Raw genomic sequence first — 230686 nt, 5'->3', positions numbered from 1 at the left:
CCCGCACGCTTAAGCTCGTTGCGATGTTGCTCCTCGGGCTCACGGCGCTGGGCGCGATCGGCGTGACCTTTTCGCTGTTGCTCGGGTTCGTTGACATCATTTCGCTCACGCAATCGATGCACCTCGACTTCATTGGCAGCCTGACGTTCTTCTTGGGGCAGCTCGCGTTCCTGCCGACGGCCATGATCTGGGCCGTGTCTTGGTTCGCGGGTCCAGGCTTTGTCGTGGGTTCTGGCTCGAGCGTGACCCCGTACGAGACGTTGCTTGGGCCGCTGCCGAGTATCCCGCTGCTTGCCGCTATCCCCGACTCGTGGGGAAGCTGGGGCATGTTGGCGATGCTCTTTGTGGTGCTCGTGGGCGTTGTCATCGGTGCGCTCGCCGCGAAGCTGCCAGAGTTTCGGCGCCTGACGCCGCTGCGTCTCACCGTGATCGCTTCGGCCGCGGTCGTGGTGACGGGGCTTGTGCTCGCGCTCACGTTTGCCCTCTCAAGCGGATCGCTCGGCCCAGGCCGTCTCGAAGCCGTCGGCCCGCTCGTGTGGCCGGCCGCGTGCGCTGCCTCCATTGAGCTTGCGCTCGGTCTGCTCGCCGGGTTCATGCTGGTGCGTCGTGGGGGCGAGGGCTCCGACGAGACGCGAACCGCCGAGCCAGCGTATGTCGACCAGCATGAACTCGTCGAACTCGATGTCGACGCTGATCGCTATGTCACCCAGCCCGTGGCACGGGCGAGCTGGGACGACGAATCCCCAGGGCTCGCTGACGAGGGCCACCCCTTTGCGGGGGAGAGCGACGGCACACACGTCATTGACTTTGGTGAGCACGAGCGTGCAGACAGTGCGCTCGACGAAGAGCACGCTGACGACGAAGATCGCGATGACGATGTCGGCGAGACCGGTTGGAGCGAGACCGACGACGGTGTCGACCCCGATCAAGCAACCGCCCAGGTCTCACGCATCGCAGATCCCATTGCCGAAGAAACGGCTGAACCCTGGTACCGCAAGGCGGCGAAGCCGAGGCGGCAGCGAAAGCGACCGGTGTTTGATCCAGAAAAGCTCGAGGAAGAGTTTTCATGGGAGTCGAAGCCCGATGACGAGGGATCTTCGAACCGGGGCGAATGAGTGTAGAGTAGGTTCTGCAATCCACGGGAGTTCGTTCGCGACGAACTGAGACTGAGCACGCGTGCTCGTACCGTTCAACCTGATCTGGGTCATGCCAGCGGAGGAAGGAATCTATTGTGGTGTACTCACCAAACCCTCGCGTAACACGTCACGCACTCGTCATCTCGGGCCTCGCACTGACGGGGGCGCTGCTCGTCGGTTGCTCGCAGCCAGGGTCAGCCGGGGGTAACTCCGATGACGCTGGTGACGCCAGCGATACCGTGACGCTCATCGTTCACGACAGTTTCGTGCCAGAAGAGGACTTTGAGAAGGCAGCGAGCGAAGCGACGGGCTATGACGTCAAGGTCATCACCGCCGGCGACGGGGGCGAGCTCACGAACCAACTCGTGCTCACGAAGGGCGAGCCGCTCGCTGACGCGTTCTTTGGCGTCGACCACATCTTTGCCTCACGGCTCGTTGAACACGAGGTGACCGAGGCGTACCTGCCCGAGAACCTGCCCGAGCGTGCGAAACAGTACGCGGTGACCGACGAGGGTGCGCTCACCCCGATCGACGTCGCAGCCACCTGCATCAACGTTGATACCGTCTGGTTTGACGAGGCCGGTATGCAGGCTCCAGAAACATATGAAGACCTCGCGAAGCCCGAATACCGTGACCTCACGGTGCTGCTCGACCCCACGTCATCGTCGACCGGCGCCTCGTTCCTCATCGGTACGATCGCCCACTTCGGCGAGGAAGGCTACCTCGACTACTGGTCATCGCTCGTTGACAACGGCGCTCGTGTTGAACAGGGGTGGAACGATGCCTACTACACGCACTTCACCGGTGGTAACGCCGATGGAACCTACCCGATCGTGGTTTCGTACAGCTCATCACCCGGCTACACGCTGACCGAAGACGGCAAGGGATCAACGACGAGCGCACCGCTCGCGACCTGCTCGAGCCAGGTTGAGTACGCGGGCGTGCTCGCCGGCGCAAAGAACAGCGCGGGAGCTCAGGCCGTCATCGACTACCTGCTCTCGTCAGACTTCCAGAACACCATTGCCGAGACCATGTACGTGTACCCGATCGACGAGAGCGCGCATGTTCCTGAAGAGTGGCAGGAGTTTGCGCCGTTGCCAGAGGCGCCCAACGATCTCAGCGCAACGCAGATTGGCGAGGGGCGTGACGGCTGGCTGAAGGCGCTCAGCGAGACCATCGGTCTATGAGGCTTTGGCGGGGAGCGCTCGGGGTCGCCGCCGCGATTCCGCTCGCGTTTCTTGCCCTGTTCTTCCTGTGGCCGGTCGCTTCGCTCGTTGCGACCGGTCTCGGAGGGGGCATCGTGACCCCCGAGGGTGGCATCTTTAGCGTGCTCTCGAACCCGCGCACGGGGCGGGTGATCGGGCAGACCCTCGCCCAAGCGGGAGCGGGAACAGCGCTCTCGGTCGTGCTCGGCTTGCCGGCGGCCTTCGCGCTCTACCGCATTCGCTTTGTGGGCCAGACCGTTATTCGAGGCCTGCTGACCGTGCCCTTTGTCCTGCCGACCGTGGTCGTTGGCGTTGCTTTCCAGTCGCTTTTCGGGCCGGGCGGCATGCTTTTTGGCCTTGGGCTCGACCAGTCGTTCACCGCGATCGTGCTGGCGCTCGCCTTCTTTAATGTCACGCTCGTCGCCCGCATCGTTGGCGGCTTCTGGCAGTCGCTCGACGAACGGCCTGAGCAGGCCGCACGGATGCTCGGGGCCTCGCCGCTGCGAGCCTGGGCGAGCGTGACCCTGCCACGGCTGCTCCCCGCTATCGGGTCGGCCGCAGCGCTCGTCTTCCTCTTTTGCGCGACGGCGTTTGGCGTCGTACTCGTGCTCGGAGGCAAACAATTCTCGAACATTGAGACCGAGATCTACGGCCTTACGATGCAGTTTCTCGACCTGCAGGGCGCAGCGGTGCTCTCGCTCGTGCAGGCCGTGATCGTGATCATCACCCTCATGGTCTCGGCCCGGTTGCGCACGAGGTACTCGGCAGGTGAACGCCGCACCTCGGGAACCGCAAGGCTCGAGCGTGCAGGTCGTAAACACGCCGCTGTGCTCACCGTCTTCGCCGTCACGGTGCTCACGCTGCACGTGCTTCCGATCCTCTCGCTGGGGGTACGCTCGCTCAGACGCTCAGATGGATCACTGACGTTCGACCACTACCGATTTCTCGTCGATCCGCCAGAAGAATCGCCTCTTGCCACCACGGTATTTGAGGCGCTCTGGGTGTCGGTTCGGTTTGCGCTTCTCGCGGCGCTTCTCGCGATGGTCCTGGGCACGCTCATCGCGCTCGTGCTCTCGCGAAGGCCGCGCAGCACGCCTGCAAAGCGGGCTCAGGGCGCCTACGAAATGTTCGTCATGATGCCGCTCGGGGTATCGGCGGTGACGCTCGGCCTCGGGCTCTTGCTCACGATGCACAACCCCCTCGGCCTCGGCATTGACCTGCGGAGTAGCACCGCGCTCATCCCGGTCGCGCAAACGCTCGTCGCCCTGCCACTCGTCATTCGCACGATGCTTCCGGTGCTGCGTTCAGTGAGCCCCAGGCAGCTCGACGCGGCGACGCTGCTCGGGGCATCGCCCGCACGGGTGTTTCGCACGATCGAGCTGCCCGCGCTCAGCCGAGCCTTCGGGCTCTCAATCGGCTTTGCCTTTGCGACCTCGCTCGGTGAGTTTGGCGCGACTTCGTTTCTTGTGCGCAGCGGCTCAGAAACGCTTCCCGTGGTCATCTCGCAGCTTGTCTCGCACCAGGCAGCCTCGAGTTACGGCACAGGGCTCGCTGCGGCAATGGTGCTCGGCCTCGCGACGAGCGTCGTGATGCTCTTGGCCGAGGGTTGGCGTGTGACCGAACACGCGGGAGGATGGTAACGATGACAGCCAAAACCGGCCTCGAAGTGATGGGGGCAACCGTAACGTTTGACGCAGAAACGGTCGTGCGCGATCTGAGCCTCAGCCTTGCCGAGGGTGAGGTCGTGGCGATTCTCGGGCCATCGGGCTGCGGCAAGTCGACACTGCTGCGTGCGATCGCTGGGCTCGAGCCGCTCGCAGAGGGCACCGTGCTGTGGGGCGGCGAAGACCTCGCCAGAATCGCGCCGCACCGACGCGGCTTCGGGCTCATGTTTCAAGACGGCCAGCTCTTCTCGCACCTGAGCGTCGCCGAGAACGTCGCCTACGGGCTGCGGGTCAAGGGCATGGGGCGAGACGATCGTGCCGCGCGCGTTGCTGAGATGCTCGGCCTCGTGGGCCTTGCCGACGCCGCCGAGCGGCCTGTCACCGAGCTCTCCGGTGGGCAGCAGCAGCGCGTCGCGCTCGCGAGGTCGCTCGCGCCATCGCCCAAATTGCTCATGCTTGACGAACCCCTCTCGGCGCTCGACCGTGAACTGCGTGAGCAGCTTGCGGGCGATCTCGCCACGTTACTGAGGCAAACCCGCACCACGGCCATTCTCGTGACCCACGACGAGGCTGAAGCCACCCGCATCGCCGACCGGGTGTTGCGCATGGCCGGGGGAGAGCTGGTCGCGTGAACCCTCTACTGCACGCCGAACAGGCGTGGCAAACCCTTGGCAAGCCGCGCGCCGGAGTCGTCATCATCGACGGCCGATCGGGGTCGGGTAAGACCTCGCTCGCCGCGTCGCTCGCCCCGCTCATGGGGGCCGAGAGGCTGCACATGGACGACCTGTACGAGGGGTGGCAAGGCCTCCTCGCGGCTCCCGCAACGCTCGTGCGGGCGCTTGAGACGGGTCGTTACCGCCGGTACGACTGGCACCTCGGCGCCTTCGCTGAGACGCGAGAGCTCGATCGCGACGCTCCGCTCATTATTGAGGGGTGCGGATCGCTCACCCGTGAGACCCTCGACGCCGCAGCGGTGTTCGGCGGTCAGGTGTTGAGCATCTGGCTTGAATGCCCACTCGACGTGCGCAAAAGTCGAGCCATTGCCCGCGACGGCAACGCGTTCGAGCCGTACTGGGAAGACTGGGCCAGCCAGGAGGCGGAGCATATACGGCGGGAAACGCCAGAGCGTCTTGCCGGTCACCACTTTTCGACGGCGCACACGGCAGAGGTTGCCTCGTAAGACTGTGCGAAGCGGCAACTCCCGTGGCGTCGCATCGACTAGAATGGGGAGGTGCTTAAGATCGTGGTGCTCATCTCTGGCGGTGGATCGAACCTCAAGGCTCTGCTCGAAGCGGCCGATGCCGGTGGTGAACCCTTTGAGGTGGTCGCCGTGGGAGCCGATGGTGACGCGGCAGGACTCGCGCACGCGACGTCGCGCGGTATCGAAACCTTCGTGACGAGGCCCAAAGACTACGACGGCAGGCAGGCATGGGGCGAGGCTTTCCTTGCCGAGATTGAACGATTCTCACCCGACCTTGTGGTCAGTGCCGGCCTTATGCGCATTTTGCCAGAGGGGGTGGTCTCGGCGCTCAGCCCGAACCTCATCAATACCCACCCGGCGCTCCTTCCGCTCTACCCGGGCGCGCACGCCGTACGCGATGCGCTCGCCGCGGGGGCAACCGAGACCGGGGTGACCGTGCACGTGATCGACGCGGGTGTCGATACCGGGCCGGTCATCAACCAGCGGTCTGTTCAGGTGCTCCCGAACGAGACCGAAGATGAACTTCACGAACGAATCAAAGAGGTGGAGCGACCGCTCCTGCTGCAAACCGTTCGTGACATCGCAAGCGGCGCTGTGACGCTTGGCGAGTGAACGAGGAATGACCAACGCCTGAATGTGTGAGGAGAAACACCATGGCAGTTCAGAGTAAAGACGCGTCGCTCTACGAGCATCGCGACACCATTGCGGTGCGGCGCGCGCTCATCTCGGTGAGTGACAAGACCGGGCTCGAAGAGCTCGCTCGCGGGCTCGGTGAAGCCGGCGTCGAGATTGTTTCAACCGGATCGACCGCGCAGCTCATTCGCGATCTCGGCGTTGCCGTGACCGATGTCGCCGACGTGACCGGCTTTCAAGAGGCCCTCGACGGGCGTGTGAAGACGCTGCACCCCGCGGTGCACGCGGGTCTGCTCGCCGATCTTCGCCTCGCCGATCACCGCGAACAGCTCAAAGCGCTTGAGATTGAGCCTTTTGAACTCGTGATCGTGAACCTGTACCCCTTCGACGAGACGGTCGCCGCGGGCAAGCCTGCCGCCGACATCATCGAGAACGTCGATATCGGGGGCCCCGCGATGGTTCGCGCTACCGCGAAGAACCACGCGAACACCGCGATTGTCGTTTCTCCCTCTCGCTACCCGCAGGTGCTCGAAGCGGTCGCCGCTGGCGGCACTGACCTTGAGCTGCGCCGCTCACTGGCGACCGAGGCGTTTGTGCACACGGCGCAGTATGACGCATCGGTTGCAAACTGGTTCTTTGAGCAGGAGGAGCTCGGTTGGGCTCCCGCCGAGGCGAGCGAGGCTGCAGCCGACGAGGGCGACTCGATTGACGGCATTTTCGAAGACCCCGATGCTTTCGTGGGCTACGAGATCTTCGGGCTGCGTGACTCGGTGCTGCGCTACGGCGAGAACAGCCACCAGCGTGGCGCACTCTTCACTGAGACCGAGGGGTCGGGCATCGCCCAGGCAACCCAGTTGAGCGGCAAAGAGATGTCGTACAACAACTACGTTGATGCTGATGCTGCTCTGCGCGCGGCGTTCGACCATGAGCGCCCCGCCGTCGCGATTATTAAGCACGCGAACCCCTGCGGCGTTGCCGTCGCTCCTGAAGCGAGCACCTCGCCAATCGCCGATGCCCACCGACTCGCGCACGAGTGCGACCCGGTCTCGGCATTCGGTGGGGTCATCGCGGCGAACCGCGTCGTGACGAAAGACATGGCAGAGACCGTCTCGGCGATCTTCACCGAGGTCATCGTGGCCCCTGGCTTCGAGCCCGAGGCACTCGCGATCTTGCAGCAGAAGAAGAACCTGCGTTTGCTCGTGCTGCCAGAGAACTTCGCACAAAACCCCGTCGAGATTCGCCAGGTTTCTGGTGGCTTCTTGCTCCAAGAAGCAGACCGTCACTTCGCTCCCGCTGCCGAGTGGCAGCTCGCCGCGGGCGAACCGGCCGACCAGGCGACGCTTCTCGAGCTCGAGTTCGCATGGCGCGCTTCGCGTGCGGTGAAGTCAAACGGCATCATCCTCACGAAAGACGGCGCTTCGGTTGGCGTGGGCATGGGGCAGGTCAACCGCGTTGACTCGTGCCGCCTCGCGGTCGAGCGCGCTGGCGAGGAGCGCGCTCGTGGCGCGGTCGCCGCTTCTGATGCATTCTTCCCGTTCGCCGACGGGCTTCAGGTCCTGCTCGACGCCGGTGTTCGCGCGGTCGTGCAGCCAGGCGGTTCGGTGCGCGACGAAGAGGTCATCGCTGCTGCGAAGGAGGCGGGCGTGACCATGTACTTCACTGGTGAGCGCCACTTCTTCCACTAGGCAATTCACAAAGCGGCTGGCAACGCGAAAGCGCTGTTGCCAGCCGCTTTGTGCTGTCAGAGGGTGCCCGAATACTGAGCTTCGGCGAGGTGCACGGGTCATGTGAGCGTGTTTGCTTGCGCTTCTTGCGCCGGAGGTAGAAGATAGGAAACTGTGCGGGCTTCACATCCCGCCGGCTACACAGCGCGAAGGGGCGATGAACAAGCCCGGTCGCGATACCTCAAGCGTAAGGACCTTCAATGTTGAAATCTGGGCCAGGGCTTGCCAAAGGCGCCACTCTCAAACGTAGTCTTGGCCTGTGGGCTATCGTGGGGCTTGGCCTCGGGTACATGACCCCAACGGTTGTTTTCGATACCTTCGGCATGGTGGCCCGCGACACGAACAACGTTGTTCCTCTCGCATACCTGGTCGCCCTGATCGTCATGATCTTCACCGCCGTGAGCTACGGCAAAATGTCGGGTGCGATTCCGAGCGCCGGCTCGGCATACACATACGTGCGCGAATCGATGCACCCGAACGTCGGGTTCATGGTGGGCTGGACGTCGCTGATCGACTACATGCTGTTGCCCATGGTCAACTGCCTCATCATTCGAAGCTACCTCGAGGCCATCTTCCCAACGGTTCCGGGGTGGATCTGGGTGGTTCTGTACTGCCTGTTCGTCACCACGATCATCTACCTGACCATGCAGGGAACCTCGAACGTGAACATGATTCTGCTCGTGTTCTCGATCATCGTCATGGTTGTCTTCGTCTTCATGGTGATCGTGCAGCTGCGCGGTGGCGAGGGAATCGGCACGCTCGCCTCGGCACAACCCTTCTTCCACGATGGCGTCACCATGAGCGCGGTGCTCATGGGCTCGACGGTCGTGTGCTTCTCGTTCATCGGCTTTGACGCCGTGACAATGTATGCCGAAGAGGCAAAGACCCCGAAGATCATGCCGAGAGCTATTCTGCTGACGGTCGTCATCGGCGGCGCGATCTTCCTCATCGCCGGCTACTTCTCGCAGCTGCGCTTTCCCGACTGGAACGTGTTCGCTCCCGGTGGCGACATGCAGTACGTTGAAGACAGCACCCTGCCGCTCATCGGCCAGGAAGTGGGCGGCAACGTGCTGCAGGCCGTGCTCACCGCCGCCGGCTTTGCGGCGACCCTCGCCTCGGGCCTGGCATCGCACGCTTCGGTATCGCGCATGCTGCTCGTCATGGGCCGCAACAACGTGCTGCCGAAGAAGGTTTTTGGGTACATCAACCCCAAGACCCACACCCCGACCTTCAACATCGTGCTCACGGGCCTCATCAGTATGCTGGCCATCGCCTTCACCCTCGAGATGATCGCTGCCTTCATTAACTACGGAGCGCTCATCGCCTTCACCGCGGTAAACCTCTCGGTCATCGCGTGGTTTGCGGTGCGGCAGGGCCGACGAAAGACCCCGAAAGACATCTTCAAGTACATCGTCATGCCCGGTATCGGCATGGTACTCACGGGCGTGCTCTGGGCTCACCTGCACCTTGACGCTCTCATCGGCGGCGTCATCTGGACGGTTCTCGGCTTCATCTACCTCCTGTACATCACCCGCTTCTTCAAGCGCAAGGTTGCTGGATTCGATGAGATTCAGCCGGTGACGGGCTACAACAAGGTTCCGCTCGACACCGAATAAGCGCGACCCTCTCGCGACACCTGGCCCCGGTTTGACTATTCGAACCGGGGCTTTGTCGTTCTCGTGAGCGGGGTGATCCGCTGCAATTCTCAGCGCGTTTACAGCACTTCATGTCGAGCCTTCCAGACAACAGCAAACTACCAGCGCGGTGCCTGAAACGAGGAGTAGTGTGGCAAACGCCGCGCAGGGGCGTGGCCCGAGGCGCCAGGTGCGCAGCTGATTTCGCCCAAGCCGAAAGGACCGACCGATGCCCACACCGCGGCCCCGCGTCGTCACCGTGCTCTGGCACATTCCAGAAAATATCGGTGGCATGACCTCTGCGGCGCTCACTCGCTCATCGTTGCTTGCCGAGCAGGGCTTCGACTGCGAATTCATCGTGTGCGCGCCGTTACGAGACGCAGAGGCCGACCTCGCACGGCTTGCAGCCCACGAAGCGTTTCCTGTGGGCAGCCGCATCGTTCACCTCTGGGATATCGTTGCTGAAACTCCGTGGAAGGGCACGACGCCCGCCTCCTTCGATGAGCCACTGCCTGCCGGCGGAGCCGACGTTGAAGCGTGGAGCGTTGGCGGATCGGTGCGGGTGCGAACGCGCTACGTGCCCGAGAGTTCTACGGTGCTGCAGCGAGATCACGTGAGGGCCGATGGGACCGTTGCCGTGATCGACCGTCACGACACCCGCAGCCCTGGAACGCCAGGCGGCCGCAGGGTAACCCTCTGCGGTGAGGGCGGGAAACCGGTGAAGAGCTGGAAGAGCATTTGGCCGCTCTACGCCGCTGTGCTCGACGATTATCTCGCTGACGAGCCCGCCGTACTCTTTTTTGACAGTAAAGTGACCGCCCAGTTCGGCCAGCGCTACCGCAGGCCGAATGTTGCAACCGTGCACGTCGTGCACAATCTGCACCTGGCTCCCGGCAAGCGGCCGCCGCTCGCCGCGTTGAACCCCAGCCGTGCGCCCATGATGCGTGAACTCTTCCGATTCGACCGGGTGGTGTGCTCGACCGAGCAGCAACGTGATGACATCGCGGCGCTCGTGAGCCCAAGCCCGACGATTACGGTGATTCCGCCAGCGATTGGTGCTGCCGCTGAGGTGCACGCCGAGAGGCGCGCAGGGCACGGGGTCGTCCTTGCATCGCTTGGCGGCCGGAAGCGGCTTGACCACCTCATTCACGCGGTGGCTCGTGCCCGCGAGATCGCTCCCGAAGCCGACATTACGCTCGATATCTTTGGTTCGGGCGATGCTGAGGCTTCACTGCGTGAGTGCATTGAAACCACAGGGCTCGGTGAGGCGGTGCGCTTGCGCGGCCACCTCGCGGGGGGCAAAAGCGGGTTTGCCGAGGCATCGTGGACGGGCCTCACGAGCACGCACGAGGGCTTCGGGATGGCTGTTGCCGAGGCGATGTCTGCTGGCTGCGTGCCCTTCGCCTACGAGGTTCCCTACGGCCCCGCTGACCTGCTTGGCTGCTTGCCAGAGAACCTCATTGCCGACGGAGACGTCGAGGGGGTGGCGCGGCGCATCGCGAGCTTTGCGTCGGCGCCAGAAACTGAGCGTGAGGCGGCCAGAGAAGCGGTGGTGCGTGCGTCAAAGGCATACCGGCCCGCGCAGCTCTCAGAGCGCTGGGCGCACCTCGTGGCGGATCTCGCGAGTGAGCTCCCGCTCGCCGTCCCGAAGAGCGCGTCGAAGCCAGCCCCGATGCCAGCGTCGCTGCGGCTGAAGCGCAGCGATTCGAGCCTCGATATTCGGGCCGAGTACTGGTGGCCGAAGGGGCGTGAACTCCCGAGCGTGTGCCTCGGGGTGACTGCTCAGAAACCCACCCTCGAATGGCGCGCCCCTGCCGAGGTGCGACGCCTCCCGGGCAACCGCATCGCGGCACGGGTCACGCTACCCGCAGAGAGTTTTTCGGGAGGGCTTACGGCGCACGACGCGAGCATTGTTGAGGTGTTTGGCGAGGGCCGTGCGGCTCGTCGCGAGGTTGTGCACCAGGGAATCGATCTCGCTACCTACGGCACGACCGAGACGGGTGTGCGTGGCGTGCGCCGCTGGGTGAGAGCTCTCAAGAGAACCCTCACCGCAGGCAGCGGGCGTCTCTAGCGCCAGCGCGATCCCCAGTTCTGCGATTCGCCAGCTGGCGAGATGCGCTGAGCGACACCGCGAGGGTTATCATCGCGCAGTTCTGCCGGAAGGAAGACCGCAGCTGCATTCTGGTAGGTCACCGGGCGCTGAAAGCGGCTGATCGCGGCAGTGCCCACCGACGTGCTCGTGTCGAGCGTTGTCGCGGGCCAGGGGCCGCCGTGCGTTTGCGCCGGTGAAACAGCGACGCCGGTTGGCCAGCCGTCAAAGAGCACTCGGCCGGCCTGCAGCGTGATGGCCTCGACGAGTTCGGCGAGGGCGGCGTGGTTGGCGGTTGCCCCGGCCATCTCGTCGTCCGAGAGGTGCACCGTTCCGGTGAGGTTACCCTCGAAGAGCTCGCCCATGAGCGGGGCATAGGCGGTGCCGTCTGGAACCTCTACCAGCAGCGACATGGGGCCAAATACCTCGTGCGTGAGGGTTTCAGCGTGTTCGCGCAGCGTATCAAGTGACATCGCGACGATGGTGGGCGTTGCCCAGCCCTGGCCTTCGTCGTCAAAGCGAATGCCGCCCTCGTGCACGGCGCGTACGCCTGGAGTTCCCATGATGAGCTCACGACGCTCGGCGTAGCCCTGCGCGATGCGCGGGTTGAGCAGCCGGTGCTCAGCAACCGGCGTAGCGGCGGTGTTGAGCGCGGTATCGAGACCGTGCGAGTCGGGAACAAAGACGAACCCCGGCTTCGTGCACAGCTGACCGGCCGAGCCGGACACGCTCGTGACGTAGCCCTCGGCGATGGCGTCGCGGCGCTCGTCGAGGGCGGCCTGGGTGACGAATACGGGGTTGACGCTGCCGAGCTCGCCGTAGAACGGAATGGGGGCGGGGCGAGATTGTGCAATGTCGGCGAGGGCCCTGCCGCCAGCGATCGAGCCGGTAAAGGCGCCGCCCTTGATGCGGGGATCGGTGAGCACTGCGATGCCCTCATCGAAGCCGTGCACCACCTGCATGACGTGCTCAGGCATGCCGGCCTCATCGAGCGCCTCGATCATGACCGCTGCGGTCGCATCAGAGAGCTCTGGGTGTCCCGGGTGTGCCTTCACGATGAGTGGGCAGCCGGCCGCGAGAATCGCCGCCGAGTCGCCACCGGGAACTGAGAAGGCGAAGGGAAAGTTTGACGCTGCAAAGTTCACGACGGGGCCGAGCGGAATGTGCGTGCGGCGCAGGTCTGGACGCACCCCGAGAGCGAAGTGCTCATCGAGCGGATCGACGCGAGCGTCAAGGTAGGCGCCGTCGACGACCGCATCGGCAAACATGCGAATCTGTACGGCCGAGCGGGTCACCTCGCCGCTGAGCCTTGCCTCCGAGAGCCCCGTCTCACGCATCGCGATGGGTACGAGCTCGGCGCTTGCTTGCTCGAGCGCATCGGCCACCCTGACAAGCGCCTTTGCCCTGGCTTCGGGCGTAGTGCGAGCGAAGGGAGTCGCGGCCGCTGCAGCGCGAGCGACGATCTCTTCGAGTGCGGTTGGCAGGGGCGACGTGGCCATGTGAAACTCCTTCGAAAACGGGTATCTCTATTCAATCACTTCGGTGGCTTCAACGCTCGCAAACCGCCGCTGGGGAGGCCTTGCGGTACCTGCTCGGCGGGCTTCGATACCATGGGGGTATGGACATCTTGAAGGATATTTTGGTTGTACTGCATATCATCTGTTTTGCAGTGGTCTTCGGAACGACGCTTGCGCAGCTCTCGAACCTGAAAAAGGGCACCGCTCAGATCACGAAGGGCGCCTTCCACGGCGCCCTCGGCCTTCTCGTCACGGGGCTGGCTCTCGTCGGCATGGTCTATGCGACCGGCGGTGAACCGAACAACGCAAAGATCGGTGCGAAGACGCTGGTGTTGCTACTGCTCATCGTGGTCATCATGGTGAATCGCAAGAAGGAGCGAGTCTCGGGTGGCACCCTCGGCATCATCGCTGGCCTCAGCGCTGTGAATGTCGCACTCGCCGTTATCTGGTAGAGCCGTTCTTACTCTCGTTCGGAGCTTTCGGTAAGACCGACAGAACGAAGGCCGCGCCGTCTTGCTGCATCCCGTTGGAGTAGTAAGCGACGTGGCCTTCTTCGTTCAGGCTACGCTGCGACTGGCAGATGAAGTCGTCGGCGACGCAGAAGCTCTTTGCGCGAGAGGCGTAGTCGTCGAGTGATCCCTCAGCGCGAGCAAGGAGGCCGCTGACCTCTGGCGAGTAGTCACCCTCGCCAAAGGGATCGCTACCCACGAAGCGCGGGTCGGCGTAGAGCACGACGGCACTAATGCGTTCGCTTGCCTCTTCGTCGACGACGCCGACGGTCTCACCGATGAGTCGGCCCTCGGGGCCCTGCAGAGCCTCGCCGACGACGAGCGCCCCTTGCGAGTAGCCGAGCAACACCGTGTGCTGATCAGGGCAGAGGTCAGCTTGCTGGTTGAGGGTATCGACGAGCATGCGAATGCCAATGGTCGCGCTCTCTTTAATGTTCCCGTCTGCCGGGTAATCGAGATCGACTCGCTCGACCTCGCCCTTGCGCTCGCTCGTGATCTTCTTCGCAACGGGTGAGAGGAGCTGGCGTGACGATGGCTCTCCGGTGCCCCGCACGGTCAGCACGAGTGATGCAGAACAGTCGATGGGGTCGACAACTGGTTCTGGATCGACCTCGGCATCGAGCTCCTCTGCAGCTTCGGCAGGGGTCGGGTCTTCAGCGACCTCGGCGAGTTGCTCGGCCGAGACCTCTGGCGTCGGCGGGGTACTGCATCCCGCGATCAGCGCGGCCAGAGCCCCTGCGAGGCTCAGTGCGGCAGCTCGGGTGCGCTGACGCTGAGCTCTGTGTAGTTGGGGTTGGATAGCGGTTCGGGGGAGGGCAGTCGATGGTTGCGGCATTAGTCGACGATGCGGGCGAGCTTGCCGATTTCTTTATCAGCCTCGTTGAAGATGGTGAGAATTTCGCCGTCGATGGTTGCCGACTCTCCCTTCGAGAGCCAATCGTCGACCCCCTCACAGAACATCATGGTTGAGGCGAGGCCACCGAACACAATCTTGCCGTTTTCTTCGGTATAGCTGCCCATGAGGTTGTTGCAACCGTCGGTACCGTGCATTGAGCCGTTGTCTTCAAAGACCAACGCTGGCCCCGTGGCATCGTCTGGGGTGCCCCAGCTGCCGACCACCGACTGCTCTGCGCTCCCTGCACACGAGACAAGAGCGAAAGAGGCAAGGCACAGGGCCCCGGCTGCGAGAATGCGTTGTACCTTCATGGTGGTTACGATACTCCCTTATCTTGAACGCGCCTCGGGAACGACTGATAAAAACGTGAGGGCCGGGGCAAAGATGCCCCGGCCCTCACGTGCCTATCGCGTGTTCTTAGATATCAAGCGCCCTGCGAATAAGGTCTTCTTGCTCGACCGCGTGAACCTTGGCGAGACCCGTTGAGGGGGCTGCCGAGGCGGGGCGTGAGATGAGGCGAACGCCTCGTGTGCCCTGGTACTTCACGAACTCGAGCGAGACAAACGGCCATGCGCCCTGGTTTTCCGGCTCGTCCTGAACCCAAACGAACTCTGCCGAGCGCGGGTAAGTCGAGAGAATCGTGCGAATTGCATCGACCGGGGTCGGGTAGTACTGCTCGACGCGAACGAGCGCGACCCGGGGGTCTGGCTGCTTCTCGAGCGCCGCCCGGAGGTCGTAGTACGTCTTGCCCGAGACCATGATGACGCGCTCGACCTGGCTCTTGTCGTTGATTTGCGCGTCGTCGATGACCTCTTGGAACGTGCCCTGCGTGAAGTCTTCAACCGACGAGGTCGCACTGCGCAGGCGCAGCATCGACTTCGGGGTGAAGACGATGAGCGGTTTGCGTGGGCGCTGGTAGGCCTGACGACGTAGCAGGTGGAAGTAGTTTGCCGGCGTCGATGGGCGTGCCACGATCATGTTGTCTTCGGCACACAGCTGCAGGTAGCGCTCGATACGAGCCGACGAGTGGTCAGGGCCCTGACCCTCGTAGCCGTGCGGCAGCAGCATGACGACCGATGAACTCTGGCCCCACTTCTGCTCGGCCGACGAGATGAACTCGTCGATGACCGTCTGGGCGCCGTTGGCGAAGTCACCGAACTGTGCCTCCCACACGACGAGAGCGTCTTCGCGCTGCAACGAGTAACCGTACTCGTACGCAAGCGCTGCGTACTCTGAAAGCAGCGAGTCATAGATCCAGAAGCGAGCCTGCTGCTCGCTGAGGTTCATGAGTGGCAGCCATTCCTGACCGTTCTTACGGTCGTGGAACACCGCGTGACGCTGCGCAAAGGTACCGCGACGGGCATCCTGACCGGCGAAGCGCACCGCGGTGCCCTCGACGAGCAGTGAACCGAGCGCGAGCAACTCGCCGAAGCCCCAGTCGATGTTGCCTGAGCGGCTCATCTCGACGCGCTTGTTGAGCAGCTGCTGCAGCTTCGTGTGCACGGTAAAGCCGGTTGGCTTATTGGCGTGCGCATCGCCGACGAGTTCGACAACGCTGCGGTCGACCGCGGTCGGCACCTGGCTCACCGGAATGGTCGAGGTCACAGGAGCGTTGCCATCGATGACGGGGATCGAGGCGGTCTCGGCCGCGTGCGTCTCCATAAACGCCTGCTCGAGGCGGTTCTGGAAGTCGTCCTGCGCTCCCTGGTATTCCTCTTCGGTGATATCGCCACGGGCAACCAGCGTCGACGAGTAGATCTTTCGCGAGCTACGCTTCGCGTCGATCAGGTCGTACATGAGCGGCTGGGTCATCGAGGGGTCGTCGCCCTCGTTGTGGCCGCGGAGACGGTAGCTGATGAGGTCGATGATGACGTCAACGTGGAACTTCTGGCGGAACTCGTATGCGAGCTTGGCCACGCGCACGACTGACTCGGGGTCATCGCCATTCACGTGGAAGATTGGCGCCTGAATGACCTTGCCAATGTCGGTCGAGTAAGCACCCGAGCGTGAGTCCTGCGGAAGCGTCGTGAAGCCGACCTGGTTATTAATGACCACGTGGATCGTGCCGCCGGTGCGGTAGCCGCGTAGCTGCGACATCTGCAAGGTTTCGTAGACAACACCCTGGCCAGCCATCGCGGCATCACCGTGGAGCAGGATGGGGAGCGTCGTGAACGAGCCGATGGGCTTCAGGTCTTGCTTCGCGCGAACGATGCCCTCGAGCACGCCGTTGACGGTCTCAAGGTGCGAAGGGTTCGCGGCGAGGTAGATCGGTACCTGCTTGCCGGTCGGCGAGGTGAAAGTACCCTCGGTGCCGAGGTGGTACTTGACGTCACCCGAACGCTTGCCGACCGCGAAGTTGCCCTCGAACTCGCCGAAGATCTGGCCGTATGACTTGCCAGCGATGTTGGCGAGCACGTTGAGACGGCCGCGGTGGGCCATACCGATGTCGACGCTGTCGACGCCGTCTTCTGCAGCGTCTGAGAGCATTGCATCGAGGAACGGAATGACCGACTCGCTGCCCTCGAGGCTGAAGCGCTTCTGGCCAACATACTTGGTCTGGAGGAAAGTCTCGAAGGCCTCAGCCTGGTTGAGCTTCTCGAGAATGCGCATCTGCTCGTCGCGGTCTGGCTTGACCCAGGGAACCTCGACCTGCTCACGAATCCAGAGACGCTGCTCAGGGTCCTGAATGTGCATGTACTCGATGCCGATCTTGCGGCAGTACGAATCGCGGAGCACTCCGAGCAGGTCACGCAACTGCATGCGGTCCTTGCCGCCGATGCCGCCCGTGACGAACTCGCGATCGAGGTCCCAGAACGTGAGACCGTGTGACTCGATCTCGAGGTCTGGGTGTGAACGCTGTTCGTACTCGAGTGGGTTGGTGTCGGCCATGAGGTGGCCGCGCACGCGGAACGCGTTGATGAGGTCTTGCACGCGGGCCGACTTATCGATCGCGCCGTGCAGGTCGATGTGAATGTCGGTCGCCCAGGTGATGGGTGCGTATGGAATACGCAGTGCCTCGAAGATCTCCTGGTAGAAGTTGTGACCGCCCGTGAGGCGCTCGTGCACAATCTTCAGGAACTCACCCGAGCCTGCACCCTGAATGACACGGTGGTCGTAGGTGCTCGTGAGCGTGATGGTCTTGCCGATACCGAGGTTCTGCAGAACCTCGGGTGACGAGCCCTGGAACTCAGCGGGGTACTCAAGCGCACCCGCACCGATGATGCAACCCTGGCCTTCCATGAGGCGCGGGACCGAGTGAACGGTGCCGATGCCGCCGGGGTTCGTCAGGCTGATGGTCGTGCCCTGGTAATCATCAACACCGAGCTTGCCCTTGCGGGCACGGGTGACGAGATCTTCGTAAGCGTCGAGGAACTCGTTGAAGTCGAGGGTCTCTGCGCGTTTGATCGAGGGAACGACGAGCGTGCGGGTGCCGTCGGGCTTCGGCAGGTCAATGGCGATACCGAGGGCGACGTGTGCTGGAACAATGAGGGAGGGCTTGCCGTCGACAACACCGTAAGCAACGTTCTGGCTGGGGAACTCTTTCAGTGTCTGTACGATAGCCCAGCCGATGAGGTGGGTGAACGATACCTTGCCGCCGCGAGTGCGGCGCATGTGGTTGTTCATGACGATACGGTTATCGATCATGAGCTTTGCGGGAACCGTGCGAACACTCGTGGCGGTGGGAACCTTGAGGCTCTCGTCCATGTTCTGCGCGACGATCTTTGCCACGCCCTTCAGCGCTGAGGTGGTGGGCTCGTCATTGTCAGGCTCGGCGGGGGCAGCTGCGGGCTTCGAACGCCTCGCTTCTGCGGGAATCGGGGTGACCTTCGGCTGACGCGCCGTGGTTCTTGCCTCGATCGTGCCTGTTTGAGGAGCCGCTGGAGGAGAAGCGGCTGCAGCGGGAGCAGCCGGGGTAGAAGCCTGGGGCGCCGCCTGTGCGGGTGCGGCGGGAGCGGGAGCCTCGGCGGCGGGTGCGGCCCCGCCTCCGCCAGCTGCAACTTTCGCGCCATACTCTTCGAGGGTGGGCCACCAGGATTTATCTACCTGTGACTTATCTTTAACGTATTGCTTGTACAACTCTTCAACGAGCCAAGCGTTAGCGCCGAAATCTTCTGAGATGCCACCGTCTCCGGTGCCTCCCGATTGCACAGCCAAACTGATGTTCCTCTCTGTTGTGCAGACACTGCACGTTAGATGATGTTGGGGTGCCCACCTAGTTGTGGATCGCCACCTACTAGCCTACGTCAGTTTTGCTCACAATGCACCATGGACAATCAGCTGAAGCTCGATCTTCGCACCATGGCACGGTAGCGTGTGAACTATGCAGTTTCTTGACTCCGGAATCCACGGTGATCTCACCTATTCAGACGTCTTTCTTGTGCCAAGCTTGAGTGATGTCACGAGCCGATACGAGGTCGATCTTGGCCCCGGCGACGGCACCGGCATGACGATCCCGCTCATCGCGTCAAACATGAATGCGGTGACTGGCCCGCGTCTCGCGGCCACGATCGCGAGGCGAGGCGGTATTGGCGTCTTGCCACAGGATATGGGGCCTGCAGATTTGCTGGGTGCGATCCGGTGGGTCAAAGCGCAGTCTGCGCTCTGGGACAGCCCGTATCGCGCGAGTGCCGACACGACCGTTGGTGAGGCGCTCACCCGTTTGCCCGCGACCCGTGGGTTTGCGTTCGTCGTGACCGAGGGCGACGAAGATCTCGGGGTGGTTCCCGCTGAGCTGCTCGCAACGGTCGACCGTCACAGCACCCTGGGGCAGCTTTCACAGAGCGGGTGGCTCGCGCTCGAGGCCGAGACGATCACCGACGGTGAGAAAGCCTACGAGGCACTCGCCGCAACGAACCACGCCTTTGCGCTTGTCGTGCGCCGCGGTCACATCATCGGCACGATTTCTGACAAGACTGCCGTGCGCAGCACCGTCTATACCCCGAACGTGAATACGCAGGGAACCCTCGGTCTCGCGGTCGCCGTTGGCATCAACGGCGACGTGACCGGCCGAGCAAAAGCCCTCGTCGAGGCCGGCGTTGACGTGCTCGTGCTCGATACCGCTCATGGGCACCAGCGCGCCATGGTACAGGCAGTCGAGGCTGTCGCTGGACTCGACCTCGGGGTGCCCATTGTTGCCGGCAACGTCGTCACCGCTCAGGCGACCAACGACCTCGTCCAGGCGGGGGCAAACATCGTCAAAGTTGGGGTTGGCCCCGGCGCAATGTGCACGACGCGCATGATGACGGCTGTCGGACGCCCCCAATTCTCGGCGGTTCTCGAGGCTGCCGAAGCGGCCCGAGCTGCGGGTGCTCACGTCTGGGCTGACGGAGGAGTGCAGTTCCCGCGCGACGTCGCGCTCGCGCTCGCCGCGGGAGCCCGTGGCGTGATGATCGGGTCTTGGTTTGCGGGCAACATCGAGTCGCCCGGAGAGATTCAGCGCGAGCCAGACGGCGAACTCTTTAAGACCAACTGGGGCATGGCGTCAACCAAGGCGGTCACCGAACGCTTCGCTCGGCTCAGTGCCTTTGAACGTGCCCGCAAAGCGATGTTCTCTGAGGGCATTAGCGAGAGCCGTGTGAAGCTTGACCCAGAACGTCCCTCTATTGAAGACAGCATTGACGCGATCACGGCCGGAGTGCGCTCGTCAATGACTTACGCGGGGGCGCGAGATATTGAGGCGTTCCACGAGCGAGCCGTCGTAGGAGTGCAGTCGGCCGCCGGTTACGAAGAAGGTCGGGCGCGCGAGCGCATTTCACGATAAACTGCAAATAATTATGAGAAGATCATCGAATTCCGACGACCCTCCGAGTAGCAACTCACTCGAGCCCACGCGGGGGTACCGCGCATGAACGAGTGGATTCTGCTCGCTATCGGCCTTGTGCTTACCCTTGGCACGGGCGTTTTCGTTGCGAGCGAGTTCTCGCTCGTGGCCCTCGAACGCGCTGCTCTTGAACGGCGCAGAAGCGCGGGGGAGCGCGGGCTCGGCTCAGTGCTCAAAGCGCTCTCAACCACCTCGACGCAGCTCTCGAGCGCACAGCTTGGTATTACGCTCACGACCCTGCTCGCGGGCTTCACCCTTGAACCAGCGCTCAGTACTATGCTCAACGCGCCGCTCGGTGCGCTCGGCATCAGCGACGCTGTGCTCCCGGTCATTACGGTGCCGCTCGCGGTGGCAATCGCGACGCTGCTCTCGATGATTTTCGGCGAGCTCGTGCCCAAGAACTTCGCGATCGCGAAGCCGCTTGAAACGGCGAAGATTGTCTCGCCGCTGCAGCTCGGCTTTACCGCGATTTTCAAACCCGCCGTGCTCGGTCTGAACGGCAGCGCCAACTGGTTTTTGCGTAAGGTCGGTATCGAGCCAAAAGAGGAGCTCTCGAGCGCACGTACCGCCCAAGAGCTTTCGTCGCTCGTGCGTCACTCGGCCAATACCGGCCTGCTCGAAGAAGACACCGCCGATCTCATCGGGCGCACGCTGCGCTTCTCAGAGCGAAACGCGATCGACGTTATGACGCCGAGGCTCAAAATGGAGAGTCTGCACAAACTCGACTCTGCCCAGAGCGTCATCGACCTCGCGGGTAAGACCGGTTTCTCACGCTTTCCCGTGATTGACGAAGACCGAGACGACGTCGTCGGCGTCGTGCACCTGAAACAAGCGGTCGGAGTGCCGCGTGAAAAGCGTCAAGAGGTTCCCGTTGCGGCCCTCTCCGATGATGCGCCGCGCGTTCCCGAGACGATGCCACTCGACGTGCTGCTCGGCGAACTGCGCAACCAGGGGTTTCAAATCGCCATCGTGGTCGACGAATATGGCGGCACCTCAGGCATGGTGACGCTCGAAGACCTCGTCGAAGAGCTCATCGGTGAGGTCGCAGACGAACACGACCGCGACTCAGTCGAGATCTCGCAGCGCGGTGACCACATCGAGTTTCCCGCCGACCTCCGGCCCGACGAAGTTCTCGCCCAGACGAGCATCGTGGTCCCTGAACGGCCCGAATACGACACCGTTGCTGGGTATGTCGTCTATGAGCTGGGGCGAATGCCGCAGCAGGGCGACAGCGTGACGGTTCCCGAGGGAACACTGACGGTGCAGAAGATGGATGGAATGCGAGTGGATCGCCTGCTCTTCACGAGAGCAACAGAAACCCAGGGAGGTGCGAGCGATGAGTGAGTGGTCAGGTATTCTCTGGCTCTTCGTACTGCTACTCGCGAATGCCTTTTTCGTGGCCGCTGAGTTCGCGGTTATTTCTGCGAGGCGCTCGCAAATCGAGCCACGCGCAGAAGCGGGTGAGAAGCGCGCCAAGACGGCACTGTACGCGATGGAGCACGCGACCCTCATGCTCGCGACGAGCCAACTCGGCATTACGGTGTGTTCGCTCGTTATCCTGAACGTTTCTGAACCCGCGATCCACCACCTTCTCGAGGGGCCGCTCGAATGGACCGGTATGAGCGCGAACATGGTGTCGATTATCGGCTTCATCATCACTCTCGTGCTCGTCACATACCTGCACGTCGTGGTCGGCGAGATGATCCCGAAGAACGCGGCGTTTAGCGTGCCAGATCGTGCGGTGCTCATTCTTGCACCCCCGCTCGTCGCGGTTTCTCGGGTGTTCGGGCTCTTGATCAAGGGACTGAACGCTATTGCCAATGGCATTCTGCGCCTGTTCGGTGTTGAGCCAAAGAGCGAGACGAACAGTAGCTACACCCTTGAAGAGGTTGCAACGATCGTGAGTCACTCGCAAGAGGAAGGCCTGCTCGAAGACCGCAGCGGCGCCCTGACCGCAGCGTTTGACTTCACGCAGAAGAACGCCGAGCGGGTTGCCGTTTCGCGAGACGCCCTCGTGACCATCTCTCACCTCTCATCGCCTGACGAGGTCGAGCAGACCGTCGCGAAACACGGCTTCTCGCGGTACATCGTGACCGACGAGCACGATTCGCTCGTTGGCTACGTGCACATTAAAGACCTCATTCGCATTGCGCCTGAACGCGCCAGCGATCCGATTCCCGCCAAACGCATCAGGCAGTTGCTCGATGTGCCCGCAGACGCGGTGGTGGGCGACGTTGTCGCGCTCATGCAGCAGGAGGGAACACACCTCGCACGGGTTACCGCTGCTGAGGGTGAAGAGGTAGGCGTACTCTTCCTCGAAGACGTGATTGAGGAGCTCGTGGGAGAGGTGCACGACGCCACGCGTCGTAAGCGCTTCGACTAAGCCGCTCCGCTGAGCTGTTCGGGCCTCTAGCCTTCGGGCTGGGGGCCCGTTTACTGTTGGTCGTTCTCTGAAGCGTTCTCGTCGCTCTGCTTAGCCTCGGGGCTCTCAGCGCCTTTGTCGCCCGACTCTTTCTCAGCGCCCTCACCCTCGTGGGCTGAGGAAGGCTGGTCAAAGGTCGCGAGCGGTTCGAGCACGAGTTCAAGACGAACCGTGCGTGCAGAAAGCTGCCCCTCGGTGACAAACGAATCGGGCAGATCGAAAGAAGCCTCGGCGTGTGAACCGTCTTCAGAGAACTGTGGGGTGAAGAGCACGCGAGTATCGGGGTACGTTGCCGATGGGGTGATGAGCGTGCCAATGGCGCCAAACGACTCCAGCGGTTCGCCACGGCGTTCATAGAGCGCTGGCTCGGTGAGCACGAATCGCAGGTCGTCCTGCGACTCAAGCGAGGCAACGAGCTCGATGCTCGTCACGATGCCGTCACTCGTTACGATCGTTCCTGAGGCCTCTCTCAGCAGTTCTGAGGGGGCCGCAGCATTTTCTGGTGAAGCTTCTGGGTCGTGTTCGGGGGCTTCGACCGAGCCGCGAATCGAGTAGGTGGTGCTCGTCACCGGCGCGAGCAGGCTTGCGTCGGCGTTAAAGCTACGCACCGCGTGGTCGGCAACCTCGGCCACTTCTGTGCACCCGGTGAAAAGAAGGGTGCCAACACTGCACCAGCAGCCCATGAGAAGCGTGCGCCTAAGCGGGGCTCTCTTGCTGTGGTGCGACCTGGAGGTGACGAAGAAGTTCATATCTCTCATAGCGTAAGGCCCGCACCTTGACGCAGACGGAGAAGAGGCTGAACGTTGCCTACTCGTTGGCTGCGTGCCCGATGAGTCGTGAGAGGTGTTCGCCAACGACATCAAACTCAATGAGGAAGGCGTCGTGGCCGTAAGGGGAGTCGATGACGGTGGGCACGTCGCCGTCGATGTTTCCGGGAACGAGCCTTGCGATTTCTTCTTGCCCCTCGAGTGTGAACAGCCTGTCGGTGGTGATGCCGATCACGAGTGTCGGTACGGTTACTTCGCCGAGCGTTCGTTCGACCCCGCCACGGCCTCGGCCAATGTCGTGTGAGTTCATGGCTTCGACGAGCGTGAGGTAGCTCCCAGCGTCGAAGCGTCTGGTGAACTTGTTGCCGTGGAAGTCGAGGTATGACTCAACGGCGAAGCGGCCGCCGTTTCCGAGCGGGCTGCGCGCCGACTGCCACGAACGGCCGAACCGTGCGTTGAGCTCAGTATTACTGCGGTAGTTGAGCAGGGCCATGCGTCGGGCCGTCGCGAGCCCATTGTGCGGGCCGAGGCCGTCGGGTGAGTCGTAGTAGTTGCCGCCGCGGTAGTAAGGATCAGAGCGGATCGCTTCGAGCTGCACGAGGTTGAACCCGATGTGGTCGGCGGTCAAAATTGGAGGAGCCGCGATGACGGCGAGACGTTCGAGTCGCTCGGGATGCGTTACCGCCCACTCGAGGGCGTGCATGCCGCCCATTGAACCGCCGATGACCGTGTGGAACGTTTCGATGCCGAGGTGTTCGCGCAGCTTTTCGGTGGCCGCCACCTGGTCGCGGATCGTGAGGTAGGGAAAATTGCCGCCCCACTCGACACCGTTTGGTGCGAGTGAAGCGGGCCCGGTAGTGCCCTGGCAGCCACCGAGCACGTTGGGGGCGATGATGCAGAACCTGTCGGTGTCGAGCGCCTTGCCCGGACCAACGATCTCGGCCCACCACCCGTCGGTCGCGTGGCCTCGGCCCGCGTCGCCGACGAGGTGGCTGTCACCGGTCAGGGCGTGAAAAACGAGGATGGCATTGCTACCATCGTCGTTCAGTGTGCCGAAGGTTTCGTAGGCCATGCGCACGTGAGGAATGACCTCGCGCGACTCTGTTGTGAGAGGGCCAAGGTTTGCGAACTGGCGGTTACCCGTGGGGTCACCCTCACGCCACCCTCCCGTGATGGGAGGGCGGCCGATGAGGGCCCTGAGCTGAGCATCAGTGATGAAGTCAGTGGGAAAGGAATCTTCGGGTGTTTGCCAATCCATCGAGCGTTATGCTCCCTGCGCGACGACCTCGCGGGCGGCAGCAAAGCCAACCTCAAGGTCTGCCTGAATGTCAGCGAGCGATTCGATGCCTACCGAGAGTCGCACGAGGCCCGGCGTCACGCCAGCCTGCAGCTGCTCTTCGGGGCTGAGCTGAGAGTGCGTGGTTGAAGCAGGGTGAATGACGAGGCTGCGCACGTCGCCAATGTTTGCGACGTGGCTGAACAGCTCAAGGTTGTTAACGAACGCTTTGCCTGCCTCGACGCCGCCCTTGAGCTCGAACGAGAGAACCGCGCCCACGCCCTTAGGCGCGTACTTGTTGGCTGCTGCGTACCACGGGCTCGAGGGGAGGCCCGAGTAGGAAACGCTCGCGACGCTCTCGTGGTTTTCGAGCCACTCGGCAACGTGCTGCGCGTTCTGGTTGTGGCGCTCGACGCGTAGAGAGAGGGTCTCGATGCCCTGCAGTAGCTGCCATGCCGAGTTCGGGGCGATTGCGGCACCGATGTCACGCAGCAACTGCACGCGTGCCTTGAGCGCAAATGCGATGCCATCGCCGAGGGCGCCGGTGTAGCTCACGCCGTTGTACGAGGGGTCTGGCTCGGTGAGGCCGGGGAAGCGGTCGGCGTGCTGCGACCACGGGAACTTGCCGCCATCAACGATGACGCCGGCGAGAACTGTGCCGTGGCCCGAGAGGAACTTCGTTGCAGAGTGCACGACGATGTCGGCACCGTGCTCGAGAGGGCGCACGAGGAAGGGGGTGGCGATCGTGTTGTCGACGATGAAGGGCAGGTCGTGCTCGTGTGCAAGGTTCGCGACCGTCTCAATGTCGAGCACGTTGGTGCGGGGGTTGCCGATGGTCTCGGCAAAGAACGCCTTGGTATTGGGGCGTACCGCTGCGCGCCACTCGGCTTCGCTGTCTTGGTCTTCAATGAAGGTGACGTCGATGCCCAGTTTCTTGAAGGTGTACTTGAAGAGGTTGTGCGTGCCGCCGTAGATAGATGCCGACGAGACGATGTGGTCGCCCGCGCCCGCAATGTTCAGAATTGAGAACGTGATTGCCGACTGGCCGCTTGAAAGGAGCAGTGCCGCGGTGCCGCCCTCGAGCGCAGCGATGCGCTGCTCGGCAGCGTCCTGCGTCGGGTTCATGATGCGGGTGTAGATGTTGCCGAACTCGCCGAGCGCGAAAAGGTTGGCTGCGTGGTCGGTGTCTTTGAAGACATACGCGGTGGTCTGGTACAGGGGCAGTGCTCGTGAACCGGTGACCGGATCGGGCTGTTGGCCCGAGTGCACCTGCTTTGTCTCAAACCCCCAGTTGGCATCGTTGCTCATCGTCTGTTTCTCCTTGAACGTGTGAAGCGTAAAAAATCGTGTTGTGAATGATTCGAGCGTAAGCTGGAACGGTTGTGATGACAAACACCCTTGCAACACAGCGTAACGTGACCCCCTGACAGATACAGCATCGAAGGAGAGCGACGTGAAACGAGTGGTAGTGACCGGAGCATCGTCGGGCATCGGCGAAGCGAGCGTTCGTGAGTTCGTGGCACGAGGCTGGAACGTGGTCGCGGTGGCGCGACGGCGAGAGCGTCTCGAAGCCCTCGCGAGAGAAACTGGCGTGATGACGATTGTGTGCGACGTGACGAACGAGGCGCAGGTCGCAGCAATGGCTCAACAGGTGCGAGAAACTGGCGGTGCAACCGCGCTCGCGAACATCGCCGGAGGGGCGCTTGGCGTTGACCGGGTCGAAGACGCTTCGAACGATGACTGGCGCTGGATGTTCGAGGTGAACGTTCTCGGGCTCCGGTCGGTGACGGCTTCACTATTGCCAACACTTCGTGAGTCGGCTCGCGAACACGGCGCAGGGGCAACCATCATGAACCTGACCTCGACGGCCGGTCTCGCAGCCTACCCGGGCGGTGGCGGCTATAACGCGGCCAAGTATGCCGCCCACGCGGTTACCGAGGTGCTGCGTCTCGAGCTCGCTGGCGAGCCGATTCGGGTGATGGAGCTTGCGCCCGGTCTCGTGCACACCGAAGAGTTCACCCTGAACCGACTTCGAGGCGATGCTGAAGCAGCCGAGAAACCCTACGACAACGTCGAGTCATTGACGGCGGGCGATGTTGCCCAGGTGCTCGTTGACGCTTGTGAACAGCCAGCACACGTGAACCAAGACCTGATTGTGCTGCGGCCGGTTGCCCAGTCCAGTGTCTTTCACACGCATCGTGGCCCGCTCGTGGTTCGTGGGGAAGACCAGGCGTGAGTGCGGTCGCACTGAACCCCGCCCAGCTTGCAGAACAGGGGTTCATTGCGCAGGATTGGGTGGGCGTGCTCGAACCCGAGGCACAGCGTCTCGCGGCGCTTGGCGAGTTCTTGCGCGAAGAACACGCGGCAGGGGTGGTCACGCTTCCCGCGGGCGAGCACATTCTGAGGGCCTTTGAGCAGCCGTTTGAACAGGTGCGGGTATTAATCGTTGGCCAAGACCCGTACCCGACACCGGGTCATGCGATCGGGCTCTCATTTGCCGTACAGCGGGACGTGCGGCCGTTGCCCCGCAGCCTGAAGAACATCTACACCGAGCTCGAGAGCGATCTTGGCATTGCTCCGGCACCACACGGTGACCTGAGCGCCTGGACTGACCAGGGCGTCATGCTCCTCAACAGGGTGCTCACCGTTCGCGCTGGCGAGCCGGCTTCTCACGCCAAGAAAGGCTGGGAGGAGCTCACGTCGCACGTGATTCGGGCGCTCGCCGCACGAGGCGGCCCACTCGTGGCGTTGCTCTGGGGCAACCAGGCCCGCAGTCTGAAGCCCCTCCTGGGTGACACCCCCACGATCGAGAGCGCACACCCGTCTCCGCTCTCGGCGTCGAGGGGCTTCTTTGGCTCACGGCCGTTTAGCAGAACGAACGAGGCGCTCGAGTCGCTTGGGGCTGCCCCCATTGACTGGCGGATCTGAGCAACCAACCTGCCACCACTGAAGAGGCACGCGGATCGGCGCGAGCGTTCGTCAAGACCGTTTCTTACCGCGGGCGAGCCCCCGTTGCCAAGGCGCGCCACATGTTACTAGTCGATAACAATGCCCTGAGATGAGACGAAAGGGCGCGTCGATCTGACAGGCTTCGATAGGATTCGGAAACGAAGCATGTCAGCGCTGATGTGATCATTGGCGTTTCGTAATGGAAAATTCGGAGGCGCAATGGTTCACCCCCCTCAAGCACTTCGTACGGGAACACGACGAATACTCGTAGCAGTCACCCTCTGCCTATTCGTTTTGTTCGGTACTCTTCTCGCAGCGCCCGCGGCACACGCGGCAGAATGCGTTCCAAGCAGCGATATGGGATGCGTGCAAGGCATCATCAAAACGAGTGAGGGAGAGCCGGCTGCTGGCCTCGAACTCACCATGACCGGTGGCGAAAGCGACGAGACCACCACGACCGATGAGAATGGTCGGTGGAGCTTTTCGGTGAGCGAGGCGGGCTCATATACCGTCGCGGTAACCGAAGAAAGCCTGCCAGACGGGCAGTTCTTGAAGTCGAAAGACCCACGTACCGTCGACGTCAAACTGCACACGGTTTCGGCCGCGCTGTTCGGGCTCAGTGACGAGCCGGGCCAGGCGTCTCCGACAACCGAGACAGACGACTCCGACAGTGACTCAGAAGGCGCCGAGGCTACCCCGGGGGCGAACCCCAACGTCGTAGAGGGGCAGCCGGCTCCTGAAGCGGGCGGCGACGGCTTCTCATGGCCGCGTTTCTGGCAGCAGCTCGCGTCAGGGATCCGCATGGGGCTCCTGCTCTCGCTCGGTGCTGTGGGGCTCTCGCTCGTGTACGGCACGACCGGTCTCTCGAACTTCTCTCACGCCGAGATGCTGTCGATGGGTGGCATCTTCGCCTTCCTCTTCATGCAGATCACCGGAAATCTCTGGCTGACCGGTCTCATCGTTGTTGCGCTGATGGCCGGGGTGGGCTGGCTGCAAGACGCCGTGTTATGGAAACCGTTGCGGAAGAAACGGCTCAGCCTCATGCAGATGATGATCGTCTCAATCGGCTTTTCCATCGTGCTGCAAAACATCTTCCAATTCTTCTTCGGCGCCAACATCTTGCGCATTGATCCTTCGACCCCGAAAACGGTGCGCATCTTAGGCGTCACCCTCACTGTGCAGTCGTACATCGCGATGGGCATTGCCCTCGTGCTCATCATCGCCGTTGGGCTCATCATGAAGTACACCAGGTTCGGCAGGGCGACAAGGGCGGTGGCCGACAACAGGCCGCTCGCCGAGGCGTCGGGCATCGATGTGCAGCGGGTGATCCGCCTCGTATGGGTCATGGGAGTTGCCCTCGCTGGCCTCTCGGGCATGCTCATCGGCCTCGTGCTTAACGGCATCGCTTGGAATACCGGGTGGCACTTCTTGCTGCTGCTGTTTGCCGCGGTGATTCTCGGCGGCATCGGCACCGCGTTCGGTGCCATCGTCGGCGCGATGATCATCGGCATCATCGTCGAGACGGCAAACATTTGGCTGCCTGGCGATCTCAAGCACGCAGCCGCACTCTTCATTCTCATCGTGGTACTGCTCGTGAGACCACAAGGCCTCTTTGGCCGAAAAGAGCGGATCGGTTAAGGAGCAACCCATGGAATTCTGGACAGGACTTCTGCAGGCAATCCTGCAGACCGCGCTTTCTCCGGTCACCGCAGCATTTGTGATTGCCGCGATCGGACTCAATATTCACTTCGGCTTCACGGGCCTCATGAACATCGGCCAGGCGGGCTTCATGCTCGTTGGCGGCTACGGTTTTGTCATCTCAGTCATGCACGGCCTCGGGGTGTTCCCGGCGATCATCATTTCCATGCTCGCCTCAATGCTCTTTGCACTGCTGCTCGGCATTCCGACGGTCAAGCTCAGGGGAGACTACCTCGCGATCGTGACCATCGGCGCGGCAGAGATCGTGCGCATGGTCGCCCGACTCGCGAACATGACCCCACTGACCGGCGGGCCGAGCGGCATTCAGAGCCCGCTCTTCCGTGAAGGGCTCAACGCTCTCTCGCCGCTGCCGGAGGGTCGAACGACGTTCCTCGGTATGACCTACGTCAACACCGGTGTTGATGACTGGTGGTCGCGTATCGTGGCTTGGTCTCTCGTCGCGCTCTTCCTGCTTATCACCTGGCTGATCATGCGGAGCCCCTGGGGCCGTGTGCTGCGGGGCATTCGTGAAGACGAAGACGCCGTGCGGAGCCTCGGCAAGAGCCCCTTTTCGTACAAGCTGCAGGCGCTCATGATCGGTGGCGTGATGGGCGGCTTTGGCGGCATCATCATGTCGCTCACCGCCGCGATCAACCCCGACGGCATGGGTCGTGCGACGACCTTCAACCTCTGGATGATCATGCTGCTTGGTGGCGCCGCCACGATTCTCGGGCCACTGCTCGGGTCGATTCTCTTCTTCGTCGTTCGCCTCGTGATCACGAGCGCGATGACCGAGTTCGTACCCTCGCACATTCTCTCGGGGCAGCAAACTGAGATTATCGCGTGGGTGCTCATCGGCCTCATGCTCATGCTGCTCGTTATCTTTAGGCCGCAAGGCATTCTCGGCAACAAGAAGGAGCTGTCATTCAATGTCTGACCGCAACTACCCCTCAGACCGCGAGGCCCTACGCGCAGAGCTGCGCACGCTCGATCAGGTGCCTGGCGTGGCAAAGCCCGACCCTATTCTCACCGTCGACAGTGTGACGCGTCGTTTCGGTGGCATGACGGCCGTGAACGTGCGACACCTCGAGGTGCCCCGCGGAGCCATCACCGCGCTCATCGGCCCGAACGGCGCGGGCAAGACAACGTTCTTCAACCTGCTCACCGGTTTTGACCACCCGTCGAAGCCAGCCGGGGGCCAGGAGCGCCCCGCGTGGAGCTTCAATGGGCAAGACCTTGGCCGCACGAGTGCGACAAAAGTGGCCCGGTCGGGCATGATCCGCACATTCCAGCTGACGAAGGCGCTCAGCGGTATGAGCGTGCTCGACAACATGCTCATTGGTGCAAACGACCAGCCCGGTGAAAACCTGTTCGTGAGCCTTGCCAAACCGTTCTGGGCGAAACGCGAGCGTGAGAATATCGAGCGGGCTGAGGCGCTGCTCAAGCGATTCAAGCTCGACGCGAAGCGCGACGATATGGCTGGCGGCCTTTCTGGCGGCCAAAAGAAGCTGCTCGAGATGGCTCGCGCGCTCATGGCGAACCCGTCGATGATCATGCTCGACGAACCCATGGCGGGCGTGAACCCGGCGCTGACGCAGAGCCTGCTCGAGCACATTCAGCGGCTGCGCGACGAGGGCACCACCGTGCTCTTCGTCGAGCACGACATGCACGTTGTGCGGCACATCTCTGACTGGGTTGTCGTCATGGCCCAGGGCGAGGTGATCGCCGAGGGTCTGCCAGAAGAAGTCATGACAACGCCCGCCGTGGTTGACGCCTATCTCGGCGCGCACCATGACCGCGACCTGGGTGATGACGCGTCGCTCACGACCGGCATCATGCTGAACATCTCAGAGCAGATCGAAGAAGAAGTCAGGGAGGAGTCGCGATGACCACCGCGCCACAGCCAATCATGAGGGCCGACGGGCTCGATGCGGGCTACCTGCCCGGAATCAACATTCTCAACAACTGCTCGCTCGAGGCGTACCCTGGCGAACTCGTCGGCATCATCGGCCCGAACGGCGCCGGCAAGTCGACCCTGCTCAAGTCGCTCTTCGGGCTGGTGAACATTCGCAAGGGCACCGTCACGCTCGACGGCAAAGACGTCACGAAGCATCGCACGAACCAGCTCGTGCGTGAGGGCGTCGGCTTTGTTCCGCAGACCGACAACGTGTTCCCGTCGCTCACGATCGAAGAGAACCTGCAGATGGGGCTGTACCTGAAGCCGCGTGAGTTCGCTGAGCGTGCCGACGAGATGTGGCAGTTGTTCCCGATGCTGGCGGATCGTCGCAAGCAGCTCGCCGGCTCGCTCTCGGGAGGCGAGCGCCAGTCTGTTGCCATGGCCCGCGCGCTCATGATGAAGCCGAGCGTGCTGCTGCTCGATGAGCCGAGCGCGGGGCTCTCGCCTGTTCGTCAGGACGAGACCTTCATTCGCACGCGGCAGATCAACAAGACCGGTGTCACGATTATTATGGTCGAGCAGAACGCTAGGCGCTGCCTGCAGATTTGTGATCGTGCATATGTGCTCGATCAAGGAACGAACGCCTACGAGGGAACTGGGCGCGGCCTCGCAAACGATCCGCGAGTCATCGAGCTCTACCTCGGTACGCTCGCGAAAGATGTTGAGGCGAAGTCGCAGGCGCAGGGCGCCGGCGAAGCCTCATAACGCAGTGGGCGCCCGTTGCGAGAACGGGCGCCCACTGCTGTGGCGGTATGCCAAGCGTTCCTGATTACTGGTGCGTGCCGCCGTCGATGCGCACCTCGGTGCCGGTGATGAAGCGAGCGTCGTCGCTCGCGAGCATCGCAACGACGCTTGCCACGGTCTCGGGGCCCGCGAAGCCCTGGCCGAGTGCCGGCTGCAGTTTTGCGAGGAGCATCATGTCGGCGTCAGCGGGCAGGCCCGGGCCCTCGCTCTGCTTGCTTGCCCCTGACCCGTCGGTCATACCTGACGAGATTGAGCCAGGCTGAACGGCGGTGAAGCGGATGCCCTCTTTCGCGTACTCTGCGGCGAGCGCGTGGGTCATCGACTGGATGCCACCCTTGCTCGCTGCGTAGGCCGACATGTAGGGGTGAGCAAAATTTGCCGATGTCGAGCTGAAGTTCACGACTGCCGAGCCGTTGCCTTCGCGCAGTGACGGGATTGCCTCACGAATCATGAGGAACGTGCCCACGAGGTTAATGCGCAGCACCTGCTCAAACGATTCGACCGAGGTCTCGTGCGTGTGAGACGAGCGCAGGATGCCGGCGGCGTTGACGAGCGCGTCGATGCCCCCGAGCCACTCTGCCGCTTCTGCGACACCAGCCTTGACCGAAGCCTCATCGGCAACGTTCACGACGACGGTGTGCAAGCGGTCGGCGGCGTCGCCCGCTTTGGTGACGGTGTCGGCGAGGCCAGCCTCTGAGACGTCGGCTGCGACGACCCTGCCACCTTCTGAGAGCATGCGAAGAACGGTTGCCTGGCCAATGCCTGAACCGCCTCCGGTAACGAGTGAGCGGCGACCTTCATAGCGTTTCATGGGGTTTCCTTTCGTTGAAGTCTTACTGGCGCGAATTGCCTTAGTGGCATATCGTGTCACTTAGTCTAACCATGTCGCCTGTGGTTTTATTCCCGCCTACGATAGAGGCATGAATACTTCGCTCTCACTCACCGAACGCCGTAAGGCCGAAACGCAGCTCGACATCGCTCGAACCGCGGCCCGGCTCTTTGCCGAGCATGGCGTTGCTGGGGTGACCGTCGAGCACATTGCTGCTGAGTCCGGGGTCTCCGTGCGCACCTTCTATCGCTACTTCCCGTCGAAGCAAGACGCCGTTGCGCCACTCTTAAACGTCGGTGCGGCAAGGTGGCGTGCTGCGATCGAGCGGCACGATGACGGCGACTTGCCGAGCGCGATCGCCGCGGCCGTCGTCGAGGTGCTGACACCTGACGATGATCGCTCCCGTGCTGAGCTCGATGAGGTGCGCGGCTTACTCAAGGCCGCTCACGGTGACCCGGCGCTCAGCACCGTCTGGCATCGCGTGAACGGCGAGGCAGAGCGGCAGCGCTCGCCGCGGTGCTTGACGAGCACGCGAGCGAAACAGCATCGGCCTTTGCGGTGCGCCTTCTCGCCGCTGCAGCAACAGATGCTATTCGGGTGAGCCTCGAACACTGGTCGGCGGGTGAGCAAGATACAGAACGCCCTGCAGTGCTCGCACGCAGGGCGTTCACGCAGCTCTCGCGCGGAATCGAGGGGCTTTCGGCCTAACGCTTAGATGACGCTGAGCGGAAGCGCCGGGCGAGGTGCCTTGATGCCCGGAATCTCGGGGCAGTACGTGCCCTTGTAGATCGTTGGCATGCATCGGTTGCAGTGAATGCACTGCGATGCGGTTGCCGGGTTGGCCGCGATTTTTTGGATGAGGTCGGGTTCGCGCAGGAGTGCTCGCCCCATCGCGACGAAGTCGTAGCCCTCTTCCATCGCGGTATCCATGCCATCGCGGTCAGTAACACCGCCGAGCAGTACCATGGGTAGCTTGAGCTCGCGCCTGAACTGCTTCGCCGTCTCCATGAAGTACAGGGGCTGGTACTCGTACTCGCGCATGAAGAAGCGGCCCACCATGCGCAGACCGAGGTTGAGCAGCGGGTTGTGCTGGTTCTTGGCAAACTCCTTCACCGGGGCGCCGCCCTTGAAGAGGTAGAGGGGGTTCAAGAGGCTTGAGCCCGCGGTGAGCTCAAGCGCGTCGAGCGTGCCATCTTGCTCGAGCCAGAGCGCGGTCTGCAGGGACTCGTCGACCTGAATGCCGCTCTTCGCTCCGTCTTCCATGTTGAGCTTCGCGAGAATCGCGACCTCGCCACCAACGGCCTCGCTGACCGCCTCCATGACGCCCCTCGCGACCTTAGCGCGGTTGGCGAGCGATCCACCGTATTCGTCTTTGCGGCGGTTGATGCCTGGCGAGAGGAACGAGCTCGCGAAATAGTTGTGCCCGAGGTGAATCTCGACAGCATCGAAGCCGACATCGCGTGCCATCTTCGCGGCCTCAGCGTGCTGCCTCGTGATGCGGGTGATGTCATCTTTCGTTGCGACACGGTTCGGGCGAAGACCAAGCATGTTCATCGAGAAGCTTGGCGCGAGCGCCGGATACTTCGTTGACGAGGGGTCTGAGACGGGGCCAGCGTGACCGATCTGGGCCGACACCTTTGCGCCGGTCTTGTGAATCGACTCGGTGAGCTGGCGCAGGCCGGGGAGGGCCTCGGGGCGCCAGTGAATCTGGTTTTTCTCAGTGCGACCCTCTGGGGCGACCGCGAGATAGGCGACCGTGGTCATGCCAATGCCGCCCTGGGTTGGCGCGAGGTGGTAGTCGATGAGCTCTTGGCTCACGAGCCCCTGCGGCGCCATGCCCTCCCACGTCGCCGCCTTGATGATGCGGTTGCGCAACGTGATGGGGCCAAGCTGTGCCGGTGAGAGCACGTCAGGCGTTGTGGGGGTGTGCGAATCGGTCATGGGTTCCTCTCTGCGACCGGGCTGCTGTGGGTTCAGCGGCCAGGCGCGGGGTCGAGCACTGTGATCCACGACAGTGCGTCGGCGACCGCCTCAGCGGCGTCGCCGTTGCCCCCAGCCATCGCCCAGTCGAGCAGGGCACTGGAAGCTGCCGCGTGCAAACCTGCGGCAATAGCCCGGGCGGTTGTCGCCGGGATGTTTGGTGAGCGCTCGGTGATCGCCCCTGCGAGCTCGGCTGTCCAGCTTTCACTCACGGTTCGAAAGGCGCTTCGAAGGAGCGGCTCGGCGCTGAGCACGCGCTGCCAGATGAGCGGAATGTTGCCGGTTTGTGTGTCGACCGCAACCGCCTGCGTGACGAGTTCGCGCAGCAGGGTGTCGAGCGGTGCGTCGCTCGGGGCCTCTGCGAGCGCCGCATTGAGCCGTTCTGCGGCAGCATCGACGCCCATCGAAACGAGGTCGAGCTGTGAGTTGAAGTGTCGCGTCAGTGTGCGAACGCTCACGCCACTCGCCTCTGAGATATCTCGCCAGGTCGTCGCGGCAAATCCCTGTTCGTCCCACAGTCGAAACGCCACTTCGCCGATGGCGTCACGGTTGATGACGCTCGGGCGGCCGCGGCGGTTTTCTGATGGCTGTGTGGTGGGGCTCATGGCCTCACCGTAGCATTATTGTCCATAATAGTCAAAAATGCTATCCTGGGGCTACAATACAGAACGCCTCGGTTGGGGGCAGCCCGCCGAGGCTGAGCCAAAGGAGAGCGCTATGAGTACCTCAGTCGAACAGTTTGCAGGCAAGGTTGCCGTTATCACGGGTGCATCGGCTGGCATCGGCCACGGCTTTGCCTCACAGGCGGCAGCGCTCGGCATGAAGGTTGTGCTCGCCGATATCGCCCGAGAGCGCCTCCAAGGCGCCGCTGAAACGTTGCGAGAAAGTGGGGCAGAGGTGCTGGCAGTCGTGACCGACGTGTCAGACCCGGCCTCGGTTGAGGCGCTTGCGAAGCGCACGATTGAACACTTCGGAAGCGTCGATATGCTCGTGAACAATGCGGGCATTATGGCGATGGGCTGGTCGTGGGAAATTCCAGCCGAGAAGTGGGACGCGATGCTGCGCATCAACATTGGCGGCTACGTGAACGTGCTGCGCGCCTTCGTGCCCAGAATGATTGAGCAGGGAACGCCGGGGTGGATCATGCAGCTTTCGTCCATCGGCGGCCTTTTCCCGAGCCCACTGATGGCCCCGTACAGCGTGACGAAGTTTGGCACGCTCGCGCTCACCGAGTCGTTGCATTACGAGCTGCAAATGATGCAGTCGCCCATTCAGGTCTCGGTCGTCATGCCAGACTCGGTGAAGAGCGACATCTTTGTTGCCGCGAAGAGCGCGAGCACCCGACCAGAGGCCGACGCGTTTAACCAGAGCTTGCAGCTGCGTGCCGAAGAGACGGGCATTACGCCAGAAGAGCACGCACGCCGCGTCTTCGAACAGGTCGCCGCGGGCCGGTATTGGGTGACTCCGCAGCCCGAGGCCATTGACGAGGGCATCATGCCGCGGGCAGAGATGATTCGCGACCGCACGACGCCAGTGCTCGACATGGGGCAGTAACGTCACCCTTCACCCGGCTGTAACGCGCGGGTGAGTGCATGAAATGGCTGAGGCCGGTTTCCATCTGGAAACCGGCCTCAGTGCTGTGTGGAGAGCGGGGAAGAGGTTAGCCCTCGATCTCGCCTACCGCCTGGGGTTCATTTTTGCCGTCGAACTTGTACAGGCCGATGAGCGCTGTCGAAGGCTCGTTGTCTTCGTTCAGCGGGCCACCACCGGCACGGCCCTGATACTGAATGTCCTTATCGTCTTCGAGCAGTGCGAGGCAATCCTTGAACGACTCGCACTTCTCGCCGCCGTCAGAGCCCGAAACCGCGTGCAGGTTTGCCTTGATGGTCTCGGTGTCGGCAGAGCCGCCACGCTGCGCAGCGAGAGCTACGAGAATCACGGCATCGTATGCCTCGGGCGCAAAGTTCGTGCTCTTGCTTGCGTCAGACTGAACTGAAACGAGGTCGGCCTCGAATGAGTCGTCGACCGTACGGCCAGGGGTCGTACCCTGAGCGCCCTCGAGGAGCCCCTCATCGAACTCGGTGTAGGGCACCGTATTGCCGTCAACGAGGTACAGGTTCTTCAAGTCGAAGCCCTGAGCGGCGAGCTCGGGAATCGCCTGCTTCGCCTCAACATAGCTCACCATTGCCACAGCATCGGGCTTTGAGTCGAGCGCGGCCGTGACCTCTGACGAGAAGGTGGTCTGTGCCTCGGGGAACTCTTCGCCCTTACCCTTCGCACCAAAGGTGACCTCGGCTCCCGCATCTTCCAGGGTCTCCTGCAGGTTGTCTCGCAGGCCCTTGCCGTAGTCGTTATTCTGCGTGAGCACCGCTACCTTCGTGTGGCCGTCCTGCAGAATGAGGTTGCCGAGAGCGCGGCCCTGAATGATGTCGGAGGCGATGGTGCGGAAGTAGTTCTCGTTGATGCCCGCGAGCGCGATGCCCGTGTTCGATGGCGAGCCCATGAGAATGCCGGCCTCGGTGAGCTTCGGCATCGCGGCGTTCGTGTTGCCGGTGCCCATGGCGCCGAGAACAAAGGCTGGCTTCGCCGCGATAATGTCGTCGACGCTCTTCGAAATGATTGTGGGATCAGTCGGATCGTGCTCGTTGCCCTCTGCGACGAGTTCAACGGGGTTGCCGAGCACGCCGCCTGCGTCGTTGATGTCTTGCATCGCGAGCTTGATGGCTGCCTGCGGCCCGTAAATCAGGTGCTCGAGTGAGCCTGTCTGGGGCAGGAGCGAGGCGATCTTCAGAACCTGCTCGTCTGAACCACTGCCTTTGCTGTCGCCGGAAGGGGCGTCGCCTTTGCCTGAGTCGCTGCTGCAGCCACTCAGCGCGAGAGCGGCACTAGCGATAAGCGCGGTTGCGCCAATCAGCTGCTTCGAAAACTTCTTCATTGAGGAGGCCTTTCTGCGTTGCGCATGTCGCACCGTTGCGACATCTAGCCCGAGCATAGCTAGCCTTTGACGCGGGTAAAGCCCGGGAATGCATATCGTTAGCGTCTCGTGACCGAAAAGCCTCGCATCGCTAAGCACTCACAGCAATGACAATGGGGCGGTGCGGCCACCGAACACGATGGTCGCACGGCCCCATTGGGAACGGCTAAGCCTTACGCTGAGAAGCGGAAGACCTTCTTGTTGATGAACTCTTCGATGCCGAAGGGGCCGAGCTCGCGGCCGTAGCCCGAGCGCTTGATGCCGCCGAAGGGAACGTCTGCCGCATCGAGGCCTGCGCCACCGATGAAGACCATGCCAACGTCGAGCTTCGAGCCAACCTCGATCGCACGGTCAGCATCGTCACAGATGAGTACTGAGCCGAGGCCGTAGGGCGATGAGTTCGCGAGTTCGACTGCCTCTTCATCGCTCGAAACCTTGTAGAGCTGTGCAACGGGGCCGAAGAGCTCCTGCTTGTACAGATCCATATCGGGGGTGATGCCCTCGAGAACAGTTGGCGTGTAGAAGTTGCCCTTGGGCTCGTTGTCGCCCGTGAGTACGGTGACGCCCTGAGCAATGGCGTTGTCGAGCTGCGCGGTGAGCGTCTCGGTTGCCTTGTCGCTCGAGAGCGGGCCGAAGTCACCGTTCTCGTACGACTGTGCGCTCATTGCAGCAACGAACTTCTCCTTGAACTCGTCGTAGTACTTGTCCATGACCACGATGCGCTTCGAGCCGTTGCATGCCTGGCCCGAGTTCTCCATGCGGCCACCGACGGCGTTCTCAACGGCGAAGTCGATGTCGTTGGTGTCGAGCACGAGCAGAACGTCTGAGCCACCGAGCTCGAGTACGCACTTCTTGAGTGCGCGGCCAGCCTGCTCGGCGACGATTGCGCCAGCACGCTCTGAACCGGTGAGTGAAACGCCCTGAACGCGATCATCAGCGATGATGGTCGAGATCTGATCGTGCGTTGCGTACACGTTGACGTAGGCACCCTCTGGCAGGCCAGCGTCGATGTACATCTGCTGCAGGGCAGCTGCCGACTCGGGGCACTGCTCTGCGTGCTTGAGGATGATCGTGTTGCCAGCGATGATGTTCGGCGCGGCAAAACGAGCGATCTGGTAGTAGGGGAAGTTCCACGGCATGATGCCGAGCAGAACACCGAGGCCCTGGCGGCGAACGAAGGTGCGCTGCCCGTCTTCAGTGTGAAGCTCCTGGTCCTTCAAGAACTCTGCACCGTTCTTTGCGTAGTACGAGATGATCTCTGCCGAGAACTCGACCTCGCCCACCGCCTGGTCGACGGGCTTGCCCATCTCGCGAACGATGATGTCTACGAGCTCGTCTTTGCGCTCGAGGTGCAGGTCTGCGACGCGCTGAACGAGCGCTGCGCGCTCCTCAACGGTCGTGTTGCGTGACCATTCCTGGTAGGTCTTGTGCGCGCTCGCGAGCGCGTCTTGAATTTCTGCATCGGTTGCATCAGGAAACTCCACTACCTTTTCTCCGGTAGCGGGGTTGATAACTGCGTACTTGCCCATGAACACTCCTTGTGATGGTGTAGCGGAGGGGAGAGAGGGGTGCCCCTCAACCCACAATCCACTATAGCTGTCAGAAACAGACAAAACAGATGGTATCTCAGGCGATTCACCACCGATACCGAGGCGATCTTCATGAGATAGCGCTGTTTTCGTTACTTGCGCCGCTTTTTTCCGAAGCGAGAATGCTTTGGAGTGTCGTCGGTGGGCGGGAGCGTCATGGGCTCAGAAGGAAGGTCGACCGGAATCTGAATCGGTTCGGTATCAGGAATGGGGGTCGCATCGACACCGCGCAGATCGGGGGCCCAGCGGGCCGCGAAGCCCGACACGATGACCGTGAGCACGAGAAAGCCAGTCGACACCCAGATGGCGCCGAGTGGGCCCGACGCGTCGACGGCGATGCCAGCGATGGCTGAACCGAGGGCGGCGCCAATGAGGTGTCCCGTCTGCATCCAGCCGTATGACTCTGCGGTTTCAGAGAACTTCACGGTCGACGAGACCATGGTGAACAGTGCCGAGATCATGGGTGCCGTGCCGAAGCCGCCAACGAGCAGCACGGCGCACAGCCACCACATGTTGAACGAGAGCAAGCACAGGGCCGTGCCCGCGAGCACGATGATTGAGCGCATGACGAGCGACCAGGGGCCGGGAGCATTCTTGCCGATCGTCACGCCACCGATGAGCGAACCGAGTGCAAAGAACCCGAGCACGATGCCCGATTCAAGCCCGTCATGGCCGTAGATCGAGACGATACCGAGCTCGATCGAAGCGAACGAGGCGACAAAGAGAAAACCGATGATGGTCGAGAGCAGCACCGTGGGGCGCGTGAGCACCGCACCGAGCCGCCTGCGCGAGCGCGGAATGCGCACAAGCCCGATTTGCGGGGCCGAGATGAACCATGCGCCGCCGCCAATCATGAAGCCGGCCGCGACGAGCAGGCCGAGTGCGGGGTTGCCAATCGCCGCGATGAACACCGCGAGTACGGGGCCCACGATCCAGATGATCTCTTGCAGCGCCGCGTCGAATGAGAAGAGCGGGGCGACCTGGTGCCCTGGCACGAGTTTCGGGTAGATCGTTCGCACCGCGGCCGTGATGGGCGGCGTGAAGAGCCCCATGATGAAGGCGATCGCGCCGATCACGATGAGCGGCGCGTGAACGGTCGCGATGATGGTGAGGGCCGTCGCGCTCACTGCCGAGGTGGCGATAAGCACGGGCCGCATGCCCCAGACGCCCATGAGGCGCGTCGAGATGGGGCCAGCAACCCCCTGGCCGATACTCATGCAGGCGAGCACGATGCCGGCCGAGGTGTAGTCACCGAAGGTGTGCTCGACATGCAACATCAGCGCAATCGAGAGCATGCCAGACGGAAACTTCGCAGTGAGTTGCGAAGTCAGAATACGAAAAACGCCTGGTGTCTTGCTTAGCTCGGTAAATACTCCCACCATGAGAGTCTAGGCGGTAAAAACGGGAAGCGACAGCCCCGCGCCGCACAGGGTCACGTTGACGCGCAGAACCGACCAGCGGCTACTGAGCCTGACCCGTGAGCGCTTTCATGATGCGCTTTGCCGAGACTGTTCCGCGGGTGCCGAGTTGCTGCGCGAAGAGACTGATGCGCAGCTCTTCGATTAACCAGCGAACCTCGGGAAGCGGGCTTGGGGCATCCGGGGCGAGTGGGAATGATCCGCCCGCCTTCTCATATGCCTCGCTCACACGATCGATCTCGTTCTGCCACACGCGATCGCGGCCGGCGTTCGCCTGCAACTGTTCCATGCGATGGCGGATCGCGCGCAAGTACACTGGCAACCGGTCGAGCTGGGCGAGCCCCGTGAGAGAAACGAAGCCCTGGAAGACGAGTGCGTCGAGCTGTGCCGAAGCGTCTTTGACCTGGCCGAGCGTGTGCAACGAGGTCGCCTTCTCGATCGCCTTTCGCGCGAGCCTCGCCTCGTTGAGGGTCGCCGCGGTGAGGGCGATGCCGCGGTAAATGTCGTCGATGAGGGTGCGGGCGTAGGTGTCGGCGATCTTTTCGAACACGGCTGCCTCGCGCACCATCCCTCCCGGAGCGAGGCGTTCGATGAGACCGTCAACGGTCGCGAGGCTCACGTCGGTGATGGCCTCGTCGAGCGTGCGGTACGGGCCACCGCCTAAGAGCAGCTTTTCGTCGTTCGAGAGGTGCTCGCGAATGTACGAGGCGGGGCTCGGGGTGCTGAGCAACACGAGCCTGCGCACGCCGCGGGCGCTCAGCCTGCGCTGCTCGGCCTGATCGGCGACGAGCACGATGTCGACGTGCTTCTTGCGATCGACAATGGCGGGGTATGCGCGTACGACGCCGCCGTGGCCCCGTTTGTCGTACGCCGCGTCGATGTGCTCCGGCAGGTCGCCAAAGCTCCACGAGGTGAGCCCCTTCTGCTCGATCTCGTGGGTCACGGCACCCGGTTGTACCCGCTGCGTAACGCTCGCGACCTTGCCGCGCACCTGGTCTTTGAACGTGTGCTTGAGCTGGTCGACGTCTTTGCCAGCGCCGAGCGTCTTGCCACGCTCGTCAATGACCCTGAACGTCGGGGTGAGGTGGTGCGGCAGGCGTTCGAGGTCGAAGTCGTCGGCCGTGACGGGCTGAGAGGTATGGCGGCGGATCGCTCCCGCGAGCAACGTGGTGAGCGAGGGCGAGTCTTCGCGATCGAGCTCTGCTCCGATTTCATCGAGCAGGCGCTTCGCCCAGTCGTTGGCGGGAACCACGTGCTTACGGATGCTCTTGGGCAGCGACTTGGTGAGGTTGGCGACGAGTTCTTCACGAAACCCGGGAACGAGCTTCGCGAAGTCTGCCTGCTCGAGGCGGGGGAGCAACGGCAGGGGCACGCTGAGGGTCACCCCGTCGTCTTGCGCCGTCGGGTCGAAGCGGTACCGCAGCTTCAGGCGTTGATCGCCGTACTGCCATACCCGGGGAAACTCGGTGTCGCTCGCTTCTTCGCCCTCGACGAGATCGTCGCGGGTCAGGTGCAGCAGCTTGGGCGTCTCGTTCTGCTGCTTTCGCCACCACCCCTCAAAGCTGCGCATCGACACGACATCGGCCGGAATGCGCTCGTCGTAAAACGCGTAGATGGCATCGTCGTCGGCGACGATATCGCGCCTGCGGCTGCGCTCCTCAAGCTGTTCAAGTTCGCGACGCAACTGCCAGTTTGCGCGGTCGAATGCCTGCGGAGAATCCCAGTCGCCCTCGACGAGCGCGTGCCGAATGAAGAGCTCGCGTGCATGTTCTGCGTCAACTCGCGCGAACTGAATGCGGCGACGCTCGATGAGCGGCACGCCAAAGAGCGTGACGCGCTCGTACGCGACGGCCGCGCCCTGCGATTTCTCCCAGTGGGGTTCAGAGACCTGCCGCTTGGCGAGCGGGCCTGCGAGCTCTTCGGCCCATGCCGGGTTCACGACAGCGTTGCCGCGCGCGAACAGCCGCGAGGTCTCGACGAGTTCGACACTCATGACAAACTCCGGCGGCGCTTTCGCGAGCACCGATCCGGGGAAGAGTACGAAGCGTGTGCCGCGAGACCCGATGTACTCCTGGGCTTTCTTGCGCTTTGATCCGCGAATATCTCGGCGTTGCGCGTCATCGCGCACGCCGAGCCGCGAGAGGAGCCCCGCGAGCACCGCGCGGTGGATCGCCTCGGCTGGGGATCCCGTCGCAGCCTCTTCGCCTAAGACCGGCATGTTTTTGGTCGCGCTGGTGAGCTGGCGAACGAGGTCCATCCACTCGCGAACCCGCAAGTAGTTGAGAAACTCCTTGCGGCACAGCCTGCGAAATGCCGATGACGAAAGGGCGCGCTGCTGCTCTTGGAGGTAGTTCCACAGGTTGAGCAGCGTGATGAGGTCGCCCTCGGGGTCGGTGAAACGGGCGTGCAACTGGTCGGCACGACCACGCTCTGCCTCGGGCCGCTCGCGCACGTCTTGAATCGTGAGACCGGCGACGAGCGCCCGAACCTCGTCGGTCACCCCGAAGCGCTGCGCCTCGACGAGCATGCGGGCGAACCGCGGCTCGATCGGCAGCCTCGAAAGGGCTCGGCCGATGCGTGTGATGCGGCCTTTCTCGACCGCGCCGAGCTCGGTGAGGAGCGTCAGGCCGTCAGAGATACCGCGCTTATCGGGCGGGGTGAGAAACGGAAACTTCGCGATGTCGCCAAGCCCGAGACTCATCATCTGCAGCATGACCGAGGCGAGGCCCGTGCGCAAAATCTCGGGGTCGGTGTACTCGGGCCGCGCGAGATAGTCTTCTTCGCTATAGAGGCGCACGACGACGCCCGGCTGCGTGCGCCCGGCACGACCTGCTCGCTGGCCAGCGCTCGCCTGCGAGATCGGCTCGATGGGCAGGTGCTGCACCTTGCTGCGGGTGTTATAACGCGAGATGCGAGCGGTGCCGCCGTCGATGACGTAGACGATGCCCGGCACCGTGAGGCTCGTCTCGGCGACGTTGGTCGCGAGAATGACGCGCCTTGCCGAGCCAGACTTCGAGAAAACCCGGTGCTGCTCTGCCGCGCTCAGCCTACCGTAGAGCGGAAGAATCTCGAGCGGCTGCCTGAGCCTGGCGTTGAGCCCCTGCAGGGTGTCTTGCGCGTCGCGAATCTCAGACTCTCCGGAGAGGAACACGAGAATGTCGCCGGGGCCCTCGCGGGTGATCTCGACGACGCTCTGCTCGATCGCGTCGACGAGTTCGAGTGGCTCGGCGCGCTGGGCGGCCTGCTTGCGCTTGCCGGTGGCGTTGTTGCTTCTGGTGCTGTTGCTGTTTGCGTTGTTGCCGCTGGCAGGCGCGGCACGCTGCTCGGGATCTTGGTCAGTCTCTGGGGCGGGGTCAGGGTCTAGCGGGCGGTACCGCACCTCGACGGGGTAGGTGCGGCCAGATACCTCGATGACCGGCGCAGGGTTGCCACGGGAATCGGCGAAGTGCTTAGCGAACGACTCTGGGTCGATCGTTGCCGAGGTAATGATGACCTTGAGATCGGGACGCTTGGGCAGAATGCGGTGCAGCCAGCCGAGCAAGAAGTCGATGTTGAGACTGCGCTCGTGCGCCTCATCGATGATGATCGTGTCGTACTGCTTGAGGAGCTTGTCGCGGTGAATCTGGTTGAGCAAGATGCCGTCGGTCATGACCCGCACGCGGGTGTCGGCCGAGACCTTGTCGGTGAAGCGCACCTGGTAGCCCACGAGGTCACCGAGCTCGCTCCCAAGCTCTTCGGCGATACGCTCGGCGACGGCCCTTGCCGCGATACGGCGGGGCTGCGTGTGCGCGATGCGCTTTGCGCCGAGCTGCAGCGCGATCTTCGGGAGCTGGGTCGTCTTGCCCGAGCCCGTTTCACCCGCGACAATCACGACCTGATGGTCTGAGATGGCGCGAGCAATATCGTCTCTGCGCTGAGTGACGGGAAGCTCGGGAGGAAACGTGATGTCTTGCATACTGTCTCCATTATCGCGCAGGTTGCGTTTCGCGGCTGGATGGCCGGAGCGGCCCGGGGTGAGCGGTCACCCGTGGGGTGTGCGCTGGGGGTGCGCGGGGAGGGCGCGCTGGTCGCGGGAGTGGCTACGGGCTTCTCTCGTGAGCGGCCCCGCGCCGGTTGCGCGTGGAAAGGCTACGCCTCGGGAAATTGTTGGCAATTTTAGGGGTAAAAAGGGTGATTTCGGGTGAAAAGTGCAAACAATTTGGCGGTAGGCCGAGTAGGCATGGACAACACATGAATTCTCCACAGGCACCCTGCCAGCACTCACCGACACCGACTAGAGTGGGGTGCATGACGAACACTGAGGTACCAACGCTTTCGCTGCTCGACGGCAACACGATTCCGCAGCTCGGACTCGGCACGTTTCTCATGCAGGGTGAGACCTGCGAGAGCATCGTCGCCGAGGCGCTCGCCGTCGGCTACCGCCACATCGACACCGCGATGGTGTACCAGAACGAAGAAGAAGTCGGCCGCGCAATCGCCGCCTCTGGCATCGCTCGTGATGACCTCTTCGTGACGACGAAGCTCGCAAACACCGAGCAGACTGACCCCATCGGTGGCTTTGAGCGCTCGCTCGATCGCCTTGGACTTGACGGTGTTGACCTGTACCTGCTGCACTGGCCGCTGCCAAAGCGAGACACCGCGCTGCCCGCATGGGAAGGGATCGTGAAGATCGCCGAGTCGGGCCGCGCCCGTTCAATCGGCGTGTGCAACTTTGAGATCGAGCACCTCGAGCAGATCATCGACGCGACCGGCGTCGTGCCCGCGGTGAACCAGATCGAGCTGCACCCAGAGAATCAGCGCAAGGAACTCGTCGACTACTGCACCGAGCGTGGCATCATCATCGAGTCCTGGGGCCCGCTCGCGCAGGGCAAGAGCGACCTCCTGAGCCGCGAGGCAGTGCTTGCTGCCGCAGAGGCCCACGGCAAGACTCCGGGGCAGATCGTGCTTCGCTGGCACGTCGAGCGTGGCGCCGTCGTCATTCCGAAGACCCAAACGCCCTCACGCCTCACCGAGAACGCGGCAATCTTCGACTTCGCGCTCAGCCCTGCCGAGCACCAGGCCATTGACGAGCTTGAGTCGGCGACGAACTACGGGCCTGATCCGCGTTCATACGACGGGTAACGCGCGTGGCTACGAACTGGCGCGAGGTGCAACAGCGCCTCGCGTTTCATGAGCCCGTTCCCGACCACTCACTTGACGCCCAGGGCATCGACCAGGAGGCGCTGTTCGCCGAGCTCTGGTCGAGGCCGGGAACGCTCGTGCTGCCGTTGCAGGGCGACAGGGTGCTCGTCGACGCCGATGGTCGGCTCGCGTTGCTCTCGCCCGGGCAGTTAGGCGACGGTGCAGGCGCCGACGCGGCGTTGCGGCTATACCTCGGCAGGGTCGAGACCGAAGAGGGCATTCCTGACGATGGGGTGCTCGTTGCGGCGGCACCCGATGCCGAGAGCGCCGGAGCACCCGTGATCGCCGTTCTTGTCGACGAGCATGAAGCCGAGCAGATCACCGCGGGGCAGTGGAAGCCGCTGCGGGCGATGAGCGCCGAGCTCGACGCTCGTGACGTTGGCCTTGCGACCCGTGCCGTTGCGCTCGCGAACTGGCACCGGTCACATCCCTTCTCGCCGACGACCGGTCACGCGACTAGGGTCACCAACGGCGGCTGGGTGCGGGTTGACGAGGTGAGCGGCGCTGAGCTCTTTCCGCGTACCGACCCCGCCGTGATTATTGCTGTGCTCGACGATGAAGATCGCCTCTTACTCGCCTCAAACATGGCCTGGGACTCGCGGGTGTATTCGCTCATCGCGGGTTTCGTTGACCCGGGCGAATCGCTCGAGCAAGCGGTTCAGCGCGAGGTGTTCGAAGAGAGTGGCGTGCAAGTGAGCGATCCGGCGTACCTCGCAAGCCAGCCATGGCCATTTCCGGCTTCACTCATGCTCGGGTTTCGGGCTCAGCTGACCGGAGGCGTCGACTCGACCCGGCCAGACGGCGTTGAAATACGCGAGACGAAGTGGTTCACCCGTGCCGAACTCGAGGCCGAAGTTTCCGCTGGAACGGTCATTTTGCCGGGAAAGGCGTCGATCGCGCGGGCGATCATTGACACATGGCTCGGCGAGGCGCTCAATACCCCGTAAGATTGAGGGTATGTCTAATGTTCTTTCATCTCTTCCTGTAGGCGAGCGCGTCGGCATCGCCTTCTCTGGCGGTCTCGACACCTCGTGCGCTGTTGCGTGGATGCGCGAGAATGGCGCCGTTCCCTGCACCTACACGGCCGATATCGGCCAGTATGACGAGCCCGACATCGACGGTGTCGCTGGCCGCGCCAAAGAGTACGGTGCCGAGATCGCACGGCACGTCGACGCAAAGCTGCCGCTCGTTGAAGAGGGCCTCGTTGCGCTGCAGACTGGCGCGTTCAACGTGCGCTCGGGCGGCAAGACCTACTTCAACACGACGCCGCTCGGCCGCGCGGTGACGGGCACGCTGCTCGTTCGCGCGATGAAAGAAGACGGCGTTGATATTTGGGGCGACGGCTCGACCTACAAGGGCAACGACATCGAGCGCTTCTACCGCTACGGCCTCATGGCCAACCCCCGCCTGCGCATCTACAAGCCGTGGCTCGACAAGCAGTTTGTCGAAGAGCTCGGCGGCCGTCACGAGATGAGCGAGTGGCTCGTAGCCAACGGCTACCCGTACCGTGACTCGACCGAGAAGGCATACTCGACCGACGCCAACATCTGGGGAGCAACCCACGAGGCGAAGGCGCTTGAGTTCTTGAACGCGGGCCTCGACATTGTCGAGCCCATCATGGGCGTTGCCGCATGGCGCGAAGATATCGACATCAAGACTGAAGAGGTCTCGGTTCGTTTCGAAGCGGGTCGTCCCGTCGCCATCAACGGCGTTGAGTACGACGACCCCGTCGCACTCGTGCTCGAGGCAAACGCCATCGGTGGCCGTCACGGCCTCGGCGTTTCAGACCAGATCGAAAACCGTATCATCGAGGCGAAATCACGCGGCATCTACGAGGCCCCGGGCATGGCGCTCCTGCACATTACCTACGAGCGTCTCGTGAACGCGATTCACAACGAAGACACCGTTGCGAGCTACCACAATGAGGGCCGCCGCCTCGGCCGCCTCATGTACGAGGGCCGCTGGCTCGACCCCCAGTCGCTCATGCTGCGCGAGTCGCTGCAGCGCTGGGTTGGCTCAGCGATCACGGGCGAGGTTACCCTGCGCCTGCGTCGCGGCGACGACTACACGATTCTCGACACGACGGGCCCGAGCCTCAGCTACCACCCCGAGAAGCTCTCGATGGAGCGCGTGGGCGACGCAGCGTTCGGCCCCGAAGACCGCATCGGTCAGCTCACCATGCGCAACCTCGACATCGCCGATTCACGTCACCGCCTCGAGCAGTACGCGAGCCTCGGCCTCGTGGGCGGGGTCGTTTCTGACCTCGTCGGTGAGCTCGAAGTGGGCGAGGCGCAGGAGATCATGACGAACAGCGACGAGGTCGACCAGGCCGCTGACGAGCTCGGCCTCGGCGCAGCCTTCGACCTCGGAACCGACTAAGTCGCGGGATCCGCTGCGAGGGTGTGGCCGGGCGAGGCCCGTGCCACCTTTTGCAGCGGATCGACGCCGGTCGCGGGCCACGCCCGTCCTGACCGGCCCGAAGAACTTCAGACAACGACAGAAGGGGCGAAACCACCTGAGTGGTTTCGCCCCTTCTGTCGTCTCTTGCGAGACGTGAACGTGTGTGAACGCTTATGAAGCGCGGCGTGCGCGAGCTGCGCGGCGCTTGAGTGCGCGGCGCTCGTCTTCGCTCAGGCCGCCCCAGACGCCTGAATCCTGGCCCGTGTCCATTGCGTACTGAAGGCACATTTCGGTGACTGGGCAACGTGCACAGACCGACTTTGCGCGTTCAATCTGCTCGACCGCCGGGCCGGTGTTACCGACCGGGAAAAAGAGTTCGGGGTCTGCAGTAAGGCAAGCCGCTTGTTCGCGCCAATCCATGTTTTCTCCTACCATTAAAGTGGCGCATCGAACACAAAGCGTCAGTTTCGATCGCCACGCACTCGTGACTGATTGAGTCAGCCCACCACGGTGTGCGCGAAACTCGACGATGTTTATGCTCCCACGAAAGCCGGGGCAAATCAAGGGTTTCTGAGAATGTCAGTACGAAAACCCCAGTTCTCCCAGAAAAACCGGGCAGAATCGTTGGTATTGAACACGATGAAGGAGATCGCTGATACATGAATCAGTCAAAGCTGCGAGGCCTCGGCTGGGCGCTTATTATTATGGTGCTCGCAATTGAGGGGCTCGGGGTGCTCTGGGTGACCTGGAACTCGATCGTGAGCGCGGTGACCGACGCCCAGAACCCGGCGCTCGACGCGAACCGTTCGATGGTCACGGTGCAGGGCATCGCGCTCGTGCTCACGATGCTGATCGCCGCCTTGTGGATCGTCATCACGTTTGTCGGTTCGCTTCGCCGCCGCAACTGGGCACGTTCGTCGCACCTCACGGTGCAGGTGCTCGTTGTTGCTGCGGCAACGGGAGTGTTGCAGGGCATTCTCGGCACCCCGCTCATTGGCTGGGGCCTCTTGCTGCTCGGCGTCGCGGGGCTCGCCGGAGTGATCATGACCCTTCCCGATAAGGCGCAGCGCGAGGTCGCCGAGTAGCGACTCGCTGGGCCTCGCGTCTAGTGGAAGGCGAGGGCGAGCATGCTGTCGCTCAGAGTCTCGTCGGGGGCGCCATCGGCAACGATTCCGCCGGCGTTTGCCTGGATGAGAATGCAGCGCTGCGTGAGCCTGGCCGAGTCGAGCTCGTGCGTCGCGAGTACGACGGTCGTGCCGAGGGCCACTTCGTCGGCGAGCACCTGCTGAATGATCGCCCGAGCTTGACTGTCGAGGCCCGCTTCTGGCTCGTCGAGGAGTAGGAGCGGGGCCCTCTGGGTGAGGGCCTGGGCGATGAGTACGCGTTGCCGCTGCCCGCCCGAGAGGCGTGAAAACTGGGCGTTCCTGAGATCGGCGATATTGAGCTGCTCCATGCGGCTGTCGATTTCTGCGCGGTCTTCTTTGGTGGGCCGCCCGAGCATACCTCGGTTGCCCCAGCGGCCCATGGCGACGGCGCTTGCGACGGTCATGGGGGTCTGTTCGCTCACGTGGCTGCGCTGTGGCACGAAGGCGTAGCGCTCTTCGGCTCGGGCCACGGTTCCCTTGTCGGGCTTCAAGACGCCCGCGATGAGGTCGAGCAGTGTTGATTTACCGCTGCCGTTCGTTCCGAGAAGCGCGACAAACTCGCCCTTCTCGATACTGAGCGAGAGGTCGGTGAAGATCGGCTTCTCGTCGCGTGCAAACGAGACTCCGTCGAGGGTAACTGAAGGCTTATTGGTAATCATTATCATTAACACCCTATACTAAGAACCGTGATTGGAATACTAGAACCTTTTCAGGCAGAGTTCATGCAGCGCGCGCTGCTCGGCGGCGCGATCGTTGCCGTGTTGAGCGCCGTTGTCGGAACGTGGGTTGTCCTGAGAGGCATGGCGTTCCTCGGCGAGGCGCTCTCGCACGGCATGTTGCCGGGCGTTGCGACCGCTGTGCTGCTTGGCTTGCCGGGGCAAATCGGTGCCCTCGTGGCGGCGGCGGCTATGACGGTGGGCATTGGTCTCGTGACGCGCAGAAAGCGCATTGCGGGCGACACCGCAATCGGCCTGCTCTTCGTGGGAATGCTCGCGGTGGGTGTGATTATCGTTTCGGCTTCCAAAAACGTCACGATTAATCTCACCGCGATCCTGTTTGGCGATGTGCTTGCTCTCACCTGGGCTGACATTGCGCTCATCGCCTCGGTCGGCGCTGTCGTGATCGCCGTCATTGCGCTGTTTAAGCGACCGTTCACCGCGCTGGTGTTTGACGAGCGCATCGCGCACTCGTTGCGCTTTTCGCCGCGAGTCTCGCAGGCCGTGCTGATGGGCGGCGTTGCCCTCACGATTGTGGTTTCGTACCAGGCCGTCGGAACCCTGCTCGTCGTTGGCATGCTCCTCGCACCCGCCGCAACGGGGGCTGTCTGGGCAAAGAACATTGCACAGATCACCATCATTGCCATTGCCGTGGGGATCTTCTCGGTGTGGGCAGGCCTCACCGCATCGTGGTTTCTCGAGTGGGCGGCCGGCCCGTCGATTGCGCTTGTCGCAGTGCTCTGCTTCGGCGCTTCTGCCGCGCTGAAGCGCGCCTAGCGCCGTTACATGCGATAGGGGCGGATCGGCAGCGCATGTGCCGTACCCGCGCTCTCGCCGCCCTGCGCGAGGATGCCCGTGATGAGATCCCGGGGTGCCGGGTGGTCGGGCAGTGCTGCGAGGTACTCTGCGTGTGCTTCGAGCGAGCGGATCGCGAGTTCCTTCGACTCCTCGCTCACAACGACCGCGTGGGTTGCGTCGTGTGACATGGCGAGGAGCCACGTGGCCTTCCATGCTTCGAGCCCCTCGTCTTCGACCAGCTCTGGAAAGATCCAGGGGTTGTCGGCATCGCGAATCGCGTCAACGGTCGCGATACCGGTTGCGCGGTGATCGGCGTGGTTGAGGCCCCACGGCGCCTCGAGGCTCCAGGTCATCGTCATGACGGCATCGGGCCGATGTTTGCGAATGGCTCGTGCGATAGCTCGGCGGGTCTCAAGGTTTGCTTCGAGGAGGCCGTCTGGGAGGTCGAGTATCTCGAGAGTAGTGACGCCGACGATCTTGCATGCCTCATGTTGCTCTGCCGTGCGCATTGGGCCAACCTTGGCGGGTTCCATGCCTCGAATGCCGGCCTCGCCCTCGGTGAGGAGGAGGTAGCTCACCTCGATGCCCTGTGCCGCCCATTCGGCGACAGCGGCCGAGCCACCGTACTCCATGTCGTCGGGGTGGGCGACGATGCAGAGCACGCGATTGATGTTGTCTGGGGTGAATGGTTCGAGAGTGGCCATACCGCGAGCCTATCGTCTTGTCTGTGAGTTCGGCAGGATCGATTTGCTAATGAGAATCAATATCAATAAGATGAGTGCATGAACAAGACACCCCAAAAACAACGGATGGTCGCGATTGCGGCCGCAGGAGCGATCGCGCTCGGTCTCGCTGGCTGCTCGGCACCCGCTGATGCCGGGGCAGATGGCCCCACCGTGGTCGTGACCTCGAGCATCTTCGGTGACATCGCAACCGAACTCGTCGGCGATCAGGCAACCGTGAAGGTGCTCATTCCCGCGGGCAGCGACCCACACGACTACCAGCCATCGACCAAAGACATCAGCCAGTTGCACTCGGCCGATCTCGTCTTTGCGGTCGGTCTCGGCTTCGAAGAGGCGCTTGCGCCTCAGCTTGAAGCCGCATCGAGCGATGGCGTGAACGTCGTTGACCTCGGCGAGAGCGTGAAGCCCCTCAAATCGGTGGATCTCTACGGTGATGCCGTCGAAGAGAGCGACCACGATCACGGGTCAGACGAGCACGCAGACGACGCTGACGACCACGACGCCCACGATCACGAGGGTCATGATCATGAGCATGGCGACGACCATGAGCACGGTGATGAGCACGAGGGCCACGACCATGGTGACCATGACCACGGGCCCATCGATCCGCACTTCTGGCATGATCCGCAACGGGTTTCGCTCGCGGTCGACGAAATGGTGCACGAACTCGGTGAGCTTGATGGTATCGACGCCGCGAAGGTCGCTGAGAACGGTGCAGAGTATCAGGAGCAGCTCGAGAAGCTCGACGCTGATCTCGAGGCGCAGTTCGCCGAGATTCCCGACGATCACCGCAAGCTCATCACGCAGCACCGTGTGCTCGGCTACCTCGCGCACCGCTACGGGCTTGAGACTGTTGGCGAGATGATTCCGTCAACCTCGACGCTTGCACAAGCGAGCGCGTCGCAGATCAACGATATTGTGCGCACGATCGAGGCCACCGGCGTGCCAGCCGTGTTCACCGACGTGACGCAATCAGACGCCCTCGCCGAGACGATTCAGTCAGAGCTCGGTGGCAAGGTCGAGATCGTGTCGCTGTTTACCGAATCACTCGCCGCAAAGGGTGAAGAACCCGCGACGTACATCGACCTGATGCGCTTGAACGGCGAGCGCATCGCCCAGGCCCTGCGGTAAAGACCCCACATTAGCGCCGCAGGAACGACTGAGGGCCCGAGACCAACCAATTGGTCTCGGGCCCTCAGCTGTGTGCCGGGGTTACTTCGCGGTGTCGCGGGTAACGATCACGGGGCAGGGAAGAGCCTGCAGTACACCGTGGCTTACCGAACCGAGCAAGAGGCGTGAGATCGAGCCACGGCCGCGGCTTCCCACGACGAGCAACTCAGCGTTCTCAGCGATTTGCAGGAGCGCCGAAACGGGAGCCGCCTGAACGATCTCGCGTTGAATCTCGAGGTCGGGGTAGCGCGTGCTGAGACCGCTCACGCCAATCGCGATGGCCTCTTCAGCCGCCTGACGCTGCGACTCGATGAGCTCTTCGCTCCAGAGGTACTCGAGTCCCGGGGTGAGCGGTGGCATCCACGCGTAGACCGCTGAGAGCGAGACGCCTCGGCGCGAGGCTTCCTCGGCCGCGTAATCGATCGCTGCCTGGGCAGGCTCAGAGCCGTCAATGCCAACGACAACGCCGCGCGTCGGGTTCGTCACCGGTGTCGTGGGAATCACGGCAACGGGGCAGTGCGCAACCGCTGCGATCTTCACTGCACGGGTACCGAAGAACGACCCGGCCCACTTGCTGCCTGCGTGCTCGCCGAGCACGAGCAGATCTGCTCGCTGCGAAGCGACCTCAACCTCGACGATGGGGTGGCCCACGACGGCCGTGCCGGTGAGCTCGCCCTCGAAACCGAGGCTGCGAGCGTACTCTCGTTCAGCCTCAAGCATCTGCTCAGAAGCACGCTGGGCTTCTGAGAGAAACGCAACGCTCTCTGAGAGGAACGAGTCATCAGCAACGTGCAACAGTTCAACCGTCGCACCACGCTCCTTGGCTCGTTCCAGACCCCACGCAAGTGCCGCGCGGCTCTGTTCTGATCCGTCAACTCCGATAATGATGTTCTCGGCCATAGGGGCCTCCTCACGTCGTAATGAAGGGTTATTACGTAGTCTACGCCTAGCGGGCGGGAACCTGCTGAGGGTGCGTGCCCGAAAGCTGCTCAGCGATACGTACCACCTGGCAGCTGTAGCCGTACTCGTTGTCGTACCACACGTAGAGCACGCAGCTGTCGCCGGTCACGAGCGTTGCGAGGCCGTCGACGATACCCGCGCGGTTTGAGCCCACGAAGTCGGTCGAAACAACCTCGGGTGATTCGAGGTAGTCGATCTGCGTGCGCAGCGGCGAGGTCAGCGAAATCTCGCGGAGCAGGCCGTTGAGTTCTTCCTTCGTGGTCTCGCGGCCGAGCTTGAGGTTCAGGATCGCAAGCGAGACGTTCGGGGTTGGTACGCGAATCGAGTTGCCCGTGAGCTTGCCCTCGAGCTCGGGGAGTGCCTTTGCGACAGCGGTCGCGGCACCGGTCTCGGTGATGACCATGTTGAGCGCTGCAGCGCGGCCGCGGCGATCACCCTTGTGGAAGTTGTCAATGAGGTTTTGGTCGTTCGTGTACGAGTGAATCGTCTCAACGTGGCCGTGCTCGACACCGAAGGTATCGTTCATGACTTTGAGTACCGGCGTGATCGCGTTCGTGGTGCACGAAGCGGCCGAGATGACGGTGTCGTCGTCAGCGATCATGTCGTTGTTGACGCCGTACACGATGTTCTTTAGATCGCCCTTGCCGGGAGCCGTGAGCAGTACGCGTGAAACTCCCGTTGCCTTCAGGTGCTGGCTGAGGCCATCGCGGTCGCGCCACACGCCGGTGTTGTCGATTACGAGTGCGTTTTCGATGCCGTACTGCGAGTAGTCGACGGTTGCAGGGTCGCTCGCGTAGATCACCTGAATGCGCACGCCGTTTGCGAGAATGACATTCTCTTCTTCGATGACCTGAATCTGGCCGTTGAAGTGGCCGTGCACTGAGTCGCGGCGAAGCAGGTTGGCGCGCTTCTGCAGGTCGTTCTCTGAGCCCTTACGCACGACGATCGCGCGCAGGTTAAGGCCGTTGCCGCTGCCCGAGTGCTCGACGAGAATGCGAGCGAGAATGCGGCCGATGCGGCCGAAACCGTAGAGTACGACATCGCTGCTGCCAGCGGTCTCGTTGGCGATGCCTGCGAGCTTCAGCGTCAGGAAGGCTGAGAGATCGCTCTGGCCCGAGGCGCGGAACTCGTTGGCGAGCAACGCGAGGTCGAGTGAGGCGGGTCCTGGCTGAATGTCGGCGAGCGCCTCAACGATCGCGAACGTTTCGGTGAGGGGCAGCGGCTGGTCGTCAATCTTGCGGGCGAAGTGGTGTGCCCGAATGATGTCAACGGCGCTCTGGCCGACGAGGGTGCGCCCGTGCACCGACATGACGATATCGTTCTCGCGGTACAACTTGCCAATGAGCGGGATCATCCGCTCGGCAATCTCCTGATTCGCATTCCAAGTCTCGAGATGAGCATCAGCGCGCTGTGACATATGCGTTCCGTGATCCTTCTTGTTCAGTCAAACTGGGTCATATTCCCTCGGGATACTGAGGGTTCCCGTCCAGTATCCCATGCTTTGTGTCACATAACGTCACAGAATTCGCGGTAGAGAACTACAGCTGTCACAGTAGTGAGTGTTCGGGCGCTCCAAGCAACACCGCCCACAAAGCTTTCTCAATATTTGACCTAAGGAATACACCATGGCACGCAAGACCATTCGTACCGCGATCACCTCGCTCGCGGTTCTCGCACTCGCAGGTGGCGCACTCACCGCTTGTTCATCAGACTCTTCAGATCCCAGCGACAAGGGCGGCGACCAGAAGACGGTTCGCCTCGGCGTCGTTGGTGCTGCCGACCCCTACTGGGCAGAGTACGAAAAGGCCGTCGAAGAAGAGCTCGACATTGACCTCAAGATCGTCGACTTCGGTGAGTACAACCTCCCGAACCCCGCGCTCGAAGCGGGCGACCTCGACATTAATCAGTTCCAGCACATCATCTTCCTCGCAGAGCACAATGCGGCGACCGGCGACGATCTGACCCCGATTGGCTCGACGGCTATTTACCCACTTTCGGTGCACTCGCAGAAGTACAAGAGCATCGATGAGATTCCCAAGGGCGAGAAAATCGCTGTGCCGAATGACCCATCGAACAAGGCACGAGCGCTGCTCGTGCTGCAGCAGGCAGGGCTGATCAAGCTGAAAGACGGGGGCAACACCGGTTCAACGCTCGACGACGTCCTGACCGACGAGTCGAAGGTAACCGTTACCGAGTTCGACGCCGCCCTGACGGCGAGCGTGCTCAACGATGTTGCGGCCGCAGTCGTCAATAACGACTTCGTCGAGAAGGCCGGCCTTGGCTTCAACGACGCACTCTTTCTCGATGACCCTAACGATCCATCATCGCTCCCGTACGTGAACATCTTTGCGGTGCGCGCTGACGATGCCGACAACGAGCTTTACAAACAGCTCGTTGAGATCTACCACAACACGGCGGCTGTCACCGACGGCGTGCAGGATGTTTCGGGCGGCACCGCCGTAATCACGAACACGCCTGCAGCAGACCTGCAGAAGGCGCTCGAGAAGCAGCTCGAGATCGTCAAGGCCAGCGAGTAACGCCACACCGAAGAAAAACGTAAGGGATCCTCTCTCGCAGCCCGTCATAATAGACGCTGCAGGGAGGATCCCTGTTTGGTATCGAAAGGGTGCACCGTGACACGAGTGCAAATTGACCGGGTCAGCAAGTCATTTGCTGGTCACGGGAAGAAAGCGGCCGAGGTCTTTGCCGTCAACGACGTCTCGATCGACATCGCCCCAGGCGAGATTCACGCCGTGATTGGCTATTCGGGCGCGGGCAAGAGCACGCTGCTGCGGCTCATCAACGGTCTCGAGCGGGCAACGTCTGGCGAGATTACCATCGGTGACACGCTCATCACGGGGTTCTCAGAGAAACAGCTTCGCGAGGTGCGCGGCGGCATCGGCATGATCTTTCAGCAGTTCAACTTGCTGCAGTCTCGCACGGCGCAGGCCAACGTTGAATACCCCCTGGAGATCGCGGGTATCGCAAAAGACGAGCGGCAGCGCAGAGCGGCAGAACTGCTCGACTTCGTTGGGCTCAAGGGCAAAGAGCATGCCTACCCAGAACAGCTGTCTGGCGGGCAGCGCCAACGTGTCGGTATCGCGAGAGCGCTCGCGACGAAGCCCGGTGTGTTGCTTGCCGACGAAGCAACGAGCGCGCTCGACCCCGAAACTTCTGCTGAGGTGCTCTCGCTCCTCAAAGAGGTGAACCGCGAGTTTGGCATCACGATCATTCTCATCACGCACGAGATGGAGGTCGTGCGACAAATTGCCGACCGCGTCACGGTGATGGAAGAGGGCCGCGTCGTCGAGCAGGGCGACACGTACCAGGTATTTTCAAACCCTCAGCAAAACACGACGAGGCGCTTTGTTGAGACGGCGCTACCCAATGTTCCCGCACCCGAGGTGCTCGAAGCGATTAAACAGCGCGGGCGCGGCACCCTCGTCACCATCTCGTTTACCGATGAGGGGGAGGTCGACCAGCCGGTCATCATCACGACGCTCACGAAACACGGGGTCACCGGCAGCATCGAGGGCGGCGGCGTGACTCAGGTGAGTGGCCGGGTGTACGGGCAAGTCACCATGGAAATCATCGGCGACGAAGCGAAAGTGCGCGCCGCTATTACAGAGCTCTCGCAGCACACGACCATTGAGGAGCTGTAGCCATGGAAACCATTATTGATGCGCTGCCGAAACTGCTCCACGCAACCGGCGAAACCCTGCTCTTTGTGGTTGTCGCGATGGTCGTCGGTGGTATTGTCGGCCTCGTCATCGGAACAACCCTCGTGGTGACCCGCAAGGGCGGCCTTCTCGAGAACCGTGGCGTTTACCTCGTGCTCAACCTGCTCGTGAACTTCTTTCGCCCGATTCCCTTCGTTATTCTCATCTTCGCCCTCATGCCGCTCACACGATTCGTCGTTGGCACGGGCATCGAGAACAAAGCATTCATCTTCGTTCTCGCGTTCGCCGCTTCGTTCGGCATCGCGAGGCTTGCCGAACAGAACCTGCTCACGGTTGATCCCGGTGTGATTGAGGCAGCACGCTCAATGGGTGCGAGCCCACTGCGCATCATCTTCACGGTGCTCTACGCCGAGGGCCTCGCCCCGCTGATTCTCGGCTACACCTTCGCTTTCATCGCGGTGGTCGACATGTCGGCAATCGCGACCGTTATCGGCGGCGGCGGCCTCGGCACGCTCGCCATCGTTGACGGGTTCAGACAGTTCAAGCCAGAACTCATGTGGGCCGCCGTGCTGCTCATGATCGTCATCGTGCACCTCGCGCAGGTGCTCGGTAACGCACTCGCGCGCAAGGTGCGCCGCCGCTGAGCGAGTCAGAACCCGCGGCTACACTGAGAGTATGAGTGACTTGCATACCCTCGCCGATGTTCGCACCGTAGCCGAGCGGCTGTGGCCCGAATCAACCGCAGAAGCGTGGGATCGCGTGGGCCTGGTGACCGGAGATAATTCGGCGCCGATCCGCACGATTCTGCTCGCCGTTGACGCCGTACGCGCGACGGTCGACGAGGCCGTGCAGCTGGGGGCCGACCTGCTCGTGACGCACCACCCGCTCATGCTGCGTGGGGTGCATACGATGGCAACCGACACCGCGAAGGGGGCGCTCGTCGTCGACCTCATTCGAGCCGAGTGCGCGCTTCTCGCAGCCCACACCAACGCCGATACGCCCGAGGGCGGGGTTTCTGACCGCATCGCGCACCTGCTCGGCCTCGAATATTCGGCTCCGATTGTGCCAGGGGCGAAGCTCGTCGATGGGCTCGGGCGGGTCGGCAATCTTACCCAGCCGATGACGTTGCGGGCGCTCGCTGAACGCCTCGCAGAGCTCCTGCCCAAGACTGAGACTGGCGTGCGCGTTGGGGGTGCCCCAGAGCGTCTCGTGCAGCGCGTAGCACTCTGCGGAGGCGCCGGCGATAGCCTGCTCGACCACCCCGCTGTGCGCGGGGCCGACGTGTACATCACTTCAGATCTCAGACACCACCCGGCGCAAGAAAGCCTCGAGCAATCGCTCGTCACCGGCGGGCCGGCGCTCATCGATATCGCGCACTGGGCCAGCGAATCGCTCTGGCTCGAGGGGGCCGCGAGTCAGCTGCGCGCCGAATTGTCGGGCGTGCAGGTAGTCGTGAGCAAGATCAACACTGATCCGTGGCAGTTGCGGGTAGGCTGAAGGCATGAAAGCTAGCCCTCGCCAACAGCAGCTCCTGCTCGAATTGCAGAGCCTTGACACCCACAAACTGCGCCTGAACCGCCGCCACAAGCAACTGCCAGAGCGTGCCGAGCTTGAGGCGATCGCCGAACGCCAGCGTGAGGTTCGGGCAAACTTCATGCGTGCTCAGCGCACGGTTGAAGAGGCTCGTGGTGAGCTGCAACGCGTCGAAGAAGAGGTCGCGACCGTCGAACAGCGACACCAGCGCTCATCAGAGCGTCTCGCAGCGAGTACCCAGGCGAAAGAGGCGAGCGCGTTTCAAGAAGAGCTCGACACCCTGGTACGCCGCCGCGGAGTGCTCGAAGAGCGCCAGCTTGAACTCATGGAGCAAGCCGAGGCTGCCGAGGGGCAGTTCACGCTGAGCGTTGTTGACGTCTCAGACGTCGACGCCGAGGTGCAGCGGTTGCGCGACGCCATTCACCAGGCAGAACAGCAGATCGCCGAAGAACTCGCAGCGCTCGACGAGGAGCGCGCCGGCCTCGCTGCCGAGGTGCAGGGGCCCGTACTCGAAGTGTACGAGCGCACGCGCGAACGCTACGGGATCGGCGCTGCGCGACTGCGTGGCACGGTCTCAGAAGGCAGCAACATGGAGCTTGACCCGGCCGACCTGCAAACCGCGCGCAACACTCCGGCCGACGAACTCTTCTTCTGCCCGACGAGCGGCGCGATTCTCGTGCGCGACGCTGCCGAGTAGAGGCTCGCTGGGATCCGCGAAACCCGCTACAGTAGAACCTAGGAATGGGTCGGTGAGGCGACCGCGTCGGGGCTTGACCCCGCCGAGGAACGTCCGGGCTCCGCAGGGGAGAACGGTGGGTAACGCCCACCCGGGGCAACCCGCGAGAAAGTGCAACAGAGAGTAGACCGCCAGGGCTTCGGCCCGGGTAAGGCTGAAAGGGTGAGGTAAGAGCTCACCAGCGCCCGTGGTGACACGGGCGGCTAGGTAAACCTCGTTTGGAGCAAGACCGAACAGAAGGCGATGACGCTCCCCGCTGAGTCTTCGGGTTGGTTGCTAGAGGGTGCCGGCAACGGTACCCCGAGAGAGATGGTCGTCACGACGGCTCGCCGTCGCACAGAACCCGGCGTATGATCTGGCCCATTCCGCCCTCTTTCGCCGAGCGCAAAAGCTGGCTTATGGTTAAGACCATGACGCAACAACAGAGCCCAGAGCCGGGCTGGTACGTGAACGACGCAGGCAAGAACCAATGGTGGGACGGTGCGAGCTGGGCTGATAAGCAGACCGAGAAAGAGGTCAGGGCCTGGCAGAAAGCGCAGTACAAAGAGAAGTACGGCAACGCAAAACTTGCCACGATCGGCCACCTCGCTTGGATTATCGTGGTGCTTGGGGCCATCGCGTTGGCCTTTTCAAGGGCTCACTTTGCACTCGCAGGCATCGGCATCTGGTGCATTGGGGTAGGGATTACCCTGTGGATCATCTGGCTTGCGTTCGGCGCAATCGTTGACGAGATTCGTAAGCCGAGATGATCCGCCGCTTGGCTGTCGGGTAGGGGCTGGCCCCGGGCTTGCGTGCGGGCTCGGGCGCGGATCCGCTCCCTCTCGCGAAATTGTTTGCACTTTTGCCGTGAAATCGGCCCGAAATGGGGCAAAATTGCCAACACTTTCAAGGAACGCGGCAGGGGTCAGCAGGCACGAGCGCGCCAACGGCCAGCCGCGCGAAGGAACGCACGGCTGGCCGCCAAAAGAAGGCGCGCTACTTCGCGACGAAGAAGAGGCGCTTGTTCGCGAACTCGCCGATGCCGACGGGGCCCATCTCGCGGCCGTAACCCGAGCGCTTGACGCCACCGAAGGGGATCTCTGCGGCCTCTGCGGCGATGATGTTGACGTGAGCCATGCCAACCTCGAGCTGTGAGGCGACACGGGCAGCGCGTGCCTCGTCAGTCGAGAAGACCGAGCCTCCAAGGCCCAGGTCGCAATCGTTCGCGAGCGCGAGAGCTTCTTCGTCGCTCGAGACGCGGTACACGGTCGCGACGGGGCCGAAGATCTCTTCGCGATACGAGGCCGAGTCGCGGGGCACATCGGTGAGCACAGCGGGGGAGAAGTAGGCGGCGGGGCCTTCAGAAAGCACGCCTCCTGTGACGAGGGTGGCGCCCGCTGCCACGGCGCGCTGCACCTGCTCGTTGACCGTCTCAGCGGCGGCGCGAGACGAGAGGGGAGCGAACTCGCCCTCGGCGAGGTTCAGTTGGTCGCCGGGGGTGAGGCCTGTCGCGAGTTTCGTGAGCTCGGCAACGAACTCGTCGTAGATGTCGTCCATGACGATCATGCGCTTGTTTGAGTTGCACACCTGGCCGCCGTTGTAGACGCGGAATTCCCACGCGTCGCGGGCAACCGCTGCAACGTCATCGGCGTCAAGCACGACCATGGGGTCGATGCCGCCAAGCTCGAGTACGCACTTCTTGAGGTTGCGCCCCGCCTGCTCGCCGATGATCGCACCGGCCCGCTCTGAACCGGTGAGCGAAACGCCCTGCACACGCGGATCGGCGATCATCGTCGCGATTTGATCGTGTGAGGCGAAGACGTTCTGGTAACCGCCGACGGGCACTCCGGCCTCTTCCATGATCGCCTGTACCGCGAGCGAAGAACGAGCGCAAATGTCGGCGTGCTTGAGCAAAATCGTGTTGCCGAGCACGAGGTTCGGTGCCGCAAAACGGGCCACCTGGTAGTAAGGGAAGTTCCACGGCATGACGCCCACGAGCGCTCCGATGGGGCGGTATTCCATGACGGCCTTGCCCGGAATCGTGCTGGGAATCTCGGCATCGGTGATGAGCCCGGGGCCGTAGACCGCGTAGTACTCGATAATGTCGCGTGCGAACTCGACCTCGTCGATTGATTCGGGCAGCGACTTGCCCATCTCCAGCGCGATGATCTCGGCGAGTTCTTGCTTGCGCTCCTCGAAGAGCTCGGCGACGCGCTTCACGACTGCCGCGCGCTCCTGCACGCTGCGTTCACGCCACTCACGATAAACCGCATCGGCTGCGGCGAGCTTCTGCTCGATCTCGGCGTCAGTCGCGGTCGCAAACGACTCGATGACTTCGCCGGTGGCGGGGTTTTGAACGCGATAGTTCGACATTGAATCTCCTTTAGTTGCTGCACTGTTCGCGCCAGCTGATATGAAACGGGCTGGCGATAACGAGGGGTTAGCCCTATGTATACGAGCCTACTCGGGCGAGGCTTAGCGCGCACGAGAACACTCGGTGAAGGCTTTGCCGGCTGCCCCTCGGAGCGTGAGCGGGAGGGGAGGCGGCGATGATCCGCGAGTGTGTTGGCATTTCGAGCTTGACACCAGGGGCGTTAACCGCATAGGTTCATTAGTGAAGTAATGAACCATTGAACAGATGGGAGGGTGCCGTGTTTGACGAAACAAGGCCGATCTTTCTGCAGCTCGCTGACGCTTTGGCCGATGCGATTTTGCGTGGAGTGTACGAAGAGGGAGACCAGGTGCCCTCGACGAATGAACTCGCCGCCTTTCACCGAATCAACCCGGCGACCGCGGGCAAGGGGCTCAACGAGCTTGTTGATCGCGGCGTGCTCGAGAAGCGACGCGGGCTCGGAATGTTCGTTCTTCCCGGTGCGAAAGAGCGCATCGGCGAGACCAGGCAGGGTGCTTTCATCGACCAGTATGTGAAGCCACTCCTGCGTGAGGCTGCGGCGCTCGGTATTTCGGCGCAGCACCTTCACTCACTCATTGAAGACCAGGCTGCTCAGGAGGCAGATCATGACGAACGCGATTGAAACCCGCAATCTCACCCGGCGTTATCGCGACACCGTCGCACTCGATGACGTCACCGTTTCGTTCCAGACCAACACCATCACGGGCCTGCTCGGGCGCAATGGCGCAGGCAAGACTACGCTGATGGCGCTCATTACGGCTCAGGACCTCGCAACCTCTGGCGAGCTGCTCGTGCAGGGTCAGGAGCCCTTCGAACGGGCACCGATTCTCTCAGAGATGTGCTTTATTCGAGACAACCAACGCTACCCGGATGACTACAAGCTCGGCCACGCCGTCAGAGCGGCGAAGCTCTTTGCGCCCAACTGGTCGCAGGAACTGGCCGATGAACTCATTGGGCTCTTTCGCATTCCCGCAAAAACCCAGATACGCAAGCTCTCGCGGGGTCAGCTCTCGGCGGTTGGTATCGTCATTGGGCTTGCTTCGCGGGCGCCGATCACCTTTTTCGATGAGCCGTACCTCGGGCTCGACGCGACCGCACGGTCGATTTTCTACGACGTGCTCCTGCGCGATTACCAGGAGCATCCGCGCACGATCGTGCTCTCGACGCACCTCATCGACGAGATGGATCGGCTGCTTGAGCGAGTCATCGTGCTCGACCGGGGCAGGGTGGTGCAAGACGCCGACGTTGAGAGCCTGAGGGGCAGCGTCTATGGCGTTGCGGGCAGAGTAACGGCCCTTACCCCGTTTCTCGAGGGGCGAAAGGTCATCTCGCGGCGTACCGTCGGCGGCCTCGCAACCGCGATCGTTGAGGGAACGCTGTCACGCGAGGAGCGTGAACTCGCGGTCGAGGCCGGCCTCGACCTTACCGCCGTCTCATTGCAAGAACTCGTTGCCGCATACGGCCTTGCCGAAGCCTACGAGAACGGTAACGGGGCACACACCGAAGGGAACGCATCATGAACCGGGTCATCACCGTCACGAGGCTGCATTTCAATAAGCCCGGCACCGCCCTTGCGACCCCGCTCGGCATCATTGTTATCGTGTGGGTCGTCTCGCTCATCATCGCGCTCGCTCTCCAGCGGGCGGGGCTCGACCCCAGCAACCCCGAGTACGCGGCCGGGGCGCGAAATAACGCTGGCATCATGTGGTCGCTTCCCGGCTTTCTCATTTATTACGGTGTGCAGGCCGTCGCAACGACCTTCCCGTTTGCGCTCGCGCTCGGCACCACCCGTCGCGCGTACGTCGCTGGCACTGCGCTCGCGAGTCTCATTCACGCCGCATTTATCACTGCCGTGCTCGCGGTGCTCCTGCTGCTTGAGCTCGTCACCGGGCACTGGTTCTTCGACCTGTACGTTTTTGATGTGGCCGTGCTCGGTTCGGGGAACCTCTGGACGCTGATCGCGACGTCGTTTATCGGCGTGTTCTTATGCCTCACCATTGGCAGCGTTTTTGGAGCAATCTGGGTGCGCTTCGGGGCGAAAGGTCCACTCGTGCTTGGACTCGCGCTCGGCCTGTTGCTCGCGGTAGGCGTGCTCATTGCGGTGCCGTACTTCGCCGACATCGTTGCCTGGATGACCGGGCTGAAACTTGCGCTCATGACGCTCGGCATCGCGGCGCTCGCGCTCATTGGTACCTGGGCCTGCATGAGGCGTACCTCGGTGCGCTAGCCCGATGATCGGGGCAGGGGTCGCTAAGCGATGCCCTGCCTTCGGTCGCTATGGTGGCGCTTGACGGCGACACTCAAGAAGGCGAGTGGGCCGACGACCGGCACGAAGAAAATGACGAGCAGCCACAGACAAATCTCGCTGACCGAGTGCTCTGACTGGGTGCGCATGAGTGTGGTGACCGCCGCGACAAAGAGCGCGAACATAATGAGGGCAACGGCCGCAACCGTGAGCGGGTAGCCAGCGAGCAAATGGGAGCCTGACACGGGGTTCACGAAGTGCCTCCTTGACGACAATGTCTCATACGCACACACCCTAGCACTGTGCATCGTGGCTTTTCGATGCCACGGCGTGACGGCGCAGATGGTTTGTGTGTCGGTGGTTGGGTGCATGATGAGCAGCATGTGGAACCCAGAACTTCAGCTCAGCGATCAGCGAGCAACCATGCTCATCGTGATTCACGAGGGCGCAAGCACCGTGGCAACGGTGCACGACTCGGCAGGCGAGGTGCTTTCGGCGCGAGTGTGGGGCGCCTCTGTCTCGCTTCTTGAGGTTGCCGCGGCGGTGCGCACTGTAGGGCTCAGCGTCGGCCATTGGCAGTCACGCGCGGGGCAGGGGGTGCAGGGCGGGCGAGAGTCGTGGGCGAGCCTCAGCCGTTGGACGGCCAGAGCCGCCGGTGCTGAGGGCGGCTGGGAGAAAGAGCCTGCGATTCCTGCCCCGAATACCGCATGGCGGCTCCCGCGTGCGCGCGAAGAGCGAGAAGACGCGCAGCGGATCGACGCGGCCATTCACGCCCGTGAGCGCGCACTCGCGGCTCGCCGGCCGCATCGGCCTCAGCTCGCGCCGCTCACGCCATACCCAGTGATCGCGCGCAAAGCGTGAGCGGGCACGATGGGTGGTGAACCGAACGAGGCCTGGAACGCTCCTATTCGGGCAGTGCCCACACACCAAGCTCGTTGCCACTCGGGTCGGCGAAGTGAAACCGCTTGCCACCCGGAAACGCATACGGGGCGACGGTGATCGTGCCGCCCGCGGTTTCGACTGCTCGCTGGCTTGCCTCGAGGTCGTGTGAGAACAGAATGACGAAGGGGCCGCCTGACTGTGGCGGGTCTTCAGCCTCGGCAAGCCCGCCGACCTCGTACGATTCACCCGACGATGTTTGCTGATCGGCCACGGCGAGAATGCCCGAGTAGCCGGGCCCGTAATCGACGAATTGCCAGCCGAAGGCCTCGCCGTAGAAGGCTTTTGCTGCTGCCAGGTCGGTCACGGTCAACTCGAGGTAGTTGATGCTGTGGTGTGCGAAGCTCATCGCATCACTCGACCCACGGGCTTTTCGGTGACCACGATCATGAGCGTCGCGACGGGCCCGAGCAGGAGGCTGATGAGAAACCAGTTCAAACGTGAACGGTTTTTGCTCTCGGCGAGCCCTGCGTTGATGAGTGCGAGGGTGAACCAGAACACACCCGTTGAGACGTAGTCTTCCATGGTAAAAGTGTAGTGGTGTGATTGCTCAGACGGCGAGGGTTTTGCGCGTGTTCTGCCATAGACTGAAGCGTGATGAGTACAGCGAATGTCTATGAATCCCTGGCCGCACGGGTTTATGAACTCGATAAACCGACGGGCCACTCATTTGGCGACATTGAGTTTTATGCAGAGCTGCTTGACGGCTGCACGGGCCCGATCCTTGAGCCAGCGGTGGGAAGCGGCCGGTTTCTCATCCCGATGCTGCAACGTGGTTTTATGGTGAGCGGCACCGACCCGTCAGAACACATGCTCGCGATCTGCGAGCGAGAAGCCGCAAGGGCGGGTGTTCGGGCGAGGCTCGCGGTGGCTGCCTTCGGAGAGCAGGCGTGGCCTGAGCAGTACGAAGCGATTGTTGTTCCAGCGGGTTCCATTCAGCTCATTGCAACCTTCGACGAGACCAGAGAGGCGCTTCGTAAGATGCTCTCGCAGCTTGCCCCCGGTGGCAGGCTCGTGCTCGATCTCGACTCGCTCGCTGGCCTCGCAGAACCTGCTGGGCCTGCGCGCAGCTGGCAAGATGGCGCCCATACGCTGACGCTCGTGAGCAGCATCGAAGAACGTGATTTTAGTGCGCAGCGACTGACGCAGCAGCTGCGATACGAACGGTGGAACGGCCCGGTACTCGAGCAGCAAGAACTGCAACGTTTCACCCTGCGGTTCTGGGGTGTTGAAGAAATGCGGCTCCTGCTTGAGAAGCTCGGCGCTGAAACCGTGACGGTGCACGCTGACTATGCATTCGGGGCTCAGCCGACTGAAGCAACGAGCGTGACGACGCTCGTGGCAACGGTAGCGTAGCGGGCGGGCTCGCGGTACGCTCACAATACACGCACGCAACGAACGAGGAGGCGGCAATGTCGCAACGAGACTGGGGTATTGAAGATCCCGAAGAGCGCTACTGGTTCAACGTTAAAACCGGTGAGGTCGAGGTAGGCAAGCAGTCACTCTCGATCGACCGGCTTGGCCCGTTTGAGACGCGCGAGGAGGCGCAACGGGCAACCGAGATTCTTGAAGAGCGCGCCCGAAAGTGGGCTGAAGAAGAAGCCAGGGAAGACTAGGGCTTAACACGTTCCGCTTTCGTCAGCGCGGCGTGTGAGCTGCGCTGACGAAAGCGGGTGAGCGGCGTGGTGGTTACTTCGGGTCGAGGCCGAGTAGCTTACGAATTCGGCCAACGTGCCCCGTTGCCTTCACGTTGTAGAGCGCGTGTTCGACGGTGCCGTCGGCGTCAAGAATGATGGTCGAGCGGATCACTCCGCGCGTGATCTTGCCGTAGAGGCTCTTGTCGCCAAAGGCCCCGTACGCGGCGAGAATGCTCTTGTCGGTGTCGCTCAGCAGGTCGTAGGTGAGGCCGTCGCGCTCGGCGAACTTCGCGAGCTTCTCTGGCTTGTCGGGTGAGATGCCCACGATTTCGTAGCCCGCGGTGCGCAGCGACTCGATCGAGTCGCGGAAGTCGCAGGCTTCTTTCGTGCACCCGGGAGTCATCGCTGCCGGGTAGAAGAAGATGATGAGACCCTTGCCGCGAAATGAGTCGAGTGAGACCTCGGCCCCTGACTGGTTTAGGAGGGTGAATGACGGTGCGGTGTCGCCTTGCGTGAGGAGGGTGCGTTCTTCAGTCATGCAGCAAGTCTAGCGAGGCTGGTGCAACTGGGCTAGCTGTCTTCTCGCTCGGAGATCAGGCGTCTCAGAGACTCGACGCGCGAGGCTCCTGCCTCGCCGAGCTCGCCGTGTTCGAGGGCTAGGTCGAGGGCGCAGTCGGGTGACGTATCGAGATGCTCGCACCCGCGAGGGCACCGTTCGATGATGGCGGCGAGGTCGGTGAACCCTTTGAGAATGCTGTCGGGAGTCACGTGGCCCAGCCCAAATGAGCGGACACCTGGCGTATCGATGACCCAACCGAGTGGGGCGTCGTCTGACGCGTGAGCGCTGTCGTCGGCGACGAGCGGCAACGCGACGGTCGATGACGAGGTGTGGCGACCGCGGCCAGTCACGATGTTGACGTGGCCTGTCTCGCGGTCGGCGTCTGGCACGAGCGCGTTGATGAGCGTTGATTTGCCGACACCCGAGTGGCCTACGAAGACGGTCTCGTGCCCCGTGAGCGCTTCGGTGAGCTCAGCGATGGGAAACGCGCCCGTGTTCGAGAGAAAGACCGGCACTTCGAGGGCCTGAAAGTGTGCGAGAAACTCTGCGGGGTCGGTCAGGTCGGTTTTCGTGACGCAAATGAGGGGCGAGAGCCCCGCGTCGTAGGCGGCAACGAGGTAGCGGTCGACGAGGCGCACGCGCGGCTCCGGGTTTGCTGCGGCCACGACGATAAGCATCTGGTCGGCGTTTGCGACGATGACGCGCTCGACCCGATCAGAGTCGTCGGCGCTGCGTCGCAGCAGGGTTTCGCGGTCGGTCACGCGAACGATGCGCGCGAGACTGCCTTCGTCACCGGTACGGTCGCCGACGAGCTCGACGCGGTCACCCGTGACGATCGCGGTGTTGCGCAGCTCGCGTGCGCGGGCGGCGATAACGGTGCGTGACCCCTGCGCGTCGCTGAGGCGCGTCGTGTAGCGGCCGCGATCGACCCCGATGACCATCGCTGTCGAGGCGTCTTCGTGCTGGGGCCGGCGCTTCGTACGAGGCTTGTTTGCCTTGGGGTTCGGGCGCTGCCTGACGACGTGGTCGGCGTACTCGGCGTAGGGCTCGTCTTCGTCGCTCGGCAGCCAGCTCATCGCAGCATGTCCTGCCACATCTCGGTGAACTCTGGCATCGTTTTTGACGTGCTCTCGACGTCGTTGATCTCGATGCCGGGCAACCGCAGGCCGACGATCGCGCCGGTCGTTGCCATGCGGTGGTCGGCATAGCTGAGCCACACGCTTGGCTGCGGATCGGTCGGGGGCACGATGCGCAGCCCGTCTTCACGCTCTTCGACCTCGCAGCCCACCTTCGTGAGCTCGGTTGCGAGCGCCGAGATGCGGTCGGTCTCGTGGCCGCGAATGTGGCCGATGCCCGTGAATTCGCTCACGCCGTCGGCGAGGGCTGCGAGTCCGATGAGGTTAGGCGCGAGTTCGCCGGCCTCGGGCAGGTGTAGCGTGACAGGCTTGATGCGGCCAGTGCCGGTGACCGTGAGGTCGCCAACGCCGTCGCCCGTGGGGGCGTACGCGACCTCGGCGCCGAATTGCGGGAGGATCTCGCGCAGCTGATCGCCCACCTGAGTGGTGCTCGCGGGCCAGAGCGGAATCGTGACGCTGCCGCCAGTGACGAGCGCCGCTGCGAGGAACGGAGCCGCGTTCGAGAGGTCTGGCTCAATCGTGAGGTCACGGCCGGCGATGGGGCCGGGCTCGACGATCCACTGGCCTGGTGTGGGTGAGGAGGCCTTTACTCCACGTGCGCGCAAGACGTCAAGTGTCATCTCGATGTGCGGCAGGCTCGGCAGGCTCGCGCCGGTGTGCACGACGTGCACGCCTTCCTCGAAGCGTGCGGCCGAGAGTAAGAGGCCAGAGACGAACTGGCTTGAGCCAGACGCGTCGAGCTCGACGCGACCGCCGCGCACCGAGCCGGTGCCGTGAACGGTGAAGGGAAGGGCGCCGCGGCCCTCGTCGGCGATGTCAACGCCGAGGGCCCGCAGGGCATCGAGAATGGAACGCATGGGGCGCTCGCGCGCGTAGACGTCGCCGTCGAATGCCGTTGGCCCGAGCGCGAGGCCAGCGACGGCCGGGACAAAGCGCATCACGGTGCCCGCGAGGCCGCAGGCAATGGTGGTTGAGCCGAGCAACTCGTCGGCTGGAGTCACAATGAGGTCGTCGCCCTCACGCAAGACGCTGGTGCCGAGCGCCTTCAGCGCATCGGTCATGAGCTGCGAGTCACGCGAGTCGAGAGCGGCACGAATGCGGCTCGGCGAATCGGCGAGTGCACTCACCACGAGCTCCCTCGTCGTGAGCGACTTCGAACCAGGAATACTGACGGTGCTCGCGATTGGGGTTGTGTGCGTCGGGGCAGCCCAGTCAGCGACGTCGTCGTCAGGGGCAGCACTCTCGCCAGGAAGCCGATCGTCAGTGTTACGGGAATATTTTGCCTCAAGCATATGTTGCACATTCTAGCCGCAAAGAAGAGAGATATCGTGCTTCAAACAACTCTGCCCGTAGAATCAACAGTTATGGGTAACACTCAGGCGAGCGCACCGCTCGCAGAACGCTTTGAGCAAGAGGCCATCGAATATCTTGACCAGATGTACGGTGCCGCCATGAAGTTCACGCGTGACCCTCAAGAAGCGCAAGATCTTTTGCAAGAGACCTTTATGAAGGCCTTTGCCGCGTTCGAGCGCTTCCAGTCGGGCACGAACATGAAGGCATGGCTGTACCGCATCATGACCAACACCTATATCAACGGCTACCGCAAGCAGCAGCGGGAGCCGTATCTCGGGGCAGTCGATGAGCTTGAAGACTGGCAGCTCGGCGGGGCAGAGTCGACCACCTCGATGGCCGCGAGGTCGGCAGAGGCAGAAGCGCTTGACCGGCTTCCCTCGACCGCGGTCACTGAGGCACTCAACGAGCTTGACGATGATCGCCGCATGGTGGTGTATCTCGCCGACGTTGAGGGTTTCTCGTATCAAAACATTGCAGACATGATGGGCACGCCGATCGGCACGGTCATGAGCCGACTCTCGCGGGGGCGCAAGCAGCTGAGAGAACTGCTTGGCGAATACGCCCGTGAGCAGGGCTATGCTGCACCATCATCAGGAAAAGGAGCATGATCATGAAGAACTGTGATTGCGAAGCACGCGGGGTCGAGTGCACCTGCGCGACCAAAGATTGTGGTTGCGAGATGACTCGAGAGAAGCTTGAAGACTTGCTGCGCGACGAGCTCTGCGCCGAGGAATCGGCGCCGATCCGCGCCCACTTGCGCACCTGCCCAGAATGCAGGGCAGAGCAGCGGGTATGCGAGTCGCTCACCGAGGCGATTCAGCGTGGCTGCAAAGAGAAGGCGCCAGCGCAGTTGCGCGACGCGATTCTCGCGCAACTCCAGGGCTCGTAGCGGCCCGGCTTGCACCCGGCAAGCCCAGCGAAATGGATGAGGGGTGGCGCTGCTTGACCGCAGCGCCACCCCTCATCTGTTGTGAGGCGACTAGCCCTTGATGATCTTGCGGCCCACGATTTCGCGCATGATCTCGTTCGTGCCACCGTAGATGCGGTGCACGCGAGCGTCGGCGAAGGCGCGGGTGATCGGGTACTCCATCATGTAGCCGTAACCGCCGAAGAGCTGAACGCCCTGATCGAGCACCTCCCACTCGCGTTCGGTTGCCCAGAACTTCACCTTCGCGGCCTCTTCTGGGGTGAGCTTGCCCTCGCCGTAGAGCGCGATGGCGCGGTCGACGTATGCCCAGAGCGCGTCAACCGTCGTCTCCATATCGGCGAGCTTGAAGTAGGTGTTCTGGAAGCGGATGATGGGCTGACCGAAGCTCTCGCGAGCCTTTGCGTGATCGACGGTCCACTCGTATGCGGCCTCTGAAGCGGCAGCCGCGGCGACACCGATTGAGAGGCGCTCAAGTGGCAGGTTACGCATGAGCTGAATGAAACCGTGGCCCTCTTCGCCGCCGATGAGGTTCTCTTCGGGAATGAACACGTCGGCAAACGAAAGCTCTGCCGTGTCGTGCCCGTGGAAGCCGAGTTTGTTGAGCTTGTTCCCGTGCTCGAAGCCCTGCATGCCGTCTTCGACGAGCACGAGGCTGAACGCGTCGGGGCGGTTGCCCTCTCCGGTCTTCACGAAGGTGACGATGACGTCGGCGGTCTTGCCGCTCGAGATAAACGTCTTGGCGCCGTTGAGTACGTAGCCGCCATCGACCTTCTTCGCGGTCGTGGTGACGCCGCGCAGGTCTGAGCCTGCGCCGGGTTCAGTCATCGCGAGCGCTCCAATGATCTCGCCTGAAGCCATGCCGGGCAGCCACTTCTTCTTCTGCTCTTCGGTGCCGAAGTGCACGATGTATGGAACCGCGAGATCGTCCTGAATGCCGAAGGCGCCGGCGAGCGATCCGAGGCCAGCGCGAATGATCTCTTCGTTGACGACCGTGCGAAAACGGTAATCTTGCAGCATTCCCGCGCCACCGAACTCTTCTGGGACCGAAAGCCCGATGATGCCCGCCTCGCCAGCTGCGCGCATGGTATCTCGGTCGATCTCGCCAGCGGCATCCCAGCGCTCGCGTGCGGCGTTATCGCCGTAGCGCTTCACAAATTCTTTTACGACGTCGCGAAAGGCCTCGTGGTCTTCGTCAAAGATGAGTCGTTCCATGTGGTTTCTCTCCTTCGAGTAAGTATCTAGGTAAGGGTCAGTGTAGCTTCGGGTTACTGAAGCCGGGTGAACATTGTGGGGTTACGACACGAGACGCGCGCTCAAGCGAGCGAGCATTGCGTCATCAGCTCCATGCTGTGCGAGGTAGTCGTTGACCGAGCCGTACTCGGCATCGATACGTTGCATGGCCCTGGCGATGGCGTCGACGGGGCTTGACGCGACGAGCCCGTATACCTCGTCGGTGACCTCGAGCCCGAGACGGCGAAGCGCCGAGAGGTGCCAATCGACCCACTCGCCGCGCAGGTTCTCTTCGGTCGCGGCATAGTCGTGAAAGACATCGTCTCGGTCAACCCCAACGGCGGTGAGCGCGAGCGCAATGACGGCACCCGTGCGGTCTTTGCCCGCGGTGCAGTGCACGAGGGTGGGGCTGGGCGCATCGGCGAGTAAGCCGAGCGTTGGCACGAGGGTATCGGCGTGGTTGAGGTAGATACCGTCGGTGAGATCGAAGATGGTCATCTTGTCGCTCACATGAGCCCTGGCGCTCGGAAAGATCGAGTGAGCAACCTCGATGACTCCCGCAGGGACGCGGTCGGGAAGCGAAGCGCGCTCTTCGTCATCGCGCAGGTCAATCACGTGGCCGATGCCGAGCGCCTCAAATTCGGCGAGCCCGGCCTCGGTGAGCCGGTTCAGCCCGTCTGAGCGAAAGAGTGTGCCCCAACGGGTCGAGCCGGTGGGGGTGCGGTACCCGCCCGTGTCTCGGAGGTTATAGGTTCCCTCAACGGTTTTCAGACGGCTATGCATGGTGCGCTACCTTTCTTCGAGCCGCGGGATCGCGCGAATGAGCGATTGCGTGTATGGGTCTTGGGGGTTTCCAAAGATGGCTTCGACCGTGCCCGTTTCGACGACCTTGCCTGCCTGCAAAACGAGAACGTGGTCAGCGATATCGGGAACGATGCTGAGATCGTGGGTCACGTTGATCATGGTGAGGCCGAGCTCGCGTCGCAGCGTCGCGAGCTGGCGCAGGATTGACTGCCGAACGAGCACGTCGAGAGCCGAGACTGGCTCGTCGCCGATCAAGAGCTCAGGGCGGTGGATCAGGCCGCGCGCGATCGCGATGCGTTGTCGCTGGCCCCCGGAGAAGGCCTGGGGGTAGCGGCTCGCTGCATCGGCGGGGAGGCCGAGCAACGAAAGCACCTCGGTCACGCGTTCGGTGCGGTCGCAGTCGATCTCGAGCGCCTCGAGCGGCTCAGCGACGCTCTCGCCGATGGTGAGCCGCGGGCTGAACGACGAGTACGGGTCTTGAAAGACGATGCCGGTGCGGCTTCGCAGCCACCGTTCGCGGCCGCGCCCGGTGACGCGGCGGCCATCGTAGGTTATCTCACCCGAGTCGACTCGCTGCAACCCGAGGAGCGCGCGCACGAGCGTTGACTTGCCTGATCCAGACTCGCCGACGATCGCGAGCGAGTCGCCACGGTTGACGTGCATGGTGACGCGATCGAGTGCTGTGAGCTTTTCGCGACGCCCCATGAGGCCGCGCGATGGGCCGGGAAAGGTGACGGTGATGTCGCATGCCTGCGAGAGCGGGGTCTGTTCGCCAATGAGCATTTACATCGCCTCGTATCGTTTGAGCGCGTCGTCGCCGTTGCGGGCTGCCTCGAGCAGACGCAGGGTGACGGGGTGCTGCGGGTCGGCGATGATGTCTCGGGTGCTGCCGGTCTCGATGATCGCACCCTCGTCGAACACGTACAGCCGGTCGGCAACAGACGAGAGTACGGCGAGGTCGTGGGTGATGAACACGAGGGTCGACTCGTTTTCAGCGGTGATGCGTTGAAAGAGCTCGAGCACCCCCTGCTGCACCGTGACATCGAGAGCGGTGGTCGGCTCGTCGGCAAAGAGCAGGCCTGGCCGTGCAGAGATGGCCGCGGCAATAGCCGCGCGTTGGCGCTGGCCGCCCGAGACCTCGTGCGGGTAGGAATCGACGATGCGCTCGGGGTCGCTGAGCCCCGCGGCGCTCGCCAGCCTGAGCGCCGCATCGCGCCGCTCCCGCCTGCTGAGATCGTAGCGGGTCGTGAGCGCCTCGGTGATCTGTTTGCCGAGCTTGCGCAGCGGGTTGAGCGCGGTCTTGGGTTCCTGAAATACGACGCCAATGAGGTCGCCGCGAATGAGGGCGAGCTCTTTCTCGGGGAGCCCTACGAGCTCGCGACCGTCAAGCCGTATCGACCCTTCGACGACGGCGTGTTCGGGCAGGAGCCCAGCGATCGCGAGGGCGGTGAGCGTCTTGCCCGAGCCCGATCCGCCGATAAAGCCGACACTCTCGCCGGCCTGAACGCTGAGGTCGAGTTCGTGTAAAAGCTCGGTGCCGTTGATGGAAACGGTGAGGCCTCTGACCTCGAGTGAAAGGGCGTTGGTCATGCTTGCACCCCCAGGGCGGTTCTGCGGGCGATGGGCTTATTGCCGTGCAGCGCCGGGTCGAGCGACTCGCGCAGCACGTCGCCGATCAGATAGAAGGCGAGCACCACGAGGGTGATCGCGAGGCCGGGCCACAGGACAACCTCGGGGTGCACACCGATGTAGCGCTGCGTTTCGGCGAGCATCGTGCCCCACGACGGCATGTCTCGTGGCGCGCCGAAGCCGAGGTAACTGAGGCCGGATTCTGCGAGCACGGCGAGCCCCATCGAGAGCGAGAGCTGCACAAACAGTACCGAGGAAACCCCGGGAATGAGGTGCTTGGTGAGAATGCGCCAGCGTGAGAGCCCCGCGGCCCGTGCCGCGAGCACGTAGTCGGCGCCGGCAACCTGCCTGAGCTCGGCTTTGACGACGCGGGCGATCTGCACCCCGTAACCGAGGCCCACCGCGACAACGACGATCGTGATGCTCGAGCCGAACACCGCCGTGAGCATGATCGCGATGAGGAGCGTCGGAAAAGCGATGAGCACGTCGATCAAGATCGCGAGGGGTTCGCGGATCACCCGTGGGCCGAGCGCCTGCGGAATCGCGAGCAACAGCCCGAGCACCCCAGCGAAGGCGACGGTGCCGAGGGCGACGATGACGGTGACCCTGCTGCCAATGATGAGGCGTGAGGCGATGTCGCGGCCAGAGCCGTCGGTGCCGAGCCAGTGGTCGGGTGAGGGCGGGAGCCAGGTGTTTTGGGCCGAGGCGTACGAGGGGTCGTGGGGAAGCCAGAAGAGGCTGAGCAGAGCGAGCCCTACCGTGAGCCCGATGATGGTGAGTGCGAAGACGGTGCGTGCTGATTTCATCGCTGGGCCTCCGCAAGTCTCGGGTCGATCAGGCGGTGCACGATGTCAATAACGGCTCCGAGAATGAGGATCACCGCGGTGAGCACGAAGAGCGTCGACTGTACCTTGAGCAGGTCACGGTTCCCGACATCGCTCACGAGCATGCGCCCGAGACCTGGAAGAGTGAAGAGTTGCTCGACGACGACGGCGCCCACGAGTAACGAGGCAACCTGCAGACCGAGCATCGAGATGATCGAGAGCCCGACGCTCGGCAGGCCGTGGCTCACGAGTGCGCGCGAGCGGGTGAGGCCGTGCGACATCGCGGTGAGCACGTGGGGCGCGTCTAAGGCCGTGAGCGTCGCGCTTTTCACAAAGCGAAAGAGAATCGCTCCCTCGATGAGCCCGATCGTGAGGGCGGGCAGGGTGAGCGAGCGGATCGCGGCGAGCGGCGACTCCCAGCCCTCGCGAGGGAACCCCTGCGATGGGAACCAACCGAGCCATGCCGAAAACACCATGATCGCGAGCATGCCGGCCCAGACGACGGGAACGGCTGCGGCCGCGATGCTCGCCGTCGAGAGGAATCGCGATGCGGCGCTGCGGTGCTTGACGGCGGTGATGACCCCGAGTGGCAGCGCGATCGTGAGGCCAATGATCAGTGAGTAGATCGTGAGGGGCACCGTCACGGCGGCCTTTTCGACGATCTCTGCCTCTATCGGTGAACCGGTCAAGATGGAGGTGCCGAGGTCGCCGGTGACGATGCCGCCGATCCACTGGACATACTGCGTCAGTAGCGGCACGTTGAGCCCTAGCTGTTCGCGAATCTCAGCGATGCGCTCTGGTGACGCCTGAGTGCCACCAATAACCTGCGCAACGTCGCCCGGGAGCAGCCTGAGCGTGATGAAGATCACGGCGCTCGCGAGCACCAGACCCAAGATGAGGGTCAGGGTGCGTGTGAGAATGAAACGGATCACTTCTCGATTGTGACACCCTCGAGGTTGATGCGCGAATTCGTGTTGCTCTCGGGAAAGCCCCTCACGTGCTCGGCAACAGCGTTGGTCGGCGTGTAGTTGTAGAGCCACTTGGCAGGAGCTTCTTCGGCGACAACGCGTGCAGCCTTCGCGAGCAGTGGCGACATCTCATCGGTTGACGGGGCCTTGAGCGCCTCTGCGTAGAGTTGCTGCGCCTCGGCGTTATCGAAGCCGAAGTAGTAGCCGCTGTCGGCGTAGTTGCCGAAATCAAAGGGCTCGGCGTGGTCGACGAAGCTGAGGTCGAAGTCGTGGTTCGTGTAGACGTCTTCGAGCCAGGTGCCGAACTCGACCTGCTTGATGTTCAGCGTGACGCCAACCTCGGCGAGCTGAGACTTCACGATGTCGAGCGCGACCGTGTCGTAGAAGTTCGGCACGGTGACGGTGACCGAGAGATCGCTGGCACCTGCCTCTTCGAGCAGTGCGCGAGCGTTGTCTGGGTCGTAGGCGTTGATCGAGGTGAGGTCTTCGTAGCCGGGCTCGAGCGAGGTGATGGGGCCACCGAGCGGCTTGGCGTCGCCCTGCAGTGCCTCAACGAGTGCTGAGCTGTCGATCGCCTGCGAGAAGGCGGTGCGAACTCGCTCGTCGTCGAAGGGAGCCTTGGCGTTGTTGTAGCCGAGGGTGAAGACGTCTGAACTTTCGGCGTTCACGAGGGTGAACTCGCCGCTCTGTTCGAGCTCGGGAACGAGTGAGGGAAGCACGGCGATTTGCGCGTCGAGGTCGCCGTCGAGGCTCGCATTGACCGCGGCCTTGCCGTCGCTGATGTAGCGGTAGACGGCGCGGTCGAGCGAAGCCTCGGTGCCCCAGTACTGCTCGTTCTTCACGAGAGTGATGCTGTCGCCCTCTTTCCATGAAGCGAGCGTGTAGGGGCCGGTGCCGTTGGCCGTGTTCTTGAGGTCGTTGGTCGCGGCAGCTTCAAGAATGAGCCCCTCGCGGCCAGCGAGCTGGAACGGGAAGAACGCGTTGGGCTCTGCAAGCTCGATGACGACAAGGCCCTCTGACGGTGAAGAGACCGTGACGGTGTCGCCGAGCGTCTCGGAGAGCGAGGTGATGACGTCTTCTGCGGTGAGTGAGGCACCCGAGTGGAAGGTCACGTCATCGCGCAGGGTGAACTCGTAGCGTTTGCCGTCGTCGCTCACGGTGTAGCTCTTGGCGAGCACCTCGCGCAGTTCAAGCGTGCCGGGAACAAAGCCAATGAGGCCCTGGTACACGTTGTCGGCGAGCACCTGGTCGAGGGCAACTCCCGAGGTGTTGCGAATATCGAGGTTGGTGGGCGGCAGCAGAATACCGATCGTGAGTTCAGAGGCGGCGTCTTCTGCTGGCTTCTTCGAGAGGCTCTGCGCCAAGAAGATGCCTCCGGTAACCACGGCGACGGCAGCGACCGCTCCGATGATGAGGGGAAGCTTCGAACGGTTCTTTTTACGGTACTCTGACCCAGAGTTGCCGAGGTGAGGCTGCGTCACGCCATTGCTCCTTGGATATTCATCCGCCCGCTGCTCGAACAGTGAAGGAGTTCACGTGCCCCGCGCCGGATACTTGAGTGTACCTTATGCCAAGACGATCTTGCGTATGCAGAAACCGAGCTGAGCGGGCACCGCTTCTTGCACGTTATGACCGCCTTGAAGGGTGATCATCTCGGCCTCGGGAAGGCGGTTTCGCCACTCGCTCTGAAGCTGATCGGTGACGAGCCCCGCCGCGCCGCGCACCCCGGTGACCCGTGCACCAAGTGACGCCAGGTGCTGCCAGAGCCCCTCGAAAGGGCGTTGTGCTTCTGGGCCTGACGCCGCGGCGTCGAGACCGTCAAGCTGTGCAAAGTGGTGGCTCCACTCGACACGACCGTCGCTTCGTTCACGGGCGTTCAGTGCGATCTCGCGCGTGAGCGCTGCCCGGTCGCTGCCCAGGCCAAACGCGATTGCCCGGTCGACCATCTCGTCGTACGAGGCAAAGACACGCTTTCCCGAGATGAAGTGGGACACGTCGGTTGCGTCGCGCGCTGGGTCAAACCCGGGGGTGATGTCGATGAGCGTGACGGTGCGAAGGCGGCTATGTAAGAGGGGAATGAGCGCGGCCGCGGTGAGCCCACCGAGTGACTGCCCGACGAGGTGCACATCACCGCTCGTGAGCGAGGCGATCGTCGCGGCAACGTCTGCGGCGACCGTGGTCGGCGAATAGTCGGCATCGTCACGCCAGTCGCTTCGGCCGTGTCCGGGAAGATCGATTGACACCGTATTCTCTTCGAGCGCGAGAACCGTCGCGTCAAACGTGTGAGCATTGAGGCCAGCGCCGTGCAGAAACACGACCGGCTCGGTGCCGCGAGCGAGTGGGTCGTTGCTGACGAGGGCGCTCACGCGACGCCCACTGGGGGCGAGCACGCTCTTGCGCTCAACCTTTGGTAGGGGAGCGAGCCGGTTCACCCGCTCAGCGTGCTCATGAAGGAAGCGAAACTCTGAGCTGTGTGTCACGCGTTACCAACCCCGCTCAAGGTACGCCTTTAGCTGTACTTGCTCTGCCGCAACGGTCGTCGGGTCACCGTGGCCGGGAAGCACCTGCGTCTGCTCGTCGAGAGAAAAGAGCTGCTCTTCGATTGAGGTAATGATCTGGCCGAAGTCGCTGTACTCCCAGCGCGTTGCGCCGGGGCCGCCCTGAAAGAGCGTGTCACCAGAGAAGACGAAGCCGTGGTCACGCGCAACGAAGCAGACCGAGCCCGGGGTGTGTCCCGGAGTGTGCCTCGTCTCAAGCGTGACGCCCGCCACCGTAAAGGTGTCGCCGTGGGTGAGCTCGAGTGGCGTCTCGGCCTCTGCGTGGATCTCGCGCCACAAGAAGTCGTCAGCCTCGTGAAGAAAGAGGGGAGCGTCGAGCTTTGCGGCCGTCTCAAGCGCCGCATTGACGTGATCTTCGTGGCCGTGGGTCAGGAGAATACCGTGCACGGTTCGCTCGCCGACCGCCTCAGCGATCTCGGCTGCGTCGTGAGCGGCGTCGATGACGATGGCCTCGGTATCTGAGCCGATGATCCACACGTTATTTTCAATGCTGAAGCCCTCTGCTTCGCGCCACAGGGTTCCCTGTGTGCGCAGCAGCTCGATGCGTGGTGTGTCGCTCATGAGACCGTCCCTTTCTTCGTCGTGTAACCGCCCTGTTCAAGCCCGGCGTTGACCTCGAACACGTTGGTGTGTGGGTTTCGGCCCGAAAGCCAGTAGAGCACGGGCATCGCGAGACCGAAGGTGCGCCATTGCTGACGGTGGATCTCTTCGTGCGCGAGCACCGCTGGGGTGACGTTCTGGTCGGTGAGATAGCACGCGCCAACGCACGATCCGCCTCGGCCAAAAGCCCATGAGGGCATGCCGCGAAAGACCCACAGCCTGCCGTGCTTTTCAATCTCGCCACGGCTCAGCAGCGCGCCCCACACAAACCCCACGGTGGTGGCATACGCGTAGCCGAGCCACGCAAAAGGGTATGGTCTCGTGCGTAACTCCATACGGTCAGGGTAACGCGCCTGCCTGGGCAAGACCAACCTAGTGATGCCCGACCGTCACAAAGTCGATGAGGTGCTCGACCTGCCCGCTGAGCGCGGGCTCGAGATCACGGTAGGTGGTCACGCGCGAAAGAATGCGCTGCCATGCCTCGGCGATATCGGCCTGCTCCTCGTGTGGCCAACCGAGTGCCTGGCATACGCCGCGCTTCCATTCAACGCTGCGGGGTGGGACAGGCCAGCGCTCGATACCGAGACGCGCGGGCTTCACCGCCTGCCACACATCGACGAAGGGGTGACCGAGAATGAGCACACCCTCGCCAAAACGGCGCTCGATCTGCTCGGCGATGCGAGACTCCTTTGAACGCTCGACGAGGTGATCGACGAGAATGCCGGCGCGGCGTTCGGGGCCCGGCGCAAACTCCTCAAGCACCGTCTCGAGGTGGTCAACGCCGTCAAGGAGCTCGACCACGATCGCAGCCTCGCGAAGATCGTCGCCCCACACCTTCTCGATGAGCTCGGCATCATGCTTACCCTCGACAAAGATTCTGCTCGCCCGCGCGACCTGCGCCCGCTTGCGCTCGCCGAGAATCGAACCAGATGCCGAGACGAGACGGGTCTGGGGGCCGCGTGCGGCAACGAGGGTGACACGCTTGCCGTCGACGAGGAAAGCGTCTTTGACGGGAAACGACCTCGTGAAGCCATCGAAGTCGCGCAGCGCGATCACTCCGCCCTCGGGTAACTTCACGACCTCACCGAAAAACTCAGTGAGCGCGTGCTCGAGCAGGAGTCCCTTGGTGAGCTCAACCTCGGGTGGTTTTGCTGCGCGTCGACGGTCACGAAAGTCAGCGACCGCGTCACGCCCGTATCGATCGTCGTATGTCATAAAGCCACAGACTAGGGCATGATGGATAAGAGATGAACGAGCCACACGAGAGACCAAAGAAATCGAGGCTCTTTGTCGACCTCGCGCCGTTCAAAGCGAGCCCCGCCTTCACCCGACTCTACATCGGTAACTCGGTTTCGCTCATCGGGTCGCAAATGACCATTGTTGCCGTTGGCATGCACGTCTATGACCTCACCGGTTCGACGCTCGCGGTCTCGATGGTTGCGCTCTGGGCGCTCGGCCCCATGATTATTGCGGGGCTCTGGGGTGGCATGCTCGCCGATGTGTTTGACCGACGCACGCTCTCGCTCGTCACAGCGACGGTGTCGTGGGCTTCGATCGGGGCACTCGCCGTCATCTCCTTTCTCGGGGTGACCGAGACCTGGCCGCTCTACCTGCTCGCAGCGCTCAATGCCTCGGCCGCAACGATTCTCGGGGCGACCCGCTCGGCGATCATGCCGCGCATCTTGCCGCCCAACCTCATCCCGCAGGCGAGTGCGCTCTTTGGCATCTCTTTCGGTATCGGGGTTGCCGTGGGCCCCGCGCTCGGCGGCGTACTCGTGTCGAGCGTTGGCTTCGGTTACACCTACCTCGTCGACGTCGTGCTCTTTACCGCCGGTTTTCTCGGGGTGCTCTCGCTGCCGCCCATCGCTCCAGAGGGAGAGGCCGAGAAGCCCGGGTTGCGCTCGCTCATCGAGGGCTGGCAATTCTTGAAGCGCTCGCCCAACATTCGGGCGACGTTTGTCTTTGACATCATCGCGATGGTGTTCGGGCAGCCCCGTGTGACGTTCCCGGCAATCGGCATGGTCGTGCTGGGCGGTGGGTACACGACGGCGGGCATGCTCACGGCTGCCGTCGCCGTGGGCGCCTTCCTCTCGAGCCTCGGCTCAGGCTGGGTTGGCAACGTGAGAAGGCAGGGCGTTGCGGTCACGGGCGCCATCGCGGTATACGGGCTCTCGATCGCGATGTTTGGTGCCGTCATTCTTGTTGCGCAGCTCACCGGTCAGGCCACAGAAGAGACGCCGAGGCCACTCTTCATCGCGCTCGCATTTATTGCGCTCGCCGCCTCTGGCGCCTCAGACAACATCAGCGCGGTGTTTCGCAGCACCATTTTGCAGGTTTCGGCCCCCGACCACATGCGGGGCCGGCTGCAGGGCATCTTCACCATTGTCGTGACCGGTGGCCCTCGTCTTGGTGACCTCTGGGCGGGCATGCTCACCGCGACGCTCTTTCTCTGGGTGCCCTCGGTCGTCGGTGGCGTCATCATCATGGTCTTCATGGGCTGCGCGGTCAAACTTGCCCGCGGATTTATGGCCTATGATTCAACCGATCCAAAGCCCTAGGATAGGGAAGTATGGAATCCAATGATGCACCCGTATTGATCGACCGACTCGGCCATATCACCCGTGTGACGTTGAATCGGCCACGAGCCATTAACGCGCTCACCCTCGAAATGGTCGAGATCATGATTCAGGCCCTCGAACACGCTGCGACCGACGGCTCGCGTGCCGTCGTGATAACCGGCGCCGGCGACCGAGGTCTGTGCGGTGGCGGTGACATCAAAGCCATGGCGCAAGATGGCGCCCAGCATGCTCACGAGTTCATCGAACGGGAGTATGTGCTTGACCTTATGACGCAGGAGCTCGCCATTCCCGTGATCGGGTTCATGGACGGCATCACGATGGGCGGCGGCATCGGGCTGACCGGACACGCTGCACACCGAATCGTCACCGAGACGAGTCGCCTCGCGATGCCCGAGACGCGCATTGGCATCGTGCCCGACGTCGGTGGGCACCTGCTGCTCGCCAACGCGCCGGGACACCTTGGCGAGTACCTCGCGGTGTCGAGCGGCCAGATGGACGCCGGCGATGCAATAGCACTCGGGTTCGCCGACGTCTTTGTGCCGCGTGATCGCCTGCCTGAGCTAACCACAGCGCTCGCCGAGGGCGGCGAAGATGCCGAGAGCATTGAGCGGATCATCGCCAGCTTTACCACCGCTGCTCCCGAGTCGAAGCTCAGTGCCCGGCAGCGCGAGATTGATGAGCTCTTTGGCGAAGCGCTCTCTGCCCCGTCGTTCTCGCCCGCGGCCCTCGACCTCGGCGAGTGGGCCATCGCGGCTGCGCTGCGTCTCGTGGCGCTTGCCGAAGAACGGATGCCAGAAGTCGCTTCGACCATTCGCGAGATGAGCCCGACCTCGGTCATTGTGACGCTCGCTCAGATCACCCGCACCAGGCAGCTTGGGCTTACGCTCGAACAGGTACTTCGCGATGACCTCAGGGTGTGCAGCAGACTCTTTCAACGCGACTTTGTTGAGGGCGTGCGCGCCCGGGTGATCGACAAAGACAACGCGCCGGCATGGAACCCGGCGACGCTCGAGTCTGTCGAGGCCGCAGACATCGCCACCATCATCAACCCCGTCGAATAGGGCTCACGCCAAGCAAAGGGGCGAGGCGCGGCTATCGTGCTGCCGTGCCTCGCCCCTTTGCTGGACGTGCTCAGTGCTTACCAGCCGCGCTCTGCCAGACGGTGCGGCGCCGGCAGGTCACTCACGTTGATGCCCACCATGGCTTCGCCAAGCCCGCGTGATGCTTCGGCGATGACAGCCGGGTCTTGGAAGTGTGCGGTTGCCTTCACGATCGCCCGAGCGCGTGCTGCCGGGTCTCCTGACTTGAAGATGCCCGAGCCAACGAACACTCCGTCAGCACCAAGCTGCATCATCATTGCCGCGTCTGCTGGGGTCGCGACGCCGCCCGCCGTGAAGAGGGTGACGGGAAGCTTGCCGGTCTCTGCGACCTCGCGCACGAGCTCGTAGGGGGCCTGAAGCTCCTTCGCGGCGACGTAGAGCTCGTCGGGGTTCGACTGGTACTTCGCGTGCAGTTCAGCGATCTCGGCGAGGATCACGCGAATGTGCTGTGTGGCCTGTGAAACGTCGCCCGTGCCGGCCTCGCCCTTCGAGCGAATGAACGCTGCGCCCTCGGTGATGCGGCGAAGCGCCTCGGCGAGGTGGGTTGCGCCACACACGAAAGGCACCTTGAAGGCCTGCTTGTCAATGTGGTGGGCGTAGTCGGCGGGTGAGAGAACCTCTGACTCATCGATGTAGTCAACGCCAAGGTGCTCCAACACCTGCGCTTCGACGAAGTGACCGATGCGGGCCTTCGCCATGACCGGGATATCGACGGTCTCGATGATGCCCTCGATGAGGTCGGGGCTCGACATGCGGGCGACGCCGCCCTGCGCGCGAATGTCGGCGGGAACGCGCTCGAGGGCCATGACGGCGACCGCTCCCGAATCTTCGGCGATGCGGGCCTGTTCCGGCGTCACGACATCCATGATCACGCCGCCCTTGAGGCTGTCGGCAACGCCGCGCTTCACGAGTGCTGATGGGGTGTATTCGAATGCATTACTGCTGTATTTGGTAGTCATATGAGCAGTATGAATGGCTCTTGGTGTAAATTAAAGTCCAATAATGAAATAAATCATTAGACCAAAGGGGTTGAAGTGTCAGAGGTCGAACTCGTGATTCAGCTTGATCGGCAAACACCAGGCTCGCTCTCGGCGAAACTGGTGCTCGCCCTGCGCCACGAAATCGAATCGGGTGCCTTGCGTCCCGGCGACCGCCTGCCGCCAACCCGCGACCTCGCAGCGAGGCTCGGGGTGTCTCGCGGCACCGTCGTGACCGCGTATGAGCAGCTCGTCGCAGAGGGGTACTTCTCGTCGGGGCAGGGGCTTGGTACCCGCGTGAACGAACGTCTCACCGAGATTCACCACTACGTGCCGCCGGTTGCGCAGAGCGTCCCGAGCGCGCGTGCGGCTCACCCGGCGCACCAACAGCCGAAGCCGATCGCCGACCTCAGTGCCAGGCCCGCGTGGCGTGCTGCGTGGCGCAAAGCGGCCGTTTCTGAGCGCATTGGTCGCCCCATGCCGGTCGAGGGCGACCCCGAACTGCTGTACCAGGTCTCGGAGCACCTGCGGGCGATGCGAGGCACCGTTCGTTCCACGAACGACCTGCTTGTGACCGCCGGGGTTCGCGAGGGGCTCAGCCTCATTCTCACGGCGCTCGGCACGACGAGAGGGCGCAGCCTCGTCATCGGCTTCGAGGCCGAAGGGCCCGCATCACTGCGGGAAGTTGCCGAGCGGCATGGTGCGACCGCGGTGTCACTCCCGGGAGACGACGACGGCATTCTCGTCGATGGGCTGCCAGAGGCGGTTCTCGACGCGATCATCATTACCCCGAGCTTTCAGTTTCCCGGGGGAGGCCTTATGCCCCTTAAACGTAGGCTCGAACTCCTCGAGTGGGCGAGCAAGCGCGGCGTCATGCTCATCGAAGACGACTTTGACAGTGAGCAACGCTATACCCGTGCCCCGCTTCCAACGTTCGCGACGCTTGATGACCCCGAGCGAGGTGTCGTCGCAACACTCGGAAGCTTCTCGGCGACGCTCTCGTTCACCCTCGCGGCGGGCTTTCTCATTGTGCCAGCGTCGATCCGCACGATGCTCTTACCGGTTCGACGCGACCTCGGCTGCCCGGTCTCGCCCATCTTGCAAATTGCGCTCTCGGAGCTGCTGGGGGCCGGCGAACTGCGCAGGCATGTTGCCCGGCTTCGCCGAGCCAGACAACGCCAGGAGGTCGCCTCGTGAGACAATGGTGCGAAACAGCCAGGTTATGAGGAGGCACGTGTGCGGTATCGGGTAGCGGTAGCAGGGGCGAGTGGGTACGCGGGGGGCGAGCTGCTCAGGCTTCTCGCAGAGCACCCGAACTTCGACGTCGTGACCGTGACCGGGCACTCGACCGCTGGGCAACCCCTGGCGCTGTCGCAGCCGCACCTGCTCTCGCTGTCGCACCTCACGCTGCAGCCCACCACCGCCGAGGTGCTCGACGGACACGACATCGTGTTCTTTGCGCTACCGCACGGCGCTTCGGGTGCGCTGAGCGCGCAGCTTGCCAACACCCGACTCGTGATCGACTGCGGTGCCGACCACCGGCTCGTCTCGCAGACCGATTGGGATGCCTTTTACGGCGGCGAGTTCTTTGACGCGTGGACCTACGGGGTTCCCGAGCTGCTCATTGGCGAGGGCCAGAAACAGCGCGAGCAACTGGCCGGAGCGACCCACATTGCGGCGCCGGGCTGCAATGCCTCGACCGTTGCGCTCTCGCTCGCACCTGGCATTGCCGCCGGCGTGATCGAGCCGCGTGACCTCGTGACCGTGCTCGCTGTAGGGCCTTCGGGTGCCGGCAAGGCCGCAAAGCAGCATCTGCTCGGGGCCGAGCTCATGGGCACGGCGAACCCCTACTCGGTTGGCGGATCGCACCGGCACATTCCCGAGATTCAGCAGTCGTTGCGCTGGGCTGGTGCCCCCGAGACCCCAAGCCTCAGCTTCACGCCCGTGCTGGTGCCCATGAGCCGCGGTATTCTTGCGACCTCGACGGCGCCGTTGAAAGCGGGGGTGAGCGCAGCCGAGGTGCGTGAGGCATGGAACTCGGCCTACGGAGACGAGCACTTCGTGAGGCTCTTGCCCGAGGGCGTTTTCCCGCGAACCGCCGATACCCTCGGCGCCAACACCTGCCTCATGGGGCTTGCCGTTGACGAGGCCGCCGGCAGGGTGGTGGTTGTTGCCGCGCTCGACAATTTGGCGAAGGGAACCGCTGGCGCCGCGATCCAGTCGGCTAACATTGCTCTAGGGCTTCCCGAAGCGAGTGGCCTCAGCGTTAACGGCGTAGCGCCGTAGGAAAGGAATCACTGTGACGGTCACCAAGGCGGCAGGGTTTCGCTCTGCTGGAATCGCGGTAGGGCTCAAATCGACCGGCAAACCAGACCTCGCACTCGTCGTGAATGACGGGCCGCATCCCGCTGCGGCCGTGGTATTCACGGGCAATCGTGCGCAGGCAAACCCGATTCTCTGGTCAAAGCAGGTGATGCGCGCACGAACGCCGCGAGCGATCGTGCTGAACTCGGGCGGTGCGAACTGTTTCACCGGTGACTTTGGTTTTGACACCTCAAGGCTCACTGCTGAGGCGGCTGCGGCTGAGCTCGGGCTTGAGTCTTCTGAGGTACTCGTGTGCTCGACCGGACTCATCGGCACCGGTGATCAGGTCTTTCGCGACAAGATCGTGACTAACGTTCCGACCCTCGTGGGCCAGCTGTCTGACGACGATGAGACCGCCGCTGCTGCGATTCTCACGACCGACAGCGTCGAAAAGAACGGTTTCTTCGAGAGCGAGGCGGGGTGGCGCATCGCCGCCATTGCGAAGGGGGCTGGCATGCTCGCTCCTGGTCTCGCTACGATGCTTGTGGTCATTACGACCGATGCCGTGATGACTAACGAGTCGCTCGAACGCGCGCTTGCCACGGGCTCTGAGCTCAGCTTCAACCGTCTTGATTCAGACGGGTGCATGTCAACGAACGACCAGGTGACGCTCCTGGCCTCTGGCGCCTCTGGCGTCGAAGCCGATGAGGTGCAATTCGCCGAAGCGCTCACCGAGGTGATGCGAGATCTTGCGAAGCAACTCCAGGCCGATGCCGAGGGAGCCACCCACGACATTGATATCGAGGTCGTGGGCGCCGCTGACGAGCAAGACGCCGAAGAAGTGGGCCGCGCCGTTGCCCGCAACAACCTCTTCAAGGCCGCGATTTTTGGCAACGACCCGAACTGGGGCCGCGTGCTCGCTGCGATCGGCACCACGAAAGCCGACTTTGACCCGTACAAGGTAGACGTCTCGTTTAACGGAGTGCGTCTGTGCAGTGAGGGTGCTCCAGACCGCCCGGTTGACGACTGTGACCTGACCCCTCGCAACACCCACGTGCTGATTGACCTCAAGGCTGGCGAGCACACGGCAACGATTTTAACCAACGATCTCACCCACGAATACGTGCACGAAAACAGCGCGTACTCGAGTTAGGAAAGAACCCCATGACGGGTAGCGTTCGCGAGCGCGAACAAGACCTCGCTGCTGAGAAAGCCGCGGTGCTCATCGAGTCGCTCACATGGTTGAAGAAGTTTCGTGGCGCGATTGTCGTCGTGAAATTTGGCGGTAACGCGATGGTCTCTGACGAGCTCATGACCGCGTTCGCCGAAGACATTGTGTACCTGCACTACGCCGGGCTGAAGCCGGTGGTGGTGCACGGCGGCGGCCCACAGATTAACACGATGCTCGAAAGGCTCGGCATCGAGAGCACCTTTGAGGGTGGTTACCGTGTGACGACGCCCGAAGCCATGGACGTCGTGCGCATGGTGCTCACGGGGCAGGTGAACCCAGGACTCGTCGACCGGATCAACGAGCACGGCCCGCTTGCCGCTGGGCTCGCCGGGGCAGACGCCGGGCTCTTTACCGCTGAGAAGCGGGGCCCGGTACTGGTTGATGGGCGCGAAGTCGACCTGGGCCTCGTCGGCGACGTGGTTGATGTGCGGCCAGAAGCCGTGCTGGGGCTCATTGACCGGGGACTCATCCCAGTCGTGTCATCAATCGCGCCCAACGGCGAAGACGTGGCTGAGGCGCTCAACGTGAACGCAGATGCGGCGGCCTCTGCCCTCGCTCAGGCGATCGGGGCCGAGAAACTCGTCATTCTTACCGATGTCGCGGGGCTTTACGCGAACTGGCCAGATACCTCGTCACTCGTTTCATCGATCACGACCGACGAGCTCATCGCGCTCATGCCTGAGCTCGAGAGCGGCATGATCCCGAAGATGCAGGCTTGCCTCGACTCGGTGCAAAACGGTGTGCCCAAGGCGGCGATCATTGACGGGCGCAAGCCGCATTCGCTGCTCATCGAGATTCTCACGGCAGCGGGTATCGGCACCGAGGTTGTCCCTAGCCACGGGGCATGATCGCCTGGGCGCTGGGGGCAGTGCTTGCCGTGATCGCTGTTGCGATCGCGGTCATTGACCAGCGCACGATGCGCATTCCGAACCTCCTGGTGTTACCGGCGACGGTTTTCGCCTGGGCGGTGGCGGGCGTAACCGCGCTCGGTGAATCTGCCGCCGCACCGCTCATTCGCTCGGTCCTTGGTGGTCTCGCGCTCTTCGCCGTGTGGTACCTTGTCGCGCTTGCCTCGCGGGGTAGCCTCGGCGGCGGTGACGTGAAGTTTGCCGGCTACCTCGGTTCAGTACTCGGGCTCTATGGAGGCTATGGTGCGGTGATTGTTGGCGGATTTGCCATGTTTCTCGCGGGTGGCCTTGCGGCGGCCGTAGCCTTGCTGTTTGGGCGCGCAAAAGCGCGAAGCAAGATCCCGTTTGCCCCGTGGATGCTCGTTGGTGCAGGGTTCGCGCTTTTCGGGGCGGTACACTAGAGGCTGACCTCGTCGCCAGTGAAAGGGGCTATGAAATGACGTACATTATTGCTTTGCCATGTGTTGATGTCAAAGACCGAGCTTGCATCGATGAATGCCCGGTTGATTGCATCTACGAGGGCGAACGTATGCTCTACATTCACCCAGACGAGTGCGTAGATTGCGGTGCCTGCGAGCCCGTGTGCCCGGTAGAAGCGATTTACTACGAAGATGACACCCCAGAGGTCTGGGAAGTCTACTATCGCGTCAACGTCGAGTTTTTCGACAAGGTGGGTTCGCCCGGCGGTGCAGCCAAGGTCGGGGCCTACGACTTCGACCACCCAATCGTTGCCGAACTGCCGCCAATGGCCTAGCCCTCGTTAAAAACTGTGCCAACGTGCACAGACGAGATGGAATCATTGAGGGTTGCGACAATTATTCGCTTTGTACAGCTTCGAACCATCTGAACTGTAGGGTTCATTCAACGACTCCGATTCACTGCTCATTGAATTTTCGGGTTAAGGTAGATGAGAAATCATCGTATTGCCGCTAACCACCACGAAGTGAGTTGGCGCAGATTGGAGACGCCGTGGCGAATAACGCTCAGGGGCAAGGTACCGCGAAGCTCACATTTCCGGGTGGAGAAGCAGAGCTGCCCATCCTCCCGGCCACCGACGGCCGATCATCGATCGACGTAAGTAAGCTGACCGCACAGTCGGGGCTCACCGCCCTCGATTACGGTTTTGTTAACACCGCTTCGACCCGCTCAGCCATCACCTACATCGATGGCGACCAGGGAATCCTGCGGTACCGCGGCTACCCGATCGAAGAGCTCGCGCAGCAGTCGACTTTTCTCGAGGTTGCCTACCTGCTCATCTACGGCGAGATGCCAACGCCCGCAGAGCTCACGGCTTTTGACGACAACATTCGTCGTCACACCCTGTTGCACGAAGACATGCGCTACTACTTCGAAGGCCTGCCGCACACCGGGCATCCCATGGCGGCGCTCTCCGGCGGCCTGCAGGTGATGTCGACCTACTACGAGTCATCGCTCGACACGAGTGTTGAAGAGTTCGTCGAGGTCAACACCATTCGTCTGCTCGCGAAGCTTCCCGTGCTCGCGGCCTACGCACACAAGAAGTCGATCGGTCAGGCCACCCTGTACCCCGACAACAACCACAGCTTCGTCGAGAACTTCCTGCGCCTGAACTTCGGCACGATGGCCGAAGAGTACGAGATCAACCCCGTGCTCGTTGACGCGCTCGATAAGCTGCTCATTCTGCACGCTGATCACGAGCAGAACGCCTCGACCTCGACCGTGCGTCTTGTGGGGTCGACCGGCGCGAACCTCTTCTCGTCGATTTCGGCCGGCATCAACGCGCTCTCGGGCCCGCTTCACGGCGGCGCAAACGAGGCCGTGCTCGATATGCTCGGCCAGATTCGTGACTCGGGTGAGGGCGTGCGTTCGTTCGTCGAGAAGGTCAAGAACAAAGAAGACGGCGTGAAGCTCATGGGCTTCGGGCACCGGGTCTACAAGAATTACGACCCCCGCGCACGCATCGTGAAAGAGAGCGCCGGCCGCGTGCTCGCCGAACTCGGCGTGAACGATCCGCTGCTCGACCTCGCGCAGGAGCTTGAACAGATCGCGCTCAACGATTCGTACTTCCAGGAACGTCGCCTCTACCCGAACGTCGACTTCTATACGGGCGTCATCTACAAGGCCATGGGGTTCCCGACCCGCATGTTCACCGTGCTCTTTGCCATCGGTCGCCTTCCCGGGTGGATCGCCCACTGGCGTGAAGCGCGGCTCGATCTCGGCACGAAGATTGGTCGCCCGCAGCAGCTGTACACGGGCTCGCCAGAGCGTCACCTGGACCGCTAAGCCACTTGCTCGGGAACGGCATCGCCGCTTAAGAGCCTCGGAGGGTGTGGATCGAGAACGCTTCGATCCGCACCCTTTGTCGTGTCGACAAGCGAACAAGTCAGTAACATTTTGGCCGGAAGTTAGCGGTTCGTCTCGATTCGCGGGATAATAGAGACCTACACGTGAAACAGAGGAGGCCACATGGCGGCTATGAAACCCAGGACCACAGACGGACCCATGGAAGCCGAGCGCGAGGGTCGAGTCATCGTTCTGCGAGTTCCCCTCGAAGGCGGAGGGCGGCTCGTGGTATCGGTTAACGACGAAGAAGCCGCTGAGCTTCGCAAGGTGATCACCGGTGTGATCGGCGAGTAGCCCCAAGAACCATCTGACGAAAGCGGCCCGGAGTGATCTGGGCCGCTTTCGCGTTTCATGAGTACTTACTGACGGCGCGTGAGCGTGAGCAGGCCGTCGCCCACGGGTGAAAGCGCAGGCACAACGGCCTCAGCGTCTTGGACGGTCGCCAGGAGGTCTCTGATGAGGGTTGTGACCTCGTCGCGTGAGGCTGGGTCGGCGACCTTACCGCCAGCGAGGGCGTGGGGAATGACGATCGTGCCGCCGACGCGCAAGAGGGGCAGCGAGAGCTCGACGTAGTCAAGCAGGTCGCGTTTCTCGCCATCAATGTGAATGAGATCGTATGAGTCCTGGTTGAACCTGGGCAGCACCTGCTTGGCGTCACCTGCGACGAGCCGAAACTGTGAGGCTGCGACGCCAGACTCGATGAGGAGCTGCCGCGCGTGCTTCTGGGTCTCTGCCTCAACATCGAGCGAGGTGAGGTGCGCCTCGGGAACGTACCGCATGAGGGCAAGGCCGCTCACACCGACACCGGTGCCGATTTCGAGCAGTGTCGTCGCTCCCGTCATGACGGGAATCGCCGAGAGCTGAGCCGCAATGGCTCGGCTCACGGGCTCGACCCCGATTTCGAGCGAGAGCCGCCGAGCCTTCACCTGGGTGTCGCCCTCGTTCGGGTACTGCTCGGTGTATTGCCAACCACTCTCATACTTAGTCATGCATCAAGGCTATAACATTGAGGCATGGGTGGTCTCACGTTTCAAAAGCTTGCCATTGTCTTGGTGATAGCACTCATCGTGCTCGGCCCAGAACGGTTGCCGTATTACGCGCAGAAGCTTGGCGAGTTCGTGAAAACCATCAGGCGCATGACCGAGGGCGCCAAGGAACGCGTCAAAGAAGAGATGGGCGACGAGTACGACGAGGTCGACTGGAAGCAGCTCGACCCGAGGCAGTACGACCCACGCCGCATCATTCGTGATGCGCTCGACGAAGAAGAGCGTTCACCCGAGGCGAGACGTGCACGAGCGGTCGCCGCGTCAAGGTCTCGCAAACGCCCGGCTGAGGGAGCCGTCGAAGGAGCCGCAGCTGCGGGAGCGGCTGGTGGCCTGAGCGCCATGTACGGCAGTTCGCATGAGATCGCGAGCGACTTCAACTTCGACGACGAGGCGACCTAGACACTCAGCGGTAACGAGCGGCCCGCGAGGCCGCCCGGCCTTGGGGCAATGCGTTCGGCGAGCTCAGCGATCGCGACGACGGCTGGGTCATCGAGCGGAGCGGGCTCACCCGAGTCACCGGCCTCACGAAACGGGACGCTGAGCGGAACCTTTGCGAGAAGCTTCACTTCTGGCCGCGAGCCCTCGCGCTGCGAGGCGAGTTCGGTGAGTCGCTCGGCCACGGCTGATCCGCCGCCCGAACCGAACACCTCGAGTACTTGGCCGTCGGGCTGCGCGAGGCCAGACATCGTCTCGACGACACCGAGCAGGCGCTGGCCGCTCTGCATGGCGAGAATGCCGCTTCGCACTGCGACGTCGGCCGCGGCGACCTGAGGCGTCGTGACGACGAGCACCTCTGACTGGGGAAGGAGTTGCCCGACGCTCAGCGCGACATCGCCCGTGCCAGGGGGCAGATCGAGCAGTAGGAAGTCGAGGTCGCCGAACCAGACGTCGCGCAAGAACTGCTCGAGCGTGCGGTGCAGCATGGGGCCTCGCCACGACACCGCGGTTTCGCGCGGATCAGCGTCGCCCAGAAACATGCCGATCGAGATCGCCTTCACCCCGTGCCCGACCGGGGGAACCATGAGGTCGTCAATGCGCGTTGGGAGCTGCGTGACCCCGTCGCGTGAGAGGCCGAGGAGCGCGGGAATGGAGAAGCCGAAAATGTCAGCGTCGATAATGCCGACCGAGTAACCACGGCGTTCGAGCGCGAACGCGAGGTTGGCGGTCACGCTCGACTTGCCCACGCCGCCCTTACCGCTCGTGACCGCGATGATGCGTGTGAGCGAGTCGGGGCCGAATTGGGGGGCGCGCTGTGCCGCTTTACCGCGCACCTTTTCAATGAACTCGGTTCGCTGCGCGGGCGTCATGACGCCGACGGTGAGGTCGACCTCTGATATGCCCTCGACCGAGAGCGCGGCCTCGCGAGTGTCGCGTTCGATCGAGCGGGCCGCGGGGCAGCCAACGATCGTGAGCAACAGCGTGATCACGGCGGTTTCACCCTCGACGGTGGCCTGGGTGATCATGCCCAGCTCGGTGATGGGCTTGCGAATCTCTGGGTCGATGACCCGAGAGAGGGCTTTCCACAGTGCAGTATCCATTGCCTCCATGGTACCGAAGTGCTCACCAGTTGCTCAGTGGATCGTGAGAGAATTGCACTATGACGAACCTTTCGCCTATGTCGCGACGCCAAGCCATGATGACCCCGGTCATTCCGATGGGCGAGATTATCTCGACCTACGATACGTACCAGAATGCCCAGCACGCGGTCGATACGCTCGCGCGCGCTGATTTTCCGGTCAACCAGGTGGCCATTGTCGGCGACGACATTCGCAGTGTCGAGCGGGTGACCGGCAAGGTGACCTGGGGCAGGGTCGCACTCATGGGCGCCCTCTCGGGCATGTATCTCGGTCTTTTTCTCTCGCTCATTCTGCTGATTGTGCAGCCGGGAGCGCAGTTCGCCGGGATCTTCGTCTCGGCAATCGCGATCGGCGCCGGCTTCGGCATGCTGTTCGGTCTCTTTACCCACGGCATTAACCGCAACCGCCGCGACTTTGCGTCGGTCATGCAGCTCGTCGCGGGCCGCTACGACCTCGTGACCGAGCCAGAGCTCGTGCACCAGGCGAGGCAGACGCTCATCAGCGCGGCGAGCGGTAAATAGCAAGCAAAAAGCGCGCAGCGCCCTTCGCCGGGCACTGCGCGCTCACGTGACGTGGGCGGCGTTTAGCGGTTGAGTCGCTGCACCCATGCCTCGACGTCGTCAGCGGTGCGGGGAATGTGCGCCGAGAGGCTCTCGTGGCCCGTCTCGGTCACGACGATGTCATCTTCGATGCGCACGCCGATGCCGCGAAACTCCTCGGGAACCGTGAGGTCTTCTGGCTGGAAGTACAGGCCGGGCTCGATCGTGAAGACCATGCCTGGCTCGAGCACACCATCCATGTACAGCTCGCGCTTCGCCTGCGCGCAGTCGTGAACATCAAGGCCCAGGTGGTGGCTCGTGCCGTGCACCATGTAGCGGCGGTGGTACGGGGTCTCGTCGCCCTCTTCCTTCTCGGGCAGGAAACCCCACTCGCGCGTCTTACGCTCGATGACCGCCATTGCGGTGTCGTGTACCTCGTGGAAGGTGATGCCAGGGCGCACAATCGCGTGGGCCGCGTCTGCCGCCTCGAGCACGGCCTCGTAGACCTTGCGCTGGACCGGGCTGAAGGTACCCGAGATCGGCAGCGTACGAGTGATGTCGGCGGTGTACAGGCTGTCGAGCTCGATGCCGGCGTCGAGCAGCAACAGGTCGCCCTCGAGTACCGCGCCGTTGTTCTTCTCCCAGTGCAGTGTGCAGGCGTGAGGACCCGAGGCGGCGATGGTCTCATACCCGACACCGTTGCCGTCGAGGCGAGCCTGCATGCCGAAGGCGCCCTCGACGACGCGTTCGCCGCGCGGGTGCTGGGTGGCGCGGGGGAATGCCTCGATGACGGCGTTGAAGCCCTGCTCGGTCGCCATGACCGCCTCGCGCATCTGCTCAATCTCGTACTCGTCTTTCACGAGTCGCAGTTCAGAAACGGCGCGGGCAAGGTCGGCGTTTGCGAGCGTGACGTCACCCGGTTCTGAGGCGAACTCTGCGAGCGAGCGGGTGTTCAGGCCAAGGTTGCCAGCAACCTGCGCGAGGCTCGGGCGCTTTCCGGTCCAGAACTCGCCGACGGTGGGGTTCGCGAAGAACTCGTCGGTGTCTTTGCCGGCGCTCTCTGGAAAGAAGAGGGTTGCGTCGTGGCCCGATGCGTTCGGTTCGAGCACGAGAATCGAACCGGGGAGGGCGTCTGCGCCCCAACCGGTGAGGTGGCTGAACGCCGAGTGCGCGCGAAAGATGTAGAAGGTATCGTTCGACCGCTGCTTCGCGAGGCCCGCCTCGATGACGAGGCGTTTGCCCGTGAACTGCTCGCTGAGGGTGCTGCGGCGCTGCGCTGCGTAGGGTGCCGCTGGCCTTGCCGCTGGAATCTCACGCGCATCGTCGGCCCACTGCGAGCGAATGTACGTGGTGAAACGCTCGGTCGTCGGGGTTGTTGAACGGTTTTCGTTACTGATCTCTGCTGAGTGCGTGGTGGTTTTCGACATGACTCGATTATCTCACCGCAATCAGAGAAAGGGCGGAGTACTGCTGAACCTGTGCCATGATGGATCAATGCGTTACGATCTGCACACACATTCAACCTGTTCAGACGGAACGACAACGCCCACCGAACTCGCCGAAGAGGCGCACGCGATTGGGCTCGCAGGGTTCTCGCTCACCGACCACGACACGACCGAGGGGTGGGACGAAGCGCGCGAGGCAGCCCGAGCGCGAGGGCTTGATTTCTTGCCGGGCATGGAGCTCACGACGACTCACGGTTGGCGTTCGGCTCACCTGCTCGCGTACGGTTTTGACGTCGCCAATGTCGAGCTGCAGGGCAGGCTTGAGATGCTGCGTGAAGCTCGTAGAGAGCGAGCCCACGAGATGGTGCGCCGGCTGCGAGCCGACTTTGATGCCGACTGGGACGCACTACTCGACGGCGACTCGGCCGCTGGAGCTGCCGCCGCGACCGCGAGCCTCGGCCGCCCACACCTCGCCGACCTGCTGGTTGCTGGTGGGTACTTTCGCGACCGCTCACATGCTTTCGAGACGGCGCTTTCGCCCGGCGGCCCATACTACGTTCCGACCGAGACGCTCTCGACCTCAGAGGCGATCGAACTGGTGATTGCCGCCGGGGGAGTCCCGGTGCTCGCGCACCCGGCTGCCCAGCGTATGCGCAGCCCGTTCGCGGTCGAAGAGCTGGCCCCACTCGCGAACCTGGGGCTCGCGGGGGTCGAAACGGAGCATCCTGAGAACCGGCCCGAGTGGATCGCCCCGCTTCGCGACGAGGCAGTTCGCCTCGGGCTCCTGACCACCGGCGCAAGCGACTACCACGGTGCGGGTAAGCCGAACCGGTTGGGGCAGTGCACCTCGCCCATAGAGACCGTCGAGCGCATTCGCGCCGCGGCGCACACGAAAGCGTAGAGCTGCGCTCTGAGAACGCAGCTCTACGCCAGAATGCTTACTCGCCTACAGCGGGAGCCGCTGCTGGCTGAGCGGCGGTTACCGAAGCCTCACCGCTAGCGGCTTCGCCTTCGGTTGGCTTGCGGCGACGGCGCCGATTGCGCTTGCGTGGTGCGCGGGGCTCATCGGTGCCATCTGCGTTTGTTACGGTCTCGCCCGAGCCGGCCTTGGCAGCCTCGGGTGAGGCTGAGCCTGCTGCGGCAGCGGATGAACCCTGGGCCGATCCGCCTGAGCGATTGCGGCGACGCTGCGATCCGCCGTCACGGCCGCCCTCGCGACCACCGTCGCGCTTGGGGCGTGGGGCTGCCGGGGTCTGCTTGAGACGGCCGCGCGATCCCTCGGGGATATTGAGCTCGGCAAAGAGGTGCGGAGACGACGAATAGGTCTCGACCGGCTCGGGCTTGTTGAAGCTGAGGGCCTTGTCGATGAGCGCCCACTTGTGCAGGTCTTCCCAGTCGACGAACGTGACGGCGATACCCGAACGGCCGGCACGACCGGTGCGGCCGACGCGGTGCAGGTACGTCTTCTCGTCGTCGGGAACGGTGTGGTTGATCACGTGCGACACATCATCGACGTCGATGCCACGGGCGGCAACATCGGTCGCGATGAGAACGTCTTTCTTGCCGGCCTTGAACTGGGCCATCGAACGCTCTCGCTGGTCCTGGTTCATGTCACCGTGCACGGCCGCGGCCGAGAAGCCGCGATCGGTGAGCTCTTCGAGGAGTTTTGAGGCTGCGCGCTTGGTACGCGTAAAGATGACGACCTTTTCGCGGCCCTCTGCCTGCAGAATGCGGCCAATGACCTCGTCTTTGTCGAGCGAGTGAGCGCGGTAGATGATGTGCTCAATGTTCGCCTGCACTGCGCCCTCGTCGGGGTCCTGTGCCCGAATATGAATGGGCTTCGACATGAAGCGGCGGGCAAGGGTCACGATGGTATCGGGCATCGTCGCCGAGAAGAGCATCGTGTGGCGAATCGCCGGGACCTTCGAGAAAAGCTTCTCGATGTCGGCGAGGAAGCCGAGGTCGAGCATCTTGTCTGCCTCGTCGAGCACCATCTCGGTGACGTTAGAGAGGTCGAGCAGACGCTGCTGGCTGAGGTCGAGCAGACGGCCGGGCGTGCCGACAACGATCTGGGCGCCGGCCTTCAACTGCTCGATCTGGCCCTCGTATGCCTTACCGCCGTAAATGGGCACGACGTTGGTCGCACGGTTTTCGGTTGCGATTACGAGGTCTTCGAATACCTGCACCGCGAGCTCACGCGTGGGTACCACGATGAGTGCTTTGACGCCTGGCTCGGGGTCGAGGCCGAGGCGCTGCACGAGCGGAAGGCCGAACCCGAAGGTCTTGCCGGTACCGGTCTTGGCCTGGCCGATGATGTCTTGGCCCTGGAGCGCCAGGGGAATGGTCTGTTCCTGAATCGGGAACGCGTCGATAATGCCTCGGTTTGCAAGGGCGTTCGCGATATCGCCGTCAATACCGAGTTCTACGAAAGTGGTCACAGGTTTCCTCATCTGTGTGGTGTTGTGGGCACGCACGGTGCCAAGTTGCAACGATGGTATAAGGCCTCAAAAGGCGTGCAACATTCCAATAGTACCCGTATTCGTGGGTAAACTGGCTGAGTGATGGATTGGTTCAAGCGATTTCGCAAGCAAGCCGGGCCCGCGAGAAAACTCAAAACTCGCAGCGCTGCCGTGGGAACACTGCACGTCGAACTCGCCGAGTTCGCGCCCGCTGTCGTCCCGTTTCTCGGCCTTGTGTCGTACCTCAAGCTTGAGCTGTACACGCAATCTTCACGTGCGGTCGTTGCGGCACCGTCGCTCGAAGCGAAGTCGGTTCTCGCCGAGGTAGCCGCCGAGGCACTCTCGAAACAGCAGCGCTTCACCGAACAACTGCGCAAGCGCGGCGAAGATCCGCACGAAGCAATGGAGCCTTTCGCTGGGCTCATCGACCGCTACCTCGAGCGCATTGCCGCTGACGATTGGCATGAACACGTGCTCTCGGTGTATCTCGTCTCTGGCCTCTTCGACGGCTTCTTTGCAAGCCTCGCCGGCGGCATCAAAGACGGCTTCACCGCAGAGGCCATCGAGATTCTTGCCGACAACACGGGCCGCGACCGGCTACGCGAGCTACTCGCCGAGCAGATCGAAGAAATTCCGGGGCTCTCTGACCGCCTCGCGCTCTGGGGCAGGCGGCTCGTGGGCGACACGCTGCTCGTCGCACGCGGGGTGCTGGCGCTCAGCGAGCACCGCACGTTTAACGCGAACGAGATGGAGCCCGTATTCACCGAGCTCATCGCCGACCACATCAGGCGAATGGACGGGCTGGGGCTCACCGCCTAGGCGACACCACGAGTTCAAACGCCGAAGGGGCCGTACGCACTGCATGCATACGGCCCCTTCGGCGTCTCTGAAGCGTTCGTGACTAGTTGACGAACCCTACGCGCCCGCTAGCCTTCGCGCCCATCTCGAGGTAAGCAATCGAGTCGGGGTTCACGAGAATCTGTGAGCCTTTGGTGTCGGTGAAAGCTGCGAGAGCACCCTCACCAGCACGAGCCTTTTCGAGGGCTGAGAGAATTTCTTCTGCGCTCGAATCCGTTTCAAACGTGAGCTCACGTGGCGACTGGATAATGCCGATGCGAACGTCCAAGTGTTCCTCCAATGAGTGGGTTCTTCTGCTTCACCCCAGTCTAAGGTCTGTAACTGTGTCTTCGGTGGTGACCTTGTGCAAACTCACAGAGCTCAGTCGTAACAATAGATGAATGAGTGTTTGGGCATGGTCTGCAGAAATGGGCGTGGCGATTGGCGTCACCGTGTTTTTTCTTGCCCTCCTGCCGCTGCTCGTCTGGCATTACCGAAGCTACGGCAGGCTGAGCGTCGGGCGAATGCTCGGTGCGGCCGCCATTAGCGTGTACGCGGCGGCGCTCTTCGCCTATACCCAGTTGCCGTTGCCTCCCGTGCGTTCACTCGACTGGTGCGCCGCTCACGGTGTGCACGAACTGCAGTTGAGGCCGTTCGCCTCGCTCGAAACAATGGCCATGCGCGCCTCTGAGATCGGCTGGGGCCCGATGTTCGCCTCGACGCTTGGCCTCCAGGTCATCTTTAACGTGGTGCTGTTTATTCCGTTCGGGGTCATTGTGCGCGGTTACTTCAAACGGGGCTTCTTCGCGACCGTCGCCCTTGGCGCGCTACTCTCGCTCGCGATCGAAGTTACTCAGGCCACCGGGATGTGGGGCATGTACCCGTGTGCGTACCGACTTGGCGATGTCGACGATCTGATGACGAACACCTTCGGTGCGCTCCTGGGTGCGCTCATCGCTCCGCTCGTGCTCTTCTGGATGCCCTCTAAAGAGCAGCTGGTCGCAACGAGGAACGAGCCGCGGCCCGTCACCGGCTCACGCAGGGTGCTCGCTCTGTTTCTCAACTACACCCTCGTTTGGACCCTGAGCGGCGTATTGTCGTGGATCATCGGCACCACCTGGCGCCTGATCGACGGCAAGATTGACCTCGCAGCTTTTGCATGGGTGCAGTTCTGGCTGCACGCGGTGGTTGTCGGGGTGGTGCTGCTGATTCCTGCGATGCGTGGGCTGGGTTCGCTGGGTATGTCCATTGTGTGGATCGCTCCGCGCTGGTCTGGCCAGGGTAAGAAGCGTCACCCCGGCACCTGGTGGCAACGGCTCGCCCGCAGCGCGGTGCTCGCCGTGCCGTTCATCGCGTCTGAGCTGCCGAACTGGCAGTTTGGCGACGCGGCGTTCACGCTCATTGCAATCGCGACGCTCGTCATGGTGCCATTCACGAAGACCCACCGTTCGCTCTCTGGCGTAATGACCGGAGCCGAACTTGTTGACACGCGTGTCGGTGGTGCAAGCTAACCTACTGGCATGAGCGCAACCGATCACACCATCTTGCAGGTGCAGCACCTCTCACCGAAGCGGCACGCACGCGTTGTCGGTGCGCCTGGCAGCGGTAAAACGACTGCTCTCGTCGAGCGCGTGGTGTCATGGTTGCACGAAGCGGCCTTCACCCCCGAAGAGCTTCTCGTGCTCTCACACCAGCGAGCCGACGCAGCCTCCCTGCGAGACCGTATTGAGGCGAAGCTCGATATCGCGAGCGTTGGGACGCTCGTGCGCACGCCCGCATCGTTAGCGTTTCAGCTCTGCAACGAGCACCAACAGCGCTTAGCGCTGCCTGCGTTTCAGCTCATGATGGGCTCGCGACAAGACGAGATCTTGCGCGAGGCGGTTGACTCGGTGACTGAGGCTGCGGCAATGAACGATGCGGGCACCGAAGCGCTTGCTGCTGAGTCGAGCGGTATTTCGTTCGACATGGTGCAGAGCACCGCGATGCGAACCGAGCTTCGCGACCTGTGGCGAGTGCTTGACGACTTCTCAATGAGCGCTGCTGAGCTCGAAACCTTTGCGCTTGGCGTGCTCGCTGAACCAGGGCACGGTGAGTTCGTGCACGAGCTTGCGAGACGGTGGCGCTTTCTCGCTCTCTTACTTGCCCGAGCCGAACGCATCGCCGTGAGCGAGTACCCAGAAGAGCGCTCTGCGAGTGCGATGATGCGAGACGCCGTTGCGTTGCTCGGCGAGCAAACGCTGAGCAACAACTTACTCTCGGTACCAAAACTGGTGCTCGTTGACGACGCGGCCGACCTCAGCGAGGGTGCCCTCGCGTTGCTCGCGGCCCTCGCGAACTGCGGCACCAGAATCTGGGTATTTGGCGACCCCGATACCGCCACGGCGGCGTTTGCGGGTGAGCCGACCAGAGTGCTCGCGCACCTGCACCGTGAGCTTGAGCGCCGTGGTGCGCATGAGAGTGCGGTTCGTGGCGAAGAACAGGTACTCATCCTCGGCGAGGTCTTTCGGCACGATGAGCGGCTGCGGGGGTTTGTGCGCGGCATCACCGAGCGCATCGGCGCAGCGGGCGGTTGGCAACAGCGTGCTGCGGTGAGCGAGGCTGCTCACGAAAGTAGCGTCGAATGCGCAACCGCGAGTACATTCTCTGAGCAGGCCGGGGTTATCGCATACCGTCTCAGGCATCGGCATCTCGGGCTTGACCCAGCACAGCCCCCGATCGCCTGGCATGACATGGCCGTGATTTGTCGCTCCAGCGAGCAGGCGAAACAGCTCGCGAGCACCCTTGAATCGCTGCAAGTTCCCACCTCGCTCGCTTCCGGCGGCATGGTCATCGGTCACGTGTTGCTCGTGCGTCATACGCTTCGGGTGCTGCAAGACGCGCTCGGCTTCGTGCCGTTGGGCGGGGGCGAACTGCAGGGGCTCTTGCTCGGCCCGATCGGAGGCCTCGATCCGCTCGCGATACGACGACTCGATCACGCTGTTCTGCTGGCTGATCGGCGAGACGCCTTCGTACACGAACGGGAGCCTCGAACGCTCGCCGAGGCTTACTCGACACTCATCGAATCGCCTGACGATATTCCCGACCTCGCAGAGGGCCGAGCGTTGCGGAGGCTCTCGAAAGTGATTCACTCGGCGCGTACGGTTCGTGCGGCGGGTGGAACGCCTCGTGAGGCACTCTGGGCGCTGTGGGAATCGACGGGGCTACAAGCTTCGCTCTCGGCACGGGCGCTCGATGGCAGCGGCATGGCCTCAGCGCAGGCACACCACCAGCTCGATGCGATGATGGAGCTCTTTTTTGCTTTTGAACGCCACGAAGAGCTTGCGAGCGACGTGCCGATGAACGAGGTTATTGACGAGCTGTTGTTGAGCGATGTGCCGCAAGACAGCTTGGCGCGGCGCAGTGTTCGCTCGGCGGTGACGGTGACAACGCCGCAGGGTGCCTCGAGCCAGGAGTTCGAAATTGTCTGTATCGCAGGCCCGCAAGAAGGCATCTGGCCGAATATGCGTTCACGTGACTCGCTCGTTGGTGCGCAGGCGCTACAGACCCTTCTTCGCGGCGAGGCGCCGCAACCGTTTAACCGCAGTCACATGCTGCACGAAGAACTGAGGCTCTTTGCAAGCGCCTGCTCGCGGCCGAGGCGCGAGCTTCTTATTATCGCTCGTGAAGACGACGACGAGTTTCCGAGCCAGTTCTTTCACCTTGGAAGGCCGCACCTGACGAGTGGCTTGCCAGCGGTCACGCTCACCCTCAGGGGGTACACCGCACACCTGCGGCGCAGTCTCACGGGCGCCCTCGCGCGGGCCGAACACGCGGTAGCCGATGCGTCAAATGGTGACGTCTTTCAGGAGCCGAATGGTGGCGAAGAGCAACACCGTATTGCCCCTGAATCAGCAGCTACCGTGCTCGCGTACCTCGCTCGCGAGGGTGTTCCCGGAGCATCACCTGATGAATGGTACGGCGTTGCCACACCTTCGACAGAGCGGCCACTCGTTGATCTGACCGACCCCGAGGCGCATGTATCGGTGAGCCCGTCACGTATCGAGATGGCAGAGACATGCCCCCTGAACTGGTTCATTTCGGTGTTTGCGCCAGGCCCGGGCAATACGAGTGCCGAACTCGGTACGCTTGTGCACCACGCCTTTGAAACGATGAGTGAACCGAGCGAACTTGAGCTACGTCGCATCATCGATGCTGAGTGGAACCACCTGACGTTTGACGCTCCGTGGCAAGAAACGCTGTTTCGTGAGAACGCCTACCGAATGGTGACGGGCCTCGTTGACTATCTCAGCGATGCCTCTGCAAAGGGCATGGATCTCGTCGCGAGTGAGGCTGGTTTCTCGCTCATGATTGGGCAAGCGAAGCTTGGCGGTCTCGCTGACCGTATTGAACATGTTCCCGGAGCCGACGGGCATAGCCTGCCGAGAATCGTTGACCTCAAAACCGGTGCTTCATTTCCGTCGCAAGCCGAGGCCGAGAACAATGCGCAGCTGCTCTCGTACCAGATGGGTCTGGTCGAAGCCGAGTTTCGCCTGCCCGACGCAGCGGCCGATGCCGAGGGCGAACCAACGACCGTGAGCTTTGGAAGCAGCGGTGGGGCCGCGTTGCTCTTCGTGCATCCCAAAGCGACAACGCAGAAACAGGCCTACCGTCTTGTCGATCAGCCGGCGCTCACCCCAGAGAAACGGGCAGTTTTCGAAGAGCGTGTACAACAGGTCGCCGATATTATGGCCGCCGGCCGTTTCGAAGCGAAGGTCGAGCATCACTGCACCGACCCCCATCAGTTCGGGGCCTGTGGCCTCCACATTATTCCGGCGGTGAGTTACGAATGACCCCCCTCTTTGACGCTGAAACGATTGCCCGAATCCTTACCGATCCGGGCAAAGAAGCGCTCATCCCCACAGACGAGCAGCGCACGGTAATCGAAAGCCCCATGAACGGTTCGACGCTCGTGATCGCCGGAGCAGGGAGCGGAAAAACCGAGACGATCGCCAACCGGGTCGTGTGGCTCGTCGCCAATGGTCTCGTCGCGCCGAGCGAGGTGCTCGGCCTCACGTTCACGAGAAAAGCCGCTGGTGAACTCGCTGAACGCATGCGCGGTCGACTCATGCTCTTTGCCGAACGAGCGCTGCTGGCCGAGCTCACCGAGCCACAGCGGCAACGTGCCGTAGAGCTCAGCGAAACACTCACGACCACGCTCGACCTGCCCGAAGTGTCGACCTATAACGCCTTCGCCTCGGCTCTGGTGCAAGAGTTCGGCAGCGCCCAGGGCATTGGCGGCCAGCTCATCGACGAGTCGGTTGCATGGGGCATTGCGCGAGAAGTCGTGACGAGCTCTCGCCACGCAGGCATCTCAGCGCTGGGCATGAGCGTGAACCGCCTCACCGAACTCACGCTTTCGCTCGCTCATGAAGTATCCGACCACCTTTCAACATACGCCGCTGCCCGCGAAGCACTGATGAGTTTCGCCGATGTTCCTCGGTTGCCCTACGACGAGAAAGCTCTTGCTCGCGGTGAGCGGGGCGAGAAGGTCTACGCGGCGATTGCTTCCCAGGCCGAAGTCTTTGAACACACGAGCATCATCGTCGATCTCGCCGAGGCCTACAGTCTCGAAAAGCGGGAGCGCGGGGTGCTCGAATTCTCTGATCAGGTGGCTCTTGCGCTCGAAGCGCTGTCGAAAACGCCACAGGCAGTGACCGTCTTGCGTCACAGGCACCGCGTGGTGCTGCTCGATGAGGTACAAGACACTTCGGTTGGCCAGACACGACTGTTGACGCATATTTTTGCGGGGCAGCACGTGATGGCTGTGGGCGATCCGCACCAATCAATTTATGGCTGGCGTGGTGCCTCGACCGAGAGCCTGTCGAAGTTTCACGACGCTTTCTCACCCAGTGCTACCGCCGCTCAACGAACGCTCACGCTCTCGACGAGCTGGCGTAACTCACTGGCTGTGCTCGAAGCCGCCAATAGGGCGGCCCTTCCGCTTCGAATGAGCGCGCAGGTTCCCGTGCCGGTTTTGCAAGCACGGCCTGGCGCGACGCAAGGCGAGCTCGAAGTGGCATATGAAGAAACGCTCGATGAAGAGGCCAGCCGGGTTGCCCAGTGGTTACTCGACGAACGGGTGAAACACTCGAGAGAGCACGCTGCAGAGCCGCCGACCGCCGCGGTCATCTTTCGAAAGCGCAAAGACATGCCGCTCTTTGCTGAGGCGCTTCGTGAACGGGGTATTCCATCCCGCATCGTAGGCATCGGGGGCCTCCTTGAGACTCCAGAGGTGAGCGACCTTGTCGCGACGTTGCGTTGCGTTTGGTATGCCGATGCATCGAGCGAACTCGTGCGGCTTCTTTGCGGCCCCAGGTTTGCAATTGGGCCCGCAGATATCGCAGGCCTTCGTGACGCTGCACGGTGGTTTGCGCGGCGTGACTTCGCGCAGCAACGCATCGTCGATACCGACTATGCGCGCAGTGCCCTCGAGAGTCTTGATCGAGAGGTTTCGCTGGTCGACGCGCTTGATATGCTTCGTCGATTACCGTACACGCACGCGAGCGTTCGCACGATGAGTGAGACGGGCTTTGAACGAATGCGCGAAGCGGCCGAGATGCTTCGCGGGTTGAGGAGCCTGATCGCTGGCGATGTTATCGATCTCATCCGGGCGGCAATCGAAGCCTTGCGCCTCGACATTGAGCTGGAGGCGAACGAACGTTTCTCTGCGGCGACAAGTGCCACCGCTCGAGAAAATCTACACTCCCTCACTGAAGCCGTACGAGGGTTCCTGCAGGTTTCTCCTGACCGGTCCCTGCAAGCGGTGCTCGAGTGGCTCGAGTTTTCAGAACGCGAAGACGCTCTTCCCGCGTTCATTCCCGCGCCAGAACCTGGCACGGTACAACTCATTACCGTGCACTCGTCGAAGGGCTTGGAATGGGACCTCGTTGCGGTTCCCAGACAATCGGCCACGGAGTTTCCCAGTAAGCCGCGCAGCTCGAAGGGCGAGCTCGCGGTCGGCGTGATCCCTGATCGCTGTCGTGGAGACGCCCGTTCGCGACCGGTTGGGCTCTGGGCAGAAGCTGAGACGCAAAAAGAAGCCCGCGAGGCGATGGCCCAGTATCAACGGGAACAAGCCGCCGCGTTTGCCGAAGAAGAGTTACGGCTCATTTACGTTGCCTACACCAGAGCGAAAAAGGCACTGCTGCTCAGCGGCTGCTTCTGGAGCGGTCGAAAGACGAGCCTTGAACCCTCTGAGCCACTTAAAGCCCTCAGGGCACAATACGAGGGGATGTACGTAGACGCTCCTTCATCGACTGAAGAAGGGCTCGGCACGGCGATTATTGACGAGCTTCCAGACGAGAGTAAGCATGAAGAAGCGCCAGAACACCGTGCGCCTCGAACGCTCACCTGGCCGCTCGACGCTCTGGGCACCCGCCACGATCGGGTACACCGCGCAGCAGCCATGGTGCGTGACGCAGAAGCTGTGGCTCAGCCTGATGCGCAGACCGAGCTCTTGCTCGCTGAAGCTGCCGAGGGGGCAGCGGCCGCAAGCACGAACAGCATGTTTGCGCGAATCAATGCCTCTGGGTTTCACGACTTCATTCATGACCCCGAAGCCGCAGAAGCCCGCGCACTGCGCCCCGTGCCTCAGCGTCCGTACCGGCGAACTCGCATCGGCAACCTCTTTCACGACTGGGTTGAACGAAGAACGACGACGCCTCTGGGCACCTCCCTTGAACTTGCGCTCGAAGAAAATGACGAAACCGTGAGCGATACCGAGCGTCAAGAGCTCGAGCAACTCATCGCCACGTTCGAAGCGTCGAGGTGGGCAACCAGGCAGCCCATCGCCGTCGAGCAGCAGATCACCTTTCCGTTTGCTGGGCGTCGCGCGGTGTGCAAGCTCGACGCGGTCTATGCGAATGAAGGGCGCATTGAGATCGTTGACTGGAAAACGGGGCGCACCCCGGGAAATGATGAGGAGACCGCGCAGCGTCTCTTACAGCTTGACCTCTACCGCGTTGCCTATGCTCTGCACACTGAAACGCCGCTTGAAGACATTGATGTCTCACTGTTCTATGTCGACGCAAACGTTGAAATACGCAGCGAAACACCACGGGAGAAAGAAGAACTCGAAGCGCTCTGGCTGAACGCGTACGCAACGATCACGGGCTAACGCTCGTTCACCGATGGCCGGGCAGAGAGGAAAGAGGTAAGCCTCCCGGGTTACGTGCGTCTCAACGGGCAGTCGTCGTAACCGGAGCCTTCTGAGTCGGTAGCCGCTGAAGACAGCGCTGGTCCTGCGCCCTGTCGGGTTACTCGCGCTCGTTCTTCTCGTTCTCTCCATCTTCGTCAGCAAGCGAGCGCTCATCGTTGAACGAGAGAGGAATCGTCAAAAACTCATCGTCACCGTCAGTGTTCGAAGCATCGTGACCGGTCGAGGGGCCAGTGGCTTCACGCTCAACCACATTGGTTTCATGATCGTTCGCGGTGTCTTCGAGCTCCTCAGCCCGGAAGTCCCGGTCGACCTGGAACATGCGGTCTTCGTCGAGCATCTCGAAGCTCGCGGTCTCAGAGAAGTGGTCGGGAACTGACTCGGGCCGGGCTGCGGCTTCGGCGTCAGCCAGGGTCGACGAGGGCGCTTCTCTGGATGGAACAGTGAAAATGTGTGACACCAACTGATCAAACAGCTCGACAGCGTCGTCAATGATCGACTGATCACGCAGTTCAAGACCGTGTAGCAGCCACTCGGCGATTTCGAGTTCATGCCAGAAACGGGCGCGTTCAACGAGCGCGAGAACCCAAGCGCTCGCCTGATGTGTCGCGTAGAGGCCAGCGACCCGCTCGAGTACCTCTGGCTCAGCGGCGGCAAGCCACGCAAAATCAACCGCGGGGTCTCCGACTGAGAGTTCAGCCCAGTCGAGCACACCGGTAATGTGATCATCAGCAACGATGAGCACATCGTCAGAGACGCTTCCGTGCACCACGACGGGCGCAAAATCCCAGAGCGCTTGGTCGGCAAGCTTTTCGTTCCAGTACTGGCGAACAGCCTCGGGCACAAGCCCTGACTGGTAGGCGCGGTCGATGATTGCCTGTGCGTCGAGCCTGGCATCGTTGCTGCTTCGCTCTGGAAGGCCCTGCTGGGTCACGGTCAGGCGGGGCAGGGCGTGGATCGCGGCGAGGGTCTCGGCAATCGAGGTGAGCAGCAATGCGTCATCGCTGAGATCTTCGACCGAGAAACGATCGCCTGATACGAACGTTGAAACGATGGCCCTGGTGTCGTCGCAGCGGGTCATGCCGAGTACACGAGGGGCCGCGAAAGGGAGCTGTTCGCGCACGCCTGGCGTGAGCGCTGACTGGCCGAGAATTTTTGCCGAATGGTGCACCTCGGCCGTCGGCGAGGTCGGCAATTGCACGAGCACGTCACCCTCAGATGACTCGAGAATAACGCTGTGTTCAACCCCTGCATCACCGCTGAGCGCACGGTAGCCGGTTACCTGAAGGCCTGACACCGCAGAGGTGGCTAACGCCGCTAGAGTGATGGGAGTACGTGCCATAATCTCTAGGGTATTCAGGCATCCTGTGTGAAGGGTTATGCCACGCGTACAAGCGCCGCTTTTCTTATTTCTGACCGGAGGAAGAACCGATATGACCGTGCCCACACCCGATGCCGAGGGCGCGAAACTCGACGCTGATCAGCAGCGCGCGGTGTACGCTCTTCGCGGTCCCGTGGTGATCCACGCGGGCGCGGGCGCGGGTAAGACACGCACGATCACCCACCGTATCGCTCACGGCGTGCACACTGGAACCTACGCACCGTCGAACGTCATGGCCGTGACCTTTACCCGCAAGGCAGCGCTTGAGCTGCAACAACGACTGCATGAACTTGGCGTGCAGGGAGTGCAAACGCGCACGTTTCACTCGGCAGCAATGTCTCAGCTCGGGTATTTCTGGCCACGGGTTGTTGGCGGACAATCGCCGAACATTATCGACGGCAAAGCTAGGCTCATCGGGCAGATCGCAGCGAGCGAGGGCATGCGGCTTCGCGGAGAAACGATGAAAGACCTTGCAGCCGAAATTGAGTGGCGCAAGTCATCAATGCTGAACCTCGAACGCTATGGAGAGATCGTCGGCGACCGGGGTGGTATCGGCGAGTTGCCGCCCGAACGGGTGCTTTGGTTTCACGAACGCTACGAGGCCCTCAAAGATGATCGGCGGCAGATCGACTTTGAAGATGCGCTCATTCTCATGACCGGAATGCTCGAGCAAGAACCCAACGTTGCCCTCGAAGTGCGGCAGCAGTATCGGTTCTTCACCGTCGACGAGTATCAGGATATTTCGCCGTTGCAGCACGCGCTCATGCACGCATGGCTCGGCGAGCGCACTGACCTTTGCGTTGTGGGTGACGCGAGCCAGACGATTTATTCGTTCGCTGGGGCAACGAGCAAGTACCTCTTGGGTTTCGAGAGTGAGTTTCCCGGAGCGACCAAGCTGCAGCTTGAGCAGAATTACCGTTCAACAGCGCCGATTGTGACGGCGGCGAATACGCTCATGCACGGGCAGCCGGGTGCTCTGAGGCTCGTCGCCGCGAGAACTGATGAGGGGCCGGCTCCCTCGTTCGAGTGGTTCGGCTCTGAAAAGGACGAGGCCGAGGCCGTCGCACAGGCGGTCCGGGCACTGGTCGCCTCGGGCACGCCCGCGAGCGACATCGCCGTGCTGTATCGTTCGCACGGCTATTCGGTGCACCTCGAGGAGGCGCTCACTCGCAATGAAGTGCATGCTCGTTCGCTCGGCGCACAGCGCTTTTTCGATCGAGCCGATGTGAAGCGTGCGGTCATGGAGATTCGCGCCCAGGCCGTTGCGAAAGATACGCGGCCCGTCTTTCAGGTGGTGAGCGACGTACTGCGAACGCAGGGGTGGACGAGTGCACCGCCCGCGCGGGGCGAAGGAGGCCGTGAGCGCTGGGAAGTGCTCAACGCGTTACTGAAACTGGTTGACGAACTGCCGGAGGGAACGAGCCTCGAAGCCTTTAGTGAAGAGCTGCTGCGTCGAAGCAAGGCGCACCACGAGCCGTCGGTGAACGCCGTAACACTCAGCACCGTGCACGCCGCCAAAGGTCTTGAATGGCCGGTTGTCTGGCTGGTGGGTGCCGCTGAAGGCGTGTTTCCTATCAGTTATGCGCAAGACGAGCGGACGCTCGAGGAAGAACGCCGCCTGTTCTACGTCGCCACAACCCGCGCCAGGGATGCGCTGTACGTCTCAGGCGCAGGGGGAGGCAAACGTACCCCGTCGCGCTTTATCGAGCTCGCGGGTATTGCCCACGGGCGCCGCTGACTGGCATCGCTGCCCCCTGGCATCTATGCGGCGAGTTCGTCGAGCTCGGCAGGTTCGTCAAGCCCGTGAACGAGAACGCCGTGATTAGCGCACGACGGGTGCGCGGTGGGGAAGTCGCGGGAGCAGTGCTCGACCTCGCCGTGTGAGGAGAGCCGCACGGTGAAGCGGGCGCCTTCAACGCTGCTGAGAACCATCGTTGCGAGGGTCGCGATGGTGAGCGAAGGCTCGCCACGCTCGACCCAGAGCGGCACGCCGACGAGCTGCCCAGCCCACTCGCCCCATCGCTTGAGCGCATCGGCGTTGAACGCGGTGAAACAGCCAGGGCACTGGCGCTGGAGCGTTGAGTTTTGGGCGCTGTCGGTATGGCGAGGCTCGCGCAGCACCGGCCCGATCGTGACACTCGTGTCGGTGAACAGCACGGGCAGCACTTCGAAGCCGCGGGCCGTGAGCGCGGTAAGCCGCCCGACGTCGTATGCAAAACGATCGAGGGTGAGGTACGTCGAGGTGAGCTCGCCCCGCACAGCGGTAGCTCTACCGCTGTGCGGGGTTACCGGCGCGGCGGCAAGTCGGGCGCTCACACCGAGCGCGAGCAGCCCTTGGGCGAGCTGCGCGGCGCCCCGCGAACGGTCGGTTATCGTCACTGAACGATTGGGAGCAGAGCGTGAAAGCGTACGCCGTGGCGTCGCGAGAACCGGTTCGAGCAGGCCGAGGAGCTGACTGACGTCGGCCGCGCTCACCCCCTCTGCCTCAGCGGCACGATTGAGCGCGGCACAGGTGGTGCCCTGGTGAATGAGCTGCAGCAACTTTGCCTCTGACCGTGAGCGCAGGGCAAGGGTGAGCCGTGGCTCATCAACCCCAAAGCGGGCGGTGAGTGGCGCTGACCAGAGCAGCGGGGTAACGAAAGCGAGCGTGTTCATACTCGCTATTCTCGCTGCGGGCGGTTGTCAGGAAGCTTTTCCCACAGGGCGACGCCGGCATGAGCGGCTGTGAGCGACGAACGCCAGCTTACGACTCAGGCGTTTCTCCCGTGCCCTGGTCTCCGAGGTTGCCCTCTTCGAGCAGTCGTTTCAGCTCACGGTCGAAGTCGATCTCTGCGGGGTCGGCCTCGTGCGGCACCAGGCCGATGCGCTTGAGGAGCAGCTCGGGATTCTCGAGTTCTTCGATCGTGGGCAAGAAATCTGGGTGCGCCCAGAGACCGTCGCGGGTCTCGATGCCACCCTTCTCGCCAACGAGCTGCCACAGCGCCGCTGCCTCACGCAGCTTGCGCGGCCGAAGCTCGAGGCCAACGAGGGTTGCAAAGGCACGCTCTGCGGGCCCTCCCGCTGCGCGGCGGCGGCGGATCATCTCGGCGAGCGCGGTTGCCCCCGGCAGGAGCTTCGTGGCTTCGAGGGTTACGACGTCGACGTACCCGTCAACGAGAGCGATCATCGTCTCGAGACGTTCGTGGGCTGCCTGCTGGCGTTCGGTCTTCGGCGGAATGAGCTGACCTGAGCGCAAAATCTCTTGAATCTGTTCGGGATTGTGCGGGTCAAGATCGATCGCGAGATCTTCAATGTGCTCGACATTGATCTCGATGCCGCGGGCGTACTCACCGACGGCGCTCATGAGGTGTGAGCGAAGCCACCTGGCGTGACGGAAGAGGCGTGAGTGCGCGAGTTCGCGGGTGGCGAGAAAAAGCTCAACTTCGGTGGTCTCTTGGTCGAGCCCCTTTGCAAAGGCTGCGACGTTCTCTGGCAACAGTGCGCCACCTTCTTTGCCGGGGCCGCCGAGCAGGGGAACGCCGACGTCGCCGCCAGAAACAACCTCGCGGGCGAGTGAACCGACGACCTGGCCAAGCTGCATCGCGAAGAGGGCCGCTCCGACGCCCTTGAGCATGCCCGAGGCTTGGCTGACGGCGCTCTGAAATTCTTCTGGCAGTTGCTCCTGCATCGCGCTGGTCAGGGCTTGAGAGATTGAATCGGCGACGGGCTCGGCCATCTCGATCCACGTATCAATGGTCTGTTGTACCCACTCAATGCGCTGGAGCTCACGAGGGGCATCAGCCGAGGCGCCCATCGTGGTCGCGCTGTCGAGCCACAGCGACGCGGTCGAGAAAGCGCTCTGCAGTGAACGCGTGCTCGGGTTGCCGTCTTTGCTCGCGACGTCAATTGCGGTTTTGCGCGCAAGAGACCAGTCGGTCTCGCCGCTCATCGCCTGCGGCGTCATCGCGTGCTGCAGGGCACCGAGCATCTGCTGTAACGCGGCCTGATCGAGGGGAAGGCCAGCCGCCTTGGCGAGCTCGCTTGGGTCGATGCCGAAACCGTCAAAGTTTTGGCCCGACAACATGCCGCGAAGAATCTCTTCGATATCGCGTGCCGGGTCGAACTCGTTGTCTCGCCCGTCGTCTGAAAAGTGGTCGCTCGTCATACTGTTTACGGTACTCGGAAATGCTCAAGAAAGGCCTGATAGTTTGTAAACTTGGATTGCGCTGAATGCGAACGCGAGGCGCTGCGAAAGGAACCAGGGTGACCCTGAATAGCAATCAAGAGGTCGGCTCTCGCAGTCGTATTCGACTCTCGCCGCTCGCGGTGGGTGTGCTCGCCGCCCTCGTGATCATCATCGTCGGCACGCTCATTCCCTCGCCCTACATTATTGAGAAGCCCGGTCCGGTCGTGAACACCCTCGGTGAGATCACGCTCGACGGCAAGGACCAGTCGATCATCACGATTGACGGCGAAGCGCCCGAAGCCGAAGGCCAGCTCAATCTTCTGACGGTGTCGATTGTGGGAAGCCCCGATAACAAGGTCGGCTGGTTTGAACTGTTGCCAGCGCTCTTTGATCACCGCCAGCAGATTCTGCCCATGAGCGACATGTTTAGTGAGGGCGAGAGCTCGAAAGACCGCGAGGCCGCGAATAAAGCTATGATGCAGAGTTCGCAGCAGGCCGCAGTCGTCTCGGCGCTTCACGCACTCGGAGAAGACGTAGAGGCGACCGTCACGGTCGAGGACATCGTGCAAGACTCGGCTGCCGACGGGCTCATTCAAGCCGGAGACATTATTACCACGGTCGACGGCGAGGCTGTGACGGGAACCTCGAGTGTCAAACAGCGGGTTGTCGAGGCGCCGAAGGGAGCAGAGCTCGTGCTCGGGGTCGTGCGCGACGGCCAACCCCTCGACATTGCGATCACTCCAGACTGGAACGAGGAAGCAAGCGTCGGGCTCATCGGGGTCATCATGGGCGTCGCGTACGATACCGACCGAGATATTTCGTTTGACGTGGATCGCATCGGTGGCCCCTCAGCGGGCATGATCTTTTCACTCGCGATTATCGAGAGCCTGAGTGACGAACCTTTTCTCGGCGACCTGACGGTGAGTGGTACAGGAACCATCGACGATGGCGGCAACATCGTTGCCATTGGTGGCCTACCGCAGAAAATGTGGGCGGCAGAGGACGCTGGAACCGAACTCTTCCTGATGCCCGTCGGGAACTGTATCGATGTGCCGGCGAAGCTCCCCGACGCGATGGAGATCGTGCCGGTTGCGACGCTCGGTGAGGCGATCACCGCGATCCGCAATCATCGAAACGGGCAAGACAATCAAGGAATTGAACGCTGCCGCGCAGAACTCGCGCAGGTGGCACCGGTAGGCTAACAAGAGATATAGCCACACCAACTTACACGGGAATGTGAGATTGCTAACGTGACTCAACACACAGCTCCAGCGCCTAGCGCGAAGAAGCGTAAGGTTTCACCGCTCGCCGTCACCATCATTGGGGTCGTCGTTCTGGTGCTGCTCTTTATCTGGTTTGCGAGTATTTGGGCGGAGGTGTTGTGGTTTGACCAACTCGGCTATGTGAACGTGCTCGTGACGCAGTGGATTGCGCGGGGCATTATGTTCGTCATTGGCTTTGTCATGATGGCGGTTCCGCTGTACTTTGCGATCGATATTTCGCACCGTACGAGGCCGGTCTACGCCAAGCTTTCGTCGCAGCTCGACCGTTACCAAGAAGTCATCGAACCGCTTCGCAAGCTGCTCACTTGGGGCGTTCCCGTCGTCTTCGGGCTGTTTGCTGGTCTCGCGGCCTCGGCCTGGTGGCAGCCCGTGCTGCTGTGGTGGAACAGCGAGCCGACCGGTGAGGTCGACCCGCAGTTCGGCCTCGACCTTTCGTTCTACCTCTTTGACCTTGCGCTCTGGCAGGGAGTTGTCGGCTTCGCCTCGGCGGTAACCCTCATCGCCCTTATCGCGACCGCGGCGACGAGCTACCTCTACGGTGGCATCGCTTTCACCGGTAAAGAGGTGCGCATCTCGAAGGCCACCCGTATTCAGGCCGGCATTCTCGCGACGCTCTACGTTGCCCTGCAGGCCGTTAGCCTCTGGCTCGACCAGTACTCGACGCTGAGCGATAGCCGTGGGCTTGTCACTGGTGCGCTGTTCAAAGACGTGAACGCGGTGATTCCCGCGAAACAGATTCTTGCGGGCATCGCGCTCATCGTCGCACTGCTCTTCCTCTTCGCCGCAATCACGGGCAAGTGGCGCATGCCGGTCGTCGGCACCGCGCTGCTGCTCGTCGCGAGCCTCGTGGTGGGCGCTGGCTACCCCTGGATGATTCAGGAGTTCAAGGTCTCGCCCGATGAGAAGATTCTTGAGGCTGAATACGTGCAGAGAAACATAGACGCGACGCGAGCCGCGTTTGACCTCGAAGATGTGAAGGTTGAGCGCTACGAGGCCGTCACCGACGCTGAGCCAGGCGCACTGCGTAACGACGCTCAGACGACCGCGAACATTCGCATCATGGACCCCGAGATTATCTCGCCGACCTTTGCGCAGCTCGAGCAGATTCGTCAGTACTACAAGTTCCCGAAGAAGCTCACGGTTGACCGCTATGAGATCGACGGCAAGATTGAAGACACCGTTGCCGCCGTTCGTGACATTGACGTTGAAAACCAGTCGGGCTGGGTGAACCAGACCCTCGTGTATACCCACGGCTACGGTATGGTCGCGGCCTACGGTAACCAGCGCTCGGTTGACGGGCAGCCCGTGTTCCTCGAGTCAGGTATTCCCACCGAGGGGCGCCTTGGCGAGTTCGAGCCACGTGTGTACTTCGGTGTGAACTCACCCAAGTACTCGATCGTCGGCGGCGAACGCGAGAAAGACATCGAGATCGACTACCCGGCCGATGACACCGAGCCGGGCAAGATCGAGGTGCCCTCGACCGAAGAGCCCGCAGAGGCGCCGGCCGATGAGGCCGATGGTGCCGACCCGAAGGCTGAAGACGGCGCAGAGGAGCCGAAGGAAGAGGCGACTGAAGAGCCTGACCTCCCGGCAGATGCTGGGCCGCAGAACATGACGACCTTCTCCGGTGACGGTGGGCCGGTGCTCGGCGGGCTCTTTGAAAAGATAGTCTACGCGCTCAAGTTCCAGGACATCGAGATTCTACTCTCGGGCTCGGTTGCATCAGGCTCGCAAATTCTCTTCGATCGCGACCCGGTCGAGCGTGTGCAGAAGGTTGCGCCGTACCTGACAACCGATAGCACGCCATATACCTCGGTCGTTGACGGGCGCATCGTGTGGATCATCGACGGGTACACCACGTCGTCGAACTACCCGTACGCCGAACTCGTGAACATGACCGACGCGATCGTTGATGCCGACCACCCGAGCCAGAACCAGCCGAACGGAATGGGCGTCAACTACATTCGCAACTCGGTCAAGGCGACGGTCGACGCCTACGACGGCTCGGTCACCCTGTATGCCTGGGACGACAAAGATCCGATTCTCGATTCATGGAGCAAGATCTTCCCAACCACGGTGAAGAATGTTTCAGAGATGAGCGGCGACCTCATGAGCCACGTTCGTTACCCGAGCGATCTCTTCAAGGTGCAGCGTCAGGTGCTCGGCAAATACCACGTCACCGAGAGCGGTGCCTTCTACTCGAACGAAGACGCGTGGCGTACGCCGAACAACCCCGTGAAGGGCAAGACCGCTGGGGTCGATGCGAGCAGCTTGCCGCAGCCTCCGTACTACCTGACGCTTGCGGCGGGTAAAGACGTTGACCCCGAGTTCTCGATTTACTCGACGTACATTCCTGACCAGCGCGGTGAGGGATCACGTGATATTTTGACCGGCTACCTCGCGGCAAACTCAAACGCCGGCAATGTCGACGGAGAAGTCTCTGAAGGGTATGGAACGCTGAAACTGCTGACCCTGCCAAAGGGCAACACCGTGCCGGGCCCCGGTCAGGTGCAGAACAGCTTCACGACCGACCCAGAGGTGACGAGTCTTCTGAACATGCTGCGCCTCGGCGAGAGTGACGTGATCAGCGGTAACCTCCTCACCCTCCCGGTTGGCGGCGGCCTGCTGTACGTGCAACCCGTGTACGTCAAGGCAACGACCGGAACCAGCTACCCGCTGCTGCAAAAGGTGCTGGTCTCATTCGGTGACGAAATCGCGTTCGAAGATACGCTTGACGCCGCTCTCGATAAGCTCTTCGGAGGCGACTCCGGCGCGAGCGCTGGAGATAACCAACTCACCGACGAAGACGGCAACCCCGTTGATCCCGAAGACATCGAAAGCGTTGAACCGGGAGATGAGGGAACCGAGGGCGAAGGCTCGGCGAAACCGAAACCAGATACGTCGCCTGAGAGCCTGCAGAAGGCGCTCAAGGACATGCAGGAGGCGATCACCGAGCGCGAGGCTGCGATGCAGGCTGGCGATTGGGCCGCTTACGGCAAGGCCGATGAGAAGCTCACGAAGGCGCTTGAACAGGCGCTGAAGCTCTCGGAGTAACGAACCCGCTTCACAGCACAGGGCCCGGACGATGGTGATGCCACGTTCGGGCCCTGTGCGTTGGTACGAGGAAGCTGCCGGGTGCGAGACAATGGAGTCGTGAGTCAAACGAATTACTTGCGAGCACTGTTGGTCGCAAACGATGCCACCCAAGCGCTGCAGGCCGCCACCGAGCGGGCGCGCGAGATCCTCGCGTGCGATGTGTCATGGGCTGGGCTCGTTGAGGGCGACTACCTGGTGATCGGTGCTCACAGCGGGCTCAACACCCCTGAGATGGCCGCGAATTGGCGATTGGGGCTCGGCGTTGGCATCGGAGGCACCGCCGCGAGCGAGGGGCGCCCGCGCAAGAGCAACGACTACCAACACGACTCGAGGCGAGTACCAGCAAAGCGACTCATCGATAATGAGGGCATCGTTGCAACGCTCGTGGTGCCTATTATGACTGCTGAGAAAGCGGTCGGCGTGCTCTATGTCGGGTTTCGGGGAGCACATCACTGGCAAGATGACGAGGTCACGACCCTTGAAGCAGTGAGTCACGATGTCGCGGTGCGACTCAAACAGCTCGACGTTGACGGGTCGACACAGCTTGTCGCTCGACAGCAGGAAGCGCGCGCGTTGCTGGCCGAAGAGGAGCTGCGCGCAGCTGCCGAGTTTGTGAGCACGGTTTGGCGAAACAACGAGGTGGGGTCGGTACTGACGGCTCTTGCCGCAGCGCTTGATGCGCAGGTCACCCTCGTCGACGATGGCGGGCATGAGCTCTTTATCGCGAGGCGTGGCATTACTGACCGGGAAGGCCCCCGAGAAGCAATGAACGTGGGTGAGGTTGTGGTCGAACATGCCGGTGGGTTGAGACTCCGTTGGCAGCGCCCGGCCGCTGCGGCACCGTTCAGTGACGCCCTTGACGCCGTGCTGCTCGGCGCGGCACAGTTGCACCTGCAACGACTCGCTGAGCGCGAACGGGCGTTCGAAAGCTTTCGTGGTGAACTCGTCGAGCAGATGCTCACTGGCAAGGGGCCTGACGATGACACGATGCGTCGACGAGTGCTTCTTGCAGGCCTAGGCGTGTTCTGTGAAGACGCGCGAGTGCTCGTCGTTGCGACGCGAGAGGGCGACGGTCTACCCACAGATGCGGTTCGTTCGGCGCTTGCGAAGGAACTCCCTGGCTGCGTCATGCATGAGAAAGCCACGAGGCTTGTCATACTCATGCCGAACCTCGCGAGAAACGAACCGGAGCTCGCCGTGCGAATTGAGGCGGTGCTGAGCGCAGCCGGACAGGGCGCTGCTTCAGGAGAACGAGGGGCGACCGTCGTGGGAATGGGGCGAGCATGCAGCGGGCTGCCCGATATCGCCACCTCGTACGATGAGGCCGTGGCAGCGTGCGAGATCGGGCTGAGCGCGCAACGCACGGCGACGAAAAGCCGTGTCATGAGCGCGCGAGACCTCGGCCTACAGGGGCTTGCGAGTCTTCCCGCCGCGAAACTCTCGACGACCGTTCACGAGACGTTCGGGCCGCTGCTCGACTCAGACGCCAACCGCGGCACCGCCTATCTCGCGACCCTCAGAGTGTTCATGTCTCGCGATCGTCACCTGCAGAGCACGGCAGATGAACTGCTCGTGCACTACAACACGGTGCGCAACCGCATCGCGAGAATCGAAGAGATGACCGGGCTCGACCTCGGAGACGTTGACGACCGATTTCGCGTCGATACGGCGCTGCGCATGGCCGCGGTGTTGGGGGTCTTTCCCGAAGCGTAGCGGGGCACTGGCTGACCGTGACACTGCCAGGGGCAAAGACTGGCACGACAAGCCCTGTTCGCTCACCTGAGCGTGGGCCATGCTTACTGCAACAGCGTACGAAGGAGTAACGATGGCAAGCAGTATTGGTCGTAGCGCGGCACGCACCACACCGCTCATTGTGGGGTGGGGGCACACTAACTTTGGCAAGCTCGCCGAGCGCAGCCTGGAGCAACTGGTCGTCGAGGCCGGTGCGGCCGCGCTCCAAGACGCCGGGGTGGCGCCGGGAGACATTGATCTCGTTGTCATGGGCCACTTTAACGCTGGCATGAGCCCTCTTGCATTCCCTTCTTCACTTGCGCTGCAGATTCACGAAGACCTCTTCGGCGTTCACGCCATGCGGGTTGAGAACGCTTGCGCTTCGGGCTCGGCGGCAGTGCAGACGGCGCTCGCGCACCTTGAAGCCGGGCTCGCCAAGCGCGTGCTCGTCATCGGTGCCGAAAAGATGACCGGAATCGCCCCGGACGTGGTGGGCAGAGCGCTGCTCGGTGCCGACTACGAGGCAGCGGGAACCGACTCGACCACCGGCTTCGCTGGTCTTTTTGCCCGCGTCGCAGCGGCGTACGAAGAGCACTACGGCGCGGTGAGCGACACGCTCGGCCTCATCGCGGCGAAGAGCCACCGCCTCGGCGCGCAAAATCCCTACGCCCACATGCAGCGAGACCTCGGCGTTGAGTTCTGCTCGACGCCCTCAGAGAAAAACCCGCTCGTGGCGGGTGTGCTGCGCCGCACCGACTGCTCGCCCGTTTCAGATGGGGCAGCGGCGCTCGTGATCTCTACCGAGCCGACCGACTCTGCGCACCCACCGGTTGCCTTCGCTTCGTGGGCTGCGGCAAATGACTTCTTGCCGGCCTCCAGGCGCGATCCGCTTGCCTTCGCCGCAACCGAGCACGCATGGGAAGCGGCACTTCACGCGGCAGGAATCGGGCTGAGTGACCTCGATCTCATTGAGCTGCACGACTGCTTCACGATTGCCGAGTTGAACCTCTATGAAGTGCTCGGTATCGCCCCTCGCGGTGCTGGGCTTGAGGCTGTTACGTCTGGCACCGTGCTGCCCGGCGGCGAGATGCCGGTGAACCCTTCTGGTGGGCTCAAGGCGAAGGGACACCCGGTCGGGGCGACCGGTGTCTCGCAGCACGTGCTCGCCGCGATGCAGCTCACCGGGCTTTTTCCTGGGGCACAGATCGAGGGAGCAAAGCGCGCGGCCGTGCACAACATGGGTGGCCTCGCTGTCGCCAACTACGTGAGCGTGCTCGAAGCAACCGAATAACGCCCTAGAACACTTGAACGCCGGGCCTGCGACTTCAGGCCCACACTGATGGAGACAATGATGCCCACATCGACCATGCCGACGTTTGCCGCGCTCTGGAGCGACAGCGTACAGCGATACGCCAAGCACCCTTTCTTGCTCTTTCACGACCGCGAGGGAAGCGTGACCGAATGGAGCTACGAGGCGTTTGGCCACGTCGTCGACGATACCGCCGCGACGCTTACCGCCGCGGGCGTTGGCCCAGGCAGTGCGATTCACGTGTGCTTGCGCAACAGCCCTGGATTCATTGCCGTGTGGCTTGCGGCAGCGAAACTCGGGGCGTGGATCATTCCCGTTGATCCCGCATCAAGCCCCCGCGATATCGCAACGCAGGTCGCGCGGGTGCGGCCCGTCGTCGGAGTGTGCGCGGCGCAGCACGCCGCGGTGTACCGCGAAGGGATCGCCGATTTCGGGCCATTACCGGTGCTTGAACTCGACGAGTCTGCGAGTGACGTGCAACGACCAGCGGGTGTGCTTGTGGCCCCGCTACCCGGCGAAAGCGATGACGACGGGCAAAGGCTGAGCGGCGCCGCTGTCGTGCAGCCCGACGAGCGCCTCGCCGTGATGTTCACCTCGGGCACCACATCGCAGCCCAAAGGGGTCGTGCTCACGCAGGAGAATTACCGCGTCGTGGCGAGTGAGATGGCCGAAGCGGCCGGGCTCATGGCCGGGCACCGCTGGTTTGTTACCCTGCCGCTCTTTCATGCGAACGCGCAGTTTTATTGCTTTGCCTCGGCGATCGAGCGGGGCGCCTCGGTCGCGCTCACCGCGACCTTCTCGGCGAGCCGGTGGATCACGCAGGCGAGAGCGCTCGGCGTAACGCACGCGAGTCTTTTTGCTGCGCCGATCCGCATGATTCTCGCGAAGACTTCGCCCGGCACCGAGCCGCTCTCGCTCAAACACGTGTGGTTCGCCCAGAACCTTGGCGAGCAGCATCACACCGAGTTCGGGGCGCTTGCCGGGGTGCTCCCGAGGCAGTTGTACGGTATGACCGAGACGCTCGCGGTCGTGACGTATGACCGTTCACAACCCGCAAAAGCGCAGGAAATTGGCAAGCCGCTCGGCGGCCGAACGGTTCGGCTCGTAGCCCCCGGAACGCTTGACGACGTCGAACGCGGAACCCCGGGCGTCATGGCCGTTCAAGGGACACCCGGGCGAGATATCTTCGCCTGTTACCTCGACGACCCTGAGACCACCGCGCGCACCCTCATCCGTGACCCGAAGGGGCAAACCTGGCTCATGACTGGCGACCTCGCCGTGAGCGACGAACAGGGCGCGCTCTCGTTTGTGGGCCGCGTCGACGACGTCATCAAAGTGTCGGGAGAAAACGTGAGCCTCACCGAGGTTGAGGCGGTGCTCGCGCAGGCTCCGGGAGTGCTTGAGGTCGCGGTTGTTGCCGTTGACGATCCGGTTCGTGACGTCGTGCCCCACGCCTATCTTGTTCCCAAAGACCCGACGCTGCCACTCGAAACCGAGCGCATCGCCGAGTGGGCCGCGGCAAACCTTGCGCCAGCCGCAAGGCCCCGGGAATGGCACGTCATCGATGAATTACCGCGCACGAGCGTTGGCAAGGTACGCAGATTCAAGGTTGGGGCATAGCCCAATATCGCACACCAGAGCGTTGGCCTCGAACGGGGCCGACCACCAGAGAAAGTGAGTGCAACGATGCACACATCAACAACCGATCATCAGCACGAGATACGGCGCAAGCGGGCATTCGTGGGTGCCGTCGCTGGCCACGTGATCGAGTGGTACGACTACGGTATTTACGGGTTTCTCGCCGTGTACATGGGGCAACTGTTCTTCGCCTCAGAGAACCCGGTCGTGGGGCTCATGAGCAGCTTCGCGGTGTTCGCGCTGAGCTTCTTTATGCGACCCCTCGGCGGCCTCTTCTTCGGCCCAATGGCAGACCGCATCGGTCGAAAGCAAACGCTGCTCATCGTGCTCATTCTGATGGCGGGATCGACCTGCCTCATCGGCATGATTCCTACCGCAGCGACCATCGGGGTCGCCGCGCCAGTGCTCCTTATCGCGCTGCGTTGCGTTCAGGGCTTTTCGGCCGGTGGCGAGATCGGCACGGTGACGAGCTTCATCGCGGAGTATGCGGGCCCCGGCAAGCGTGGTCAAGCAACGAGCTGGCTCATGGTGACCGCCGTGCTCGGGCTGTTGCTCGGAAGCCTCGTGGCCAATGGGCTCACGATGGCGCTCGGCGCAGAGACCATGCTTGCATGGGGTTGGCGCCTGCCATTTCTCTTCGCTGGCGTGCTCGGGCTCATCGCCATCTACATTCGGCTGAAGCTTGAAGACAGCCCCGAGTTCCAGGAGCTCGCGCGGGCGGGGGAGCGCTCACCGGCACCCCTTCGTGAGAGTCTCACCTGGGGCCGAGCGATCGCACTCGTGTTCTGCATCATCGCCGTGCACTCATCGATTTTCTATCTCGTGCTCACCTACGCGTCGACGTTCATCGTTGAGACGCTCGAATTTTCGTCGAACGTTCGGTTCTGGTTCGTCACGATCGCGTGCCTGCTCGCGGCGTTTGTCATGCCGATCGGCGGGCGTCTCTCAGACCGGTACGGGCGCAAGCCCGTGTTGCTCGTGTCGGGAGTATGGGCAACCGTATCGATGTTCTGGTTCTTCGTGAGCGCGCCTGGCGCGACGCCCCTCTCGTTCTTCTTCCCGCTCATGTCGTGCGCGCTGGCCTTCGGGTTCTACGCCTCATCGACTTACGCGACAATGTCAGAGCTGTTGCCAACGCGAGTGCGATCGACCGGCATCGCGGTCGCCTACAACCTGCCAGTCGCGATTTTTGGTGGCAGCGCGCCACTCGTTGCCACGTGGATCATCAGTGCGACCGGCTCAATCTCAGCGCCCTGGTACTTTTTCGTTGGCACGGGAGTGATCTCGCTCGTTGCGCTGCTCGTGCTCAAGCAGTCTGATTTTGACCGGGCAGCCGCCGCGAGCATGACCGGCAAGATCCAGCTGCCAGAAGCCGAACTCGATGACGCAGAGGTTCCCGCGGCGCTCGCGTGAGGCGCTTGCTTGGCACCGGTCTGGCGCTGGCTACCTCCTTGGCCAGTGCCAGACCGGCCCCTCGAAAGGCAACTGGTCTTCGATGAGGGTGGCGCCCCCTGGCTTTTCGAGCCGCAAGACACGCGCTTCTGGTTCGAGCGCGCTGACGAGTTCTTGCGCGTGCGAGACGACGATGACCTGGGTGTTTTTGGACGCTGACCTGATGAGGTTCGCGAGCGGTGCGAGCAACGAAGGATGCAGGCTCGCCTCGGGCTCGTTGAGCACCAACAGTTTCGGCGGCCTAGGACTCAGCAACGCGGTGGCGAGGAGAATGAAGCGAAGCGTTCCGTCTGAGAGCTCCGCCGCCTGCATGTTCCGGTTGAGTCCTGGCTGGCTGAGGCACACCGCTGCCAAGGATCCGCCCAAGCTTTCGAATGTGACCTGGGAGCCGTCAAATGCCTCAGCGATCGACTCTTGCAAGCGTTCGCCGTCACCCACGCCGAGAACGGTGGCAAGGGCACCGGGCAGGTTCGATCCGCGATCATCGAGAACCGGGGTGAACGTTACCGGTCCCGGTCTGCGGGCCGGTGATTCAGCATCGACCCGCAGCTGGTCGTAGAAGCGCCACGCCCTCGCCGACTCCTTGAGCTCAAAAAGCTCGGGAGTCTCCGTTGGCGAGGCGAGTGTCGCGAGCATCGACTCGCTCTCACGAACTCTCATGGGGCTCAGCGCGAGCTCGCCCTGCTCGTCTCTGAGGTGCACCGCGAGCGAACGGCGCTCGGCGAGAATCGTCGCTCGCCTCAGCGTCTCGCCAAACCAGACCGTCTCGTTCTTCACCTCAGGGTCGACCACCTTCGCGAACCCAGGTACGCGAAACGCAGAGAGCTGGGGCAGGCCGATGTCGATCGCGTACGACCAGTCATCGGTGGCAAAGCCCATCCGTAAGGCGACGGGTTCGGCACGCGAGCTTCCCGCGTGCAGCACGTTTGCGAGACCGCCCTCGGCCGCGAGTGAGGTGAGCGCTCCCTCGCTGACGATCTGTTGCAGGAGTTTGAGCGATCGGTACAGGTTCGTTTTGCCGCTCCCATTGGGTCCCGTCACGACCGTGATCTGTTGCAAGTCGGTCACGACGTACTCGAGTGAACGGTAGTTCTCAATGGCGAGGGTGCGGATCATGGTTCAACGCTAGTCGGTGCAGCGGCTCATTGGGAACCGCTAGTTTTTCGTACGGTTTCGCCGTTCACAGGGCGCCGGCCGGGTGAGTAACCGGGGCGGAATCGGCGATCCACGAGTCTGCTACCGGTTCGGGCTGATCATCGTTCCAGTAGATTCGCGCCGAGGTGCTGGCATTCGGCCAGGTCGCCTTGAGTCGTGCGCACATCGCGTCTGGTACTCGGGTGGTCCTGCGTTTTTTTCGCGATAACCGAACAAGCGGTGCACGACTTTGGGAAAGCGAAAGGCCCCTGATCTCGTGTAAACACTTGATCAGGGGCCTTTCTTATCGTTGCGGGGGCAGGATTTGAACCTACGACCTCCGGGTTATGAGCCCGGCGAGCTACCGAACTGCTCCACCCCGCGCCACAAGAATTAACTTTAGCAGTCTCCGTGTGGATTGCAAATCGAGTGCCGCAAGCCGGGGGTGTCGTGGCTGTTGATAACCCGAGGGTGCAGTCGGTGCACGGCTCATTCTGGTGCTGCGTGGAAAAACTGCGCAGGAAAGGAACACATGAGTGAATCTGCGAATCAGGTGCGGCGACCGCACGGGCGAAGAGTCGGGGTGGGGCTTGCGCTCTTACTGCTTGCCTCGGTCGTGTTTGGGGGCTGGTGGTCGTTACAAGGGCAACCAGCCTTTGCGGCATCAAAGGGAACTGGGCAGGAATATGGCGACCTCGGGTACCTCGGGTCGTTCCAATTGGCTTCCGGCGAACAGGCCTATTGCGTCGAGATTAAGGTGCGCGAACCATGGAACCCGCAGCAACCAGTGAGCAGGGTCGACCAGCTGCCTTCGTTTGGTGGTGATCTTGCCATGGGAGGGCCCCTCGGTATGGGCGGAAAAGAATTGCACATGCCGGCGGTGACCGATGCTTCGGTGATGCGTCAAATGAACTACCTCATGACGAAGTGGGGCACGACGAATGACGAAGCTCAGGGAACGGCCGTCGCGCTTGCAATGTTCCTGGTGCGCGGTGACAACATCGGCTATAACGAAGCCCTCCATGTGGCACTTGCGAAGAAAGGCTACGGAGCGATCGTGGATCGCGCAAAAGCTATGGTCGCCGAAGCGAAACAGAATGCGATCGCGCCCGTCGAAGGCGCCGAGGTCAAAGCACCGGTCATTACCGTCGACGGTCACCGAGCCGGCACCGTTGAGTTCTTCGCGGGAACAACGCGTATCGAGCTCAAGAACGCGGTGTTTGTCGACACCAAGCAAGCGGCACGAGAAGTCGATGCGACCAAGGGCGGCAAGCTCGCGATCGAAACGGTGCGGCCGAAAGGATGGGATGCGTCGTTTGATGTTGAAGCAAAGATTACTTGGAAGACGGGCAGGGACGGGTGGCGAGCAGACCTCAACCTATACGAGCCGACGGCTCCCGGAGAACAACGAGTCGTGACCCCAACGGGCAAGACACGTGGCATGGAACGAACGGGAACACAGAAGGCGACGGTAGCGGTCAAGCACCAGTGGGCGCCGACGCTCTCAACGCGCGTGCATGAACGCATCGTTCCGGTTGGAGGGAGCTTTCACGACAGCGTGACGGTGGCGGCTGACGAACAATTTGATCCGTGGGCAACCGACCAAGCCGGGGCCTTTATGCCGCTCACCGCTCACGGTACGCTCTATGGACCACTCGAAAGCGACCCCAGCGAGCACCCGAGTGCCGACGTGCCGAAAGGAACTCCAGTGGCAGGGACGGCAACGCTAGAAATCACCGATGGTCCTGGAACCTATGAGGCGAAAGCAGACACTGTAGCCGTCGCTACTGGCTACTACACCTGGGTGTGGGGTTTCGACTGGAAACAACAACCCACTGCCGTGACGAACCCCGAACGCACCGGAGTGTCATCACTGAAGCGAGAGGTATTTCCCGTTCGCGATAGCTTCGGCATAGCTGCAGAGACCCACCTTGTGCAACAGCGCCTCACGCTTGCGACGAGGCTTCTTGAGGGCACACTCGGACTTGGGTGGAGCGTGAAAGATGACGTCGCTGTGACCGCAGAACAGTATGGCGGGTGGTTGAAAAATAACACTGGAACACAGGTGCCCGTTGTTCTGAGGGGCACACTCTTTCACTCGAAGGAACGCCCAGAGCGAAGCGCGCAAGCTCCCGAAGACGCCGTGCAGATTGCCGAGACACGACTCACCGTAACCGAAGACGGCATTTACGAGAGTGAAGCGGTCCCGGTTCCCCTCGACGCCACAGGATTCGTCACCATGCAGTGGTGTGTCTACAAAGACGACCAGGCTGAGGCGCAGCGCGGGGTCGTGCGCGAGTGGTGTGACGACTATGGGGTTCCCGCCGAGACCGCGGAAGTCGTGCCGCCACAAGTCACGACGAAAGCTCAGAAAGAATCGGTTGAAGGCGAAACGCTGCACGATGTGGCAATCATCGAGGGCCCCGTGCCGAACGAAGCTGAGCTAACCTTCACCGCCTACCTTGCGCCAGAAGCGGGTCAGCCTCGGTACGACGACGACTGGAAGCCAACGGGGCAGACCTGGACGCAGGCTGACCTCAGTGCGCTCAGCGACCGTGAGCGCTGTCTTGCGCAACCGGTCGCGGTTACCCCAGCAATGCTCATCAAGAACGAGGGCGAACATCGAAGCGAAGACATTTTTGCTGGTTCGGTAGGCACGGTGCACTGGGTAGAGCGGCTCACCGCGGTTGATCCTCTAACGCTCGAACGAGTGATCGTGCACGAGGGGGAGTGCGGTATCGCGAATGAGACGACACAGATCGTGCCTCAACCCGATAAACCCACAAGCCCAGAGCATCCCGAGCCACGAGGCGGGGCGCTCGCCGCAACCGGAGCTCCAAACACCGCCGGCATGATTGGTATCGGCGGAATTCTGCTCATGTGCACGGGTATCTTGATGCGGGCCCGTACCAAGAAATAACGATCGGGTTAACCGTTCTTGCAGGAGGCGTTCGGCTGACTCATAGCATCGGTGTGCATTCTGGAGCCATCGAGAAGGGAAAACGCATGAACGAACCAACCGGTGCAAACCAGCAGCCCGAGAACCCGGTGGGCGCCCCTCATAATGGGGTGCCCACCGGGTCTCAGGCCGAGCCTCGCGAGGCTGAGATCAGCCCCAATGCTGAGACGGCTGTTCAGCGCGAAAACGGTGCCCCTGAGGTGCCTCAGCGGTCGCAGCCTGCTCCCGAGGCGCCAACGGTGACCCCGAGCCCAGCTGCGGCGCACTCCCCGGCGCCGATAACACCATCGCCTTCTGTGCCGGCGGCGTCAACGCAAGCACCATCTCCTGCTCCTGGAGGGCAGGGAGCAGCCGATCCACAGCCGCATCAGGAAGCGCGGCAGGTTCCGCACAACCTTGGCGGAACGTCGCATGCCGCAACGAGTGAGGCCTTGACGGCTGGACAACAGGCGACCTCGGTGTTGCCACCGCTACAGCACGGTGGCCTGACACCACCGCCTCCAGGAGGAGGCGACAGCTTTGGGCTCTCATCGGGCAAAGAGCCACGAAAACAGCATTCAAAGCGTTCGTCGGGTCTCATTGCTGGAATCGCGATCGGTGCAATCATTGGCGCCATCGCTGGTGGAGCGACCGCCGCAATCGTGCTTGAAAATCGTGGTGATATTGCGGCCGATCCCAAAGGCTCGTCAGAGATTACGATTGCGAACCCTGAAGCTTCAACGCAGGTTTCGGCGATCGCGCAGGTTGCAACGCCCAGCACAGTCACCATTGATGTCTCAAGCCGAGCTGGTTCAGGCACAGGTTCGGGCGTTATCTACTCAGAAGACGGCTACATCGTGACGAATGCCCACGTGGTTACGATCGATGGTTCGTCGTTCGCTGATACCCAGGTACGCGTCATGCTGAGTGACGGGCGCATGCTCGACGGCACGATTGTTGGCACCGACCCGTATGCTGACGTTGCCGTCATCAAGGTCGAGGCTGAGGGGCTCACTCCCATCACGATCGCCGAAGATGAGCTCGCGGTGGGCGATCTGACCGTCGCTATTGGTGCCCCCTTCAACCTCAGCAACACCGTGACGAGCGGTGTTGTGAGCACGCTCAACCGAGGTATCTCGGTGGGCAGCCCGTTGATTCCCAATGACGGCGGCGAAGGGCAGGATCCACAGGAAGAGAACCCATACGAGTTCCGTTTCGATGCGCCAGGCAAGAAAGAGCAGAGCGGCGGTGGCGGCCAAGTGACGCTTCCCGTGATTCAGACTGATGCCTCAATCAACCCCGGTAATTCGGGTGGTCCGCTGCTTAACGCGGCGGGAGAGCTCATCGGCATCAACGTTGCTATTGCCTCAACCGGCCAAGAAGAAGGCCAGGCTGGCAGCGTTGGCCTTGGCTTCGCGATTCCGGTGAAACTCGTCGATCGTGTCGCAAGCGCGATTATCGATGATGAAGCTCCGACGCACGGTTTGCTTGGCGCGACGGTGCTCGACGCTCGTGCGAGTGCAGCAGCGACGCAGCGCGGTGGCCTTGTGCAAGATGTGGTGAAGGGCAGCGCTGCTGAGAAGGCTGGTATTCGCTCTGGTGACATCATCACGGCTATCGACGGGGTTGCGACGGGCGACGGGACATCAGTTTCAGCGATGATCCGCTTCTACGAAGGCGGCTCCGACGTTGAAGTGACGCTCAACCGCGACGGGAAAACGCAAACCGAGACGGTTACGCTCGGTACGATGACCCCGTAATCGAACGAGAACGACTACGCTTGGAGCAGTGAGCACTCAGACATCTTTTCGCTTTCGGCGGGGCAACCTCGCGAAGCTCCTGTCGATTCCCGGTTACGCCCTCGGGTTCCTGCTGTCGCTATTCGTTAAGCGACTCAGGAACCAGTGGGTGTTCGGGAGCGGCATTGGGGTTGGCGAGGGTGCCCTTGCCGTTGCGAAAGAGCTGCAGAAGCGTGATGGTGATGCACTCATCATCTGGCTGGCTGAGACTCCCGAGCAAGCGGCCGAGGCTGAAGCATTCGGGTTCGAATCGAAGCAGAAGCGTTCCTGGGCAGGGTTCTGGGCGACGCTTCGTGCGGGCACGATCGTTGTCACCCATGGACTCGGCGATGCACACCGATTCGGGCTCTTCGGCGCCACCGTTGTGAACCTCTGGCATGGCGCACCACTCAAAAAGCTTCACCTCGACTCACGGGTAACAACCGAGGTCGCGGGAGGCCGAGCAATCAAACGCCTGCTCGGGTTTATGTACCGAAAAGGCGCGAGCCAGGTTGACGTCTATGCCGCTGGTTCTCTAATCGCTGCGCAGCGGCTGCGATCGGCTTTTCGGGTTCAACCGGGCATCGTGCAGGTGCTGGGCGATGCGAGGCTTGACGAACTCACGCGCAATATCGCAGACCCGGCCGCAGCGGCACGCAAACGGCTCGGGCTCATTGAAGCACTCCAGCTGAGCGAGGCACAGGCGTCACGCCGCTGGGTGCTTTACGCGCCGACCTGGCGTGACGGCGAGCTGACAGCGGGTATTCCAACGCCAGAAGAGTCAGCCTCAGTGGCGGCCTGGGCCAGCACCGCGAATGTGCAACTCTTCGTTCGTTCACACCCGCTTGGGCAGGGCGACTACGAACACCTCGTTGGTGAAAACATCACGCTCGTAGGTAGCGACGTATGCACTGAGATCACTCCCTTGCTCGGTCTTTTTGACGCCCTCATGACCGACTACTCATCGATCGCGCTTGACTTCTCACTCACCGGTCGTCCTATCGTCTGGTTCGCCCCAGACCTCGACAACTACACCCGCACGCGCGGGCTTTACGAACCCTACGAAGTGACGACAGAAGGCCACTTCGCCGTTTCGTGGCAGGGAGCGCTCGGACGGCTCGACAGTGCGCTTGCCGGCAATCCCGGGGCCCAGCGTGCGGCGGTCTTACGCACCCAGCGCCTTGCCGCGAGGTTCCACGAGTTTCGTGACGGGCGCTCTGCATCACGAGTACTCGACTACGTCCAGGTGTTGCATGAGCCAACGCTGAACATTGACACCGAGAACGGTGTTTTCTTCGAGAGCTTTTACGGCTCGCTCGCGACGTGCAACCCCTTTGCGATCGATGCGGAACTCGCAAAGCGTTACCCGGCGCTCACCAGATACTGGAGCGTTGCGAACGAGGGAGTTCAGGTTCCTCATGGCGCAGTCGCGTTGCTTGTCGGTAGCCCTGAATGGCACGCGGCCCGTCGCCACGCAAAACTGCTCGTGGTCAATGACTGGCTGCGCTTCGACTTCACGCCCCGCAAGGGACAGTTCGTTTTGCAAACCTGGCACGGCACCCCGCTCAAGAAGCTTGCGCTTGACCGTTCAGGACAGTCTCTTCGCACACGCCTCGCGGTGCGCCGAGAGAGTAAACGCTGGAGCGCGTTGCTCTCGCAGAACCCTCACGCAACCGAGACCCTCAAACGAAGCTACGCGTTTCGGGGGCCCGTCATCGAAGCCGGGTACCCGAGAAACGACCGACTCGCGCTTGCCGAGCACCATGGAGAACGATTGCTCTCTGCGCAATCATCGGCCCGCCAGCGGCTGGGGCTTGGTGCAGTCTCGAAGGTGTTGTTCTACGCCCCAACATGGCGTGAACACAGTCGTGCGATGGCAGACACCTTAGACGTGGCACTGCTTGCAGATCAGCTCGGGAGCGAGTGGACGATTCTCGCGCGAGGGCACAGCCGTGAGATGGGTCAGTCGGGTTATTCAGGGGCCCGTGTGATCGATGTCACCCGTGTCGCCGATGTGAACGATTTGCTGCTCGCTGCCGACGTGTTCGTGACCGACTACTCGTCGCTCATGTTTGATGCCTCGGTCGCGAGCGTTGCGACGTTGTTGTTCGTCGCTGACCGCGAAGCGTATCTCGGGTCTGAGCGCGGCTTCACACTCGCTCTTGAAGAGTGTGCCCCCGGGCCACTTGTGACCACACAGCACGAAATGCTTGAGCTGCTGCGCGCCTACGAGCGTGATGGAAACCAGGCTGCGTGGATCGCGCAAAACCGTGCCCAGGCCAAGCGCTTTGCCGAACGTTTTAACCCGCAGGACGACGGCCGAGCGTCGGCCCGCGTCGTAGATTGGCTCGAGAACGCCGAGGCGATTCCAACTGGGAGCTCGGTAGCGTAAGCGGGTTAGTTCGCGCGTGAGCGGTCGAGCGTTTTGCTCGACCCAAACACGAAACCACGCAAGAATCCAGTGCCCCAGGCCACGTGCATGATGGTAATCGCGAGGGCACCGAGTAAGGTGCCGCGCAGCCCCTTCGTCTCTGGCATTTTGGCGCCAGCGAAGAGTGAGAGCCCAGCGTGGGCCACAGGCGCGGCGTACAGGACCCAGGGCCACCACGCGTTGGGAGCGATGACTCCGCAGACGTGCAGCACCGCTGTGGTGAGCGCCGCGACGAGTGCCAAGACGTAGGCGCCTGGCACAAAGAACCGCCAGGGGTTTTCGCCACCGTACATTCTAACGAGCTTCGCTCGCCAGGTGCCGGTTGCAAAAAACTGCTGCGTGAGGGCCGAGAAGCTCGACCGGGGCCAATAGGTGACCTGTAGCTCGGGATCAAACCAGACGGTGCCTCCGGCCTTGCGGACTCTGAGGTTAAACTCCCAGTCTTCGCCGCGGCGAATGAGTGGATCAAAGCCGCCCACGAGGTCGAAGGTCGTTCGCGGGAACACGCCGAGGTAGGCTGACTCGGCCTCGTGCGGCTCCTCACTGAAGTGATAGGTGCCGCCGCCGAGCCCGATGGGGCTGTTGTAGCCGCCGGCGATGGCTCGCTGCACATGCCCGGTGCCGTCAGCTTGCATGCGCCCACCAACGTTTGCGGCTCCGGTTGCGGTCAGGAGCTCGACCGCGCGCTCGGTATAGCCAGGCGAGAGCTCTGAGTGGGCATCGACCCTGATGATGACGGGATGGTGTGCGGCCTCGATCGCGAGGTTGAGCCCGATGGGAATGTCGCGTTCTGGGTTGTTGACGAGTCGCACCCGCCCATCGGCTGAGGCGAGCTCGTGCGCAATGCGGTTCGTCTCATCGGTCGATGGGCCAAGCGCGAGAACGATCTCTTGTTCGCCCGCGTATTCCTGTGCGAGAACCGCCATGACCGCTGCTCGAAGGTGGCCTGCCTCGTTCAATACGGGCATGACATAGCTCACGGCTGGTAACGCTTTAATCACAGGAGCTAGTGTGTCATAGCTTCCTTGAGGTTCGGCCACTGTGGCCGGGGTACAGTATTGGGGTGAATCTCATTAAGGACACTCGGAAGGCCGCGAGCCTTGCCCGAACGGTTTTGCGAAGAAGGCGTGCTTACGCTTCTTTTCGTCAGATGCAACAGGGGGGCGAGCGCCCCGCTGCAGGCACCTTTGAAATTGCGGTCTATTTCAGTGACTCGCACGTGAATGCTTACCAGATGCGCCAGTGGTATGAGCCACTACAGGAGTTGCAAAAGCGCTGGCCCGTCGTTGTTCTTGCTCGCAATATTGAGGGTGCAGAGCTGCTTCGCCGCGAGAGCGGCTTGCACGTCGTCTTTGCGCCGAAGGTGAAGCATCTCGAGCAGGTCATTGACCGGCACCCGCTCCGTATCGTTCTGTACGTTAACCAGAACACGAAGAACTTCCAAATGCTCAGGTACGGCTCTCGCTGGCACGTGTTTATTAACCACGGCGAGAGCGACAAGATGTACATGACGACGAACCAGATTAAGGCATACGATTACGCCTTCATCGCTGGTCAGGCGGCGCATGACCGTCTGCGGCATAACGTTTGGGGCTATGACGTTGCGGCAAGAACATTTGAGATTGGCCGTCCACAGGCCGATTACATGAGCGGATCGGCCCCGTACCCGAACGATAACCGGACAGTTGTGCTCTATGCCCCCACGTGGGAGGGCGATCGCCCGAGCGCGGCTTACGGCTCAATCATCAGCCATGGCGAAGCGCTCGTCGCCCAACTGCTCGAATCGAAGCAGCACAGGCTTGTGTATCGCCCGCACCCGCGTTCGGGCGTTGTGAACGATGAATACGGTGCGGCGCACCGGCGCATCGTGCGCGCGATCGAGGCCGCGAACCAGGCCGATGAGAACGCGCACCACGTCTATGACCAGTCGGGTGCGATCAACTGGCAGCTTGCGCAGAGCGATGTCGCAATCTGCGATATTTCGGCGATGATCTATGACCGCCTTGCTGTTGGCAAGCCGGTTATCGTGACGAGGCCAGCGTCGAGCGAGGCGATTATTGATGAGCTCGGCTACCTGCAGGCGTGCGAGTGGCTCTCGACCGAGCGTGCAGGCAACGTCATAGCCGAGGTTGAGCGGGTTCTGCACGACGATTCAACGCAGGAAAAGCTCGCGTTTTGGGCCGAACATTACTTCGGTGACATTCGCCAGGGCGAGCCGAGTCGACGGTTTAGTGAGGCAATCGAAACCCTCATGCAACGCTGGTACGACACCGAAGCTGAAATGAAGCAACGACAGGGTGAACAAAACGGGTAAGTTCACACGCTAGTCGCCCAAGTTTTTGATACGTTAGAGGGGTGCATCCGCGGGGTGCCTGGTGAGAGAACCAGGTAAAGCGTGCGCTGCCTCTCGGGCAGAGGGGCGTCAGTGGGGTGTGCATTCGTATGATCACCTGGCGAGTAACGAAGTGGCGGCCGTGCAAGAAGAGCAACTAGAACCTGAAGAGACAGCACCGAGTGCCACGGCTGAGGCGAGGGCCGAACGTCATATACCGGTGCCCTCTATTGTCCGTGCCCGTGAGCGCGGGAAGGCCGCATCGCAGCGGCCTCTCGTCCTGCAAACGCAGATGCTCACGAAGGTATACGGCAATCTTGTCGCGGCAAATAATATTTCGATTGAGGCTCGCGAAGGGTCGTTCGTTGGCGTTGTCGGGCCGAACGGCGCAGGCAAGACCACGACCCTGTCGATGATCAGTGGGCTGAACAGGCCCACGAGCGGGCGCGTGCTCGTTGGCGACGTCAACGTTTGGAAGGACGGCCCGGCAGCAAAGCGGCTCATCGGCTCGTTGCCTGACCGACTTCGGCTGTTTGATCGTTTGACCGGTGCTCAGCTCTTGAACTACGCGGGCGTGCTCCAAGGGCTTGACTCGCAGACCGTTGCGAGCCGCGCTGATGACCTTGCTCAGGCATTCGGCCTTGAAGGTGCGCTCGGCCGCGCCGTGCAGAGTTACTCGGCCGGTATGCAGAAAAAGATCGCACTGGCTTGCTCGATGATCCACTCGCCAAAATTGCTTGTTCTCGATGAGCCTTTCGAGACGATTGACCCGGTATCAGCCGCAAACGTGACCGAAATTCTCGAGAAGTTCGTTGAGGGTGGCGGCAGCGTGGTCATGTCGAGTCACAGCCTTGACCTCATTCAGCGTGTTTGCGACCACGTGGTTGTCATTAACGACGGCGATGTTATTGCGCAGGGATCAGTCGATGATGTGCGTGACGGAATGAGTCTCGAAGAGCGTTTTGCGAAGCTCACGCAGCAGAATGAGACCGAGAGGGGGCTCGAATGGTTGCACGGATCTTACGACTCCGAGTAGCCCTGCTCGCGGCCCCATTCACCGGCGGGGCCCGAAACGCTGTGCGCGCGATTATCGCGAGACTGCTGCTGCTCGTGCTTGCGGCGTCACTCGCTGCAGCGCCGATTCTCTTCGCGCAAAATGACGCTCAGGTTCTTGGTCGCTACGACGTGGCCTTTGGGTCTCTGATTCTTCTCGCGGCCTTTCTCATACCGCTCTTTGTGCCGTCGGCCACGATTGACCGTCGGGCGCTACAGCAGTATCCCGCGACGCCAGCACGCGTTGCCCTCGCGTTGCTCGTGACCGCACCCGTGACGTGGATCGGTCTCGCAGCGCTCGTCTGGGTAGGCACGTTCGTCGCGTTGCGCGTTGACATGCTCGAGTGGAACGCGCTCTCGATTCTTTCGCTGGTTGTCGCTCTCGTCTCAATTCCTGTCTACGGGGTCTTCGGGGGTGCGCTTGGCGACCTTGCAGCCAACTCGCAGCGGCTCTCGCTCCTGCGCAAGGGGCTCGGCGTAGCAACGCTCATTTCGGTGTTGCCGCTCGTTCTCATGCTTACAGTGGCGCTTGTGCGAGGTGAAGGTGCGAAGCAACTCGCTGATACCGCGCAAAGCTTTAGCTGGACACCGTTCGGTGCAGCTTTTGCAGTTCTGCACACCGGGGCAGAAGGCATCGACTCGATCGTGCTGCAACTCGGCATTCACGTCGCAATGCTCGCTCTAGCCATTGGCGGAACCATTTCGCTCACGACGGGCCTCATGACCCGCGTTGAACGTCCAGCCCACGGAGCCTCGATGAGTTCTTCGCTCGGGTGGTTTGAATATTTCAGTCAGGGGCCGGCCATGAGCATCGGCGCCAGGTCGCTCACCTACTGGATGCGCGACCCTCGCTATCTCGTCTCGCTCGTTGCGATTCCGGTGATTCCGGTGCTTGTCGTTGGCGTTTTGCTCTTTGCTGGAGTCGATGGCGCGCACCTCGCGCTCATTCCGTTGCCGCTCGTGCTCATCATGGTCGGCTGGATGGTGCACAACGACATTGCAACCGATTCGACGGCATTGTGGATTCACGTTGCGAGCGGCGTGAAAGGATCGCAAGATCGTCTGGGGCGTCTTATCCCGGTCTTCGTGCTCGGAGTGCCCGTGCTCATTCTCGGTGCGAGCATCTCAGTGCTCGTGCTCGGCAACTGGGAAGCGACGCCGGCTGTGATTGCGCTTGGCTTCGTTGCTCTGTGCACGAGTGCAGCCCTCTCGAGCGTGGTCTCAGTCCTTAGCCCGTATCCGACCTCACGCCCGGGCGAAAGCCCATTCGTGCAGCCGGCTTGGCAGGGGGCAGGCGCTGGTTTTGCGCAGACGCTCGCCTTTCTCGGTTCGGCAGTGCTGACCGCTCCGGTGTTCTTCGTGATCTTCGCGAACCCTGAGATTGGATTTGGTCAGAGCCTCATGGTTTTGGTGGGGTCGCTCGTCTACGGTGGCCTGGTGCTTGCTGCTGGCATCGCACTCGGCGGGCTCGTGTACAACCGCCGCAGCTCTGAGCTACTCGCGTTTACCCAGATGTTCGATTAATACACAGCGTTCAAAGGTGAGAGGGCCCGTGGCGTAACACCACGGGCCCTCTCACGTTTGTTCTGAAGACGGCTTGCTATTTGCGCATCTTCTCGTAAATTCGCTTGCAGTCGGGGCAGACCGGAAACTTTTCTGGGTCGCGGTTCGGGGTCCACTTTTTGCCGCATAGGGCGCGCACGGGCTTGCCGGTTACCGCTGACTCAACGATTTTGTCTTTGGGAACGTAGTGAGAAAAGCGCTCATGGTCGCCATCTTCAAGCTGCTCGTCTTTCAGCAGCTCTTCGAGCTCGCGGTCGAGAAGACCGGTGCCGCCTTGAACATCAGAACCAAAACCAATTGCCATGATCGTATTCTACGCCTGAATGTCGCTTGATTGGGTGAAAACCGTGGGAATCGCGGGGTCGCCCCTGGTAAGGCTCAGCGCAACGACTGGGAGCTCGCTCACGGCGCTCTGGTGTCGTACGCGAGCGGCTTCAAGCGCCTCCGTCCCGAGGAACTCTGGCTGCACTTCGCCGTTCACAACGAGATGCTTCATCACTGGCCTCGCTGCGATGGGCTCGTTTTCAGGAGCCTCTCCTGGCTCATCACTCACCACGATCAGTTCTGAGGTCGCTCGGCCGTCAGACCCAATGAGACGGTAGGCACGTTTATTGCCTCCTAGCGTCTGCTTGCCCGTTGAGGCCTTAGCGACCGGCACCCATGATCCATCGTCTTGTTGCCGGGAGACGAGCTTGTACACCATGCCCATCGTGGGTGAACCAGAGCCGACGACCACTGAGGTACCGACGCCGAATGAATCGACGGGGGAGTGCGCGAGGGTTGCAACCGTGAACTCATCGAGATCATTGGTGACCGTGATCTTTGTGCCTGTCGCGCCGAGAGCGTCAAGCTGTTTGCGTACCTGCTGCACGACGATGGGCAGGTCGCCCGAGTCGATGCGAACGGCGCCAAGCTCTGTGCCCGCGACTTCGACCGCGAGCGCGACGCCCTCGGTGATGTTGTAGGTGTCGACGAGGAGCGTCGTGTCAGTGCCGAGAGCCGCGAGCTGGGCCTCGAAAGCCTCGCGTTCGGTGTCGTGCAACAGCGAGAATGAATGAGCGGCCGTGCCCATGGTCGGAACGCCGTAGGTGCGACCCGCTTCGAGGTTCGATGTCGCCGAGAAGCCCGCCAGGTACGCCGAGCGAGCCGCCGCAACCGCCCCGTACTCGCTTGTGCGTCGTGAACCCATCTCAGCAAGCGGTTTACCGCCGGCAGCCTGCGTCATGCGCGAGGCCGCGGTTGCGATGGCTGAGTCGTGGTTCAGGATACTGAGCGCGAAGGTCTCGAGCATAACGCCCTCGGCGAAGGTCGACTCGACGGTTAAGAGGGGCGAGCCTGGAAAGAATACTTCGCCTTCGGGGTAGCCCCAGATGTCGCCCGAGAAGCGATAATTCGCGAGCCAATCGAGGGTCTGAGCCGAGAGGAACCCCTGGCTACGAAGCCACTCGAGTTCGTCATCGCCAAAGCGAAAGTTCGCGAGTTGCTCAAGAAAGCGACCGGTGCCGGCAACGACGCCGTAGCGCCTGGCGCCCTTGAGGCTGCGCGAGAAAAGTTCGAAGACACACTGTCGGTCGGCGGTGCCAGCACGCAGGGCGGCATCGACCATGGTGAGTTCATAGTGATCGGTGAGAAGAGCGACTGAATCATGCACAGTGCCAGCTTATCTCGCACCGGCTAGTATTGAAGACGATGAACGACGATGAGTTAGACGATTACGAACGCGATGCCGAGCTCGCGCTCTTTCGCGAGTACCGTGATGTGGTGAGCCAGTTTCGCTATGTTGTTGAAACAGAGCGCCGTTTTTACCTTGCGAACGAGGTTAACGTCACGAGGCAAGACGCGGGCAGCGACTTTTACTTCGAGGTACAGATGCAAGACGTGTGGGTGTGGGACGTTTTTCGCGCCGACCGCTTTGTCACCTCGGTGAAGGTGATGACGTTTAAAGATGTGAACGTCGAAGAGCTGAACGCACGCGAGTTTAAGCTGCCGAACGAGCTGAAGGTCGAAGACTAACCGCGCCAAGGAGCGGTAGCAATGCACGGGTCTCGTTGTGAACGAGACCCGTGCATTTGTGGCGGATCCAGAAGCGATCTCAGGTCTGGTTCTTCGTTCACAGTCATGTTTGTATGCATGGTCGCCCCACCTTTGTTGAGAACTCTGCTGTGCCACCCGCCGACCCCGAGACTGGTCTCGGAGGTAACGCATGGCTCACAACATCGTTCGAGAGACAGACTCAGAAAAAGCCCAGTCCCTGCCATATGCAGGGGCTGTTTCAGGAACGCAAAAGCCGGCTCGGGCACAGACCATTGGTGCGCGAGGTGAGGCGATTGCTTGTCGCTACCTTGAATCGCTTGGCTACGACATCGTTGAACGAAACTGGCGAGTGAAGACTGGCGAGATCGATATCATCGCGCTGCAAGGTCGAACCGCCGTGGCGGTTGAGGTGAAAACCCGCAGTGGCACAGGGTATGGGCCTCCACTCGAGGCGATCACGTATCTGAAGGCTATGCGTCTTCGACGGTTACTGGCACAGTGGTTGCGAACGCATCCCGAGGGCTGGCATAGCTGTCGAGTAGACGGCATTGGTATTACGCTGCGCGGCCAGCAGCCACCAAAAATCGAGCATGTTGAGGGTATCTCGTGAGCGGCGTGGTGCAGGTCGCTGCGATGGCGCTGCTCGGCACCGATGGTACCCCCGTGACCGTGGAAGCAGGATCTGCCCGCAGGCTGCCTGGCATCGCGATCGTCGGGCTTCCTGACGCTGCACTCGGCGAGGCAAAGCAACGCGTTCGGCATGCGGCGGCTGCCCAGGGGCTGCAACTCAGCGACCGTTTTATTCTTGTCAATTTACAGCCGGCAGAACTCCCGAAGCATGGCTCGGGGTTTGATCTCGCGATTGCGCTTGCAGTGCTCGCTGTTTCTGGGGTCGTGCGAAGTGAGCGGCTTTCCAATACCGTGCATATCGGTGAGCTTGGCCTTGACGGCACAGTACGAAGACCACGCGGCCTTCTGGCTGCGGTGATTGCCGCGAAAACGGCGGGGTTCTCTGCCGTAATGGTTCCTGCCGAAGGGGCTGCAGAGGCATCACTCGTGAACGGCATGACCGTGATCGGGGTAGCGACGCTTTCGGCCGCAGTCACATGGCATCGTGGTGAAATCGACGATGCGACGCCTCTGTCTCCTGGCGAAGCAACGGCCCTCCAGATTGAGGCGACGCATGTGCATGATGGCCAAACGAACGGGCTGAACCATGATGACCGCCGAGCCGTCGACATGAGTGAGGTGATCGGTCAGCAGGTCGCAATTGAGGCGCTCACCATTGCTGCAGCAGGGCGGCATCACGTGCATTTTGTTGGCCCTCCGGGCGTAGTCACTTAAGTGATTACGTGGTGCGTCGGAGCTTCGAGCATGAGGAGATGGGCTTCGATCTCTTCCGCCGAGGTGCACCGTGTCTGGATGTCTGACCACCAGCGGCTCTGGTTCGCGGCATAGGGTCCGTAGCGCCCCTCATTCATCCGCGACCTGGTCACGACCAACCCGTGTCGGGCGCGCGAGAGCATGACCAGCAGCACTCGCTGCTCTTCAAGGAGAGAGTCGCCCTCGCTGCTCCTCTTGTCAGGCAGGTGACCAGCTTCAAGTCCGACGACGAAAACCCAGTCGAACTGCTGGCCCTTGCCGGTGTGCGCGTTGAGCAGGTGGACGCCAGGGCCTACTGCTGCTTTGGGATCGGCGGTCCTGATCGCCTTCACTGCCGCCCTGGCCGTGCCCGCATCGCGCCGGCCAAGTGCGTCGAACGCGTCGTCGATCAACTCGCGTGCGTCGACGTCTGCTGGATCCACGGAGTCCAGAACGGCGAGCCGCGCCTCAGCCAGCGTGGCTCCGCGCGGCAGCCTCGCCACAGTGGCCTTGATGAGCGCCACGACCTCGGGATCGTGAACCGCAAGGTCCCAACGGCGGACCGGATACGGCATCTCGCGATCGAACACGCCATGGATCGCAGAGTTTCGCCACTTGCTCCGAATGATGATGCCGACAGATGCCTCGGGCGCTTTCTCCAAGATGGACCCGACCAGACGAAGCAGTGTGTCGGCCTCTGCGTCACGGTCCTGGAACACGAGGGCCCCAGAGCAACCTCCGTCGGGCCATTCGTCTGGCCGTGCGGCGACCAACGCGGACCCAGGATCTACGAGCTCGCTGATGGAGTTGACTGTTTCGAGGACCTTCGGCGAGGAGCGGTAGGACTCATGGAGTCTGATCGGCTCGCCACAGGTGCGCCGAAGCTCAGCCTCGACCTCGGTGGGTGCTGCTCCAGCCCACGAGAAGATGCCCTGGAGGGGGTCCCCAGCGAAGGTCCGCCTGTTCGTGCAGCTCAGCATGGCCAGGTCGAGTTGTTGCGATGAGAGGTCCTGGAACTCGTCGACGAGCACCGCGCCGAAGTGCGCCTGGTAGAGACGGGCGACAGCTGGGATGCGAAGCAGACGCTGCGCATGGCGGAGGAGGTCCTCATAGTGCAGCTGGTTCGCCGATTGGCGCGACCGCTCAACCTTCTCGGCGAGCACCACAGCTTGGCCCCGGTCCCGCCTTTGTAGTGCTTCCAGCACCTCAGCATCCGAGAGCGGGCCGCGCTTGACTTCGGCCAAGACTTTCTCCGCGGCGTACATCTCCTCGCCGCCTCCCGCGGCTTCCATCGCGCGCCGCATCGTGCGCGTCTTCGGCAGCTCGAGCGTCTCCATTGTCAGGCCGATGGTTCTGCCGTGAGCAAGGATGACCTGTGTAGCGAAGCCGTGGAGGTTGCGGACGACGACCTGACGTCGAGTCCGCGCGTTCCCGAGTACTGAACGCAGGCGCTCCTCCATGTTCGCGCGGGCACGCTTGGTGAATGTCAGGGCGAGCACGCGCTGGTTCGGCTCGAGAAGCTGGAGCTGGTGAGCAGCCCGATGTGCCAGAACCTCGGTCTTGCCGCAGCCGGGCGGGGCGATGATGAGCAGGTGGTCATTCGCGGAGGTGGCGGCCGCAAGTTGCTCCGCACTGAGCTCGAACGCCGTCACTGCTGGCTCAAGTCGTCCAGCACACGCAGGAGGCGTGCCACGCTTCCGATTTCCTCGGCAGTCTCCGCATTCAGAACGTCAGCGATGCAGGTTGCCGCCTCGACCTTTCCCTTGTCTCGGCAAAATACGGCTACCGCTTCAGGAGTGATCGCATCGACAGAGTCACACTCAGCCGACATCAGGATTCCTTGTTCACGGCAGAATCCACCATCGATGAGCGCTTTCGCCGCGGAGGGGCCGCCGAGCGCTCGTGTGTACTCGTCCTCGAGATCAGCGTCGGATATGAAGATCTTCTTGTCGATGATGTGCTTAGGCTTGCCCTTGAACGCGCCGATCCACTTGCCGCTCTCCTTCTCGTCCACCAGGCCGAGCAGAGTCGGGCCGAAGCCGTCGGGCCCCAGCAGCGGGAAGACGTTCGTGAACTTGTCGGCCCCGTCGAGCTCCACGACGACCGCGCCGAGCCGGTCGAGATCGATGCCGAGTTCCTTGGCCACCGCCTCGACGATGATCCGGTCGGCGTTGCCCTCGACCAGGACAACGAACCTAGCGGTCAGCGCTTCTAAGAGACGCGGCGACCACCAATGGGCTCGCACTTTCTCGACCTTCGAGAGCTTCGTGTCGCTGATCTGCCAACACTTTCCGTGTCGATCCACCGCGATGACCTCCGAAGGCTCGAACCGGTGGAGCACGTATGGCGAGTGCGTGACGATGATCTTCTGGTTCCCTTCACCGCTCAAGAGGTCCGCTGCCGTCCTCTGGCTGGTGGGATGAAGGTGGATCTCCGGCTCATCGATCGCGAGGACGTTGGCTGTTCCCTCCGCCAGGTCGAAGAGCGTCATCGACATGAGCTGCCGCACACCGTCCGACTGCTCCGTCAGGGAGACCTGTCCGTCATCGCGGTTGAGGAAGATCGACACGTCCTGGAGCACGTCGCTAGATGGGTCCGTGACGCTTCTGACCGAGAAGTCATCCTTCTCGACGACGCGTGGCATCGCGCGGCTCAGATGACCAGCGACACGGCCCAAGAGCTCTCCAACGGATTCGTTGCCCGCCAGTTCTTCATTGAACTGGTCGAGGATCGTCTTCAAGCTGTCCTCGTTGGTGCCGAGGTCCGCGGCTGCCAGGAGAGTCCGGACGGGGCTGCGTGAACCTTCCATCATCGAGGCTCCTCGGGTCGCCTTCAGATAGCGCCAACCAAAGGCCTCGAGTTGCTCTCGGCTGGGCGCTCGTTCGTGGCCGCTCTCGGGAAACCATCGACGAATCGTCACGGACTCTTCGTCCTCGGGGTCCGCCTCCACCGCCATCTGCACCCAGAGGTACTCACTCGTGAGGTCCTCAGCGATGCTGATCTCGGAGGGGAAGCATCGACGGTTCTCGTCCGTGAATTCCGTCCACATGGCGTTGACGACGAGCTGTTGCTCAGTGTCCCTCAGGTCGCCAGGAGTCAGCGCTTGGTAGACGCCGGCGGTGCTCGTTCCTAGAAGCAGGTTCAGCATCCGCAGGATCGAAGACTTGCCGACGTCGTTCGCGCCCACGATGACTGCGTGCCGACGGATGTCGAGGCCAAGATCCTGGATCCGACTGTGATTGGAGATGGCGATTTTGGAGAGACGCAAAGTCAATTCCCTTCAGCTCTGGATCGAGCCTCTGCCTCGATCGACACTCTTCTACTCATCCTGAAGTATGCGTGACGTTCACGGTTCAGTATCCGCTGACGCGCTGTGCGCCGACCCCCGGATGGTGCAGATCCCGGAGTACACGAAGGACGTCGTAGACGGCTCGCTCGGCCTCGACGGCGTCGCGGATGAACTGAGGCTCATTCTCCTCGGCGATGAAGGCACGGAGCTCTTCGTCCGATTTCTTGACTCGACGCTTCCACATCTCGGGCACACGACACTGGTGGTCTGCATCCGCCCGAACGCCAGGGCGCGTCGCCAGCGGAGACCGCGCCATGCGATCCGATGTCGGACCCTCCAAGTGTCGACTCTTAAATGACTAGATGAGAAGCAGGTCGGAACGGTGTTCGCGGGTAACGAATCGGTAACGACTTTGGGTGATTTGGCCTAGAGTCCCCGTTTGGTCGTCGATCTGGATTCCGACCGGCACGGGGAACGCATGACTCCCGACTCCCCGGCCATCCAGACCCTCCTCGCTCGCCCTGTCTCCGCTCATGTAGTGCGGGCAGCAAGCAGTCACCTAGCCCGCACTGTGGCGACTCGTCCTCTTCGAGGGCAAGGGAGCCAGCGAAGCGCTCCCGCGGCAGCCCCGTTCGCTGGTGTGATGCGATCAGATGACAACCGTTTTCACTCGAAGGGGAATGAGCGAGGTTGCGCCGGATCTCTCGGCAGTTGATCGTTTGAGGGCGGGCGGAGCCGATGTGACTCGACGTCGAAGGCCGCCGGGGAGAGCCTCCCCGGCGGCCTTCGATGTCCCGCAATGAGTGCCTGCGCGCCCCTACCCCTGCTGATAGCCGACGTACGGAAGCAGCACCAGGCCGCTGTCGCTGGTTACGCCAGTCGGAGCGGGCATGTCGAGACGCTCCTCCTCGCCTGTGTCCGTAATCAGATAGAAGCGGTCGCCCTCGTCGGCCTCGTAGCGGATACCGTCCGAAGCGCGGACAACCTGCTTGCCTCCGTTCAGGCCTTCCACCTCCGCGAACCCGTATGCCTGGAGGGCCTCCTCCTCGTAATCAGAGGAATGGCCGCTGCTCAAGAGCTCAAGCCCCGCCGGGGTGAGTTTGGTTGACATTCGACAATCGACAGGCGCATCTCCCTGAGTGCCGCCCCCGTTTTCCGTGGAAACAATTTCCCCCTTCTGCGTGGCGACGTTCACCCGCACGATTGACGATTCGCACTCCTCTGGTGAGGACGCACTGCCATACACCTGGAGGTAGACGGTGTCGGGCTCGCTTGGGGAGGCGGTCACGTCGCGCATCTCGAAATCCCGGTCTCCGACGATGGGCTCGATGTCGACGTCCCACGGCTCGACACCGCCGTCAGTTTCGAGCTGATCGAGGATCGGATAGACCGTCAGGGATCGCTCCGAGTTCTCCGAGAAGCCGACAGCCCAGCTCCAATCAGGCGCGAAATCCGCTAGCTCGTCCCCAGCGCCATCGCCGGCCAACGGCAGGTTCTCTACGGCGTACGCCCCTGCCTCCGCGTCGTACACCGACGCGGACATGTCGGAGAGCACCAAGATCGAGCTGTCGGCGGGCTCCCACGGTGCTGCCGATTGGGTAGGCGCTGGGTCTACCTCAGGACCGCCTGCGTCGCCGCCGTCGCTGCACCCTGCCAGCGCTAGCGCAAGCACGGCCACTGCGCCCACCCCTGCCGTGTAGTTCTTTGCCATCGCAGTCCTTTCGATTGTTCGTTGCAGCATGCAGACAACAGCACGCTATCAAACTGGACTGGTGCGAGTGGACTCACTTGCATGGACGGCCGACGACGCGCGCCGCTTGGGAAGCAGTATTAAGCGCCTCAGAGAAGCGCGCGGACTGACGCAAGAGCAGGTTGCGTACACCGCTGGCCTCACCCGCGCGCATTACGCGCTGATTGAGACCGGGCAGTCGTCGTCCAGGCGAGCGGGTACGCACGCGAACCCGAAACTTTCCACGGTGGCCGCCATCGCTGCGGTGCTCGACATACCCATGACCGAACTGTATGACTTTGGTGCTGAGCCCCACTCGCAAGCAGCACAGACGGCCCGCACGATCCTAGATCCTGGTCCACACCCCATCGAAGGCGGCAGCCCTTCCCGATGAGGCCTTTCGACGGAGGCCGTGAGAGCGACCCTCGGGCGTGTCCACACCTCGACCCCGAGAGCGCAGCGCAGTCTGTCATGACACGATCAATAGAAAACCGTTCTCAACCAGGGAGGAAACACGATGGCCGACGACGCTCGGGTAACTATCCTCGGGGTGGCAGACGACGGGTCTGCGGCGCTGTACTACTACGGGGCCACGCGCACCGGTTCCGATGTCTCGCTCACGCCCCAGGGCTCCGACGAGCATCCCACCACGGAGAGCGCGCGGGCGGTGATCGACAGGGCGCGCGATGCTGTGAGCGATTACACCGCTGGCCCTGACCTCTCGCAGCTCGCGGCCACCGACGCCGACCGCTACCGGCAGACAGAAGCGAAGCTGCTCGCTGCGGCGAAGAAGGACACGCCGATCCCGGGAGGGCTCAACGCTCTGCTCATGGTGGCCCCGTTCCTCGAATCGGAGACCCAGGGCGCTGCCGTCCTGGAACCGGATGATGCATCGGGGCTTTTCGTAGACGAGCGCATCAGTGGGTTCGGCGTGGATGCGGCATCACTGCCCTCGTTGCCCAGCGGTACGGCTCCCAACCTCATTCTGATCTCGACGTGAAGGTGTGAGAAGGGGGCCACGAATCTGGGTTCGTGGCCCCCTTCTCTTGCCCGGTCTACCTGGTCACCAGGCGGTACAGCGGCCAGACGACGAGGACGATGAGGAGTATCGCCTCCTCGATGAAGTTCAGGCGATGGCTTACTTCTGAGAACGACGAGTAGAGGATGACTGCGAGGGCGAGTACGGCGCGGGCGGGCCGGTCCGCGCGTCTGCCCAGGAACCAGACCCCAACCAGGCCGACCGCCGCGTGCAGCAGGATCGCCAGCGGCCCCATCGCTAGGGAAGCGTCTCCCCACTTTGTGGGTTCCAGTGCGCCATCCCAGGCGTGTAGGAAGCGAGCGACCGCGCCTGCGACGATGAGCGCTCCGCCGATGGAGAGGAACCAGCGGAGTGGGTGTACTACGCGCTCGGTTGATCGCGCTGCCGGGGTCGTGGGCGTCGCCGCGGTAGTGCGGCGCTCGTCCCGTCCCGGCGTGGGTGAGCACTGCGCGGGCTCCGAATGGGGTGGTGCCGGGGGCGTCTCTGGCTGCGGGCTGGCCTGGCTGGGTGTGCCGGTGCCGCCCGCGAGTAGGAGGTCACGAGCGGCGTTCACGCGCACGGCCTCGGTGGCGCGTCGCGCGGCGTCGTCGCCGTCTGTGGCGAGGTCGGGGTGAGTCGCCTGGATGCGCGCGCGGTAGGCGCGTTTGACCTCGTCCGGGGTCGCTGCGGGCGCCAGGCCAAGGGTGTTGAGCGCTTCTACAAGCGTCACGGGGGTCTCCCTTTCTCAGGCGGCGCGCCCGCGCCCGAGCCCGCGGCGGCGTGACTGTACGCGGTCGCGCTCCTGGGCGAGCTGCTGCGTCTGGCGACGCTGTGCGATCTGGCGGTCTCGGGCATCGTCACGGGCATGGCGCTGGTCACGCTCACGCATGCGCAGGGCCATCTCGTCCTGCTGCTCGCGTGGCAGGCTCGGGTGGCGCTTGGCCACCCATTCCCGCTCTGCATCGGAGACCGGCTGAGAGACCACGCGGACCGGCTCGGCGGTGTTGCTGCGGTGCATTGCAGTGGCCAACGACTCTGCTGCCTCGGTCTCGTCGGCTCCGCCGACCACGAGAATCCGGTTCTCCTGACGCCCACGGCTGACCGACGGATAGACCATGTGCCGGTCCACATGCGGGGACTTCGCGTCATGGATGTACAGTGCCCGGTCCACGGTTGCCCCCTGCGCCTTGTGGCTGGTGCTGCTGTAGGCGAGGGAGAGCTTTCCCTCGTTAAGGTCCTTCCGGGTCATCGACGTCTTGAACGTTCGTCCGCGCTCGTCGGTCATCTGCACGGTGACGCCACCACGCGCACTCACGGCGACTACCTCGCCAGTCATGCCGTTGCGTAGGCCACGGCGGGTGTCGTTCTGCCGCACCATGACCGGCTCACCCTTCTGCGCCTGCTGGGTCTGGCCCTCGCCCAGGTCGAGCGTCGCGGTCTTCGCATCGGCTCGCATCGCCTTGTCGTCCGGGTCCGCGATGCGCCGTTCCTGGATGCGCTGTGCCACCTGCACCTGCTGGGCGCGAGTCGCGGTGAGCACGAGGGTGTCCTGGTCGCCGCGGCGGCTCATGTACCAGTCGGCTGCCTGTTCTGCGGCGAGGTCCATATCGGCGCGCTTGTCGGAGGCTTCCGCACGACCGTCTGCGATAGCGCGGGACACGTCTTCGTCACCGATGTGGCCCACACGCCCCTGTGCCCGGTAGGTGTCCACCAGTGCTCGGGCCGCATCGTGGGTCTCGGCGGTGTCGGTGTAGTCGAGCCCGCGCATCGAGAGCTGGGCTTCGCGCTCCCATTCCTGCCGTGCCCGGCGCGTCTCAGCGAGCTGCACGGGCTGCACCTCGTCCAGCAGGGCGCGGTATGCGCCTGAACGTCCGATACCGCCGAGTTGCGCGGTGTCACCCACCATGACGAGTTGGACGTTGCGGTGCTCGCGGGCATAGTCCAGTAGACGCCCGAGGTGCTGGTTGTTCGTCATCGCGGCTTCGTCCACGATGATGACCTGCGGCCTGTCGTGGTCGATCTTGACCACGGTTTCGGGCTGCTCGGCTGCCTCCGCGATGAGTTGCGTGCGCCATTGGTGCAGCTCCGAGCGATCTCCGATGTCTGTCCACCGGGCGAGCTTGTCCATCTGCTCGACGTGAGAACGGGTCTGCTGGGTGAGCTTTGCATCGGCCTTCGTCGGCAGGGACTCGACCCAACGCGCCATCTCGCGCTCTGCCTTCTCACGCTGCCGGTCGGTCTTGGCTTCGCGCTGGTGCATGCGGATCGTGTGATAGTCGTCGGCCTGCTCAGCGGTGAGGCCCTGCCCCCAGTAGCCCGACTCGAAAACTCCCTTGGAATGGTGGGGGTTGTCTTCGTCGGCGGCGCGCATCGTCGCCTTCTGGAAACTCATGGCGCGATCCGCGCCGATTTCAGCGGCAAGATCGGCGGCGGTGTCTGTCTGCGTGGACAGGACCGTGACCTGCGCCCCCGCCCCATGGGCCAGCTCCGCAATCGTCTCCGCGACGCGGCTCTTGCCGCCGCCGGCGGGGCCGTCGCAGGTGATGAGTCGCTGCCCGGTGAGATACGCGCCCACGAGCTGTTCCTGGTCCTCCGAGACCCTATGTGAGTTCACAACCGTGGCGGCGGCCCTCAGATTCGTTTCTCTGATCGCGGGCACGGTGTCGTCCGCGAGCTGCTGCCCGGTCGCCACGATGTGCTGCTGCTCCTGCACGATCTCGGAAGTCGTGAACCTCCGCGTTTTCTCCGCCCAGCGGTCGCCTACCCGCTCGGCTTCCTCGCGCTCCTGCATCAGGACCGCGCCACGGGTGAGGTAGTCGTCCACGGTCTCGGCAATCTCGGATGTACTCACACCTGTCGGGGCCAGATGAAGGGCGGCCGCGTGCGCTTCCTTAGTGGAGAACGCTGCGGCATCCTTCGTGAGGTGCTCGGCCAGTTCGGCGGTGAACCGGGCCTGCTCGACCTCGCCCCACTCGGCCACAGGAGCGTGCTGTGCCTGCTGTGTGGCGGCCTGTGCTCCGCCGAGCAGGCGTGCCCCGTCCGGGGTGGTCGGGTCTGCTGCCCAGCGCTCGCGTGCGACGTGCTCGGGCTCCTCCGCCTTCGAGACGCGGGTGTCCAGTGCAGCGGCTTGCGGAGTGGTCCCCGAATCCAGCCATTGCCCGTAGACCTCGGCGCGGCGCGTCTCGGCGTCGGTGAGGGCCTCGCCTGCCTCGAGGGCCTGGTGCGACTCCTTGAACAGGTGGCGGGCACTGCCCATGACCTGTTCCAGGCGTTCCTTCTCCTGCGTGCGCTCGGTGATCGTCTCGTTGATCGCGTTACGGCGTGAGCTGTAGCGCTCGATGAGTTGCGGGGCGATGCCGGGGACCACGGTGCGCTGTCCCTTCTCGTCCAGCTCCAGGCCCACGCCGACCTCTTGGCGCAGGTTCGCGTCTAGGGCTCGCAGGTAGCTCGCGTTGATCGCGGCAGACGCTCCATGCCACGCCTGGGAGTCCATGGTGGTGCGGCGTCCGTCCTCGTTGCTGACAACGTAGGCGGAGACGAGGGTGTGGGTGTGGAGCTGAGGGTCGCCTGCCCGAGATGTCATCTCGGTGATCTGCGCCGCTTCGGTCAGCTCGGCCGCCTGATGGACCACGCCGTCCTTACCGCGCCGGGCCACGACCGCCCCGTTTTCCTGCGCCCAGTCCAACGCTTGCGCGGCAGCCTCCTGATGCGCTCGGATGACGGCCTCGGCGGTCCGATCATCGCAGAACGCGGCCAGCAGCGAGACGCCCTTGGGAGCGCTCAGCGTCGTGTCGAAAGCGGTCACGGCATTCTCGTTCCGCTCCGGTGCTGCCCACACCTGCCGGGCGTAGTCGGCAGCATCGCCGGTTAGCTCTGCGCCGGTCTCGGGGTGCAGTCCCGCACGCATCGAGGCGAGAACGTTGGGTGTTATCTCGCCCGTGTACCCGGCGAGCTTCGCGGCCTTCTTGATCTCCTGCGGTGCTGGGTCTCCTAGGTTCTGCCCTGCCTCGTCCGCGCCCAAGAACAGCGCCTCCAACTGCGTCCCGGTGATCGCTTCTCCGGCACGGTCGCCGCGAATCCAAACACGTCGCCCGTCCGGGTCGGCGTCGTCCGCGGCGTAGTAGGCGGTGGCCCCGGCGACGCGATCCGAGGCGATAGCGGCACGCTCCTTCACCTCCGCTCTGTCCGGGTCTCTGCCATCGTGCATAGCTTCCTCGCGGGCCACTTGGATGCGTGCGAGCATCATCAGCTCGTCCGCGGACTTGTCCGCGTGTTCGGGGTCCATCGCGAGGTCAGCGACTCTCTCCGACGCCTTGTTCGCGTAGTAGTCGGCCAAGGCCTTCGCCTGGCCCGCCTTGATGGTTGCAATTGATGCGGCCACTGCCGTCCTCCTCAAATCGTCCCTCCTGGCACCGTGCCGAGGAGTTGTGTGGACGTATGAGGACCGTGTGCGCGAACGCTGGCCGTGCAAGCCGCCGCAGGCGGATGCCAGCGTGTGTAGAGAAAAAGAGGGGCTAGAGGAGGAATGGGGCTGAGAGCCAGGAGACGAGAGAAATGGGCCGTATCTGACTGGTGGAGGGCAAAGAGGAGGGACCTGAATCGAAGCGTGACTAAGGAGGGGTTGTGTAGTCATACAGCGCTCTAACGGTCTGGGGAGTCATCGGCACGGTGCAGATGACGAAAGACCAACCGAAGGAGTCATCATCATCTCCACGACTAGGACCCTGAGCGTCCATCCCCAGACTCGACGGGCTGCGCAGATCGCAGCCGCGCGAGCATCACAACGTCTGCACCTCTCGGTGGGTGATGCGCTGGACACGCTGGCGCAGACTCGCCCCGAGCTGACCGCCATCCCGCCACTGGATTCGCGACGGGTGACCATCGTCGCGACTGCTTCACCAGACACCTGGACACAGCTCGACGCCCTGCGCGCCACGCAGACGCTCACCTGGGACCACCTGGTGCGCGCCGCACTCGACCTGCACAAAGCAGGAGGTGACGCACGATGAAGAAGCCCTGGCGCTACATCTGGTGGGCCGTGATCGCAGCCGCAGTCTTCGCCGCGGGCGACGAGCTGTACGCAGCCGTCCGGTTCGGTGCTCCCATTGACTGGTCCCTGATGCGTCTAGCAGGCATCGTGATCGTCGCCCAGTGCGTCATCTACGCCGTAAAGCACCCCGGCAAGGCGCGCAAGCTCAGCGCGAAGATGGCCGGCCTCATCTGTCGCGGCGTACGCGTCGTGTTCGCCGGGCTCTCGTTGCTAGCGAGCAAGGCCCATGCCGCCGTAACGAAGCGCACCGCCGACAAGGAGGTGCTCGATGAGTTGGACTGATCTTCTTCTGTGGCTCCTCACTGGCACTGTCCTCCTCTGCATCGGTGTTGTGATCGCGTGGTGGACGCATCGGCGACGTATCGCAGCACGCGAGGCTAAGCGGGCGCAGCACACGGTGAGCGGATCGCGCGATATGCTCGGCCAGCGTGAAATCGCCGTGCGCCAGATGACGCGCGAGGACCGCATCGTGTTCGGTTGCCTCGTGGATGTCGCCAGTGAGCCGGTGATGACGGATCGCCTCGTCATGGACGACACCGATGCGCCTGTCGAAGTGCTGGGCGCGCCCGGCTCGGGCAAGAGCATCGCGGCACTGTCTCCGGCCATCGTGCGCCATCGAGGCCCCGCGCTCGTATCCACCACCAAGACAGACCTAGCACGCGGCACCATCGGGGCACGTGCGATTACCACGGCGCCCGTCATTTTCGACCCGGCTGCGGATCTGGCAAAGTCACCGGCGCTGCGAGATCAGGTACGCGTGTGGACGCCGATCACCGAGGGCGTCACATGGGCGCGCGCTCAGCGTACCTCTCACGCGATGCTCACCGCGGTTAAGGGCGCCGAGCAGGGTGGTCAGCAGGCGTTCTTCGTCACCCACTCGACCATTGTTGTCGCGGCGCTGCTCGTCTATCTCCGCGCGCGTCCCGGCAGCAGCCTGCTCGACCTCATCAAGCAGGTGAAGAAACTCGGCGGCAACAATAGCGGTGCTGACGATGGACCGGACGCCTGGGACAGTCTGCTGCACGACCTCGAAGCGGAGCAGGCCAACTACGCTGACGCTGCTGAGCTGGGCGAGGACGCGGCTGTGACGATGAGCGCCGCCCTGGAGCAGGCGCAGTTGGCGTTGGGTCTGACAGCCGCTGCGGCGCGAGCGGAGGAGACGCGCGCAGGCATCCTCGGCTCGGTCGCCCAGGTCATCGAGGGCCTGATCCTCGCCGGTAGCGTCGTCCGCCAGTCCTGGGATGACAAGACTACGCTGCGACTGGACACCATGCCCGAGATGCACACCCTGTATCTGATCTGCCCCACGCCGGACTATCGGCCTCTCACGAACGCTTTGCTGGGCGCGTACGTCGAGGAGCTGCAACGGCGGGCATCGGCCCACGGGGGCGCGCTGCCCGTGCAGCACCTCGTAGTCCTGGATGAGCTGGTGCACTGCACACCGCACCGCGACCTGCAATCGTGGGCGGCCAACCTCGCCCGCTCCGCCCGCGTGAAATTCCTGCTCTGCACCCAGTCGGTCTCCGACCTCATCGGCGTCTACGGGCGCGAGGGCGCGGCCTCCATCCGCAACGCCTGCTCGGGCGGACACGTCCTATTCGCCGCCACGACCGACTCTGAGACCCTGCGTGCGTACAGTGAGCTGGCGGGCAAGCGAGAACTTGTGCAGGAACAGTCCGTGAGCATCTCGGTCACTAAGTCCAACAACTACTCCGGGGCTGTTAAGGGGATGCTGCGTGACGGGTCGAGCACGTCCAAGACCACACAGCGCTCCCGCAACCTCGTGGAAAAGGACGCGGCCACCCCGGCGCGGTTGGCCGCCATGCAGACGTTCCATGCGCTCGTCTGGTTGCCAGGCCGCCCGGATGTGCCCGGCGGCACCGTGCAGGTCCGAGCGACCCCCTTGTTCGAGGACCCGGACCTGATGGCCGCCGCTCAGGGTGACCGCGCCGCTCTGGCTCGCGTCCAGCGCCTACCCGACACGTCCGCCTGGGAGACGGCATCACCGGGGCCCCGTTTGGTCGAGGAAGAGGACGAGTTGGGCGAGGCCGCATAGCGCTCACGGTCAAGGGCACCGCCTGGGACTCAGGCGGTGCCCTACCCGAGGAGAACACCCGATGCCCACCACAGAACTCGCACCCGTTGACACCGCCATCTATCACGCTGCCGATCAAGCGTACGACGCACTGCGTGCCGCATCCCTGCGCGTGCCCGGACTCATCACCGCTGCTATCGAGCGCGGGGACCGGACGGCCACTGCGGACCTGGCGAAGCGCCTACGGGACATCGAGAAGTCGGCTGCACGACTGCGCGAAATGCTGTACCCGACCGCGGTTGTGTCCGATCCGCTGCCCAGCACAGTGGAGGAGTGGGCGTAGCCCCTCCTTAGCCTGGATCCACCGATAAATTTGGTGTGAGTTCGGCGGTTTAACTGAAGAAGTGCCTTTTGACCTGGAATAATAGTAGTTGTTCACGCCACTATTTCTAGGATCAGAAAGGCACCTCTGAGATGCTATTCAATCACAGTGCTGCTGGTATTGCCTATTCGTTTGATGAACCGAATCTCGTGTCGTCGGCTGGGCTTGCTCCCGTGTTGCGGTTGGCGCAGTCTGCGGGGCTGAAACGTTTAGCTGATGAGTGGATCACGGTGGCTAATACTGGGGCCGATAAGGGGCTCTTCACGAACGAGGGTGTAGTCGAGGTCTGAAACCGCCGGCTTCGAGCAGACTCCTGTCGATGTAGTGCCTCAGGTTCCGGAACCCAAGCGCGATCCCGCGCAGATGCTCGAGTCGGCCATTGATCGCCTCCGTCGGGCCGTTGCTGGTCCCGGGCCGATCGAAATAGCCGAGGACGTCAGCGGCTCGTTGCTTGAGCGTACGAGCGAGCTTGCGGACCTCGACCAGCTGCACGGGCACCCCCGTGGAGATCCGGTCGATCGTGTGCTGCAGGAAGAACCTCCCCAGCCCGCGGTCCGTCTCCCGATACGCGGTGATCATGTCCTGATACACACCCCAGGTCGCTTCAACCTCGACATGGCGCTGGTCGGCGAACACCTCCTCGAGTCGCGCATGCTGCTTCTCGGTGAGAAGACCCGCTCCTGTCAGCAGAGTCCGGCGGACCCGGTAGAGCGGATCACCAGTCCTACCCCGACGACCGAACACATCGCGCTGAACACGGCGCCGACAGTTCTCCAGCGCGTCCCCGGTAAGCCGGATCACATGGAATGGATCCATGATCGGAGCAGCGTCGGGAAGCTCTTCGGCGGCGGCGGTCTTGAACCCAGTGAATCCGTCCATCGCAACGACCTCGATCCCGTTCTGCCACTGCTGCGGGCGTGCAGCCAGCCACCGCTTGAAGACTGCTTTGGAGCGGCCTTCGACCATGTCCAGCAGCCGGGCAGGTCCGGTCTTCTCACGCACCGGGGTCAGATCGATGATCACGGTCACGTACTTGTCGCCACGCTTCGTGTGGCGCCACACGTGCTCGTCGACACCGATCGTGGTGACACCGTCGAAGCGGTGGGGGTCATCGATCAGTTGTCGTGTGCCTTCAGCGAGGATCGCGTCGTTCGCGGCCGACCATGACACGGCCAGTCCTGGGCTCTTCCGGTTTCAGAGTGCGTTGACTCGGTTCGATAGCTGTCCGGAGTGGAGCAGGCAGCGTAGTACGTAGTGCCCGAAGTTCCTGAAACCCAGGCCGATACCTCGCAGATGCTCGAGGCGTCCGTTGATCGCCTCGACCGGACCGTTCGATGCGCCTCCACGTTCGAAGAACGCCAGCACCTGCGCCCGTTTCCGCCACAGCGTCCTGCCTAGTTGAGCAAGCTCTTCAAGTCCGTGCGGCAGGCCCCTGCGCAACTGGTCGATCACCTTCTGCATGAGCCGCCTGCCGGTCTTCCGGTCGGGATGCTGATAGGCATCGATGACGTCCTGATAGACCAGGTACGTCACCTCCAAAGCGATGTGATCGTCGTGCTCGGCCCACAGCCGCTCCAGCCGGTCTGTGCCCCTCTTGTTCAGCAGAGATCGCCTTGTCAGCAGAGTCCGTCGTCCCTGATAGAGGAGGTCTTTCTTCCGGCCGCGATGTCCATGGATGTGCTGCTGCAAGCGTTGTCTGCAGGCGGTGAGCTTCTGCCCGGCGAGCTGGACGACGTGGAAGGGATCCATCAAGGGTACGGATTCCGGCAGCGACTCCGTGGTCGCGGTGTGGTAGCCGGCGAACCCATCCATCGTGACGACCTTGACCCCGTCGCGGAATGCTGGGGAGCGCTCCTGCAGCCAGGTGGTCACGACTCTGGCTGAGCGTCCCGCTTTGACATCGAGCAGACGTGCTCGGCCGGTCCCGTCGATGAGTGGAGTCAGGTCCACGAAGATCGTTGCGAAGGAATCTTTGCCCTGTCCGCGTACGTGCTTCCAGCAGTGCTCATCGATCCCGAGGACCCGGACTCCCGCCAGATGGTCAGGATGGGCGTAGATCAGCGATTTCGCTGCGTTGGTGGCCAGGTGGTTGACGAGGTCCCAGCCCAGTCCGAGGGCTCTGCTGATCGTTGAGATGCTCATCTGGTCGTGGATGAGGCGTTTCAGGATCCAGGTCGTGGCTCGATTCGTGGTCTTCGCTCCTGGTTCGGCGGCGTCGAGTTGGTGTTGGAAGATCGTGCGTCGGCACTGGGCGTGAACGCACTGGTAGCGAGGCAGACGTACGTGCAGACGGGTGGGGTGGCCGGTGATGGGAACGTCTGTCAGGTGACGGATGACGTGATCACGCAGCTGTCCTTCTGCGCCGCAGTCGGGGCAGTAGCCGAGGGGTTCTCGTGGTGTGGCTTCGATGACGGTGACGTCCTCGCCGGTGATGTGGGCGCCGGTGATGTGGACGCCGAGTTCGAGGGTGCGGCAGATGACATCGGCTACCGGACACGACACGGATGAGGAGGTAGATTGCATGGTGCGGCCTTGGGTGAGAGACGAGTTGAGGAACTTCTATCTTCGCCCAAGGTCGCTTCTCATTCATCACCGAGACCCGGCAAGCAGGGACCGCTCACGCACTCTAGAACCGGAAGAGCCCCAGTCCTGCCGCGACGCGGGAGATGGACAGATGGTCCACCACGAGTCCTTCCAGTCCCCATCGCAGACCGCCGCGGGAGATCTTTGCCCGCGGCGGCGCCGCTGCGGTCGTGTCCTGGCGCCACACCCGGCCGCATCCTGAGCACTTGTAACGACGCACGCGGATCAGCAGCGTCGTGGGTCGGTGTCCGAAGGGTTCGTGCGCGAGCCTGCGCACCACCGTGTCCCGTGGCGTCCCCTCACATCCGCAGTGCTGGCACCACTGGTCTGGTTCAACGACTCGGCATTGGAGCAGCGCTCGGTCGGGTTCCAGGTGTTGTCCGACGGCTTGGAGACCGAGCTCGTCGAGGCGGCAGAACGTGGTCAGGCAGGGCGCATCAAAAGTAGGGTGGGACATGTCGAGGTCTTCCGGATGGGCAGTGTAGGAACTTCCATCTTCAGGGAGACCTCGACTCCTACACGGACAGCGACGCGCTCAACGGACTACACCCTCGTTCGAGAAGAGCCTCAAAACCCCTGCAATTCAAGCGCTGGGAACCCAGGAATAAGAAATCTTGCCGACGCAGAACGAATCTGAGTGGCGATGGAAGAAAAGGAACGTACCTCATGAAAAAGAGCCGGAAAGAAATCGGAACCGAACTCGCCCTTCTTGACGCAGAAATCGCTGCTCATCCATTTGCCTCGGAGCCTGTGAAAGCCGCACACGCCATCATCGAACAACACGGTGAAGAAAACAAAGAGATCATCCAGCAACAGCTTGCCGAGCAGAACCTTCCCAGCCTTGACGAGGTGGGCAAGCTGACAGCGAAACACACCTTCTCGTGGTGGAAGCTGCACCGAGCGCGAAAGAAGTTGATCGCGAAGATCGAACGTCTCGGATAACCGGCTCTTCGTAATTGAGGGTGTAGACCCCAGGTGCTGAAGGCCGGGTCGTGTCGCTCCACGGATAGACGTCGAGGTCTCCCGATGATGGAAGTTCTCACACACTCCATCCGGAAGACCTCGACATGTCCCAGCCTAGCTTCACGAGCCCCGATCTCGACGCGTTCTGCCTCCTCAACACCCTCAACCTGACCGTCACCGGGCAAGCGGTCGATACCGATCAAGCAGTCCTGGAATGCCGCACCACCACCGAGTTCCCGGACTCCTGGTGCCGGGAGTGCGGGGCCGAAGGCGTCCCCCGCGGAACCACGGTGCGCAGGCTTGTCCACGTCCCGCTCGGCTGGCGCCCCACGATCCTGCACGTGCGCGTGCGCCGCTACCGGTGCCCGACCTGCACACGGGTCTGGCGGGAAGACCTCACCCAGATCGCCGCGCCACGGGCGAAGCTGTCACGGCCGGCCGTGCTGTGGGCGCTGAAATGCCTCGTCATCGACAGGATGTCCATCAGCCGCATCGCTGCGGGCCTGGGCGCAGCGTGGCACACCGTCAACACCGCGATCCTCGCCACCGGCCAACAGCTGCTGGTCGATGACCCCAGCAGGTTCGACGGTGTCCGGGTCCTCGGGGTCGATGAGCATGTGTGGCGGCATACCCCGTTCGGCAGCAAGTACGTCACTGTCATCACCGATCTCACCCCGATCCGCGACAAGACCGGTCCCTCCCGCCTGCTGGACATCGTTGAGGGCCGATCGAAGAAGGTCTTCAAGACCTGGCTGGCCGCCCAATCGCAGACATTCCGTCACGGTATTGAGGACGTCGCGATGGATGGCTTCGCCGGCTACAAGTCAGCCGCGGCCGAAGAACTGCCCGACGCCACCCCGGTGATGGATCCGTTCCACGTCGTGGCTCTGGCTGGTGGTGCTGTAGAGCGGTGTCGGCAGCGGGTCCAACAGGAGACACTCGGGCACCGGGGCCGGTCCGGGGATCCGCTCTATGGCATCCGTCGCATCCTGCTCACCGGCGCGAACCTGCTCACCAGCAAGCAGACCGATCGACTCGAAGCTGTGCTCGCTGTCGAGGAACACACACAAGTCGATGTCACGTGGTGGGTCTACCAGCGCATCGTGGCCGCGTACCGCGACCCCGACCGCACTCGCGGCAGAGACCGACTGCGGGCGGTCATCGCGAGTCTCTCGGCAGGAGTCCCTGCAGCGCTGGTAGAGCTGACGACGCTGGGGCGAACGCTGAAACGCAGAGCCGCTGATGTGCTCGCCTACTTCGACCGGCCTGGCACAAGCAACGGGCCGACGGAGGCGATCAACGGCCGGCTCGAGCATCTGCGAGGCACCGCGCTGGGGTTCCGGAATCTGGGCCACTACCTGCTGCGGGCACTGCTGGACGCCGGAGGATTCAGACCGCATCTACACTCTCATTTGCGATGAGCCCGATAAGGGTGCGAATCCAGGGACGAAGATCACGTCGCTGGTCGCTGGGATGGCTGCTGGTGCCGACAGCATCGATGACATGGATCTGCTGCGGCATGGTGGGATGAAATCATTGTTCCATCGGGTGTATGCGCCCTCAACACTGGGCTCACACCTGCGCGAATACACGCATGGGCATGTGAAACAATTAGCCGCAGTCGCTTCCAGGTTTCTGACCAACCTGAGTGACCACACGGACTTGTTGCCGGTCAGGTCACCGGATGGCACCGGTGGTGACATGGTCTTTGTCGACGTGGATGACACGGTTATTGAAGTCTTTTCGCCCAACAAACACGGTGCTGGAATCGGCTATAACAAACTGCGCGGCCTCAACGGATTGACCGCCACGATTTCCACAGCCAAAGCAGCACCGCTGGTGCTTGGTCAGCAGTTACGCAAAGGGGCAGCTCATTCGGTGCGAGGCGCTGACAAATTAGTCAGTGACAGCCTGGCCACTGCCAAACGCATCATCGATCCCGATACCCCTGTGTTGGCGCGGTTTGATTCGGCCTTTTATAGTGCCAACGTCGCCAAAGCAGTCCGCGCGGCTGGAGTCCACTACTCAGTGACCCTGCCCCAAAACGCTGCCGTGAAGAAAGCTATTGCTCACATCCCGGCCGAGGCCTGGAGAGGGATCAATTACCCACAGGCGATCTATGACGACGAAACGGGTCGATGGATCTCTGATGCGCAGGTGGCTGAAATTGATTTCACCGCCTTCTCGTCCAAAGCCCAAGAGGAGCAACTGGCTGGCCGGTTGGTGGTCCGCCGCATCCCGGAACTCAATACCACCAAACTGGCAGCCGCTCAAGGCCAGCTGTTTGACACGTTCCGTTATCACGCCTTCTTTACTACCGTCGAACAATCTGTCTTGGATACGGTGGCTGCAGACAAAGTCCACCGTCAACATGCCGTCGTCGAGCAGGTTTTTGCTGATCTCAAAGCCGGGCCATTAGCCCACATGCCCTCCGGGCGGTTTTATGCCAACGCGGCCTGGCTAGTCATCGCGGCCATCAGCCACAATCTGCTGCGAGCAGCAGGCAGTGTTGCCGGTGGCAAGCTGGTCAATGCCAGAACGGTCAGCCTGCGCCAGAAACTGGTCAATATTCCCGCCCGGATTGCGCATCGGGCTCGCAAACTGATCCTGCATTTACCTACGCACTGGAAATGGGCCACCGCCTTTGACCGGCTATGGCACAACACGCTGAGCCCACCACAGCTGGCCACACCGTGACCACCCAGCCCGAAAAGGGGCGCCCGGCCGAGCAGCAGAAAGGAATGCTCGGAAACCCATCAGTGGACACAACCGGTGCCAGGCCGGGAGACATCAACGACCCCAAAACGCTCAACCGCGCACCATCGATTCCTCAGCGTCGCAACTGCACATCGCTTATCTAATCGGTGGATCCAGGTTTAGTTTCACCGGCCAAAATCGCAGCCTGACCATACTGTTTGGGCAGAGCCTACCACCGCACTTAGCATGTCAATCTCTTGGTTTGGCGTTACAGTCATGGTTCACGGGAGATGCATCGTCGGCTCGAAGTTATGCGTTGATAGATCTGTAGGGGGCTGGAAGGATCGTGCCGGTTCGGGCTTGGGCTGGGTGAAAGCCGGGTCGCACTACGGGAGCAAGCTAAGGTTGACAGACTCAGCAACTCAGCAGTGCAGGAGGATGCTTCCCGGGGCGCGGATGTCGAGCTCTGTATTGCTGATGCTTGCGTGCCTGGCGAAGATGCACCCCGCAGGATGACCTGGCGGAGGTGGCTTTTGTGCAACATGACGGCAACACAGATACTTGGTTATTCACCGCCGGAATGAGTAGCGCAAGCGAGTTTCCAGTGCGCCTCTACGACACGGAGGGCGTCGTGCTCTCCGACACGGCGGCCGCCCCGGCGAAGCGACGGTCCTAGTGGGGCACTGACGGGGCCACTATCAAGTCTATTTCCGGCTCATTACCGCAGTTCAGTAGCGTCGGGATCGGGCCCGGTCTGCACCGGGAGGGCGGCTCTGGCGTCAAACTGGTGAATTAACAATACGAAGCTGCCTGGAATTGATCAGGGGGCAAGCTGCCTGTCAGGCACCTCTACATTCTTTCGAGGAATACGGCAATGAAAATGCTGCATACCCATACTGCGATGAGAATAGCCAGCTCGAACGCTCGGAGCGGTCGACTCTGGTGGACCGTGCGTTTCGGATGGGCACCGAAACCACGAGTGTCCAGGGCGAGAGCGAGCTCATCGCTATGCCGGAAACTTGCCACGAGAACTGGCAGCGTCGTCCGCAGTAATAATCGCGTCTGTCCACGAATGCTCCCGCGGGCACGTAGTCGAGCCATCCTGCGGGCGGTGCGCAGGTCAGCTCGCATGAGCATAGTGAAACGTTCCCCGAGTAGCACGGTGTCCATGACCCGATAGGAAACACGGAACCGATCAATCAACGAGTCTGCCAGCACCGGCCAGTTCACATAGAAAAACGGCACCACGAGTAGGGCGCTGAGTGCAACGATACGCAACGCCCCGTTCGTCGCGGCCTCTAGAGGCAGCCACAGGCCCATCCCGACCCAAAGAACCAGGGATAGCGCGCCAGCCGCCGCGATAAAGACAGCGGCAAAGCGGGGTTTCGTCACCACTGTCACCAAGAGACAGCACGCCAGCACTGTAATACTGAACCAGGGCCGTTGGGCGAGCAATACCGCGAGCTGTGCGGGAACGGTGAGCAATACGATAATCAGCGGATGCGGAACCCACCTGCGGGAGTTGAAGCGGGTCATATCTGCCAGACCCCTTTGACGATTCCGGTTTGTAGCTCGATGTGATGAGTGGCGATGCCGCGGAAGGAGCCCGCATCATGCGTCGCGATGACGGCGACGCGATCCTGAGCATTTCCTGCTAACAGCGCACGAATCTGTGCTGTGCCAGTCACATCCTGTGCATTCGTAGGTTCGTCCAGCAGGAGAAATGCCGGTCTTCCGGCGACGGCGAGGAGCACCGAGAGCCGCTGTCGTTGCCCGCCCGATAAGTGCTGCGGATGCACTTCGGCCAGACACAAGAGCCCCGCCCGGTTCAACATATCGTCGATCTCCGCGGCACTAGAACGCGCCCCCGGTGGTAATGCCAGGTGTAGCTCCGTCCGAACGGTGTGGGCGAACATGAGCTCGCTCCCGCGTTGTGGCAGGTACCCAATGCCTCTGGTGAGCCTTACCCGCCGTGACGGATCGATGTGCCCGCGCACCCCGCGTTTCTCGCCGGCAAGCGCATCCAGCAGGCTGGTCTTACCCGCGCCGTTTGGGCCCAGCAGCAGCGCGATTGCTCCTCGGGGAAGTGTGAGGGTGGCGTCTCGCAACAACAGTGCGCTGCGTCTGGCGACCGTAAGAGCCTGGGTTGTCAGACCGGGTGCTGTCTGGTGGACGGTCAACGCGCCGAAGTCTGTGTCACTGCTCGAGGTCTCTTTTGCGGGTAGATGCACGCCGATTCTGCGGCAGAAGTCTACGTTCTCACCGTATACACTGGCGGGCTTGTCGTCGAGCGCGATTCTGCCGTTCTCATCGAGTACGATGACCCGATCGGTATGTTCCAGATGTGGGTCCGGACGGTGGTCGAACGCCACGACGGTGAGCTGGCGAGCGGACCGAATCTCCCTGATGATTTTTCCGAGCCGGTGGCTTGCGGTGCGATCCAACTGTGACGCGACCTCGTCGAGCACCAGGATAGGCGCTCGCAGCACGAGTGCTGACGCGAGGGCAAGTCGCTGTTGTTCGCCGCCCGAGAGGGTCAGTGGGTTACGGGATTCGTCAATGTGGCTCAGACCGACGAGGTGCAGGGCTCTGCGCGCCCTGAACGTGGCCTCGTTGGGTGCTATGAGTTGGAAGTCGAGGCCGGCACGGACTTCTGCCAAGACGGTGCTGGCGAAAAGCTGGGTTTCTGGGCGCTGCCAGACCGCAGCGATCGTACCGGAGCGTTGGGCTGAGTCTAGGGTTGCAAGCTGGGTTCCGTTCATGCTGATGCTGCCTGCAACCCGAGCTGTCGTCATATCTTCAAGCACCCCGACCAGTGCGTGTGCCAGACTTGACTTACCGCAACCGGTGGGTCCGGTGATGAGCGTGTAGCTCCCGCTGACCAGCTCCAGGTAAGGTATATTGAGCACCGGATTTGCGCCATCGTAGGCGATTGTGAACTGCTGTATCCGTACGTTGTAGCGGCCAGGGTCGGCCGAGTTCGGGAGGCTCATGCGACGACGATGCGCTGTGGGTTCACATTTGCACGTAGCAATCCGATGGTCATGACCCAGGCGCCCCACCCGTAGAGCACGCCAAGTCCAACCCGAATGATGAGGGCGAGTAGCTTGATGCTGGGGTCTAGCAGCAGAAACTCTTGGTAGAAGAACATGAAACCGAAGCTCATCAGACTCACGATTGCGCAGGCCAGGATGGCCCACCACAGCCAGAACTGGGACCGGGCAGGGGGCCAGGTGGGCTGGGTTTGTGAGCGCAACCGTCTGGTAATGAAGAAGGTGAGTTCGATGACGATGCCCGCGCACAGGGCGAGTGCGCCGAAGCCTGCGACGGTTGTGACAATCGAGGTGAGCAGCGCCGCGCCGCTGCGTTGAATCAGCAGGGCGGCGATGAGGATCCCCAGAAACCAGGGGACTGGTGCCGGGAATGCTAGCCACGGGACCGTGGCTTGTAATGCGACCCCGAGAATTCGTGATACGTGGACGATGATCGCGCCCAGCGCGCCGAGTACAACGAAAGTCAGCAGAGCACGAGTGGAGAATCTGTCGGATTTCAGGCTCGTAATTCTTGTCTCGCCGTTCACAGTTCGATCTCGAAGTCGTCGGTATCGGTGAATGCGCGCCCCGCTGCGAGCCCCTTTTGCGTTGCCCGGAGTCTGGCGAAGTCCAGCCGGGTGTTCGTCATCCCATATTTCCAGTAGCCGAATACCTGTGTTTGCTCGGACAGTAGTCCGAGATGGTGTTTGCAGCGGTGGCGAATTTCGCGCATATCTTCCCGTTCGCCGGCCGCCCACACGCTGGCGTCAGTGGTGAGATCGAATTCGGCGAAAGCAGTGGCCAGTGGGTATTGGCCGTGCGGCTCTACTCGAAACGCGGTGATGGGTTCTGCTAATGCGGAGATCTCCTGTTGCAGGATAGCAAACTCATCCTCCGGGACGGCAGCAAAGACGAAAGTCTCGTCCACGTGGGGCATGGTGCGCAGGAGCCGCGTCGCCGCGGGGAGCGCAGAGGAGTCGGCAAGCAGCACCCGCGGGGTGCCCTCACCGGGGGTGCGGTGCGGGCGTGGTCCGACAATGTCAATGCGGTCGCCAATCCTGAGCTGCGCTAGCCAGCGCATCGCAGGAGAAGCTTCGGCGTGCACTACGAGGTCTATTTGCGCGGTGCGGGTTGCTGGATCGATTTCCACGAGTGTGTATACCCGCGTCGTGGTCTTTGGTACCCCGGGGATTGCGGCGAATTCCTCGGGTGGTTCCGGCAATGCGACGCGGACCGTGGGATTTGCCAGAGTCCATTCGTTGAGTGGGTCGTCGCCAGAAATCGTCGCTGAGATACGAGTGAGTTTTCGTGCGCGGTGCTCAATTGCGGTGACGGTCAGATAGCGGTCCTCGAGCCCCTGCTGATGATCGGGGTGTTTGAGTACCTCGAGTAGTCCTGCGAGCTCGTCTTGGGTGAGGTTGATCGAATCTGTCATGTTGGCCCCGTCAGTATGATGTTAGTAAGGCTAACCTTACTTCTAGTTTGGCGTGGACGCAATCGGACATGGCAGGATGGCGTTATGATCAGATCTGGACGTCCCCGTCGTCTCACCACAGCGGCTATCGTCGACGCGGGCACAAAACTCACGCTCCCGAAGTTGACGGTGCGGGGTATCGCATCCGAACTTGGCGTCAGTGAGATGTCTATCTACCGGCGGGCGGGCAGTATTCAAGGGCTGCGTGACCTTGTCGCGGAAGGGATTGTCGAACGCGCGGACTTTGCGCTTCCAAACCTCGATGACCCTGAAGACGCGCTGGTCGACCTGGCGCGCCGATTACGTGATTTTGTGCTCACAAATCCTGGCATCGCCGAACACCTCACGAGGCTGAGCTCCGCTACGCCGGTATCGGTTGGACGCATTGACCGCTCGCAAGCTGAATTCGCGGAACGCTACGGCATCTCTGCGGCTCAGGCGAGTATTTTGGTTTCGACGATCGCCGAGCACGCGGTAGCTCTTGCCGCCGTAAATCCGCGTTCGCACAGCCAAGTGCGAGATTCCACATCGCTCAGCGCCGCGGTATCGACGGTGCGTGCCGGGGCGCTCGCCACCGCAGCGCTTTCGCCCGAGGAGCGATTCTGCTGGTCGATCCGGGCAACTGCCCGGGGCATGCTGGGGATGCTTGGGCTGCCAATCCGCACCGACACACCATTATCCGGCGGGTGAGGTCGCGTGATGGCTAGCCAAGCTCATATGCACGCCCTTTCGTGCACGTCATGCTGGGTGGGCGACGTCGTAGGCGTGCTGAAGTATCAGTTCTCATCCTCAGAGTGAAGGAAACCACATGAGTGACAACGTCATCCCCGCCGTTGACCGCAGCCTGTCGCCGCATTCTTGTATCTGAGGTGCTGCTCGCCCAGGCCGGGACAGTTGCGGCGCCTGATAAGTTGGCTTCGAGGTAGGCAAAGCACCTGCACGCTCAGATTTGCCAACCGCTGGCGGCGTCTTGCTGCAACCAAAATTCGGCGAACCGACCACCGGGACCAAGGAGCCCGTCCACGGTTCCGTCTTCTACGATGCGGCCATCTTCGATGAACAGCACACGATCCGCCTTTCGAATGCTCGCGAGTCGATGAGCGACAATCACACGGGTGCGCGGTGTTGGATCGTTGGTGAGGGCGGCGGTAATGGCCGCCTCGTTTTCAGTATCGAGGGCGCTGGTCGCTTCATCCACCAGGAGCAGGGGAGCGGGTTTGAGTAAGGCGCGGGCAATGGAAACTCGCTGGCGTTCACCGCCGGAAAGTGCGGCGCCCGCTTCGCCCACTTGGGTGTCCCAGCCGTCGGGCAGCTGGCGCACAACCGTGTCCACTCGCGCCAGGTGGGCGGCAGTATCCAGGGCAGCATCCCCGGCTTTGGGCTGCCCGGCGAGGATGTTGTCACGCACGGTACCGTCAAAAAGATACGGTTCTTGGAACACCACGCTCACCGCGTCCCGTCGTGATGCGGTATCGAACTGGCTCACGTTCTTACCGTCAAGCAGAATACTTCCCGCCGACGGGTTATGCAATCCAGCCAGCAGCGTCAGGATGGTACTCTTACCCGACCCGGAAGGCCCGACAATCGCTGTCGTTGTGCCGGGTTCTAGGACCAGATTGAGCTCATCAAGTACGGGAGCATCGCCAGTTGCGTAGCTAAACCGCACATCACTGAACTCGACGCGTGGCGGCGTGGTGGCGTTGAATTGCTCGTTGCCCGCTGGCGTCGTTGGAGCATCTAGCACCGTTTTGATCCGGCGCAAGGTGCGTGCGGAGGTCTCAACGCCGCCGCTGAGCTCAGCAAGAGAGGTAAACGGTTCAAGGTAACGGACGATGACGACAATCAGCGCGATTGCTTCGGGTACGGTGAGATTGCCATCCACGGTGCGGATAACGGTGGTGCCGGCCAGGGCGATCAGGGCGAGTTGACTGGCGATACTGAAGATAAGTTGCCCCGGGATCTGCATAAATAACAGTTTGCGGGTCGTGCCGTGTTGCGTCGCCAGTGCTTGACCGACTTGGCTGCGTTCTGGGTCAATGCGCCGCGCTGCCCGTAGCGCGTGCTGGGTGCGAGCGAACTCCACGATCCTTTCGGTCAGTTCGCTGTTTGCTGTTGCAGCCTCACGGTCTGCATGCCGGCTGAAATGTCCCGCCGCCCAGTACGCTCCGAGCAGTACCGGAACGAAGGCTAATGCTACAAGTGCAAGTGGCCAGGACACCGGGATGAGTGCCACTGAGATGGCGATAGGCAGTAGTAACGCCCCCAGGATCGGGGTCACCAGGTAGATGATAATGCCCACGAGATCGGGTCCGGCCGCCGCAATGGACTGGCGAGCCGTAGCGGTGTTCTCCGCGGTGAACCACTGGAGTCGGATACGTGAGATGCGTTCAGAAATCGCATGCTGGCTCTCGTCAAGCAACCCAAAACCGAGATTAAAACCGATGCGTGAAATATACCAGTCGACCACCCAGCCGACGGCGGTCACAAGCGCCAGCAGCCCGACCCAGCCCCAGGCATCGGCGGGCTGCACACCGAAAAGTGCGGCTATCAGGGGCACGAGCAGCACTGTGCCGGCGGCCCGCATGATGACACTTACTACGGTGAGGATGAGATGGGCGATGACAGCTCGAGTACTACCGGTGGGTAGGAGCGCGAGTAAGGTGCGAATCATTGGGTGTCCTCAATCGAAGCGGCGTGTGAGACCGGGGTGTGGGCGCCGTGGTGGGAAGCGTGGGAGCCAGCTGCGTCCCAGAGCTGGCGGTATCGTCCGCCACAAGCCAGCAAATGTTTGTGAGTGCCGGTTTCGACTACGCGGCCGTGGTCAACGACAACGATGCGGTCGACAGCGGTAATGGTGTGCAAGCGGTGCGCGATCACCAGTACCGTACGGTTTTGCGTGAGCTGATTGAGAGCCTGCTGCACGAGGTATTCCGATTCCGGATCAGCGAAGGCGGTGGCTTCATCGAGCACCAGGATCGGAGTATCCGCAAGGATGGCACGAGCAATTGTCAGGCGCTGGCGTTCGCCACCTGACAGTGCCGCATCCGGCCCCAGTAGTGTGTCATACCCGTTGGGCATGCGTAGAATACGGTCGTGAAGTTGGGCGGAACGGGCCGCTTGTTCCACCTGTTCATCAGTCGCTTCGGGCTGCGCGAGTGCGATGTTGTCGCGTACGGTGCCTTGCACAAGTTGCGTCTGCTGGAACACAAATCCGACACGAGCATAAAGTTCATCGGGGGTGAGCCCCCGGATATCCTGTCCATCGATCCGGATCGAGCCCGCATCAACATCGTGGAACCGCGCTAGTAGTGCTGCCAGGGTAGATTTTCCGGATCCAGAGGACCCCACCAACGCGGTAACAGTCCCCGGTTGGAGGGTGAGAGAAATGTCTTCCAGAGTTGGAACTCCCGGAACGTACGAAAAGTTCACCTTGTCGAAGGTCACCTTGCCGGATGCCGTCGCAGGGGATGTCATCGGGTCGTTGTTGACATCCGCTTGGACTGGGTTTTCCACTTCGAGCTCACGTTCATCGAGTACGAGCTGCACGCGTTTGGCGGCTAAGAGTCCGGTGCGCAGACCTGATAGGCCGTAGCCGATCCCAAGCAATCTCCCGCCGAAGGTCGTCCCGAGGAAGAGGAACGGGAGTAGGGCCACCGGATCCATACTGCCCGTGGTGACAAAAAGTGTGCCGAATGACGTTATGACCAGCAGAAAAGTTGCGGGGCGGGTGGCCAGATCCATGAGTGACTTCTGCCCGTTGAACGGTCGTTGCCAGTCGTTTAAGAACGCGATGTACTCACTGAGTCGATTGTGGAAGGTCGACGCTGTGGCTCCGCCAAATACTCGCACTACGGGTTGACCTTCCAGATAGCTGCCTGCTTCACTATTCATCCGGTCGGCCCAACGGAGCGACTGCGCGGTTTTGACTCCAGATTGCACCAACATGATGTACATCGTGATGATATAGACGAGCACCGGTACAAAGAGCAGTAGTGCCATCCGCCAGTCAACGACGAAAAGGTACCCGAGCACCCCGAGGGGTGCAACAACAGCTGCAACGGCATCCGGTACCGCATGTGTCACAAGATAATGTAACGCGAATGTATCGTCCTGTACGAGTTGTTTAACTTGCCCCGACGTGCGTGAGTCGAACCAGCCAAGCGGCAGACGTGAGAGTTTACGCAGCATCCTGCCCCGCAACTCCCGCTCGAACCTGGCATCGATCCAGTGCAGCCACAGTAATAATGCTGACGAGAACAACACACCGGCCCCGATGAGGACCACTGCCCAGATCCCGACCGATATTAGTGCCTGGCGCGCTGCCCCGGTGAGGAGCATGCGGGACAGCTCGACAAGTAGAAAGAATGGTGCCAGCTGCATGAGGGTAACCAGCGCTTGCACCACCCCCGCGATTATGAATGTTGATTTAAGGGGTTTGAGGAGGCGTCGACCAGATTGGGAGCGCCACTGGCTGGTCGCTGCCTGTTTTCCGGTCATTTCATCGTTTTGTTGGGGTATCTGAACTGGCTCTGCTGGGGTGGTCGCTTCTGGTGTGGGGTGCGATGTCGTACTCGCCTCGTCTTGTGAACGATTCTTCCCCATTGCCCGCCCCCGAACCCAGTACGCATGCAAATGCAGTTCGGATTTCGGGAAGCCGAACTCATCGCGTAACCGAGGCCGAAGATGTTTTAATGTTCCGGACTCAGGTGCAACCCACGCGTACCAATTCGACCAGTCACGGGGTTCGATCGCAGCTGCAAGTGTTTCGGGGCCACGGTACGGCACCCAATGCGTGGTGAGCCGCGGGTGGGAGGTGAGCGGAATCAGTTGGTCATCCGGGTCATGCTCTTCCAAATAGAGGTCAACTTGGAGATGTTTGGGAATGGTCTCCAGGATGCCATTGATTGCCGGGATCGATGCCGAGTCACCGATGAGTAGGTAGGCAGCGGGCAATTCCTCAGGAACTTCGAATTTGACTGAACCCAAAGCCATAACCGCCACGCGCATGCCCGGCTTAGCAGCCACGGCCCAAGTCGAAGCGGGACCGCTGGGCTCGTGGAGTACAACATCGATGGTGAACTCACCGGTGTCTTCGTTCGCTTCGACGATAGTGTATCCGCGTTGGTGTTCAACGCCGCTGCCGTCAGGATCTGGAAACCAAAACCGTAAATATACTGCGGGCCCTGATTCGGCTTCGTCAAAGAGAGTCGGTGAAACCAACCGTATCCGCAAATATTTTGGGGTGAGATATTCCTTGTCAATAACCGTGGCGATGTGGTCCTGTGCGCCGAAGGTGCGCATGAGCACACCGTTGAATCCCCGCTTGGCCATCAGATTCCTTGTCCTATAGCTCGTAGTTCTGCCAAAAATATTTCCACGTCGCGTCCCGGCGGAGCAATGTCAACGAACCCCCGGATTGCTGCGGTCAGTAGTAAGCGCACGTATGAATCCGAGTCAATCTGCGGTAGCACACTGTGGGGTTGGTGCAGGTGAGCATCCGCTAGGAGTCCCTGCGTTGCGTGAGTTCGTTGCGCATCGAGTTCTTTAGCGTGCAGTTGTTGGGACTCTTCTGCCGCCGCATATCCGATGGTCGTGGATGCAACGGCACTTGCAAGCACAATGGCGGCATCTGGTGCATAGCCGCGTCGAACAAGCGCTTCGACTTCGGTTGAGAGTAGTGCCCGGCCACCTTCGCCCCGCGGAAACAGTGTCTGAAGGTAGGTGACCAAACCGGGATGCTCGATACTGTGCTCGCGCAACTGCAGCCCGAAGGACAGTAAGTGTTGCACCGGGTCATGGGCGGGATCGTCGTGCAATTGCAATTCACCGAGAAGCTGTTCGCCTAGCAGACGTTCAAGACCCCAGCGTCCCTCAACATGGCGATATAGTGCGGCAGCCGATACGTCGAGTCGACTGGCAACGGCGTTCAGACTCAATGCCCGCATTCCGACCGCTCGGCTCGCTCGAAGAATATCCTCGACTTCGATCTGACGAGGACGACCGCCAATTTGCTTCTCCATTCAGTACCGCCAATCCAGGTTAGTTGCCACCAGTAACTAAGGGTAGCCTAAGATGAACAGGAAAGACAGGGTGGTCCAGACTGATCGGGCGCCTGACTAATGCAATCCGTCGTGGCTTCCGCGCCATGGTCGACATGAGCGTGGCAGTGTCACCACCCAGTATGTAAGCCTGGATCCACCGATAAATTTGGTGTGAGTTCGGCGGTTTAACTGAAGAAGTGCCTTTTGACCTGGAATAATAGTAGTTGTTCACGCCACTATTTCTAGGATCAGAAAGGCACCTCTGAGATGCTATTCAATCACAGTGCTGCTGGTATTGCCTATTCGTTTGATGAACCGAATCTCGTGTCGTCGGCTGGGCTTGCTCCCGTGTTGCGGTTGGCGCAGTCTGCGGGGCTGAAACGTTTAGCTGATGAGTGGATCACGGTGGCTAATACTGGGGCCGATAAGGGTGCGAATCCAGGGACGAAGATCACGTCGCTGGTCGCTGGGATGGCTGCTGGTGCCGACAGCATCGATGACATGGATCTGCTGCGGCATGGTGGGATGAAATCATTGTTCCATCGGGTGTATGCGCCCTCAACACTGGGCTCACACCTGCGCGAATACACGCATGGGCATGTGAAACAATTAGCCGCAGTCGCTTCCAGGTTTCTGACCAACCTGAGTGACCACACGGACTTGTTGCCGGTCAGGTCACCGGATGGCACCGGTGGTGACATGGTCTTTGTCGACGTGGATGACACGGTTATTGAAGTCTTTTCGCCCAACAAACACGGTGCTGGAATCGGCTATAACAAACTGCGCGGCCTCAACGGATTGACCGCCACGATTTCCACAGCCAAAGCAGCACCGCTGGTGCTTGGTCAGCAGTTACGCAAAGGGGCAGCTCATTCGGTGCGAGGCGCTGACAAATTAGTCAGTGACAGCCTGGCCACTGCCAAACGCATCATCGATCCCGATACCCCTGTGTTGGCGCGGTTTGATTCGGCCTTTTATAGTGCCAACGTCGCCAAAGCAGTCCGCGCGGCTGGAGTCCACTACTCAGTGACCCTGCCCCAAAACGCTGCCGTGAAGAAAGCTATTGCTCACATCCCGGCCGAGGCCTGGAGAGGGATCAATTACCCACAGGCGATCTATGACGACGAAACGGGTCGATGGATCTCTGATGCGCAGGTGGCTGAAATTGATTTCACCGCCTTCTCGTCCAAAGCCCAAGAGGAGCAACTGGCTGGCCGGTTGGTGGTCCGCCGCATCCCGGAACTCAATACCACCAAACTGGCAGCCGCTCAAGGCCAGCTGTTTGACACGTTCCGTTATCACGCCTTCTTTACTACCGTCGAACAATCTGTCTTGGATACGGTGGCTGCAGACAAAGTCCACCGTCAACATGCCGTCGTCGAGCAGGTTTTTGCTGATCTCAAAGCCGGGCCATTAGCCCACATGCCCTCCGGGCGGTTTTATGCCAACGCGGCCTGGCTAGTCATCGCGGCCATCAGCCACAATCTGCTGCGAGCAGCAGGCAGTGTTGCCGGTGGCAAGCTGGTCAATGCCAGAACGGTCAGCCTGCGCCAGAAACTGGTCAATATTCCCGCCCGGATTGCGCATCGGGCTCGCAAACTGATCCTGCATTTACCTACGCACTGGAAATGGGCCACCGCCTTTGACCGGCTATGGCACAACACGCTGAGCCCACCACAGCTGGCCACACCGTGACCACCCAGCCCGAAAAGGGGCGCCCGGCCGAGCAGCAGAAAGGAATGCTCGGAAACCCATCAGTGGACACAACCGGTGCCAGGCCGGGAGACATCAACGACCCCAAAACGCTCAACCGCGCACCATCGATTCCTCAGCGTCGCAACTGCACATCGCTTATCTAATCGGTGGATCCAGGCTTAGGTGAGTGGCCCCGACCAACACGGTCGGGGCCACTTCTTGCCTCGTGACCGAACCGTGGCCTCTCAGACTTGTGCGTCCACACAACGCCGCGACGGTCCATGTCGTCACCGGACGGTGGCGAATTCCTAATCCTAAGGAGAAACCCCTTGCCCATCTCAAACCTACGAGAAACGTCAACCAAGCTTCTCGCGGGGGTGGCTGCCGCTATTGCTGCGGTCACCCTTGTGGGGTGCTCCACATCAGCGCCTCACTCCAACGATGCGTCCCGTGACCTGGCTCCTGTCGAGGCAGCTCCACCCGCAGTGGATATCACCGCTCTGACTCAGGGCGACAGGGTCAGCGTCCCTGCGCTCGACGCCCTGGGCGAGGCCACCGTGCTAGACACGCCATCCGAAGGCAGCCGGCGCGTGGATGTGGAGTTCTCAGCAGTACCCATCGACGCTGTGGAAGCCTACGACACCGCGGACAGCGCCCGCGCGTGCACGATGATCACTGCACCGGAGGCTGATGGCGTGATCATCGCCTATGTGGACGCGCCGAACGGCACGCGAAGCACGTTCGAGGACCAGCCGGACGGCTCCCAGGCTGCCGAGCTGCTGTGCGTTTCGCAGATGAGTGCCGGAGACGGGACCGCTCTGCTGCCATACCTGGACGAGCGCAAGGCTGCCGTACTGGATGGCAGCGAGGTGGTCATCCTCGCCAGCGTCGGCGAAAGCGCTCTCGGGGAGATGCGGCGTGGCGCTGACTGAGTGCACCCAACAGGGACTCGGCTCGGTGATCCCGGAGAGGTGGAATGCGCCTCTCCGGGATCACTTCTGTTCCAAGGCGTCTCTCGCGTGCTTCCTCTTGTGGGAGGGCATACCCGGAAGCGGGATCATTTCACCGCACAGTTCGCACTCCACGACGCGCGGATGGGCGTATCGAGCGTGGTGGTCGCGATTGTTGCGGTAGGCGAACGACCGGATAGGGTCGCACTGCTCGCACGTGAACAGGCCGCCGTCCTGAGTGAGGGCGAACCCCTCGGTCTGCCGCCATGTGCCCTCATCGTCGCCCCATGCCCTGAACCGCACCCGCGCTAGGTTAATGCCTGAGCTGCCGAAATAGCCCTTCTGCGCACCACCATGTCCGGGATCGGGGAGGATTTCGACGCGTTCCACAATACGCCGCACCATCGTCTGCCGCGTCTCGTCAGGGAGCGCCTGGAACTCCTCGTAGGTCAGCGGGTCGACTTGTAGCGGCAGTCCGCGAGGCAGCAGGTCGGCCTGCTGGTTCTGGGCCAAATCTCGATCCGCTCGCGCTGCGCTGAGGCGGGCCATCAGGCCGGGGTAAGCCTCCAGCGGTGTGGTCCGGTCAGCGACCATCGCACTCAGCACCTCGATCTCTTCGTCAGCCTGCGCGATGCTTGCCCGGAGCGCCTCTAGATTCTCGCGGGTCTGCTCGCTGTGAATCGCCTCGAACTGCGCGCGCTGAGCTTCCAAAGCCTCCTCACTCTGGAGCACTGCCCCCGTGAACGTCTCTAAGAACATCAGGAGGCTGGCGGCTCTGATCGCGCGACCTGTGCAGGGAATGCCTCGCTGCTTCGAATCGCAGATGTACGCTCCTGCGCGACGAGACGAAATCATGCGCCTCCCGCATCCCTCGCAGTACACGAGACCTGCCAAAGGAAGGCCACGCGCAGACTGCCGCCGGCTGGTCAAGCGCTTGGGCGCGACGAGAATTTGAAGCGCCCGGTACTCCTCGGGCGTGACAACTGCCGAGTGCGCCTTGAGGGGCTGCCCGGTGGTATCCAGAACCAACTCGCGGGCATCGGGGCGTTGACGGCCCTGCTCGTCGCGTGCCGCCAGCGACTGGTACCCCGCAAGGATCGGATGGCGCAACACTCTCACCACCGACTTGTACGACCACGGTTTGCCCGCGGCCGTGATGCAGCCGTCATGGGACAGAGATTCGACCACCTGCGCGATCCCCGCGCCTCCCAGCACCTCATCCACCATGCGCCGGACCAGCTTGGTTTGCTCTGGGTGCAGGCGCAGCCGGATGACCCCATCCTCCCCGCGGGGAGCCTTCTCCCATCCGTAGGGAGCGATGCCGTTCCATCCGCCCCGCTGCCGCAGCGCCGCCGCTGTAGCCCTCAGGCGCTCCGAGGTACGGCTGGCCTCGGCTTGAGCCAGAGCGGAGAGCGTCGACGTCAGCAGCACGCTCTCCGCCGTGGTCGTGTCGTGATCCACTGCCTCCGTGACGATCAGCATCCTCTTACGGCGGCACTCCTCCACGATGGCCGAGACTTCAGCCTGGTTCCGGCCCAGCCGGTCTAGGACCCTGACCATGAGCACGCGTACGGAGCCTGACCTTATGGCGGTGACCAGAGCCTCACGTTGCGGGCGAGCCCTGTACTGCTGCCATCCCGACACGACTTCCTCGTAGATGTCGTCCTCACGCAGCGTGAACCCTCGCCGCTTGGCCGTCGTCCATGCCCACTCCCGCTGATCCTCGATACTGTGACTCGACTCATCGGGTGTGTTCGACTTGCGGATATAGGCGATGGCTTCCATAGAGTCATTTTAGCGTTGGTTCCTCCAGGAGCGGGGAAGACGATGCTGGCTGAACGCCTACCGACGATTCTCCCGAGGCTGAGCGATGAAGCCTCGTTGCGGGCAACGAGTATTCACTCACTCATCTCGAACGATACGCTCACCTCACTCATGAGGGTTCCGCCGTTCGAACACCCACACCACACCGCGTCACCCGCAGCAATGATTGGTGCTGCGAGGGGCGGTGGGCTCATTCCGGGCAGCTTATCGCTGGCCTCAGAAGGCGTGCTCTTTCTTGATGAGGCGGCAGAATTCTCGCGCAATGTTCTCGATGCTCTGCGCCAACCTCTTGAACAAGGAAAGGTGCATATTCATCGCGCGAGTCTGCGAGCAACATTGCCCGCTAGCGTTCAACTCGTGCTCGCACACAACCCCTGTCCCTGCGGTAAGGCGGGTGCTGAAGCCACCGACGCGTTCTGCTCATGCACGCCGATGCAACGCCGGCGCTATGCTTCGCGTATCTCTGGCCCTTTGAGAGATCGCATCGACCTTGGCATCACGCTGAGAAGGGTCGCGAGTGTGAACGGTGGTGCCGGCGAGCAGCAGGACACCCAGACGAGCGAAAAACTGCGAGCTCGTGTAAACGAGGCGCGGGCAGCTGCAGCAGAACGTCTTGCGGGTACCCCATGGCACGTCAATGCTGAGGTCTCGGGCGGGTGGCTCAGAGAAGGAAAACTTCGTCTGAGCGCTCACACCACGGCATTACTCGATCGTGCACTCGCACTTGGAACGCTGACGCTTCGCGGGTATGACCGGGCGCTTCGCGTTGCTTGGTCGGTGGCTGATCTCGCAGGCAAAACCTCACCCGGTGCCGCCGAGGTAAGCCGTGCACTCATGTTTCGCGAGGCACGTTCATGAAAGAGAGCGTCCTGAAGAGCTTGGTTCCTGTCGGAGCAGAACGCGAGATCATTGCCAGCCTGTTTCAAGCCCCCACCGACAGCCATGAAGCAACGCGCGCAGCACTGGCCATGAATACCCACCCTTTTGCCGGGCACAGCGCCGAAGACGCGGTACTTACTGAGGCGTTTGCAACCGTCGCCTGGGCTCGCATGTGCGAACCAGGCGACCGAGTCGCCAGGAAGCTCGTCTCGACACTGGGAGCCGCCGGCTCGCTTGGCCACCTCATTGAGGGGACCTCGGCGGCGAAGCTTGCAGCCCTTGCCGCCGAGGCATGCCAGTCGCCCGCGCATTCACCGAGTGGCAGCGTTTCTCTTGCACCGAGTAAGGCTGAGATTGCTGCTGGCCTCGGGAGATGGCGCCCGCGACTCAACCGTGCTGCAACGGTCACTGACTGTGAATCGGCTCGGGCGCATCACATGCGTCTACTCACCGAGGCTTCGCCTGCCTGGCCAGGTCGCCTGGCAGATCTCGGCGATCACGCCCCATTGACGCTCTGGGTGATTGGAGATGTACCGCTACTGAGCATCGCGGGGCTTGCCGTGGTTGGCTCACGAGCCTGCACCTCATACGGCGAGCAGGTCACCGGCGAACTTGTGCAGGGCACGGTGCAACACGGAAGATCGATTATCTCGGGTGCGGCGTACGGGATTGACGGTGTGGCGCACCGGGCGGCTCTTGCCGCAGGTGGCCGCACCGTTGCTGTGCTCGCCGGGGGAGCCGACCGGCGCTATCCCGCAGCACACGATGCGCTGATTGGGCGCATCGGAGAAACGGGTGCAGTCATCTCGGAGATGATTCCGGGTTCCCCGCCAACGCGGTGGCGCTTCCTGATGCGCAATCGGCTTATCGCGGCACTTGCTGAGGCCACGCTCATCACCGAAGCCGGAACACGATCTGGGGCGATCAACACCGCGGGCCACGCAGCTGAGATCGGGCGACCGCTCGGCGCCGTTCCTGGTCCCATCACCTCAGCGAGTTCGTTCGGGTGTTTTCGTGTGATTGAAGAGTACGGTGCAGCGCTCATCACGAAAACAGCTGATCTCGAATTGCTTATGGGTGTGGGGCAGGGCGCGGGAGAAGGAGCGAGCTATACCGAAGACCCCTGCGGTGAGGGGCCATTCCCGCGGGAACTCTCACTGCATCAGCGCGTCACAGACGCGTTACCGCGAAGAGGATCTCGAGGAGTCGACGAGGTCGCGCGCAACGCAGGCATCACCCTTGACGAGGCTGCGACTGCCCTCATGGAACTGGAGCTTTTGCAAAAAGTAGTACGCGTTGGGACAGACTCCGTGGCTGCACCGGTAGAGCAGGCGCGCTGGGCACTCGTCAGGAGGTCGCGATAGCATGAAACCATGCGCATGAACGAAGCAATCGAGCGGTTTCTGCGTGCGCTCGAGCAGGAATACGGGTACTCAGAGCACACGGTGCGCGCGTATGCCCGCGATCTCTCTCAACTCGAACACACCGTGGGCGACGAGGCCCAGCGCGACATTGCCCAGCTCACGCTTGACGATTGTCGTGAATGGGTGTGGAGAAGGCAACAAGAGGGCCTTTCGCAACGCACCCTTGCTCGTGGGGTCGCGACGTTGAAGTCGTTTGGCGGCTGGCTTGAACGCTCGGGAACCGTACCCGGAAACCCCGCTTCTCGACTGAGGGCTCCGAAACCGGGTAAGAGCCTGCCGCGGGTTCTCACCGAAGACCAGGTCGAACGGATGCTCGGCACCGTTGAGACGCTCACGAGTAGCGGTGATCCGCTTGCTATTCGCGATCACGCGCTCTTCGAGTTGCTCTATGCAACGGGGGCACGTGTTTCAGAGCTTTGCGGGCTCGAGCTCCGGGGCGTTGATCTCAGGGAACGCACTATTAGGGTGCTCGGCAAAGGCGGCTCTGAGCGCATCGTGCCCTTCGGTATACCTGCCCAGAGGGCGATGCGCCGTTACCTCGAAGAAGCCCGCCCAGCGCTTGCCGCACGGGCGACAACCAAGAGCGAACACGACTGGTGGTTTCTTGGGCCGCGAGGCGGCATGATGCGCCCTGAAGCGGTCTACCGGGTTGTCTCAGCACATCTCGGAGAAGAGCCGGGCAGTGGCCCGCGTGGCCCGCACGTCTTTCGGCACACCGCGGCCACGCACCTGCTTGACGGCGGAGCTGACCTCAGGGTTGTGCAAGAAATGCTTGGGCATCGCAGCCTTGAGAGCACCCAGGTCTATACGCATGTTTCAACCGAGCGTCTCGCGGAGCGGTACCGAACGAGCCACCCAAGAGCATGAATCGGTTGACTCATCCCTGTAGCGGAAGCAGCACTGGGCGGCCCGCGAGAAAACGAAGCGGGTTTACGTACTCACCAGACACACGTACCCCGAAGTGAACACAGTTGCCGTCACAGTGACCGCCAACGGCTACGTGCGCCAAAGGTTGGCCTTGGGCAACGGAATCCCCGACCGAGAGCTCGGTAGTCGCAGGCTCGAACGTGTAAATGATGTCACCGTCGACCCGCACGCTCACGGCAGGTTTCTCTGCAACCACACCTGCAAAGTGCACGGTTCCTGACGCCGGCGCAAGAATGAGTGAGCTTTCGGTTGACGCAAAATCAATGCCCCGGTGCCCTTTCCCGTAGCGCCCCTCTGGCTGTTCGTAGAATCGCTCGATCGTTGGTATCCGAGAGAAGGGAACACGCCACGTAGGTCCGTTATGAGACTCCCGGTCGATCACGGCGCTAAGGCCCTGTCGCTCATCTTCGCTCGCATAAACCGTGCTTGCTTGTCGTGTCTGATGAGAAGCCATGGGCAGCAAGGTGAGGGTAAGTAAGAGCGTGGCCGCGAGCGTAACCGTGTTTCTGAGGTGGGAAACAGGGCGCCGAGCGAAGCGGGGCAGAAGAAGCATGGTCATGAACATGAGTTTGCTTGCCTGAAGAACAGGCGAAGAAGCTTTACACATGCCACGCCGGGGCGAACCACGAGAATCTGCTGTGAACGTCGAAAGCGTGAGACGTGGAGCAAAAACGATGGTAAACTTTTCCCAGCACCTCGTCTGAGGTGACTTCGCGTGCCCAATCACGCACTCTTCTCCATTGGTCCCGTTCGCGGGTGGAGCAGGGGCAGGGCACCAGGATACAGCCGTGTCTCACACGGTCACGTATGAAACCAGAACGCGCACTCACCTGCGCAGAACAGGAGAACGGCCATGGCCGTAGTAACGATTCGCCAGCTGCTCGACAGCGGCGTGCACTTTGGTCACCAGACCCGTCGCTGGAACCCGAAGATGAAGCGCTTCATCTTCACCGAGCGCTCGGGCATCTACATCATTGACCTTCAGCAGTCACTCACCTACATCGACGCTGCATACGACTTCGTCAAGCAGACCGTCGCTAAGGGTGGCAACGTCCTCTTCGTTGGTACCAAGAAGCAGGCTCAGGAAGCCGTAGCCGAGCAGGCAACGCGCGTGAACCAGCCTTACGTCAACCAGCGCTGGCTCGGTGGCCTGCTCACAAACTTCCAGACCGTTACCGGTCGCCTTGAGCGCATGAAGGAGCTTGAGCAGCTCGATTACGAAGGTGGCACCACCGGCTTCACGAAGAAGGAACTGCTCCTCAAGAAGCGCGAGCTTGAGAAGCTCCAGAAGTCGCTCGGCGGCATTCGCAACATGACCCGCACGCCTTCGGCGCTCTGGGTCATCGACACGAACAAAGAGCACCTCGCGATTGACGAAGCCAAGAAGCTTGGTATTCCCGTCATCGGTATTCTCGATACCAACTGCGATCCTGACGAGGTCACCTACCCGATTCCGGGTAACGACGACGCGATCCGCTCGGTTGCACTGCTCACGCGCATCATTGGCGACGCAGTTGCTGAGGGCCTCATGGAGCGTCACCAGAAGCCGACCGAAGGCGAAGCAGCAGCTGAGCCCCTCGCTGAGTGGGAAGTAGAGCTTCTCCAGGCGAAGGAAGGCGAAGGCGAGAAGGCTGCTGCGCAGCCCGCAGAAGCAGCTGCTGAAGAAGTGCCTGCTGAAGAAGCACCTGCCGCTGAGAAGGCCGAGTAACACACCCCAGATCCCAGTAAATGCTCGATTTCATTGAGCGTTTCGAACGTAAGGAGTCCATATGGCAGCGGTAAGCATGGCTGCAATTAAGGAACTGCGTGAGCGCCTTGGCGCTGGCATGACCGACAGCAAGAACGCTCTCATCGAAGCTGAGGGTGACATCGAAAAGGCGATCGAGATCCTTCGTCTGAAGGGCCTCAAAGGCGTTGCAAAGCGCGAGGGTCGTTCAGCAAGCGAAGGCCTCATCGCTGTAACCGAGGGTGCTGGCGCAGCAACCATGATCGATCTCGCATGCGAGACCGACTTCGTTGCAAAGAACGAGAAGTTCATCGCGCTCGGTGACGTTGTTCTCGAGGCCGTTGCAGCCGCTGGCGCAGCAGACCTCGAAGCAGCTCTCGCGGCTCCTGCTGGCGACAAGACCGTTGCCGACATCATCGTCGACGAGTCAGCGATTCTCGGCGAGAAGATCGAGCTTCGTCGCGTCGCACGCGTCGAGGGCGAAAAGTTCGAGACCTACCTGCACCGCACCTCGAAAGACCTGCCACCGCAGGTTGGCGTTGTTGTTGCCTTCAGCGGCGACGACAGCGAGACCGCTCGTGCGATCGCTCAGCACATCTCATTCGCTGACCCACTCTACGTGAGCCGCGACGATGTTCCTGAGGCAGAGGTCGAGAAGGAGCGCTCACTCGTTACTGAGATCGCAAAGAACGAGGGCAAGCCCGAGGCCGCACTCCCGAAGATCATCGAGGGTCGCCTCAACGGCTTCTACAAGAACGTCGCGCTGCTCGAGCAGGATTACGCTCGTGACAACAAGCAGAGCGTGAAGCAGGTTGCTGAAACCGCTGGCATCGCCATCACCGGCTTTGCACGTTTCAAGGTAGGCGTCTAACACACTCTGAAGAGACCCGGGTCGAGATGACTCGGGTCTCTTCCTATGTCAAGATACATAGAGAACAACCACCGCACACGATAGGGGATGTACAAGCACATGAGCGCAACCGAGGGAAAAAAGCGTCGAGTCCTTCTGAAGCTTTCGGGTGAGGCGTTTGGTGGCGGTAGCCTCGGGGTCAACCCCGATGTCGTCAGCCAGATCGCTCGTGAGATCGCTGCAGCGATGCAACACTCAGAGGTTGCAATCGTCGTTGGGGGTGGAAACTTCTTCCGTGGCGCTGAGCTCTCAAGCCGCGGTATGGATCGCGCGCGCGCCGACTACATGGGCATGCTTGGCACCGTGATGAACGCCCTTGCCCTCCAAGACTTCCTCGAGCAAGCAGGGGTATCGTCGCGTGTCCAATCAGCGATCACGATGACCCAGGTTGCCGAGACCTACATCCCTCTGCGTGCGGTTCGTCACATGGAAAAGGGCCGCGTCGTCATCTTCGGCGCAGGTGCAGGACTGCCATACTTCTCAACCGATACGGTTGCAGCGCAGCGTGCGCTCGAGATTCACGCTGATGAGGTGCTTGTCGCGAAAAACGGTGTCGACGGCGTATACAACGATGATCCACGCACCAACCCCGATGCGGTCAAGCTCGACGAGGTCAGCTATAACGACGCACTCGTGCAAGGGCTCAAGGTTGTCGACTCGACCTCGTTCAGCCTGTGCATGGACAACGGGATTCCTATGCGCGTGTTTGGCATGGAGCCTGCCGGTAACGTCACCGCGGCAATTCGTGGCGAAAAACTGGGCACACTCGTACACCCCTAGAAGCTCGCCACGCTACACTGTTTATTTGAACCACACAGCTAAAGGAGCACCCCGTGATTGATGAAGTACTCAGCGATGTCACCGACCGCATGGACAAGGCAGTTGCGGCGGCCAAAGAGAACTTTGCGACGGTTCGTACCGGCCGCGCAAACCCATCGCTACTTCAGGGCGTCATGGTCAACTACTACGGCACGCCAACCCCGTTGCCGCAGCTCGCTTCGGTTGTGAACCAGGATGCACGCAGCCTGCTCATCACCCCATACGACAAGGGTGCGCTGCGCGACATCGAACAGGCAATCCGCGACATGCCAAACCTCGGGGCAAACCCGAGCAACGATGGCCAGGTCGTGCGCGTCTCGCTTCCCGAGCTCACCGCAGAGCGCCGTAAAGAGTACGTCAAGATCGTGAAAGCGAAAGCTGAAGACGGGCGCGTCTCGATCCGCTCGGCACGCCGCAAGGCAAAGGACGACCTTGACGCGCTCAAGAGCGAGATTGGTGAGGACGAGGTTTCGCGCGGCGAAAAAGAACTCGAGGCCATCACCAAGAAATTTATCGAGCAGGTAGACGAGGCCCTGACGAATAAAGAAGCAGAGCTGCTGGAAGTTTAACGCCAATGTCAGAGGAGCTTCGCGACGATCTGCGCCACCGCTTAGAAGAGCGGAAAACGCAGTTCGATGAGGCCAGTGCGCGTATCGAAGAGAAGGCGGGGCGAAACCTCTTCTTTGCGATAGGCTCCGGGCTTGTATTCGGCGCCGTTTTTCTGCTCTCGCTGTTCCTCGCAAAACCAGTATTTGCGGGCGTCGTTGCACTGCTCGTGATTGTGGCGCTCATCGAGCTCGCAACCGCGTACCGTGGGGCCGGGCGTAGAGTGCCGCGCATCGGGGTGAGCATCAGCGGTCTCTTCATTCTCTTCGGCGCATACCAATATGGCGCCAAAGGGATGCTTGGCGGCTTTGTTGCTGGTCTCGTCGTCCTTGGCATTTGGAGACTCGTCGAGGGGCTCGTGCCGCAATGGGAAGTACCGCCGAAAACACTCGTGCGCGACGTTTTCTCGGGGCTCTTCACCCTTGCATATGTGGCGCTGCTGGCGTCGATTGCTATTCTCATCGTTCACGGAGAATCGGGTGAGTGGTGGGTATTCACTCTCGTCGCCGTTGTCGTGTCAGTTGACGTTGGGGCATACGCTGCGGGTGTGACGCTCGGCAAACATAAGATGACGCCTCGCATCAGTCCCAATAAGACCTGGGAGGGCTTCGCCGGAGCGGTTGTCGCTGGAGTCACCGTCGCCATCGTCTGCGCGGTCTTCCTGCTTGAACTACCGTGGTGGCTCGGGGCGCTTCTCGGCATGATGCTGGTGATTACAGCAACGGTCGGCGATCTTACCGAGTCGCTCATCAAACGAAACCTTGGTGTCAAAGACATGAGCTCGTGGGTTCCGGGTCATGGCGGTTTTCTTGACCGTCTCGACTCGTTGCTTCCATCGACCGTTCCTGTCTACTTCATCATGGTGATAACGGGGAGTGTGTAAATGGCTGAATCGGCCGAAGCGCAGAAGGGACCATTTCCTCTGACCGAGGGAAAGGTTCGCGGGTACCGGGTAAATGAGGTCGACGAATTTCTCGACCAGATCAAGGCAACCTACGAGGGTGGCGTCGCCGAGGGTGAAAAAGTCACCGCTTCAATGATTCGACGGCGCGGCTTTGAAGTCACTAAGAAGGGCTACGACCCGAGGTTCGTTGACGCCGCACTTGACCGGCTCGAAGAGGTGCTTTTTGACCGCGAGAGGCGGGCCTTCCAAGAGAAGAACGGTCTTGAAGAGTGGCAGAAGAGCATCGAGTCGCTGGGAAGCGATCTCGCGCTTCGTATGCGTCGCGACCGTAGCGCGAGATTCACGAGGCGTAGTATTTTCTCATCGGGCTACCGAATCTCTCAGGTTGACGCCGTCATCGATCAGCTAGCTGACCGCTTGGACCAGGGGCTCGACGTTCGCGTGAACGACGTGCGCACCGTACGCTTTTACCCGCAACGACGGGGCTACGATGAGGCGCAGGTTGATGCGTTTCTCGATGCCGTTGTCGAGTACCTGTTGTCGCAAAGATAACAATATTGATACTTTTTTAAGAAATATAGGTAAACTGTCTTCATTGTGTCTGTCTCAGTAAAAACTTCAGCATCATCATCCTTCATGCACCGCTTGCGCTACGGGCTTACCTTTGGTTCGGTTATTGCGCTGTTCGGCATGGTGGCGATTGCGCCACAGCTTTCATGGTCGAGCGAGCCTGAGGTATCAGCGCTGTACCAGCCTGGTGAAATGCCCACGCAGGAAGCCATCGCGGCGGCGAGTGTAGAGGCCGAGCACTATCTCGCAGCCCTTGAGGTCGAGACGCTCCCTGAGCCTGAGCCTGAACCAGAGCCCGAAGAAGAAGTCACAGAAGCCCAGGAGCCATCGATTGCGGCTCCGATTCCGACCTACAGTGGAGGTGGGTCACCCGAAGCTTGGATGACGGCAGCCGGTATCGCTCCAGAAAACTGGGGTTACGTTGACTTCATCGCCTCACGTGAGAGCGGTTGGAACCCTAATGCAACCAACCCTACCTCCGGTGCTTGCGGTCTGATTCAGGCATATCCTTGCAGCAAAGTTCCTGGGGGCGGATATGATCCCGTTGCTAACTTGACCTGGGCTAACTCATATGCTCAGAAGTATGGTGGGTGGAACGGGGCCTACGATTTCTGGCGATCAAACAACTGGTGGTGATTCAGCGGTGGCGAGAAAAAACCGTCGCCGCCCAGTAACTCCCAAGCATGACGTCGAGCGTCTCTCGTACGGCGGCGCGAGCAAGGTAGTGAAGCGGGGCAGGGAGTGGTTCGTGCGCGAGGTTCCTGCCCACCGTGCCGAAAAAGAATACCGCTGCCCAGACTGCGGACAAGTGATCGCACGGGGCCAAGCGCACGTCGTTGCCTGGAGCGCAGAGCACATCTTCGGCGACGGCGCAGCAGTGACCGAGCGGAGGCACTGGCACGCTCACTGCTGGCGTATCGCCTCGTAACGGTCGACCCCGATTACGATTCCTGCCAGAAACGAAGCAGCCAGGCATCGGCATCGCGCACCCAGAGTGCACTCTGCAGGCGCTCGCTCGGCTCTGAACCGATGCGCAGCGTTTGCGCGACACCGGGGGCAATGTGGTGCGTCTCGATGCCGCTCTGTGCGCCTAGGCCAGAGCCGGTCGTTGCATGATCAACGAACCCCTGGGCAGTGAGCGCCCCCTCGGCGCCCGACACGATGGCGTTCATGCTCGGGTGTAACAGGGCGCGGATCGAGGCTCGATCGCGGCGCTCGCACGCCTCTCGCAGCCGAGCGTCGGCCGAAGCGACTGCTGCCTGATTCCCAACGTCCTGCTTGCTCTGCTGCGGCTCTGCGCTGTCGAACAGATCAAACAGTGAGGGTGGGGCGGCTTCGGGGGTCGCGTTCGCGTTCTTTGGTCGGGTGCGGGCCGCGTCGTGATCCACCGCGGTCTCTGACTGTTCTCGTGAGAAGCCGGGGCCAGTGTTCGGCGCTGTGCCACGCTGAAATGCGGTCGCGACGTCTCGCGCGAGGTCGTCGACGCGTTCGTTGAGGCTGTGCCCGGCGTGACCCTTGACCCACTCGAAGGTGACCTTGCGGCCGCGCAATGCGTCGTCGAGCTGTTCGAGTAGGTCGCGGTTTAAGACTGGCTTGCCGTCAGACTTCTTCCAGCCCTTGCGCTTCCACCCGGGCATCCACTTCGTCAGTGAGTTGATGACGTACTGCGAGTCGCACAGTACGTGTAGCGCTTCGCTGGTGCCGGCCGTTTCGGTGAGCAAAGAGAGAACGGCCATGAGCTCGGCCTGGTTGTTTGTCGCGTGTTTCCACCCGCCGGCCATCCAGTTCTGCTCATCGATGTACCAGGCCCACCCAGCGGCTCCCGGGTTGCCGAGCGCCGAGCCATCGGCTGCTGCAACGATCGTCATTCTTTACTCCATTCGCGCTCACTGTAGAAAAGTGATCCATCAGTTATTGTAGGAGTGATTGCAGAAGGTATCGGGGAGGCGGTTCAGCGGTTGTACGGGTGGGGGAGTCGTTATGCCGGCGTGGGCGCACGTGCCCGCACCTTGACGTGCGCCGATGAGCCACTCGCGAACGTCGTGGAGCGCTAGCTGATGCCGGCCTCGAGACTCGTGCGTCGCCGCCAGGTGCTTTTGCGCACCCTGGCGCCGCTGCGGAGCTCCGCTGAGAGTGACCGGAGCGTTTTCTGGGCCATCACCGGGCTCAATGCGCTGTGGCTACTCGTTACCGTGATCTGCGACGTGCTCATGAACTGGCAGGGCATTATCGATAATCCCGTCGAGATCGTGGTTTCGATTGTCTCGGGCGTGTTGGCGGTGGTGTGGATCGCTGCCGCACTCATCGTGAAAGAACGCTTCCCGAAGTGGGCGGGTGCTCTCGGCTTCTTTTTCGTGATCGGAGCGCTCGTAGCTCATCTCATCTTCGGCGACACTCCCGTTTTTGCGAGCACCGCACTGCATATTCTGCCGGCGATCATCATGTATCTCGGATGGTTTTGGCCGCCACGACACGCCTGGGTGATGTTTCTCGGCTCAGTGATCGCCATCGGAGTGGGCATTCTCTTGAGCCCCGCGGTGGGGCAGAGCGCGGTACTGACCCCCTCGATTGCGCTGTACACGCTGTGCATCATGGGGCTCGCCTTTATCTTGGCCTCATACCTCAGAACGAATATGAAGCTTGCCGCGCACACCGACTCGCTGACACAGACGCTCAATAGTCGGGGAACGCAGGTGCGCCTGGCGAGTGAGTTCGCGCGTTCAGACCGCAACCAGGAGCCGTTGACGGTTGTGCTGGTCGACCTCGACGGTTTCAAACAGCTCAACGATACCTACGGGCATCCGTACGGTGACAGCATTCTCGCCAACAGCGCTGGGCAGTGGCGCACGACAGTGCGCTCGTACGACACGATTGGCCGTGTTGGCGGAGACGAGTTTCTTTTTATCTTTCCCCGCACCACCGCGGGTGAGGCTTTGCAGGTACTCAACCGCCTTCAGATGAATGCCGTGCATTCGTGGTCGTGGGGCCTCAGCGAAAAACGAGAGGGCGACTCGGTCGAGACGCTCCTTGAACGTGCCGATGCGAGGCTCTACGAAAAGAAGCAATCGAGGCCCCGGAGACCTGACGGTCGGCTGATGACGGGCCCCGTCGAGATTGCCGTGCACGGCGGAGTGAAACCGCCGAGAAAACGTCTCTTCAGGTTTCCGCGACAAACCTCGTTCTCGATTATGAGCGCAACGCTCGGGTTCTTTGTGCTCGTGCCCGTCACGATCGGTACTCTCTTGAACCCTCCGGAGGTGCATGGCGGCCTCCTATGGCTCACACTCTCGGCATGTGCGCTCTCGCTCGTTTCGATTGCGCTCCCGCTGTGGTTTGGGAGTCGTTACCCCGCCAGGGCATGTTTTTGGACGGCTGCGGTGCTGCTCACGTTCATGGTCGTCTCGGCGCTTCTCGTCGAGTCAACGACCCACGGCATCGCGCTGTTGTACGCGACGTCGCTTGTGGCGCTCTACCTCGGCACGTTCTCAGGAACGAAGGCCTCGCGAGGGCTGCTCATTTCTGGGCTCCTCCTGCTCGGGTTGCCGCTCCTTTTCGAGAGCAGCCTTGCGGGCAACGCGGTCGAGCAGCGCCTCATCGCGACAGCCGTCATTTATGGTGCGATCGTGTATTGCATACTCTTCGAGCTCAGCTCGTATCTGTACAGCCGTTCACGCGCCTTTGTTGAGCATGACTCACTCACCGGGGCGCTCAATCGCCACGGCCTTGCCGCGTACGGCTTCAACGAGTTAGCGCGTGCGGAGCGAGCCGGGTACCCGCTCTCAGCCGTCATGCTCGACTGCATTAACTTCAAACAGGTGAACGACTCGGGTGGCCACTCAGCTGGCAACCGTGTACTCAAAGACGTCACACAGCACTTTACGGCGAACCTTGGTCCAGAAGATATCTTTGTACGGCTGGGAGGCGACGAGTTCTTCGTGCTGTTGCCGTACTTGAGTGTGTACGAGGCCGAACAGAAGATTCGTCATATCTTGCAAACCGGGCCTATCGGCATGCACGTTGGCGTGACCGATTTTCGCCCCGGTGATACCGTCGACACGCTCATTGCGAGAGCCGACGACGTTCTCTTTTCAACGCCGTCATAGCCCTGGTCGCATCGCCTGAAATGCAAAGGGGTCGGGTGCGCTTTCGCGTGCCCGGCCCCTTCATGCAGTGCTTTGCGTGATTACCGTTCGTCGTCGGCGCCCTCGTGCGAGTCGACGGGAACGTTGACGCTTGAAGAAACATCGGTGCTCATGCGGGTAGCGTTGCCGATCACCTCACCTAGGCTCTCGAAGTAGCGTGCGACAGCGACGCGTTCAACCTTGAGCTGAGCCATGCGATCTTCAGCATCGGCGAGGACCTTCGCGGCTCGATCAGCGGCTGAGTCGTAGGTGGTTCGTGCCCGCTGCTCAGCTTCTGCGACGATACTCGTTGCGCGCTGCTGCGCCTGAAGCTCGATGTCCTGGGCCACCTTGGTCGTGCGAAGCCTTGTGGCCTCGAGTTCGTCGCGCTGCGATGCAAGCAAGACCGTGAGCGAGTTGAGCTGCTCACGGGCTTCAGCGAGTTCATGCTCGGCAGCCTGTGTCGCCTCATCGTAGCGCTGCTTGAGCTGCTGCTCGGTCTCGGCGATTTTCTGCGTGACTGCCGCACCGTTGGTGCGGTGCAGGGCATCGATCTCTTCGCGCACGGTTCGCTCGTAGGCTTCGAACTCCTGGCGCTCGTGTGCCAGGGCCTCTTGCTGCGAGGTGCGGGCGGCCTCAAGCTCCGCTTCGGTCTGTGCCTTGAGTAGCGCGGCCTGCTCAACGGCGGCACGCACGATTTCGTCGTGTTCGAACGTGCGCTGCTGCTTAGCCTGTTCGTTCTCTCGTGCGATTTCAGCGCGGTGAGCTTCGAGCTCGCTCGCAATCACGCGTTCGTGCTCGGTACGCTTCAGCGAGAGCTCGGTGTCGAGATCTGAGATGAGGCGTTCGCGTTCTTCGGCCTGTGCCGCCTCGTCGATCGCGCGCTTTGCCGCGTGTTCGTCGCGATCCTGTTGCAACTCGGCAGCGAGCTGGTCGCGTTCGTTTTGGAGACGTTGCTGGTGGGTGCGCAGTTCGAGCGCAAGCTGCGTCTGCTGGGCGATCCGCTCGTCTTCAAGCGTTGCCGCGAGCTCAGCGGTTTCGCGTTCGATCCGTGCCCCGTGTGAAGCAAGCTCGGTTGCGATACGGGTTTCGTGTTCGCTACGCTCGCGCTCAACCGAGGCAGTATGGGTCGCGAGCTCAGAAGCAATCCTGGCATTGTGAGCGGAGAGCTCTGACTGCAGCATTTCTTCGTGCTCGGCGCGACCGAGTTCGATGGCCTCGTCGTATTGAGCTCGCTCAGAAGCGAGGCGGCGTTCGTGAGCCTCGCGCTCTACGGTAATGCGGTTTTCGTGCTCGGTCTGACTCGTCGTGAGCGAGAGCTCGTGAGCTTCGCGTTCGTTAGCGATCGAGGTCGCGTGTTCGGTTCGCTCGGTGCGAAGAGCGAGGTCATGCGCCTCTTGCTCGGTGGCGATGAGCTCTTCGTGCGCAGTCCGCTCAGAAGCGATGCTCTGCTCGTGCTCGGCGCGCTCGGTGGTGAGTGCTTCGTCGTGGGCAGCGCGTTCTTCGGTGAGCGAAGCGTTGTGCGTTTCACGTTCGGCGAGTAGGGCCGCTTCGTGGGCTTCCCGTTCTGACTGGATGGCCGCGTCGTGGGCCTCTCGCTCTGAAGCGATCGTCGACTCGTGAGACTCTCGTTCGGTCGTGATGGCGCCCTCGTGAGCTTCGCGCTCACGAACGAGGCGAGCTTCGTGGCGCTCGTACTCGGTCACAATGCGAGTGTCGTGATCTTCACGCTCGGTTGCGAGAGCACGGTCGTGCACCTCGCGCTCGCTCGTGAGCGCCGTGTCATGCGCATCTCGCTCGGCGGCAATGGCGGCTTCATGCGCGGCGCGTTCGCTCTCGAGTGCCTCGTCGTGGTGGGCACGCTCTCGCTCGAGCGTGGCGGTGTGCTTGTCGAGGGCTGAAGCGATTTCGGCGCGGTGTTCTTCGCGCTCACTCGTGAGGCGCGCAGTGTGTGCGGCGAGCTCGCGGGCGAGCTTTTCTCGCTGCAGCTCTGCCTCGTCAAGGAGTGCCTGGTCGTGCTCTTCACGGCTGAGAAAGAGGCGTTCTTCGTGCTGATCCTGAATGCGCTTGCGGGTGAGCGTCGCCTGCTGGGCAAGAGCCTCGAGCTGCTGCTCGTGCGCGGCCCGTTCAACCTCGACTGCTCTGGTCGCGTTCGCTTTCAGAGCGACGAGCTTGAGTTCCTGCGCCTCGGCCTCGGCCGCGAGGTGCTGTTCGTGCTCTGCTCGCTCCTGCTGGAGCGCGGCGGCGTGCTGTTCCCGTTCGCTCGTGATGCGCTCGCGCAGCGAGTCGGCCTCGGCGTTAAACGCTAAGGTGCGTGCCTCGTGCGACGACTCGAGCGCGTGCGTGCGCTCAGCGTGCTCCTGCTCAAGGGCAGCCTTTTGGTCGGCCTGCTCACGAGCGAAAGTGGCACGTGCGGTCTCGATTTCTTCGCGCAGCTCAGCTTTCTCACGGTCGAATGCACGCTGCTGCTCATCGCGGTCTTGTTCGAAGCTCGCGCGAGCGCTGCTCGTCTCAGAGTGCAGAGCAGCCGCTTCTTCGCGGGCGGCGGTGAGGAGCTGCTTTGCTTCGTTGTGCGCTTTCGCGATCAGCGCCTGCGTCTCGCGGTCGGTTCGCTCGTTTAGCAGTCGCGCTTCAGACTGCGCTGAGTTCAGCAGGTTCGCCGCACGTGCCTCTGCTTCTTCGACCAGGGTGTCGTAACGTTCTTGGAGTTCCTTGCGCTGTTCGTCGGCCTGCTGCTGAACCGACGCGAGGAGCTCGTCTGACTGCGTCTGCGCGCCAGTCACGAGTTCATCAGCGGTCTCTTGCGCCTGTTGCAGGAGACGCTGCGACTCGGCCTCAGACTGTGAGCGCAGTCGTTCAGCGTCGAGCTCTGACTCGGCGATTAACCGCGTGGCATGGTCTTCGGCAAGCTGCAGGCTTTTCTCGACCCGCAGACCGAGCCCGCTGTAACCGGTTGCCCCGAGCTCTTCGACCTGCTCTTGCAACTCGGCAATGAGCGACACTTGCTCTTCGTTGGTTGCTCCGAGCGTTTCGTGCGCCTCGCGAAGCTGCTGCACATGCGAGGTGAGCTCAGCGATGTTGGCTTCGAGCGAAGCGACCGCCTGATCGACCTCCTGCCGGCGGTACCCGCGAACAGCAGTGGTGAAGTTGTGGGGCGTTGCGGTCAATCTTTTATCCTCTGTTTGATCGGCGGTGGCCGCTCAGGCGACCGCGCACAGGAGGCTCAGAAGAGCCTGTAGCGAATATGTCACGTTCAGACAAGAATAAAGGATACCGCCTAGAATAGTGTGCATTATGGCGCCTCGCGCTCTGACATACACTTCTCTTTAACGTTATGGCGCAAAACGGAACAGGAGCCGCGTGCGATATTTCTTTGCGATTCTCTCTTTGCTCACTGCCTCGGTGCTACTCGTGCTGGGCATTGGGCAGCGAACCTTCTTGGCGCCTGAAACGAGCGTGAAGCACGAGATCACCGCGATCGCTGACGACGCTGAGTACGTCGTGATCCCGGCAGAAATCTTCGATCTCGAAGAGGGCAACCCGTCGGTTGTGGTCTCGGGCGAGAACGTCTTTCTCGCTCTTGGTGAGCAGCGCGATATTGATGGCTGGCTCGCTGAGAGCAAGTATTCGACCGCCCAGCAGGTGACCGATCGCCGCGAAATCACCTCGAAGCAGACCAAGGCGCAAGCCGTGGCTGCTGATGACGATGGCGAGGCAGAAGAAGAGGCCGAGGCCGAATCTGAGACAGTCGCCCACCCGCAGGGCAGCGATCTGTGGCTCAACGAATATGACGGTGAGACGAGCCTCAAGGTCGCGGTTTCTCCTGAAAAGAGTCAGGCGCTGCTCGTGACTGCCGGTGACAAGCCGTCTGCACCCACTGAGGTATACGTCATCTGGGCGCAGGAGCGGGGCACTCCGCTTGCCGGCCCGCTGCTCGTGACCGGTGGGCTGTTCGCCGCGCTCGGCATCATCCTGTACCTGTTCGCCGTTGATCATGATCGCCGTGGCCTCGGGCCGCGACGCGGAAGAAGGGGGCCGTTCTTGGGCCTACGAAACCGTCGCGTACGCCGTTCGAAGCGTTCAGCTCCCGGCAGCTCATCATCTTCTCGACGCGGATCACGCCTCGGTTTTGCCGTGGCCGGTGTTTTGAGCGTCGGTGTCGCTGTCTCGGGCTGCTCGGCATCGTACTGGCCGCAACCAGCCCAGCCTGAGCCCGTCTCGAGCGAGCCGAAGGCCGATGAAAACCTCGCGGTCGTTCCGGTTACTGACCAGCAGATTGACCGCATTCTCGACCGCGTCGTGTCGGTCGCAAATAAGGGTGACGCAGGCCTCGATGCTTCAGAGCTCGAGTCCCGTTTCGCGGGGGCCGCGCTCACAGAGCGTGCAGCCAACTACAAGGTTCGTGCCGCCAATGAGGCCACGTCTCCGTTACCATTCCTCACGACCGAGCGCCTACGCTATGACCTCATTCAGAGCACTGAGAAATGGCCACGTACGCTCTTCTTGACCGTGGAGTCGAGCGATGCGATCGTCGATACCGATGCTGAAGCGGAGCAAGAAAAAGGCGCCGATGACGCGGCCGCTGAAGAGAGTGAAACGACCGACGAAGAGACGGTTGACCCTGTCGAACCGGCCGAAGACCAGAGCCCGACTGTCGTGCTGCTCTTACGTCAGGACAGCCCGCGGGACAATTACAAGGTGCTCAGCACGATCTCTCTTCGGGGTGGCATAGAAATGCCGGCCGCTGCTCCGCTCGACGAGGGCACCGCGGTGCTCTCAAACGACATCAAGACGCTGCGTCTTTCGCCACAAGAAACCGCCGAGACCTTCGCGAGCATCTTGCAACAGGGCACCGACAACGTCGAGGCTTCAGAGCTCTTCTCGCTTGAAGATGAAGCGTTGCTTGAGAAGTTCGGTGCGAACTGGCCTACGCAAAACTGCATTGAGGGCCTGAAATGCGCTGAGAGCGTTGTCGCCGTCGATGAGCCAGTTGCGACGCTCTCAACGGGGCAGGGCGGTGCGCTCATCGTGGCAACGCTCCGTGAAGATCACGTGATGGAAATCGAGAGCGAGCGGGATCTCGTGAAGCTCTCAGACGTTGAGAAGGCTCTCGGCCTTGACGGCGCCTACTCGAAGGTGACCAGGCAGTGGCAGCACAGCGTGCTCTTTTACGTTCCCACTGCAGACTCGCAAGACAGTATTCAGATTCTCGGTTCGTCGACCCAGGTGATCGGCGCGACCGGTACGAAGAAGGAAATTGATTAACGATGGCACAGTTTAGCGGTGGCGCAGTAGACCTCAGCGGTATTGTCAACCGTGCGCAGCAGCAGTCTTCGGGCGCGGGGGCTCAGCAGCCCGGCGCGGGCGGCGCTCAGCCCGGTGGTCAGGCTCCTGTCGTCGACGTTCCGTCGATTGTGATGCAGATTACCGACGATACCTTCGAACAGCTCATGCAGCTCTCGCAAGTCGTTCCCGTGGTGGTAACCCTCGGCGCTCCGAACTGTGAACCATGCGATGAACTGGAGCCCCATTTGGTCGCGGTGACTCGCGAGCTTGAGGGGCGTGTGTTGCTGGCTACGGTCGACGCTGAGGCGAACCCCGGATTGCAGCAAGCCTTCCAGGTGCAGCAGCTCCCAACGGTGGTTGCCGTGATCGCGGGACAGGCCATCCCGATGTTCCAGGGCGTGCAACCTGCAGAGCAAATTCGCGAGGTCTATGCTCAGCTGCTTACGGTCGCAGCGCAACAGGGTGTGACTGGCCGGGTGAACGCCCCCGACTTGAACGCCGGGGCTGAAGAGACGGCCCCCGAGCCCGTTGTGAACCCTGAACACGAACCGGCACTCGAAGCGATTGAGCGTGGCGACTATCCTGCGGCGATCGAGGCTTACGAGAAGGTTCTCACGCGTGCCCCACGTGACGAAGAAGCGAAGGCTGCCCTTGCTCAGGTACGCCTGCTCGACCGATTGACCGGTGTCGAAGCCGGCCAGGTTCGGGACGAAGCTGCCGCAAACCCCACCGACATCGATGCTCAGATGCGTGTCGCTGATCTCGACCTTTCGGGTGGGCACCTTGAAGACGCATTCCTGCGACTGCTCGAGCTCTTCCCAGCGGCGACTCCCGAAGATCGCAACCGAATTCGTGAGCGCCTTCTTGAACTCTTTGAGGTCGCGGGCCAGGCTGATCCGCGTGTTACCGCTGCGAGGGCAAGGCTCACAAACCTGCTCTTTTCGTGATGCCAAGAAGCTACCTCGACCACGCCGCAACCTCACCGATGCCCGCATCGGTGCGAGAGGCGTACAGTGAAGCACTCGCGATCGTGGGCAACCCCGCATCGGTTCACGCACACGGGCAAGACAGCGGGGTGTATCTCGAAGACGCTCGGCGAAGGGTGGCTGAGGCGCTCGGCGCTGAACCGGTCGAGGTGACCTTCACCTCGGGAGGAACCGAGTCGATCAACATTGCCCTCAAAGGCATGCTGTGGCACGCCACCGCGGGCAACCCCGATCGCAAGGTCATCATGCTGCCGCGCACGGAGCATCACGCGACGCTCGATGCCGCGATGTGGGCCGAAGCGCGGCAGGGGGCAGAACTCTTCTGGCTGCCGGTTACCGCAGAGGGCGTCGTGACGCCCGAGGCTCTCGAAGCAGCCATCACAGAGGTTGGCGCGCACCGCGTTGCTCTTGTGACCGTGCTGCTCGCCAATAACGAGGTAGGCAGTATCGCTGATGTGTGGGGGCTCTGCGCGGTCGCGAAGCGTGCGGGAGTGCCGGTGCACATCGACGCCGTTGCGGCGCTCGGTCAGGTGCCGTTGCACTTCGACGATTGGGGCGCTCAGCTCATGAGCGTTTCGGCGCACAAGATCGGTGGCCCGGTTGGCGTTGGCGCGCTCGCGATTGCTCGCGACGCAAAGCCCGAGGCCCTGCTGCACGGCGGATCGCAACAGCGGGGTCGCTCTGGCACCCAAGACGTCGCCGGTGCGGTTGCCTTTGCCGCGGCTCTTGACTACCTCGGTCCCGTCGAAGCGTACGCCGAGCGCCTCGCCGAGAAGCGTGACCGGCTCATCGCCAGGGTCACAGAGGCCGTTCCAGAAGCGGTTTTGCGCGGATCGAACCCGGCGGGGCCAGATCGCCTTCCCGGCAACGCCCACTTCACCTTTAGCGGGTGTCAGGGCGACTCGCTGCTCTTTCTGCTCGATACTCAGGGCATCTCGGTCTCGGTGGGATCTGCGTGTCAGGCCGGTGTGCAAGAGACTTCCCACGTGTTGCTCGCGATGGGCCTGCCTGAGCATGAGGCGATTGGGTCGCTGCGCATCACCATTTCAGGCGATACCACAGACGAAGAGCTCGACGCGTTCGTGCAGGCCTTACCCGCCGCATACGAACATGCGCGCAACGCGGGGCTCGTGTAACACGACACTCGATGCGGCAAATCCTGCCGCGTAGGATGGAAGAATGAAAGTTTTAGCAGCGATGAGCGGCGGGGTTGACTCGGCCGTTGCGGCCGCACGAGCGGTCGAAGCAGGGCACGAGGTTGTCGGGGTGCACCTGGCGCTCTCACGTATGCCAGGCACGCTTCGTACGGGGGCACGCGGCTGCTGCACCATTGAAGATTCGATGGACGCGAGGCGCGTAGCCAGCCAGCTCGACATTCCATTTTATGTGTGGGATTTCAGCGAACGTTTTCACGACGACGTCGTGCAAGATTTTGTCGACGAGTACGAGGCAGGCCGAACGCCGAACCCCTGCATGCGCTGCAACGAGAAAATTAAATTTCAGGCGCTGCTCGACAAGGCCATCGCGCTTGGCTTCGACTCGGTAGCGACCGGGCACTACGCAAACGTCGTCGAGGGGCCCCACGGCATCGAACTGCACCGAGCAAGTGCATGGGCAAAAGACCAGTCGTACGTTCTCGGTGTTCTGCGCGAAGACCAGTTGCGCCACTGCTACTTTCCTCTTGGAGACACACCTTCGAAAGACCTCGTGCGTGCCGAAGCGGCAGAGCGGGGCATCGAGATCGCACAAAAGCCTGACAGCCACGACATCTGCTTCATTCCCGACGGCGACACTCGCGGCTGGCTGAGCGACAAGCTTGAGCGCGAGCCCGGTGAGATTGTCGATGAGTCTGGCGCAGTGCTCGGCACCCACGATGGTGCACGCGGCTACACGATTGGCCAGCGCAAGGGTCTTGCGATTGGCCACCCGGCCCCCGACGGGAAACCGCGTTTCGTGCTCTCGATTCGCCCTGTCTCAAACCAGGTTGTTGTCGGATCGCGCGAGCAACTCGCCGTCGAGCAGATCGCCGGAGGCCGTTTCTCGTGGGCAGGCGAGCCCGGTATCGATCTCGCGGAACCCTTTGCCTGCGAGGTGCAGATTCGTGCCCACGCCGACCCCGTTCCTGCGACCGCAAGGCTCGTCCAGATCACCGAGCGCACCGAACTCACGAGAAAAGACGCGACCCACGAGGTCATCGTCGACGTTGATGAGCCGCTCCTCGGAGTAGCTCCGGGTCAGACCGCGGTGCTGTACATCGGCACTCGCGTGCTCGGCCAGTTCACGATTGACCGCTCTCGCTCGGCTGCAAACCCCTCGGGAGAGGGCGACGCGGCACCTGAAGATTCGCAAGCTGAGACACTGATGAAAGAGACTCATGGAGCCGCGTAGCGATGTACCGGGCTTTGCCGAGGCGCGTGCCGAGGCAGAGGAACTTGCCGAGCAGATCGAACGGTACCGTGCGAGCTACTACGACGGGGTAAGCGAGGTTTCGGACGCCGAGTTCGACGTTCTGTTTCGCAGGCTCGAGCATCTTGAGCAGGCATACCCAGAGCTGAGCGGGCAGGACAGCCCGACGAAGCGGGTTGGTGCACCGACGAACTCTGCGGGTTTTCCACCGCACGAGCACGCCGAACGGATGCTCAGCCTCGATAACGTCTTTTCAAACGACGAGCTTCGCGAGTGGTGCGAAAAGACCACGGCGCAGGCAGGACCCGTCGAGTGGCTTACCGAGCTCAAGATTGACGGGCTTGCGATCAGCCTCGCCTACCGAAACGGTGTGCTTGAATCGGCGGCAACGCGCGGCGACGGACGCGTGGGCGAGAACATCACCGAGAACATCGAGTGGGTGGGCGCGATTCCGAGACGCCTCCAGGGAGAATCGGTTCCCGAGTTCGTCGAGGTTCGAGGAGAGATTTTCCTGAGCCGCGAGAACTTTCTTGCGCTGAACGAACAGCAGCACGAATTTCAGGAGGCCTTCGAGCGAGACCAGCTCGCGCGAGGCAAGAAACCCGAAGAAATTCCCACACGCTTTCCCGAGTTTGCCAACGCGCGCAACACGGCTGCGGGCACGATCCGCCAAAAAGCCGAAAAGCGCAGCGAGGCCGAGCGCGAGATCATGCGAGCAAGGCTCGGTAGACTCTCGCTCTTTGTGCACGGCATTGGCGCCTGGGAGGGTGCCCCTGTCGCGACCCAGTCGGCCGTGTACGACCTCTGTGCTGCGTGGGGGCTGCCCGTTTCGCCATTCTCGCGCGTGCTCACGAGCGTCGCAGAGGTCATCGAGTTTGTTGATTATTACGGCGAACATCGACAAGAGGCTCCGCACGACATCGATGGCGCGGTAGTCAAGGTCAACGACTTCTCGGTACAGCGCGAGCTCGGCATGACGAGTAGGGCGCCACGTTGGGCGACTGCGGTGAAGTACCCCCCAGAAGAGGTGCACACGAAACTCGAGGCCATCAAAGTGGGGGTCGGGCGAACCGGGCGAGCAACACCGTATGCCGTCATGACGCCCGTGAAGGTCGCTGGCTCGACAGTGTCTCAGGCCACGCTGCATAACCAGGAGGTTGTCAAAGCGAAGGGTGTGCTCATCGGCGACACGGTGGTGCTGCGCAAGGCCGGTGACGTCATTCCCGAGATTCTCGGGGCCGTGGTCGAGCTGCGCGATGGCAGCGAAACGGTCTGGCACATGCCAGAATGCTGCCCAGAATGTGGCACGCCGTTGCGCGCGATGAAAGAGGGCGACATCGACCTTCGCTGTCCTAATGCTCAGGCATGTCCAGCGCAGGTGCAGGGAAGAGTTGAGCACATTGGCTCTCGCGGTGCACTTGACGTCGAAGAGCTTGGCGAGATTACCGCGGCAGCGCTCACGAGACCCGAGTCGCCTGAAACGCCACTGCTCGTGACCGAGGCAGGCCTTTTCGCACTGAATATCGACGATCTCGTGCCGATTGAGGTGCTCGTCAAAGACACCGAGACGGGCGAAGTAAAGCTTGACCCCGAGACTGGCGATCCGGTTCGCAGGGCGCCGTTTCAAAAGGTGACGCTGACGTACCCGCCTGGGGCCGAGGGGCTCACCGCAGCCGAGCGGCGTGCGCAGGGCGTTCGCAAAGATTTTCGTCAGGTAGAGCCCTCGAAAACCGCGGTTCGCCTGCTAGAAGAACTCGAAGCGGCGAAAACGAAGCCGCTCTGGCGCTTGTTGGTCTCGCTCAACATTAGGCATGTGGGGCCCGTTGCTGCCCGGTCGCTCGCTGACTGGTTTGGCTCGCTCACAGCGATTCGCGAGGCAACCGCCGACGAACTCGCACAGGCGCCCGGCGTCGGTTCAATCATCGCCGAGTCGCTCCTTGCTTGGTTCGAGGTCGACTGGCATCTCGAAATCGTTGATGCTTGGACAGCCGCGGGAGTGCGCTGGGAAACCCCGGGACATCCAGGGCCCGGCGCGGCCGAAGAGCCTGATGGCGTCTTGGCTGGCCTCACGGTTGTTGCAACAGGAAGCATCGAGGGTTTCACCCGCGACGGCGCGAAGGAAGCGATCGTTTCTGCCGGTGGCAAGGCTGCTGGTTCTGTCTCGAAGAAGACCGACTTCGTGGTTGCGGGCGAGGGAGCGGGGTCGAAGCTTGCGAAGGCCGAAGAACTCGGTATTCGAGTGCTGGATGCTGCTCAGTTTGTGACGCTACTCGAGTACGGGCCTGAGGGGCTTGATCGTTAACACTGCCCTTGTTGCAGGTCTGGGGCTGCTGTTTGTGGATAACTCCCGCGAGGCACTGCGAAACCTTAGGCTGAGTGTAAGGCCCGATGAGTGGAGGAGAGCCGATGCTACAAGAGCGTGAGCACGTGAGAACCGAATGGGCGCAGAGCGACCCGATTCTGCAGCACTATTACGACACCGAGTGGGGCATGCCGGTCACTGATGAGACCGGGGTTTTTGAGCGGCTCTGTCTCGAAGCATTTCAGAGCGGTCTCTCGTGGCTGACGATCCTCAAGCGACGCGATGGCTTTCGCGAGGCCTTTGACGGGTTTGACCCTGAGCGTATTGCGGGTTACACCGAGCGCGATATCGAACGGCTTCTTGGAGACAGCAGAATTATTCGGAATCAGCGCAAGGTAAGGGCTGCTGTGACGAACGCTCAGCAGACGCTTGAGCTGCGAGAACACTATGGCGGGGGTCTTCCAGAACTGGTGTGGTCGCACATGCCTGAACAATCGCCGGTTTTTGAGCAGAACGCCGAGGCTCCCACAACATCGGCAGAATCAGTTGCCCTCGCAAAGCGCCTCAAAGGCCACGGCTTTTCGATGGTTGGCCCGACCACGATGTTCGCGTTGATGTCGGCAATCGGGATCGTCGATCTGCATATTCAGGGCAGTTTTCGCAGGGGTTGTTCGGGTCTTTGGCGGGTTGACGGCACGCGCACCGAGCTCGAAGCGCCATTTCAGAGCTCTGCGGGCTGAAAAGGCGTAGAATAGGGTGGTTCGCTCCGACACTGACCAGGAGAAGTATGCCCGAGAAAAGCGCCGACCACGGCGTCATGAACGAAGAAGCTGTGCGGGGTCTCGCTCAGACCATGCAAATTGAACTCACCGACGAAGAGGCGACAGCCCTTGCTGCCGACCTCAGCGCAACTATTGCGTATGCCGAGCGGGTAGAGGGGTTTGCGAATCAAGAGGTAACCCCGATGAGCCACCCCATTCAAGACTTGAACGTGATGCGGCCCGATGAGGTGAAAGAGGTGCTCTCGCTCGATGAAGCTCTTGAGAACGCCCCTGAGGTGACCGATGGTATGTTCCGCGTTACATCAATCATGGGAGGCGAACAGTAAATGAGTGCACTGACGCAACTGACCGCCGCCGAGCTTGCTGAGAAGCTGCAAGCTCGTGAGGTCTCAGCTGAAGAAGCCACGAAGGCGCACCTTGACCGAATCGATGAGGTGAACGACCAGGTTGGCGCGTTCCTCGTCACGAACGATGAGGCTCTTGAGGCTGCCCGTGCCATCGACGCCCGCAGGGCCGGAGGTGAGAGCCTGCACGAACTCGCGGGTGTTCCCGTCGCGGTGAAAGACGTGCTCGTCACCACCGAGATGCCCACGACCGCATCTTCGGCAATTCTCAAGGGGTATCGCTCGCCCTTCGACGCGACGGTCGTGACCAAGGCCCGTGAAGCTGGCCTTGTGCTGCTCGGCAAGACCAACATGGACGAGTTCGCGATGGGCTCGACGACCGAAACCTCGGCGTACGGCAACACCCACAACCCGTGGAACCTTGACCGTGTACCTGGTGGCTCAGGCGGTGGATCGGCAGCAGCCGTGGCATCATTCATGGCCCCGTTGGCCTTCGGCAGTGACACGGGTGGCTCCATTCGCCAGCCCGCCTCGCTTACCGGAACCGTTGGCATGAAGCCGACCTATGGTGGCGTGAGTCGCTACGGCTCGATCGCCCTCGGCTCATCACTCGACCAGGTGGGCCCCTGCGCGCGAACCGTGCTCGACACCGCGCTCATGCACGACGTCATCGTCGGCTTCGATTCACACGAATCAACCTCGGCGAAGCGTGAGTGGCCCTCAATGGCCGCCGCAGCGCGTGAGGGTGCAACTGGTGAGTCGCTGAAGGGTCTGCGCATCGGCGTCGTATCGCAGTTTGCAACCGATGCCGTCGAGCCCGACGTTGCTCAGCACTTCGACGCAATGATTGCCGAAGCGAAGCAGCAGGGCGCCACGATCGTTGAGATCGACGCAGAAGCCCTTACCTACGGTGCGGCCGTGTACATGCTGCTCATGTCGGCAGAAGCCTCGAGTAACCTCGCAAAGTTTGACTCGGTTCGCTTCGGCCAGCGAGTGGTGCCCGAGGGGGCCGCAAACGTTGAAGACGTGATGAGCGCGAGCCGCGGTGCAGGCTTCGGCTACGAGGTGAAGCGGCGACTGCTGCTCGGCACCTATGCACTGTCTGCGGGCAACTTCGACCGCCTGTTCATTGGGGCGCAGCGGGTACGCGCGCAGATCACCGAGGCACTCGTCTCGGCATTTGCCAACGTCGACGTTATCGTCACCCCGACCTCGGCAACGACCGCCCAGCGCTTTGCGAACGAGCAGGTAAACCCCGATGCGGGGCTGCTGACCGACTCGATGCTCACCGCGGCGAACCTCTCGGGTATGCCAGCGCTTAGCGTTCCGGTTGGCGTCGCGCAAGACGGGCTGCCCGTTGGCCTGCAGGTCATCGCACCGACCTTTGAAGATGCGCGGGCGTACCGCGTGGGCGCTGCCTTTGAACACCTCGTCGCTGCTCGCGATGGGGCACCGTTCTGGCAGTCCATTCCAGCACTCTCAGGAAAGGCGAGCGCATAATGGCAAAAACCAAGCTCATGGACTTTGACAAGGCACTCGAACTGTTTGAGCCGGTCATCGGCCTCGAGGTGCACGTCGAGCTCAACACGAAGACCAAAATGTTCTCGACCGCTCCCAACACCTTTGGAGCAGAACCGAACACGAACCTCACCGCCGCCTGCCTCGGCCTTCCCGGCTCACTGCCGACGGTCAACGAAGAAGCGGTTCGCTACTCGATGAGTCTCGGCCTTGCGCTCGGGTGCGAGATTCGCGAGGTAACCGGCTTCGCGCGCAAGCACTACTTCTACCCAGACCTCGGGAAGAACTATCAGACCTCGCAGGCTGATGACCCGATTGCTTACGACGGCAGCGTCGAGATCGAGCTCGCCTCTGGCCGCGTGATCCACGTTCCCATCGAGCGCGCTCACATGGAAGAAGACGCTGGCAAGCTCAACCACATCGGTGGCGCTACTGGCCGCATTCAAGGAGCAGAGTACTCGCTGGTTGACTACAACCGCGCCGGCGTTCCGCTCGTTGAGATCGTCACGCGACCGATTTTCGGTGGCGAGGCAGACACTCCAGAGATCGCCGCTACATACGTGTCAACGATTCGTGACATCGTCGTAGCGCTCGGTATTTCAGACGCGCGCATGGAGCGGGGCAACATTCGATGCGACGCGAACGTGTCGCTGAGCGTGCGTGGCTCGGGCAAGCTCGGAACACGCACCGAGACGAAGAACGTGAACTCGCTGCGCTCAATCGAGCGCGCCGTGCGCTTCGAGATTCAGCGCCAGGCCGAACTGCTCAGCCGTGGAGTCGAGATCACACAGGAGACTCGTCACTGGCACGAAGACACCGGCGAGACCTCACCAGGCCGCCCGAAGTCAGACGCCGACGATTACCGGTACTTCCCAGACCCAGACATCGCGCCGCTGACCCCCTCTCGTGAACTCGTCGAAGAGCTGCGCGCAGCGCTTCCTGAGCACCCAACGCTTCGCCGGCGCAGGCTGCGCGACGCATGGGCATTCAGCCAGCTTGAGTTCCAGGACGTCGTCAACGCAGGCCTCATCGACGCGATCGAAGAGACCGTCTCGATCGGTGTAGCACCCCAGACCGCCCGTAAATGGTGGACTGGTGAGGTGGCCCGCATCGCGAAAGAGCAAAACGCTCAGCCGACCGACGTGATGACCCCCGAGCAGATCTCGCAGGTCGTGAAGCTGGTCGACGCTGGAACGCTCAACGATAAGCTCGCCCGCGAGGTCATTCAGCGAATGATCGACGGTGAAGGCTCGGCACAGGAGATCGTTGACGCGCAGGGTCTCGCAATCGTTTCTGACGAGGGCGCACTCGTTGCCGCCATCGACGAGGCGCTCGCGCAGCAGCCAGACGTGCTCGAGAAGATTCGCGACGGTAAGGTCCAGGCCGCCGGTGCCATCATCGGATCGGTGATGAAAGCGATGCGCGGGCAGGCAGACGCCGCACGCGTTCGTGAGCTCATCATGGAGCGGGCAGGCCAGTAGCCATCACCCCACAGGTCGACGCAGGAGGATCGAGGCGCGCTGTCGCCTCGATCCTCCACGTCGATATGGACTCCTTTTTCGTCTCGGTCGAGTTGCTCGATGCTCCTCACCTGCGGGGCAAACCGGTTGCTGTCGGTGGTGCAGCAAACCGTGGCGTCGTCGCGAGCGCCAGCTACGAGGCACGACGCTTCGGCGTCTCATCAGCAATGCCCGTTGCCAGGGCCAGACAGCTCTGCCCGCAACTGCACGTCATTACGCCCACCTTTGAGAAGTACCGGGCCGCATCACACGCGGTCATGGCCATCTTTCACGAGTTCACCCCGCTCGTTGAACCGCTCAGCATCGACGAGGCCTTTCTCGACGTGCAGGGAAGCATGAAACTCTTTGGCGAGCCCCGAGAGATCGCACAGCGCATTCGCGAACGCATCTACGCTGAAACCGGCCTTCCCGCATCAGTCGGCCTCGCGGCGACAAAGTTCGTCGCCAAACTCGCTTCGCAGAAAGCCAAACCCGACGGGCTGCTCGAGGTGCACCCGACACGCACCCTCGACTTTCTGCGCCCGCTCCCCATCGAAGCCATGTGGGGCGTCGGAAAGGCGACCGCTACGAAGCTTCGTTCCCGCGCGATCCACACCCTCGGCGATCTGGCCAGCGAACCCCTCGACTCGCTCGAACGCACCGTCGGCAAGGCCGCCGCGGCAAAACTGTATGCGCTCTCGCGCGGCGATGATCCACGGGTCATCGAAACGCATCGCGTTGAAAAAAGCATCGGGCAAGAGATCACCTTCGAAAGCGATATTCGCAGCCTGCCCGCGCTCGAGCGAGAGCTCTTGCGCATGAGCGAGAAAGTGGGGCAGCGGCTGCGCAGTCAGGGCGTCGTCGCACGAACCGTCTCGATCAAGCTGCGCTGGGCATCGTTTGAAACGGTCACGAGGTCACGAACGCTCGTCGAACCGAGCAACGTGACGCGCCGAATTCACCTCACCGCGCTTGAACTCCTGCGCGCCCTCGATCCAGACGGGCGGCCCGTGCGACTGCTCGGCGTTCGCGGAGAAGGGCTCATGCCCGAAGATGATGTCGTCGCGGGGCTGTGGAACGATGATGAGCGGCTGCGCTCACTCGACCAGACGGTCGACGAAGCGAAAGGGAAGTTCGGCTCGATGCTCGGCCCCGCGAGGTTGCTCGGCGGCGGGCGCGAAGAGCGGTAGCCTGGCTACTCTTCTTCGTCAGAGAACGACTCGAGCGCCGGCGCAAACCGCAGCAGCATATCGGTGAGCGTCGCGAGCCACTCGTAAATCACGAAGGTCTCTTCGTGCTCGCTCTGCTCCCGCAACTGCGAATACTCCTGCTCGGTTTCGATGCCAAGCCTTGCCGCGATCGAGAGGCGAAGCGCTGTGAGCGTGCGCACCCACGGCTCAAGCGTATCGGCCGTCAAGAAGAAAATCGTGCCCTCGGGATCTTCGCACGCGAGCAGTTCTTCGAGCTCGATGTGCTCGGGAACGCCGCCGCTGAGCGCCGTAGCAACGAGCAGCGCATCTTCAATCTTGCGGTTGAGCAGGCCCTGCTCGGTGACCTGCCGAAACTCGGCCGCGAGGCTCGGGTCAAGGTACGCGTTCGGCAAGAGCTTTGCGAGAGCCGGGTCGGCGGGGAGGCAATCGGTGCCGCCAATTTCATAGCTTGCAAGCAGCGGATCGGGATCGAGTGGGGTGCTGCTGTGTGACTGCAGAAGGCCGAGCAGCTGGCCCACGAGATTGCTGAGAATGATGCTCTCTTGTGGGTGCAGTTCGATCGTGATTTCGCCGACCTGCATGACGAGAATTTTCACGGCAGATGCCCCTCTCGCACGGTGGCCCAGAGCCCGTAGCCGTGGAGTGCCTCAACGTGCAGTTCCATCGACTCGCGCGACCCCTCAGCAACAATCGCGCTGCCCTCGCGGTGAACCTCGAGCATGAGTGATTCGGCGCGATCGAGCGAGTAGCCGAAGTGCTTGCGAAAGACGTAGGTGACGTATGACATGAGGTTCACCGGGTCATCCCACACAATGGTTTGCCACGGGGTTGACGGGAGTGCATCTTCACGAAGCTGCCTCTCGTGCTGTAACGAAGTGTCGGTCATCTAGCCCCACCCAAGCTCATGAATTCGGTTTTCGTCGAGCCCGTAAAAGTGGGCAATCTCGTGAACGAGGGTTACGCGAATCTCGCGCACGAGTTCGTCTCGGTCAGCGCAGTGCGCCAAGAGGGTCTCGCGAAAGAGAATGATGCGGTCTGGCTCTTCGCCGTACCCGTAGTCGCCGCGCTCTTGCAGTGAAAAGCCCTCGTACACGCCGAGCACCTCACTGCCATCGGCCGGGGCGTCTTCGACGAGAAAAATGACGTTGTCGAGTGCTTCGAGCATGTCGTCGGGCAAGGAATCGATACCCTGCGAGACGAGCTCTTCGAACTCTTCGATCGTCACCTCGTGCATGGCTTTACTTTACCCTGTGTCGGTGAGAACTGTGCCAGGCGCGGGGAAGCGAGTATGATCGAACACATGTTCGAATCAATGGGCCGTAATGAAACGTGCGGCATCGCTCTCGTGAGCGGGGTGCGGCAGGCGCCTCGCCGGGTGCCGCTGCGGGAAGCGTTTGAGGCGGTTCCTGCGGGGTGGCCGTCTGCGGCGCAAGACTATTACTCGGGTGAGATCGATCTTAACGAGCACCTCATTAGTGACCCCGCAGCAACCTACATCGTGCGCGTTGCGGGCGATTCGATGGTGGGCGCGGGTATCAGCGACGGTGACGAGCTCATCGTCGATCGTTCAAAAGAGCCGCAGTACGGCGACGTGGTTATCGCGATGCTCGACGGCGACCTCACCGTGAAGCGTTTGCAGCGAACCGAAGCCGGGGTCGTGCTGTGCGCCGCAAACCCTCGCTACCCAGATATTATCGTCGAAGAGCTCTCAGAGCTGCGCATCTGGGGCGTCGTGACGAGGTGCTTGCACCATGTCCGCTGAGGCAGACGTGACGCCTGACGAGAACGCTGGCGAAGGGCCGTACCGGCAGAGCATTGCCCTCGTCGACTGCGTGAGTTTTTTCGCCTCGTGTGAGCGCGTCTTTCACCCTGAGCTTGAGGGGCGCCCGGTGCTCGTGCTCTCGAATAATGACGGCTGCGTCGTTGCGATGTCGCACGAGGCTAAGGCCTACGGGATCCCGATGGGCATTCCCTGGTTTCAGTTGAGCGCGCGTGCCGCAAGACAGGGGCTTGTCGCGCGCTCCAGCAACTACGAGCTCTACGGCTCAATGTCTGCCAGGGTCATGAACATCATTGGGCGGCATGCGGCGTGGCAAGAGGTCTACAGCATCGACGAGGCCTTCATCGGGCTCAACGGTTCGCCCGCTGAGGTGACGCAGAAGTGTCGCAATCTCAAAAACGAGATTTACCGGCTCACGGGCATACCGGTGCGCGTCGGCATTGCCCCGACGAAGACGCTGGCAAAGCTCGCGATCATCGGCGCCAAAAAGAACGCTCGCTTTGACAACGTCTGCAATTTCAACGAGCACGACGCAGAGGGCGCCGACGCATTACTCGCTGAGGTCGAGGTGAGTGAACTGTGGGGCGTTGGCCGTAAGCTCACGAACAAACTGACCGCGAGGGGCATTCACACCGCGAAAGATCTGCGCGACTGCGACGCGGGCGAGATACGCAAGCGTTTCTCAGTGGTGCTGCAGCGAACCGTCTACGAACTGCGCGGCATTCGATGTATCGAACTCGCCGAGGCGCGGGAGTACAAAGACCAGCTCATCTTTTCACGCTCGTTCTCGCGTCCGGTCACGACGCCAGAAGAGATGCAGCAGGTGCTCTCGATCTACGCGCAGAAGGTTAGCGCACGGCTGCGTGCTGAGGGGCAGGTGGCCAAAACCATCTCAGCGTGGACGATGACCGCACACCACAACACGGCCGCGTGGCACTCGGCCCACGTCTCAGCAACGCTTGAGACGCACACGAGTGAGCCGATCCGCATCGCAAAAGCGGCGGCACCGCTGCTCCAGAAGATGCTCCCGGGAACGCGATATGTGCGTGCGGGCATCGTGCTCACCGATCTCGTGCACGAGGCGAGGCTCGCCCCGCTCGACCTGTTTGTGCCCGAGTTCGAGGGTCGAAAGATCGGCGTGACGCTCGACCGCATTCAGGAGCGCGTTGGCCCCGGCCTCATCGGGGTGGGGCGCGGTGGGCTGCAAAAGGCGCCGGTGTGGAACATGAGGCGCGACATGCTCTCGCCAAGAGCGACAACCCAGTGGAACGAGCTGCGTGTTGTGCGCGCCTCGTAGCCGCTACACTAAAACCTGCTGCGCAAGGGGGCGCGAGAACCACCTCAGAGAAAGGACACCCTTGAAACCGCTAACGCCGCTGCGCCGAACCATCGCCTTGATCGCTCTTGCGCTCGGCGGGTTTGGTATCGGGGTGACCGAGTTCGCCTCGATGGGCCTTTTGCCAAACATCGCGAGCGACCTCATTCCTGGGTTTGACGCGAACCCGCAGCAGGAGATTGCGCGGGCCGGAATCGTCATCACCGCGTACGCGCTCGGCGTGGTCATCGGTGCGCCACTCTTCGCGATTTTCGGGGCGAGAGCCTCGCACACGCGACTCACGTTTCTCTTGCTGGTGCTGTTTGTTGGCGGATCGCTGGCCTCTGCGGCGGCTCCCACGTTCGAGACCCTCGTGCTTTTTCGGGTGCTCGCGGGGCTTCCGCACGGCGCCTATTTCGGGGCGGCCTCGCTTATCGCGGCCCGCATCATGGGGCCTGGAAGCCAGGGCAAGGGGGTCGCGCTTGCGCTCTCCGGGCTGACGATCGCGAACGTCGTCGGGGTTCCGCTTGCGACCTGGCTTGGTCAGAGCCTCGGCTGGCGTTGGGCGTACGTGCTCGTGGCGGCCATCTTTGCGGCGACGCTCGCCCTCGCCCTCGCCTTCTTACCGCGGTACGCCGCGAACCCCGACCGCGACCCGCGCTCTGAGCTACGGGCCCTCGCGAACTACCGGCTGTGGATCATGATCGCCGTCGGCTCAATTGGCTTCGGCGGCTTCTTTGCCGTGTACTCGTACGTGTCAGAGGTCACCACGCGCATCACGGGGCTCGAGCCACCGGCGGTGCCGTGGGTACTCGCGGTCATGGGACTGGGCATGACGATTGGCAACCTCATCGGTGGCTGGGCGAGCGACCGGAACCTCGTGGGAACGATTGTCGTTGGCTTCGCGACCTTTGTCGCCTCGCTGCTCGTGTACACCTGGGTAGCGCCGAGCCCGGTCGGGCTCTTCGTGACGGTGTTCAGTATCGGCCTCACCGAAGCAATCTTGATTCCCTCGATTCAGGCGCGCATGATCCGCATCGCCGACGAGGCCGAGCTGCTCGGGGCTGCCGTGAACCACGCGGCGTTCAACGTGGGCAATGGCCTTGGGGCGTGGCTCGGCGGCGCAGTGATTGCCGCTGGCTTTGGTTATCTTGCGCCCGGCTGGGTCGGTATCGCACTCGCGCTCGTAGGTTTTGCGCTCGCGCTGCTGAGCGTTTACGTCGAGCGGCGAGATAAGGCCCGCTCGCGAAATACCGTGGGTATTCGGGTGGTCGGCGAGGCTTAAGGCTCGCTAGACTAACGTGCATGACGGCACGAGAGCGCATCAAGCAGGCCATCGCATGGGTGCTACAGTTGCGCCTCGTTCGGGCCGCGCTCACCTACAGTGAGCACCGCGGTGCGATGCTTGCCGACGCCATCACGTATCGTTCGTTGTTCGGTATCTTTGCCTCAGTGCTGCTCGGGTTTTCGCTCGTTGCGCTCTGGTTCGAGGGCAACGCCGAGGCCATGACGGCGCTCGGCGAGATGCTCGATAACCTGCTTCCCGGGATTACGAGTGTCATCGATATCACCCAGATTGAGGCGCCCACCGGGCTCACCATCTTGGGCATCGCCTCGCTTCTGGGTATCGCCTGGGCCGCAATCTCGGCGATCGCGAGCCTGCGTACGGCGTTGCTCGACCTCGGCGACACGCTTCGCGATGACCAGGGTGCCGTGTGGGGGTCGCTGCGCGACCTGCTCTTCGCCGTGGGGTTTGCGGTACTGCTCGTCTCGGCAACGGTGCTGAGCGCATTCAGCGGCGCCGGCATCGAGACACTCGCTTCGTGGCTTGGGCTCTCGACCGTGAGCACGCCCGTGGCGGTTATGACGCAGCTGGCGGGCATCGCGGTTGTCTTTATCGTCGACCTGTTCACCGTGGCGCTCATGTTCCGGCTCCTCGCTGACTTCACCGCGAGCTCAGCCGCGCTCTGGCAGGGAGCGCTCCTTGGCGCTGCCGGGCTCACGGTACTGCAAACGCTCTCGAGTCTTTTCGTGAAGGGGGCGACGTCGAACCCGCTGCTCGCCTCGTTTGCCGTGCTTATCGCGCTCTTGCTCTGGGTAAATCTTTCAGTGCAGGTGGTGCTCATCGCGAGCAGCTACATCATGGTCGCAACCCGCGATCATGCGGGCCACGGCGAATCTGGCGGGGCTCTCGTGCACACTTTTGCCGAGCGGCGACAGTTTCGGGCAGAGCAGCTCGTGGCAGCGGCCGAACGAGAACTGAATGCTGCGCAAGGGGCGGTTGCGGCCGAGCGCGAGCATGCTGAACCCGGCTATAGTCGCAAGTCTTAAAAGCTCTCGTGGGCTGCTCAGGGCGGTGGTTTCGGCTCACGCGGTATCATGGAGGGGTAACCCTATGCATGACTGCTCGCGGTCGCGAGCGAAAGGAACGTGTGTGCCCGGTGAATCTAGACGGCGAGGCCAAGGTGCTCGATTGCACCCATCAGCAGCACCCGAGGTGCGTCTGGTGGTGGTCTTGCGGTGAGTAAGAAAGATTCTCAGAGCCTCTTACCGTCTCTCGCCGACTACCGTGACGTGCCGCGCACCTGGAAAAATGACCTGCTCGCCGGTCTCACGGTCAGCATCGTCGCCCTGCCGCTTGCCCTCGCCTTCGGCGTGAGCTCTGGGGCCGGGGCCGAGAGCGGCATCGTGACCGCCATTATCGCGGGTATCGTTGCTGCCATTTTTGGCGGATCGCACGTGCAGGTCTCTGGTCCAACCGGTGCCATGGTGGTCGTTCTCGCTCCCATCATCGCGCTGCACGGAGCGGGTGCGCTCGCTCTCGTGTGCCTCATGGCCGGGGTGATCGTGATTCTCGCCGGTGTTTTTCGGCTGGGGCGAACGGTCGGCTACATTCCGTGGCCCGTGATCGAGGGCTTTACCCTCGGCATTGCCGTCATCATCTTCCTGCAGCAGGTGCCCACCGCAACCGGAACCGAGCCCGGCGAGAGCAATAATGCGGTCGTCTCGGCGGTGCAGTCGGCGATGTCGGCCGAAATGCCGAAGCTTGCGTGGTCGCTCGGCATCGTTGCGCTCGTCGTCGTCATCATGCTGGTGCTCTTGAAGCTCGCCCCGCAGTTTCCCGGCTCACTCATCGCGATCGTCGTGGCGACGCTGGTGACGAGCCTCTTCGGCCTGCCGGTCGACGTGATCGGCGAGCTGCCGAGCGGGCTTTCGGCGCCAACCCTGCCCGCCCTAGATCCGCACATGATGGGCGTGCTCATCGGGCCTGCCTTTGCCGTGGCTGCGCTTGCGGCCATCGAGTCGTTGCTTTCGGCACGCATCGCAGCCACGCTTACGAACAGCGGTTCGTTTAATGCCGACCGTGAGCTAGTGGGGCAGGGGCTCGCCTCGGTTGCTTCCGGCTTCTTTGGCGGCATGCCGGCAACCGGCGCTATTGCGCGCACCGCGGTGAACATTCGCGGTGGCGCCAAGACGCGCCTCGCGGCAATTGTGCACAGTGTGCTGTTGCTCGTGATCGTGCTCGTGGGCTCCGGCGTCGTCTCGCAGATTCCCCTCGCGGCCCTCGCCGGCGTGCTCATGGTGACGGCGTGCCGCATGGTCGCCCCCACGACGGTGCGTCTCGTGCTGCGCTCGACTCGCTCAGACGCGGTGATCTTCCTGCTCACCGCGATCATCACGATCAGCATCGACCTCATCTATGCCGTGCTCATCGGTATCGTCGCCGCGGGCTTCTTCTCACTGCGTCAGCTTGCCAAGACCAGTGGCGTCTACCGCGAGGAGCTTCCCGGCGAGCCCGTTGAGGGCGACGAACGCATCGCGGTGTTCCACCTCGAGGGCGCGCTCTTCTTTGGCGCTGCCGACCGACTACTTGAGCGAGCAGAGGCGCTTCGTGGTGTCGAAGTCGTCGTGGTGCGCATGGCAGAGCTGCAGTTTCTCGACGCGACGGGCGCTCAGGCCGCGACCGAGATGATCACGGGGCTCGAGCGTCGTGGCATCACCGTGCTCGTGAAGGGCGTGCAACCGCAGCACAGGGCGCTCGCTGAGCGTATCGGTATCTTCCGCTCCCTGCGCGACCAGGCGCACCTCTTCGATAACCTCGACGATGCGGTCGCTCACGCGCGCGACCACGTGGCGCGGGCCCGTGTCGAGCGGGAAGCTGAGGGCGGGGCGGGGTAGCGGGGGAACCACGGACACCAGTGAAGATCGACAAATCGCCGGTGGAGACATCGATGGTCTAGCCAGGCGCGTTACTGGTCATGACGTGGTTGGTGTGAGGCCGTGCGCGATCTCGCGGCCTCTACCAGCGCTGATATGATTGGGGTCCGTGCAGAAATCTGAGGAGGTGCTACTCGTGAACGAATTAACGATGGTGCTCCTCTGGGGAGTCACGGTCGGGCGATAGGTCGTCCGGGAGCGCCGCTTATCAGCAGTACTCCCGAAAGGCACGACCATGCACTTGACTTCTGAACAGATTCTCGACGAGGGCATCACCGAGCGTGAGTTCACCCTCGGTGACATCTCCGGCATCCTGTGGACGCCACCAGCCGCTTCCACGTCTGCGCCAGTTCCACTCATCCTGATGGGCCAACCCGGCGGCTTCGGGACGCGACAGATGTATCCCCGTCTGGTATCGCGGGCGCGTAGCGTCGCCGCACAAGGCTTCGCCTCGGCCACCATCGAATTGCCCGGGACTGGCAACCGACCCCCGCTACCCGGCGCCGAGCAAGCTCGAGCCGACCTTCTTCGTGCGATCTCAGCTGGGGAACGGCCTACGGAAAAGGTGATCAACCGACTGATACTTCCTCTCGTCGACAAAGCTGTGCCGGAGTGGCAAACCACGCTCGACGAGATCCTCGACCTTCCAGAAATTGCCCAACGAGTCGGATTCTCTGGCGGGGTGATCGCAGTTGGCACACGCCTCGCCGCCATCGATTCACGTATTGCGGCTGCGGGCCTCTTCGCCGGCAGCTACGTCCCACGAACGACCATGGAAGAGGCGCGTCGCGTTACGATTCCACTGCATGTTCTCCTCCAGTGGGATGACGAGGGGAACGATCGGGCGATGGCTCTCGACCTCTTCGACGCTTTCGCGTCGACCGAGAAGACGCTCTACGCCAACATGGGTGGTCATACAGGCGTCCCACCATTCGCGGGCGAAGATGCGGCGCGCTTCTTCGTCCGCCATCTCGCTGACGCTGTTGATTGAGGGGTGACAGCTCGGCAGGGCCGTAAGGGGAGCACACACGCGCAGGCCGGGCAGAAGCCGGCATACAAAGAACGAGGTGTGATTCTCGACTGGTTTAACAGCCGAGAATCACACCTCGTTTATCTGGGGTGGACGACGGGATTTGAACCCGCGACCACCGGCACCACAAGCCGGTGCTCTACCTACTGAGCTACGCCCACCATGTGCCGCTGAGAGCCTTGCGGCTCACGAAGCAACCTCATCATCATAGCCCACAACCGGGGGCTGGTTGCAAACTGAGCGGTCAGCGTGTCATGCCATCGATGAGGGGCGCGTAGTCGGCGATGGTTTTCTTCGCTTGCTCTTTGACCTCGTCTGAGCCGGGGCCCGGGGCCTTGACCATGACGGTGTCCCTGAAGAAAGCGAGCTCGCGAATTGATTCGGCGATGTCGGCGAGTGCGCGGTGGCCGCCGTGCTTTTCAGGGGCGCGGTAGAAGGTCGACGGGTACCAGCGACGCGAGAGCTCTTTGATGGTCGAAACGTCGACGCTGCGGTAGTGCATGCGTTCGTCGAAGACGGGCAGGTATTTGGCAATAAATCGGCGATCCATACCAATGGTGTTTCCGGCAACGAGGGGGCGTGAGCCTTCGCTCACGAGCCCGTTGACGTAGTCGAGCGCCTGCTGTTCGGCGACCTCGGCGGTGAGGCCCTGCTGCATTTCTTCGAGCAGGCCAGAGGTCGTGTGCATGTTGCGCACGAAGTCGTTCATGCCGGCGAGTGCCTCTTCGCCGGGGTTGATCACGACGGTGAATCCCTCGTGCAGCGGCGTGAGGTCAAAATCAGTCACGATGATGGCGAGCTCGCAGAGGCGATCGGTTTCGATCTCGAGCCCGGTCATTTCGCAATCGATCCACACGATCTGTTCTGCGGGGGTGTTCGACATGTCACATCTTTCTTCAGCGGATGGGTGGCCACTACCGAGTGTAGCCCCGTACTACACTTGCCTTATGGCAATTCTTCCCATCGTGATTTGCGGCGAGCCGGTTCTGCACCGTGTCGCCGAGCCCGTAACCGAGTTCGACGCGCAGCTGCGCACTCTCGTTGAAGACATGCAAGAGACGACGGTGGCCGCACCCGGTGTCGGCCTCGCTGCGCCGCAGGTTGGCGTGGGCAAGCGCATCTTTGTCTGGGATTACGACGATCAAGACGTCGCACCAGCCCAGGGGGTCGCTATTAACCCGGTGCTGTGGATCACTCCGTCGCAGCCCGGTCTGCCAGATGACGACGAGTTTGAGGGGTGCCTCTCATTTCCCGGTGAACGCTTTGGTCTGAGGCGTTCTGAGCGTGCGTTGTTGCGTGCGCAAGATCTCGACGGTGAATTCTTTGAGATCGAGGCGAGCGGTTGGTTCGCTCGCATCTTCCAGCACGAATACGACCATTTGAACGGTCTGTTGTACGTTGACCGTCTTGTGCACCCCGATAGCCGTGGTGCACAGAAGGCACAGCGCAAGAACGGCTGGGGTGTTCCTGGCCTGAGCTGGTTGCCTGGCGAAGATAACCTCGAGGGCTGAGCGAGTTCGACCTTTTGGTGCTTAGGCACTGACTGTGTCGAGGTACGGGGCAAGATAGCGCTCGATGAGCAGCCCCATCTCTTCTCGGAGCTCGGCTCCATTGGTTTCAACGTCGTGTGAGACGTCAAGCAGGTGCGTGACCGTTGCGACGATGATGAGGGCGATGCTGTGCGCGCGGGTCTCGGTGAGGTTTGCGCCGACCGAAACGAATACGCAGGCGAGCTCGTTCGCGGTGTTGTGGAGCATCTGATGCTCGATGTCCCAGAGCTCGGGTGATGATTGGAGGGCTCTTCTGATGGCCCTCGCGCCAGGCCTGGTTTCGCGCAGGTTGATGAGGGTTGTGAGTGTCTCCTGAATGAGCCCGCGCCAGTCGTCGGTGTCGCTGAGCCCCTTCAAGTGTTCGATCGACGAGATGAGGCGCTCCTGCTCAATGGTCTCGGCGATCTCTCTCACGACGGCAAATTTGTTGGGGTAGTAGCGGTACAGGGTTGCGACGTTAATGCCCGCTTTGTCTGCGATGATCTGCGTCGTGAGCCCCTCGAACCCTGATGCCTCGAGCAGTTCTGCTGTTGCTCGTTTGATTGACTCGACGGCGGCTTTGCCTCGCGCCTGCTGGGGTTCACGCCTCGGTGCGTGGGGTTTGTGGGTCATCCGGGTGGGGCTCCTTGGAAACAGCTACCGCTTCATTTCACCACGGCTTGACAACAATGTCCAACCGGTCAATACTGAAAGCTAAATAATTACTTACGTTTGGAGAATGCAGTGTCGCACAAGCCTGAAATGACCCTCGCTACCATCGCGCAGCACGTGGGCGAGACGTTCTTTACCTCTCCGTGGATGACGATTGACGAGCAACACCTCGCGCAGTTTGCTTACTCGACCTACCTCGATCCCGACCACGCTGATCTGACCGCGAGCAAGAACAATCCGCTCGGTAGTACCCTCGTCGATGGCTTCCTACTGACGAGCATGCTCACGATGTTCCACTTCAACAACAGCCCGGTGCGTGAGCCTGGTATCTATGGATTTAACTATGGGATGGATCGCGTTCGTTTTACGCACCCGGTTTTCGTCGGCGAAGAGCTGCGCTGCGTCGCAACGCTGGAGAAGGTTGACGAGCGACCAGACGGGCGTGTGCTCGTGACGACGAACAATGTTATTGAGCTCAAGCACACCGATAAGCCAGCCATGGTGGCAACGTGGGTGACCCTCTTTGCCACGCTCGACGGTACGAGCGAAGCGTAGGCGAGTGTTGTGACACTGAGTTTGCCTGAACTCACGAGCTACGCCGAGTACCTCGATCATTACGCGAGGGTACAGCCAGAGGCTGACGCCGTGTGGTGCGACGGCGTGATGCTGAGCTATGCGCAGCTCCATTCCCGGGTCGAGACCATGGCTGGCCAGCTCTATGCTGCGGGCCTTCGTGAGGGGCAACGCATTGCGGTGCTCTCGACGCCGCGAACCGAGTATCTCATCTCGTTGCTCGCTGCCATGAAGCTTGGCGCAGTGTGGCTTGGGCTGAACCCGCGCTACACCGAGCGCGAACTCGTGCACGTCGTGGGCGATTCGAAGCCATCGGTGATCCTTTCGCTCCCGAGTGTCGATGGCGAGGGGCTCGGTGAGCTCATTGGGCGTGTCGCCACGCAACTGAACGTCGAGCGTGTATTCTCGCTCACCGGGCAGGACGAGGCCGGCGTACTCGCGACGCTACCCGTGCCAGTACCCTTTACTCAGGTGGAACCAAAACCGATGTCTCCCGCGACCGTCGTGTATACCTCGGGAACGAGTGGCGCACCGAAAGGGGCTGTGCTCAGCCACAAGGGTCTTGTCTATGCTTCTCGGGTTGAGGCCGAGCTCTTTGGCACGCTGCGCCCACGTGTGCCCTGCAACCTGCCGATTAACCACGTTGCTTGCCTCGCAGACCTCACGGGTACGACGCTCGTTGCGGGCGGTATGCTTGCACTCTTCGAACGCTTTGATCCGGCAGAAATGCTCGCGAGCATCGAATCGCTTGGCATTACCAATCTCATGAACGTGCCTACGGTGCTCCATATGATCGCCATGCTCCCTGACTTTGAGACCCGCGACCTTTCGCAACTCAAGCACGTTGTATGGGGTGGGGCGGCTATGCCTGTCGAGTCGATGCGCAAATACCGAGACCGTGGCATCGAACTCATGAGTGTCTATGGCATGACCGAGACCGTCGCCTCGATTTCGATTACTCGCAGGGGAGCGAATGAAGAGGAGCTCGCGCACACGGTCGGTCAGCTTGACGGCGGTATGCGTGTGAGACTTGCCGACGAGAGCGATGAGCCGGTCGCGCACGGTGAGGAGGGCGAAGTGCAGGTACAGCACGAGGGGCTCTTTCTCGAGTACTTCGGGCAGCCGGAGGCCACCAAAGCCTCGTACACCGATGACGGCTGGTTTCGCACGGGCGACGTTGGCGTGCTGCGCGCCGACGGTAACCTCGTGCTCGTCGGTCGCCGATCAGACATGTTCAAGTCTGGTGGCTACAACATTTACCCTCGAGAGATCGAACAGGTCATCGAGTCGTTTCAGGGGGTCGCGCTTGCCGCGGTGATCGCACGAGCCGACGAGAAGTTTGGCGAGGTTGGGGTGGCCTACGTGACCGCGCAACCTGGGCACAGCATCGATCGCGATGCGCTCGAGACGCACTGCCGCGGGCAGCTCGCGAACTATAAGGTTCCCAAGCAGTTCACGATCGTTCGTGATCTGCCGCTCTTGCCGGTCGGCAAAGTCGACAAGCAGGCGCTCAAGCGCATGGCGCGCGAAACCCAGCCTGAATCTCAGGCAGTAACGCTCAATGGAGAGTAGAGAAAGCACATGACACACGGCACTGAGACCATGCAGGCCCATATCACGCAGGGAATGCGTAAGGCACGGGTTGCCCTCTTTATCGTCTTTTTTGCTCAGGGGCTTGGCTTCGGCTCGCTCTTTGCGCGCTTGCCGAGTATTAAGGAGCGCTTCGACCTCAGCGACACGACGCTCGCGATTTTGACGCTCGCGCTCCCGCTGCTCGCCGGTGTCGCCACACTCGTCACAGGGACGGTGGTGCAGCGATTGCACAGTGACATCGTGTTGCGCATCGCCATCATCGCCGAGTTTGCCGCCCTCGTCATTATCGGATTCGCCGATTCTTTCGCGATGCTCATTCCTGCCTGGGTGCTCATGGGCGTTGCTTTCGGCACGGTCGATGCAACGATGAACATGAAGGGCGTCGCACTCCAGACGAAATATCGGCGCAGTATCATGGTCGGCTTTTACGCGATCTATAGCGCAGCCGGTATTGTCGCCTCGCTCGCTGCTGCCGGTGCGGCCGCTGCTGGCCTTCCGCTCTGGGTGTTCTTCGGCGTCGAGGCGCTCGTGCTCTTGCCACTGTTGCTGATGACGGGTTCATCGCTCGTGAACACGAGAATCGTTGCCGAACGTCGCACTGAGTCGGGCGAGAACGCACTCGCCGTCAAGGTGCCCTGGCTTCCGGTTATCAGTATCGGTGTCGTCTTGACCTCGGCCTACTTCATTGAGTCGTCAGCCTCAAGCTGGGGGTCGGTATACGTGCACGACACCCTGAACTCGCCCGAGAGCGTCGCTGCACTCGCGTTTGGCGGGTATAGCGCGGCAATGCTTATCGGCAGGCTCAGCGCTGACTGGCTCATTCGCTCGTTTGGCGTCAAGCGCGTGATTCAGGTGTGTGCGCTCGTTGCCTTTGGCGGCATGGTGCTCGTCGTCATCGCGCCGGCCGCGCCCGTTGCTCTCATCGGCTTCGCGCTTGCCGGTGGCGGACTCTGTGTGATCGCGCCCTTGGCCTTTGCTGCGGCGGGCTCGCTCGATACAAGCGGGGTGGCGGTCGCGAGAGCAAACTCGTTCACCTACGTGGGCTTCTTGCTTGGCGCGGCGATCATCGGCCCGGTCGCCGACATGAGCTCGATGCGCATCGCATACCTCATCTCGGTGGTACTCGCGCTCGTCGTTGTTTTGAGCGCAAACAACATCGCAAGGCGAATCGCGCCGATTACCGACTAATCCGCGCAAAAGGTCTCGATTTGGTAACGGGAGACCGTACCCTATGGTCTGTGTATGAATTTTTCTCTCGAATTTCGTACAGATGCCACAGCCGCGCTACGAGGGCGTCACGCCCAGTGTGTACAGTATGCGAGGGCAATGTCAGAAAACAGAATAGGAACCCACATGAACCACGTTTCACCCGTACGTCGCACACTGCTTGCCGGTATGACGGTGGCGGTTACGGCGCTCGCGCTGACCGGCTGCTCGCTGCTTTCAGAGATCACCGGAGGCCCTGCTGCCGAACGTGACGCTGAAACGAATGAGGTCGTGACCGAGGGCAAAGCGTCTGCATTCAGCATGAACGTGGGTGACTGCTACAACGACCCCTCGTCTTCGGGGCAAATCTCTGACGTTCCCGCCGTGCCTTGCGGTGACGCTCACCAGAACGAGGTTGTCGCAATCATGATGATGGACGATGGCGAGTGGCCTGGCGCCGATGCGGTTTCAGAAACTGCAGACCAGATGTGCTTCGAGAAATTTGAAGAGTTCATCGGTGCTCCCTACGAAACTTCTGACATCGACTTCTTTGCGATTATGCCTTCAGAAGGCTCATGGAAAGAGATGAATGATCGTGAAGTAGTCTGCTCGGTCTACGATACGACCACAGAGACCGTAACCGGTTCGCTGAAGGGCGTTGCGCGCTAAACGTCTTGCGCAAGATAGACGAACGCCGCGGGGTAGAAATACCCGGCGGCGTTCGTCTTTGCTGAGTAGAGTAGCGCGCACCACATCCGGTTCCGCTTGAAGTTGCTTGTTTCCAAGGCCGCGGCTCAAACGTGACCGCCGGCAAGCTGGGAAGCGGAGCATAGGGAACCTGAGTCATGCAGAGGGCAGCTTGAGTATGGGGCGCTCATCGGTGAAAAGCGGCGACGCTGTGTTGCGAACCTTCGTGGTCGGTTTGAGCAGAGCGATACTCCCGCCAGAACCCGCTACCTCTGCAGCTCAGCTGCACGCTCGTTCTGGGCAACTCGAACCGCTTTCATGAGGGCGACAAAGAAGACGATCATGCCCGCCGTGAGGAGCATGTGCCCGAGCCCCGCGAGACCTGCGATCATGCTGTTCGACTGCTCGCCAAGAACCGTGAGGCTCCCGTGCCAGGTGAGCATGCCAGCGGTAAGCACGAGGCCCGCGTTGTAGAGCCACTGAAACGCGGTAAAGAGCTTCGGGCTTTGCGAGAGCGTGAAGGTTTTTTCGAGTACGAGCACGATGAGAAACATGAGAAACCCGAGCGTGAGCAGGTGCGTGTGTACGAGCCCGAGCTGGGTGGCCTCGCCCTCGGCGAAGTCGTTGAGCTTCGTGAACTCCCGGTAAAAGAGTCCCGAGCCAACCCCGACAATCATGTAGATGAGTGCGGTGCGAACGAGCGAAATCATGGTGACCTTTCTGGCGAGTGAGCCTCTGGCGCAGGTTTGGCCAGGAGGGGCGCGGGGCAGTGCTCGCGCGACACTCTCAAGTTCACCAGGGTCATGGGCTTTTGGCATCGCCCGTGTGCCCGGAACCCGCATCAACCATTTGGGTGATGCGGGGAAGGCTTCGGTGCTCTACGAAGTGCTTTCAGGCTGAACACCGAGCATTGCGTTCTCGGTGACCTCCATGAGCGCTGGGTGAATCCAGTACTGGCCACGGGTGAAGCGGTGGGCCGGGATGCCGAAGCTCATTGCCGAGATCACCGGCTGAATGAGGTTTGACGCCTGATATCCCATCGCGTGGGCGCCGAGAATGAGGCCGCTTTTGCGTTCTGCGATGACGGTGAAGAGGCCGCTCTGGTCTTCCATCGCCCAGCCGTAGGCCGTATCGCCGTATCGCTGTGTGTGGGTGACCACGGCTTCGGCACCGTATTGCTCGGTGGCCTGCTGAGAGGTGAGCCCGACCATGGCGATCTCGGGGTAGCTGAAGATCGCGGCGGGTACTGGCAGCTGCTCGTTGGCTTGCAGTTCAGTGGGGTTCTCAAGATTGTGCATGACGATGCGGGCCTCGTAGTTTGCCACGTGCTTGAGCTGGTGCGGTGAGCAGATGTCGCCGATCGCGTACACGCCCTCGACGGGGGTGCCACCGCGTACGACGCGCTGATACTCATCGACGATGAGTCGGCCGTCGTCGTGCATATCGAGTTTTGCTTCACGGGCACCAATGAGGTCGGTGTTTGGGGTGCGTCCGGTCGCCATGAGCACGGCGTCAGCTTCGAAACGTTCGCCGCCCGCGTGCACGATGAGCGTACCGTCGGTTGCGCGTTCGATGCGTTCGAGGGGGTGCTCAGTCACGACGTTCCAGTGCTCGCGCGCCTGCTCGTTGAACGCCCCGCGAATGCTTTCGTCAAGCTGGCTGAGCAGCTCTGGGCCGCGGATCACCTGGGTCACAGCGCTGCCAAGCCCTGAGAACACGCCGGCAAACTCGCACGCGATATAGCCGCCGCCCACGACCACGAGCCGTTCTGGCAGCGCCTCGAGTCGCATGATGGTGTCAGAGGTGTGCACCCCGTCGAGATCGATGCCCTCGACGTCAGGAAGCGCTGCCCGTGAACCAGCCGCGATAACCATCTGCCTGGCTTCGACTCGCGTGCCGTCGGGCGCGACGAAACCGTTCGTACCGTCGAGCGTGACGGCCTGCTCGATGAGCGTCACGTTTTCAAGCTCCTCGGCGCGATAGTGGCGTCCGCCAGCAGCGATGGCGTCGATACGCCCGAAAATGCGGTCGCGCATGCCTGGCCAGTCGATCTTGCCGACCTGCACCTCAACGCCGAGCCTTGACGCCTCTTCTGGGGTGCGCGCGAGCGTCGCTGGCCGCACGAACATCTTGGTCGGAATGCAGCCGACGTTGATGCAGGTGCCACCAAACACCCCCTTCTCGGCCATGACTACCGTGCGGTCATCCCAGAACGGGGTGATGAGGGTGTTGCCTGAACCGGTGCCAATAATCGCGAGATCTGCGGTGATGAAGTTGCTCATGTTCTCAGTCTGGCATACGCGTTTGAAGGGCCTGTGCAAGCGCTGAATACGGCTTGAAGCGGTGCGAAATGGCGCTTACCCTGGAAGCACACGAACCACGAAACGAACGAAACCTGAACCGAACGAGACGGGGGAGCGTGACACCCATGGCTGAACCACAGCTCAAAGATGAAGAGCTCTACGAGCGCCTGCGCGAAGAGGGCGCTTCGAAAGAGAAGGCAGCTCGTATCTCAAACGTTGCAGCGCGTGACGGCAGAGGTGCCGTAGGCAAGCGGGGCGGCGAGGCCGAAGACTACGAAGAGCGCACTGTGCCCGAGCTGCGAAGCCGGGCGAAGCAGCTCGGGCTGAGCGGGTACTCGAACTTGCGCAAGGCCGAGCTCATACGCCTCTTGCGCAGCCACTAGTCGCGTCTAATGACCGCGCCTGGCAGCATCGGCTCGCTTGGTACGTTTCGTTGCCTCGGCGCTCCACGGGTCTTCGGGCCAGGGGTGCTTCGGGTAGCGCCCGCGCATCTCTTTGCGCACGTCCTGGTACGGTCCGTTCCAGAACGACGAGAGGTCGTCGGTCACCGCGAGCGGCTTGCGCGCTGGTGAGAGCAGGTGAAAGAGAATCGCCACCCGCCCGCCGACGAGCCTGGGTGAACGCTCAAGGCCAAAGAGCTCTTGCAGTTTGACGGCGACGACCGGAGGCCCGTCGTCCAACGGATAGTCGATGCGCACGCGCGAGCCAGACGGAACGGCGAGCGCGGCGGGAGCGAGCGCGTCGAGCTGTGCGGCTTCTGGCCATGGCAGGAGCCTGCGAAGCGCGGCTTCGATGTCGATCGAGGTGAGCGATGCGCCGGGGGTCAGAGCCTCGAGGTCGGGCATGAGCCACTCGGTCGCCGAGTGTAAGAGCGAGGCCTCGTCGACTGCGGGCCAGGGGCTGCCGAGCTCGCGGTGCAGAATCGCGAGCCTGCCGCGAAGTGCCTTCGCGTCTTCGCTCCAGTCGAGCACCTGCAGCCCGTTTTCGGTCACGTGCGAGAGGAGAGCGCCAGCCGTGTCGGCGGCGGTTGCCTTCACCGGTTGCGATGAGAGGCGGATCGCGCCGAGCAACCGCTCCTCCCGCACCCGTACTCGCCCATCATCGATTGTCGCCTTGCGCTGCTCGGCGAGGAGTGCGGCCGAGAGAGTTAATGCGAGTTGCTCGGTGAGTGGCGCCGCGAGGCGAATCACGGCCCCGGTGCCATCGGCCACGCGGCCTTCGGCTCGTTGGACCTCGTGCACTGCGATCCACTCGTGTTCGCGAAGCGGCGAGTTCTCGGGAAGCGCGGCGCGCGATCCGCTCGCGAAAAGGTAGCTGCGGGAGTGGGGTGCTGTGCGCCGCGCGACCCACTCGGGCCGCGCGAGGGCGATGATTGCCGCGACCTCAGTATCGGCGTCTGGGCTGGCGCCGCCGGGGGCGGGCGCAGGGTGTTCACGTGCGATGGCTTCGAGCCTGCGCACCTCGCGTTTCCAGCTTCGGGCGCCCGGGTGTGCGCCAGAGCGGAGGTCGCGCAGCAGCTTGCCCGCGTCGGTGCTCGCCTCTCGGTGCCCACCCGCGATCGCTGCGATGACCTCTGCGGCGCGCTGCGGCGACCCGGTGAGACCGGCCCCCGCGAGCAGGGCCCGGGCCTCACGCGCTCCAACGGGAAGGAGGGCGATTCGGGAGCCCTCTGGGGTGATATCGCCCGTCTCGGTGATGAGCCCGAGTGTCAGGAGCGTACGCTCGGCCCTGGCGAGCGCCGCGGTCGGTGGGGCCGTGATGAGTGGAAGGTCTGGCGAACCCCAGGCTGCGAGCAGCAGCGCAGCGTCGGTGAGATCGGCCGAGAGTATCTCGGGTTGAGCGTGGGCGGGCATGTGTGCGAATTCTTGCTCTGAGAACGCCCGTACCGCGCGGCCGGGCCCGAGGCGGGCGGCACGGCCCGCACGTTGCTCGGCGCTCGAACGAGAGGCGCTCACGGTCACAAGACCCGTCATGTCGCGGCCCGCGTCGCGCCGCACCTCTCGAGAGAGACCAGAGTCGACAACGAGGTGAATGCCTGGCACCGTCAGCGAGCTCTCGGCGAGCGCTGTGCTCACGACGATACGAGGGCGCTCTCCTGGTGCGCGGCCGCGAACGGCCTGGTCTTGGTGCCGTGCACCGAGCTGACCGTGCAGCATGAGCACGTCACTCTCGTGCTGAAGGGCCTCGATGCGCCGCGCGACGCCCTCAACCTCGCGGGCTCCGGGAACGAACACGAGGGCGTCAGAGCCATGGGCTTGATGCTCTGCGACGGCGACGCGCGCGAGGTGGTCGAGGTAGTCGTTCGTGACGCCACGGTGGTCGAGTCTCGGGCCTGAGTGTGGGCGGTGCGTGACCGTCAGGGGGTGAAGCGCCGAGGGAATATCGACAACCTCGGCCTCGATGACCTTGGCGACCTGCCCGGCATCGAGCGTGGCCGACATTGCGACGACCGTGAGATCGTCACGCAACTGTCGCACCTCGGCGATCAGGCCCAGCAAGAGATCGCCGTCGAGTGAGCGCTCATGCACCTCATCGAGCACCACGGCGGCGACGCCATCGAGTGCTGGGTCACTGATGAGGCGCCGCAGGAGCACGCCGGGGGTAACGACCTCGATGCGGGTATCTGGCCCGACGCGACGCTCGCCCCGTACGGTGAAGCCCACGGTCTCGCCGACATCGCTGCGATCAAGCGACGCGATGCGGTGCGCGGCGGCACGCACCGCGACTCGGCGTGGCTGGGTAACGATGGTCGTACCGCGCCCCGCAACCGCGTTTGCCGTGAGCGGAGGAACGAAGGTGGTTTTGCCGGTTCCTGGCGGTGCGGTGACCACGAGCGAGGCGGTCGCGAGCCCCGCGGTGAGGGCAGCTTCGTGCTGGGCTACGGGAAGCCCTGAGCCGATGCGTTCGAGGTCAAAAAGATGCACCTCAGTAGGCTAACAGCCCCCAAGACTGCTAGATCGAGGCGCCCAGCATGGGCACGAGCGACACCAACAACAGGATGGACATTCCGACGTTGATCGCCCGAAGCGCTCGGGGCGAGCTGAACCACCTGCGCAAGAGCGCTCCGAACATAGCCCAGACACTCACGCAGGGTGCGTTGACCGCCGCGTACACGAGTGCGATGAGCGTAATGCGGGCGATGCTCGGCTCGCCCGGAGCGAAGTTTGCGATCGCGCCGACGGCCATGACCCAGGTTTTGGGGTTTACCCACTGGAACGCAGCGGCGCCGAGAAACGAGAGGGGCTTTGCGCCGGCTCTGCCCTCAGCGGGAGCTCCCGAACGGGCGATCTTGACCGCGAGCCACACCAAGTAGACCGCGCCCAGGATTTTGACGATGGAGTAGGCGGGAGGGAACGCGATGAATACCCCAGCGAGCCCAACGCCCACGGCCCACACCATGACGCCGAAACCAATGGTGATACCCGCGAGGTGGGGCAGGGTGCGTGCGATGCCGTGGGTCATGCCCGATGAGAGCAGCATGAGGTTATTGGGTCCTGGCGTGATCGAGGTGACGAAGGCGTATACGGCAAGCGCGAGTAAGGTTTCGACGGTCATGGCACCTCAGGTTTCTTGTGAATTCGTTTACTGTGGCACTGTTTTCGATACACTCAGGAGTGTCCTATGACACTTTGAGGCGGGGAGGCCCGGGCATGTCGAGTCGATCACCGTGGCAGCCGCGTCTCTCAGAACCAAGCCATGGCAGTGTGTATGAGCGGCTCGCCCAGGCCATGCGCGAGAGCATCGCGGCGAGGGAGCTCGCACCGGGTGATCGCATGCCCTCGCACCGCGAGATCGCAACGCATCTCGGCATTGCGACAGCGACGGTTTCAAAGGCCTTCTCGAGACTCATTGACGAGGGGCACTTAAGCGCCGTGCACGGCAGCGGAACCTTCGTGAGTGACTTCGCCCAGCCTTCCCAGCGAGACGCGGTCATTGACCTCTCGATGAATGTCCCGCCGCCGAATCTCGGCATAGGGCTACTCTCACGAAGTCTCGCGCGCATTCCGCAGGCGTTCACGGGGCAGTCGCTCGCACGGTACACCGACGTCGCGGGGCATGAGCGCCACCGGGAGGCCTTTGCGCACTGGCTCACGTGGCAGGGCGTGCAGGCTTCACGCGACACGGTGCTGCTGAGTCACGGTGCGCAGCACGCCATTTCGCTCGCGCTCCTGGCGGCCTCGGGGCCCGGCGCAACCGTCTGCACCGAGGCGGTGACCTACTCGGGGGCGCTCACTGCGATGCGGCTCAATCGTCAGATTGTCCAGCCGATCCCCGTCGATCGGTACGGCATGCTCCCCGCCGAGCTCGACCGGGCGCTCGGGGCAGCCGTGCGCACCACGCAAGCCCGGCCGATCGTGTACGTCACCCCGACGCTGCATAACCCCACGGGCGCGACGATGAGCCCGGCGAGAAGAGCCGAGATCGTGCGGGTGTGCCGGGAGCACGATGCCGCGATTATCGAAGACGACGTCTACTCGCTCTTTCGCCCGCGTGGCACGGTGCCGCTACAGAGCCTCGCGCCAGAGCGCACCTGGTACGTCAACAGCTTTTCGAAGAGTCTGAGCCCGAGCCTCCGCCTCGGTGTGCTCGTCATTCCAAAGGGAGAAGGGGAGCAGGTTCGTCTGGGGCTCGAGGCCAGCACGGCCGCCGTGAGCCCCATCATCGCCGAGCTCGTTGCGGGGTGGATCGCCGACGGGACCGTCGGCAACGTTGGCCTCGCCATGAGAGCCGAGGCCGAAGAACGGTTGCAGGTCGCCAAGAGACTGACTGGGAACCATATCGAACGGTTGCCGGAATCGGGCTTTCACGTGTGGCTGCCGATGGTACGTGCGAGCGCCCAGGGGGTGCTCGTCGAGGCGGCCAGGGCGGGCGTGCTTGTCACCGCACCCAGCACGCTCGAAGTCGAGCACCAGCCAGAGCATTCAGGGATTCGCCTGTGCCTCGGGGCTGCTTCTCCTGAGCAACTCGAGCGGGCGCTCCAAACACTCGCCACGGTGCTTGCCCGAACTCTCCCGGTATAACCAAAGGGCGGGGCCAGCCGAAGCTGACCCCGCCCTGCGTCTTGCGTGGGGAAGTGCTCTTTACGGAGCCGGATTGATGATGCGGCCCCAGGTGCTCTTGTTGCCCCAGATGTTCTGCCTGAGTCCCTCGAGCTGCAAGATCTGGCTGTGGTCAACGAAGAGGTTGCACTCGTTGCCGTAGTTCTTGATGTACCACTCGAAGACGGGGCCATCGGCCGCCTCAAACATCACGTTCTCGAGACCGAGACCGTTGATGATCGACGCCGCAGCGCCAGTGTCCCATTCGGTCACGTTCTCGGTGATGCCCTCCGACTCGATCATGATGATCGAGGCGCCGGCCTCGAGGGCCTTCTGGCCGCGGTCGATGAGGTCACCGATGTCTTTCTTGCCCTCGGCGGCAAGCTCTGCCTCGCCCGAGTCGCCGCCCGAACCGATCTGCAGGCCGAGCTCTGGCTTCGCCTTGAGCCCCGCCTTCACGACCTTCTCGACGAGCCGCTGCAGGCCCGAGGTGTTGAGCATGATGAAGCCGGTCGAAATCTCGATGACGTCGAAGCCGACCTCCTTCGCCTCCTTGAGGTAATGATCGACGGCGTCGTCGCCATAGCGCAGAACGGTCTCGATCCACCCACCTGAGGAGACGTAGGCGTTGTTCTCGTGAGCGATGTCGCTAAACGCGCGCACCTGCTCGCTCGGGACGAGCGAGAACGATCCGCCTGCCCACTTGATGCCGTCGACCCACTGCCCGGCGACGTCAAACACGTCGTGCAGATGGCGGGTGCCGAAGGTCGAGTAGTAGGGGGCGCGCACCTCGGTCATGCCGAAGCTGCGTGGCTTCTGCGGGCGGTAGGCGCGGGGAATGAAGTTGAATGATACGTCGTGCGGTACTGCATTACTCATGATGAGCTCCTTATCATTGGGGTTGGTCTGTGATGGTTTTGGTGGCTATGCGCGCGAGCGAGAGACCCGGGCGAGCGCTTCTGTGAGCTCTGCGACCCGGTGGTGCTCGAGGTTGTGCACGAGCGCAGCGATCTCGTCGCGCAGGCTCGCGTCGGCAAAGGGCGTCGTGAGCGCATCGAACTTGGCCCGCGCCGCCGCCCAGTCGAGCGGGTTGTCATGAAAACCGTGGTAGCTGTCCTGTGACGAACGGAACACGGTTCCATCGGCGAGTTCGACCTCGAGGTCGGCGGGCATGTGCTGTGGGAACCGATCTGAGAACTCCTGCGTCGGGGTGATCTTGACCCTCGTCATGAGGCTCTGCACGTCGGCCGCGATAATGCGTTCTGCGTCGTACTGCTCGGGGTTCAGTTGACCGTCGAGCAGCACCACGGCGATCATCCACGGCAGCGAGTGATCGGCCTCTTCTTTCGTGCGCACGAGCTGCTTGTCGCCCTCTTCGCCGCCGCCAATGATCGAGTAGGCGACGTCGAAGGTGGTGAGCCGCACCCGCTCGATCGCGTGAGCATTGAAGCCGTCTTGGCGCCGAATATCCTGCGCCGCGTCGAGTGCCGACTGCGAGTGGATCTCGGCGTTGTGCTTCTTGATAATGGTGCGCTTGACGCTCTCAAGGTCTTCCTTGGACCAGTCGATCGAGAAGGGGCCAGCAATCGAGTCTTTGAAGCCCTTGTTGCCCTCGAAGACCTGCTCGGGGCCCGTGATGCCGCGGCTCGCGAGGAGCGCCGCAAAGGTGCCTTCTTTTGACACGTGCGGGTAGGCGAGGCCCTTCCAGTGGCTGAGGTTGCCGGTGCGAGTGACGCGCAGGGCGACGTTTGCGGTGCCGGCTATTGCGACCGCGTTGGCGATCTGCTCAGCGGGCAGGCGCATTGCCTTCGCCGCTGCTGCGGCCGCCGCAAAGGCGCCCTGCGTGGTGTGGTCGAAGCCCTTGGCGCGAACCGGCGCTTCGTCAGAGAGGCGCGTGTGCACCTGGTAGGCGACGGCGAACGCGGTGAGAAACTCGGCGCCGGTCGCGTCGACACTCTCGGCCGCGGCGAGAACCGCACCAAGGTTGTCGGAAGGGTGGTTCGTTTCGCCCTTCGCGAGGTACGAGTCCATGAAGTCGAGGTAGCGGCTGAGTGCGCTATTGAAAAACGCGGCACGCTCTGGGCTCGTTTTACCACCGCCGATGAGGGTTGCGCTTGGCGTGCCCCCAAGGTCGTTGAGCAGGCCGCGAATCGCGACGATGGGCTCGGCATCGAGTGCGCCGATAGCGACCGCGAGAGTGTCGAGCACGCGAATCTTCAGCTGTTCGAGCGCTTCGCTGCTCATTTCGGTGAGGCTCGCGGCCTCGACGTATCGGGCAAGTTGGCTGACTTCAGTCATAGCAAAACTCCTATCATCTGATGTGACTTAGGTAACCCTAATGTCTCATGAAAGTATCTCGACGTCAAGATACTTTTGCTCAGTATTCAGACTCTACTCAGAGTCGTTCGTCGAGAGTAGGGGTGGTTGCCGGCGGCTATTTATCTGGCAAGCAGAAGTGATCACGGGCAATCCTGGCAATTCACTGTGCGTTCATCTGATGTGGGTAATCATTGCCTAACCTTGAGGGTATGCAGTGCAACCATCGCGACCATTCCCTTCACCCCTACGACGAGACCGAGCAACTCGCCTGCGTTCTCGCGGCAGGCGATATCGGCGACCTCGAGGGCCTCAAGCGATGGTGCGCCTCACTGCCAGAGCACACGTACGGTCAAATCTTTATCGAGGTCTTTACCGAGTACCAGATTGAGCACTTCAAGACCCCCGAACACGTGGGATTGACGTGGATCTGCCGAGAGCAACTACGCCCAAGCACGAGGCCGGGCATTGGCATTCCCCGGTGCCAAGCGCTCTCTGAAGCGATTGAGGCCTGGCTTGATGAGTGGATTCGAGCCGACCCGGGCCTGTGGCACTACTCGTTGTGGATGGGGGCTCGCTCAAGCTCGATCATGCGCAGCTACTGGATGAAGCTCGAGAGCGAGCTCAGCGAACTCTGGTCGCATCAGATCGGCTCGTAGCCCACACGAGCAAACACCCGCTCGCACCCCGGTGACCCACGCGCCGGGGTGCGTTTTCTGACGACTCTGCCGAGTCATCACCTCAAGAAAGGTACCTGTGAAGCGCAATCACACTGAATGGAACGGCGGCCTGCAAACCGAGGCCGTGCAACTGTTGGACGAGGGCGGACGGATCGTCGTGTGCCCCACGAAGGTGGGCTACATTATTCTCACCGCCGACCGTGCGGGGCTCGACCGAAAGTTTGCGGTCAAGCAGCGTGCCCTCACGAAGCCCGGCGTTGTTCTTTGCGGATCAATGGACCAGTTGCGTTCGCTCGCGAAGCTCAGCCCCGAGATCGAGCGGTTTTATGAGACCCACTGGGAGCAGGACGTGCTCATGGGGTGCATCTTGCCCTGGTCAGAGGAGGGCAAGCAGTTCTTGCCGAAGGACGGCTCTGAAGAGCTCGTGACCGACGAACGCGGCACGAGCTGTTTCATCATTCGCTTCGGGCGGCCCGGCGAGTACATCGCCAAAGAACTCTGGGATCGCGAGAAGAAGCTCACCTTCGCGAGCTCGGCGAACCCGTCGGGCAAGGGTAATCGCGGCGTGATCGAGGGCATCGGCGAGGCGATCGACACTGAAGCCGATCTCGTCATTGAGGGCGACGACTACGTTCGTTCGATCCAGCCAAACGCGACCCCAGAGACCCGGTACGAGCAGGGCGTCATGGTGTCATTTGTTGATGCCTCGGGCGCTCTCGTTCCCGAGCAGGGAAGTGAGCGTTCGGTGACTCTCGCGCCCACGGTGATCCGCAAAGGGATCGACATCGACAAGATTATGATGAACCTCTCGCAGCAGTTCAACACCTGGGACTATCGCCACGGCGAATACTACTGATCGGTCACACGGGCGCTAGCAGAGGGGGGCCTCGACGCGCCAGAAGCCGTCGGGGCTGCCCTGCGGCGTGAGCGGTTGAAGCCATTCGGTGACGACTTCGAGTACCGCCTCTTCAAACTCGTCGCGGCTCCAGGCTCTCGGTCGTGGCGGCACATCGGGTTGCCAGTCGTACTCGCCCCACTCAACGCCGAAGAGGTTGCGTTCGTCGTCGAACGTGCGGTCAAGCGTGAACGCGTCGCGGCCCTCGAACGTGGCCCACACGTCGAATGGGCCCTCACCGTCTTGACCGACAAAGACGGTGACGGTGATGCCGTCGATGCCCACGCCCTCTGTAGTTGCAGCTCGGTATAAGCGATCGAGCACCTCGGCAACCCGCCGACTGGTTTTGGTCAGGTGCGGCCACACGGCATCGCGGTAGTCGTTGGGATTCACCACACCAGAGTAGTGCGCCCCTCGCGCGTTTCGCTAGGCGCGCTTCGAATCAGGAATGAACCGCTGCTTGGGCTGGCGGTGTGCTTCCGTCTGTGTTGCCGGTACGGGGCCAGCGTTGGTGGGTGCAACGGCGAGGATCCCGAGCGCGAGCGCAATAACGGCGAGGCCGACCCAGCCAGAGGCCGTGAGCCGTTCACCAACGATGACGACCGCGAGAACCGCCGCGATTGCGGGCTCGGTGAGAGTGACCGTGGTCGCGGTGCTTGCGCTGATGCGAACCAGCCCGTACCCAAAGAGAAGGTAGCCAAGAAACATAGGAACCATCGCCATGTAGGCCGCCACGAAGAACGCCTCACGCGTTTCGATGAGTGGAGCGCCGGTCGCGATGAGCACCGGCATGAGCATGAGCCCTCCGAGGCCGAACACTGACCCCATCGATGCGGCGCGCCCGATGCCCTCGTCCATGAGGCGACGGGTGGCCCACGAGTATGTGGCGTACGAGGCGCCCGCGATGAGCCCTAGGAGAATGCCGCCCATCGTGGCAACGCCAGACGCCGCTGGTTCGCTCAGTTTGGCGAGGCACAGCAGCGTACTCCCGGTAATGCCGAGGCCCGCGGCAAGTGACCACCACCGGCTGAGCTGTCGGTCTTCGACGAGACGCTCAAGCAGGCCAGAGGCCAGGGGCGCCGAGGCGAGCGAGACGACCGAGCCGATAGCCACGCCTGCGACATGCATTGAACTGTAGAAGGCAAGCGGATATATCGCCACGGCAGCCCCGCCAA

At 62.2% G+C, this 230686-nt stretch carries 205 protein-coding genes, 2 tRNA genes, 1 other RNA gene, 3 pseudogenes and 1 riboswitch (2 of these 212 only partly in view); of the genes and pseudogenes, 126 read left to right on the top strand and 85 right to left on the bottom strand.

Annotated features, from left to right (window positions below; genetic code table 11):
* The 9 genes from JSO19_RS02050 to JSO19_RS02010 form a co-directional block, all read left to right on the top strand.
* Positions 1-1115, top strand: partial view of a cell division protein PerM gene (locus JSO19_RS02050; protein ID WP_270909453.1) — the 3' portion only. Its footprint begins 595 nt before the window's first position; 1115 of the gene's 1710 nt are visible here — the last part of the coding sequence; its start codon lies off the left edge, out of view; it ends in the stop codon at positions 1113-1115.
* A gap of 13 nt (positions 1116-1128) precedes the next feature.
* A riboswitch (TPP riboswitch) is annotated at positions 1129-1238 on the top strand.
* Positions 1232-2323 carry a thiamine ABC transporter substrate-binding protein gene (locus JSO19_RS02045; protein ID WP_270909451.1) on the top strand — a complete coding sequence of 364 codons (1092 nt, stop codon included), beginning with the start codon at positions 1232-1234 and terminating at the stop codon, positions 2321-2323. (Overlaps the previous riboswitch by 7 nt.)
* The gene (locus tag JSO19_RS02040) at positions 2320-3981 is read left to right on the top strand and encodes an ABC transporter permease (protein WP_270909449.1); all 1662 of its coding nucleotides are present in this window, start codon (positions 2320-2322) and stop codon (positions 3979-3981) included. The genes JSO19_RS02045 and JSO19_RS02040 overlap by 4 nt, the downstream gene beginning before the upstream one ends.
* A gap of 2 nt (positions 3982-3983) precedes the next feature.
* Positions 3984-4637, top strand: a complete 654-nt coding sequence (locus JSO19_RS02035) for an ABC transporter ATP-binding protein (protein ID WP_270909448.1) — start codon at positions 3984-3986, stop codon at positions 4635-4637.
* Positions 4634-5185: a hypothetical protein gene (locus JSO19_RS02030; RefSeq protein ID WP_270909446.1), complete on the top strand. Its 552-nt coding sequence runs from the start codon at positions 4634-4636 to the stop codon at positions 5183-5185. Before JSO19_RS02035 ends, JSO19_RS02030 begins: the two co-directional genes overlap by 4 nt.
* Positions 5186-5236: 51 nt before the next feature.
* On the top strand, positions 5237-5818 hold the full coding sequence (gene purN / locus JSO19_RS02025) for a phosphoribosylglycinamide formyltransferase (RefSeq protein WP_270909444.1): 582 nt from the start codon (positions 5237-5239) through the stop codon (positions 5816-5818).
* Between the two features lie 41 nt (positions 5819-5859).
* Positions 5860-7524: a bifunctional phosphoribosylaminoimidazolecarboxamide formyltransferase/IMP cyclohydrolase gene (gene purH, locus JSO19_RS02020; protein ID WP_270909442.1), complete on the top strand. Its 1665-nt coding sequence runs from the start codon at positions 5860-5862 to the stop codon at positions 7522-7524.
* A gap of 239 nt (positions 7525-7763) precedes the next feature.
* Entirely contained in the window at positions 7764-9179 is a 1416-nt protein-coding gene (locus JSO19_RS02015) for an APC family permease (protein WP_270909441.1), read from the top strand.
* Between the two features lie 247 nt (positions 9180-9426).
* On the top strand, positions 9427-11268 hold the full coding sequence (locus JSO19_RS02010) for a glycosyltransferase (RefSeq protein ID WP_270909439.1): 1842 nt from the start codon (positions 9427-9429) through the stop codon (positions 11266-11268).
* Here the strand turns inward: JSO19_RS02010 and JSO19_RS02005 are convergent.
* Positions 11265-12785, bottom strand: a complete 1521-nt coding sequence (locus JSO19_RS02005) for an aldehyde dehydrogenase (NADP(+)) (RefSeq protein WP_270909438.1) — start codon at positions 12783-12785, stop codon at positions 11265-11267. The genes JSO19_RS02010 and JSO19_RS02005 overlap by 4 nt on opposite strands.
* Before the next feature lie 119 nt (positions 12786-12904).
* Between JSO19_RS02005 and JSO19_RS02000 the strand changes: the two genes are divergently transcribed.
* On the top strand, positions 12905-13255 hold the full coding sequence (locus tag JSO19_RS02000) for a hypothetical protein (protein WP_270909436.1): 351 nt from the start codon (positions 12905-12907) through the stop codon (positions 13253-13255).
* Here the strand turns inward: JSO19_RS02000 and JSO19_RS01995 are convergent.
* From JSO19_RS01995 to JSO19_RS01985, 3 genes are all read right to left on the bottom strand, one after another.
* Entirely contained in the window at positions 13245-14147 is a 903-nt protein-coding gene (locus JSO19_RS01995; RefSeq protein ID WP_270909435.1) for a cutinase family protein, read from the bottom strand. The two genes, JSO19_RS02000 and JSO19_RS01995, sit on opposite strands and share 11 nt — an antisense overlap.
* A complete protein-coding gene (locus JSO19_RS01990) occupies positions 14147-14518 on the bottom strand; it encodes an META domain-containing protein (protein WP_270909433.1) in 372 nt (123 codons plus the stop codon). Before JSO19_RS01990 ends, JSO19_RS01995 begins: the two co-directional genes overlap by 1 nt.
* Before the next feature lie 106 nt (positions 14519-14624).
* On the bottom strand, positions 14625-18362 hold the full coding sequence (locus tag JSO19_RS01985) for a multifunctional oxoglutarate decarboxylase/oxoglutarate dehydrogenase thiamine pyrophosphate-binding subunit/dihydrolipoyllysine-residue succinyltransferase subunit (protein WP_270909431.1): 3738 nt from the start codon (positions 18360-18362) through the stop codon (positions 14625-14627).
* Positions 18363-18528: 166 nt separating this feature from the next.
* On the opposite strand from JSO19_RS01985, the gene JSO19_RS01980 reads away from it, so the two are divergent.
* From JSO19_RS01980 to JSO19_RS01970, 3 genes are all read left to right on the top strand, one after another.
* The gene (locus tag JSO19_RS01980; protein ID WP_270909430.1) at positions 18529-19968 is read left to right on the top strand and encodes a GuaB1 family IMP dehydrogenase-related protein; all 1440 of its coding nucleotides are present in this window, start codon (positions 18529-18531) and stop codon (positions 19966-19968) included.
* An 84-nt stretch (positions 19969-20052) separates the two neighbouring features.
* On the top strand, positions 20053-21372 hold the full coding sequence (locus JSO19_RS01975) for a hemolysin family protein (RefSeq protein WP_270909428.1): 1320 nt from the start codon (positions 20053-20055) through the stop codon (positions 21370-21372).
* Positions 21365-22411, top strand: coding sequence for a hemolysin family protein (locus JSO19_RS01970; RefSeq protein ID WP_270909426.1), 1047 nt, complete (start codon positions 21365-21367; stop codon positions 22409-22411). Before JSO19_RS01975 ends, JSO19_RS01970 begins: the two co-directional genes overlap by 8 nt.
* Positions 22412-22461: 50 nt before the next feature.
* Here JSO19_RS01970 and JSO19_RS01965 read toward each other — a convergent pair whose 3' ends face one another.
* The 3 genes from JSO19_RS01965 to JSO19_RS01955 all read right to left on the bottom strand — a co-directional run bounded on the left by JSO19_RS01965 (position 22462) and on the right by JSO19_RS01955 (position 25801).
* The gene (locus JSO19_RS01965) at positions 22462-23082 is read right to left on the bottom strand and encodes a hypothetical protein (RefSeq protein WP_270909425.1); all 621 of its coding nucleotides are present in this window, start codon (positions 23080-23082) and stop codon (positions 22462-22464) included.
* Positions 23083-23257: 175 nt separating this feature from the next.
* Positions 23258-24475 carry a homoserine O-acetyltransferase MetX gene (metX, locus tag JSO19_RS01960; protein WP_270909423.1) on the bottom strand — a complete coding sequence of 406 codons (1218 nt, stop codon included), beginning with the start codon at positions 24473-24475 and terminating at the stop codon, positions 23258-23260.
* 6 nt (positions 24476-24481) lie between these two features.
* Entirely contained in the window at positions 24482-25801 is a 1320-nt protein-coding gene (locus JSO19_RS01955; RefSeq protein ID WP_270909421.1) for a bifunctional o-acetylhomoserine/o-acetylserine sulfhydrylase, read from the bottom strand.
* 154 nt (positions 25802-25955) lie between these two features.
* Between JSO19_RS01955 and JSO19_RS01950 the strand changes: the two genes are divergently transcribed.
* The 6 genes from JSO19_RS01950 (at position 25956) to JSO19_RS01925 (ending at position 31802) form a co-directional block, all read left to right on the top strand.
* Complete coding sequence (locus JSO19_RS01950; RefSeq protein WP_270912083.1) at positions 25956-26729, top strand: SDR family oxidoreductase; 774 nt, start codon at positions 25956-25958, stop codon at positions 26727-26729.
* Entirely contained in the window at positions 26726-27421 is a 696-nt protein-coding gene (locus JSO19_RS01945) for a uracil-DNA glycosylase (RefSeq protein WP_442915670.1), read from the top strand. Before JSO19_RS01950 ends, JSO19_RS01945 begins: the two co-directional genes overlap by 4 nt.
* A 378-nt stretch (positions 27422-27799) precedes the next feature.
* Positions 27800-29080, top strand: coding sequence for a branched-chain amino acid ABC transporter permease (locus JSO19_RS01940; protein ID WP_270909419.1), 1281 nt, complete (start codon positions 27800-27802; stop codon positions 29078-29080).
* Between the two features lie 10 nt (positions 29081-29090).
* A complete protein-coding gene (locus JSO19_RS01935; protein ID WP_217131758.1) occupies positions 29091-30077 on the top strand; it encodes a branched-chain amino acid ABC transporter permease in 987 nt (328 codons plus the stop codon).
* Positions 30070-31029 (top strand): ABC transporter ATP-binding protein, encoded by a 960-nt coding sequence (locus tag JSO19_RS01930; protein ID WP_217131759.1) that lies wholly within the window; start codon positions 30070-30072, stop codon positions 31027-31029. The genes JSO19_RS01935 and JSO19_RS01930 overlap by 8 nt, the downstream gene beginning before the upstream one ends.
* Positions 31026-31802: an ABC transporter ATP-binding protein gene (locus JSO19_RS01925; protein ID WP_270909415.1), complete on the top strand. Its 777-nt coding sequence runs from the start codon at positions 31026-31028 to the stop codon at positions 31800-31802. The genes JSO19_RS01930 and JSO19_RS01925 overlap by 4 nt, the downstream gene beginning before the upstream one ends.
* Before the next feature lie 64 nt (positions 31803-31866).
* Here the strand turns inward: JSO19_RS01925 and JSO19_RS01920 are convergent, their stop codons facing one another.
* Positions 31867-32652 carry an SDR family NAD(P)-dependent oxidoreductase gene (locus tag JSO19_RS01920; RefSeq protein ID WP_270909413.1) on the bottom strand — a complete coding sequence of 262 codons (786 nt, stop codon included), beginning with the start codon at positions 32650-32652 and terminating at the stop codon, positions 31867-31869.
* 109 nt (positions 32653-32761) lie between these two features.
* Between JSO19_RS01920 and JSO19_RS01915 the strand changes: the two genes are divergently transcribed.
* Positions 32762-33271, top strand: coding sequence for a TetR/AcrR family transcriptional regulator (locus JSO19_RS01915; RefSeq protein WP_270909411.1), 510 nt, complete (start codon positions 32762-32764; stop codon positions 33269-33271).
* 110 nt (positions 33272-33381) lie between these two features.
* Here the strand turns inward: JSO19_RS01915 and JSO19_RS01910 are convergent, their stop codons facing one another.
* Both JSO19_RS01910 and JSO19_RS01905 read right to left on the bottom strand, forming a co-directional pair.
* Positions 33382-34611, bottom strand: a complete 1230-nt coding sequence (locus JSO19_RS01910; protein ID WP_270909409.1) for an NADH:flavin oxidoreductase — start codon at positions 34609-34611, stop codon at positions 33382-33384.
* A gap of 32 nt (positions 34612-34643) precedes the next feature.
* Positions 34644-35255, bottom strand: coding sequence for a TetR/AcrR family transcriptional regulator (locus JSO19_RS01905; protein ID WP_270909407.1), 612 nt, complete (start codon positions 35253-35255; stop codon positions 34644-34646).
* Between the two features lie 112 nt (positions 35256-35367).
* Between JSO19_RS01905 and JSO19_RS01900 the strand changes: the two genes are divergently transcribed.
* Positions 35368-36204 carry an SDR family NAD(P)-dependent oxidoreductase gene (locus JSO19_RS01900; RefSeq protein WP_270909406.1) on the top strand — a complete coding sequence of 279 codons (837 nt, stop codon included), beginning with the start codon at positions 35368-35370 and terminating at the stop codon, positions 36202-36204.
* A 106-nt stretch (positions 36205-36310) separates the two neighbouring features.
* Here the strand turns inward: JSO19_RS01900 and JSO19_RS01895 are convergent, their stop codons facing one another.
* The 4 genes from JSO19_RS01895 to hrpA form a co-directional block, all read right to left on the bottom strand.
* Positions 36311-37585 carry an ABC transporter substrate-binding protein gene (locus JSO19_RS01895; protein ID WP_270909404.1) on the bottom strand — a complete coding sequence of 425 codons (1275 nt, stop codon included), beginning with the start codon at positions 37583-37585 and terminating at the stop codon, positions 36311-36313.
* Positions 37586-37797: 212 nt separating this feature from the next.
* Positions 37798-39153, bottom strand: coding sequence for an NAD-dependent succinate-semialdehyde dehydrogenase (locus tag JSO19_RS01890; RefSeq protein ID WP_270909402.1), 1356 nt, complete (start codon positions 39151-39153; stop codon positions 37798-37800).
* A gap of 152 nt (positions 39154-39305) precedes the next feature.
* Positions 39306-40595 (bottom strand): MFS transporter, encoded by a 1290-nt coding sequence (locus tag JSO19_RS01885; protein ID WP_270909401.1) that lies wholly within the window; start codon positions 40593-40595, stop codon positions 39306-39308.
* A gap of 79 nt (positions 40596-40674) precedes the next feature.
* Positions 40675-44586, bottom strand: coding sequence for an ATP-dependent RNA helicase HrpA (gene hrpA / locus JSO19_RS01880; protein WP_270909399.1), 3912 nt, complete (start codon positions 44584-44586; stop codon positions 40675-40677).
* Positions 44587-44918: 332 nt separating this feature from the next.
* Here hrpA and JSO19_RS01875 point away from each other — a divergent pair, with 332 nt between their 5' ends.
* Genes JSO19_RS01875 through argG form a run of 3 tightly spaced genes read left to right on the top strand, consistent with a single transcriptional unit; the run spans position 44919 to position 48191 of the window.
* Complete coding sequence (locus tag JSO19_RS01875) at positions 44919-45752, top strand: aldo/keto reductase (protein ID WP_270909397.1); 834 nt, start codon at positions 44919-44921, stop codon at positions 45750-45752.
* Positions 45753-45757: 5 nt separating this feature from the next.
* On the top strand, positions 45758-46759 hold the full coding sequence (gene nudC, locus JSO19_RS01870) for an NAD(+) diphosphatase (protein ID WP_270909395.1): 1002 nt from the start codon (positions 45758-45760) through the stop codon (positions 46757-46759).
* Between the two features lie 10 nt (positions 46760-46769).
* On the top strand, positions 46770-48191 hold the full coding sequence (argG, locus tag JSO19_RS01865; RefSeq protein ID WP_217131774.1) for an argininosuccinate synthase: 1422 nt from the start codon (positions 46770-46772) through the stop codon (positions 48189-48191).
* A 192-nt stretch (positions 48192-48383) separates the two neighbouring features.
* Here argG and JSO19_RS01860 read toward each other — a convergent pair whose 3' ends face one another.
* Positions 48384-48632 (bottom strand): WhiB family transcriptional regulator, encoded by a 249-nt coding sequence (locus tag JSO19_RS01860; RefSeq protein ID WP_217131775.1) that lies wholly within the window; start codon positions 48630-48632, stop codon positions 48384-48386.
* A gap of 239 nt (positions 48633-48871) precedes the next feature.
* Between JSO19_RS01860 and JSO19_RS01855 the strand changes: the two genes are divergently transcribed.
* Positions 48872-49297 (top strand): hypothetical protein, encoded by a 426-nt coding sequence (locus JSO19_RS01855; RefSeq protein WP_270909392.1) that lies wholly within the window; start codon positions 48872-48874, stop codon positions 49295-49297.
* Between the two features lie 20 nt (positions 49298-49317).
* Here JSO19_RS01855 and aztA read toward each other — a convergent pair whose 3' ends face one another.
* Positions 49318-50016: a zinc ABC transporter ATP-binding protein AztA gene (aztA, locus tag JSO19_RS01850; RefSeq protein WP_270909390.1), complete on the bottom strand. Its 699-nt coding sequence runs from the start codon at positions 50014-50016 to the stop codon at positions 49318-49320.
* A gap of 27 nt (positions 50017-50043) precedes the next feature.
* Between aztA and aztB the strand changes: the two genes are divergently transcribed.
* A complete protein-coding gene (gene aztB, locus JSO19_RS01845) occupies positions 50044-50850 on the top strand; it encodes a zinc ABC transporter permease AztB (RefSeq protein WP_270909388.1) in 807 nt (268 codons plus the stop codon).
* Between the two features lie 5 nt (positions 50851-50855).
* Here the strand turns inward: aztB and JSO19_RS01840 are convergent, their stop codons facing one another.
* On the bottom strand, positions 50856-51575 hold the full coding sequence (locus JSO19_RS01840) for a PIG-L deacetylase family protein (protein WP_270909386.1): 720 nt from the start codon (positions 51573-51575) through the stop codon (positions 50856-50858).
* A 78-nt stretch (positions 51576-51653) separates the two neighbouring features.
* Here JSO19_RS01840 and JSO19_RS01835 point away from each other — a divergent pair, with 78 nt between their 5' ends.
* Complete coding sequence (locus JSO19_RS01835; RefSeq protein WP_270909385.1) at positions 51654-52745, top strand: metal ABC transporter substrate-binding protein; 1092 nt, start codon at positions 51654-51656, stop codon at positions 52743-52745.
* A gap of 81 nt (positions 52746-52826) precedes the next feature.
* Here JSO19_RS01835 and JSO19_RS01830 read toward each other — a convergent pair whose 3' ends face one another.
* Both JSO19_RS01830 and JSO19_RS01825 read right to left on the bottom strand, forming a co-directional pair.
* Complete coding sequence (locus JSO19_RS01830; protein WP_270909384.1) at positions 52827-53684, bottom strand: universal stress protein; 858 nt, start codon at positions 53682-53684, stop codon at positions 52827-52829.
* Positions 53685-53730: 46 nt separating this feature from the next.
* Positions 53731-55161 (bottom strand): glyceraldehyde-3-phosphate dehydrogenase, encoded by a 1431-nt coding sequence (locus JSO19_RS01825; protein ID WP_270909382.1) that lies wholly within the window; start codon positions 55159-55161, stop codon positions 53731-53733.
* Positions 55162-55369: 208 nt separating this feature from the next.
* Here JSO19_RS01825 and JSO19_RS01820 point away from each other — a divergent pair, with 208 nt between their 5' ends.
* The 7 genes from JSO19_RS01820 to JSO19_RS01790 all read left to right on the top strand — a co-directional run bounded on the left by JSO19_RS01820 (position 55370) and on the right by JSO19_RS01790 (position 60442).
* A complete protein-coding gene (locus tag JSO19_RS01820) occupies positions 55370-56281 on the top strand; it encodes a MetQ/NlpA family ABC transporter substrate-binding protein (protein ID WP_270909380.1) in 912 nt (303 codons plus the stop codon).
* 96 nt (positions 56282-56377) lie between these two features.
* Positions 56378-57406 (top strand): methionine ABC transporter ATP-binding protein, encoded by a 1029-nt coding sequence (locus JSO19_RS01815; RefSeq protein WP_270909378.1) that lies wholly within the window; start codon positions 56378-56380, stop codon positions 57404-57406.
* 2 nt (positions 57407-57408) lie between these two features.
* Entirely contained in the window at positions 57409-58068 is a 660-nt protein-coding gene (locus JSO19_RS01810; RefSeq protein ID WP_270909377.1) for a methionine ABC transporter permease, read from the top strand.
* A gap of 31 nt (positions 58069-58099) precedes the next feature.
* Positions 58100-58921, top strand: coding sequence for a Nif3-like dinuclear metal center hexameric protein (locus JSO19_RS01805; protein ID WP_270909375.1), 822 nt, complete (start codon positions 58100-58102; stop codon positions 58919-58921).
* A gap of 4 nt (positions 58922-58925) precedes the next feature.
* Complete coding sequence (locus tag JSO19_RS01800) at positions 58926-59654, top strand: zinc ribbon domain-containing protein (protein WP_270909373.1); 729 nt, start codon at positions 58926-58928, stop codon at positions 59652-59654.
* A 45-nt stretch (positions 59655-59699) separates the two neighbouring features.
* An RNA gene (gene rnpB / locus JSO19_RS01795) (RNase P RNA component class A) lies at positions 59700-60060 on the top strand.
* A gap of 43 nt (positions 60061-60103) precedes the next feature.
* Positions 60104-60442 carry a hypothetical protein gene (locus JSO19_RS01790; RefSeq protein WP_270909371.1) on the top strand — a complete coding sequence of 113 codons (339 nt, stop codon included), beginning with the start codon at positions 60104-60106 and terminating at the stop codon, positions 60440-60442.
* A 226-nt stretch (positions 60443-60668) separates the two neighbouring features.
* Here the strand turns inward: JSO19_RS01790 and JSO19_RS01785 are convergent, their stop codons facing one another.
* Positions 60669-62045 carry an NAD-dependent succinate-semialdehyde dehydrogenase gene (locus tag JSO19_RS01785; RefSeq protein ID WP_270909369.1) on the bottom strand — a complete coding sequence of 459 codons (1377 nt, stop codon included), beginning with the start codon at positions 62043-62045 and terminating at the stop codon, positions 60669-60671.
* A 278-nt stretch (positions 62046-62323) separates the two neighbouring features.
* On the opposite strand from JSO19_RS01785, the gene JSO19_RS01780 reads away from it, so the two are divergent.
* Genes JSO19_RS01780 through JSO19_RS01770 form a run of 3 tightly spaced genes read left to right on the top strand, consistent with a single transcriptional unit; the run spans position 62324 to position 64312 of the window.
* Positions 62324-62707 (top strand): GntR family transcriptional regulator, encoded by a 384-nt coding sequence (locus JSO19_RS01780; protein ID WP_270909368.1) that lies wholly within the window; start codon positions 62324-62326, stop codon positions 62705-62707.
* Complete coding sequence (locus tag JSO19_RS01775) at positions 62691-63605, top strand: ATP-binding cassette domain-containing protein (RefSeq protein ID WP_270909366.1); 915 nt, start codon at positions 62691-62693, stop codon at positions 63603-63605. Before JSO19_RS01780 ends, JSO19_RS01775 begins: the two co-directional genes overlap by 17 nt.
* Entirely contained in the window at positions 63602-64312 is a 711-nt protein-coding gene (locus JSO19_RS01770; RefSeq protein ID WP_270909364.1) for a hypothetical protein, read from the top strand. Before JSO19_RS01775 ends, JSO19_RS01770 begins: the two co-directional genes overlap by 4 nt.
* 23 nt (positions 64313-64335) lie before the next feature.
* Here the strand turns inward: JSO19_RS01770 and JSO19_RS01765 are convergent, their stop codons facing one another.
* On the bottom strand, positions 64336-64584 hold the full coding sequence (locus JSO19_RS01765) for a PLDc N-terminal domain-containing protein (protein WP_270909362.1): 249 nt from the start codon (positions 64582-64584) through the stop codon (positions 64336-64338).
* Positions 64585-64699: 115 nt separating this feature from the next.
* On the opposite strand from JSO19_RS01765, the gene JSO19_RS01760 reads away from it, so the two are divergent.
* Positions 64700-65191, top strand: coding sequence for a hypothetical protein (locus JSO19_RS01760; RefSeq protein WP_270909360.1), 492 nt, complete (start codon positions 64700-64702; stop codon positions 65189-65191).
* A gap of 43 nt (positions 65192-65234) precedes the next feature.
* Here the strand turns inward: JSO19_RS01760 and JSO19_RS01755 are convergent, their stop codons facing one another.
* Positions 65235-65618 (bottom strand): VOC family protein, encoded by a 384-nt coding sequence (locus JSO19_RS01755; RefSeq protein ID WP_270909358.1) that lies wholly within the window; start codon positions 65616-65618, stop codon positions 65235-65237.
* On the bottom strand, positions 65615-65794 hold the full coding sequence (locus tag JSO19_RS01750) for a hypothetical protein (protein ID WP_270909356.1): 180 nt from the start codon (positions 65792-65794) through the stop codon (positions 65615-65617). The genes JSO19_RS01755 and JSO19_RS01750 overlap by 4 nt, the downstream gene beginning before the upstream one ends.
* 72 nt (positions 65795-65866) lie before the next feature.
* Here JSO19_RS01750 and JSO19_RS01745 point away from each other — a divergent pair, with 72 nt between their 5' ends.
* Both JSO19_RS01745 and JSO19_RS01740 read left to right on the top strand, forming a co-directional pair.
* Positions 65867-66625, top strand: a complete 759-nt coding sequence (locus tag JSO19_RS01745) for a class I SAM-dependent methyltransferase (RefSeq protein ID WP_270909355.1) — start codon at positions 65867-65869, stop codon at positions 66623-66625.
* 56 nt (positions 66626-66681) lie between these two features.
* Complete coding sequence (locus JSO19_RS01740) at positions 66682-66885, top strand: methionine aminopeptidase (protein ID WP_270909353.1); 204 nt, start codon at positions 66682-66684, stop codon at positions 66883-66885.
* A 73-nt stretch (positions 66886-66958) separates the two neighbouring features.
* Here the strand turns inward: JSO19_RS01740 and bcp are convergent, their stop codons facing one another.
* From bcp to aroA, 3 genes are read right to left on the bottom strand one after another with little or no spacing between them, the layout of a single operon-like run.
* Positions 66959-67444 carry a thioredoxin-dependent thiol peroxidase gene (gene bcp, locus JSO19_RS01735; RefSeq protein WP_270909351.1) on the bottom strand — a complete coding sequence of 162 codons (486 nt, stop codon included), beginning with the start codon at positions 67442-67444 and terminating at the stop codon, positions 66959-66961.
* A 32-nt stretch (positions 67445-67476) separates the two neighbouring features.
* Entirely contained in the window at positions 67477-68541 is a 1065-nt protein-coding gene (gene rsgA / locus JSO19_RS01730) for a ribosome small subunit-dependent GTPase A (RefSeq protein ID WP_270912081.1), read from the bottom strand.
* On the bottom strand, positions 68538-69893 hold the full coding sequence (gene aroA / locus JSO19_RS01725) for a 3-phosphoshikimate 1-carboxyvinyltransferase (protein WP_270909349.1): 1356 nt from the start codon (positions 69891-69893) through the stop codon (positions 68538-68540). Before aroA ends, rsgA begins: the two co-directional genes overlap by 4 nt.
* 72 nt (positions 69894-69965) lie before the next feature.
* Between aroA and JSO19_RS01720 the strand changes: the two genes are divergently transcribed.
* Together JSO19_RS01720 and JSO19_RS01715 are read left to right on the top strand one after the other, a co-directional pair.
* Complete coding sequence (locus JSO19_RS01720) at positions 69966-70562, top strand: sigma-70 family RNA polymerase sigma factor (RefSeq protein WP_270909347.1); 597 nt, start codon at positions 69966-69968, stop codon at positions 70560-70562.
* A gap of 71 nt (positions 70563-70633) precedes the next feature.
* Positions 70634-70843, top strand: coding sequence for an anti-sigma factor family protein (locus JSO19_RS01715; RefSeq protein ID WP_270909345.1), 210 nt, complete (start codon positions 70634-70636; stop codon positions 70841-70843).
* A 90-nt stretch (positions 70844-70933) separates the two neighbouring features.
* On the opposite strand, the gene JSO19_RS01710 is transcribed toward JSO19_RS01715, so the two are convergent.
* From JSO19_RS01710 to JSO19_RS01660, 11 genes are all read right to left on the bottom strand, one after another.
* Positions 70934-72094 (bottom strand): acyl-CoA dehydrogenase family protein, encoded by a 1161-nt coding sequence (locus JSO19_RS01710; protein ID WP_270909343.1) that lies wholly within the window; start codon positions 72092-72094, stop codon positions 70934-70936.
* Positions 72095-72175: 81 nt separating this feature from the next.
* Positions 72176-72895 (bottom strand): tyrosine-protein phosphatase, encoded by a 720-nt coding sequence (locus JSO19_RS01705; RefSeq protein ID WP_270909341.1) that lies wholly within the window; start codon positions 72893-72895, stop codon positions 72176-72178.
* 6 nt (positions 72896-72901) lie between these two features.
* Positions 72902-73699 carry an ABC transporter ATP-binding protein gene (locus tag JSO19_RS01700; protein ID WP_270909339.1) on the bottom strand — a complete coding sequence of 266 codons (798 nt, stop codon included), beginning with the start codon at positions 73697-73699 and terminating at the stop codon, positions 72902-72904.
* Complete coding sequence (locus JSO19_RS01695; RefSeq protein WP_270909337.1) at positions 73700-74506, bottom strand: ATP-binding cassette domain-containing protein; 807 nt, start codon at positions 74504-74506, stop codon at positions 73700-73702.
* A complete protein-coding gene (locus JSO19_RS01690) occupies positions 74503-75351 on the bottom strand; it encodes an ABC transporter permease (protein WP_270909335.1) in 849 nt (282 codons plus the stop codon). Before JSO19_RS01690 ends, JSO19_RS01695 begins: the two co-directional genes overlap by 4 nt.
* Positions 75348-76301 carry an ABC transporter permease gene (locus JSO19_RS01685; RefSeq protein WP_270909332.1) on the bottom strand — a complete coding sequence of 318 codons (954 nt, stop codon included), beginning with the start codon at positions 76299-76301 and terminating at the stop codon, positions 75348-75350. Before JSO19_RS01685 ends, JSO19_RS01690 begins: the two co-directional genes overlap by 4 nt.
* Entirely contained in the window at positions 76298-77818 is a 1521-nt protein-coding gene (locus tag JSO19_RS01680; protein ID WP_270909331.1) for an ABC transporter substrate-binding protein, read from the bottom strand. Before JSO19_RS01680 ends, JSO19_RS01685 begins: the two co-directional genes overlap by 4 nt.
* An 84-nt stretch (positions 77819-77902) precedes the next feature.
* Complete coding sequence (locus JSO19_RS01675; protein ID WP_270909329.1) at positions 77903-78817, bottom strand: alpha/beta fold hydrolase; 915 nt, start codon at positions 78815-78817, stop codon at positions 77903-77905.
* Between the two features lie 3 nt (positions 78818-78820).
* Positions 78821-79456 (bottom strand): MBL fold metallo-hydrolase, encoded by a 636-nt coding sequence (locus JSO19_RS01670; RefSeq protein ID WP_270909328.1) that lies wholly within the window; start codon positions 79454-79456, stop codon positions 78821-78823.
* On the bottom strand, positions 79453-79830 hold the full coding sequence (locus JSO19_RS01665; protein WP_270909326.1) for a Fe-S oxidoreductase: 378 nt from the start codon (positions 79828-79830) through the stop codon (positions 79453-79455). The genes JSO19_RS01670 and JSO19_RS01665 overlap by 4 nt, the downstream gene beginning before the upstream one ends.
* A gap of 37 nt (positions 79831-79867) precedes the next feature.
* Positions 79868-80710: a DUF3097 family protein gene (locus JSO19_RS01660; RefSeq protein WP_270909324.1), complete on the bottom strand. Its 843-nt coding sequence runs from the start codon at positions 80708-80710 to the stop codon at positions 79868-79870.
* A gap of 32 nt (positions 80711-80742) precedes the next feature.
* Here JSO19_RS01660 and JSO19_RS01655 point away from each other — a divergent pair, with 32 nt between their 5' ends.
* On the top strand, positions 80743-82053 hold the full coding sequence (locus JSO19_RS01655; RefSeq protein WP_270909323.1) for an MFS transporter: 1311 nt from the start codon (positions 80743-80745) through the stop codon (positions 82051-82053).
* Positions 82054-82064: 11 nt separating this feature from the next.
* A complete protein-coding gene (locus JSO19_RS01650; protein ID WP_270909321.1) occupies positions 82065-83135 on the top strand; it encodes an enoyl-CoA hydratase/isomerase family protein in 1071 nt (356 codons plus the stop codon).
* A 77-nt stretch (positions 83136-83212) separates the two neighbouring features.
* Here JSO19_RS01650 and pdxS read toward each other — a convergent pair whose 3' ends face one another.
* The gene (pdxS, locus tag JSO19_RS01645) at positions 83213-84133 is read right to left on the bottom strand and encodes a pyridoxal 5'-phosphate synthase lyase subunit PdxS (protein WP_270909319.1); all 921 of its coding nucleotides are present in this window, start codon (positions 84131-84133) and stop codon (positions 83213-83215) included.
* A gap of 75 nt (positions 84134-84208) precedes the next feature.
* Here pdxS and JSO19_RS01640 point away from each other — a divergent pair, with 75 nt between their 5' ends.
* The 8 genes from JSO19_RS01640 (at position 84209) to JSO19_RS01605 (ending at position 91210) form a co-directional block, all read left to right on the top strand.
* Positions 84209-85348 carry an aminotransferase-like domain-containing protein gene (locus JSO19_RS01640; protein ID WP_270909317.1) on the top strand — a complete coding sequence of 380 codons (1140 nt, stop codon included), beginning with the start codon at positions 84209-84211 and terminating at the stop codon, positions 85346-85348.
* A gap of 39 nt (positions 85349-85387) precedes the next feature.
* On the top strand, positions 85388-86437 hold the full coding sequence (argC, locus tag JSO19_RS01635; RefSeq protein ID WP_270909315.1) for an N-acetyl-gamma-glutamyl-phosphate reductase: 1050 nt from the start codon (positions 85388-85390) through the stop codon (positions 86435-86437).
* A 13-nt stretch (positions 86438-86450) separates the two neighbouring features.
* On the top strand, positions 86451-87608 hold the full coding sequence (gene argJ / locus JSO19_RS01630) for a bifunctional glutamate N-acetyltransferase/amino-acid acetyltransferase ArgJ (RefSeq protein WP_270909313.1): 1158 nt from the start codon (positions 86451-86453) through the stop codon (positions 87606-87608).
* Between the two features lie 11 nt (positions 87609-87619).
* Entirely contained in the window at positions 87620-88534 is a 915-nt protein-coding gene (gene argB, locus JSO19_RS01625) for an acetylglutamate kinase (protein ID WP_270909311.1), read from the top strand.
* Positions 88531-88995: a prepilin peptidase gene (locus tag JSO19_RS01620; protein ID WP_270909309.1), complete on the top strand. Its 465-nt coding sequence runs from the start codon at positions 88531-88533 to the stop codon at positions 88993-88995. The genes argB and JSO19_RS01620 overlap by 4 nt, the downstream gene beginning before the upstream one ends.
* 35 nt (positions 88996-89030) lie before the next feature.
* Positions 89031-89348, top strand: a complete 318-nt coding sequence (fdxA, locus tag JSO19_RS01615) for a ferredoxin (protein ID WP_217131852.1) — start codon at positions 89031-89033, stop codon at positions 89346-89348.
* A gap of 215 nt (positions 89349-89563) precedes the next feature.
* The gene (locus tag JSO19_RS01610) at positions 89564-90856 is read left to right on the top strand and encodes a citrate synthase (protein WP_217131854.1); all 1293 of its coding nucleotides are present in this window, start codon (positions 89564-89566) and stop codon (positions 90854-90856) included.
* Between the two features lie 183 nt (positions 90857-91039).
* A complete protein-coding gene (locus JSO19_RS01605) occupies positions 91040-91210 on the top strand; it encodes a DUF3117 domain-containing protein (protein ID WP_217131856.1) in 171 nt (56 codons plus the stop codon).
* Positions 91211-91275: 65 nt separating this feature from the next.
* Here JSO19_RS01605 and JSO19_RS01600 read toward each other — a convergent pair whose 3' ends face one another.
* Positions 91276-91905, bottom strand: a complete 630-nt coding sequence (locus JSO19_RS01600; protein ID WP_270909305.1) for an O-methyltransferase — start codon at positions 91903-91905, stop codon at positions 91276-91278.
* Between the two features lie 24 nt (positions 91906-91929).
* On the opposite strand from JSO19_RS01600, the gene JSO19_RS01595 reads away from it, so the two are divergent.
* Positions 91930-92361, top strand: coding sequence for a Sec-independent protein translocase subunit TatA/TatB (locus JSO19_RS01595; protein ID WP_270909303.1), 432 nt, complete (start codon positions 91930-91932; stop codon positions 92359-92361).
* Here the strand turns inward: JSO19_RS01595 and JSO19_RS01590 are convergent.
* A complete protein-coding gene (locus tag JSO19_RS01590) occupies positions 92358-93509 on the bottom strand; it encodes a P-loop NTPase (protein WP_442915669.1) in 1152 nt (383 codons plus the stop codon). The two genes, JSO19_RS01595 and JSO19_RS01590, sit on opposite strands and share 4 nt — an antisense overlap.
* A 50-nt stretch (positions 93510-93559) precedes the next feature.
* Between JSO19_RS01590 and JSO19_RS01585 the strand changes: the two genes are divergently transcribed.
* Positions 93560-94060: a general stress protein gene (locus JSO19_RS01585; RefSeq protein WP_270909299.1), complete on the top strand. Its 501-nt coding sequence runs from the start codon at positions 93560-93562 to the stop codon at positions 94058-94060.
* A gap of 62 nt (positions 94061-94122) precedes the next feature.
* On the opposite strand, the gene JSO19_RS01580 is transcribed toward JSO19_RS01585, so the two are convergent.
* Entirely contained in the window at positions 94123-95505 is a 1383-nt protein-coding gene (locus tag JSO19_RS01580) for an aminopeptidase P family protein (protein ID WP_270909297.1), read from the bottom strand.
* A gap of 67 nt (positions 95506-95572) precedes the next feature.
* Here JSO19_RS01580 and JSO19_RS01575 point away from each other — a divergent pair, with 67 nt between their 5' ends.
* Positions 95573-96424, top strand: a complete 852-nt coding sequence (locus tag JSO19_RS01575) for a PHP domain-containing protein (protein ID WP_270909295.1) — start codon at positions 95573-95575, stop codon at positions 96422-96424.
* Positions 96425-96461: 37 nt separating this feature from the next.
* Here JSO19_RS01575 and JSO19_RS01570 read toward each other — a convergent pair whose 3' ends face one another.
* Positions 96462-97961 carry a DEAD/DEAH box helicase gene (locus tag JSO19_RS01570; RefSeq protein ID WP_270909292.1) on the bottom strand — a complete coding sequence of 500 codons (1500 nt, stop codon included), beginning with the start codon at positions 97959-97961 and terminating at the stop codon, positions 96462-96464.
* Between the two features lie 123 nt (positions 97962-98084).
* Here JSO19_RS01570 and JSO19_RS01565 point away from each other — a divergent pair, with 123 nt between their 5' ends.
* Entirely contained in the window at positions 98085-98801 is a 717-nt protein-coding gene (locus tag JSO19_RS01565; protein WP_270909290.1) for a ferritin-like fold-containing protein, read from the top strand.
* An 82-nt stretch (positions 98802-98883) separates the two neighbouring features.
* Here JSO19_RS01565 and JSO19_RS01560 read toward each other — a convergent pair whose 3' ends face one another.
* A complete protein-coding gene (locus tag JSO19_RS01560) occupies positions 98884-99108 on the bottom strand; it encodes a DUF3107 domain-containing protein (protein WP_270909288.1) in 225 nt (74 codons plus the stop codon).
* Positions 99109-99220: 112 nt separating this feature from the next.
* On the opposite strand from JSO19_RS01560, the gene JSO19_RS01555 reads away from it, so the two are divergent.
* The 3 genes from JSO19_RS01555 to JSO19_RS01545 are packed head-to-tail and all read left to right on the top strand — an operon-like array spanning position 99221 to position 106974.
* Positions 99221-100330, top strand: coding sequence for a VanZ family protein (locus tag JSO19_RS01555; RefSeq protein ID WP_270909287.1), 1110 nt, complete (start codon positions 99221-99223; stop codon positions 100328-100330).
* A gap of 9 nt (positions 100331-100339) precedes the next feature.
* Positions 100340-103648: a UrvD/REP family ATP-dependent DNA helicase gene (locus JSO19_RS01550; protein WP_270909285.1), complete on the top strand. Its 3309-nt coding sequence runs from the start codon at positions 100340-100342 to the stop codon at positions 103646-103648.
* Positions 103645-106974, top strand: a complete 3330-nt coding sequence (locus JSO19_RS01545) for an ATP-dependent DNA helicase (RefSeq protein ID WP_270909283.1) — start codon at positions 103645-103647, stop codon at positions 106972-106974. Before JSO19_RS01550 ends, JSO19_RS01545 begins: the two co-directional genes overlap by 4 nt.
* Before the next feature lie 139 nt (positions 106975-107113).
* Here JSO19_RS01545 and JSO19_RS01540 read toward each other — a convergent pair whose 3' ends face one another.
* Entirely contained in the window at positions 107114-108355 is a 1242-nt protein-coding gene (locus tag JSO19_RS01540) for a phosphotransferase (RefSeq protein WP_270909282.1), read from the bottom strand.
* 91 nt (positions 108356-108446) lie between these two features.
* Between JSO19_RS01540 and JSO19_RS01535 the strand changes: the two genes are divergently transcribed.
* On the top strand, positions 108447-110132 hold the full coding sequence (locus tag JSO19_RS01535; RefSeq protein ID WP_270909280.1) for an ATP-dependent helicase: 1686 nt from the start codon (positions 108447-108449) through the stop codon (positions 110130-110132).
* A gap of 23 nt (positions 110133-110155) precedes the next feature.
* Here the strand turns inward: JSO19_RS01535 and JSO19_RS01530 are convergent, their stop codons facing one another.
* On the bottom strand, positions 110156-111049 hold the full coding sequence (locus JSO19_RS01530) for a hypothetical protein (protein WP_270909278.1): 894 nt from the start codon (positions 111047-111049) through the stop codon (positions 110156-110158).
* An 88-nt stretch (positions 111050-111137) separates the two neighbouring features.
* Positions 111138-112538: a zinc-dependent metalloprotease gene (locus tag JSO19_RS01525; RefSeq protein ID WP_270909276.1), complete on the bottom strand. Its 1401-nt coding sequence runs from the start codon at positions 112536-112538 to the stop codon at positions 111138-111140.
* A gap of 98 nt (positions 112539-112636) precedes the next feature.
* Here JSO19_RS01525 and JSO19_RS01520 point away from each other — a divergent pair, with 98 nt between their 5' ends.
* From JSO19_RS01520 to JSO19_RS01495, 6 genes are all read left to right on the top strand, one after another.
* Positions 112637-113761: a YlbL family protein gene (locus tag JSO19_RS01520; protein WP_270909275.1), complete on the top strand. Its 1125-nt coding sequence runs from the start codon at positions 112637-112639 to the stop codon at positions 113759-113761.
* A 48-nt stretch (positions 113762-113809) separates the two neighbouring features.
* Positions 113810-116896, top strand: a complete 3087-nt coding sequence (locus tag JSO19_RS01515; RefSeq protein WP_270909273.1) for a UPF0182 family membrane protein — start codon at positions 113810-113812, stop codon at positions 116894-116896.
* Positions 116897-116995: 99 nt separating this feature from the next.
* The gene (locus JSO19_RS01510; RefSeq protein WP_270909272.1) at positions 116996-118651 is read left to right on the top strand and encodes a helix-turn-helix domain-containing protein; all 1656 of its coding nucleotides are present in this window, start codon (positions 116996-116998) and stop codon (positions 118649-118651) included.
* 112 nt (positions 118652-118763) lie between these two features.
* The gene (locus tag JSO19_RS01505) at positions 118764-119960 is read left to right on the top strand and encodes a thiolase domain-containing protein (RefSeq protein WP_270909270.1); all 1197 of its coding nucleotides are present in this window, start codon (positions 118764-118766) and stop codon (positions 119958-119960) included.
* A gap of 57 nt (positions 119961-120017) precedes the next feature.
* Complete coding sequence (locus tag JSO19_RS01500; protein WP_270909268.1) at positions 120018-121598, top strand: class I adenylate-forming enzyme family protein; 1581 nt, start codon at positions 120018-120020, stop codon at positions 121596-121598.
* Between the two features lie 66 nt (positions 121599-121664).
* The gene (locus tag JSO19_RS01495) at positions 121665-123029 is read left to right on the top strand and encodes an MFS transporter (protein WP_270909266.1); all 1365 of its coding nucleotides are present in this window, start codon (positions 121665-121667) and stop codon (positions 123027-123029) included.
* Positions 123030-123059: 30 nt separating this feature from the next.
* Here JSO19_RS01495 and JSO19_RS01490 read toward each other — a convergent pair whose 3' ends face one another.
* Together JSO19_RS01490 and JSO19_RS01485 are read right to left on the bottom strand one after the other, a co-directional pair.
* A complete protein-coding gene (locus JSO19_RS01490) occupies positions 123060-124184 on the bottom strand; it encodes an AAA family ATPase (RefSeq protein ID WP_270909265.1) in 1125 nt (374 codons plus the stop codon).
* Between the two features lie 328 nt (positions 124185-124512).
* A tRNA-Met gene (locus JSO19_RS01485) sits at positions 124513-124586 on the bottom strand.
* Positions 124587-124734: 148 nt separating this feature from the next.
* Here JSO19_RS01485 and JSO19_RS01480 point away from each other — a divergent pair.
* The 3 genes from JSO19_RS01480 (at position 124735) to JSO19_RS01470 (ending at position 131310) form a co-directional block, all read left to right on the top strand.
* The gene (locus tag JSO19_RS01480) at positions 124735-127122 is read left to right on the top strand and encodes a hypothetical protein (RefSeq protein ID WP_270909263.1); all 2388 of its coding nucleotides are present in this window, start codon (positions 124735-124737) and stop codon (positions 127120-127122) included.
* A gap of 86 nt (positions 127123-127208) precedes the next feature.
* Entirely contained in the window at positions 127209-128900 is a 1692-nt protein-coding gene (locus JSO19_RS01475; RefSeq protein WP_270909261.1) for a S1C family serine protease, read from the top strand.
* 28 nt (positions 128901-128928) lie between these two features.
* A complete protein-coding gene (locus JSO19_RS01470) occupies positions 128929-131310 on the top strand; it encodes a CDP-glycerol glycerophosphotransferase family protein (RefSeq protein WP_270909259.1) in 2382 nt (793 codons plus the stop codon).
* 5 nt (positions 131311-131315) lie between these two features.
* Here JSO19_RS01470 and JSO19_RS01465 read toward each other — a convergent pair whose 3' ends face one another.
* The gene (locus JSO19_RS01465; protein WP_270909257.1) at positions 131316-132350 is read right to left on the bottom strand and encodes a glycosyltransferase family 2 protein; all 1035 of its coding nucleotides are present in this window, start codon (positions 132348-132350) and stop codon (positions 131316-131318) included.
* A 149-nt stretch (positions 132351-132499) separates the two neighbouring features.
* Between JSO19_RS01465 and JSO19_RS01460 the strand changes: the two genes are divergently transcribed.
* From JSO19_RS01460 to JSO19_RS01450, 3 genes are all read left to right on the top strand, one after another.
* On the top strand, positions 132500-133663 hold the full coding sequence (locus JSO19_RS01460) for a CDP-glycerol glycerophosphotransferase family protein (protein WP_270909256.1): 1164 nt from the start codon (positions 132500-132502) through the stop codon (positions 133661-133663).
* A gap of 238 nt (positions 133664-133901) precedes the next feature.
* Positions 133902-134717, top strand: a complete 816-nt coding sequence (locus tag JSO19_RS01455) for an ABC transporter ATP-binding protein (RefSeq protein ID WP_270909254.1) — start codon at positions 133902-133904, stop codon at positions 134715-134717.
* On the top strand, positions 134687-136258 hold the full coding sequence (locus JSO19_RS01450; protein WP_270909252.1) for a hypothetical protein: 1572 nt from the start codon (positions 134687-134689) through the stop codon (positions 136256-136258). Before JSO19_RS01455 ends, JSO19_RS01450 begins: the two co-directional genes overlap by 31 nt.
* Before the next feature lie 76 nt (positions 136259-136334).
* Here the strand turns inward: JSO19_RS01450 and JSO19_RS01445 are convergent, their stop codons facing one another.
* Together JSO19_RS01445 and JSO19_RS01440 are read right to left on the bottom strand one after the other, a co-directional pair.
* The gene (locus JSO19_RS01445) at positions 136335-136601 is read right to left on the bottom strand and encodes a DUF3039 domain-containing protein (protein ID WP_270909250.1); all 267 of its coding nucleotides are present in this window, start codon (positions 136599-136601) and stop codon (positions 136335-136337) included.
* A 9-nt stretch (positions 136602-136610) separates the two neighbouring features.
* Entirely contained in the window at positions 136611-137948 is a 1338-nt protein-coding gene (locus JSO19_RS01440; protein ID WP_270909248.1) for a nicotinate phosphoribosyltransferase, read from the bottom strand.
* 38 nt (positions 137949-137986) lie between these two features.
* Between JSO19_RS01440 and JSO19_RS01435 the strand changes: the two genes are divergently transcribed.
* From JSO19_RS01435 to JSO19_RS01425, 3 genes are all read left to right on the top strand, one after another.
* Positions 137987-138310: a DUF2469 family protein gene (locus tag JSO19_RS01435; protein WP_217131910.1), complete on the top strand. Its 324-nt coding sequence runs from the start codon at positions 137987-137989 to the stop codon at positions 138308-138310.
* A gap of 190 nt (positions 138311-138500) precedes the next feature.
* A complete protein-coding gene (locus tag JSO19_RS01430) occupies positions 138501-138941 on the top strand; it encodes a YraN family protein (protein ID WP_270909245.1) in 441 nt (146 codons plus the stop codon).
* The gene (locus tag JSO19_RS01425; RefSeq protein ID WP_270909243.1) at positions 138938-139675 is read left to right on the top strand and encodes a magnesium chelatase domain-containing protein; all 738 of its coding nucleotides are present in this window, start codon (positions 138938-138940) and stop codon (positions 139673-139675) included. The genes JSO19_RS01430 and JSO19_RS01425 overlap by 4 nt, the downstream gene beginning before the upstream one ends.
* Here the strand turns inward: JSO19_RS01425 and JSO19_RS01420 are convergent.
* From JSO19_RS01420 to JSO19_RS01405, 4 genes are all read right to left on the bottom strand, one after another.
* Complete coding sequence (locus JSO19_RS01420; RefSeq protein WP_087008332.1) at positions 139672-141345, bottom strand: UvrD-helicase domain-containing protein; 1674 nt, start codon at positions 141343-141345, stop codon at positions 139672-139674. The two genes, JSO19_RS01425 and JSO19_RS01420, sit on opposite strands and share 4 nt — an antisense overlap.
* Entirely contained in the window at positions 141342-142961 is a 1620-nt protein-coding gene (locus JSO19_RS01415) for an ATP-dependent nuclease (protein WP_087008379.1), read from the bottom strand. Before JSO19_RS01415 ends, JSO19_RS01420 begins: the two co-directional genes overlap by 4 nt.
* An 85-nt stretch (positions 142962-143046) precedes the next feature.
* Positions 143047-143235, bottom strand: coding sequence for a hypothetical protein (locus JSO19_RS01410; RefSeq protein WP_270909239.1), 189 nt, complete (start codon positions 143233-143235; stop codon positions 143047-143049).
* A gap of 564 nt (positions 143236-143799) precedes the next feature.
* Positions 143800-144693: a hypothetical protein gene (locus JSO19_RS01405; protein WP_140400691.1), complete on the bottom strand. Its 894-nt coding sequence runs from the start codon at positions 144691-144693 to the stop codon at positions 143800-143802.
* Positions 144694-144760: 67 nt separating this feature from the next.
* On the opposite strand from JSO19_RS01405, the gene JSO19_RS01400 reads away from it, so the two are divergent.
* Together JSO19_RS01400 and JSO19_RS01395 are read left to right on the top strand one after the other, a co-directional pair.
* The gene (locus JSO19_RS01400; protein WP_270909237.1) at positions 144761-145105 is read left to right on the top strand and encodes a helix-turn-helix transcriptional regulator; all 345 of its coding nucleotides are present in this window, start codon (positions 144761-144763) and stop codon (positions 145103-145105) included.
* A gap of 123 nt (positions 145106-145228) precedes the next feature.
* Entirely contained in the window at positions 145229-145711 is a 483-nt protein-coding gene (locus tag JSO19_RS01395) for a hypothetical protein (protein WP_087008323.1), read from the top strand.
* A gap of 55 nt (positions 145712-145766) precedes the next feature.
* Here the strand turns inward: JSO19_RS01395 and JSO19_RS01390 are convergent, their stop codons facing one another.
* Both JSO19_RS01390 and mobF read right to left on the bottom strand, forming a co-directional pair.
* Positions 145767-146459: a J domain-containing protein gene (locus JSO19_RS01390; RefSeq protein ID WP_140400690.1), complete on the bottom strand. Its 693-nt coding sequence runs from the start codon at positions 146457-146459 to the stop codon at positions 145767-145769.
* Between the two features lie 15 nt (positions 146460-146474).
* Positions 146475-150110 carry a MobF family relaxase gene (gene mobF, locus JSO19_RS01385; protein WP_176386828.1) on the bottom strand — a complete coding sequence of 1212 codons (3636 nt, stop codon included), beginning with the start codon at positions 150108-150110 and terminating at the stop codon, positions 146475-146477.
* Between the two features lie 493 nt (positions 150111-150603).
* On the opposite strand from mobF, the gene JSO19_RS01380 reads away from it, so the two are divergent.
* The 4 genes from JSO19_RS01380 to JSO19_RS01365 all read left to right on the top strand — a co-directional run bounded on the left by JSO19_RS01380 (position 150604) and on the right by JSO19_RS01365 (position 153157).
* Positions 150604-150738 (top strand): hypothetical protein, encoded by a 135-nt coding sequence (locus JSO19_RS01380; RefSeq protein ID WP_270909236.1) that lies wholly within the window; start codon positions 150604-150606, stop codon positions 150736-150738.
* Complete coding sequence (locus JSO19_RS01375) at positions 150735-151061, top strand: hypothetical protein (protein ID WP_087008316.1); 327 nt, start codon at positions 150735-150737, stop codon at positions 151059-151061. The genes JSO19_RS01380 and JSO19_RS01375 overlap by 4 nt, the downstream gene beginning before the upstream one ends.
* Positions 151048-152835 (top strand): type IV secretory system conjugative DNA transfer family protein, encoded by a 1788-nt coding sequence (locus tag JSO19_RS01370; RefSeq protein ID WP_087008314.1) that lies wholly within the window; start codon positions 151048-151050, stop codon positions 152833-152835. The genes JSO19_RS01375 and JSO19_RS01370 overlap by 14 nt, the downstream gene beginning before the upstream one ends.
* Positions 152836-152896: 61 nt before the next feature.
* Positions 152897-153157, top strand: a complete 261-nt coding sequence (locus JSO19_RS01365) for a hypothetical protein (RefSeq protein ID WP_087008312.1) — start codon at positions 152897-152899, stop codon at positions 153155-153157.
* A 300-nt stretch (positions 153158-153457) separates the two neighbouring features.
* Here JSO19_RS01365 and JSO19_RS01360 read toward each other — a convergent pair.
* The 3 genes and pseudogenes from JSO19_RS01360 to JSO19_RS01350 form a co-directional block, all read right to left on the bottom strand.
* Positions 153458-154387: pseudogene (locus JSO19_RS01360) on the bottom strand (ISL3 family transposase); the annotation flags it as partial.
* 3 nt (positions 154388-154390) lie between these two features.
* Positions 154391-155719 carry an ISL3 family transposase gene (locus tag JSO19_RS01355; RefSeq protein WP_270909235.1) on the bottom strand — a complete coding sequence of 443 codons (1329 nt, stop codon included), beginning with the start codon at positions 155717-155719 and terminating at the stop codon, positions 154391-154393.
* A gap of 115 nt (positions 155720-155834) precedes the next feature.
* Positions 155835-156236, bottom strand: a pseudogene (locus tag JSO19_RS01350) (transposase family protein); the annotation flags it as partial.
* Between the two features lie 209 nt (positions 156237-156445).
* Between JSO19_RS01350 and JSO19_RS01345 the strand changes: the two are divergent.
* The 4 genes and pseudogenes from JSO19_RS01345 (at position 156446) to JSO19_RS01330 (ending at position 159603) form a co-directional block, all read left to right on the top strand.
* Positions 156446-156721 (top strand): hypothetical protein, encoded by a 276-nt coding sequence (locus JSO19_RS01345; RefSeq protein ID WP_190247105.1) that lies wholly within the window; start codon positions 156446-156448, stop codon positions 156719-156721.
* A gap of 125 nt (positions 156722-156846) precedes the next feature.
* A complete protein-coding gene (locus JSO19_RS01340; protein ID WP_270909234.1) occupies positions 156847-158163 on the top strand; it encodes an ISL3 family transposase in 1317 nt (438 codons plus the stop codon).
* Positions 158123-159439, top strand: a pseudogene (locus tag JSO19_RS01335) (IS1380 family transposase); the annotation flags it as partial. The gene JSO19_RS01340 and the pseudogene JSO19_RS01335, both read left to right, overlap by 41 nt.
* Entirely contained in the window at positions 159436-159603 is a 168-nt protein-coding gene (locus JSO19_RS01330; RefSeq protein ID WP_270909233.1) for a hypothetical protein, read from the top strand. The pseudogene JSO19_RS01335 and the gene JSO19_RS01330, both read left to right, overlap by 4 nt.
* 685 nt (positions 159604-160288) lie before the next feature.
* Here the strand turns inward: JSO19_RS01330 and JSO19_RS01325 are convergent.
* Genes JSO19_RS01325 through JSO19_RS01310 form a run of 4 tightly spaced genes read right to left on the bottom strand, consistent with a single transcriptional unit; the run spans position 160289 to position 163906 of the window.
* Entirely contained in the window at positions 160289-160975 is a 687-nt protein-coding gene (locus JSO19_RS01325; RefSeq protein ID WP_025388378.1) for an energy-coupling factor transporter transmembrane component T, read from the bottom strand.
* On the bottom strand, positions 160972-162432 hold the full coding sequence (locus JSO19_RS01320; protein WP_006821247.1) for an ATP-binding cassette domain-containing protein: 1461 nt from the start codon (positions 162430-162432) through the stop codon (positions 160972-160974). The genes JSO19_RS01325 and JSO19_RS01320 overlap by 4 nt, the downstream gene beginning before the upstream one ends.
* Positions 162429-163019, bottom strand: coding sequence for a hypothetical protein (locus JSO19_RS01315; RefSeq protein WP_006821246.1), 591 nt, complete (start codon positions 163017-163019; stop codon positions 162429-162431). The genes JSO19_RS01320 and JSO19_RS01315 overlap by 4 nt, the downstream gene beginning before the upstream one ends.
* Positions 163016-163906, bottom strand: coding sequence for a siderophore-interacting protein (locus JSO19_RS01310; protein ID WP_006821245.1), 891 nt, complete (start codon positions 163904-163906; stop codon positions 163016-163018). The genes JSO19_RS01315 and JSO19_RS01310 overlap by 4 nt, the downstream gene beginning before the upstream one ends.
* Before the next feature lie 84 nt (positions 163907-163990).
* Here JSO19_RS01310 and JSO19_RS01305 point away from each other — a divergent pair, with 84 nt between their 5' ends.
* Positions 163991-164635: a TetR/AcrR family transcriptional regulator gene (locus JSO19_RS01305; protein ID WP_006821244.1), complete on the top strand. Its 645-nt coding sequence runs from the start codon at positions 163991-163993 to the stop codon at positions 164633-164635.
* Between the two features lie 253 nt (positions 164636-164888).
* Here JSO19_RS01305 and JSO19_RS01300 read toward each other — a convergent pair whose 3' ends face one another.
* Genes JSO19_RS01300 through JSO19_RS01290 form a run of 3 tightly spaced genes read right to left on the bottom strand, consistent with a single transcriptional unit; the run spans position 164889 to position 169965 of the window.
* Positions 164889-166616, bottom strand: coding sequence for an ABC transporter ATP-binding protein (locus JSO19_RS01300; RefSeq protein WP_101598861.1), 1728 nt, complete (start codon positions 166614-166616; stop codon positions 164889-164891).
* Positions 166613-169276, bottom strand: coding sequence for an ABC transporter ATP-binding protein/permease (locus JSO19_RS01295; protein ID WP_180959783.1), 2664 nt, complete (start codon positions 169274-169276; stop codon positions 166613-166615). Before JSO19_RS01295 ends, JSO19_RS01300 begins: the two co-directional genes overlap by 4 nt.
* The gene (locus JSO19_RS01290) at positions 169276-169965 is read right to left on the bottom strand and encodes a TetR family transcriptional regulator (protein ID WP_101598864.1); all 690 of its coding nucleotides are present in this window, start codon (positions 169963-169965) and stop codon (positions 169276-169278) included. The genes JSO19_RS01295 and JSO19_RS01290 overlap by 1 nt, the downstream gene beginning before the upstream one ends.
* A 288-nt stretch (positions 169966-170253) precedes the next feature.
* Here JSO19_RS01290 and JSO19_RS01285 point away from each other — a divergent pair, with 288 nt between their 5' ends.
* The 3 genes from JSO19_RS01285 to JSO19_RS01275 all read left to right on the top strand — a co-directional run bounded on the left by JSO19_RS01285 (position 170254) and on the right by JSO19_RS01275 (position 172613).
* Positions 170254-171681 carry an IS1380 family transposase gene (locus JSO19_RS01285; RefSeq protein WP_006821979.1) on the top strand — a complete coding sequence of 476 codons (1428 nt, stop codon included), beginning with the start codon at positions 170254-170256 and terminating at the stop codon, positions 171679-171681.
* On the top strand, positions 171678-171845 hold the full coding sequence (locus tag JSO19_RS01280; RefSeq protein ID WP_270909233.1) for a hypothetical protein: 168 nt from the start codon (positions 171678-171680) through the stop codon (positions 171843-171845). The genes JSO19_RS01285 and JSO19_RS01280 overlap by 4 nt, the downstream gene beginning before the upstream one ends.
* A gap of 321 nt (positions 171846-172166) precedes the next feature.
* Positions 172167-172613, top strand: a complete 447-nt coding sequence (locus JSO19_RS01275; RefSeq protein WP_087002911.1) for a hypothetical protein — start codon at positions 172167-172169, stop codon at positions 172611-172613.
* Between the two features lie 60 nt (positions 172614-172673).
* Here the strand turns inward: JSO19_RS01275 and JSO19_RS01270 are convergent, their stop codons facing one another.
* Positions 172674-174416 carry a recombinase family protein gene (locus JSO19_RS01270; protein ID WP_087002908.1) on the bottom strand — a complete coding sequence of 581 codons (1743 nt, stop codon included), beginning with the start codon at positions 174414-174416 and terminating at the stop codon, positions 172674-172676.
* On the opposite strand from JSO19_RS01270, the gene JSO19_RS01265 reads away from it, so the two are divergent.
* The 3 genes from JSO19_RS01265 to JSO19_RS01255 are packed head-to-tail and all read left to right on the top strand — an operon-like array spanning position 174363 to position 177625.
* Positions 174363-175313: an ATP-binding protein gene (locus tag JSO19_RS01265; RefSeq protein ID WP_270909232.1), complete on the top strand. Its 951-nt coding sequence runs from the start codon at positions 174363-174365 to the stop codon at positions 175311-175313. The genes JSO19_RS01270 and JSO19_RS01265 overlap by 54 nt on opposite strands.
* Positions 175310-176698, top strand: a complete 1389-nt coding sequence (gene dprA, locus JSO19_RS01260) for a DNA-processing protein DprA (protein ID WP_270909231.1) — start codon at positions 175310-175312, stop codon at positions 176696-176698. Before JSO19_RS01265 ends, dprA begins: the two co-directional genes overlap by 4 nt.
* Before the next feature lie 9 nt (positions 176699-176707).
* A complete protein-coding gene (locus JSO19_RS01255; RefSeq protein ID WP_270909230.1) occupies positions 176708-177625 on the top strand; it encodes a tyrosine recombinase XerC in 918 nt (305 codons plus the stop codon).
* 10 nt (positions 177626-177635) lie between these two features.
* On the opposite strand, the gene JSO19_RS13090 is transcribed toward JSO19_RS01255, so the two are convergent.
* The gene (locus JSO19_RS13090) at positions 177636-178139 is read right to left on the bottom strand and encodes a M23 family metallopeptidase (RefSeq protein ID WP_442915668.1); all 504 of its coding nucleotides are present in this window, start codon (positions 178137-178139) and stop codon (positions 177636-177638) included.
* A gap of 399 nt (positions 178140-178538) precedes the next feature.
* Between JSO19_RS13090 and rpsB the strand changes: the two genes are divergently transcribed.
* The 8 genes from rpsB (at position 178539) to JSO19_RS01215 (ending at position 184148) form a co-directional block, all read left to right on the top strand.
* On the top strand, positions 178539-179393 hold the full coding sequence (gene rpsB, locus JSO19_RS01250) for a 30S ribosomal protein S2 (protein WP_270909229.1): 855 nt from the start codon (positions 178539-178541) through the stop codon (positions 179391-179393).
* Positions 179394-179454: 61 nt separating this feature from the next.
* On the top strand, positions 179455-180282 hold the full coding sequence (gene tsf, locus JSO19_RS01245) for a translation elongation factor Ts (protein WP_270909228.1): 828 nt from the start codon (positions 179455-179457) through the stop codon (positions 180280-180282).
* 99 nt (positions 180283-180381) lie between these two features.
* Positions 180382-181101 (top strand): UMP kinase, encoded by a 720-nt coding sequence (gene pyrH, locus JSO19_RS01240; protein ID WP_270909227.1) that lies wholly within the window; start codon positions 180382-180384, stop codon positions 181099-181101.
* A gap of 53 nt (positions 181102-181154) precedes the next feature.
* Positions 181155-181709, top strand: a complete 555-nt coding sequence (gene frr, locus JSO19_RS01235) for a ribosome recycling factor (RefSeq protein WP_270909226.1) — start codon at positions 181155-181157, stop codon at positions 181707-181709.
* Between the two features lie 5 nt (positions 181710-181714).
* Positions 181715-182629 carry a phosphatidate cytidylyltransferase gene (locus JSO19_RS01230; protein WP_270909225.1) on the top strand — a complete coding sequence of 305 codons (915 nt, stop codon included), beginning with the start codon at positions 181715-181717 and terminating at the stop codon, positions 182627-182629.
* Positions 182630-183202, top strand: a complete 573-nt coding sequence (locus tag JSO19_RS01225) for a DivIVA domain-containing protein (protein ID WP_270909224.1) — start codon at positions 182630-182632, stop codon at positions 183200-183202.
* 45 nt (positions 183203-183247) lie between these two features.
* Positions 183248-183856, top strand: coding sequence for a transglycosylase SLT domain-containing protein (locus JSO19_RS01220; protein WP_270909223.1), 609 nt, complete (start codon positions 183248-183250; stop codon positions 183854-183856).
* Between the two features lie 7 nt (positions 183857-183863).
* Positions 183864-184148 carry an ATP/GTP-binding protein gene (locus JSO19_RS01215; protein WP_270909222.1) on the top strand — a complete coding sequence of 95 codons (285 nt, stop codon included), beginning with the start codon at positions 183864-183866 and terminating at the stop codon, positions 184146-184148.
* A 13-nt stretch (positions 184149-184161) separates the two neighbouring features.
* Here JSO19_RS01215 and JSO19_RS01210 read toward each other — a convergent pair whose 3' ends face one another.
* Complete coding sequence (locus JSO19_RS01210) at positions 184162-185088, bottom strand: ribonuclease H family protein (protein WP_270909221.1); 927 nt, start codon at positions 185086-185088, stop codon at positions 184162-184164.
* A 189-nt stretch (positions 185089-185277) separates the two neighbouring features.
* On the opposite strand from JSO19_RS01210, the gene JSO19_RS01205 reads away from it, so the two are divergent.
* Positions 185278-187323: a GGDEF domain-containing protein gene (locus JSO19_RS01205; protein WP_270909220.1), complete on the top strand. Its 2046-nt coding sequence runs from the start codon at positions 185278-185280 to the stop codon at positions 187321-187323.
* 80 nt (positions 187324-187403) lie between these two features.
* Here JSO19_RS01205 and JSO19_RS01200 read toward each other — a convergent pair whose 3' ends face one another.
* Positions 187404-190508: a hypothetical protein gene (locus tag JSO19_RS01200; protein WP_270909219.1), complete on the bottom strand. Its 3105-nt coding sequence runs from the start codon at positions 190506-190508 to the stop codon at positions 187404-187406.
* A 193-nt stretch (positions 190509-190701) separates the two neighbouring features.
* On the opposite strand from JSO19_RS01200, the gene JSO19_RS01195 reads away from it, so the two are divergent.
* From JSO19_RS01195 to dinB, 10 genes are all read left to right on the top strand, one after another.
* The gene (locus JSO19_RS01195) at positions 190702-192606 is read left to right on the top strand and encodes a hypothetical protein (RefSeq protein ID WP_270909218.1); all 1905 of its coding nucleotides are present in this window, start codon (positions 190702-190704) and stop codon (positions 192604-192606) included.
* Positions 192607-192608: 2 nt separating this feature from the next.
* Positions 192609-193574 (top strand): tetratricopeptide repeat protein, encoded by a 966-nt coding sequence (locus tag JSO19_RS01190; protein WP_270909217.1) that lies wholly within the window; start codon positions 192609-192611, stop codon positions 193572-193574.
* Positions 193574-194749 (top strand): cysteine desulfurase family protein, encoded by a 1176-nt coding sequence (locus JSO19_RS01185; RefSeq protein WP_270912080.1) that lies wholly within the window; start codon positions 193574-193576, stop codon positions 194747-194749. Before JSO19_RS01190 ends, JSO19_RS01185 begins: the two co-directional genes overlap by 1 nt.
* 43 nt (positions 194750-194792) lie before the next feature.
* Positions 194793-196001: a tRNA 2-thiouridine(34) synthase MnmA gene (gene mnmA / locus JSO19_RS01180; RefSeq protein WP_270909216.1), complete on the top strand. Its 1209-nt coding sequence runs from the start codon at positions 194793-194795 to the stop codon at positions 195999-196001.
* Positions 195988-198321, top strand: coding sequence for an NAD-dependent DNA ligase LigA (gene ligA, locus JSO19_RS01175; protein ID WP_270909215.1), 2334 nt, complete (start codon positions 195988-195990; stop codon positions 198319-198321). The genes mnmA and ligA overlap by 14 nt, the downstream gene beginning before the upstream one ends.
* Before the next feature lie 104 nt (positions 198322-198425).
* Positions 198426-199061: a DNA-3-methyladenine glycosylase I gene (locus JSO19_RS01170; RefSeq protein WP_270909214.1), complete on the top strand. Its 636-nt coding sequence runs from the start codon at positions 198426-198428 to the stop codon at positions 199059-199061.
* A 47-nt stretch (positions 199062-199108) separates the two neighbouring features.
* Positions 199109-199429 carry an Asp-tRNA(Asn)/Glu-tRNA(Gln) amidotransferase subunit GatC gene (gatC, locus tag JSO19_RS01165; protein ID WP_270909213.1) on the top strand — a complete coding sequence of 107 codons (321 nt, stop codon included), beginning with the start codon at positions 199109-199111 and terminating at the stop codon, positions 199427-199429.
* Positions 199430-200947 (top strand): Asp-tRNA(Asn)/Glu-tRNA(Gln) amidotransferase subunit GatA, encoded by a 1518-nt coding sequence (gene gatA / locus JSO19_RS01160; RefSeq protein WP_270909212.1) that lies wholly within the window; start codon positions 199430-199432, stop codon positions 200945-200947.
* Positions 200947-202446, top strand: coding sequence for an Asp-tRNA(Asn)/Glu-tRNA(Gln) amidotransferase subunit GatB (gene gatB / locus JSO19_RS01155; RefSeq protein WP_270909211.1), 1500 nt, complete (start codon positions 200947-200949; stop codon positions 202444-202446). Before gatA ends, gatB begins: the two co-directional genes overlap by 1 nt.
* Positions 202447-202448: 2 nt before the next feature.
* A complete protein-coding gene (dinB, locus tag JSO19_RS01150; protein WP_270912079.1) occupies positions 202449-203654 on the top strand; it encodes a DNA polymerase IV in 1206 nt (401 codons plus the stop codon).
* A 5-nt stretch (positions 203655-203659) separates the two neighbouring features.
* Here dinB and JSO19_RS01145 read toward each other — a convergent pair whose 3' ends face one another.
* Genes JSO19_RS01145 through JSO19_RS01135 form a run of 3 tightly spaced genes read right to left on the bottom strand, consistent with a single transcriptional unit; the run spans position 203660 to position 204909 of the window.
* Positions 203660-204271: a DUF2017 family protein gene (locus JSO19_RS01145; RefSeq protein WP_270909210.1), complete on the bottom strand. Its 612-nt coding sequence runs from the start codon at positions 204269-204271 to the stop codon at positions 203660-203662.
* Complete coding sequence (clpS, locus tag JSO19_RS01140; RefSeq protein ID WP_270909209.1) at positions 204268-204561, bottom strand: ATP-dependent Clp protease adapter ClpS; 294 nt, start codon at positions 204559-204561, stop codon at positions 204268-204270. The genes JSO19_RS01145 and clpS overlap by 4 nt, the downstream gene beginning before the upstream one ends.
* On the bottom strand, positions 204562-204909 hold the full coding sequence (locus tag JSO19_RS01135) for a metallopeptidase family protein (protein ID WP_270909208.1): 348 nt from the start codon (positions 204907-204909) through the stop codon (positions 204562-204564).
* A gap of 54 nt (positions 204910-204963) precedes the next feature.
* Between JSO19_RS01135 and JSO19_RS01130 the strand changes: the two genes are divergently transcribed.
* The 6 genes from JSO19_RS01130 (at position 204964) to JSO19_RS01105 (ending at position 211979) form a co-directional block, all read left to right on the top strand.
* The gene (locus JSO19_RS01130; RefSeq protein ID WP_270909207.1) at positions 204964-205437 is read left to right on the top strand and encodes a LexA family protein; all 474 of its coding nucleotides are present in this window, start codon (positions 204964-204966) and stop codon (positions 205435-205437) included.
* The gene (locus tag JSO19_RS01125) at positions 205427-206752 is read left to right on the top strand and encodes a Y-family DNA polymerase (RefSeq protein ID WP_270909206.1); all 1326 of its coding nucleotides are present in this window, start codon (positions 205427-205429) and stop codon (positions 206750-206752) included. The genes JSO19_RS01130 and JSO19_RS01125 overlap by 11 nt, the downstream gene beginning before the upstream one ends.
* Before the next feature lie 61 nt (positions 206753-206813).
* On the top strand, positions 206814-208055 hold the full coding sequence (locus tag JSO19_RS01120) for an MFS transporter (protein ID WP_270909205.1): 1242 nt from the start codon (positions 206814-206816) through the stop codon (positions 208053-208055).
* Positions 208056-208075: 20 nt separating this feature from the next.
* On the top strand, positions 208076-209101 hold the full coding sequence (locus JSO19_RS01115; RefSeq protein WP_270909204.1) for a YihY/virulence factor BrkB family protein: 1026 nt from the start codon (positions 208076-208078) through the stop codon (positions 209099-209101).
* A gap of 189 nt (positions 209102-209290) precedes the next feature.
* Positions 209291-210949 carry a SulP family inorganic anion transporter gene (locus JSO19_RS01110; protein ID WP_270909203.1) on the top strand — a complete coding sequence of 553 codons (1659 nt, stop codon included), beginning with the start codon at positions 209291-209293 and terminating at the stop codon, positions 210947-210949.
* Between the two features lie 274 nt (positions 210950-211223).
* On the top strand, positions 211224-211979 hold the full coding sequence (locus JSO19_RS01105; protein ID WP_270909202.1) for an alpha/beta hydrolase: 756 nt from the start codon (positions 211224-211226) through the stop codon (positions 211977-211979).
* A 124-nt stretch (positions 211980-212103) separates the two neighbouring features.
* On the opposite strand, the gene JSO19_RS01100 is transcribed toward JSO19_RS01105, so the two are convergent.
* Together JSO19_RS01100 and orn are read right to left on the bottom strand one after the other, a co-directional pair.
* Positions 212104-212179: transfer RNA gene (locus JSO19_RS01100), tRNA-His, on the bottom strand.
* A gap of 83 nt (positions 212180-212262) precedes the next feature.
* Positions 212263-212901: an oligoribonuclease gene (orn, locus tag JSO19_RS01095; protein ID WP_270909201.1), complete on the bottom strand. Its 639-nt coding sequence runs from the start codon at positions 212899-212901 to the stop codon at positions 212263-212265.
* 64 nt (positions 212902-212965) lie between these two features.
* Between orn and def the strand changes: the two genes are divergently transcribed.
* On the top strand, positions 212966-213529 hold the full coding sequence (def, locus tag JSO19_RS01090) for a peptide deformylase (RefSeq protein ID WP_270909200.1): 564 nt from the start codon (positions 212966-212968) through the stop codon (positions 213527-213529).
* Positions 213530-213550: 21 nt separating this feature from the next.
* Here def and JSO19_RS01085 read toward each other — a convergent pair whose 3' ends face one another.
* Positions 213551-214048 carry a TetR/AcrR family transcriptional regulator gene (locus JSO19_RS01085; protein ID WP_442915702.1) on the bottom strand — a complete coding sequence of 166 codons (498 nt, stop codon included), beginning with the start codon at positions 214046-214048 and terminating at the stop codon, positions 213551-213553.
* Between the two features lie 261 nt (positions 214049-214309).
* Between JSO19_RS01085 and JSO19_RS01080 the strand changes: the two genes are divergently transcribed.
* The 4 genes from JSO19_RS01080 to JSO19_RS01065 all read left to right on the top strand — a co-directional run bounded on the left by JSO19_RS01080 (position 214310) and on the right by JSO19_RS01065 (position 218260).
* Entirely contained in the window at positions 214310-214774 is a 465-nt protein-coding gene (locus tag JSO19_RS01080) for a MaoC/PaaZ C-terminal domain-containing protein (protein WP_217131965.1), read from the top strand.
* A gap of 9 nt (positions 214775-214783) precedes the next feature.
* Positions 214784-216364 carry a class I adenylate-forming enzyme family protein gene (locus JSO19_RS01075; protein ID WP_270909198.1) on the top strand — a complete coding sequence of 527 codons (1581 nt, stop codon included), beginning with the start codon at positions 214784-214786 and terminating at the stop codon, positions 216362-216364.
* 9 nt (positions 216365-216373) lie between these two features.
* Positions 216374-217573 carry an MFS transporter gene (locus tag JSO19_RS01070; RefSeq protein WP_270909197.1) on the top strand — a complete coding sequence of 400 codons (1200 nt, stop codon included), beginning with the start codon at positions 216374-216376 and terminating at the stop codon, positions 217571-217573.
* A gap of 165 nt (positions 217574-217738) precedes the next feature.
* On the top strand, positions 217739-218260 hold the full coding sequence (locus tag JSO19_RS01065) for a septum formation family protein (protein WP_217131971.1): 522 nt from the start codon (positions 217739-217741) through the stop codon (positions 218258-218260).
* Between the two features lie 284 nt (positions 218261-218544).
* Here the strand turns inward: JSO19_RS01065 and JSO19_RS01060 are convergent, their stop codons facing one another.
* Together JSO19_RS01060 and JSO19_RS01055 are read right to left on the bottom strand one after the other, a co-directional pair.
* On the bottom strand, positions 218545-218988 hold the full coding sequence (locus JSO19_RS01060) for a DUF2871 domain-containing protein (protein ID WP_270909196.1): 444 nt from the start codon (positions 218986-218988) through the stop codon (positions 218545-218547).
* A 168-nt stretch (positions 218989-219156) separates the two neighbouring features.
* On the bottom strand, positions 219157-220560 hold the full coding sequence (locus tag JSO19_RS01055; protein WP_270909195.1) for a mycothione reductase: 1404 nt from the start codon (positions 220558-220560) through the stop codon (positions 219157-219159).
* Between the two features lie 146 nt (positions 220561-220706).
* Between JSO19_RS01055 and JSO19_RS01050 the strand changes: the two genes are divergently transcribed.
* Entirely contained in the window at positions 220707-220964 is a 258-nt protein-coding gene (locus JSO19_RS01050) for a DUF7218 family protein (protein WP_270909194.1), read from the top strand.
* 6 nt (positions 220965-220970) lie between these two features.
* On the opposite strand, the gene hrpB is transcribed toward JSO19_RS01050, so the two are convergent.
* Positions 220971-223505 carry an ATP-dependent helicase HrpB gene (hrpB, locus tag JSO19_RS01045; protein ID WP_270909193.1) on the bottom strand — a complete coding sequence of 845 codons (2535 nt, stop codon included), beginning with the start codon at positions 223503-223505 and terminating at the stop codon, positions 220971-220973.
* A gap of 28 nt (positions 223506-223533) precedes the next feature.
* Positions 223534-224136 (bottom strand): LysE family translocator, encoded by a 603-nt coding sequence (locus JSO19_RS01040; protein WP_270909192.1) that lies wholly within the window; start codon positions 224134-224136, stop codon positions 223534-223536.
* Between the two features lie 95 nt (positions 224137-224231).
* On the opposite strand from JSO19_RS01040, the gene JSO19_RS01035 reads away from it, so the two are divergent.
* Positions 224232-225602, top strand: a complete 1371-nt coding sequence (locus JSO19_RS01035) for an aminotransferase-like domain-containing protein (protein ID WP_270909191.1) — start codon at positions 224232-224234, stop codon at positions 225600-225602.
* 60 nt (positions 225603-225662) lie between these two features.
* Here the strand turns inward: JSO19_RS01035 and JSO19_RS01030 are convergent, their stop codons facing one another.
* The gene (locus tag JSO19_RS01030; protein WP_270909190.1) at positions 225663-226499 is read right to left on the bottom strand and encodes a phosphosulfolactate synthase; all 837 of its coding nucleotides are present in this window, start codon (positions 226497-226499) and stop codon (positions 225663-225665) included.
* A gap of 45 nt (positions 226500-226544) precedes the next feature.
* Positions 226545-227918, bottom strand: coding sequence for an MmgE/PrpD family protein (locus JSO19_RS01025; RefSeq protein ID WP_270909189.1), 1374 nt, complete (start codon positions 227916-227918; stop codon positions 226545-226547).
* Positions 227919-228148: 230 nt separating this feature from the next.
* Between JSO19_RS01025 and JSO19_RS01020 the strand changes: the two genes are divergently transcribed.
* Positions 228149-228595 carry a hypothetical protein gene (locus JSO19_RS01020; RefSeq protein ID WP_270909188.1) on the top strand — a complete coding sequence of 149 codons (447 nt, stop codon included), beginning with the start codon at positions 228149-228151 and terminating at the stop codon, positions 228593-228595.
* A 97-nt stretch (positions 228596-228692) separates the two neighbouring features.
* On the top strand, positions 228693-229472 hold the full coding sequence (locus tag JSO19_RS01015; protein WP_270909187.1) for a Sua5/YciO/YrdC/YwlC family protein: 780 nt from the start codon (positions 228693-228695) through the stop codon (positions 229470-229472).
* Between the two features lie 15 nt (positions 229473-229487).
* Here JSO19_RS01015 and JSO19_RS01010 read toward each other — a convergent pair whose 3' ends face one another.
* Together JSO19_RS01010 and JSO19_RS01005 are read right to left on the bottom strand one after the other, a co-directional pair.
* The gene (locus JSO19_RS01010) at positions 229488-229904 is read right to left on the bottom strand and encodes a DUF6389 family protein (RefSeq protein ID WP_270909186.1); all 417 of its coding nucleotides are present in this window, start codon (positions 229902-229904) and stop codon (positions 229488-229490) included.
* A gap of 33 nt (positions 229905-229937) precedes the next feature.
* A protein-coding gene (locus tag JSO19_RS01005) for a DMT family transporter (protein WP_270909185.1) crosses the window boundary here: on the bottom strand, positions 229938-230686 show its 3' portion. 220 nt of this gene lie beyond the right edge of the window; only the last 749 of its 969 coding nucleotides appear in the window; its start codon lies off the right edge, out of view; its stop codon occupies positions 229938-229940.

The sequence above is a fragment of the Leucobacter sp. UCMA 4100 genome (assembly GCF_027853335.1).
In the GTDB taxonomy this organism is placed as follows: Bacteria; Actinomycetota; Actinomycetes; order Actinomycetales; family Microbacteriaceae; genus Leucobacter_A.
This window is presented reverse-complemented; position numbering and strand designations above follow the sequence as displayed.

Excerpts from the sequence above, each read along its gene's own strand:
- JSO19_RS02040 (WP_270909449.1), top strand. The coding sequence starts at position 2,320 with ATGAGGCTTTGGCGGGGAGCGCTCGGGGTCGCCGCCGCGATTCCGCTC.
- JSO19_RS02035 (WP_270909448.1), top strand. The coding sequence starts at position 3,984 with ATGACAGCCAAAACCGGCCTCGAAGTGATGGGGGCAACCGTAACGTTT.
- purH (WP_270909442.1), top strand. The coding sequence starts at position 5,860 with ATGGCAGTTCAGAGTAAAGACGCGTCGCTCTACGAGCATCGCGACACC.
- JSO19_RS02015 (WP_270909441.1), top strand. The coding sequence starts at position 7,764 with ATGTTGAAATCTGGGCCAGGGCTTGCCAAAGGCGCCACTCTCAAACGT.
- JSO19_RS02010 (WP_270909439.1), top strand. The coding sequence starts at position 9,427 with ATGCCCACACCGCGGCCCCGCGTCGTCACCGTGCTCTGGCACATTCCA.
- JSO19_RS02005 (WP_270909438.1), bottom strand. The coding sequence starts at position 12,785 with ATGGCCACGTCGCCCCTGCCAACCGCACTCGAAGAGATCGTCGCTCGC.
- JSO19_RS02000 (WP_270909436.1), top strand. The coding sequence starts at position 12,905 with ATGGACATCTTGAAGGATATTTTGGTTGTACTGCATATCATCTGTTTT.
- JSO19_RS01995 (WP_270909435.1), bottom strand. The coding sequence starts at position 14,147 with ATGCCGCAACCATCGACTGCCCTCCCCCGAACCGCTATCCAACCCCAA.
- JSO19_RS01990 (WP_270909433.1), bottom strand. The coding sequence starts at position 14,518 with ATGAAGGTACAACGCATTCTCGCAGCCGGGGCCCTGTGCCTTGCCTCT.
- JSO19_RS01980 (WP_270909430.1), top strand. The coding sequence starts at position 18,529 with ATGCAGTTTCTTGACTCCGGAATCCACGGTGATCTCACCTATTCAGAC.
- JSO19_RS01975 (WP_270909428.1), top strand. The coding sequence starts at position 20,053 with ATGAACGAGTGGATTCTGCTCGCTATCGGCCTTGTGCTTACCCTTGGC.
- JSO19_RS01970 (WP_270909426.1), top strand. The coding sequence starts at position 21,365 with ATGAGTGAGTGGTCAGGTATTCTCTGGCTCTTCGTACTGCTACTCGCG.
- metX (WP_270909423.1), bottom strand. The coding sequence starts at position 24,475 with ATGGATTGGCAAACACCCGAAGATTCCTTTCCCACTGACTTCATCACT.
- JSO19_RS01955 (WP_270909421.1), bottom strand. The coding sequence starts at position 25,801 with ATGAGCAACGATGCCAACTGGGGGTTTGAGACAAAGCAGGTGCACTCG.
- JSO19_RS01940 (WP_270909419.1), top strand. The coding sequence starts at position 27,800 with ATGGGATGCGTGCAAGGCATCATCAAAACGAGTGAGGGAGAGCCGGCT.
- JSO19_RS01935 (WP_217131758.1), top strand. The coding sequence starts at position 29,091 with ATGGAATTCTGGACAGGACTTCTGCAGGCAATCCTGCAGACCGCGCTT.
- JSO19_RS01930 (WP_217131759.1), top strand. The coding sequence starts at position 30,070 with ATGTCTGACCGCAACTACCCCTCAGACCGCGAGGCCCTACGCGCAGAG.
- JSO19_RS01925 (WP_270909415.1), top strand. The coding sequence starts at position 31,026 with ATGACCACCGCGCCACAGCCAATCATGAGGGCCGACGGGCTCGATGCG.
- JSO19_RS01920 (WP_270909413.1), bottom strand. The coding sequence starts at position 32,652 with ATGAAACGCTATGAAGGTCGCCGCTCACTCGTTACCGGAGGCGGTTCA.
- JSO19_RS01915 (WP_270909411.1), top strand. The coding sequence starts at position 32,762 with ATGAATACTTCGCTCTCACTCACCGAACGCCGTAAGGCCGAAACGCAG.
- JSO19_RS01910 (WP_270909409.1), bottom strand. The coding sequence starts at position 34,611 with ATGACCGATTCGCACACCCCCACAACGCCTGACGTGCTCTCACCGGCA.
- JSO19_RS01905 (WP_270909407.1), bottom strand. The coding sequence starts at position 35,255 with ATGAGCCCCACCACACAGCCATCAGAAAACCGCCGCGGCCGCCCGAGC.
- JSO19_RS01900 (WP_270909406.1), top strand. The coding sequence starts at position 35,368 with ATGAGTACCTCAGTCGAACAGTTTGCAGGCAAGGTTGCCGTTATCACG.
- JSO19_RS01895 (WP_270909404.1), bottom strand. The coding sequence starts at position 37,585 with ATGAAGAAGTTTTCGAAGCAGCTGATTGGCGCAACCGCGCTTATCGCT.
- JSO19_RS01890 (WP_270909402.1), bottom strand. The coding sequence starts at position 39,153 with ATGGGCAAGTACGCAGTTATCAACCCCGCTACCGGAGAAAAGGTAGTG.
- JSO19_RS01885 (WP_270909401.1), bottom strand. The coding sequence starts at position 40,595 with ATGGTGGGAGTATTTACCGAGCTAAGCAAGACACCAGGCGTTTTTCGT.
- hrpA (WP_270909399.1), bottom strand. The coding sequence starts at position 44,586 with ATGCAAGACATCACGTTTCCTCCCGAGCTTCCCGTCACTCAGCGCAGA.
- JSO19_RS01875 (WP_270909397.1), top strand. The coding sequence starts at position 44,919 with ATGACGAACACTGAGGTACCAACGCTTTCGCTGCTCGACGGCAACACG.
- argG (WP_217131774.1), top strand. The coding sequence starts at position 46,770 with ATGTCTAATGTTCTTTCATCTCTTCCTGTAGGCGAGCGCGTCGGCATC.
- JSO19_RS01860 (WP_217131775.1), bottom strand. The coding sequence starts at position 48,632 with ATGGATTGGCGCGAACAAGCGGCTTGCCTTACTGCAGACCCCGAACTC.
- JSO19_RS01855 (WP_270909392.1), top strand. The coding sequence starts at position 48,872 with ATGAATCAGTCAAAGCTGCGAGGCCTCGGCTGGGCGCTTATTATTATG.
- aztA (WP_270909390.1), bottom strand. The coding sequence starts at position 50,016 with ATGATTACCAATAAGCCTTCAGTTACCCTCGACGGAGTCTCGTTTGCA.
- JSO19_RS01840 (WP_270909386.1), bottom strand. The coding sequence starts at position 51,575 with ATGGCCACTCTCGAACCATTCACCCCAGACAACATCAATCGCGTGCTC.
- JSO19_RS01835 (WP_270909385.1), top strand. The coding sequence starts at position 51,654 with ATGAACAAGACACCCCAAAAACAACGGATGGTCGCGATTGCGGCCGCA.
- JSO19_RS01830 (WP_270909384.1), bottom strand. The coding sequence starts at position 53,684 with ATGGCCGAGAACATCATTATCGGAGTTGACGGATCAGAACAGAGCCGC.
- JSO19_RS01825 (WP_270909382.1), bottom strand. The coding sequence starts at position 55,161 with ATGTCACAGCGCGCTGATGCTCATCTCGAGACTTGGAATGCGAATCAG.
- JSO19_RS01820 (WP_270909380.1), top strand. The coding sequence starts at position 55,370 with ATGGCACGCAAGACCATTCGTACCGCGATCACCTCGCTCGCGGTTCTC.
- JSO19_RS01810 (WP_270909377.1), top strand. The coding sequence starts at position 57,409 with ATGGAAACCATTATTGATGCGCTGCCGAAACTGCTCCACGCAACCGGC.
- JSO19_RS01805 (WP_270909375.1), top strand. The coding sequence starts at position 58,100 with ATGAGTGACTTGCATACCCTCGCCGATGTTCGCACCGTAGCCGAGCGG.
- JSO19_RS01800 (WP_270909373.1), top strand. The coding sequence starts at position 58,926 with ATGAAAGCTAGCCCTCGCCAACAGCAGCTCCTGCTCGAATTGCAGAGC.
- JSO19_RS01790 (WP_270909371.1), top strand. The coding sequence starts at position 60,104 with ATGACGCAACAACAGAGCCCAGAGCCGGGCTGGTACGTGAACGACGCA.
- JSO19_RS01785 (WP_270909369.1), bottom strand. The coding sequence starts at position 62,045 with ATGTCGAACTATCGCGTTCAAAACCCCGCCACCGGCGAAGTCATCGAG.
- JSO19_RS01775 (WP_270909366.1), top strand. The coding sequence starts at position 62,691 with ATGACGAACGCGATTGAAACCCGCAATCTCACCCGGCGTTATCGCGAC.
- JSO19_RS01770 (WP_270909364.1), top strand. The coding sequence starts at position 63,602 with ATGAACCGGGTCATCACCGTCACGAGGCTGCATTTCAATAAGCCCGGC.
- JSO19_RS01760 (WP_270909360.1), top strand. The coding sequence starts at position 64,700 with ATGATGAGCAGCATGTGGAACCCAGAACTTCAGCTCAGCGATCAGCGA.
- JSO19_RS01755 (WP_270909358.1), bottom strand. The coding sequence starts at position 65,618 with ATGAGCTTCGCACACCACAGCATCAACTACCTCGAGTTGACCGTGACC.
- JSO19_RS01750 (WP_270909356.1), bottom strand. The coding sequence starts at position 65,794 with ATGGAAGACTACGTCTCAACGGGTGTGTTCTGGTTCACCCTCGCACTC.
- JSO19_RS01745 (WP_270909355.1), top strand. The coding sequence starts at position 65,867 with ATGAGTACAGCGAATGTCTATGAATCCCTGGCCGCACGGGTTTATGAA.
- JSO19_RS01740 (WP_270909353.1), top strand. The coding sequence starts at position 66,682 with ATGTCGCAACGAGACTGGGGTATTGAAGATCCCGAAGAGCGCTACTGG.
- bcp (WP_270909351.1), bottom strand. The coding sequence starts at position 67,444 with ATGACTGAAGAACGCACCCTCCTCACGCAAGGCGACACCGCACCGTCA.
- rsgA (WP_270912081.1), bottom strand. The coding sequence starts at position 68,541 with ATGAGCTGGCTGCCGAGCGACGAAGACGAGCCCTACGCCGAGTACGCC.
- aroA (WP_270909349.1), bottom strand. The coding sequence starts at position 69,893 with ATGCTTGAGGCAAAATATTCCCGTAACACTGACGATCGGCTTCCTGGC.
- JSO19_RS01720 (WP_270909347.1), top strand. The coding sequence starts at position 69,966 with ATGGGTAACACTCAGGCGAGCGCACCGCTCGCAGAACGCTTTGAGCAA.
- JSO19_RS01715 (WP_270909345.1), top strand. The coding sequence starts at position 70,634 with ATGACTCGAGAGAAGCTTGAAGACTTGCTGCGCGACGAGCTCTGCGCC.
- JSO19_RS01710 (WP_270909343.1), bottom strand. The coding sequence starts at position 72,094 with ATGGAACGACTCATCTTTGACGAAGACCACGAGGCCTTTCGCGACGTC.
- JSO19_RS01705 (WP_270909341.1), bottom strand. The coding sequence starts at position 72,895 with ATGCATAGCCGTCTGAAAACCGTTGAGGGAACCTATAACCTCCGAGAC.
- JSO19_RS01700 (WP_270909339.1), bottom strand. The coding sequence starts at position 73,699 with ATGCTCATTGGCGAACAGACCCCGCTCTCGCAGGCATGCGACATCACC.
- JSO19_RS01695 (WP_270909337.1), bottom strand. The coding sequence starts at position 74,506 with ATGACCAACGCCCTTTCACTCGAGGTCAGAGGCCTCACCGTTTCCATC.
- JSO19_RS01690 (WP_270909335.1), bottom strand. The coding sequence starts at position 75,351 with ATGAAATCAGCACGCACCGTCTTCGCACTCACCATCATCGGGCTCACG.
- JSO19_RS01670 (WP_270909328.1), bottom strand. The coding sequence starts at position 79,456 with ATGAGCGACACACCACGCATCGAGCTGCTGCGCACACAGGGAACCCTG.
- JSO19_RS01665 (WP_270909326.1), bottom strand. The coding sequence starts at position 79,830 with ATGGAGTTACGCACGAGACCATACCCTTTTGCGTGGCTCGGCTACGCG.
- JSO19_RS01660 (WP_270909324.1), bottom strand. The coding sequence starts at position 80,710 with ATGACATACGACGATCGATACGGGCGTGACGCGGTCGCTGACTTTCGT.
- JSO19_RS01655 (WP_270909323.1), top strand. The coding sequence starts at position 80,743 with ATGAACGAGCCACACGAGAGACCAAAGAAATCGAGGCTCTTTGTCGAC.
- JSO19_RS01650 (WP_270909321.1), top strand. The coding sequence starts at position 82,065 with ATGGAATCCAATGATGCACCCGTATTGATCGACCGACTCGGCCATATC.
- pdxS (WP_270909319.1), bottom strand. The coding sequence starts at position 84,133 with ATGACTACCAAATACAGCAGTAATGCATTCGAATACACCCCATCAGCA.
- argB (WP_270909311.1), top strand. The coding sequence starts at position 87,620 with ATGACGGGTAGCGTTCGCGAGCGCGAACAAGACCTCGCTGCTGAGAAA.
- JSO19_RS01620 (WP_270909309.1), top strand. The coding sequence starts at position 88,531 with ATGATCGCCTGGGCGCTGGGGGCAGTGCTTGCCGTGATCGCTGTTGCG.
- fdxA (WP_217131852.1), top strand. The coding sequence starts at position 89,031 with ATGACGTACATTATTGCTTTGCCATGTGTTGATGTCAAAGACCGAGCT.
- JSO19_RS01605 (WP_217131856.1), top strand. The coding sequence starts at position 91,040 with ATGGCGGCTATGAAACCCAGGACCACAGACGGACCCATGGAAGCCGAG.
- JSO19_RS01600 (WP_270909305.1), bottom strand. The coding sequence starts at position 91,905 with ATGACTAAGTATGAGAGTGGTTGGCAATACACCGAGCAGTACCCGAAC.
- JSO19_RS01595 (WP_270909303.1), top strand. The coding sequence starts at position 91,930 with ATGGGTGGTCTCACGTTTCAAAAGCTTGCCATTGTCTTGGTGATAGCA.
- JSO19_RS01590 (WP_442915669.1), bottom strand. The coding sequence starts at position 93,509 with ATGGAGGCAATGGATACTGCACTGTGGAAAGCCCTCTCTCGGGTCATC.
- JSO19_RS01585 (WP_270909299.1), top strand. The coding sequence starts at position 93,560 with ATGACGAACCTTTCGCCTATGTCGCGACGCCAAGCCATGATGACCCCG.
- JSO19_RS01580 (WP_270909297.1), bottom strand. The coding sequence starts at position 95,505 with ATGTCGAAAACCACCACGCACTCAGCAGAGATCAGTAACGAAAACCGT.
- JSO19_RS01575 (WP_270909295.1), top strand. The coding sequence starts at position 95,573 with ATGCGTTACGATCTGCACACACATTCAACCTGTTCAGACGGAACGACA.
- JSO19_RS01565 (WP_270909290.1), top strand. The coding sequence starts at position 98,085 with ATGGATTGGTTCAAGCGATTTCGCAAGCAAGCCGGGCCCGCGAGAAAA.
- JSO19_RS01555 (WP_270909287.1), top strand. The coding sequence starts at position 99,221 with ATGAGTGTTTGGGCATGGTCTGCAGAAATGGGCGTGGCGATTGGCGTC.
- JSO19_RS01550 (WP_270909285.1), top strand. The coding sequence starts at position 100,340 with ATGAGCGCAACCGATCACACCATCTTGCAGGTGCAGCACCTCTCACCG.
- JSO19_RS01545 (WP_270909283.1), top strand. The coding sequence starts at position 103,645 with ATGACCCCCCTCTTTGACGCTGAAACGATTGCCCGAATCCTTACCGAT.
- JSO19_RS01540 (WP_270909282.1), bottom strand. The coding sequence starts at position 108,355 with ATGGCACGTACTCCCATCACTCTAGCGGCGTTAGCCACCTCTGCGGTG.
- JSO19_RS01535 (WP_270909280.1), top strand. The coding sequence starts at position 108,447 with ATGACCGTGCCCACACCCGATGCCGAGGGCGCGAAACTCGACGCTGAT.
- JSO19_RS01530 (WP_270909278.1), bottom strand. The coding sequence starts at position 111,049 with ATGAACACGCTCGCTTTCGTTACCCCGCTGCTCTGGTCAGCGCCACTC.
- JSO19_RS01525 (WP_270909276.1), bottom strand. The coding sequence starts at position 112,538 with ATGACGAGCGACCACTTTTCAGACGACGGGCGAGACAACGAGTTCGAC.
- JSO19_RS01505 (WP_270909270.1), top strand. The coding sequence starts at position 118,764 with ATGGCAAGCAGTATTGGTCGTAGCGCGGCACGCACCACACCGCTCATT.
- JSO19_RS01500 (WP_270909268.1), top strand. The coding sequence starts at position 120,018 with ATGATGCCCACATCGACCATGCCGACGTTTGCCGCGCTCTGGAGCGAC.
- JSO19_RS01495 (WP_270909266.1), top strand. The coding sequence starts at position 121,665 with ATGCACACATCAACAACCGATCATCAGCACGAGATACGGCGCAAGCGG.
- JSO19_RS01490 (WP_270909265.1), bottom strand. The coding sequence starts at position 124,184 with ATGATCCGCACCCTCGCCATTGAGAACTACCGTTCACTCGAGTACGTC.
- JSO19_RS01480 (WP_270909263.1), top strand. The coding sequence starts at position 124,735 with ATGAGTGAATCTGCGAATCAGGTGCGGCGACCGCACGGGCGAAGAGTC.
- JSO19_RS01475 (WP_270909261.1), top strand. The coding sequence starts at position 127,209 with ATGAACGAACCAACCGGTGCAAACCAGCAGCCCGAGAACCCGGTGGGC.
- JSO19_RS01460 (WP_270909256.1), top strand. The coding sequence starts at position 132,500 with ATGCAACAGGGGGGCGAGCGCCCCGCTGCAGGCACCTTTGAAATTGCG.
- JSO19_RS01450 (WP_270909252.1), top strand. The coding sequence starts at position 134,687 with ATGGTTGCACGGATCTTACGACTCCGAGTAGCCCTGCTCGCGGCCCCA.
- JSO19_RS01445 (WP_270909250.1), bottom strand. The coding sequence starts at position 136,601 with ATGGCAATTGGTTTTGGTTCTGATGTTCAAGGCGGCACCGGTCTTCTC.
- JSO19_RS01435 (WP_217131910.1), top strand. The coding sequence starts at position 137,987 with ATGAACGACGATGAGTTAGACGATTACGAACGCGATGCCGAGCTCGCG.
- JSO19_RS01430 (WP_270909245.1), top strand. The coding sequence starts at position 138,501 with ATGGCTCACAACATCGTTCGAGAGACAGACTCAGAAAAAGCCCAGTCC.
- JSO19_RS01405 (WP_140400691.1), bottom strand. The coding sequence starts at position 144,693 with ATGGCAAAGAACTACACGGCAGGGGTGGGCGCAGTGGCCGTGCTTGCG.
- JSO19_RS01395 (WP_087008323.1), top strand. The coding sequence starts at position 145,229 with ATGGCCGACGACGCTCGGGTAACTATCCTCGGGGTGGCAGACGACGGG.
- JSO19_RS01375 (WP_087008316.1), top strand. The coding sequence starts at position 150,735 with ATGAAGAAGCCCTGGCGCTACATCTGGTGGGCCGTGATCGCAGCCGCA.
- JSO19_RS01370 (WP_087008314.1), top strand. The coding sequence starts at position 151,048 with ATGAGTTGGACTGATCTTCTTCTGTGGCTCCTCACTGGCACTGTCCTC.
- JSO19_RS01365 (WP_087008312.1), top strand. The coding sequence starts at position 152,897 with ATGCCCACCACAGAACTCGCACCCGTTGACACCGCCATCTATCACGCT.
- JSO19_RS01355 (WP_270909235.1), bottom strand. The coding sequence starts at position 155,719 with ATGCAATCTACCTCCTCATCCGTGTCGTGTCCGGTAGCCGATGTCATC.
- JSO19_RS01345 (WP_190247105.1), top strand. The coding sequence starts at position 156,446 with ATGAAAAAGAGCCGGAAAGAAATCGGAACCGAACTCGCCCTTCTTGAC.
- JSO19_RS01340 (WP_270909234.1), top strand. The coding sequence starts at position 156,847 with ATGTCCCAGCCTAGCTTCACGAGCCCCGATCTCGACGCGTTCTGCCTC.
- JSO19_RS01325 (WP_025388378.1), bottom strand. The coding sequence starts at position 160,975 with ATGACCCGCTTCAACTCCCGCAGGTGGGTTCCGCATCCGCTGATTATC.
- JSO19_RS01320 (WP_006821247.1), bottom strand. The coding sequence starts at position 162,432 with ATGAGCCTCCCGAACTCGGCCGACCCTGGCCGCTACAACGTACGGATA.
- JSO19_RS01310 (WP_006821245.1), bottom strand. The coding sequence starts at position 163,906 with ATGACAGATTCGATCAACCTCACCCAAGACGAGCTCGCAGGACTACTC.
- JSO19_RS01305 (WP_006821244.1), top strand. The coding sequence starts at position 163,991 with ATGATCAGATCTGGACGTCCCCGTCGTCTCACCACAGCGGCTATCGTC.
- JSO19_RS01300 (WP_101598861.1), bottom strand. The coding sequence starts at position 166,616 with ATGATTCGCACCTTACTCGCGCTCCTACCCACCGGTAGTACTCGAGCT.
- JSO19_RS01295 (WP_180959783.1), bottom strand. The coding sequence starts at position 169,276 with ATGGCCAAGCGGGGATTCAACGGTGTGCTCATGCGCACCTTCGGCGCA.
- JSO19_RS01290 (WP_101598864.1), bottom strand. The coding sequence starts at position 169,965 with ATGGAGAAGCAAATTGGCGGTCGTCCTCGTCAGATCGAAGTCGAGGAT.
- JSO19_RS01285 (WP_006821979.1), top strand. The coding sequence starts at position 170,254 with ATGCTATTCAATCACAGTGCTGCTGGTATTGCCTATTCGTTTGATGAA.
- JSO19_RS01270 (WP_087002908.1), bottom strand. The coding sequence starts at position 174,416 with ATGGAAGCCATCGCCTATATCCGCAAGTCGAACACACCCGATGAGTCG.
- dprA (WP_270909231.1), top strand. The coding sequence starts at position 175,310 with ATGAAAGAGAGCGTCCTGAAGAGCTTGGTTCCTGTCGGAGCAGAACGC.
- JSO19_RS01255 (WP_270909230.1), top strand. The coding sequence starts at position 176,708 with ATGCGCATGAACGAAGCAATCGAGCGGTTTCTGCGTGCGCTCGAGCAG.
- JSO19_RS13090 (WP_442915668.1), bottom strand. The coding sequence starts at position 178,139 with ATGGCTTCTCATCAGACACGACAAGCAAGCACGGTTTATGCGAGCGAA.
- rpsB (WP_270909229.1), top strand. The coding sequence starts at position 178,539 with ATGGCCGTAGTAACGATTCGCCAGCTGCTCGACAGCGGCGTGCACTTT.
- tsf (WP_270909228.1), top strand. The coding sequence starts at position 179,455 with ATGGCAGCGGTAAGCATGGCTGCAATTAAGGAACTGCGTGAGCGCCTT.
- pyrH (WP_270909227.1), top strand. The coding sequence starts at position 180,382 with ATGAGCGCAACCGAGGGAAAAAAGCGTCGAGTCCTTCTGAAGCTTTCG.
- JSO19_RS01230 (WP_270909225.1), top strand. The coding sequence starts at position 181,715 with ATGTCAGAGGAGCTTCGCGACGATCTGCGCCACCGCTTAGAAGAGCGG.
- JSO19_RS01225 (WP_270909224.1), top strand. The coding sequence starts at position 182,630 with ATGGCTGAATCGGCCGAAGCGCAGAAGGGACCATTTCCTCTGACCGAG.
- JSO19_RS01210 (WP_270909221.1), bottom strand. The coding sequence starts at position 185,088 with ATGACGATCGTTGCAGCAGCCGATGGCTCGGCGCTCGGCAACCCGGGA.
- JSO19_RS01205 (WP_270909220.1), top strand. The coding sequence starts at position 185,278 with ATGCCGGCCTCGAGACTCGTGCGTCGCCGCCAGGTGCTTTTGCGCACC.
- JSO19_RS01190 (WP_270909217.1), top strand. The coding sequence starts at position 192,609 with ATGGCACAGTTTAGCGGTGGCGCAGTAGACCTCAGCGGTATTGTCAAC.
- JSO19_RS01185 (WP_270912080.1), top strand. The coding sequence starts at position 193,574 with ATGCCAAGAAGCTACCTCGACCACGCCGCAACCTCACCGATGCCCGCA.
- mnmA (WP_270909216.1), top strand. The coding sequence starts at position 194,793 with ATGAAAGTTTTAGCAGCGATGAGCGGCGGGGTTGACTCGGCCGTTGCG.
- ligA (WP_270909215.1), top strand. The coding sequence starts at position 195,988 with ATGGAGCCGCGTAGCGATGTACCGGGCTTTGCCGAGGCGCGTGCCGAG.
- JSO19_RS01170 (WP_270909214.1), top strand. The coding sequence starts at position 198,426 with ATGCTACAAGAGCGTGAGCACGTGAGAACCGAATGGGCGCAGAGCGAC.
- gatC (WP_270909213.1), top strand. The coding sequence starts at position 199,109 with ATGCCCGAGAAAAGCGCCGACCACGGCGTCATGAACGAAGAAGCTGTG.
- gatA (WP_270909212.1), top strand. The coding sequence starts at position 199,430 with ATGAGTGCACTGACGCAACTGACCGCCGCCGAGCTTGCTGAGAAGCTG.
- gatB (WP_270909211.1), top strand. The coding sequence starts at position 200,947 with ATGGCAAAAACCAAGCTCATGGACTTTGACAAGGCACTCGAACTGTTT.
- clpS (WP_270909209.1), bottom strand. The coding sequence starts at position 204,561 with ATGACCGACACTTCGTTACAGCACGAGAGGCAGCTTCGTGAAGATGCA.
- JSO19_RS01135 (WP_270909208.1), bottom strand. The coding sequence starts at position 204,909 with ATGCACGAGGTGACGATCGAAGAGTTCGAAGAGCTCGTCTCGCAGGGT.
- JSO19_RS01130 (WP_270909207.1), top strand. The coding sequence starts at position 204,964 with ATGATCGAACACATGTTCGAATCAATGGGCCGTAATGAAACGTGCGGC.
- JSO19_RS01125 (WP_270909206.1), top strand. The coding sequence starts at position 205,427 with ATGTCCGCTGAGGCAGACGTGACGCCTGACGAGAACGCTGGCGAAGGG.
- JSO19_RS01115 (WP_270909204.1), top strand. The coding sequence starts at position 208,076 with ATGACGGCACGAGAGCGCATCAAGCAGGCCATCGCATGGGTGCTACAG.
- JSO19_RS01105 (WP_270909202.1), top strand. The coding sequence starts at position 211,224 with ATGCACTTGACTTCTGAACAGATTCTCGACGAGGGCATCACCGAGCGT.
- orn (WP_270909201.1), bottom strand. The coding sequence starts at position 212,901 with ATGTCGAACACCCCCGCAGAACAGATCGTGTGGATCGATTGCGAAATG.
- def (WP_270909200.1), top strand. The coding sequence starts at position 212,966 with ATGGCAATTCTTCCCATCGTGATTTGCGGCGAGCCGGTTCTGCACCGT.
- JSO19_RS01080 (WP_217131965.1), top strand. The coding sequence starts at position 214,310 with ATGACCCTCGCTACCATCGCGCAGCACGTGGGCGAGACGTTCTTTACC.
- JSO19_RS01070 (WP_270909197.1), top strand. The coding sequence starts at position 216,374 with ATGACACACGGCACTGAGACCATGCAGGCCCATATCACGCAGGGAATG.
- JSO19_RS01065 (WP_217131971.1), top strand. The coding sequence starts at position 217,739 with ATGAACCACGTTTCACCCGTACGTCGCACACTGCTTGCCGGTATGACG.
- JSO19_RS01060 (WP_270909196.1), bottom strand. The coding sequence starts at position 218,988 with ATGATTTCGCTCGTTCGCACCGCACTCATCTACATGATTGTCGGGGTT.
- JSO19_RS01055 (WP_270909195.1), bottom strand. The coding sequence starts at position 220,560 with ATGAGCAACTTCATCACCGCAGATCTCGCGATTATTGGCACCGGTTCA.
- JSO19_RS01050 (WP_270909194.1), top strand. The coding sequence starts at position 220,707 with ATGGCTGAACCACAGCTCAAAGATGAAGAGCTCTACGAGCGCCTGCGC.
- JSO19_RS01040 (WP_270909192.1), bottom strand. The coding sequence starts at position 224,136 with ATGACCGTCGAAACCTTACTCGCGCTTGCCGTATACGCCTTCGTCACC.
- JSO19_RS01035 (WP_270909191.1), top strand. The coding sequence starts at position 224,232 with ATGTCGAGTCGATCACCGTGGCAGCCGCGTCTCTCAGAACCAAGCCAT.
- JSO19_RS01030 (WP_270909190.1), bottom strand. The coding sequence starts at position 226,499 with ATGAGTAATGCAGTACCGCACGACGTATCATTCAACTTCATTCCCCGC.
- JSO19_RS01025 (WP_270909189.1), bottom strand. The coding sequence starts at position 227,918 with ATGACTGAAGTCAGCCAACTTGCCCGATACGTCGAGGCCGCGAGCCTC.
- JSO19_RS01020 (WP_270909188.1), top strand. The coding sequence starts at position 228,149 with ATGCAGTGCAACCATCGCGACCATTCCCTTCACCCCTACGACGAGACC.